The organism is Micromonospora halophytica (assembly GCF_900090245.1).
Lineage (GTDB): Bacteria > Actinomycetota > Actinomycetes > Mycobacteriales > Micromonosporaceae > Micromonospora > Micromonospora halophytica.
The window spans coordinates 1-224256 of record NZ_FMDN01000003.1; the positions used below are offsets into that span (position 1 = coordinate 1).

Genomic DNA, 224256 nt, shown 5'->3' on the forward strand with positions numbered 1-224256 from the left:
GCCCACGTCCTCATCTGCTGGCTGGCCCTGCTACTGGTCCGCGTCGCCGAACGCGCCACCGGTGAAACGTGGCGAAACATCAACCGGCAACTCGGGCGAATCAGCCAGGTCACCCTCGCCGGACCCGCCGGCACCGTCGTGCAGACCACCCCGCTACGACCCGAACACAAGGCCATCTACCAGGCACTTTCCGTCCAGCCGCCAGCCCGGGTCACCACCTTCGACCCGCGCTAACCAAGACCAGACACCGGCGATAGAGCGTAGACACACGCCCTTCCGGAGACACACGTCAATCTTCGCTGCTCTGCGGCCAGATTCCGATGATCGTTTAACTACAAGCTGCGGAACCCGGGTCACCTGGTGGCGCCTACCGGACGGGCGGCCCTACGTCTTCAAGATCAAGCCGGTGGCGGATCTCGCATCGCCGTTCCATGAGATGACATCGGCCAGCGCGATTCGTGACGTCGCCTCCGTGGTCATCGGCGCTAATGCAGTCCTGATGGAGGACAAGGTCACCTATAAGGCAGCTCTTACCGAGGACGCTGCGTGGGCCGACCTGCCGATCCTTGGCGAGGACGTTCGCAAGCATTCGGACGCAGCGTACTTTGCTGCGCGCGGCTTCGGGCAGGTGATCACGATGGCGCTGTGCCTTGATGACTGCCCGGCAGAAGCTGGTGCGCTGCAGGTGTGGCCAGGCAGCCATGAGCGTCCCGCACGGCATCAGCCGACCGCGAACCAGGGCCCGGTGGTGACAGACGAGGACGCGCCCGACGAGCAGGCGGTGACGCTTGAGGCGAGCGCCGGGACGCTGCTGACCTGGGACGCCGCTCTCGTCCACGCCAGCGGTCCGAACCGCACCGACAGGCCACGGCGACTGCTCGTCCTCGGCTACACGGCCAGCAACGCGTGATGGGCACATCACGATCCCCGGAACGGCCGGCGCTCAGCGGGGAAAAGCTATCGAGCGACGCGATCGCGCAGCCGTACACACAGCCGCCTCCGTACTTCTCGCAGTGGGGCGAGGATCGCTGGCTTGTCGAACACCTCATCGTCCCGACCGGCGGGGTCTTCGTCGATGTCGGGGCCGGAGACGGGGTGCGCGGTAGTAACAGCCTCTACTTCGAGACGGTGGGCTGGACTGGGCTGTGCGTCGACCCCGACCCACGGAACCGGGCTGCTCTCACCCGGCGCACATGCCCGGTTCGCGTCTGTGCCGTCTCGGCCTTGTCCGGCCAACAGACCTTCAGCATCTACGACCCAAAGCCGTCTTGGTCGGGTCTTGGCGACCGAGGGACCGGCTACACCACGATGATGGTCGACTGCCGCCCGCTGGAGGACCTGCTCACGGAGGTCGGCATCGACGGCATTGACCTGCTGAGCATTGATGTCGAAGGCACCGAACTGGATGTGTGGTCATCCTTCGATCCGGGCCGCCATCACCCAGGAGTCGTCATCATTGAGTACGACGACGACCACCCGGGCCGCAGCGAGGACCATATCCGTCGAGCCCTTGGACTCCACCGGTACGAGTTGGTGCACCGCACTCCGGCAAATCTCATCCTTCGCGGACTGGATGCCGATAGCCAGCGACGGTGGCGCCATGCGGGATGAGGAGTTCCTCGGCACGATCGCTCGCGCCACTCGGCCTCAATTCACAGGCGAGAAGACTGTCGTGTTCTGTTCCCATGGCGTTGACGCTCCCTATTGGCGCGACCTTCTCGCCGCTGCGGGCGCCGACGACGTTCTCGTCCTGGCCTTCGACGACACCCTCGCCTCGCTCCTGGACGCCTCGGCCCATCGGACAGCTGCTCAACTGCTCGCGGACCGACACGCACTGCTCGCTACCCTGGCTACTGACTCGCCTCTGAGTACTCTGGTCGACCAGTTCGATCCAGCTCGGCGAGCAATCCTCCTCGTCACTGATCCGCTCAACCCGACGGTGACGGGTAGTCGCCGGAGGCTCGGTGGCAAGCACCCGAGTTGGGGCTTCTTCGAGCATAAGAGCGTGGTGGACGTGTTGTGGGACACGATCGGTCTGGTACGCGCCGAATCGGCGGTGTACGACGCAGCGGGCAGCCTGTGCCGTCACCTCTCTCCGCAGGGTCCCGACCTGGTTTACGCCCTACAGCCCTACGGCGAGGAACCCTCCGCCGGGGGCGAGGACATCCGGTGGGCGAGCTCCGCCTTGCTCCGCCGTGACGACGAGGCGGTCCGGCATGGCCGCCTACGAATCATGCCACTGCTCTCCGGAGTCCCGTGCCGCCTGCACGGAGTAGTCCTCGCTGAGAAGACCGCGGCCTTCACCCCACTGGAACTTCTAGTGCCGCGCCGTCCTGCCGACGGAACCTTCTTGTGTGCCGGCACTTTCCCGCTGCCCGAGCCCGAACAGCGCCCGATGGTCCAGTTGACCCGCTGGATCGGCGAGGCGCTGCGCGATCGCCTGGCCTACCGCGGGGGATTCTCCGTCGATGGCATCCTGACCCGAGATGGCTTCCGGCCTACCGACCTGAACACTCGGGTGACATCTGCCTTCGAGGCCGCTCCGCCACCGCTTCGGGTCGCCGTACACGCGAGCGCACTCCTCGCCCGGGCAGGCATTCCCGAAGTCGATGCCGCAGGGCTGGAGGAACGAACCCATCAGGCTCTCAACCGAGCGGGCTACCTCACCCTGCTCACCGTCGTCAGACAGCCGGCGACGGCTGCGATGCGTCCAGTCTGCTGGAGTGGCCCCGCCCTCGTGGCGTGCGCATTCGAACAAGCGCACGGCGTACTCGAAATCACCGCCGGACCGCGGGGAACCGTACTGAGCGTCCGTCTGCGTAGAGACCGGCTTCCTGCGGAACTCTCAGCGCAGGAAGCGGCGGTCATGGCGTTCCGCGCAGCCGACGACCTACTCGACACGGGGCTCGGTTACCTGCAGCCGCCACCCAGGTTGTTGGGCGCCGTTCCTGGTCAGCGGAACGGCGCCACGTAAGGGGCCGCCCTACGAGAGCCGACCGATGGCGGCCTGGATCCTGGCGACCGTGCGTGCCCGGCCGAGCACCTCCAACGACTCGAACAGTGGCAATCCCACCGAGCGACCGGTGACGGCGACCCGAACCGGCGCTTGCGCCTTGCCGAGCTTCAGGCCCCGCGCCGCACCGAGTTCCTCGACGGCGCGCTTAAGTGACTCGGCGTGCCAATCCGCTGTTTCGAAGGCGACCGCCACCTCGTTGAGCAGCGCCAGAGCGTCACCGGACGTAGCCTTGGCCCAGGCGGCATCCTCAATCGTGGGCTCCGGCAGGAACAGGAAGTCGACCATCGAGACGATCTCGCTGAGCACCGCGACCCGGGTCTGAGCGAGCGGCGCGACGGTCGCGAACACCACCTCGTCGTAGTCCTCCGCTCGCCACGGGGCGTACTCACCACGCAGCCAGGGCTGACACGCCGAGATGAATTGCTCCGTGTTCAGCGCCCGGATGTAGTCACCGTTGAAGGCTCGAAGCTTCTTGACGTCGAAGAAGGCCGGGGAGGGGTTGACGTCTCCCATCCGGAACTCAGCCACGATGTCGTCCCAGGGGAGGATCTCTCGGTCCCCGGAGGGCGCCCAGCCGAGCAGCATGAGGTAGTTGCGCATCGCCTCGGCCAGGTACCCCTCAGCTCGGAAGTCCTCCAGCGCGACCCGGTCCCGGCGCTTGGACAGCTTCTGCCGCTTCTCGTTGACCAGGATCGGCGCGTGCGCCCAAACCGGCGGCTCCTGGCCGAGCGCCTCCCACAGCAACTGCTGCTTCGGCGTGTTGGGCAGGTGCTCCTCAGCTCGGATCACGTGGGTGATTCCCATAACCATGTCATCGACGACGTTCGCAAGCAGGAAGACCGGTGAGCCGTCTCCGCGGGCGATGACGAAGTCCTCGATCGTCGCGTTGTCGAACGTCGGCCTGCCACGCACCAGGTCCTGGACGATCGTCTGGCCCTCATCCGGCGTGCGAAAACGCACCGCGCTACCTGGCGCAGCGGACAGGCCGCGACCCCGGCAGAAGCCGTCATACCCCTTGTGCTCGCTGCCGGTGCGCTCGACCACCTGGGCTCTTACGCAGTCGCAGTAGTAGGCCCGGCCTGCCGCGAGAAGCTTGGCGATGGCGTCACGGTGGTGCTGGACGTAAGCGGACTGAAACAGAGGCCCCTCGTACTCATCCGGGCCGGCCCCGAGCCACGCCATGGCATCGAGAATGCCCTGCACCCACTCTGGGCGGCTGCGTTCCGCGTCTGTGTCCTCAACCCGCAGCACCATGGAGCCACCGGACTGCTTCGCCAGCACCCAGTTATAGAGCAGCGAACGAGCGTTGCCCACGTGGAACATCCCGGTTGGCGACGGGGCGAACCGAACCCGAACGCCAGAATGAGTGGCCGTCATGCACGCAGCGTACCGATCGACGGCGGTTGGAAGGTTGGCATATCCGACGATCAGCACGGGACCCACCGCGAGGCCTCACATGTCTGCGGTCAGGGCATCAAGATGATCTTTGAAGGATCCAACCAAAGCCTGAAGAATGAGACGTCCCTTGTCTGCGGAGCCCTTCGACGGCTCGCCGATCACACCGGTACGGGTGTATCCCGCCATACCTCGGACCAAGAGCAGCTTTCTCTCCGCGGCCTGGTGGTCCGTCCTCTCCACGCCGACGCGGACGAGTTCGGGGCAGACATGCCGCAGCAAGGAGACTTCGAGTTCTCCCGCATGCATGTCGTCGTGCCCACCACTGGCCAGACCGGCGGCGGTACGGGCTGCAGCCCAGTCCTCACGAGTCGGAAACAGGGTCATCGCCGGCCCGGCGACGTTGGCTTCCTGCACGATGTTGCTGAGGACGTAGTTGCCGCCGTGGCCGCTGATCAGAGCGAGCCGCGGGGGACCCGAAAGTCGCAGCGATGCCATGATGTCGGTTACGACTGCCGTCAGCGTGGTGTGACTAATGCTCACCGTGCCTGGCCAGGCGCCATGCTCGTGCGAGCAGGAGATTGTGACGGGGGGAAGAAGGAACAGGTCGTAAGACGCAGCGACGCGTTCAGCGATGGCGCAGGCAACAATCGTGTCCGTTGCCAGTGGCAAGCACGGGCCGTGCTGCTCGAAGCTGCCGACCGGTAGCACCGCGACCGGGGCCGCCCGCCGCTTCTCGTCCTCGCTGGTGCCTGTTGGGAGAAGCATCATGGGCTAATCGTTACAGGCGTCGAGGGCGTCACGATAGGCATGTGCGAGTGTGGGCAAGATCCCCAGGGCGCGATGTCGGCGCAACCTGGGCAGGATCCGCCCGACAGCGCGGACCGTTCGAGCGGAGGACGTCGCCTGGGCCACTCTCAAGGCGGACAATCCTTCTGCCGCTGCACGTTCCAGCTCGCCCTCGTCGAGATACGCCACGGCGAGGTCGGCACGCCACAGTCCTTCGTCAAGTCGTCCGTCCGGCGGCCAGTCGGCGAGAACCTCCTCGTAGGCCTGGGTGGCGGCGGGTACGTCACCGAGCAGTTGCCGGCACCGTGCTTCGCACGCCCGCACGTAGTCGACGGTGCAGTGCCCGCTTAGGTGGTCCACGGTGCCCGACGGCGCGCTGGCCAGGTGAAAGGCAAGGTCAATGTTCTGGCGGCAGGCGTCCGAATCGCCGGTGGTCGCGTGCCCTTCGGCTTCGCGAATGAGGCACAGCGCCGACGTCCGTGGCGGCAGTAGATCCAATTGACGCGCTCGCCGTGCCAGCCCGACTGCCCGAGTCGCGTCTCCGTCATCGAGCGCCTGCTGGCTCTTGCGCATGAGGATGTACGCCGCGAGGTGCTGATCCTGTGCTTCCGTCGCTAGCGTGTAGGCGCGTTCGAGCAGTGGATCAGCCCGCGCGGGGCTGTTGCTGTTGCTCTCGATCCAGCTGAGGAACTCGGTCCAGCGGGCCTCGGTGACCAGCAGCCGCAGACGGTCACGACCGTCCGCTGCCGCCCTCGCCACGGCAACGAGCCTGAGCTGTCCTTCGACAGGGCGCCGGAGCCCGGCACACCCAGATGTGTTGCTACGTGCGGCCAGCACTGCGAGCAGTTCGCCCCATGAGTCCTGAACCATTCGGTCAAGCGTGGCGGAGTGCTCATGGGCGCCGTTGGTTGGGACCTGGTCTCCCCGGCCACCCACACCCAGGTACTGACGGGGAATGCGCAGCCCGATCGCGACTCGCTCAAGGACTTCGTACGAGGTGACACGTTGGCGCCCCTGCGAGATCTGCCGTATGCGTGTCTCCGACATCCCCGTCATGGCCGCCAAGCGGGCGCGGGAGAAGCCCCGGCTACGCATGAACCGCAGCACCGCTGCCACGTCTCGCTCATCGAGGAAGGTGGCAAGGGGGCGACCTTCGAAGAATGCGGTGTCCCACCACATCGGATCGACTTCCATGGTCCGCCCCGGCCTCCTTCATATGCGACTACACAACGTACCGCCGTCGCCACACCCTAGGAAGTCCGATCGTCTGCCTGGGGCGGAGCCCGCACTGCATCCTGGTGCCCGGCGGCACCCTGGTACCGGGAAGATGGGCCGGCCCGCGGTCCACAGCGCGGTCGCGCGCTGCGGCCGGCCGGCTGGTCCGGCCGGCGGATATCAGGGTCCGTACGCGAGTCCCATCATGCCCCGCGGAATCCTCAGTCCTTCCGCGATGCGTTCGAGCACCTCGTAGGAGGTCACCCGCTGGCGGCTCTGGATGATTGCGCGGACTTGGTTCTCGGTCGTTCCGGTGGCCGCAGCAATCGCCGATTGGCTCCAACCTCTGGATTTGAGAAAGCGGAACACAGAGCTGATGTCACGACGGCGCAGCAGGTCGGAGAGTGGCCGACCCTCGAAGCAACCGTTGATCCACCAATCCGGGTCGGGGTGACCATTTACCCGCCATCCGGCGAACCTCATAGGCGGCGACTCGATTGCAGCGATGGTCGCAGCGCGGGTGTTCGAGGCCATCGTGGTCAACTTGATCTCTCCCGAGTTTGAGGCTTTGCTGGCGCGCGGTCACTTCCACGAGCGGTCGGTGGACGAAGATGACCTGCTGACCCCACGTCCCCACTCGCTTGTCATCTGATCGCTGATCGTGGGGATGCGGCTACCTCCGGTCAGGGACTTTCGTGGACGTCTGGATGGCGGTATAAACGCCCCTATGCGTCCCCCAGCCGGACTCGAAGTCTGATGCCGAACGAGCGCCTGCGAGGGGCCATATCGGCAAGAGGGCTGACAACACAGCGGTGCGCAGAGCTGATCGGAGTTGACCCGAAGACAGTAGAGCGCTGGATCACCCGCGACCGCGTCCCGCACCGTGCCCACCGCGTCGCTGCCACTGACCTGCTCGGCGTTGACGAGACGTATCTGTGGCCGTCGGTCGTGGACGACCTCAGGGTCGTGTCAGCGGGGCGGGCCGAGATGGTCGAGTTCTATCCGTCCCGCTCGGCGGTGCCGCTCGAACTTTGGCGGTCGTTGATTCACCAGGCGCGAGAGTCCGTCGACGTCCTCGTCTACGCCGGGCTGTTCCTACCCGAACTGCACGACATCACTCACCTCGGTGAGCGGGCACGCCAGGGCTGCCGGGTGCGTGTTCTGCTGGCCGACCCGAACGGAACTGGAGTGCGACGGCGGGGAGAGGAAGAGGGCTTCGGGATCGGGCTCGCCCACCGAGTGCTGCTGAGCCTGCGTTACTACGAGCCGATCCTGGCCATCCCCGGTGTGCAGCTACGGCTGCATGACACGACGTTGTACGCGTCCGTCTTTCGGGTGGATGAGACCATGCTCGTCAACACCCACGTGTACGGCTCCACCGCTGCCCACAACCCGGTGTTACACCTCCGGCGCGTACCCGGGGGTCGAGTCGTCGACCACTACCTCACCAGCTTCGAGCGGGTCTGGGCCCAGGCGAAGCCCACTACGGATATAGATGCGGTGATAGCCGCGTTCGACGGGAGATGACGGATGGCGCGCCGTGACTACTTCAACGACCCCAACGCGCCAGGTGCCAACAGTGTGGTGCCGTCGGTTGTGGCGGCGGTGCGTAACCACCGTGGTGAGCTGTTGATGATCCACCGCACCGACAACAACCTGTGGGCGCTACCCGGCGGTGGTCACGACATCGGTGAGTCGATCTCTGACACGGTGGTGCGGGAGGTGCGCGAGGAGACCGGCATCGATGTGGAGGTCACCGGCCTGGTCGGGATCTACACCAACCCCCACCACGTGATGGCCTACGACGACGGTGAGGTACGCCAGCAGTTCTCGATCTGCTTCACGGCCCGACCCGTCGGCGGGGAGCTGACGACCTCTAGTGAGTCGCGGCAGGTCCGCTGGGTGGATCCCGTCCAGCTCGACCAGTTGGACATACACCCCTCGATGCGGCTGCGTATCGACCACGCCCTCGAGGAACGGGCGACTCCGTACATCGGTTGAACAAGGAGAGGCGTTTCACCGTCGGGGGACGTCCCAGCGGTCCCGACGACAGGGTGGGGGCGGCACCCGGTTGTGCGGCTACCGTCGGGGGGTGTCAAACCTCATGACCGTCGCCCGAGACCTTGCCGCTGGCCTGCTCGACACCCGGCAGATGGACCGGCGCTGGGCCCATGTCCAGGGTGTCGGCCGGCGGGCCGCACAGTTGACGGTCACGGTCGAACCGGGTGATCGTGATCTGCTGGTGGCAGCCGCGTGGCTGCACGACATCGGCTACGCACCCGGCCTTGTGGACACCGGCCTGCACTCCCTGGACGGCGCGCGATACCTACAGCACCACGACTACCCGCCGCGACTTGTCGGCCTGGTGGCCCATCACACCTGTGCCCGGGTCGAAGCAGCCGAGCGCGGTCTCGCAGACCAACTCGCCGACTTTGCGCTCGAAGAGGGACCCGTGATGGACGCGCTCGTCACCGCTGACCTCACGGTTGGTCCGAATGGACAACGCCTCGACGTCGACGAGCGCATCGAGGAAATCCTCCGCCGGTACCCGGCCCAGAGTCCAGTTCACCGGGCGATCCAGCGTGCCGAGCCCCTTCTCGTTGCGCACGTCCGTCGGACATTGAACCGGCTCGACGGGGCGGAGCACACGGCACAATGACGGTCGCTGGCGATGGGCGTAGATCAGCTCAGTGATCCGTGCTGCTGGTGGCTGTGGCAGGAGCGGTCGCGAGCGTGGCCCGGCTCGTACCGTCAGGTCCTCGCCCGGCCCCGACGGATTGTCAGAGGATCTGCCACTGGCCGAAGTCTCGGTCGCCCTGCCGAAGGCCAGCGATGCGGCGGTGAACCTCGGCTGCGGCTTCAGTGCCGGGCCAGGACTTACGGGCGTTGGTGGCGATCATCTGTAGTTCGCGGAGTTGGCAGAGGTCTTCGAAACCCTGCCACGAGGTGACATCCCAGCCGTACGCGGCAGTGAAGTCGGCGAAAGCAGCAGGAGCCGGTTGGGTGAACCGGCGACAGTGAACGGCGACGGTGGCCAGGTCCCACTCCCGCGGGCCGATGGCAGCCCCGTCCCAGTCGGCAAGTACCGGCGTGCCGTCGAAGCGGCGCAGAGCGTTACGGGTCTGAGGGTCGGACTGAATCAGGCTCATGCCGCGGGGGAAACCCATCTCGAACCAGCGCGTGGCCAGCGACTCCAGATGCTTTAGCAGCAGGTCACGATCCTCCGCACTGATGATCGTCGAGCGTTGCAGCGATCGGCGGATGTTGTCGATCGGCTGAAGCGTCGGCAGGTCCACCGGCGGGGCAGGAAGAGCGTGCAACTCCCCGAGCAGCGCACCGAGCTCAGCCGCGGTGACCGGTGAGTCGTGCGCCGGGTCTAACCGCTGCCAAACGGTCACGGCATGCTCGCCAATAAGCAGGGGTTGGGGTAGCCACGGGATCAGGCCGACGGTCGGGAACCCACGAGCAGCCAGCCACTGCACGACGGCCACCACAGCGTGGGTGCGCTCCAGGCCGAACTCTACCGGCGCGATCTTGACGACCATGTCGTCGACGGCGTACACAGCGTTGGTGTGATGCCGCAACAGGCTGGCGCCGGCGTCGGACATGTCCAGGCGACGGCACACCTCGGCGAGCACCGGACGTGTTCGCGCTTCGACGAACATAGGGCTCCTACGGATCGAGCGCTGCGGTTCCGCCAGCAAGCGTACGGCCGCGCTCGCGGCAGGCCCGCACGTAGTCCGCCAGCGCGGCTGCTTCCTCGCCGCGATGCCTCACCGGAATAGCCGAGATCACGTCGAGCGCTCTCGTCAGGACGATCTCCGCACGTTGGGTCTCGGGAAGCGCCGCGACAGCGTCAAGCGCCGAGGCTGCTGCCTCTGCCGCACGCCGGTCACGAACCAAACACATCGACCGATCTAACCCGATGAGAGCAGGGTCGATCGGCACGGAGGGTGAGGCTCCGTACAGCCGCAGCGCCTCGTCTTGGACCCGATAGGCCTCGCTCGTGTCACCGAGCCAGGTACTCGCTCCGGAGAGGTAGAACAACAGCCGCTTCCTCGGGAAGCGGAACGCTGTGTCACTGTCATCATCGCCGACCAGATCGAACATTCTTCGAGCCTGCGTGATCGCCGCTCGCGCCTCATCGACCGCCCCGAGACGGGCCAGCGCACGCGCGCGTCCAGCTGCGGCGAGCGCAGTCGAGGACGATGGCGTCTCGGATATGGCCATCGCTGCCTCAGTTAGGGAGACCGTCTGCTGCGGGTCGCCGAAGTAGTAGGGCAGCATGGCCGACTGGGCGCGGACCAGCACCCGCAGCCGAGGTTCCGAACTGTCGTCTGCCGCGTGGAGGGCTGTCCGGTACCACAGGCGTGCCTCACCGACGTCCCCGAGCCGCATGAGCGCGTCGGCACACATTGTTGCCAGCAGGGCCGCCGTGCCGGACAACCGCGACTGAATCGCGGCCGGTTGTCTGCGCCGGGACAGGACCTGGACCTCGGCACACTCGGCAGCAAGCCGCGACAGCATCATGGCCGGCGGCGCGGACGGGTAGATCCGCATGTGCTCGTTGGCTGAAGCCTCGATGAGCTCGAGTTGGTGCGGGGCCACGCTCGATGTTGCGAGTGCCTCATCCAACGCGGTGCGGAGTCGGGTGAGCGCACTACTCGAGCCGACTGGCGCTTCGGGTGATCGCCGATACGGTGGGTGGTTTGCTGTCCCTTCCTCCGGCCGAGCGGCCGGGCGGCTCGAAGTGGCATTTGCCTCTTGTTCCTGACCCAGGCCCATCACCGCTCGAGGGATGCGTAGTCCGACCGCGATCCGCTCGAGCACGTCGTAGGCCGTCACCTGGCGGGCGCCCTTGGCGATCTCGGCCGCGCGGTTGGCGGACACGCCGACGAGGGCGGCGATGGCACCGTAGGAGATCCCACGGGCATGCAGGAACCGAAAAGTGGCGGCGATGTCGCGGCGTTCCAAGAACTCGCGGATCGGTCGCCCCTCCCAGACCCCCGACGCCCACCACGACGGATCGACCTGGACGCCCACGCACACCTCCTGCCCATCGGTAGCGGCCTTGATCGATAGGTCACCGAGTTTTGTCCGTAACGACAAATCGAACGTGCACCTCATCGACAACGTCGCATCACCACAGATGATCCCCACCGGAGCTGGCACCTTCACCCCCATCGTGACCCCCCACCATGGCGTCGACAGGGATCCAGGTGGGCGGGAACCTGAGACGGAAGCTGCTCATGCGACTGCTCCCGCCGCAGCGGCTGCCTGCTGTGCCGATCGCCTTACCGGTGTCTGGTGGCCCCGGAGAGAGCCCGGTAGTTTCAGCTGTCGAGCACTTTCACTGTCATCGATTGGGGATACCGGCTACGTGTCGCACATCGAAAAGATCACCGGTGAACTCCGCGCGCTGATGACCGGCGTCGAACGCGCGCAGGGGTTGGCAGCCGCCGCTGACAGCCAGGCGCAGGAGGTGGCGCTGCGGGCTGCGGGCGCAGGCTTCGTCGCCGTGGCGGCGGGCGTGGCCCGAGTGCGCAACGCGATCACGAGCATCCAGGGCGGCCTGGGAAGTCTTGCCGGTGCGATCGGGGAAGCGACGAAGGCCACCGCGGCGGTGCCGAACGAAGCCACCCCGCAGGAGACGATCGCCGGGCTGGCGCCCGTGCAGAGCGCCGTCGACACCGCGCGCGCTTCGGCGGTCGGGGCCATCACCGGAGTCGGGGAGGCGCAGCAACTCGTCGCCATGGTCCTGCAGGGCGGGCAGCCCGGGCCGCTGTTGCAGGCCCTGGAGGCCATCAAGCAGGTCCTGGTGCTGGTCGTTGCGCGCACCGGCGGAGCCCGGCAGGCCATCGAAGCGGCGATCGCGCAGGCCCGGCAGTTGGGCTCGTCGGGAAACTGACGGGGGCTGGCGGTCATCCACCGGCCAGCCCTGCCCCTGCTACCACCAGCGGCCCACCCCCGACAACCCCCACCCTGGGCGGCGCCGTTTCCACGGACACTGACGCAGGAACCCCGTGGACCAGGCATCCCACCGGCGTCGCTGGCGGGTCACCTACCGGACGCCGAACCCGCATCTCCGCGAACGAGAAGCCACGGGAGCGGCGTGCCCTGGAGTTGGAGAACGAGTGTGCCGACAGGGTCGCCGGCAAGGGGTACCGGGTTCACCAGAACCCCACGAGGCAGGAGGTCGCGGACGCGCGGCTCGAAACTGGGGATTCTGGGAGGCCGGAGAAGGCACCCGACTTCCTCATCGAGGGGCATGTCTTCGACTGCTACGCGCCCACTGCTCCTGTGCCGGCCCGCGCCGTCTGGAGCGCGGTGTCCAGGAAGGTCGACGCCGAGCAGACCCAACGCGTGATGTTGAACCTCCACGACTGGCGAGGAGACCTCGCCGCCCTGCACAAGCAGTTCCACGACTGGCCAATCACAGGGCTGAAGGAACTGGCGGCGGTAACGCGCGACGGTGCGATCATTCAGATCATCCGGCGAGACTGATGAAGGGGTGCAGATGGCTGTCGAGTACCGGCTGACGCTGGCGGGCGACATCCCACTCGAGCAGGTGGCGGAACTGGCTGCTCCCGAAGCGGTCGAGACGCCCACGGCGTCCGGCGGCAGGATGCTCAGCGCCGACCTGAACGACGAGCACGGGTACGTCGTGGACATCACCGGCGGAAGGCACGGCTACTACTGCGCCGAGGATGACGGTGGTTCCCTGTGGCAATGGGAGCCGGAGACCTACGTCGACGTCAGCTTCTCCATGCGCAAGGACACCCTGGTCGACAAGGGCAAGCCCCACATGCTGGCGACCGTGGCCAGGATCCTCGCCGGCAGGGCCGAGGACGCGGCCCTGACCCTCAACGGCGACGTGCTGATGCTGACGCGCGTCGCGGGGACCATCCAGAAGCACAACGTCGACGGCTGGTACGACGAAGACTACGACAGGATTCTTCACCCCTGAGGGCGTACGTCCTTGGCTGGACCCACCGCCGCCACTCGCCCCCGACCAACCCGACCGGAAGTTCCTCAGTATGCGCAGCCATGACCTCACGCCCGGACGGATGATCGGCGTCACCTTCGATCATGGCGAGGACTTCTTCACCGCCCTCGCCGACGCCTGCCGCGTCAACGGCATCCGGCACGGCTACATCCCCGTCTTCATCGCCGGGTTCAGCACCGTCGAGATCGTCGGCACCTGCCAGCGACTGGACGACCCCCAAGCCCCGGTCTGGGAACGGGTGCACCTGACCAACGTCGAAGCGCTCGGCGGCGGCACCATCGCCTACGACGACACCCACGACCGGATCGCGCCGCACATACACGTCAGCGTCGGACTCAAGGAGCACAGCGCGACCGGCCACACCAGTCACCTGCTCGCCGCGACAGTTCAGTTCCTCACCGAAATGCTGATCATCGAGGTCGCTGCGCCCGTCATGCGTCGTATCCCCGAGGCGAGCCTCTACGACGTGCCGCTGTTGCGGATCGGCGACCACTGACCGGCCAGTGGCATCCACGCCCGCCACGCCGACCGAATCGTTGCCCTACGCCACGGCGTCTTGGTAGCTACCGGCCGCGACGCCTCTACCACCAGCGGCGGTTCGCCGCCTGGGATCCCGGCTGACACTCTCGGCCATGAAGCCGCCGACCAACGCGACACCGATGCCGCAGCCATACGACCCATCGGCCCGGAGGCCGCCGCCATGAACGATGTGACCCCTATCGGCAGCCCGATTCTGACCTGCATCCGGAAAACTTCGGTGCGGGCAAGAGCAGCTTTGCCCGGGAGTCACGACGCCGGCACGGCCGCGGCTGCGCCCTCATATGGAAAGCATAATGCGGCCACGGCCGACGGTGGGAGCGTATTAGCAATACAATGAAAACCGCCAGGAAACGATGCTTCACGTTGCACTGCCGACGGCGAAACCACTCGCTCGATTTCAGCTTGCCGGATTCATTGATTGCTGATGAGCCGCCGATCGGGATCCGCCTGACCGCCAGCCGATATGCTGATCGAGATTGTGTGTTTCGGCAGAACCCTGAGCGGCGCAAAGTTGGCGTTTCGCCCGGCCAGAACTCCGATCGCTTGAGTGACCGCTTCATTGCCGGCCAAGATCCCGTCGACAATCCGTGCCCGCTCCGAATCGAGATGATTGCGGTTCACGCCGAACGGCAGGTCTGCAAATTTGCCTGCGTCCGCAAACTCCAGCGTAAGGAGCCAGGACAGCGGGACGGTAGACTTGAAGATTCCTCCATGTGTCTGCGCAAGAGTCTTCGGCATCTCGTCTGCCTTTGCAACAAACACTCCGGCGGCCAACGTCTGACCTCCCGCTTCTAGCTCACGGTGGAGCGCAAGCCCGCGCGCGAAGTCGAAGATGTCACCGTTCATCGAAAGGTTGCGAAGGTGTGCCAGCTTCGCGGCGGTCAGCTTGTCTAGAGACGACGGACGCGGGCAGTAGAGGAGGTATTTGACCAGATCGCAGCCAAGTAGCTCGTTGAGATTCATGATGCGGCCATGCTGCTTCGGGTCGGACGATTCAAATCTGGAGGCCTCGGAGTATTGAACTCCCGGACCCCGCGGAAACAGACGCTTCGCCTGGAGGAGTAGCGAACTGGTCCAAGAGTTAGTCGGCACGAAAGAATCCTCATATTTAAGTACCATGCCGATGTCCGATTGTGTCACCCAGTTTTCTATCTGCGCCGAGTACTGGTGCGTCTCGATAGTGAAGTCAACGCTCGCAAGCGGCATGGCGAGACCGAGGTCGCGACGAAGTTGTTCCAGCGAATAAGGCAGATGGTACTCTTCCGAGTAATCTTCGTCGAGAAGATCACACAGCTCCCTCGTGATAGCCGATTCATCCCATGGAATTTTGCGCATGAGCTTGCGGGCGACGGAGGCGTCTATGCCGTCGAGGAATCTCAAAAGGAGCGGAAGGGCGGCAACTGGAAGCATCAGAGTAGCCTACTTCTATTGGATGCAGAGCGCGAAGCCAACGTATCGGCGGACGCAATAGACGGAGTCCGTGTGGGTGTGCAGTGGTGTATTCGACTCAGCATGAGGGGAAACCTGGTGGCGACCGTAGCCGTAGGCATCAAGGGCTTGGCGGCGCAGCGCAGCGCCGAGGCCAGCCGGGTCAGGCGGTTATCAACGTCGGGCCAGTGTTCACCGGCGCGACCAGTGTGGTCGGGCAACGCGGTGGCGTGACAATACGCGAGGTGCTCGACGGTCGCGCGTAGCGCCCCGCCGGCGGCAAGGTCGACATCCTGCCGGTTGTCGCACCACGACCAGTCGCTCTGATGTCGCAACAGCTTCTGCGCGCAGGGATCGCGCAGCACTTCCTCGCCGTGGTCACCGCGTGGAGGATGGGTGGCCGCCTCGACCACTTCGGCTGCGAACAGCAACGCTTCGGCGTATCTTGTCGGCGCGGACGACACATCCACCTGCGTCACCTCCCCCTTGCGGTCACGATGCCATAACCATGTGACCCGCCACGTCCGCTGCGGGTGGCGTTCCCGTCCAGCGGAGGGAAGGCGGCCCTACTGTCCCTACGTGATGGAACTACGCCTGAACTCCGCGTTCGCGGTCTTCGACGCCCAGGACTCCGGGTGCGTCTCCTACGGCGTCGAGACGTCCGGACGCCGCTGGTTTGTCAAGACAGCCACCACCGCGCCCAGCCGCCGTTCCCTGCTGCGGGCCGCCCGGTTCCACGCCGCGGTCCGGCACCCGGCGATCGTGCGCCCCGAGCACGTCCTCGACGGGCCGACGCTGGTCTACCCGTGGCATGACGGCAGCGTGCTGAACCACGCCACCGTTCACGGTTCGGACCGCAGCGCACTGCACCGGTTCCAGCAACTACCCCTGCGCGACGTCGAAACGGCCATCGCCACGATCCTCGACGCGCACCTGGCCGTCACCGCCGCCGGCTACGTCGCGGTCGACCTCTACGACGGCTGCTTCCTCTACGACTTCCACGCCCGCCAGCTACGCCTGATCGACCTCGACGAGTACCTTCCCGGGCCGTTCACCCTCGACACCGACCGCCTCCCCGGATCCCGCCGCTACATGGCCCCCGAAGAATTCGTCCGCGGCGCCGTCATCGACCAACGCACCACCGTCTACACCCTCGGCCGCACCATCCACCACCTCCTCGACTCCCCACACGGCTGGCGCGGCTCCCACCACCAACAACAGGTAGCCATACACGCCACCACCACGACACCCGCCGACCGATACCCCGACGTGGCAGCACTCGCCGCCGCCTGGCGCACCACCCTGCCGAACCCGTAACCCGCGCCGAAGCCTGTGACAGTGGTGACGCACCACCTAAGCAAAAAGGATCCCGACTCAGGGGGACTCGCAGGAGGGCCAGCTGCGGGAGCGGGTCCAGCGCAGCCCGTGGCTGATCCGGCGCTGAGTGTCGTGCGGGACTCATCCCGAACGCTGCCCCTGCGTCCGCCTCGTGGCCTGAGTCAGCGCCCGAGGCTCGCGGAGGGTTGCCGCCGCAGCGCGCCCTGCCGGCCGGCGACTCCTGGGCCGGGGAGTTGGGTGGCATCGTGATCTTCGATGATGTGCGCGGTGTGTGCTCTCCAGCGGAAGCCAACGGGGGTCAACCGGTGCCAACGCGAGCCACCGTGGCCGACCGCCGGTCGCAAACCGGGGTTCGTGTGCTCGAGCTGTGGTCCTGGGCTGCGACAACGGCGGTCCGGGGAACGTGGGTGAACGTGGGCCACTCCCTGCCACCCCAGGTGAACCCCCAGGTCGCTAGACTAGGCCCTCGCGCCCTCGTAGCTCAGGGGATAGAGCATCGGTTTCCTAAACCGTGTGTCGCAGGTTCGAATCCTGCCGGGGGCACCAGGTCAGACCTTTGATCAACGAGCACTGTCGTGTCTTGCGGGGCCTTCGCGCCCGCTGCGTGCCCGATCGTCCCGCCACCTCCGCCCGATTCGTGCGGTAGGCCACCCGCAACGACCAGAGTGGATCCACGCCGACCGGAGCTACGACTGTGACTGCCACCGCCGCCAGTTAGCCGCCAAGGGCGTCATCCCGTTCGTCGTGCGACGCGGCTCCGGCCCCGGCTCCCGACGGCGGGCGTCGGACAGACCGTCGCCCTGCTGCACTGGTTCCGCCGCCTGCGCATCCGCTGGGAGATCCGCGCCGACATCCACGACGCGTTTCCTTGCCCTCGCCTGCTGGCGCCAGCGGCAACGCTTCAAGGGTGGGGATCTCCAGCCCTGTACCTGACCGTGGTGCCGGCGAGACGGTCGTACGGGGTGAGCCCCGAGCCGACGAGAAGCGAGGCTGCGTACCAGGCGGCGATGATGCAGGCCGCGATACCGCTGACCGCCGCTGCGACCGCCTCGGTTCCGGCGGTGGAGGGCGAAGCCAGGGTGAACGCTGCGGTGTGACCCAACTCCCAGGGAAGGGCGACCTTGAGCGCGTTGCGCGGCAGCGTCCGGATCAATGGTGCAGGTGATCCCTGCGCGGTCCGTACCCGCAACCGCATGAGCCGCTTGCCCGGTGAGGCGCCGTGTGGCCGGGCCTCCCACGTCGCGAGCCATCCGGTCACCGGAGCGATGAGCAGCAGGAACGACAGGAGGTTCCAGGCGCCGACCGGCAGGCTGACGTGGTGGTGACGAAGCAGGAGGCCCACCGGAACCAGTGCGGCGGCGTAACCGATGATGATCAGCCAGTCGAGGCTCCAGGCGGCGATCCGCCGTACCGCCAGGGATGTCATCGCCACGTTGTACCAGGCGACCTGCGGACGCAGGGGCTCAGGGGCCGGCACGTCAGAAGCCGGCGTTGTCGCTGTCCACAGCCCGTTTCGCTGGTTGATCCTGACTGGTCTTGTCCAGGCGTGCGGGCTTGGATCAGCGCAGGCAGCGTCCTGTCGCGGGCACCGCCGGCTCCGCGACCGGTACGGGGGTCGGGGCGCGGCGATCGGCAGGGCGCGGCAACCCCGGTGGCGGCCCACAGGCCGGAGACGGCACGCCAGTGGCTGCCTCCTTCGACCACCCGTAGCCGTTCATCTCGGCGATATCACCACTGCTGGGTGATTCGAAAGCGACAAAACCCCACATTCATGTCCGGTGAGGCAGGGTGCAAGGAGGTGGACGCCGACCGTCGGGGTCACTGATCGCTGGAGGACAACGGTATGTTCCGTCGGATCACCCGAGCCGTCCTACGGGTTCCCGTCGTGCTCGTCACCTCGTGCGGCCTTGTTCTCTCCGCCGGTGGATCGGCCGGGGTGGGCGCGGTCCCGGAGGCTGTCGCGTACCGGGCCGACGGAGGTCCGGCTCCAGATCATCCGGTGGACCGGCGGATCCGCGCGGTCATGGCGGAGATGACCCTGGCGGAGAAGGTCGGCCAGATGTTCGTCCTCCAGGTGAACGGCGACACCGCGACGACGACGAACCCTACCGATGTGGCGGCCAACCAGGCGCTCTACGGCAGCGATGTCCGTAACGGGGCGGAGTTGCTGGCGAAGTACCACCCCGGCGGCATCATCTACTTCAACGCCACCAACAACCTGAACAACCCGCAGCAGGTCGCGCTGCTGTCCAACGGGCTGCAACGGGCGGCGCTGGCCGACCACGGCGTGCCGGTGCAGATCAGCACCGACCAGGAGGGTGGCTTCGTCACCCGGATCCCGCCGCCGTCGGCGATCGCGCCGGGCAACATGGCGATCGGAGCGACGTTCGACCGCGACGTGTCGTTCTCGACGGCCGCCGCGACCGGCCGGCAGTTGCGGGCGATGGGCATCAACATGGACCACGCACCCGTGGTGGACGTCAACACCAACCCCCGTAACACGGCCGACGGCACGCGGGCCTTCAGCGACCGGACCGCGACGGTCTCCGCGTTCGGAGCCGCGGCCGTCCTCGGGTACCAGGGCGGCGGGGTGGCCGCCACGGCCAAGCACTTCCCCGGCCTGGGCGACGCGGAGGCCAACCCCGACACCGGGATCGCGATCGTCGACGAGACCCGCGAGGAGATCCTGCGTACGCACATCCCGCCGTTTCGGGCGGCGATCGCGGCCGGAGTGAAGTCGATCATGCCGACGGCGGTGATCGTACCGGCGCTGGATCCCTCCGGGACGCCCGCCATCCTCTCCAGGCCGATCGTGACCGGGCTGCTCCGCGACACCCTGAGGTACGACGGCGTGGTCGTCACCGATGCGCTGCGCGCTGACGCGCTCGCGGGCATCCCGCAGGACGAGGTGATCCTCGCCGCGATCCGCGCCGGTAACGACGAGTTGCTCCTGCCTGCGGATCCGCCCGCCGCCATCGCCACGGTGATCGACGCGGTACGCACCGGCACCGTGAGCCGGCACCGCATCGACCAGTCGGTGTACCGGATTCTCCGGATGAAGGCCGAGTTGGGGCTCTTCGACGATCCGTTCACCACGAGCGAGGCGGTCGACTCGACGGTCGGCACGCCTGCCGACCAGCAGATCATGGCCGACGCCGCGCGTCGCTCGATCACCCTGCTCCGCAACCAGGCCGGTGTGCTGCCGTTGCCGGCGAACTCCCGCCGCCATGTGCTGGTCACGGGCTGGGGCGCCAGTGCGGTCCCGTCCCTGGCCACCCAACTGTCGGCCAAGGGGCTGGTCGCGACCCCGATGTGGACCGGGTCGCCGGATCAGCAGACGATCCGCCAGGTGGTGGCGGCGGCCACGGCGAGCGACGTCACCGTGGTGCTGACCAACAACGCCTGGGGCGACGTGAACCAACAGAACCTGGTCAAGGCGCTGCTGGCGACGGACACTCCGGTGGTGACCGTGGCCGTCGGGGGGCCGTACGACATCGCCTACCTTCCTTCGGCGCCCACCTTCCTCGCGGCGTACGGCTATCGGGACGTCTCCCTCGCCGCCGTGGCGGACACCCTGGTGGGCGCGGAGCCGACCGGACGCCTCCCGGTCACCGTCCGTACGCCGGACGGCACGCGGGTCCTTTACCCCTACGGATCGGGCATCGGTTACCAGGGGTCGGCTCCGGGCGGGTCGGAGCCCTCCGGTCAGCCGGGCCGGTGACCGGCGGAGGTTCCGTACGACGAGCGGCCTCCGGGGACGCCCCGGAGGCCGCTCGTCGCGTCCGGCGCGGCTCGCTTGCCGGGTCGGCCGATGTTGGTTGGTCGACGGCGGGTGCGGGCAGCCCCGGCGTCGGCCTGGCCGGCCGGAGTCCGCGCGCTCAGGCCTCGGCCGCGTAGCGCCGCAACAGGCCGGGCCAGCCACCCTCGCCGCCCACCCCGTCGCGTACGCCCTCCCAGCCGGGCCCGTGCGCGTCGAGTCGGTCGTGGACCAGGTCGACGCGGGTGCCCCGGTCGGTCGGGGCGAACGTGACGGTGACCCGGCTGCCGGTCGCGTCCGGCGCGGGCACCTTCCAGTCCGGTCCGATGAGCCACAGGAAGGCGAAGGTGCGGGGCGGCTCCCAGGTGAGCACCCGGCCCCAGACGCACACGTCGCCGGCGTCGTTCTCCTCCCAGAGGCGCCCGCCCTCGTGCGGGTCCACGCCGATCCGCTTGAGTTCGCCGGGCAGCAGGTGGTAGTCCCGGTTCCACCACCGGTCGAGGCCGTCGGTGAAGACGGTGAAGGCGTGCTCGGGCGCGGCGGCGGCCTCGATGCTGCTGCGGACGCTGACGTCGGTTGTCACGGTTCTTCCTCCGGTTTCTCCACGGCCTGCGCGAAGGCGGCCAGGGCCTGGTTCCAGAACTGGTCGAAGTAGCCGCGTACGGCCGCCAGGCCCTGTGGGTCCAGCGAGTAGACGCGGCGGGTGCCCGCCGCGGTGGACGAGACGAGTCGGGCTTCCTTGAGCACCTTCAGGTGTTGCGAGACCGCGGGGCGGCTGACCGGCAGGTCGGCGGCGATCTCGGCGACGGAGCGGGGGCCGACGGCGAGGAGTTCGAAGATGGACCGTCGGGTCGGGTCGCCAAGGGCGTCCAGCATCCGCCCTTGGTAAGTGCTCACGAACGGTAAGTCTAGACTAACGAAGGTCTCCGGTCGCAGTGGTCGGCGAGTACGGCGCCAGCCACTCCTGACGTAGCCGGCTTGTGTAACGGGAATTGGTCGGAAAGCGCTGCGCCCGCGTGCGGAGCGGGCCGGTCCACCCCGGCATAGGCTCGACATGTATCGAGGATCGTAGGTCCCGGCCCTGGCCGGGATGGTCGACGGACACGATCGAGGGGGCGGGTCCGTCGCACCCGTCCTCGACGTCCACCCGTCACCGGCGACTGGCCGTGCCACGCCACCGACGTGGTGTGCCGGCGGGAGCCCGGCCGCGCCCCGGGGCTCGTCGACCTGCCCTGACCCGGTGCGCGGGACGACGGCCGGCGGGGGACCATCCCGCCGGCCGTCGTCCCGCCCGCCCGGTGCCCAGTGGGCGGTCAGACGGCGAGCTGGTCGACGTGGGTCAGGACCTGGTCGATCAGGCCGTATTCGCGGGCCTGCTCGGCGGTGAACCAGCGGTCCCGGTCCCAGTCACGCTGGATCTCGTCGAGCGTGCGTCCGCTGTGCTGGGCGATCAGTTCCTGCATGGTCCGCTTCACGTGCAGCATGTTCTCCGCCTGGATGGTGATGTCGGCGGCCGTGCCGCCCATCCCGCCGGAAGGCTGGTGCATCATGATCCGCGAGTGGGGGAGGGCGAAGCGTTTGCCCGCCGTCCCGGCGCAGAGCAGGAACTGGCCCATCGAGCCGGCGAAGCCGAGGGCCAGGGTGGCCACGTCGTTGGGTACGTAGCGCATGGTGTCGTAGACAGCCATCCCCGCGCTCACCGAGCCGCCCGGCGAGTTGATGTAGAGGTAGATGTCCCGCTCGCTGTCCTCGGCGGCGAGCAGCAGGATCTGGGCGCAGATCTGGTTGGCCGAGGCGTCGGTGACCTCCGTGCCGAGGAAGATGATCCGTTCCTTCAACAACCGCTCGAAGACATGGTCACCGAAGGACGGCTCTCCGCCGGCCAGCATCCGCACGTCGTACCCGATCATGATGGCCACCCTCCGCGCTGCCGGCGGGCGACGGGATCCGCCCGGGGGACCGGCACGTCCCAGCCTGCGCCCGGCGGTGGTCGGGCCCCCAGCGTTTCTGCCGGCGGCAGATCCGCCGACGGCAGAACCGGCCGGGCCTACCGGGCGGTCAGTCGCCGCCGGCCAATCCGGGCCCGCCGCCGGACCAGCAGCCGGGAGGTACGCGCAGCGGGGCGACCGGCCGGCGCGGCGAACAGCCGGACCCGCAGGCCCGCCCCGCCGAACGGGGAACCGGCGTGCGGTGCCATCCCGCCGGCGGCCAGCGCGGTCGCGCCCGTGCCGAAGGCCGACCCGCCCACGTGCAGCAGGCGGCCACCGGTCACCGTCGGCGCGGCGTCGAGAGGGAGCAGCCGGCCACCGGTCACCGGCGTGGCCGCCCGCGGCTCGGCTGCCGTGGCGTCCGGGTGGAACCCGACGCGCAGCCGCGGGCCGGCGGCGTCGCCACGGGCGGCCGGCACCCGCTCCAGCCGGGCGAGCGCGGCCCGGGGCGCGGCGGGGACCCGTCGCTCGACCCGGCGCAGGTCGTCGCGTGCCTCCTCCAGCAGGTCGGAGAGGCTGATCCCGAGGGCGCGGCAGATCGCGGCCAGCACCTCGGAGCTGGCCTCCTTGCGGCCACGCTCCACCTCCGACAGGTACGGCAGGGACACCCCCGCCGCCTCGGCCACCTCGCGCAGCGTGCGGCCCTGGCGCTGGCGCACCCGGCGCAGCACCGCGCCGATCACCCGTCGCAGCAACGACATGGGGGCCTCCTCACGGGTGGGGCGGTGGCGGGGACTGCTCCCATCATGCCCGCTGCCGGCCCGGCCGGCCGTCCCGTACGCCACCCCGGCGTGCGGAACCGTGGCCAACCGCTATGTTGTGGTCGTGCAGGCGACGGCGAGGTCGGGGCAGGTCTCAGGGTGATCCATTTTCCCGCGCAGCGGCGTGGGCCGCTCGGTGCGCTGAGCCTTCGCCTGGCCGCCGCGCTCGGCCTGGTGCTCGCCGTGGTCGCGGTGGTCTACCTGGAGCGGGACGGCTACCGCGACGTCAACGAGGACGGGCTGACCCTCCTCGACTGCTTCTACTACGCGGTCGTGTCGCTCTCCACCACCGGGTACGGCGACATCACACCGTTCACCCCGTCCGCCCGGCTGGTGAACGTCCTGTTCGTCACCCCCGCCCGGGTGATCTTCCTGATCATCCTGGTCGGCACCACCCTGGAAGTCCTGACCGAGCAGTACCGGACCGGCCGTCGCCTGGTGCGGTGGAGGAGGACCGTGAAGGACCACGTCATCATCTGCGGCTACGGCACCAAGGGCCGCAGTGCGATCTCCGCCCTGCTCGAGAACGGCCTCGACAAGTCCCGGATCGTGGTCGTCGAGCGCAGCGGCGCGGCCCTGCGGCAGGCCACCTCCGCCGGCCTGGTCGCCATCGAGGGCTCCGCCACCCGCTCGTCGGTGCTGGAGGAGGCCCACGTCCGCAACGCCAAGGCGGTGATCATCGCGACCGACAGCGACGACGCCTCGGTGCTGGTGGCGCTCACCGCCCGGCAGCTCACCGCCGGCCAGGTCCGGATCATCGCCGCGGTGCGGGAGGCCGAGAACGCCCCGCTGCTGCGGCAGAGCGGCGCCCACCATGTGATCGTCTCCTCGGCCACCGCCGGCCGGCTGCTCGGGCTCTCCACCTCGGCGCCGCCGCTCATCGACGTGGTGGAGGACCTGCTCACCCCCGGGCAGGGCATGGCGCTGGCCATGCGCTCGGCCGAGCGGAACGAGGTCGGTCGCTCCCCGCGCGAGCTCGATGCGCTGGTGATCGCCCTGGTCCGGCGGGGCAAGGTGGTCACCCTGGCGGACAAGGCCGGCGCGGTTATCGAGACCGGCGACATGCTGGTCCACGTCCGCGACGACCGGCCCACGGCCGGTGCCGCCACGGGATGACGTACGACGAAGGCGGCCACCCCGGCGTGGGGGTGGCCGCCTTCGTCGTGTCACGGTCGACGGGTCAGAGGATGGTCCAGGTGTCGCCGCTGGCCAGCAGTCCGGCGAGCTGCTGCTCCGGGGTCTCGGTGACCTTCGCCTTCGCCGTGGCGACCTGCTCCTGCACCACACCGTCGTACGACGGGCGGTCGACGGAGCGGAACACCCCGATCGGGGTGTTGCGCAGGTCCAGCCCGGGCAGCCGGGACAGCGCGAAGGCGTACGCCGGGTCGGTCACCGTGGCGTCGTGCACGACGATCTCCTCGGCCGGGGTGGCCGCGGTCTCCCGCACCTCCAGGCCGAAGCCGCCCGGCGGGTGGACGACGCAGAACTGGCCGTCGGAGCCGAAGGTGATCGGCTGCCCGTGCTCCAGCCGGATCAGGAAGTCGTCCCGGGTGGCCGGCTCCTTGAGCTGGTCGAACGCGCCGTCGTTGAAGATGTTGCAGTTCTGGTAGATCTCCACGAACGCCGAGCCCTCATGCTGGGCGGCGGCCCGCAGCACCGACTGCAGGTGCTTGCGGTCGGAGTCGATGGTGCGGGCGACGAAGGTGGCCTCCGCGCCGAGCGCCAGTGACAGCGGGTTGAACGGGGCGTCCGCCGAGCCGACCGGGGTCGACTTGGTGATCTTGCCGACCTCGGAGGTGGGGGAGTACTGCCCCTTGGTCAGGCCGTAGATCCGGTTGTTGAAGAGCAGGATCTTGAGGTTGACGTTGCGGCGCAGCGCGTGGATCAGGTGGTTGCCGCCGATGGAGAGCGCGTCCCCGTCACCGGTGACCACCCAGACCGACAGGTCCGGGCGGGACACCGACAGGCCGGTGGCGATCGCCGGGGCGCGGCCGTGGATCGAGTGCATCCCGTAGGTGTTCATGTAGTACGGGAAGCGCGATGAGCAGCCGATGCCCGAGACGAAGACGATGTTCTCCCGGGGGATGTTCAGCTCCGGCATGAAGCCCTGGACGGCGGCCAGGATGGCGTAGTCGCCGCAGCCGGGGCACCAGCGCACCTCCTGGTCGGACTTGAAGTCCTTGGCGGTGAGCTTGAGGGCGACGGGCTCAGACATTCTTCAGGACCTCTTCCAGCATCGTCTCCAGCTCGGCGGCGGTGAAGGGCAGGCCGCGGACCTGGTTGTAGCCGATGGCGTCGACCAGGTACTTCGCCCGGACCACATGGGCGAGCTGGCCGAGGTTCATCTCGGGGATGACCACCCGTTCGTACGAACGCAGCACCTCGCCGAGGTTGGCCGGCATCGGGGCCAGGTGCCGCAGGTGCGCCTGGGCGACGGAGAGCCCGCGCTGGCGCAGGCCACGGCAGGCCGCGCCGATCGGGCCGTACGTCGAGCCCCAGCCGAGCACCAGCACCCGGGCGTCACCGTCCGGGTCGTCCACCTCGACGTCCGGCACCGGAATCGTCTCGATCCGGGCCGCCCGGGTCCGCACCATGAAGTCGTGGTTCGCCGGGTCGTACGAGATGTCGCCGGTCCTGTCGGCCTTCTCCAGGCCGCCGATCCGGTGCTCCAGCCCCGGGGTGCCCGGGACGGCCCACGGTCGGGCCAGCGTCTCCGGGTCCCGCAGGTACGGCAGGAAGGTGGTGCCGTCCTCGCCGTTCGGCGCGCTGGCGAACTCCACCCGCAGGTCGGGCAGGGACTCCACATCGGGCAGCAGCCACGGCTCGGAGCCGTTGGCGACGTAGTTGTCCGACAGCAGGATCACCGGGGTGCGGTAGGTCAGCGCGATCCGGGCCGCCTCCAGCGCCGCGTGGAAGCAGTCGGACGGCGACTTCGGCGCGATCACCGCGACCGGGGCCTCGCCGTGCCGGCCGTAGAGCGCCATGTTGAGGTCGGCCTGCTCGGTCTTGGTGGGCATGCCGGTGGACGGCCCGGCCCGCTGCACGTCCACGATGACCAGCGGCAGCTCCAGCGCCACTGCCAGCGAGATCGTCTCGCTCTTCAGGGCCACGCCCGGGCCACTGGTGGTGGTCACGCCGAGCGCGCCGCCGTACGAGGCGCCCAGCGCGGCACCGACCGCGGCGATCTCGTCCTCGGCCTGCATGGTCACCACGCCGAGCCGCTTGTGCTTGCTCAGCTCGTGCAGGATGTCCGAGGCCGGGGTGATCGGGTACGCCCCGAGGAACACCGGCAGCCCGGAGCGGACCCCGGCGGCCACCAGGCCGAGCGAGAGCGCCGCGTTGCCGGTGATGTTCCGGTAGGTGCCCGGCAGCATCTTCGCCGGCTTCACCTCGTACCGGACGGAGAAGGAGTCGGTGGTCTCGCCGAAGTTCCAGCCGGCCCGGAAAGCGGCCACGTTCGCCGCGACCAGCTCGGGCCGGGCGGCGAACTTGCGTTCCAGGAACCGCAGCGTCGACTCGTACGGCCGGGAGTACATCCAGGAGAGCAGGCCGAGGGCGAACATGTTCTTGGCCCGCTCGGCGTCCTTCTTGGACACTTCGTGCTCGGCCAGCGCGCCGACGGTCATCGAGGTCAACGCGACCGGGTGCACCACGTAGCCGGCGAGCGAGTCGTCGTCCAGCGGGCTGGTCGTGTAGCCGACCTTGGCCAGGTTGCGCCGGGTGAACTCGTCGGTGTTGACGATGATGTCCGCACCGCGCGGCAGGTCGGCCAGGTTGGCCTTGAGCGCCGCCGGGTTCATCGCCACCAGGACGTTCGGTGCGTCGCCGGGGGTGAGGATGTCGTAGTCGGCGAAGTGCACCTGGAAGCTCGACACGCCCGGCAGCGTGCCTGCGGGTGCCCGGATCTCGGCCGGGAAGTTGGGCAACGTGGAGATGTCGTTGCCCAGCTGCGCCGTCTCGGAGGTGAATCGGTCGCCGGTCAACTGCATGCCGTCGCCGGAGTCGCCGGCGAACCGGATGACCACCCGGTCCAGTTGACGGATCTGCTTGGTCACGCCTGCACCTCGCTTCGCTCAGCCCCGTCGCGCAGGCAGCTGAACATGTTGGTGAGCCCGCCTTGCCCGGCCACGTGACCTCCTTGACGCGCCGCTGCGCCGAACAACCGTGGCTGGTCCGGCCCGCTGTCGTTTCTCACCTCAGAGCCTACGTTGAGCCGTAAGGTTAGGGCAGCCTTGGTCGAGGTCCAACGAAAGTGAATGAACTCAGCAGATTTTTTACCACTGTTGGTGGCATTTCCTGGCCGCCGCTGTAATTCAGATCACGGGCTGTTGACCCTTACCGGCGGGGTCGACTCAGTCCCCCGCCGGATTCGCGGCCGGCTCCGGCACCGGTCCGCCCGTCCGCCGCCGCAGCGAGGCGGTGGCCAGCGCCAGCGCCAGGACGACCAGCAGCACAGAGACCGTGATCAGGGCGATCGCGATCCGCTGTACCGAACCCATCCCGTCGGTGTCCGCGTTGTGGCCGGCTACGGCGAGCACGCCCTGGGAGCCGGTCGGCGTCGGGGTGGCCGCCGGCGGGGTGGCCAGCGCCGCCGCCGCGACGATCCGGAAGCTCATCTGCATCTGCCGGGTACGACCGCTGCGCGGGGCGAGCTCGCCGATCACCGCACCGGCCAGCGGCGCCTCGCGCTGGGCCTGCGGGGTGGCGACCACCGGCAGCCGCAGGGTCTGCGTCCGGCCCGCCGGCAGCAGGCCCACGTCACAGCGGGTACGCGTCGGCGACGCCACGGCACAGTACGGCGGCGGGCTCTGCACGCTGACCCCGGACGGCAGGACCACCTCGACCCGTCCGGTGGCGTCCACCTCGCCGGTGTTGCCCATCCGGACGGCCAGCTCGGTGGCGCCCCCGGTGATGTCGAAGGCCACCTCGTCGGCGTCGAGCAGCATCCCGGGCGCCGGCGGGCCGGGCGGGAAGAGCACCGCGAAGCCCTCGCTGTCCTCGACCGTGCCGCTCGTGCCGGGCCCGGTGGCGGTGACCCGGACCGAGCCGCTCAGCGGCATCCTCCGCCAGGCGTCGCCGCCGACCCGTACCTTGATCAGGCTGGTGAAGCGTGCGCCGGGCGCGGCGGTCTACTCGCCGCAGCCCCAGCTCCCGCCGCCCGCGGCGACGCAACCGGCCGTCCCGGCGTCGGTCAGCCCGGTGGGCAGGGTGTAGCCGAGCCGGACCCGCTCGCCGACCGTGCCGGTGTTCTCCACGGTGACCCGCAGGGTGGTCACGGTGCTCTTCGCGTTCCAGTAGGAGCGGCCCAGCGTGAGGTCCCGGGTGGTGACCCGGACCCCGAGCCCGTCGGCGTTCGGCTGGCTCGGAGCGGGCACGTTCGGTGGGGCCGGCTTGCCCCCGGCCGGGGGCGGCGGGGTGGTGGTCGGCGTGGTGGTCGTCGGGGCCGGTTTGCCCGGCGGGGTGGTGGTCGGCGGCGTCGTGGTCGGTGCCGGTGCCGGGGTGGTCGGGTCGGGCGGCAGTGTCGGGGGCGCGGTGGTCGGCACCGGCTCCGTCGTCGTCGGCTCCACCGGCGGCGTGCTCGTGTCGTCCGTCGGCTCACCGCCGGGGGCGGTCTCGCCGGTGGCGGGTGTGGTGACCGTGGTCGACGTCGGAGCCGCGGTGGCCAGGTCCGGCGCGACCGCCAGGGCCATCGCCAGGCCGGTCGCGAGCGACGCCGCGAGCAGCGAAGAGGTACGCCGGGCGAGCGCCCGCCGAGGGGGGCGTACGTCCACGCGGGCCATCTGTCCTCCGTGACACTCGGTGAGATGACATTCTCGTTAACCGTTGCCCGAGGGCACTAGTCCCATCGAGAAACAAGTCCGTAACGCATTCGGTACGGCTCCTGGTCCGGCCGGCGTGGCTCGGCGCCCGGTAGGCTGCCCCACTGTGACCGGTTACCTGGGCTCGTACGCGACGCTCGGGCTCTTGCTGCTCGCCAGCGTCCTCTTCTTCGTTACGGCGTTCTCGGCCAACCGGATGTTACGTCCCGGCCGTACGGCTGATCCTTGGGGTAAGCGGACCAGCTATGAGTGCGGTCTCGACCCGGTCGGTGGGGACTGGGCGCAGATGCAGATCCGCTACTACGTGTACGCGTACCTGTACGTGCTCTTCGCGGTGGAGGCGGTCTTCCTCTTCCCCTGGGCGCTGGTCTTCGACCGCCCGGGTTTCGGCCTGGTCACCGTGGTCGAGATGGGTGTCTTCGTGGCCGTGGTCGCCCTCGGCATCCTCTACGCCTGGCGGAAGAACATCCTCCGCTGGACCTGACCCCGGCCGTCCGTCGGACGGCTCAGGCGAGGCCACGGCGGGTGCGGGCCGGGGGGCGGTCGCCGCGGATCGAGGCCACCATGTCCAGGACGCGGCGGGTCGGCAGGACCTGATGGGCGCGGAAGACCTGGGCGCCGAGCCAGGCCGACACGGCGGTGGCGGCGAGGGTGCCCTCCAGCCGTTCCGGCACCGGCAGATCCAGCGTCTCGCCGACGAAGTCCTTGTTCGACAGGGCCACCAGCAGCGGCCAGCCGGTGCCGGAGAGCTCGTCGAGCCGTCGGGTGATCTCCAGCGAGTGCCGGGTGTTCTTGCCGAAGTCGTGCGCCGGGTCGATGAGGATGCCGTCGGGACGTACCCCGAGGGCCACCGCGCGCTCGGCGAGCCCGGTCACCGTCGTCACCACGTCGGCGACCACGTCGTCGAAGGCGGCCCGGTGCGGCCGGGTACGCGGCGCGAGACCGCCGGCGTGCGAGCAGACCAGCCCGGCGCCCGTCTCCGCGGCCACCCGGGCGAGCGCCGGGTCGGCCCCGGACCAGGTGTCGTTGAGCAGGTCGGCGCCGGCCGCCACCGCCTCCACCGCGACCTCGGCCCGCCAGGTGTCGATCGAGATGACCACCTCGGGGAAGGCGACCCGGACGGCGGCGATGGTGTCCACGGTCCGCCGGATCTCCTCGGCGACGTCGACCTCGTCGCCCGGCCCGGCCTTCACCCCGCCGATGTCGATGATCTCCGCGCCCTCGGCGACCGCGCGTTCCACCGCACGCAACGCGCTGTCCTGGGCGAAGGTGGCACCCCGGTCGAAGAACGAGTCCGGCGTCCGGTTGACGATCGCCATCACCACCAGCTCGCCCGGTGCGAACGTCCGCCCACCCAGCCGCAGCGCCCCGGCCATCCCGCCTCCCGCCCTCGCCGGCCGGGTCCGCCCGGCCGCTGACGACGCTATCCGGTCGCACGGCGTGTCGTCGGGGCGGGCGTCGCCGCTGTCGGATCGGGCGGTGCGTCGTGGGGGCGGGCGTCACCGGGGGATCGGAGCCGGTGGCGTGGTTGGGGTCGCTCAGGGGCCGGTCGCCGTGCCACGATCTGTCCATGGGTCAGGTTCTGCTCGTACTGGTCGTCGCGTTGACCGTGGCGGCGGTGGTGTTCGGGGTGACGGTACTGGTCTCCGGGCGGGATCCCGGCCTGGTGCCGGCGGAGCCGGACGGCCGGGCGGTGCCCCTGCCGGGCGCCCGCCCGCTGCGCGAGTCGGACGTCGGCGAGGTCCGCTTCGACACCGCGCTGCGCGGCTACCGGATGGCCCAGGTCGACCAGGCGATGCGCCGTGCCGCCTACGACATCGGCTACAAGGCGGAGCTGATCGGTGTCCTGGAGGCCGAGGTCACCGCGCTGCGCGAGGGCCGCACGGCCGACGCCGACGCGCTGCGCCGGGCCCGCGAGGAGGCCGCCGGCGCCGCCGCCGACGGGCACCCCGGCCCGACGTCGTCCGCCACCGACCCGACGCCGGCCACCACCGATCGGACGTCGTCCGCCGCCGACGCGACGCCGGGCGGTGACGCGACGCCGGGCGGTGACGCGACCGCCGAGCCGGCCCCGGTCGACGCGGCCGAGCCGGTCACCGCCGAGCGACCCGAGCCGGCCGGCGGGCGGGACGCCGACCCGGCCGATGCCGCCAAGGTCCGCTCGGAGCCGGTGTGACCGGCCCGGACGGCGCGGACGGGCTGCGGGAGGCCGCCCGCAGGGGGGCCGGCGAGTTCACCGCCACGGTGATCGTCGACGCCCCCGCCGACCGGGTCTTCGCCGCGCTCACCGACTGGGAGCGGCAGTCCGACTGGATTCCGCTCACCACCGTCCGGGTGGTGGAGGGTGACGGCGGCGAGGGCAGCCTGGTCGAGGCGGTCACCACGCTCGGGCCGGCCGCGCTCCGTGACGAGATGCGGGTGGTCCGGGTGGACGCGCCGTACGAGGTCGGCGTGGTCCACTGCGGGAAGCTGCTGCGCGGGCCTGGCGTGCTGCGCTGCACCCCGCTGGCGCGGGACCGCACCCAGGTGGTCTGGCACGAGTGGTTCCACCTGCCCGGCGGGGCGGCCGGCCGGGTCGCCTGGCCGCTGCTCTGGCCCGGCTCCAAGGCCAGCCTGACCCTGGCCCTGAAGCGGTTCGCCCGACTGGTCGAGCAGGGCCGCCTGCCCTGACCCCGGCCCGCTGTCGGGGCCCTGCCCTACCGTGTACGACGTGACTGACCTGGTGACCGGTGCCGACGGGCTGGCCCGCTGCGCCTGGGGGTGCAGCACCCCGGACTACGCCGCCTACCACGACACCGAGTGGGGTCGCCCGTTGCGCGGCGACGACGCGCTCTACGAGCGGCTCACGCTGGAGGCGTTCCAGTCGGGCCTGTCGTGGCTGACCATCCTGCGCAAGCGGCCGGCGTTCCGGCTCGCCTTCGACGACTTCCGGATCGAGCGGGTCGCCTCGTACGGCGAGGCCGACGTGACCCGGCTGCTCGCCGACGCGGGGATCGTCCGCAACCGGGCCAAGATCGAGGCGGCGATCGCCAACGCCCGTGCCGCCCTGGAACTGCCCGACGGGCTCTCCGCGCTGCTCTGGTCGTACGCGCCGCCGTCCCGGGCCGCCCGGCCGGAGTCGTTCGCCGACGTGCCGGCGCTCACCCCGGAGTCCACCGCGCTGGCCAGGGGCCTCAAGAGGCGCGGCTTCCGCTTCGTCGGCCCGACCACCGGGTACGCCCTGATGCAGGCCACCGGGATGGTCGACGACCATCTGGCGGGCTGCCACGTCGCCGCCCCGGTGGCGGCGCGTGATGGGATGGGGGCATGACCGCAACCGACCACCGCGCCAGCCGGAGCACCGACGCGGGCGACGGGCGGGCCGAGGGCGCCTGGGCGGTGCTCCTCCCGCCGGAGCGCCTCGACGCCGAGCGTCTCGTCCACCACGACTCGCTGGAGCTGCCCGGCTCCGCCGGCGGGTCCCGGCCGCGTCCCGGCGACCCGGTGGCCGTGCTGGTGGACTCCCCGCCCCGGCTGGTGGCGCTGGGCCGGGTCACCCGCTCCGGTGACGGGCTGGCGGTCGCGTACACCCGGCGGGCCTTCGACGAGCCTGTCCCGGCCGAGCAGGTGACGCTCACCGGGCCGGTCGGCCCGCTCGACCCCGGCGTGTTCCGGCAGCTCGTCGACCGGCTCGGGCCGCCCGCACCCCGCCGGACCTGGCTGGTCAGCCTCGACCTGCCCATCGAGGCGGACTCCCGGGCCGAGGCGGTTCGGCTCTTCTGGTCGTACGTGCAGGAGTTGGGCCCGGCCGAGCTGCCCGCGTTCGTCTCCCCGTCCGGTGACGAGCTGGCCATGCAGGCGTTCGTGCTGGGCGCCGAGGCCAACCAGGATCCGGAGGAGGACGACTAGCTCGGCACCCGACGCGGGCCGGCACGTCGCGTAGGGCGGCGCACAGTCGGTGACACCTGGGTCGACCACATTGCGTCACCGGATACTGCGGGGGCCGTTGCCGCCCGCCGCGTCCTTTGCTCTGCACCCACCCGCGTACCACCGCGTTGAGCTGCACTTATGTGATCTGGTGGAGGGTGTCGCCTCGGTCGGCGCGGGTACTCAGGGTGACTGTCGCGTCGGTGGGTGCAGAGCAAAGGGCCCGTACGGCGGTGGCGGTCCCCCGGGGTACGTCACCCGGCGTGGTCGTGAACGGGGTGACGTACCGCGGTCAGGCCCCCGGCGGCGGGCGGCCGCACCGACGGGCGCGGTCCGCGCCGCCGAGCGGGGCGCGGCCGGATCAGTGGCCCTCGAAAGTGGGCTTCTGCTTGTTGACGAAGGCCATGGTGGCGGCCTTGTGGTCGGCAGTGGCCCCGCAGATCGCCTGGGCCTGGGCCTCGGCGGCCAGAGCGTCGGCCAGGGTGCCCGCGTCGGCGATGGAGAGCTGCCGCTTGATCGCCCCGTACGCCACCGTCGGACCGGCGGCGAGCCGGGCCGCCAGCTCCTGCGCGGTCGGCAGCACCGCCTCGTCGTCCTCGACGAGCCTGGTGAGCAGGCCCAGCCGGAAGGCCTCGTCGGCGCTCACCGGCTCGGCGAGCATCAGCAGCTCGACGGCCTTGGCGTGGCCGACCAGCCGGGGCAGCGTCCAGGAGGCGCCGGTGTCGGCGGCCAGCCCCACTCCGGCGAACGCCATCAGGAACCTGGTCTTCGGCCCGCCGACCCGGAAGTCGGCGAGGAACGCCAGCGAGGCGCCGGCTCCGGCGGCCATCCCGCGTACCGCCGCCACCACCGGCTTGGGCAGGTTGGCCAGCTTCGCGGCGATCGGGTTGTAGTGCGCCCGGACGGTGTCCAGCGGGTTGGTGGTCGGGGACTGGAGGGTCTGAACGTGCTCGCGCAGGTCCTGCCCCGCGCTGAACGAGCCGCCGGCCCCGGCCAGCACCACCGCCCGGCAGGACCGGTTGGTCTCCAGCTCGGCCAGAGTGTCCCGGAGTGCCTCCTTGAGCGCCACGTCGAGCGAGTTCATCGCCGTGGGGCGGTTCAACGTCAGGGTGACGACGGCGTCGGTGCGGTCAACGAGCAGCGGCTCGGTCACGTTCTCAACGACCCTTCTGTCGGGGGATGCGGTTGCCGTTGTCGAGGCACTGCTCGACGTACCGGTCGGCGGCCGGTCGCAGCCGGGCCGCGTGCCGGTCGAAGAAACTGGCCGCGGCGATGCCGGGCCAGCGCTCCGGGAGCAGTGCCGGCGGCAGCTGCGGGTCCCGGAAGAGGAAGGTACGCCACGCGTGCACCAGCCGGAACCGGGCCGCGTACGCCTCCTCGTCGCCGCTGCGCACGGTCACCCCGGCCAGCAGTGGACGCTGCTCGGCGACGAAGCGCTCGTACGCGTGCCCGATCTCGGTGAGGTCCCAGGCCCGCCGGACCACCCCCATCGCGCCCGGCGTGCCGGCGGCGTGCGCGGCGGTGAACCGCTCGTAGCGGACGCCGGCCTCGTCCAGGAGCAGGTCCACGTCCTCGCTCGCCCTGGTGGCGACCCAGGTGTGCTCGTCGAGGGTGCCGTAGCCCAGGAAGCTGAGGTTGGCGGCCAGCCGCTGCCGGTCCCGCCGGGCCGTCGGGGTCTGAAGGACCAGCAGGTCGAACCGGCCGTCCCAGGTGACCCGGCCGGTGCGGTAGATCCGGGCGGCCGCCTCGTCGAGCCGCCGGGCGGCCTTCGGCGTGATCGAATATCCCGGCCCGGAGGCCAGGCGGAGCGGATCGAGCCAACCCTGGCGGACCATCCGGGAGACCGCGGTGCGCACGGCCGGGGGCGCGATCCCCAGCGGCGCGAGCAGCTTGACCAGGGCGGCGACCGGTGCACGGCCACCCCTCGGCCGGAGGTAGTCGCCGTACAGGTCGAAGAGTGCCGACCGTGCCTGCATGACCGCACATTGTGACAGGCCTATCCAAGATAAGCTAGGTGCTGTTACATCAATGCTGCTTCGGTTTGGGTCCGGCGGTGTTCATCAGGGAAAATCGTTGGTCGACACCCCCGCGTACGTTGCGGTGGTCATGACGAAGTGGCTGTGGGGCAACCCACCGACCCTGGTGTAGGTCTGAGGGGAGACAACATGGCGGCGATGAAGCCGCGGACGGGCGACGGTCCGCTGGAAGTCACCAAGGAGGGCCGGGGCATCGTCATGCGAGTCCCGCTGGAGGGCGGTGGCCGGCTCGTCGTCGAGATGACTCCCGACGAGGCCAACGCGCTCGGTGACGCGCTGAAGGCGGCCGCCGGCTGATCGAACGACAATCCGCGCGACGGTGCGCGGACGGTTCGTCGTGTCCCTGAGCCACCGGCATGGCCGGTGGCTCAGGGTCTTCAGGTCATCCACGCGGGGCGTCCAGGCCCCGCGCCACGATCATTCCCGGAGGTACGGTCCAGCGTGCTCGCCATCCGTCTGACAGCCGGTCCCGACCGGCTGGACACCCTCGTCCTGCCCGTCCGAGCTGGTGCCGCGACCGACGGGGGCGAGACCCCGGCGACGCTGGCCCCGACCGTGCCGGCCCTGCCCGACGAGGTGGCGGCGGAGGTGGCCGCCCTGCTGCCCGCCACCCGGCTGACCGGCCGGGCCGGTGAGACCTTCGCCCATCTGCGACCCGCCCGCACGCCGGGTCGGCTGCTGCTGCTCGGAGTCGGCGACGGCGCCGACAAGGCCTGGCGGACCGCCGGAGCGGCCCTGGCCCGCGCCGCCAAGGATGAGACGCGCATCACACTCGCGCTGCCCGTCGACGCCGGCGCCGGCGCGGTCCGCGCCCTCGTGGAGGGGCTGCAACTCGCCGCGTACCGGTTCCGGATGACCGAGGCGGGCGAGACGCCCGCGCTGACCGAGGTGGAGCTGCTGGTCGCCGACCCGCAGGCGCACCGCGAGGCGGTCGCCGCCGCGGAGACCACCGCCCGGATGACCCGGTTCGCCCGGGATCTCACCAACACCCCGTCGTCGGTGAAGAACCCGCAGTGGTTCGTCGCGCAGATCGAGGCCGCCGCGGCCGAGCTGACCGACCTGCGCCTGCGGGTACGCGGCCCGGAAGAGCTGGCCGCCGAGGGCTTCGGCGGCATCCTCGCGGTCGGCCGCGGCTCGGCCAGCGGCCCTCGCCTGGTCGAGCTGGACTGGCGGCCCGCCGACGCCCGTACCCACGTGGTGCTGGTCGGCAAGGGGATCACCTTCGACACCGGCGGCATCTCGATCAAGCCGGTGCCGGCGATGAAGCTGATGCGCAAGGACATGGCCGGCGCCGCCGCGGTGGTCGCGGCGACCCTGGGCGCGGCTGCGCTGCGCCTGCCCGTCCGGGTCACCACCCTCGCCCCGCTGGCGGAGAACATGGTCAGCGGCTCGGCGTTCCGCCCGGGCGACATCGTCCGTCACTACGGCGGCCTCACCAGCGAGAGCACCAACTCCGACGCCGAGGGGCGGCTCGTGCTCGCCGACGCCATGGCGTACGCGGTGCGGGAACTCAAGCCCGACCTGCTGATCGACCTGGCCACCCTCACCGGTGCCAACGCGGTCGCGCTCGGCAAGCGCCACGGCGCCCTCTACAGCGAGAACGACCAGCTCGCCGCCGACGTGCTGGCCGCCGTCGACGCCGCGGGCGAGGCCGCCTGGCGGATGCCGTTGCCCGCCGACTACGTCGAGCACCTCGGCAGCGACCTCGCCGACCTGCACAGCTCGCCGGACGCCGGCGCGGGCTCGGTCACCGCCGCGCTCTTCCTCCGCGAGTTCACCGGCGAGCTGCGCGACCGGTGGCTGCACATCGACATGTCCGCGCCCTCCTGGGCCGACGGCGACGACGCCGAGCTGACCCGGGGTGCGACCGGCTGGGGCGTACGCGGGCTGCTGCGCTGGCTGGCGACCCTGGGCTGAGCGGTCGGTCCCGCCCCCGGTGCCCGACGGGTGCCGGGCGGGCCGGTCAGCGACCGGTCAGCACTTCACCGCGACGAGCAGGCCGTGCCCGACCGGCAGCAGCGCGGTCGTCCAGTGCTCGGACTCGCGGATCATCTTGACCGTCTCCCGGACGGTCACCGTCTCGGCGTCCCGGGCGGCCGGGTCGCTGATCCGCCCGTTGGCCAGGATGCCGTTGAGGACGACCATCCCGCCGGGGCGCAGCAGCCGCAGCGCGGCATCGACGTAGGCGGCGAAACCGGTCGCCTCGGCGTCGACGAAGACCAGGTCGTACGCGCCGTCGGCGAGCCGGGGCAGTACGTCCAGCGCCCGGCCGGTGATGATCCGGGTACGCCCGGAGGGGACGCCGGCCTCGACGAAGATACGCCGGGCGATCCGCTGGTGCTCGATCTCCAGGTCGATGGTGGTCAGCACGCCGTCGGCGCGCATCCCGCGCAGCAGCCAGACGCCACTGACCCCGGTGCCGGTGCCGATCTCCACCACCGCGCGGGCGTTGCCGGCGGCGGCGAGCAGGCGCAGCGCGGCCCCGGCGCCCGGGGTGACCGCGTCGAGGCCCACCTCCCGGGCGAGGCTGCGGGCGGTGCGCAGCACGAGGTCCTCCCCGACGTACGACTCGGCGAACTGCAGCGTCTGCGCCGTCGGAGTGCCGGAATTGGCGACCGTGGCGATGGGACACCTCCGGGCGGCGGGAGTGGTGCGAGGGGCGGGTTGGCACTGTGAGCCTAGAGGCGAGGCTCCCGACGCGCAGCCGCGCCGTCCGCAGATGACGATCACGCCCGCCGAGAGCCGACTCGGTATCCGGTCATTCGTGCAATCCTGGAAGCGGTACCCCTCGTTCCGCGCCGGCCGTCGCGCCGTGCCGCGCGGGGGTCGGGGGACGGAGTGGGAGGCACCGACGTGACCGACGGCTGGGACTGGCGCCGGCCCGGCAGCAACCCGACGGCGGCGGGACCGCCGGCCGGGGGGCCGCCGACGGCGCCGCACGGCGCCGGGGGAGGGACGACATCGCCCTGGTGGTCCGACGCGCTCGCCGACCCGTGGCGGGACCCGTACGCGCCGGCTGCCGTGGTGATTCCGACGGCGCCCGCCGGGGCCGGGCCGGAACCGGTCACCGACCCCGACGCCCCGGGCCGGCCGAGGCTGCGACAGTTGCTGCTGATCCCGCTGATCACCGCGCTGCTCGCCGGCTCGCTCGGCGGTGCCCTCGGGTACGCCTTCGCGGTGCGCGGCGGCGCGGGCGGCGGCGTGACGCTCGGCGCCCGCCCCGCCGAGGCGCCCGGGCTGGCCCAGCGCCGCCCCGACTCGCTGGCCGGGGTCGCCGAGAAGGTCCTGCCCAGCGTGGTGACCGTACGGGTGGCCGGCCTGGGCGGGGTGAGCGAGGGCTCCGGCTTCATCGTCAGCGCCGACGGGCATGTGATCACCAACGACCATGTGGTCTCCGGCGGCACCGGCAAGGCCACGGTGATCCTCAACGACGGCAGCACCGCCCCGGCCACCGTGGTCGGGCAGGACCCGGAGTCGGACATCGCGGTGATCAAGGTGAACCGGACGGGATTGCGGCCGATCGAGTTCGGTGACTCCGACGCGCTCGCCGTCGGCGACCCGGTGCTCGCCATCGGCTCGCCGCTCTCGCTGGCCAACACGGTCACCGCCGGCATCGTCAGCGCCCTGGACCGCACCATGCAGGCCGGGGAGCCGGGCGGCCCGGTGCGCTACTACGCGGCGATCCAGACCGACGCGGCGGTCAACCACGGCAACTCCGGCGGGCCGCTGGTCGACTCGGCCGGTCGGGTGATCGGGGTGAACTCCACGATCAAGTCGCTGGTCGCCGAGGGGCAGGAGGCGGGGAACATCGGGCTCGCCTTCGCCATCCCGATCAACCAGGCCAAGCGGATCACCCAGGAGATCATCGGCACCGGCAAGGCCCGGCGTACGGTGATCGGTGCGCAGGTGGGCGGCACCGGCTCGGCGACCGGCGGAGCCGGTGTACGGCTGGCGACGGTGGAGCCGTCCGGGCCGGCGGCCGGTGCGGGGCTGCGGTCCGGGGACGTGATCCTGCGGTTGAACGGCCGCCCGATGACCGAGCCGACCGACCTGATCGCGTTGGTCCGCAAGTTCGCCCCGGGGTCGGTGGTGACGGTGGAGTACCGGCGCGGCTCGACCCGGCGGAACACCTCGGTGACTCTCGCCGCAGACGCCAAGTGAGGACCGGTCACCCCCTCCCGGGTGGGCGTCCGACGTGCGTAGTCTTGGCCTGACGCCGACGAGGAGGCCCAGCAGTGTTCGACAACCTGAACTGGTGGGAGATCGGTGCGCTGCTGCTCCTGGCGCTGTTGATCTTCGGTGACCGGCTGCCCGCCGTCATCAACGACGGCCTGCGGATGGTGCGCAACCTGCGCGACATGGCCCGGAACGCGACCGGCGACCTGAGCCGCGAGCTGGGCACCGACATCCAGCTGGAGGATCTGCACCCGAAGGCGTTCATCCGCAAGCACCTGCTCAGCGAGGAGGACGAGGCGGCGATCCGCAAGCCGCTGCAGGGCGTCTACGACAACCTGCGCGCCGACGTCACCGGGGTGCACGACGAGCTCAAGGACGTCGCCAGCGCCGCCGACCTGCGGTCCGACGCTCGCCGCAGCACCGCGACCGGCGCCGCTCCCGCCCCGGCCCCGCGCCCCAGCTACGACGACGCCACCTGACGCCTCCCGCCTGCCCGCGCCGCCCGGCCCCGCGCTGCCCGGCCCCGCGCTGCCCGGCCCCGCGCTGCCCGGCCCCGCGCTGCCCGGCCCCGCGCTGCCCGGCCCCGCGCTGCCCGGCCCCGCGCTGCCCGGCCCCGCGCCGCCCGGTCCGCGCCGCTCGCCCTGCGCGGGCACCCGGACCCGCGCCGCCCGGTCCGCGCCGCCCGGCCCGTCAGGAAACCGCACTTACAATGAAAGAGTGGCCTCCCCGACGTGGGAGGCCACTCTTTCCTTGTTCTTGCGCGGATCTTGGGGCGCGCGGGGCATGCGGGGCGCGCGGGTGGGTGAGCGCTGGGTCAGCGGCCGGCGGGCTTGAGGCCGAGCGGCTTGCCGAGCAGGGACTCGCGGCGTACCGCGAGCCGGTCCGCGACCTGGCCCAGCGCCTTCGAGGCCGGGGCGTCCGGCTCGGCCAGCACGATCGGGTGACCGGCGTCGCCACCCTCCCGGACCCGGGTGTCGAGGGGGATCTGCCCCAGCAACGGCACCTGCGCGCCGATCGTCCGGCTCAGCGAGTCGGCGACCGTCTGGCCGCCACCGGCGCCGAAGACCTCCATCCGCGAGCCGTCGGGCAGCTCCAGCCAGGCCATGTTCTCGATCACGCCGACCACCCGCTGGTGGGTCTGCAGGGCGATCGCGCCGGCCCGCTCGGCCACCTCGGCGGCTGCGGCCTGCGGGGTGGTCACCACCAGAATCTCGGCGTTGGGCAGCAGTTGGGCCACCGAGATGGCGATATCGCCGGTGCCCGGGGGCAGGTCGAGCAGGAGGACGTCCAGATCACCCCAGTAGACATCGCCGAGGAACTGCTGCAACGCCCGGTGCAGCATCGGGCCGCGCCACACCACGGCCGCGTTGCCCGGGGTGAACATGCCGATCGAGATGACCTTCACACCGTGCGCCTGCGGCGGCATGATCATGTCCTCGACCCGGGTGGGCTTGCCGTCCGCGCCGAGCATCCGGGGCACCGAGTGGCCGTAGATGTCCGCGTCGACCACGCCGACGGACAGACCGCGGGCGGCCAGCGCGGCGGCCAGGTTGACCGTGACGCTGGACTTGCCGACGCCGCCCTTGCCGCTGGCGACCGCGTAGACGCGGGTGCGGGAGCCGGGCTGGGCGAACGGGATGACCGGCTCCTGCGAGGCCGCGCCGCCGCGCAGCTTCGTCTGGAGCTCCTGACGCTGCTCGGAGCTCATCACACCGAACTCGATCTCGACACCCGTCACACCGGGCACGGCGCTGACAGCAGCGGTGATGTCGCTGCGCAACTTGTCCTTCAGCGGGCAGCCGGCCACGGTGAGCAGCAGCTCGACGCGGACGACGCCGTCTTCGCCGATCACGGCGGAGCGGACCATGCCGAGGTCCGTGATCGGGCGGCGGATCTCCGGGTCGTTGACGGTGGCCAGGGCGGCCTGGATCGCGTCGGAGACGGTGCTGACGGGTGCTGACATGCCGGCAATGTTACGTCGGCGGCGATCCGTTCCCGCCGCCAGCGCGGCCGGGTGTGAGGGAATCGATCGTCACCGCCGACGCACCCGGCGGAGGCGGGACGGGTCAGCCCTCCGGACGGCCGTCCCGGGCGTGGTCGCCGTCCAGGTCGTCGCGGGGCTCGTCGAGTGGCGGCTCCCCGCCGCCGGGGCGCCGGGCCGCCCGCTCCTGCTGCCGGCGTTCCAGCTTCTGCCGGCGCTGCGCCGCCTCGTCCAGTTCCTCGGCCAACCGGGCCAGCTCCGAACGGAGGAAGTCCCGGGTGGCCACCTCGCCCATCGCGATCCGCAACGCGGCGATCTCCCGCGCCAGGTACTCGGTGTCCGCTTTCTGCATGGTCGCCCGACGCCGGTCCTCCTCCAGCGCCACCCGGTCCCGGTCGGCCTGCCGGTTCTGCGCGAGCAGGATCAGCGGGGCCGCGTACGACGCCTGGAGCGACAGCACCAGGGTGAGGAAGGTGAACGTGTACGGGTCGAAGCGCAGGTTCGCCGGGGCCAGGGTGTTCCAGACGAACCAGGCGGCGATCACCACCGTCATGTAGACGATGAAGACGGCGGTGCCCATGCCCCGGGCGATCCCCTCGGACCACCGGCCGAACGCCTCCGGGTCGAAGCGGGGCAGCTTGACACCCCGGGGCTCGCGCGGCTGGTCCAGCCGTTCGGCCCGTCGCTGCTCAGCCATCTCCGCCGTCCAGCGTCTCCCCGGCGGGGCCCGGGGCCGGCACGGCGTCCCGGTCCCGCCAGTCGCGGGGCAGCGAGTGGTCCAGCACGTCGTCCACGGTCACCGCGCCCACCAGCCGGTTGTTCCGGTCCACCACCGGCATCGCCACCAGGTCGTACGTGGCCATCCGGCGGGTGATCTCCGGCAGCGGGGTGGTCGGGCGCAGCGGGTCGATGTCGTTGACCACCACCCCGCCGAGCAGATCGGCCGGCGGTTCCCGGAGCAGCCGCTGGAAGTGCACCATGCCCAGGTAACGACCGGTCGGGGTGGTCATCGGGGCGCGGGCGACGAAGACCTGCGCGGCCACTGCGGGGGAGAGCTGCTCCTCCCGGATACGGGCCAGCGCCTCGGCGACGGTGGCGTCCGGGGGCAGGATCACCGGCTCGGAGGTCATCACGCTGCCGGCGGTGCCGGAGGCGTACCGGAGCAGTTGGCGTACCGGGTCGGCCTCGTTCGGCTCCATCAGGTCCAGCAGCACGTCCTGCTCCGGCGGGGGCAGCTCGTTGAGCAGGTCGGCGGCGTCGTCCGGGTCCATCTCCTCCAGCACGTCGGCGGCCCGCTCCCGGTCCAGCGCGGCGAGGATCTCCACCTGGTCGTGCTCGGGCAGCTCGCTGAGGACGTCGGCGAGGCGCTCGTCGTCCAGCGCGGCGGCGACCTCGTTGCGCCGGGCGTCGGGGAGGTCCTGCAGGGCGTTGGCCAGGTCCGCCGGGCGCATGTCCTCCAGCACGGAGAGCAGGTTGGCCGTACCCCGGTTGTCGGCGATGCCGCTGAGACCGCGCACCCGGTCCCACTCGACCTGGTGGAGGTGGCCGCGACGGGTGAGCCGGTTGCTCTGCTCGCGGACGGCGACCCGGGACAGCGACCACTCGCCGCCCCGGCTGCGCTCCATCGCGACGTCGACCACCGCGCCCGGCTGGCCGCCCGGTTCGAGCTGGACCCGCCGGTCCAACAGTTCCTGGAGGACGAGCAGTTCGTTCGGGCGCTTCTCGAAGCGGCGCAGGTTGAGGGTGCCGCTGCCGAGAACGACCGCGTCCGCGTCGATGGAGGTGATCCGGTTGATGGAGAGGAAGATCCGCCGCCGCATCGGCATCTCGGCGACCAGTCCCACCACCTCGGGCGGGCGCTGTGTCGGCCGGATCCGGGCCACCGCGTCGCGGACCCGTCCCACCTGGTCGCCGTTGGGGTCGAAGACGGCGACTCCGGCGAGTCGAGCGATGTAGACCCGGTTCGGCGTGCTCACGGGCACCAGCCTAAGCGCCTAGTGTTTATCAACATGTCGACCTTGGCCTACGAGATCGTGGACGTCTTCACCGACCGCCCGTTCGCCGGCAACCCGCTGGCGGTGGTGTTCGGCGCCGAAGGGCTGGCCACCGAACAGATGCAGGCGCTCGCGCTGGAGTTCAACCTCTCGGAGACGGTGTTCGTGCTGCCACCGACACAGGTCGGCGCCACCTACCGGGCCCGGATCTTCACCCCGGCCGAGGAACTGCCGTTCGCCGGGCACCCCAGCGTCGGCGCGGCGGTCACCGCGAGCCGGCGCGGGATGTTCGACGTGGGCCAGGTCACCCAGGAGTGCGCCGCCGGGGTGCTCCCGATCGAGGTCACCGCGACCGGGGCCACGCTGACCGGTGGCACCCCCACCCTCGGCCCGGAACTCGATCCCGAACCGCTGCTGGAGATGGCCGGACTGCGCCCCGAGGACCATGCCGGCCCGGCCCCCCGGGTCGCCGGCTGCGGCCTGGAGTTCCCCTACCTTCCGGTACGCCCGGACGCGGTGGCGCGCGCCCGGGTGAACGCGGTCGCGGCGGCGCGGTACGGGGTGGAGCATGTCAGCGTCTTCTCCTGGGACGCCGCTTCGCAAACCGCGCACGCCCGGGTCTTCGTGCCCGGACTGGGCGTGCCGGAGGATCCGGCGACCGGCTCGGCGGCCCTCGGGCTCGGCGTCTGGCTGATCGCCAGCGGGCTGCTCCCCGGCGAGGGACGCTCCGCGTACGCGGTCCGCCAGGGCATCGAGATGCGCCGCCCCTCGGCGCTGGCCTGCACCGTGACCGCGACCGGGGGTGCGGCGGTGGGCGCCACCGTCTCGGGTCAGGTGATGCCGGTCGCCAGGGGCGAGATCATCGTTCCGCCGTTCATCGGCTGAGCCGGCCGGCGAGGTCCCGCACCGAGGTGGCGTCGGCAACGTCGGCCGGTCGGGTCGGCGGGCCCGCCGGCGGTCTCCCGTACGTCGCCGCCCTGCCGCTGCTCGCCACCTTGCCGCTGCTCGCCACCTTGCCGCTGCTCGCCACTTTGCCGCTGCCCGCCGCCCGCCGCGTCGGGTCCGGTGGCGCCGGTCATCCCGGTGCCGCCGGTCGCGCTGCCTCCGCCAGCCGACCTGGCCCTCGAAGCCGCTACGGACTTGATGGCGCAGATGGATCGGCGGTGCTCCCGTCAGCCCGTCGCCGCTCGCCATCCGATCCATCGCTGAGATCAGGTCCGTAGCGGCCCGACAACACCTCTGGGGCAGCCGTCGGGCGGCGTCCGCTCCCGCTGCCCGTCGGGAGCACCGGCCGACGGCGCACGCGGGGCTCGGGCGGCGGAGCCGTCAGGTTGCACCTGGGCGGGCGGCAGCGGGCGGACGGCAGTGGGCGGTACCGTGCCGCTGGGCGGTACGGCTTCGCCGGCCGGTGCGGGCGACGTACGAGAGGATGCCGGTGTGACGGACAAGGTGGACGCCCCCGTGTCGACTCCCCTGGTCGACGAGGCGATGAAGAAGGCCGCCGTCTGCTGGGTGAGCGTCGGTGACGGCCCGGCGGTGGCGCTGTGGTGCGTACCGCTGGAGGGATCGCTCTTCGTGGTCAGCGGGTCGGGCGAGCAGTCCGCGCCAGGGCTCGCCGACGCCGCCGAGGCCCGGGTGACGCTGCGTGGCGACCACGGCGGGCGGATCGTGACCTGGCCGGCCCGGGTGGTTCGACTGGTCCCGGGCACCGAGGAATGGGAGACCTCCGCTCCGCTGGTGGCGGCCAAGCGGCTCAACGCGCCGGGGCCGACGGCCGACCTGGTCGCCCGCTGGGCGGCTGACGGCTGCGCGTTGAACCGCCTCGTCCCGGCCGGTACGCCGGACGCCGGCGACGCGCTGCCGGACGCCTCACTCGCCGAGGAGCCACGCGGGGCCACCGTCGTCCGGGTGACCCGCAAGCCGTTCCGCCTGCACCGGGTTCGCCGCCGCTGACGGTCCGGCCGCGCCGCCGGGCCGGTTCGCCGGGGCGCACCGGGAGGCCGGTCGGCTCAGCAGGCCGCAGGTACGGCGTCGACCAGCTCGACCGCTTCGCTGAGCGAGCCGACGACCGGCCCGTCCCAGTTCCGCTCGGTGTCGAAGACCAGGTGACCGGCCAGGTCGGGGGCGGCGAGCCGGACCGCCGTCATCCCGGCTCGCCGCGCCCCGCTGAGCTCCTGGCTGCCGCCGTCACCGACGTAGAGGCAGTCCTGCGGGCGTACGTCGAGGCGGTGGCAGGCGGCCAGGTAGAGCGCCGGGTCGGGTTTGCACCGACCGAGCTGGACGGAGTAGACCCGTACGTCGAGGAGCGGGGCGACCGCCAACTGCGGCAGGAACGCGGGCAGCTCGTGGGTGCAGTCGCTGATCACCCCGGTGCGTGCCCCCCGTCGGCGCAGCTCGGCGAGGGCGGAGACCGCGTCCTCGCGCAGCCGGGTGTCGGCGCGGACCGCCCGGTGCCGGGACGCCACCGCCGCGCGTACGGCGGTGTCCGAGGGGTGCACGCCGGCCTGCGCGCAGACCCAGCGCAGGGTCGCCTCGGCGGTGCCGTGGCGGCCGCTGGCCCGTTGGTAGAAGGTCCGGTCGAGTACGGCGGTGAGGGTGCTCTCCGGGCAGCCGAGCAGTTCGGCGGTCATCCGGTGGGCCGAGCCGCGTTGCACGCAGCGGGTGAGGGTGCCGAAGAAGTCGAACAGCACAGCGTGGTACCTGGGCATGGGGGAGCGCCTCCGGACGTCGAGGGGGAGGGAAGTCGCCGGCGCGGACCCGCTTGATCGTAACGGACCGATGACGCACAGTGGTGCCCGGCGCTGTGTGAGGATTGCTCTCCGTGCCGTCCACCCCGCACCGCCCACCGATGGACCCGCTGACCGTCGGGGTCCTCGTGCTCGCCGTGGCCGCGGTCTCGTCCTCGGCCCCGCTGATCGCCTTCGCGGCGGCCCCCGCGCTGGCCGTCGCGTTCTGGCGCAACCTGCTCGCCGTCGCCGTGATCGGCCCGTTCTCGCTGGCCCGCCGCCGGGCCGAGTTCCGGGCGCTGACCGTGGGAGAGGGCCGGCGGGAGGGCTGGTACTGCGTGCTCTCCGGGGTGGCGCTCGCCGCCCACTTCGCCACCTGGATGCCGAGCGCGCAACTCACGTCGGTCGCGGCGGCCACCGCGCTGGGCGCCACCCAGCCGGTCTGGCAGGGGCTCATCGCCCGCTGGCAGGGCCGGCACCTGCCGTACGCCGTCTGGGCCGGCATCGCGGTGGCGGTGACCGGCGCGGTGCTGGCGACCGGCGCGGACTTCGCCGTCTCCGGGCGGGCCTTCGCCGGTGATCTGCTGGCGGTGACCGGCGGGATGTTCGCCGCCGTCTACACCGCCTTCGGCGAGCGGGCCCGGACCACCATCAGCACCGCCACCTACACCACCATCTGCTACGGGGTCTGCGCGGCGATCCTGCTGGTGGTCTGCCTGGTCGGCGGGGTACGGCTGCACGGCTACGACTCCGGCACCTGGCTGGCGATCCTCGGCCTGGTCGCCGGCGCGCAGTTGCTCGGGCACTCGATGTTCAACTACGCCCTGCGCCGGATCTCCGCCACCACGGTCAGCGTGCTGGTCCTGCTGGAGGCCCCCGGGGCCGCCCTGATCGCCTGGGCGTGGCTGGGCCAGCTGCCCCGCCCGCTCGCCCTGCCCGGGCTGGCCCTGCTGCTCGCCGGGGTGGCCGTGGTGGTGCTCGGCGGCGCCCGTGCCGGCCGCCGCCCCGAACCCGCGCCGGTCCCCGCCGACGCCGCCCCACCCACCGGCTGACCGGAAGCCCGCCCGACGTGCCTGCCGCCGGTCCGCCCCGCGTCCGGCCCCGGCGGCGCTGTTCGGCCGGCCCGGCGGGTCAGACCTCGTGCACCTCGATCACCCGAGCGACCGGGGCCGCGTCCCCGAGTGCGGCCCGCAGGGCCAGCGCCTCGTCCTCGTACCGGCGGGAGGCCTCCGGGTCGTCCAGGGAGAACTCGACGAGGGCCACCAGCAGCAGGCCGCTCATGCGTCGATGCCGACGGCCTTGGCGCTCGCCGTCCAGAGCCGGGCGGCGAGCTGCGGGTCGGCCGCCTTGGGCCAGGGCCGGCGCAGCCGCCGGTCGGCGTAGTAGGCGCCGTCGACCAGTCGGGACGGGTCCTGGTGGGCGAGCCAGACCAGCGTCTCGGCACCCTTCTCCGGGCTGCGGAACGGCATGATGCGCATGCCGAGGGCGACGATCCGGCTGTCCGCGCCGAACCGGGTGCGCACCACCCCCGGGTGGAAGCAGTACGACCCGACGTCCGGCCAGCGCTGGGCCGCCTCGGCGGTGAACAGGATGTTCGCCTGCTTGCTGGTGCCGTACGCCTGGATCGGCCGGTAGCGGCGCAACGGGGCGTTCAGGTCGTCCGGGTCGAGCGCCCCGCTGCGGTGCGCCCCGGAGGCGGTGACCACCATCCGGCCGATCCGGTCGCGCAGCAGGTTGCTGAGCAGGAACGGGGCCAGGTGGTTGGCCTGGATCGACAGCTCGAAGCCGTCCACCGTCGTGAGCGGTTCCAGCACGATCGCCCCGGCGTTGTTGGCGAGCACGTCGATCCGGTCGTACGCCGCGCGCAGCCGCTCGGCGAGCCCGCGTACGTCGTCCAGGACGGCGAAGTCGGCACGGAACAACTCGGGACGCTCGCCGCTGGCCTCGCGTACCCGGTCGCCGGCGGCCTGGAGCCGGGCCGGGTCCCGCCCGACCAGCACGACCTGGTCACCCCGGCAGGCCAGCGCCACGGCGGCGGCCAGGCCGATGCCGGAGCTGGCCCCGGTCACCACCACGATCCGGCGCCCAGTGAGATCTTCCACAGGTCCATTCACCCCGGTCACGGCACGAGGTTACCGTGGCGTCACCACGCCCTTTGGGATCGTTAAGTCTTCGGTTTTCATTCATCAGGCGTCGGCGTTTCCGCCGGACGCTGGAAGGAGCGCATCCATGGCCGCTGTCGGTCGCCCCCGCCGGTCCTGCCTCGCCGTGCCGGGTTCCAGCGTCAAGATGCTCGGCAAGGCCCAGGGCCTCCCGGCCGACCAGGTCTTCCTCGACCTGGAGGACGCGGTGGCCCCGCTCGCCAAGCCGGACGCCCGCAAGAACATCGTCGCCACGCTCAACGAGGGCGACTGGTCCGGCAAGACCCGGGTGGTCCGGGTGAACGACCTGACTACGCCGTGGACCTACCGGGACGTCATCGAGGTGGTCGAGGGCGCCGGCGCGAACCTCGACTGCATCATGCTGCCGAAGGTGCAGAACGCCGCCCAGGTGCACTGGCTGGACATGACGCTGACCCAGATCGAGAAGACCCTCGGCCTGGAGGTCGGCCGGATCGGCATCGAGGCGCAGATCGAGAACGCCGCCGGCCTGGTGAACGTCGACGCCATCGCCGCCGCCTCGCCCCGGGTGGAGACCATCATCTTCGGCCCGGCCGACTTCATGGCTTCGATCAACATGAAGTCGCTGGTGGTCGGCGCGCTGATCCCGGACTACCCGGGTGACCCGTACCACTACATCCTGATGCGGATCCTGATGGCCGCCCGGATGCACGACAAGCAGGCCATCGACGGCCCGTTCCTGCAGATCCGCGACGTCGACGCGTTCCGCGAGGTGGCCAAGCGCTCGGCGGCGCTGGGCTTCGACGGCAAGTGGGTGCTGCACCCGGGCCAGATCGACGCCGCCAACGAGGTCTACTCGCCGGCCCAGGCCGACTACGACCACGCGGAGCTGATCCTCGACGCGTACGACTGGTACACCTCGGAGGCCGGCGGGAAGCTCGGCGCGGTGATGCTCGGCGACGAGATGATCGACGAGGCGTCCCGCAAGATGGCCCTGGTGATCGCCGCCAAGGGCCGGGCCGCCGGGATGACCCGCACCTCCATCTTCACCCCGCCCTCGGAGTGAGCCGTACACCGCCGCCCCGGGGCGACCGGGGCGGCGGCGCCGGTCAGTAGGTGCTGCGGTCGTAGTCCGACGGGTCCTGGTTGGCCGCCCAGACGACGAGCACCACGATGGCGATGGTGGCCAGCAGCGCGATCACGGTGGCGATCCAACCGACGATGATGCCGGCGGTGGCGAAGCCCTCGCCGCCTTCACCCTTCTCCCGGATCTGCTTGCGGGAGACGTGGCCGAGGATCGCGCCGATGAGCCCGATCCAGCCGCCGAGCCCGTACCCGCAGAGGCCGAGCGCACCGAGGATCGAGACGACCATCGCGGCGATGGCCAGCCCGTTGGTCTGTGGGGCGGGCGGGTAGCCGTACCCGGGGTAGCCGGCCGGGGGCGGGTAGCCGTGCGGCGCGTACGGATCGACCGGAGCTGCCTGCGGCGGCACGGCGGCGTACGGGTCCGGCGGGGCGTACGGGTCCTTGCCCGTCGGCTGCGCCGGGATCGGCTGGCCGCTGACCGGCATGGTCGGGTCGCCGGACGGGTTGCTCCAGCCGCCGGACGGTGGGGGATAGCTCATCAGGTCTTCTCCGTCGCGTGTAGGTGCGCCGTCAGGGTAGTCAGCCCGGCGCAAACCCGGAGTCCCCCCGTTGTGCCGCGTTGCCCGGGCCGCCCCGAGCGGGCAGGATCGCGGCATGGTTATCGACGCGCGTGGCGCCGACCGTTCCGGCAGCCGACCGAGGCGGGACGTGAGCCGTCCCGGGCTGGCCCGGCGCACCCGTGCCGTCCCCGCCGCGACGGTCCCCGGCCAGGACGAGCCGGCCCCGCTGGTCGAACCGGTGACCATGCGCCTGGACGGCCGGGTGGCCCTGGTCACCGGGGCGGGCAGCCCTGACGGCATCGGGTACGCGACCGCCCGCCGGCTGGCCGACCTGGGCGCCCGGGTGGCGATCGTCTCCACCACCCGCCGGATCCACGAGCGGGCCGGTGAGCTGGGGGTGACCGGTTTCGTCGCCGACCTCACCGACGAGTCGGAGGTGGGCGCGCTCGCCGACGCGGTGGCCGAGCAGCTCGGTGACGTCGAGGTGCTGGTCAACAACGCCGGCCTGGCGAGCCGGGCCAGCCCGGAGGTGCTGCGCCCGGTGGCGCAGCTCAGCTACGACGAGTGGCGCGGCGAGATCGACCGGAACCTCACCACCGCCTTCCTGTGCAGCCGCGCCTTCATCGGCGGGATGGCCGAGCGCGGCTGGGGGCGGATCGTGAACCTCGCGGCGACCGCCGGCCCGGTGAACGCGCTGCCCACCGAGGCGGCGTACGCGGCGGCGAAGGCGGGCGTGGTGGGGCTGACCCGGGCGCTGGCGATGGAGATGATCGCCGACGGGGTGACCGTGAACGCGGTGGCCCCGGGCACCATCTACACCGCGGCCTCCACGGTCGCCGAGGTCAAGCAGGGAATGGGCACCCCGGTCGGCCGCCCCGGCACGCCGGACGAGGTGGCTGCGGCGATCGCCTTCCTCTGTTCGCCGGCCGCCTCGTACATCACCGGGCAGATGCTGGTGGTGGACGGCGGCAACAGCGTCCGGGAGGCGCAGTTCCGCTGAACCGGCCGATCAGTACGTGGTGCCGTCGCCGGAGCCGGCCCAGATGGCGAAGCCGATCCAGCCGCAGCAGGCCAGCAGGCCGATCACGGTGAAGGCGTAGCTGAGCACCAGTCCCCAGGTGGCGAGCTGGTCGCCCTCCTCGCCGGTCCGCTTGATCTGTCGCTTGGCGAGGTGGCCCAGGACGATCCCGGCCGGGGCGAAGACGAAGGCGAGGACCAGCGACAGGATCGCCAGGGTGTTCGGCCCGCCGCCACCCTGCGGCGGGCCGTACTGCCCGTACGGCCCCTGTGGCGGGTACGGCGGCGGCTGCCCCCACGGTTGCTCCGGCCGCCCCCACGGCTGGTCGGGCGGCTGCTGGCCCCAGCGCGGCTGCTCGCCGGCCCCACCGGGCGGCTCGTACGGCGACGGCGGCTGCTCCGGCTGCTCCGGCTGCGTCTCACCCCAGCGCTGCTCCGGTTGCCCCCACTGCGGCTGCTCCGACTCGCCGGATGGTGGATGACTCATCTCCGCTCACCCTTTCCGCCGCAGGTCGAAGCGCCTTTCTCTTGCGGACGCTACCCGGAGCGGTGAACCTTTTCACAGCGGTTGTGTGGACTGGTCACCTTGGCGCGGCAGGCCCGGGGGCCGATACTGACCGAGCGTTCAGTTACCCATGAGTAATGCGCCGATCCCCCGGAGGCTGAGATGGCCCGACTCGCCCAGACGCCCGGCCTGACCGACGTGCAGCGGTCGATCCTGGAAACCGTCCGGGAGTTCGCCGACAAGGAAATCATCCCGCACGCGCAGCGGCTGGAGCACGCCGACGAGTACCCCACCGACATCCTCGACGGGATGCGCGAGATGGGCCTCTTCGGTCTCACCATCGACGAGGAGTTCGGCGGGCTCGGTGAGTCCCTGCTGACCTACGCCCTGGTCGTCGAGGAGCTGTCGCGCGGCTGGATGTCGATCTCCGGCATCGTCAACACCCACTTCATCGTGGCGTACCTGATCTCCCAGCACGGCTCGCCGGAGCAGAAGGCCCGGCTGCTGCCGCGGATGGCCACCGGTGAGGTGCGCGGTGCGTTCTCGATGTCCGAGCCGGAGTGCGGCTCCGACGTCTCGGCGATCAAGTCGAAGGCCGTCCGCGACGGCGACAACTTCGTGCTCAACGGCCAGAAGATGTGGCTGACCAACGGGGCCTATTCCTCGGTGGTGGCGACCCTGGTCAAGACGGACACCGGCGCCGACTCCGTCTACGGCAACATGAGCACCTTCCTGCTGGAGAAGGAGCCCGGCTTCGGCGAGACCGCGCCCGGCCTGACCATCCCCGGCAAGATCGACAAGATGGGCTACAAGGGCGTCGAGACCACCGAGATGGTGCTCGACGGTGTGACCGTTCCGGAGAGCGCGGTGCTCGGTGGCGCGGACAAGGTCGGTCGCGGCTTCTACCAGATGATGGACGGCATCGAGGTCGGCCGGGTCAACGTCGCCGCCCGCGCCTGCGGCATCTCCATCCGCGCCTTCGAGCTCGCCGTCGCGTACGCCCAGCAGCGCCGCACCTTCGGCAAGCCGCTGGCCGGGCACCAGGCCGTCGCCTTCAAGCTCGCCGAGATGGGTACGAAGATCGAGGCCGCGCACGCCCTCATGGTCAATGCGGCCCGACTCAAGGACGCCGGCCAGCGCAACGACGTCGAGGCCGGCATGGCCAAGCTGCTCGCCTCCGAGTACTGCGCCGAGGTCGTCCAGGAGGCGTTCCGCATCCACGGCGGCTACGGCTACTCCAAGGAGTACGAGATCGAGCGGCTGATGCGGGAGGCTCCGTTCCTGCTGATCGGCGAGGGCACCTCGGAGATCCAGAAGACGATCATCTCCCGGGGTCTGCTCAAGGAGTACAAGCTCTGACCGGCGCGCCGGTCACCGGCCGGTCGTCGGCGCGGTGGTCGGCTCCGTCCCGGCGGCGGGAGCCGGCTCCGGGGCGGTGACCGGCAGTCCCATCCCCAGCACCTCCGGCCGGGACCGGTAGTGCTCGATCGCGGCGATCAGCCGCTCCTCGGGCACTGCCGTGTCCCGGCCACCCACCACCGGCGCGGGCTCCAGCGAGAGCCACCTCACCGGCCGTAGTCGGACGCCGTTGATCCGGCCGTCCCGCTTGTGCGGGGCGACCCGGTCGATGTTCGTCCAGTCGTACAGCCGGCGGCCGTACCGGATGCCGCTCGCGGTGAGCGCCAGCCGGCCGGTGAACCGAGCCTCCTCGTAGGCGGCCCGGCCCAGCCACGCCGCGAACCCGCAGATCAGCGCCACCCGGGCGACCTCGGCCCACCGGGCATCGGTGGGCAGCAGGGACAGCCCGGTCAACCAGGCCGGCGTGATCCACACCAGGTCGGCGACGCGGTCGGCCCAACCGGCCAGCGACCGGCGGGCCACCAGCCCGGGCTCCACCGCGTCCCGACCGGCCACCCGCAGCCGCCAGGTCAGCCGGGCGTCCCGCCGGGGCCACCACCGCCGCGCCAACTGCTGCGCGCCGATCATCAGCCAGAGCCCGCAGGCCGCACCGCCGACGTCGAACCGGGTTACCCGCAGCAGCGGCGCGGCCACCGCCGCCGTGACCCCCACGGCCAGAGTGAGCGAGAGCAGCCGGCGCGACCAGAGTCCGTCACCGAGGGGCGGTGCGCGTAGCGATCGGCGGGAGGGCATGCCCGGCAGGGTACGTCCAGCCAGCCAGCCAGCCAGCCAGCCAGCTCAGCGCCGCGTGCCGGATTCAGTGCCCTGTGCCGGCTCGGTACCGCCGGTTCAGCGCCGAGCGCCGGTTCGCGGCAGCGGTGCGACGGCCGGTCGGTGGTGTTTCGGCTCGGTCGGCCATCTTTCGGCCGCCCGGGCGGGGGCGGCTCAGCCGAGCCGGGTCAGGCCGGCGGCGGCGCGCTCGACGATCAGGCAGCGGTCCTCGACGTAGTCCATACCCGCCTCCTCGGCGATCCGCCGCGCCTCGCTCGAGACGATGCCCAGCTGGAGCCAGACCGCCGGCGCACCGATCGCTGCCGCGTCGCGGACGACCTGCACGGCGTCCGCCGCCGGCCGGAACACGTCCACCAGATCCACCGGGTGCGGGATGTCGGCCAGCGACGGGTACGCCTTCTCGCCGAGGAGTTCGTCCACCGTCGGGTTGACCGGGATGATCCGCCAGCCGTACCGCTGCATCTGCAACGGGACACTGTGCGCGGCCTTGCGGGGGTCGCGGGACGCGCCCACGACGGCGATCACGGCCGAGTCGGCGAGGATCTGCTGAGCGCTACGCATCCGCCGACTCTAACTCGGTGTCCCGGGCCCGGCCGTCGCGAGTGCCGGCAGCGTCGGCGCGGTCGGCTACCGCAGCGACCAGTGCCGCGCCACCGCGCCGGGCAGCGCCAGCGGCAGGGGTGGAGTCGCTGGCGCTGCCCGGCGGGATGCCCTCGTCCGGGGGAGCGGAGAGGAGGGTTTCCCAGTGCACGGGATCCATTCGAACATGCGTACGAACGATCCGCAAGTGACCCGCCGGACACCGGTCCCCGCGGCCGGCCGTCAGGTGGAGGATGGGGGGCATGGAAAGGTCGACCTTCGTCTACGACGGGGACTGCGCGTTCTGCACCCGGTGCGCCGAGTTCATCGAGCGGCGCATCCCCACCGCCGCCCGGGTGGTGCCCTGGCAGTTCGCCGACCTCGACGCGCTCGGGCTGACCGAGGCCGAGTGCGAGGATGCGGTGCAGTGGGTCGGCGCCGACGGCTCCCGGGCCGCCGGGCCGGACGCGATCGCCCGGCTCCTCGGCGACAGCGGCGCGCTCTGGCGGGTCGCCGGGGCCGGCCTGCGCATCCCCCCGGTGCGCCTCGCCGCCTGGCCCGCGTACCGCTGGGTGGCCCGCAACCGGCACCGGCTGCCCGGCGGCACGGCTGCCTGCGCCGTGCCCTCCGCCCGCCGCGACTGACCGCGCGGGACGGCCGGTCAGCCGGCGACGCCGCCGCAGGCGGTCCCGTCGACGGTGCAGGCCGTCGGCGCGGACGTCTGCGGCGGCCCGGTCACCCGGAAGGTCACCCGGACCTGGCCCTGCCCGGCCACCCTGCCGGTCGTGCCGTCCGGGACGAACGTCCAGGTCGCACCGCTGCCGGTGGCGTACGCGCCGGCGACGTGGGTGACGCCGAGGGAGTCCCGGGGCAGCGTCAGGACCAGCGTCCAGCCGGTCACCGGGACGGGCCCCGGGTTGCTGATCGTCACGGCGGCGCTGTAGTTGAGCAGCTGGGGTTTCTCGATCGCGAAGTCGGCGTCCAACGCCGCCGGTGCCGGCGGCGCTGGGCGTGACGGCGCCGCGCCGTTTGGCGTCCCGGCCGGAGTTGCGGTGGGCGACGGGCGGGTGGTGGGCGGCCGTCGCGGCCCGGCGGACGGGCGGGGGGAGACCGACGGCGGGGGGACGGACGGTCCCGCCGTGCTTCGCGTCCTTGCCGGCTCCGGCACGATCACCGCTCCGCCGCGTGGGGCCGGGTCCTGGGCCGCCGGCGCCAGCCGCTCCGGGGCCCGTAGTACCGCGGCCACCAGCAGCACCGTCGCGACCACCACGGCCAGCACGGCGAGCACCGACCAGCCGAGCAGCCGTGAGCCGCCGCCACCGCCGGTGAGGGCCCGCCGAACCGCCGCGGGCACCGTGGCGGCCAGGTCCAGCACGACGACGGCCCTGGTGCGCCGTGGTCGGGGCGTCGTCGCCTGCACAGGCTCTCCCGTCGGGTGCGTCCGGCCGGCCGGGCCGGACGCCCACCGCGCCCGCCAGCGCGGTGAGCAGCGTCTGAAGCAGTTCCGGGGCGGTCGACCTGCGGCGGCAGCTCCGGTACATCGATCAACCCCGCCCGCGACAGTACGTCGAGCGGACCCTGGATGGTCCCAGGGGGCAGGCGTCAGATCGGTGGTGGTCTCCGCGACCGGGAGCGGTCGACGGTGACGCGGCAGGCTCCCGGCCTGCTCGGGAAGCTCCCGCACGTCGGGCGGGGACGGTCAAGGCGCAGTGGCGGGGCGTGTTGAGGATCCGCCGCCATGAAGGTGCAGCGGCGCGGGACGCAGCTCGGCACCTGCGGCGGCGGAGGGCTGCCCGCCGGGCTCGTCGACCGGGGTCCCCGGATCCCGCCGGCGCAGCCGGTCGAGCGGGCGGAGCTTCTCCAGCGGCAGGAAGCTGGTCATCGCCACCAGGTGCGGGGCGAACGAGATGGTGATCGTCGCCATGGTGACCAGGTGGAACGAGTAGAAGAAGCCGATGGTCGCGTGCCGCCAGCGCTCCGGTAGCCGGAACACCAGCGGGCTGAGCAGCTCGAAGGCGAGGATGCCGAACTGGGCCACGATCAGCAGGTACGGCACCTGGGCGATCAGGTCGGCCAGGTCGGTGCCGCGTCGGATGATCGCCCGGGCGAGCACCGACCCGGTCGCCCAGTCCGGCCCGCCGAAGCGCAGCTTGGCCCAGGCGGCCAGGAAGTACGTGCAGATCACCGCGATCTGGGTGACCCGCACCGCCCACCCGCCGGCCTCGGAGCGGGTCGGGTCCCCGTGCCGGGCACGGCCGGCGGTGGGCAGGGCGGCCAGCGCGACCAGGAGCGCGAAACGGTCGTGGTCGACCTTTCCGTAGCTCATCGCGACGATCATCCACTCGAAGTAGAGGGCGAAGACCGTCCAGCCGAGCAGCCGGGGCGCGCGGCCGGTGGCGGCGAGCAGGGCGAGCGCGAGCAGGATCCAGAAGACCACCGCGACCAGTCCCGGCGTCGGGGTCGGCAGCGGTAGCAGCCGGCCGATCAGCAGCGGCTGGTAGAGCTCGCCCGGGACGTCGACCCGGGTGCGTACCCAGGGCGTGAAGATCACCAGGTCGGCGGCGACGAAGAGGTAGACCAGGGTGCGGAAGGCGGCGACCCGGCCGCGGGGGACCGGCTCGGTCAGCCACCGGATCATCGGGACGCCTGCCAGCGTACGGCGGTCTCGTCGGTCCAGGTGCCGGTCGGGCGGCCCTGGCGGATGCCGTACCAGCGGACCACGATCCGCACCTCGACCAGTTCGGGGGCGTCGGGGTGCCGTTCGGCGTACGCCTCGACGACCTGGCGCAGCCGGCTCGGGTCGGCGGCGTACCGGCCCTGCTGGCCCTCGATCTCGGCCCGGCGGATGCCGGTGGCCTCCTGGCCGAGCGCGACCACGGTGCCGGCGCGGTCCACGCCCTCGACCCGGGTGTCGGGGGCGGCGGCGTCCGCCGGCACCGACGTGGAGTACATCCGGAAGGGCCCGAACGGGAAGTGGTCGTCGACGCCCCGGACCGTGCCCGCGAGCAGCAGCGCGAGGCCGAGCGCGGTGGCACCCAGCCGGGCCAGGCGACCGTGGGTGGTCAACGTGTCCACGGATCGTGACGATACCGGGATCGGGTCACCCGGGCGTCGTTCCGTGAGTCGCTACCGACTCGCGTGTCGTGGGCACGACGATGGCCGGGCCCGCGCTGCGGCGGGCCCGGCCGTGGTCGGTGTGCTCAGTGCTTGTGTTCGGCCAACTGCTTGCGGACGTCGTCCATGTCCAGCGCCCGGACCTGCTCGATCAGGTTCTCCAGGGCCGACTCGGGCAGCGCGCCCGGCTGGGCGAAGACGATCACGCCGTCCCGGATCGCCATGATCGTCGGGATGGAGCGGATGTCGAACTTGGCGCCCAGTTCCTGCTGCGCCTCGGTGTCGACCTTGCCGAAGACGATGTCCGGGTGCTTCTGCGAGGAGCGCTCGTAGACCGGGGCGAACCGCTTGCACGGGCCGCACCACTCGGCCCAGAAGTCGACGAGCACGATGCCGTCGCTCTCGGTCACCTCGTCGAAGTTGGCCGTGGTCAGCTCAACCGTTGCCATTGCACTCTCCGATCAGCGCGGATTACTTCCGTCCCATAGAACCAGGGCCGTCCCGGTTGAATTCCCGGCCCGGGAGGGTCGAAACCGGGCGAGCGCTTGTGGCCCGGCCCGCAGCTGGATCGGACCATCTGTCGGGTCCGGTGCTGCGGAACGCAAATGCAACACGCACTTGCTTAACGTGATGTGATGGGAGCGCTTCCAGGGAGATCGGCGCGATTGGTGACTACGAACCAGTAACTTGCGGGTTGACAAGCGAGGATCCGGCCTGCGGAGATCGCTTTTGTCCGGGGCGATCGTCACTCTGGGTGATGTAACAAAAAGGTAAATGTGATGTCCGTCTCTGTCGATAAGGCGTGGCCGTACGGCAGAATCTTGGGCATCAGAGCGTGGGCGGCGGGTGCCGGGGAGGGCCCCGCCGCTCATTGCGTCTCCCCTCGGGTGGCGCCCGGTGTGACATTTCCGCCCGGCCAGCGCCCCCGACACCTCCTTAACAAGCGGTAAGGCATGCTGTGGCGAACTCGTCGCCGCCCGTCGAAGGGGACCAGGATGCAGTTCGGCCGCTACTACGAGGAGTTCGAGGTCGGCGCGGTGTACCGGCACTGGCCGGGCAAGACCGTCACCGAGTACGACGACCACCTCTTCTGCCTGCTCACCATGAACCACCACCCGTTGCACATGGACGCCCACTACGCCGAGTCGGCGACCCACTTCAAGCGCAACGTCGTGGTCGGCAACTACATCTACTCGCTGCTGCTGGGCATGTCCGTGCCGGACGTCAGCGGCAAGGCGATCGCCAACCTGGAGGTCGAGTCGCTGCGGCACGTCGCCCCGACCTTCCACGGCGACACCATCTACGGCGAGACCACCGTGCTCGACAAGCGCGAGTCCGGCTCGAAGCCGGACCGGGGCGTCGTGTCGGTGGAGACCCGCGGCTACAACCAGGACGGAACCATGGTCTGCGTCTTCCGCCGCAAGGTCATGGTCCCCAAGAAGGAGTACGCCGCCGCGGCGGCGCCCGAGGGGGTCGACCCCGAGCGGCCCAGCTTCCCCGAGCCCCGCTGAGCGCGGCCCACGCGTCACCACGGGCCCCTTCCCCACCGGAACCGGCGGGGAAGGGGCCCGTGCCGCCCCCGGCGGCTTATGCTGGCGCCGGAGGTCTTCAGATGAGCCACTCCCTCGCCGGAGAGCCGCCCTCTGCCGGACGCCGTGCCGCCCCGGCGACCACCGCCGTCTACTCCGCCGCCGAGTGGGACCTGCTGACCACCCTGCCCGGCCGGGTGCTCGTGGCCGCGGCCTCGCCCACCCCGGGTCGGCCACCCCGTGACGTCGCCGCCGGACTCGCCGGACTCGACGCGGTCGCCGCCGGCCGGGCCTCCGACAGCGATCTCGTCCGCGCCGTCGTCGCGGCGATCTACGCCCGGCACGACGGCGCGCCGGCCCCGGCCGACCGGCTCGCCGACCTGGTGGACCTGCTGGCCGCCTGCCGCGCGGCGGTACGGGTGCTGCGCCGGCGCGCCGACCCGGCCGACTCGGCCGCGTACCGGCAGTGGCTGGAGTCGGTGGCCGCCCGGGTGTGCCACGCCGGTGACCTCACCGGTCCCGCCGACCGGCGGTTCCTCCAGCGGCTCGGCGGCGCCCTGGAGCTGCGGTGACCAGGGTGGCGTCGGGCGGTCGCCCGGCGCTGCGTACCCTCTTGTGACCGTGACCGAGGACCAGCTCGACGTGGGGGTCGGCCCGTGGCCCGGCGACCTGCCGGACGACCCCCGGTACGACCCGGAGCTGCTCGCCCACGGCGACCGGCGCAACGTGGTCGACCGCTACCGGTACTGGCGGCGGGAGGCCGTGGTCGCGGATCTCGACGAGCGCCGGCACGACTTCCACGTGGCGATCGAGAACTGGCAGCACGACTTCAACATCGGCACGGTGGTCCGCAACGCGAACGCCTTCCTCGCCGCCGAGGTGCACATCGTCGGGCTGCGCCGCTGGAACCGGCGGGGCGCCATGGTGACCGACCGCTACCAGCACGTCCGGCACCATCCGACGATCGAGGAGTTCGTCGGCTGGGCGGCCGGGGTGGGCCTGCCGGTGGTGGGCATCGACAACCTCCCGGGCTCCCGACCGTTGGAGACCACCACCCTGCCCCGGCGGTGCGTGCTCCTGTTCGGTCAGGAGGGGCCCGGCCTCTCCGACCCGGCCCGCGCCGCCTGCGACCAGCTCTTCTCGATCGCCCAGTACGGCTCGACCCGGTCGATCAACGCCGGGGTGGCCAGCGGTATCGCCATGCACGCCTGGATCCGCGCCCACGCCGGCCCGACGCCGGCCTGACCGTGCCACCACCGGCCCCGGCGACCGGTCCGACCGCCGGTGTCACCGCCCGCGTGACGATCATCACTTTCGGTGCCGGCCCGGTCCTCCCTTCGGCCGCGAGTGCCCCCGTGAGCGGTGGAAACGGCCGCTCCGCTTGACGGCACCCGGTGGCGGGGTGACGGTGGAGTGGTGAGTGTCGTGGTGAGTTGTCCCAGATGCGGCGGGCCGGTGCGATCCCCGGACCTGATGCACGCCGAGTCCCGCTGCGTGCGGTGCGGGCCGGTCGCCCCGCTGCACGTGCCCGAGCACATCGACGGCCAGATCGTGGCGAGCGTGGTCGACCGGGTCGCCGCCGACGGGGTGGCGGAGCGGGCGGGCGTACCGCTGTGGTGCCCGTGGCCGCTGCCGCCGGGTTGGACGGTCACCGGGGTCGCCTGGGCCGGTGACGACGCCACCGGGGTGCGGGCCACCGCGATCGCCTGCGCCGGGCCGGCGCCGCTCGGTGGTGGACCGGCCGACCTGGTCCTGGTGGCCGAGGAGCCGGGCGTCGGGCTGGGCACCCGCTTCGCCGGAGTGTCCGGACCGGACCCGGGGCCGGAACTCGCCGAGGCGCTGACCGGGCCGGGGGCGGGGCTCGGCCATCCGGAGCACGTCGAGCCCGCCCGGATCAAGGTGGCCGGACACCCGACTCCACTGTGGCTCGTGGATTCGGCCACGGATCGAAGCGCGTACGCCGGCGAGGCTCGGGGAATGTGGCTCCATGCGATAGCCTGGCCGGCGAGCGCGGGTCACCTCCTCGCGGAAGATGTCGTCCTGCACGACCTCGCCGAGTGGACTCCGCCCGAGCTCGTGTACGGCGCACCGTCCCCGTACCTGCACGGCAGGGTCTGACCCTGGCGGGCTTGTCAGGGAACGGACGCAGATATTCACTGTACGACACCAGACTGATACTCTGGGTGCCGCTGCGGTAATCGGACCCGGCGCCGCGCGAGAGGATGGCCCGCTATGGTCAAGAAGGTCCTCACCTGGGCCGGCATCGCGTTCTTGATCTTCTTTGTCGCGTACCGGCCCAACTCCGCCGCAGACGTCTTCAAGTCGCTCGGCGGCGGCATCATGGACATCGCCCAGGGCTTCGGCGACTTCTTCACCAGCCTGGTCGCCTAACCGTCGATGGGCAGCCCCTCCGGACCCCCCTTCGACCCCGACGACCCGGACCGGGAACGTCGGGAGCGGGACACCGAACCGATCCCGAGGTACCGGCCCGACGACGCGCCGAACCCCGGGCCCGGTCCGGGCATGTCGGACGGTCCGTTCCTCTCCGACGACGTCGGCTACGGCGTCGGCCCCGGCCAACCGGGAGAGGGCCGCTCCGGCCGGGCCTGGGTGGGTGACCCGGACCAGCCGCCGACCATCTCCGAAGAGGAGCTGGCCGGCCTGCGCGCCGACGCGCAGGGCATGGCGCCCCGCCGGGTCCTGCCACTGGAGGACGAGCCCAGCTCGCTGGTCGCCCGCTATCTCTTCCCCACCGAGCGCTACCGGGGCGAGTGGAAGCGGCACTGGATCCACCTCACCACGCCGATCATCGTGGGCATCGCCGCGACCTTCGTGCTCGGCTACCTCTCCGGCTTCCTCGCCGGCCAGGACGTCGGCGCCCTCACCACCATCGCGGTGCTGCTCTGGTTCGCGGTGATGGGCTGGGTGGCCTGGCGGGTCGCCGACTGGTGGTACGACCGCTTCATCCTGACCAACAAGCGGGTCATGGTGGTCAACGGCATCATCACCCGCCGAGTGGCCATGATGCCGCTGACCCGGGTCACCGACATGAAGTACGAACAGTCCCCGACCGGCCGCGCGCTCAACTACGGCACCTTCGTACTGGAGTCCGCCGGTCAGGAGCAGGCGCTGCGCGAGATCAAGAACCTGCCCAACCCGAACGAGCTGTACCTGCGCGTCGTCGAGGAGATGTACGAGCCGCAGGCGGTCGAGGCGCGGCTGGGCAAGGAAGCCGACGAGGCGAAGGCCGACGACGGCGCCTGAAGGTTTTCGTCCGTCCGTCGGACGAACTGCGAACCATTCGCCGTCGACCCCGCCGCCCCGTTCATGGCACCCTGCCAGGGACGACGGGGCACGGAGGTGAGCGGTGGGCGGACGGGACCCGCTGGAGGAGGAGTTCCGCGAGTTCGTCGCGGCCCGCTCCGGCGCCCTGCTGCGCACCGCGTACCTGCTGGCAGGGGACTGGGCCACCGCCGAGGACCTGCTCCAGACCGCGCTCACCAAGACGTACCTGGCCTGGAAGCGGCTCGGCGGGATCGAGGCCGTCGAGCCGTACGCCCGGCGGGTCATGGTCAACACCTCCACCAGCTGGTGGCGGCGGCGCTGGCACGGTGAACGCCCCACCGAGGTGCTGCCCGAGCGGGCCGGCGTCGACGAGATCGCGCAGCAGCTCGACCGGGACGTGCTCTGGCGGCACCTGAGCGCGCTGCCCTCCCGGCAGCGGGCGGTGCTGGTGCTCCGTTTCTACGAGGACATGTCCGAGGCGCAGACCGCCGCCCTGCTGGAGATCTCGCCGGGCACGGTGAAGAGCCAGACCTCCCGGGCGCTGGCCACGCTGCGCCGCCGGCTCGGCGAGGAGGCGGCCCTGGAACTGCCGGACGAGCGGCAGGCGACGGCCCGGACGCCGCCCCCGGCCACGGAACGCTCCCGGGCGCGGTCGAGCGCACCGGCCGTACCGGCGGAGACGCGGCGGCCGAGCCGCCCGGCCACCGACGGCGGGCGGAGCACGCCCACGCCGGTCCAGACCCACGGCGGGCGGCCCGTCGGCGTGCCGCCGGTCGGCGCCGGCCGGACCCGACCCGCGGCGGTCGGCGGGGAGTCACGATGACGTCCACCCCCGCCCGGGCGGACAACCAGACCGGCGGCCCGGAGCGTTCCACAGCTGTGACGCGGGACGACCTGGAAGGTGCGCTGCGGGAGACCCTCTCCCGCCGGGTCGCCGCGCCCCCGCCGTTGGCCGTCGATCCGGCGGGGCTGGCGATCCGGCAGGCCCGGCGCATCCGACGCCGGCGCACGCTCACCGGGATCGGCCTCGCCGTGGTCGCCACCTCGGCGCTCACCGCCGGGATGGCCCAGCTCGGCGACCACCCCGGCCGGGTCACCAGCCCCGTCGTGGTGCTCGGCGGTCCGACCGTCGCCGCCTCCTGGCCGGTCGCCCCCGCGCCCGACTCCCCGCCCGCCGACGGCCAGGCGGAACTTGTCGTCGGCGGCGCCCTCGTCACCGCCGACGGGAAACGGCACGACCTGGGCCTCGGCCCGGTGGAGCGGGCCCAGCGACTGCCCGACCGCGGCGGCTGGCTGGTGGTCTCCGCGCCAACCCCGGGCGGCCGCACCCTGTGGGTCGTTCCCCCCGGCGAGTCGCCACATGTGCTGCTGGCCGGCGCGGAGGAGATCGCCCTGACCACGGACGGGCGGCGGGTGGCCTGGCGCGACGGCGACGGCCTCTTCGTGGCCGGCCTCGTCGGGCGGCAGCTCGTCGCCGCCACCGGCACCCCCGCCGCGGCCGGCGCGGTGCCGGTCCGCTTCGTCGGCGACCGCCTGCTGGTGCGCGCCCGCGACGGGGGGCACCTGCTCTGGCAGCCGGCCCCGGGGCCGCTGCCCGCCGGTGACCGGGGCGTCCTCGACGTCTACGGCGTGCTGCCCGACGGCCGGCTCGCCGCCCGGGTGCCCGCCGCCGACGCCCGCCGGTCCTGCCTGGCCCTGCTCGACCCGGTGACGCTCGACCCGGGCCGCACCGGCTGCGGGCCCGCCCTGACCGACGACGGCCTCGGCGCGGTCTCCGCCGACGGCCGCTGGCTGCTGGTCAACGGCCGTACCGGCAGCACGGGCGCTGCCCTGCTGGTCGACCTGGCCAGCCCGGGCCTCACCGTCCGGACCGCCGGTCCGGTCGTCAGCGGCGCGGTGGCGTGGACCGGCTCGACCGTCGCCACCTACGTCGACCGGGGCGGGGCGTTGACCCGGGTCCGGCCCGACCGCACGGTGGCCGGGGAACGCGCCTCCTCGACCCTGCTGAGCGGCGTCACCGCCGGGGACGGGCCGGTCGTGGTCACCGGCGGCTCCTGAGTGGCCGGAGGGTAGCGTCGGAGCGTGACCCCGGCGATCGACCTGCACGCCCACTCCACCGCCAGCGACGGCACGCTGACCCCGGCCGAGCTGGTGCGGGCCGCCGCCGACGCCGGCCTGCACGTCGTCGCGATCACCGACCACGACACCACCGGCGGGTGGGACGCCGCCGTGCGTGCCCTGCCGCCCGGCCTCACCCTGGTCCGTGGCGCGGAGATCTCCTGCCGGTGGCACGGCGTCGAGCCGGCGGTGCCGCTGCACCTGCTGGCGTACCTCTTCGACCCCGGCCACCCGGAGCTGGTCGACGAACTGGCCCGGGTCCGGGCCGCCCGGGAGGTGCGCGGCGAGCGGATCGTCCGGCTGCTGCAGGCCGACGGGATCGACATCAGCTGGTCGGAGATCATCACCGCCGCCGGCGGTGGCACGGTCGGCCGTCCGCACATCGCGGCGGCGCTGATCCGGGCGGGCCTGGTCGCCAGCACCACCGAGGCGTTCGGGCCGGACTGGCTGGGCGAGCGGTACCGGCTGCCCAAGGAGGACATCGACGTCTTCCGGGCGGTCGAGCTGGTCCGGGCCGCCGGCGGCGTACCGGTCTTCGCCCATCCCCGGGCGACCCGGCGGGGACGGATCGTGCCGGACGAGCTGATCGTCGCGCTGGCCGCCGCCGGGCTGGCCGGCCTGGAGGCCGACCACGAGGACCACTCCCCAGCCGAGGCCGCGCACGTACGCGCCCTCGCCGCCGAGCTGGGCCTGCTGGTCACCGGCTCGTCCGACTTCCACGGCACGCACAAGAGCGTCCGGCTCGGCGCGCACACCACCGCCGTCGAGGCGTACGAGAGGATCGTCGCGCAGGCGCACGGGGTGACGCCGGTCGCTTCCGGCTGATCCGCGTTTCCGCCTCCAGCGGCGCGGCTACCTTTACCCGGTGGATCTCAAGCTCTTCGGCGAGGTCTTCGTGACCCTGCTGGTCATCGTCGACCCGCCGGGCATGATGCCGATCTTCCTCGCCCTGACCGGCCCGCTGACCGCCCGTGACCGCCATCGGGCCGCCTGGCAGGCCGTCGCGCTGGCGCTCGGCGTCATCGTGGTCTTCGCGGTGGCGGGCCAGACACTCCTCGACTACCTGCACGTGGACCTGCCGGCGTTGCAGGCGGCCGGCGGCCTGCTGCTGGTGCTGGTCGCGTTGGAGCTGCTCACCGGCAAGGCGGACGACCCCAGCCAGCAGGTCACCTCGAACATCGCCCTGGTGCCGCTCGGCACTCCGCTGCTGGCCGGGCCCGGCGCGATCGTGGCGACCATGCTCTTCGTGCAGCAGGCCGACGGGGCGGGGCAGTTCTCCGCCATCGCCGCCGCGATCGTCGCGGTGATGCTCGCGGTCTGGGTCGTGCTGCGTTTCTCCGGCGGGATCGTCAAGGTCCTGCGCCCCGGCGGCATCGAGGTGCTGACCCGGATCGCCGGTCTGCTGCTGGCCGCGATCGCCGTACAGCTCATCGCCGACGCCATCGCCGCCTTCGTCACCCAGTACGCCAACATGGGCTGAGCCGTGCCGGTGCGGGGCTGTCGTACGCGAGTGGCAGGATCGGTCCCGTGCGAGCGCCCCGTCCCCGGTCCGGCCAACCCGAGCAGCTCGGCTTCGAGGGCATGCCGGAGCGGCTCTTCGTCTGTACCCCCAGCAAACTCGGGACGTACGAGGACTGTCCCCGCCGCTACCGATACTCCTACGTCGACCGCCCCGCCCCGCCCAAGGGGCCACCGTGGGCGCACAACTCCCTCGGCGCCAGCGTCCACACCGCACTGAAGAACTGGTACGCGCTCACCCCCGACCGGCGTCGGCCCGAAGCTCTCGCCGGTCTGCTGAAGGGCACCTGGGTGCGTGAGGGCTACCGGGACGACGAGCAGGAGCGCGAGGCGTACCGGCGGGCGCTCGGCTGGCTGGAGGCGTACGTCGAGACGCTGGAGCCGGGCGTCGACCCGCTCGGCGTCGAGCGGGTGGTGGCGGTGAAGACGGCGGTGCTGGCCTTCAACGGCCGCGCCGACCGGATCGACTCCCGTCCCGGCCCGGACGGGCCGGAGCTGGTCATCGTCGACTACAAGACCGGCCGCACCGGGCTCGACGGCGACGACGCGCGCGGCTCGCAGGCGCTGGCGCTCTACGCGTACGCCGCCGAGCGGACGTTCCGCCGGCCGTGCCGCCGGGTGGAGCTGCACCACCTGCCCACCGGGACGGTCGCCGCGCACGAGCACACCGCCGACTCCCTGGCCCGGCAGCTCACCCGCGCCGAGGACACCGCCCGCGACATCATGGCCGCCGAACGCGCGGTCGCCGACGGCGGCGACCCCGACGAGGCGTTCCCGACCGTCGCCGGCCCGCGCTGCGGCTGGTGCGACTACCGCCGGGCCTGCCCGACGGGCGCGCAGACCCCGGGCCGGGAACCCTGGGCGGCCATGGACCGCCCGACCACGCCGACCGGCGACTGACCCGCGCCGGCCCGCCGAGCGGTCAGCCGGCGGTGGCGGTGAAGCGGGCGGCCCGCTCCTTGGCGGCCTGCTGCAACGGCCCCTCCCGCCAGTTGCGCGGCAGCGCGGCCAGCACCAGCCGCAGCGCGCGGACGCTCAGATCGGCGGAGAGCGCGGTGGTGGGCAACCCCAGGCCGCCGTACAACCGCAGGGCCCAGGGCGGCAGCAGCCCGAGGGCGGTGCCGGCGACACCGAGGTACGCCCACCGGGGCGGCCCGAGGCTCACCCCGAGCCGGGCCGGCAGGCTCAGCTTCCACGGGATCGGCGGCGCGGTCAGGAACAACGCGGTCTCGGCCGCCTCCCTGGTCATCCGCAACTCCGGCCGGACGGCCCGGTAGTAGTCGGCCACCTCGGCCGCGCTGCCCGGCACGTCGGCCGGGTCGAGACCCACCAGCGCGGCGGCCCGCCGCTGCTCGTCGTAGTAGCCGTCCACCTCGGCGTCGGTCAGGGACAGCCCGGCCCGGCGGGCGGTGCTCACGAACGACTCCACCTCGGTGACGTGCACCCAGCGCAGCAGGTCCGGCTCGTCGATCCGGAACTCCTCGCCGGTGGCCGGGTCGGTGGCGCGCATCCGGGCGTGCAGGATGCGCAGCCGCCGGCCGGCCGCCTCCGCCTCGGCGGTGGTGCCGTAGATGACGGTGCCGACGTACGTGGCGGTGCGGACCAGCCGGCCCCAGGCGTCCGCGCGGTAGTTGCTGTTCTGCGCCACCCCGGCCATCGCCCGGGGATGCAGCGCCTGGAGGTAGAGCGAGCGCAGGCCGGCGACGATCAGGACCGGTTCGTCGTGCACCTTCCAGGTGACCGATCCGGGACCGAAGAGGCCGAGGTCGTCGGTGTCCACCGCCCAAGAGTGCCACGCGCGCCGTCCGCCGGCCCGGGACTGCGGTGAGTGGACCGGGCGCGGCCGGGCCGCCGCCGTCAGACGTCGGCGGAGCGCCGGGCCTGGCAGGTGGGGCAGAGGCCCCAGAAGGTCACTTCCGCCTCGTCGACCTCGAAGCCGTGGGCGATGTTCGGATCGAGGCAGGGGGCGCCGCCGACGGCGCAGTCGACGTCGGCGATGTGGCCGCAGCCCCGGCACACCACATGGTGGTGGTTGTCGCCGGTCCGGGCTTCGTACCGGGCGGGGCTGCCCGCCGGCTCGATCCGACGGGCCAGGTCGGCGCGGGACAGCGCGCCGAGGACGTCGTACACGGCCTGGGTGGAGACGGAGTCGAGGCGCTCCCGTACCCGGCGGGTGATCTCGTCGACCTCCAGGTGCCCACCGGCGGCGAGCACGTCCAGCACGGCGAGGCGCGGCCGGGTGACCCGCAGGCCCCTCGACCGGAGCAGTTCCTCGCCACCTGACATGCAGCAATGACAGCACGCTGACCACGGGGCGACAAGCGAACCCGGCGGCGCGTGGCCCCGGACACAGCGCAGGTGGCGGCGCGATCCGGGGTTGAACCACCGCGCCGCCCGCCGCGTGTACCCGACCGAGAGCGCCGTGAGGGGTATGGATGGTCGTACGCTTCTGCGGCGGATCCGCGTCGATCGTCGGAGGTGTCGGTGTTCAAGGAGATCAACGGTCTGCCCGGGCACATCCTGGTGATCCATGCGGCGGTGGTGTTCGTCCCGCTGCTGGCGCTGCTCGCCTCCGCGTACGGGCTGGTGCCGCGCTGGCGGCCCCGGCTGGGCTGGGCGGTGGCGATCCTCGCCGTGGTGACCCCGGCGATCACCTGGGTGGCGACCGAGTCCGGCGAGGCGTTCGAGGAGTTCCTGGAGGGCAAGGGCTACCCGGCGGGGCTGCTCGCCAAGATCGAGGAGCACTCGGAGTACGGCGAGACGACCCTCTGGTTCACCGTGGGGCTGGCCGTGGCGGCGCTCCTGCTGCTGGCGCTGACCAGCGGTCGGATCCGCACGCCGCGCCTGCCGTCCTGGGTCAACTGGCTGCTCACCGGGGTGATCGTGGTGCTGGCCGGGTTCGCCCTGGTCTACGTCACCCTGACCGGTGACACGGGTGCCGCGTCGGTCTGGGGCAACACGCTCTGACCCGGCCGCCGGCCGCGGCTCAGAAGAGCGCCCGGGAGCACAGCAGGCAGAGCAGGATCAGCAGCACCGTGCCGGCCACCGCGCCGACGACGTGGGTGAGCCGCTGGGCCTGCTGCTCCGCCGCGTCCATCGCCTCCATGTCCTGCGGTGGCAGGGCCCGGGGCGGGTTGGCCTGCAGACGTACCGGTGGTCGCCAGCCGGGTGGCGGCGGGGTGGTCGGCGGCGGCCCGGCGTAGCCGCCCCCGGACGGCGGGACAGGGGTGGTCGTCGCTGGTGTCGGGACGTTCGTCGGGGCCGCCCAGGGCGACGGCGAGGTGGGTGCGGCCGGCGGTGGCTCACCGATTCCGGGGCCACCCGTGGACGCGCCCGGGGCACCGGGCCCCGGCGACGTGGTCGGAGCGGGGGCGGGGGACGTCGGCCGGACGCCCTCGGGCGGCCGCCGCCAGTAGTCGTCCTCGTGGCTGGCACCGCTGGGCGTCGTCACGCCGTCCGACGCTACCAACGTCACGGCAATCCCACCCCCCGACGCGCGCCACGGCTTCCCGCCCCCGACGCGCGCCACGTCGCCGGTGTTTCCGCGCGGGCCGGTGCGCACGGTCAGGACCCTGGCTGAGCTAGTCTTGCCGCTCGTGAGCACCCAGGAACCGGGCGTACGCGACGACGACCGCCCCGTCGACCTCAGTGAGGACTTCGTGGTGCTGCCCGAGCAGACGGTCGACGACACCGACCACGGCTGGGGTGAGCGCGGCGGTGGCAACGACGACTGGCTGCTCGCCGAGCGCCCCCCGCACTGGGACTGACCCGCCCTCCGCTCGGCTGATCCCGAGCGGCGTGCCTGCCGGATGGTGCGGAGCGCCGGCGGCTCAGCCCCGGACGACGACCGTGAAGCGGCTCCCCTCCGGCTGGCCCACCGTCCGCCGCGCCTGGTCCGGCCCGAGCGCCAGGTAGAGCGCCGACGAGCCGTCCCCGCTGTCGCCGCCCACCACGTCCAGCACCAGTGCCCCCGACGCCAGCGGTACCGCTTCGGCCGCCGCCGGACCGGCCGGTACGACCAGCAGGTCGACCCGCGCGCCCGGTCGGAGCACGGCGAGCGCCGCCGGCTCCGCCAACCGCACCGGTACGCCCACCGCCCCGCTCGGCAGCGGCAGGGGGCCCGGCCGGTCAGCACCGACCCCGGTGCCAGCTTCGGCCGCCGGCCCTCCCGTGAGGGCTTCACCGGTCGACCGCTCGCCCGCCTCCGTCGCCGGGGCACCGGACGCTCGGGTGGCGGCAGCGCCCGGCGGGCCGGGTGCGGCCGGGCCCGGGGCCGGGCAGCTCTCCCCGCTGTCCAGCACGAGCACGGCGAGCCCGAGCAGGGCGGCGACCAGCCCGGCCCGCAGCAGCGTCCCGCCGGTGGGCAGGCGCGGCCGGCGTACCGGTCCCAGCGAGCCGCCCGTCCGACCGCCGGCCACGACACCACCTCCGCCCCGCCCGTCGGCGACTCCCACCGCGTCCGATGCCGGCCGTCGCCGTCCACCCCGACCGTGCCGGCCCCTGCCGGCTCGGATGTCCGTCCCGGACGCTAGGCGGACGGCCAGGGTGGGCGGAGCCCCGGACACCGGGCCTGTGGACAACCGGCGGGCCTGTGGACAACTCCCCTCGGAGTGGGGGATGTGCTATGCGCTGTCCGGTCCGGTGCAGGGCACGTCGAACGGGCCACGCCGTTCACCCCGGCCGTGCGCCGGGGAGCCGGCGGCGCACGCCGAAGCCCCTGCGGCCTTCAGGCGGCAGGGGCTTTCGGCGGAGCGACGGTCAGGAGGAGCTGGACGTGCTGGCGGCCGGGGCCTTGGTCGCCCCGCCGTTCGAGGAGCCCGAGCTGCTGGTCGACGACGTGCTCGACGACGACGTCGAGGAGTCCGACGACGTGCTGCTCTCGGTCTTCGCCGGTTTGGCGGGGGTGCTGCCGCTCTTGGTCTCCGCGCCGGAGGAGCGGGAATCGGTGCGGTAGAAGCCGGAGCCCTTGAACACGATGCCGACCGAGTTGAAGACCTTGCGCAGCCGCCCCTCGCACGCGGGGCACTCGGTCAGCGGCTCGTCAGAGAAGGACTGCACCGCCTCGAGCTGGTGGCCGCACGCGGTGCAGGCGTACTGGTACGTGGGCACGTTCTCCTCCGGATCTGGCACGGCCGGTTGGCACTCGACGTCTTCGAGTGCCAATGGTGCGTCATCACACCCGGGTTCGTCCAGCGGACGTGTGGCGATCGACACCGGGCGCGTCACCCAGCGTACGCAGCCCGCCCGACGGGGTGATCACGGCGCGGACCGGACGGTCGTGGGGCTGGGCGGGCAGCACGTCGACCAGCTCACCGTCGTGCAGCAACGCCACGGTCAGTGTCGAGGCCGGCACCCGGGCCAGCGCCCGGTCGTACGAGCCGCCGCCCCGGCCCAGCCGCAGGCCCCGCCGGTCCACCGCCAGCGCCGGCACCACCACCAGCTCCGCCCCGCCGACCGCCGTGCGGCCCAACCGGGGCCCGACGGGCTCGCGCATGCCGCGTCCGGCGGGCACCAGCGAGTCCGGCCCGGCGTACGCGGCCCAGTCCAGGTCCAGGTCGTCGCGGAGCACCGGCAGCAGCAGCTCACCTCCGGCGGGCAGCGCGCCGCGCAGCGCCTCCGGCAGCTCCGGCCCACCCGGCTCGGAGCCCACCGGCACGTACCCGGTCATCCGGCGTGGGCGCAGCCGGCGTACCAGATCGACCAGCTCGGCCAGGACGGACGCCGCGGCCCCGGCGCGCTGGTCGGCGGTCAGCGCCCGGCGGGCGGCGAGCAGCGCGACGCGGGTGTTCCGCTTCGCCTCGTGCGTCGACTCCGCACCATCAGAAAAATCCGTCACGCAACACTCCTGACGCAACGCTTGTCTGCCGGTCGCTCTGTGTCAGCATCGCAGGAACGGGCCGGGGACCTCCGGGGGGAAGCGTTGACGCTACGCGGGCGGTTGACGGCAGCCTTCCTCGCGGTGGTGCTCGGCCCGGTGCTTCTCGGCGCGGTCTTTGTCGGCACCACCCTGACAGCCGTCGACCGCAGCCGCTCCGCCGACCGCCTCGGGCTCGCCGCGTCCACCGTCCGCGCCTCGGTCGATGCCCTCTGCCAGCAGCTGCGCGCCGCCGCCGACGCGGTGGCGCTGCGCGTCGACCCCGCCGCCCGCGCCGGAGCCGCCGGTCAGGTGGTCAGTCGGGGACTCGCCGCCGCCGTGCTGGTCACCGACGTCGCCGGCAACATCACGTACGTCACTCCCGGGGCACCCCCGACGCCGTGGCAGGACTGCTCCGGCAGCCGGTCCGGCAACGGGCCGGTGCGGGCGCTCAGCGCCCGGGTGGACCTGCGCGACCCGGCCGGCGCGGCGCTCGGCACGGTCGCCGCCGCCCAGGTCGTCGACCCGGCGTTCGTGACCCGGCTGGCCGCCGCGACCGGGGTCGCGGTCACCCTGCTCGACGGCGACGCCGACCGGATCACCTTCACCACCGAGACCGACGGCGTACGCGAGACGGTGCTGGCCGCCACCGACGAGCGGGTCACCGAGACCCCCGACGGCCGGTACGTGCGGCGGCTCGGACCGTCGCCGGGGCAGCCGCTGCCGCTGGTGCTCTCCGTCCCCGGCGAACAGCCGGCCGGGTTGCCCGCCGGGCTGCTCGGCGCGGTGCTGCTCGCCGCGGTGCTGGCGGTGCTGGCGGCCTGGCGCCTCGCCCGGGTGACCACCCGGCCGCTGATGGAGCTGGCCGGCGCGGCGGACCGGGTCGCCCACGGCGACCTGACCGCCCGGGTGCCGGTGCGCAGCCGGGACGAGATCGGCCGGCTGGCCGACGCGTTCAACCGGATGACTCGGGAGACCGCCAGCTACGTGACCGCCCTGACCAGCAGCCGGGACCAGCTGCGTGGGCACCTCGCGGTGCTCGGTGACACGCTGGCCAGCACCCATGACCTGCAACGCATCCTGCGGGTGATCCTGCACAGCGCCATCGCGGCCACCGGGGCCCGGGCCGGCGCGGTGCTGCTGCTCGACGACGGCGACGTGCTGGTGGGGCGGTGCGCCGAAGGGCTGGAGGGTCGGCTGCCGGACGGGCAACTGCGGGTGCCGGTCGGTGCCGGGGTGATCGGGCTGGTGGCGGCCACCGGCGAGGCGCAGCGGGGGCGGGTGGAACCGGCGACCGCGCCGGTGGGCGAGCCGCACTGCGAGACGTACGTGGCGGTGCCCTTCGCCGCGCCCGCCGCCGGGGATCTGACCGGCCGCGACCCGGCGGTGGGGGTGCTGGCCCTCTACGACCGCCTCGGCGGCGCGGAGTTCGACGACGACGACCTGGCCACCCTGCGTACCTTCGCCGGGCACGCGGCGGTGGCGGTGGAGAACGTCCGGGTGCACGAGGAGGCGCAACGACTCTCCCTCACCGACCCGCTGACCGGGCTGTGGAACTACCGCTACCTGCGGGAGTCGCTGCGCCGCGAGGTGGAACGCGCCAACCGGTTCGGGCGGATGCTGAGCATCCTCGCCCTCGACCTGGACCGGTTCAAGCGGGTCAACGACACGTACGGCCACGCGGCCGGCGACGCCGTGCTGGCCGAGTTCGCCCGCCGGGTACGCGGCGAGATCCGTGAGGTCGACCTGGCGTTCCGGCAGGGCGGTGAGGAGTTCGTGCTGCTGCTGCCCGAGACCGACGCCCGGGGCGCGGCGATCGTCGCCGAGCGGCTCGGCTCGGCCGTCCGGGACATCCCGATGACCGTGGACGAGCACCTGGCCATCCCGGTGACCGTCTCCATCGGCATCGCCGTCTACCCGGACCACGCCAGCACCGGCCAGGAGGTGCTCGACGCCGCCGACGAGGCGCTCTACGCGGCGAAGGCCGCCGGGCGCGACGGCTACCGGGTCACCGGGCGGTGCGCCGACGCACCGACGGAGGAGATCGCCGTCCCGGCCGGGGCGGCGAGCCCCGACGACGGGCTGCCCCGCGCCGGCCCCGGCGTCGCCCCGGTGGAGGCCGACGGCGGGTACGCCGCCGGTACGTCCCGGCCCGCCCAGGGTGTGACGCAGCCTGCTACGGGCGGCGCGTCTTCCGGTCCTCAACCGCCGAGACAGAGCCGTGGCCGATAGTCTCGCGACATGTCGGAGCACTCAGCGAACCCGTCAACGGCCGCCGCAACCGGTCGTCCCCGCGCCGTCAAGGCCGTCATCCCGGCCGCGGGCCTGGCCACCCGGTTCCTGCCGGCCACGAAGGTGGTCCCCAAGGAGCTGCTGCCGGTCGTCGACCGGCCGGTGCTGCAGTACATCGTCGAGGAGGCCACCCAGGCCGGGATCACCGACGTGCTGCTGATCACCGGGCGTGGCAAGACAGCCATGGTGGACCACTTCGACCGCCGTCCCGACCTGGAGGAACGGCTCGCGAAGAAGCCCGACCTGCTCGCCGCCGTCAAGCGGACCGAGGAGCTGGCCGCGATCCACGCCCGCCGACAGCCGGAGCAGCTGGGTCTCGGTCACGCCGTCGGGTTCGCCGAGCCGCACGTCGGCGACGCGCCCTTCGCGGTGCTGCTCGGCGACGAGTTCGTCAAGCCGTCCGAGCCGCTGCTGCCGGCCATGCTGGAGCTCCAGGCCCGCACCGGCGGCGTGGTGCTGGCCTTCTTCGAGGTCGATCCGGCCGAAACCAGCCGGTACGGCATCGCCTCCGTCGAGCCCGCCGAGTCCGAGCTGACCGACATCGGCGAGGTCGTCAAGGTCACCGGCATGGTGGAGAAGCCCGATCCGGAGCAGGCGCCGAGCAACCTCGCCGTCCTCGGCCGGTACGTGCTGCCGGGGCGGATCTTCGACGCGATCCGGCGTACGGAGCCGGGCAGCGGCGGCGAGATCCAGCTGACCGACGCCATGGAGCTGCTGCGCAACGAGGGGGTGCCGGTGCACGCGATCGTCTACCGGGGCACCCGCTACGACACAGGCATGCCGCTGGGCTACCTCCAGACGGTCGTGCAGATCGCCGCCGAGCGCGAGGACCTCGGCGCCGAGTTCCGCAAGTGGCTGGCGGAGTTCGTCAACACCGACGCGTCGGGCGGTCCTAGTACATGACCGCGACGGCCGACGCCGAGGCGGCCGCGAACGAGTTGACGCCGCTCGCCGACTACCTGGGCAGCGTGCTGCGCAGGTTGCGCGCGCTGCCTCCGCTCGACCTCGACCTCACCCAGGCCTACGGCAACGTCCTCGCCGAGGACGTCGTCGCGCCGCACTCCTTCCCCGCCTTCGACCAGGCGGCGGTCGACGGGTACGCGGCACGCTGGGAGGACCTCGTCGGCTACGGTCCGGTCCCCTCCGGGGGGCCGGGCGGCCGTACCGTGCGATTGAACGTGGTCGGCGACCTGGGGGCGGCGAGCTGGCGGCCGGTCCGGCTCACCCCGGGCTCGTGCTTCTCGGTCGCCGCCGGGGCACCGCTGCCGGTCGCCGCGGACGTGGTCGTCCCGGTGGAGTGGACCGACCAGGGCATGGCCGCGGTGGAGATATTCCGCACCCCCAAGCGGGGGTACGGCGTCCGCCGCGCCGGTGAGGAACTGCCCGCCGGCACCCTGCTCGCCCGTGCCGGCACGTACGTCTCACCGGCGCTGGTCGCTGTGCTCGCCGCCACCGGGATCGGGCACGTGGTGGTCCGGCCCAGCCCTCGGGTGGTCATCGTGGCCACCGGCGACGAGCTGGTGGACGTCGGCCGGGGCAGCCAGCCCGGTCAGGTGGTGGACGCCAACTCGCACGCGTTGACCGCCGCCGCGGCCGAGGTGGGCGCGCTGGCGTACCGGGTGGGCATCTGCGACGACGACCCGGAAGGGCTGCGCGGACTGCTGGAGGACCAGACCCTGCGCGCCGACCTGATCATCACCACCGGCGGCACCGGCACCGGTCCCGGTGACATGGTCCGCCGGATCCTGTCCAGGAGGGAGGGTGGCCGTGCCGGGCCGGTCACCTTCACCGAGGTGGCGCTCTATCCCGGCACCGCCCTCGGATTCGGTACGGTCGGCGCCGAGGAGGTGCCGGTGGTCTGTCTACCCGGTGAGCCGGGCGCGGCGCTGATCGGCTTCGAGGTGCTGGCCCGCCCGGCGATCAACCTGCTGGCCGGTGCCGAGCCGGTGTTCCGGCCGAGTGTCCGGGCGCACCTGCTGGAGACCATCACCTCGCCCGGCGGGCTGCGCGAGTTCCGTCCCGCGCACGTCGCCGAGCGGCGCGGCGGTGGCTACACCGTCCAGCCGTTGCCGGGCGGGCCGTTCACCCTCTCCGGCCTGGCCGAGGCGAACGGGCTGATGGTGCTCGGCGAGCGGGTCACCACCGCGGCGGCCGGCTCCACCGTGGACGTGCTCCTGCTGGACCGGCGCCGGTGAGCCGGTCCGGTCGGTACGCCCGCCGGCGTCCGGAGTCGCTCGGGTGTGGAGGGTCGGCCCGGTGAGCTGGTTCGCCCGGGCGCCCGGCTGGCCCGCCGTACTGGTCGACGGGCCGGTGGTGCTGCGGCCGTACCGACGCTCGGACGCGGCGGCCTGGTCCGAGGTGCGCCGCGCCAACCGGGCCTGGCTGGCGCCCTGGGAGTCGCACCTGCCCGGTGGCTGGGACGAGACCAACTCGCCGGCCGCGTTCCGCTACGTCCACGCCGACCAGCGGCGGTCGGCCCGTACCGGTGAGGGGATGCCCTTCGCGGTCTGCCTGCGCGAGGACGGCCGGGAACGCCTGGTCGGGCACCTCAACGTGGGCAGCATCGTGCGGCGCGCGTTCTGCTCCGGGTACGTCGGATACTGGGTGGACGCCCGGGTGGCCGGTCGCGGGATCATCCCCACCGCGATGGCGCTCGCGGTGGATCACGCCTTCGGCCCCGGCGGGCTGCACCGGGTCGAGGTGAACATCCGGCCGGAGAACAGGCCCTCCCGGCGGGTGGTGGAGAAGCTCGGCTTCCGCGAGGAGGCGTACCACGTCCGCTACATGCACATCGACGGTGCGTGGCGCGACCACATCGGATACGCGATGACCAGTGAGGAAGTGGCCGCCGAAGGTGGACTGCTGGCGCGGTGGCAACGGATCCGCGCCACCGCGGGGTGAGCCGTCCCACGGCCGGGATCGGCGCGGCGTGCCGGCAGGACCGTTGACAGCCCGTAACCTCAAGTAACTGCAAGCTGTGGCAAGCACTGCCGCCCGTACGATCTGCGCCGTGGACGACCATCCGGGGAAGATCCTGCGGTGGCCCGGTGGTTGCCCCGAATTCGGTGACGGGAGGGGTGAGGGTGCCGACCTCGGTGCTCCTCGCCGTCCTCGCCGCCGCCGGCCTGCTCGCCCTCGCGCCGGCGCTGGTTCGCCGGTACGACGCCACCGAGCGGCTGGTGGCGGAGCGGGCGCAGTCGACGGCGCGGGTGCTCCAGCGCCGCCGGCGGCGTCGTACTGTCCCCGGACGGCGGCCGGTCAACCCGTCCCGCACCCTGATTGTCACGCTCAGTCAGGATGCGAACACGGGCGGTCTGACCACGCCGGTCTCCGCGCCACCCGCCCCGGCCCGCCGCAGGGGCCGGCTGCGCGCCGTGCCGCCCCCGCCGAAGCGGGCCCGCCGCCGGCCGCCGCCCCGCCGGCACCACACCCCCGCCGTCTACCGGCGCCGCCGGGTGCTCGCCGCGCTGGTGCTGCTCAACGTCGTCGAACTGGTCGGCGTGATCGTGGTCAGCCCCGGCTTCTGGATCAGCTTCGCGGTCGCCGGCATGCTGCTCGTGGCGTACGTCGTGCACCTGCGGGCACGGGCGGTGGCGGAGCGCCGCCGCCGGCGACTCCGTGCCCGGGAGGCGGCCTGGCTGGCTGCCCGGCAGGCCGAGGTGCGGCGGGAGCAGGCCCGCCGGGCGGCAGCCCGCCGGGAGGCGCAGCGCCGCCTGGCGGCCCAGCGCGAAGCGGTACGGCGTGCCGCCATGGGCCTGGACCGGTCCGGCGACCTGCCGGCGGCGGCCAGCGGCGGCGGCTCGGTGATGTACCGGCGCTCCGGCGGCCTGCGCGGTCGTCCCTACTCCTCCGGTCGAGGCTCACACTCCGCCTGACCGCCACCCGGCGTTGATCGATCCCGTCCGACCGCCATCCGCGCGTTGATCGACTCCGTCCGACCGCCACTCCGCGTTGATCGACTCCGTGTCGGCGATATGGCGGTATCCACGCTGCCCGGACGCCGCCACATCCCCGACATGGCGGGCCGATCCGGGTCGCTGACCCAGGGTCGCGCCACCCGGGGGGCGATTCGCCCCCGGGGCGGTCGACCTGTTAGCCTTGTCGCCGGCCCGCCTGGTGCAAGCCAGGTGGGACCGAAGCCGGTTCGCCGGTGGAGGGGTTGTGGCGCAGTCCGGTAGCGCACCTCGTTCGCATCGAGGGGGTCAGGGGTTCGAATCCCCTCAACTCCACCCAAGGGCAAAGGCCGTTTCCGCTGGTCGGAGACGGCCTTTGTTGATTTCGTACAGCAGTGGAGCCTGATCAGGCTCACGACGCTTTGCTGGCGGTGATGTTCCCACCGGTGGGCTGATCGTGACGCTCGTCCCGCTGCGATTCGACGCGCACGAGTTGACCTCAACCAAGCTTGAGATACGAGTATCGGTCACATGATGCGACGAGACGCTGTCCTGGTCACCGGTGCGACGGGAAACGTCGGGCGACAGGTCGTGTCAGGATTGCGGGAGATGGGCGTGCCAGTTCGCGCTCTCACCCGCAACCCGGACATGGCCGGCCTGCCCGACGACGTGACGGTGGTCCGGGGCGATCTTGACGATCCGCAGTCCGTGAGCGCCGCCTTGACCGATGTGACGGCCGTGTTCCTGCTCTGGCCGTCGTTCTCGCCGGAGGGGGCCGTGCCGCTGGTGGAACAGATCGCCGCGCATGCTTGCCGGATCGTCTACCTCTCCGCGTTGCAGGCGGCGGACGGGCCGGAGACCGGCTGGGGCGCGGTGGAGCGGCTGATCGAGGAATCCGGAGTGGCCTGGACGTTCCTGCGGTGCGGTGGATTCGCCGCCAACACCCTCGGGTGGGCGGAGCGGATCCGCGAAGAAGGTGTCGTACGGGCACCGTTCGCCAACGCCGCGCGGTCGCTCATTCACGAGAAGGACATCGCGGAGGTGGCTGTCCGAGCGTTGACCGGCGACGGGCACGCCGGTGAGACGTACTCCCTCACCGGCCCGGAGGTCGTCACCCAGGCCGATCAGGCGCGCCTGATCGGCGAGGTGATCGGGCGCCCGGTCCGCTTCGAGGAGCAGCCGCTCCCGGAGGCGCGGGCGGAGATGCTCCCGATCTTCGGTGATGCGGCGCTGGTCGACGCCGCGCTCGCGTACTGGGGCAGCCTCGTCACGGAGCCCGAGCCGGTGACGACGACCGTCGCGCAGGTGACCGGACGCCCCGCTCGCACCTTCCGGGAGTGGGCGGAGGACCACGCCGCCGACTTCCGCTGAGTGGGCGGCTGATCGTGCAGCACGGAGGATGACGATGACGGAGATGCCTTCCCTCCGGGATGGAGGGGCATCCGTCCGTGGCTGGTGGATCACGTCCCGCCCGAAACGGCGCGCAGGGCCAGATGGTACGTCCGCAGCGCGTCGTCCCCGTCCGGCGAGCTCTGCTGAGGTCCGGCCTCCCAGCCCAACCGCTCGTAGAATCCGGCCGCCCCCAACGGTCCGGTCGAGGTCTGCAACTCGGCCCGCGTCGCGCCGGCGTCCCGGACATGCTCGACGAAGCGCATGGCCAGCCGTACCCCGATCCCGCTCCCACGCCAGTCCGGATGCACGGCCAGCGCGCTCATGACGGCTACCTGCGGGGAGGGGACGGATCCGGTCCGGGTCGGCGCTGCCGGGCGGCGGGAGGTCGCTCGCTGCCGCTGCGAGGCCAGTCGGCGGGCCCACGGGCGCAGCCGCGAGCGCAGCAGGCGGGCGGCGACCCGGGGCCGGACGCACAGCGCGGAGAACCCGGTGATCGCGAGGGACGCCAGCATGCGCCGGTCCGCCACCAGCGCAGCGGTGTGGGCGGCATGGTCGGTGGTGCCCACCAGGAATCCGACGATCTCCTCCGGTGCGGCCGGGTCGACGACGACGTAGCCGAAACCGTGCGGCGAGTCGAGGTACGTGCGGTGCCAGCGGCGGACGAACCGTGTGCCGAGCGACGGGAACAGCCCCACCGGCAGGAGTTGGACGTGGGCCCGGGACATGACGGGCAGGTCCGCGTGCGCCGCCGCCCGCAGGACGAGCCCGTCAGGATCCGTGGTCGGCGTCGATGCGGAGACACCGTTGTCGGGTCCGCTCATGGTCCTGTGCAGGAATCGCATGCCGTCACCCGGGTCAGCTCGTGAAGTCGTCCCTCGCGTCCCGCGCGTCCTCCTGGACGTGCTCCCCGGGCTGTCTACCCCGGATCTCGTCCCGCCGCATCACCTGGTCCGCCTCCGCCCGCTCGTCCCGGGTCAAGTCGCCCATCCGGGCACGGGCGGGCCCGGCCACCTGTTCGACCTGTTCATTCGGCCGCTCGATGGAGCTCATGTCGCCTCCCTGCCGGTTCGGGCGGGCAGCGCAGCGGCCCACCTCTCCCGCCGGGTCCCCGGCACCACGCGGAGGAAACCTGCCCTGGTCACGGGCGTCGACCGGTCATTCAAGCGCGAACGACCCGAGAGGGATCTCGCCAGCGGGCAGGTACGTGCCCATCACGACGCCGGTGGTGGAGACCTGGCTGTCGACCTGCGTCAGCCCGGAGGCGACCGTGCCCTCGGCGAACAGCCGCTTGCCCGACCCCACCACGACCGGGAAGATCCACAGCCGGTACTCGTCGACGAGACCGGCCCGCATCAGCGTCTGGATCAGGTTGCCGCTGCCGTGCACCTGCAACTCCGGGCCGTCGCCCTGCTTGAGCGCCGCGACACCCTCGGCGACGTCGCCCTCGATCAGGACGGAGTTGCGCCACGCCAGGTCGGGGCGGCTGCGCGAGGCGACGTACTTGGTGGCGTCGTTGAGCGGCTTGGCACCCATCTCCTCGGTGGCCCGGGGCCAGTGGGCGGCGAAGATGTCGTACGTCCGGCGGCCGAGGACGAGGTCGAAGGGCCTGCCCATGGACCGGTCCATGACCTCGCCCATCCGCTCGTCCCAGTAGTTCACCGACCAGCCGCCGTACGCGAAGCCGCCGTCGTCGTCCTCGCCCGGGCCGCCCGGGGCCTGCATGACCCCGTCGAGGGTCAGGAAGCTCTGCACGATGAGCCTTCTCATCTCTGGTCTCCTCTCGCTCGTGTGGCGCATGCTAGGCCCGTCCTACGACAGTGGACCTCCGATCGGCGCCGTGACGGCCCGGCCCGCGTCGTCCGGCCCCTCACCCAGGACAAAGACCACCTGCGGTGTGGGACACGGTTCACCCGGACCCTTTTCGCCCCCGCGCCGGTCGGGCCGGCGGGGAACAACCGGCACGGGCCGGCCCCCGGACAGGGGACCGGCCCGTCACACGAGCGCGGAGGTCACGGCTTCCAGGAGCCGGCGGCCTCGAACCGGTGCTCGTACTCGACGACCCCGTTCTTGTCCTTGACGTCGAAGACCACCGCGCCGGAACGCTTGCTGCCGGCCCGGATCCCGCTGCCCGAGTCCAGCATGTCGCCGCCGCAGCCGGAGAGGGCGGCGGCCAGCCCGTTGCTGGTGGTGCCGTCCTCGGCCACCCACTGGAAGTAGAACGGGTTGATCGACGCCTTGCCCTTGGTCACCGTCGCGGTCACGTCGGCGATCAGGTAAAGGCCCTTGGACGGCGCCGGGGCGAACGAACGGCAGCCCTTGGTGGAGGTGGAGAACTTGCGAACGGTGATCTCCAGGGTGCCCTCGTCGTCCTCGATGACCAGGGTGTCGCCAGCCTTCATGTTGAAGGTCTCGCCGTCGTCCGGGGTGGACGCCGAGGGCTTGGTGCCGGGGAACTCCGGCAGCGCGGTCGTGCCCGGCGTCGGCAGCGAGCGCTCGATCTCCTCTGCCTTGTCGGCGGCCTTCTTGCCCCCGACGGCCAGCGCCGCGATGCCGCCACCGCAGCAGAGCAGGAGCAGCACCGCCACCACGATGCCGATGATGACCCAGGTCTTCTTCTTCGAGCCGGACTTCACCGGCGGCCCGAGCGGCTGGCTCGGTGCAGGCGGGTAGCCGGGACCGGACACCGGCGGGTAGCCGCCCCCGGAGACCGGCGGGTACGGTGCGCCGGACACCGGCGGCATCGACGCGTTCGGGTCGTAGGCCGGGTACGGCGAGCCCGACACGGGTGGCTGGGCGTAGGGCGAGCCGGAGACCGGCGGCGGGGCGTACGGCGAGCCGGAGACCGGCGGCTGCGGGGTGGTCGGGTCGACCGGCGCGTACGGGTTCTGCGGCGGGCCGGAGACCGGTGGCAGCGGGGCGGTCGGGTCGGCGGGGTACTGCGGCACGGGCGCCGTGGGGAACGGGTCCACGGGCGGCTGGTTGGGGTCCTGCGGCCCGTAGGGGGGCTGGGGCTGGCTCACCGTACTCCTCGGCGCTTCGGGTCAGTCTGCTGAAACTCCTCGACGCTAGTCGGTACGGTCAACCCGGATTTGTCTCGGGTCCGGCCCGCCGTTCGGTTCGCCGGGCAGGGGCCGAACGGTCAGTGCAGCAGCACGGCGGCCGTGCGGACCAGGTCCTCCTCGACCGCGAAGCGGCCGTGGACCACCGTGGGCGGATCGACCACCGTCGCCGCCGCCACCCGCACCGGGTCGATCCGCGCGGTGAACGTCCCCGCCTCCGGGTCCAGTTCGACGGTGGCGTCCTGGAAGTCCAACCAGGACCCGACGACCGGATGCCAGACCTTGTAGACGGTCTCCTTGGCGCTGAACAGCACCACCGGCCAGGCGATGCCGGTGGGCAGCCGGGCGCACCGTTCCTCCTCCTCGGGGCGGCAGATCAGCCGGCGTACCCCCGCGTTGAGCTCCCGCTGCCGTTCGGCGTCCATGCCGACGGAGCGCACGTCGTCGGTCCGGGCGACCGCCGCGGCGCAGTAGCCCCGGGTGTGGGTGATGGTGCCGACCACGCCCGCCGGCCAGACCGGGGAGCGGTCGGCCGCCGCGGGCACCGGCACCGGCGGCAGCCCCAGGCCGGTCATCGCCCGCCGGGCGCAGACCCGTCCGGCGGTGAAGTCCCGCCGCCGGCTCTCCACCGCGCGTTCGCCCAGGCCGGACCGCTCGGCGGGGAGCAGTTCGCCCACCCAGTCCGCCGGCCCGGCCACCACGACCGACACGGCCGGTGGCAGCAGGTCACGCATCACCCACCCCTTTCAGGTACGACCGCAGTCGCGAGCGCTCCTCGTCGAGCCGGTCCGCCGGCACCGGTGGCGACTCGGGCCAGAGGGTCACCTCGGGCTCGCCGTCGCGGGCCTGCCAGGTGCCGACCACCCGGCCCCGGTGCACCACCACCGGGGCGATCCAGCCGGCCGCCCGGCTCACGTCCGCCCGGCGTGTCGCCGGCACCACCGTGGTGTCCCTGGTACCCGGGCCGAGCACCCACTGGTCGAAGGCGGGCAGCAGGCGTACGTCGTCGGTGGGTTCGGCGGCGACGATCTCCTCGACGTCGCCCGCCCGGGCGTACCCGGGTCGCCCTTCGACCGTCACCGGGACCAGCTCACCCGTCTCGACCAGCGCCCGGAACCAGCCGCGCAGCATCGGCCGCTTCGAACCGCCCCGGCTGAGCCACTGGTCGAAGGTCTCCGGGTCCGCCGGCCCGTACGCCCCGAGGTACGCCGGCACCACCCGCGCGGCGGCCACCTCCGGCTCGGGCAGCGCCGACCAGCCCGGCAGGTACGTGTCGGGACGGGTGAAGGTGACCTGGTTGCCGTCGGCCGGCCCGTGCACCAGCAGCCCCTGCCAGGCCAGCGGCTTGAGCACCGCGCCCCAGCCGGAGCCGAGGTGCGCGCCGAGCGAGCCGTCACCGGTGCGTTCGACGATCTCGGCGGTGAGCGCCTCCCGGCTGAGCACCCGCCCGTCCAGGGCGGCCCGGGTCGCCTCGGCGATCGCGTCGAGCTGCCCGACCGTGACGAAGCTGCGCTGCCAGGAGCCCTTCTCCCAGAACCGGCCGGCGGCCAGCAACGCCAGGCAGGCCGACGCCTCGGCAGTGGGCAGCAGGTGCAGGGTGCCGCGCATCGCCCAGGTCTTCACCAGCGTGCCGGTGGCGAGTGCGGCGGCTGTCGTACCCGGACGGGGGTTCGGCTGCCGCGCGGCGACGGCCTGCTCGGCGGCGGAGGCCACCTGTGCCTGCACGCCGGCCAGCCGGCCGACCACGGCGACCGCGTCGTTGCCCACCGGCCGGTGCAGCAGCTGACGGTGGGCCCGCCAGGCCAGCACCCGCTCGACGGAAAGGTTCATGACGGCCATGGATGGTCAACGTACCGCAACCGTGTAACGCCGGAGGGTTCCGGAGCGCTGTTGGGGCGACACGGCGGAGTCGGCCGGTCTCTCTCCGTGCCGGCGGATGGTGGCCGGCGGCACGCCGACGTCGACGTAGCTGAGAGGAAGTGACAGATGGCCGGTCCCACGGCTGCATCGGGGTCTCCGCCCGGCGAGCACGTCCCGGTCACCCCCGCGTGGACCTGCGGGACGTGCGGCGACGAGTGGCCCTGTGCGACCAAGCGGGACCTGCTGCTCTCGGAGTACCGGGTGGACCGCGCGTCGCTCAGCGTCTACCTGGGATCGTGCCTGGCCGCGGCGACCGCCGACCTCGCCGCGGCTCCGGTGCGCCCGCTGCGGGAGCGGTTCATCGGCTGGTTGCCCCGGGGACCGGTCACGTCCTGACCCTGTCGGCCACTGTCGCATCCGACCGGCCTCACCAGGTGGCCGCGCCGCCGGGACGGGCGCGGCCACCACGGCGGTGCTCAGGGGCGGCGGGGGCGGCGGGTGAGGGCGAAGCCGACCACGCCGGCCACGGCGGCGAGGACGCCGCCCACCGTGCTCCATATCCAGCGCGAACCCAGGTCGGGCAGCCAACCGGCGAACCCGGTCGTCTCCTCCTCGGCCGGAGCCGCCGTCGGTTCGGCGTTCAGCACCGTGCCGGCCTTCGTGTTCGGCACCAGTGGCGCCTTCAGGTCCCCGTCGTCCCGGGAGCCCGCGTCGTCGGCACCGACCAGCAGGTCCACGTCGACCGGCAGCCCGAGGTCGGCCTCCGCCAGCCGGGGCACCGACAGCCGGACGTAGTAGGTGCCGGGCAGTGGATCGGCCGACCAGGGCTCCGCCCAGGACCGCACCTGGCGCAGCGTGCAGCCCAGCGCCACGCTGCCGGCGGTGGCGTCGACGGTCGGGGTCTGCGCCCCGGCGGTGCAGGACTGTCGCCGCCGCAGCCCGTCGAAGACCTCCACGGTCCAGGTGGAGGCGCCGGTGCGGGACTTCGGGAACGACACCGTCGCGGTGATCTCGTGCCGTTCCCCGGCCGAGGCGGGGAACGACCAGTAGAGATGGTCGCCGATGGAGGCGTCCACCCGGACCGGCTGGCCGGCGGCCACGCCGGTGGCGGTCAGGAAGGACGTCCCGGCCCGGGTGACCGGGGTGGCGCCGGGTGAGGGGGTGGGCGCGGCCCCGGCCGGCGCGGGTGCGGCCAGCAGGGCCAGTCCGGCGGCGGCCAGCGCCGCGCCGGTGCGGATCATCGCGGTACGCATGCTCAGTTCTCCCTCCAGGTGGCCACCCACCAGCGGGTGAGCAGGCCGGCGACCAGGCCGGTGAGCAGGCCGGCCAGGGTCAGCAGCACCAGCAGCACCCAGCCCCGACCGAGGTCGGGCGCGGCCGGCGCGGGCGAGGAGGCGACCACGTCGATCATCAGCTCGACCGGCATGCCCGGCGTGGTCTGCGTACCCGGGCGGAGCGCGAACGAGTTGCTCACCACCAGGCAGACCGTGGTGGCCGGGACGGCGGCCGTCGCCTCCGGCGTCGGGCTCGCGCCGTCGGCCGGGTCCTCGGTGGCCGACCAGCGCAGGCCGGCGGAGACCACGTCGGTACGGCCGCTGCCGGCGTCCACCCCGCGGACCAGTTCCCGGCCGTCGGTGGCGGTGGCGCGCAGCAGCACGCCGTGATCGGGGTTCAACGGGCGGTCCAGCGCCACGCTGACCGAGGCGCGCAGCTCCTGCCCGGGGCGTACCGGTACCCGGTACCAGCGGTGCTCGGAGACCGCCTCCCGGTCGCTGTAGACGCCGGGTCCGAGCAGCGGCGCGTTCGCGCACTCCGCCGAGCCGCCGACCACGGTGGGCGCGGCGGTGTGGGTGTCCCGGGCCCGGTCGACGAGCTGCTTGATCCGGCCGGTGAGCTCCTCGGCGCTCTGCGCCGCGGTGTACGTGCCGCCGGTTGCCCCGGCGATGCAGAGCAGCTGCCTGCGGACCTTCTCGTCGGGGGCCAGGCCGAGGGTGTCCACCACCAGCTTCGTGCCCTGGGCGGCCAGCTCCCGGGCCACCTCGCACGGGTCGGGTGGGGCGCAGGTGTCCTCGCCGTCGGTGATCAGCACGATCCGCCGGGCGGTGGCGCCGGTGCCGAGGTCGCGGGCGGCCTCCCGCAGGGCCAGACCGACCGGGGTGAAGCCGGTCGGCCGCAGCGTGGCCACGGCGGCTTTGGCCTGGGTCCGGTCCACCGCCCCGACCGGGACGATCTGCTGGGTGTCCAGGCAGCCCTGTTTCTTGTCCTTGCCCCGGTAGGTCGCGCCGAGCACCCGGATGCCGAGCTGGGTCTCCTCGGGCAGCGCGTCGACCACCTCGTTGAACGCCTGCTGGGCGACGGCGATCCGGCTGCGCCCGTCGATGTCCCGGGCCCGCATCGAGCCGCTGACGTCGAGCACCAGCTCGACCTTCGGCGGTTCGACTGGTGTCTCCTCCTCGTCGGCCAGGGCCGGCGCCGGACCGGTCAGCGCGGTCGCCGCCAGCAGCCCGATCAGGACGGCCGTCGATCGTCTCTTGTTGATCACCGGGCGGAGTGTAGTGCCGTCCACATCGGATGATCATTCGGGTGACCCCGGGTGGGTGCGGGGGCCGGTGTCCGGCCTTCCGCCCCAACGGGAGCGAAATGGCGCGGACCACACCGACCCGCCGGGCGGAACGTGGATGTCCGATAACCGTCAGTTAAATGCCGGATGTAAACCTTTGCTTGACCATGCATCCGTCAGAAATCTGACTGAAGTCGACCCGTTGTGCCGGTGCCCAACCGTGGTTAAGCTCTGTGTTGCGCGCCCCAATCGCCCGCTTCCCCCGTGGCAGGCGATCGGGGCGCGCTCTATTTCTGCCCCGACCCGGTCCTGAAACCGCCGACCGGCCCGGCAGGAGCCCCGGCCCGGCCCTGGCGATGCCCGCCGCCGGTCGATCAGCCGACGCACGCGATCGCGCCCGGTCCCGGAAGATGCCCGAAACCGGGCGCGACGGTGGATGGCGTCAGGCGACGTCCCTCGGACGCCCGGCGGGATCAGATCCAGCGGCCGTCCAGCCACATCCGGCCCGACCAGTCCTCGTACGGCAGCGAGTTGCCCACGAAGATCGGGTGGAAGTACGCGAAGCAGAGCGCCACCAGCAGCACGTACGCACCGACGATGACGCCGCCCACCAGCCGCCGGTCGGCGCTGCGCCCGGGATCGGCGGGCGCCTCCGCCGTGCCCTCCGGGGTGCTCGGCGTGGCGATCGCGCCCAGCACGTAGACCACCGCCAGCACCAGGAACGGCAGCGCCGGGGCGGCGTAGAAGGAGAACATCGTCCGGCCGTCGAGGGCGAACCAGAACCAGGGCAGCAGACCGGCGGCGAGGCTCAGCAGGATCGCCCCGGCCCGCCAGTCCCGCCGGGCGATGCCCAGCCAGACCAGCGCCGCCAGCGCGGGCAGGAACGACCACCAGAGCAGTGGCGTGCCGAGCAGCAGGATCTCCGAGGCGCAGCTCGCCGCCCCGCACCCGCCCGAGTTCGACCAGTAGAACGCCACCGGCCGACCGAGCAGCAGCCACTGCCAGGGCCACGACTGGTACTTGTGCGGGGTCTCCAGGCCGGTGTGGAAGTCGAACGCCGCCTTGTGGTACTGGAACAGGTTGTTCAGCGCCCCGATGACCGGGGTGTCGCTCAGGCCGGGCGTGTTCGGGTACCGCTCGGCCAGCCGGTAGTAGCCGTCGTCGCCGAGCAGCCAGCCCGACCAGGTGGCCACGTACGTCACCACCATGATCACACCGGCCAGCACCAGCCAGGGCAGCTCGTCCAGCAGCGCGTCCCGCCACGGGCGGCGTACCCCGGCGGAGCGGCGGACGCCGACCTCCCACAGGAGCGCCAGCAGGCCGAACGCCGGCACGAAGTACAGGGCGCTCCACTTCACCGCGACGGCGCAGCCGAGCAGCACCCCGGCGGCGAGCCGCCACCAGGGCCAGGTGCGCCAGCCGCCGGCCGGACGCCCCGCCGGCCCGACGGCGGTCGGGTCCAGCCCGCCCTCCAGCGCCCGGGCCCAGCGTCGCCGCCGGGAGTCCCGGTCCAGCACCAGGGCGCCGAAGGCGGCCAGCACGAACAGCAGCAGGAAGATGTCGAGCAGTGCGGTGCGGGAGAGCACCAGGTGGAAGCCGTCCAGGGCCAGCAGCAGGCCGGCCGCGCAGCCGAGTGTGGTGGAGCGGAACATCCGGCGTGCGATCCTGGTCAGCATCAGCACCGACAGGATGCCGGCAACCGCCGCCGAGATCCGCCAGCCGAACTCCGGGGCGGTGGTCATCAGGTGGCCCGGCACCGTGATGTTGTGCTCGGCGTCGGCGTAGCCGAAGGCCCACTCGCCGAGCCCGATCAGCCACTTGCCCAGCGGCGGGTGCACCACGTACGACGGGCCGTTGTCCTTGTAGTTCCACTCGACGCCCTTGTCGATCAGCCCGTAGCCGTCGCGGGCGTAGTAGATCTCGTCGAAGATCTTGCCCGCCGGGCGGCTGAGGTCGAGCAGGCGCAGGACCGCCGCGATGACCACCACGGCCGCGGTGGCCAGCCACGAGTTCACGTCCAGCCGGGCCTCGACGGTGGCGAGCCGGCGGCGTACGACGGCCGGGATGCCGCCATCGCCGCCGGTGGGGGGAGTCCCCTGCTCGGAACCGGCTTCGTTCGCGCTCTGTGCTGTCGACGCACTCGTCACCCGGCGATCGTAGGCTCTGAAGGTGCCCGGTGGCGCCCACCGTCCCCGATACTGGCACGTTCGTCGATGAAGGAGCGCTACTCGTGGGTGAAATGTCCGAGCTCGGGCGTCTGGTCCTGCTCGGCGCGCCGCTGGGCAACCCGGCCGACGCCTCGGCCCGGTTCCGCGAGGTGCTCGCCACCGCCGACGTGGTCGCCGCCGAGGACACCCGCCGGCTCACCCGGCTGGCCCGGGACCTCGACGTCAGCATCCCCGGTCGGATCGTCTCCTACTTCGAGGGCAACGAGGAACGGCGTACCCCCGAACTGGTCGAGGTGCTGACCGCCGGGTACACGGTCGCCCTGGTCACCGATGGCGGCATGCCCAGCGTCTCCGACCCCGGGTACCGCCTGGTCCGGGGCGCCCTGGACGCCGGCGTGCCGGTCACCGCGGCGCCCGGCCCGAGCGCGGTCACCACCGCGCTGGCCCTGTCCGGCCTGCCCTGTGACCGGTTCTGCTTCGAGGGGTTCCTGCCCCGCACGCCCGGCGCGCGCCGGTCCCGGTTGCGGGCCCTCGCCGCCGAGGAGCGGACCCTGGTCTTCTTCGAGGCCCCGCACCGGATCGCCGGCGCGCTGGCCGACCTGGCCGCCGCGTTCGGCGCGGACCGCCCGGCCGCGCTCTGCCGGGAACTCACCAAGACGTACGAGGAGGTCGTCCGCCGGCCCCTCGGCGCGCTGGCCGACTGGGCCGCCGAGGGCGAGCCGCGCGGCGAGATCACCCTCGTGGTGGCCGGCGCGCCGCAGCGCCCGGCGCAACGTCCCGACGACGACACCCTGCGCGCCGCCGTCGCCGAACGGGAGGCCGCCGGCCGTTCCCGCCGCGACGCCATCACCGAGGTCGCCACCGAGTACGCCCTGCGCCGCCGCGACGTCTACACGGTCATCCACGCCCAGCCCTGACCCGCACGCCGCCGGGGGGTGGGGTTACCAGGTGGTGGTCAGGAAGCCCAGGGTGATCAGGGTGGGGCCGGCGTAGGCGGCGGCGGTGGCCCAGCGGCGGCGCCGGAGGTCGGTCAGCCGGGTGGCGCCGGTCCACCGGGCGATCCCGGCGCCGCAGGCGGCCACCACCAGCAGGCCGAGCAGCCAGCGCAGGTGCCCGCCCGCCCCGGTGTCGACGTACGCGGTGTCGTCGCCCGCCCCGGTCATCCGGGCCGGCAACGTCGTGCCGGGGGTGTCGCGCTCGCCCGGCACCCCGCTCACCCGGACGCCGTGGGCGAGGAACCGGCCCTGGTCGGCGGTGAAGATGCCCCGGCAGCGCTGGGTCAACCCGCTCCCGGCGCAGTCCGTGATCACCACGGTCCCGGCGGTGGCATGACCTACCGCCAGCCAGAACGGGCCGGCGCTGACCCAGGCGAAGAAGGTGGCGAGGAGGCTCAACGCCAGCAACGCCGCCAGGCCCCGCACCGGGTCCGGCGGGTGGGCGGCGCGGGACGTGCGGGTCCGGGCCGGCGCGGCGGAGGTCTGCTCGGCCCGCTTCGGCTCCTCACGTAGCGGCGTACCGTCCCAGTGCACCTGTTCGATCGGAGGCCAGAAGAGCTCGCCGTCCTCCGCCGTACCCGCGTCGGGGTCGGGCCCGGCGCGCAGGCCGCGCGGCTGGCGGACCGGGGCCCGGCTCGGCACGGCGTCGACCGGAGCGCCGGTGGTCGGCTCGACCTCGACGGGCGAGTCGTCCGGGCCGGGCACCACCCGGGGTTGGGGCGCGACCGCGCCGCCGCGCGACGGCCCGGGCCGGGGCGCCGGTCCGCTCCGGGCGCCGGGGGAGGGTTCGTCGTGTCCCGCTCGTCTCGCCGTCACGGCGTTCATTGGACACCGCAGGGGCGCGACGGCCGGGCAGCTCAGGCCGCGTGTCGGCGACAAATCGGACCAACGGTGGAGGCGTCGCGGGCCGCTGCGCGTGGCGGGTGCCCTATTGGTTCGCGGGCACCGGGAGCCGGTCACTAGGCTTGCTGGTCATGAGTCACGTTCTCGCCGCGGTCGCCTGGCCCTACGCCAACGGCCCGCGCCACATCGGCCACGTATCCGGATTCGGCGTTCCCTCCGACGTCTTCGCCCGGTACATGCGGATGGCCGGCCACGACGTGCTCATGGTCTCCGGCACCGACGAGCACGGCACCCCGATCCAGGTGCAGGCCGACGCCGAGGGGGTCACGCCGCGTGAGCTGGCCGACCGGTACAACCGGGTGATCGCCGAGGACCTCCAGGCGCTGGGCCTCTCCTACGACCTGTTCACCCGCACCACCACCCGCAACCACTACGCCGTGGTGCAGGAGCTCTTCCAGGGGCTGCACCGCAACGGCTACATCGTCCCGAAGGTCACCACCGGCGCGATCTCCCCGTCCACCGGCCGGACCCTGCCCGACCGCTACATCGAGGGCACCTGCCCGATCTGCGGCTACGACAGCGCTCGCGGCGACCAGTGCGACAACTGCGGCAACCAGCTCGACCCGATCGACCTGATCAACCCCAAGTCCAAGATCAACGGTGAGACGCCGGAGTTCGTCGAGACCGAGCACTTCTTCCTCGACCTGCCGGCCCTCGCCGACGCGTTGCGCCAGTGGCTGGACACCCGGGAGGGCTGGCGCCCCAACGTGCTGCGCTTCTCGAGGAACCTGCTCGACGACCTCCAGCCCCGGGCCATCACCCGCGACCTGGAATGGGGCGTGCCGATCCCGCTCGAAGGCTGGCAGGACCGCCCCGACAAGCGGATCTACGTCTGGTTCGACGCGGTCATCGGCTACCTGTCCGCGTCCATCGAATGGGCCCGCCGCACCGGCGACCCGGAGGCCTGGCGCAAGTACTGGAATCCGAAGGGCGGCGAGGGCTCGGCCGTCTCCGGCGGTGACGCCCTCGGCTACTACTTCATGGGCAAGGACAACATCGTCTTCCACTCGGTGATCTGGCCGGCGCTGCTCGGCGGCTACTCCGGCGAGGGCGCGCGCGACGGCCAGCCGGGCGAACTGGGCCGGCTCAACCTCCCCACCGAGGTCGTCTCCAGCGAGTACCTGACCATGGAGGGGCGCAAGTTCTCCTCCTCCCGCAAGGTCGTCATCTACGTCCGGGACTTCCTGGAGCGCTACGACGCCGACGCGCTGCGCTACTTCATCGCCGTGGCCGGCCCGGAGAGCAACGACACCGACTTCACCTGGGCCGAGTTCCTCCGCCGCAACAACGACGAGCTGGTCGCCGGCTGGGGCAACCTGGTCAACCGCTCCATCTCGATGGCGGCGAAGAACTTCGGCGCGATCCCCCCGGTCGACCCGGCCGGGCTCACCGAGGCCGACGAGGCGCTGCTCGCGGTGGCCCGCGCCGGCTTCACCACCGTCGGCGACCTGATCGCCCGGCACCGGCAGAAGCAGGCCATCGGCGAGGCGATGAAGGTCGTCGCCGAGGCCAACCGGTACCTCTCCGAGCAGGCCCCGTGGAAGCTCAAGGGGGAGGACGACAAGCCCCGGATGGGCACCATCCTGCACGTCGCACTCCAGGTGGTCAGCGACGCCAACACGCTGCTCACGCCCTTCCTGCCGCACTCCGCGCAGCAGGTGCACGAGCTGCTCGGCGGCACCGGCGTGCACGCGCCGATGCCGGTCGTCGAAGAGGTCGAGGACCTCGACGGCGGGCCCGCGTACCCGGTGCTGACCGGTGACTACACGGTCGGGGCGCGCTGGGAGTCCGTACCGGTCCAGGCGGGCCGGCCGCTCGCCGCGCCGAAGCCGGTCTTCCGCAAGCTCGACCCGTCGATCGTCGACGAGGAACTGGCCCGCCTGGCGGGCTGACCCGGCCGTACGACGGGGACGGGCGCCGCCGCGCCCGTCCCCGCGCGCGTCTCAGCGCCGGGCCATCGCCGGGGCGCTGACGAAATCCATGATCGCTTGGTTCACCTCGGCCGCGTTGGTCCACGGAATGCCGTGCGGGGCACCCTTCAACGTCACCGACGTCGCCGTCGGCAGCATCGGCTGCAACCGCTGACCGGTCACCGGGTACGGCAGCACCATGTCCTGGTCGCCCTGCACGATCAGCACCGGCACGTCGATCCGGGGCAGGTCGCCGCGGAAGTCCGTCAACCAGGCGTCCACGCAGTCCAGCGTCCCCTTCGCCGACGCCTGCGCGCCGATGTTCCAGTGCGCCCGGAAGGCGTCCTCGCTGACCAGCTTCCCCTTGTTGGCGTCCCAGTTGAAGAAGGTCTGGCAGAACTGGGTGAGGTACGCGAACCGGTCGTCCCGGATGGCCTGCTTGAACCCGTCGAAGAGGCTCTGCTCCACGCCTTCGGGATTGTCCGCCGTCTTCAGCAGGAACGGCGCCAGCGGCGCGAGCAGCACCGCCCGGTCCACCCGGTTCGACCCGTACGTGCCCAGGTAGCGGGTCACCTCACCGGTGCCCATCGAGTGCCCGATCAGGATCGCGTTGCGCAGGTCCAGCTCAGTCATGATCATGTCGAGGTCGGCGGCGAAGGTGTCGTAGTCGTACCCCGTGGCCGGCTGGCTGGACGCGCCGAAGCCCCGCCGGTCGTACGTGATCACCCGGTAGCCGGCCTCCAGCAGCGGACCGGACTGCTTCTCCCAGGTCGCCCCGTTGAACGGGAAGCCGTGGATGAGCACCACCGGCTGCCCGGAGCCGTGGTCCTCGTAGTACAGGTCGATGGGCGCGGAGTTCTCCGCGCCGACGGTGATGAAGGGCATCGGGTCTCCCGGTCGTCGCGTCTCGGACGAGCGCGCTTTCCCGACCCGCCCGTGCTTATGCCAGCGGGTACGGCACGTCCACCACCCGGTCGTCGGTGACCTCCGCGCCCGGCGCCCACACCTCGTACACGCCGCGCTCCTGGCACTGCGCCCCGGTCGTGAGCACCACGTCCGGGTCCGGCCGGCACAGCCGCAGCCGCAGCCAGCCCGGCTCCTCCCGCAACACCTGGCAGGGGGCGCCCCGCCAGTGGGCGAAGCGCAGCCGACGGCCCACCGACTCCACCGGGTACCGGGCCGCCCGGGTCATCGCCAGCACCCGGAACCCGCCCGGCAGGTCCGCCACCGCCTCGTACTCACTGCCGGCGTAGCCGCCGACCAGCTGCGTCGAGCGGGGCGCGTCCGCGGTGGGCACGTACTCCTGGTCGGGGGAGAGCCCCGGCACGGCGGCCAGCAGGTGCCGCCACTGCGGGCCGACCATGCGCAGCCAGCCCCGCTGCTCCGCCTGGTAGCTGTAGAGCACCACCTCCACCCCCTCGGCGGTGTACGCCAGCAGGGTCGCGTTCGCCGGCAGCGGCAGGTCGGCGAAGTCCCGGGTGACGAACTCGGGGATCAGCTGCCCGGTACTCGGCACGAAACCGGTGCCCAGCACCGGCGGGCCCAGCCGGTCGCGGGGCGGCAACGCCAGCAGCCCGCGGTGCGCCGGGCCGACCGGCACGTCGTAGTCGGCCGGGTCCGCGGCCCGCCAGCGCAGCGCGTACGCCACGTCGCCCGCAGCGCCGCCGTCGCCGCCCAGCACCGCCAGCCCGGACGGGGTACGCAGGTGCGCCACGTCGTGCTCGCGGAAGCAGAAACCGTGCGGCAGCCGGCCCCGCACCACCCCGGCGAACTGCTCGGCGGAGAGCACCTTCACCATCCGGGTGCCCCGCCGCACCACCGCCGAGGCGCGTACCGCGGTCAGCGTCGGATCCCCGGCCGCCGCCGGCTGCTGGCTGAGCTGCTGCACGTACGACCAGCCGCGCTCCCGGTGCAGCGGCGCCAGCAGCGGCGCCTCCGGCTCCTCGGCCGGCTCGGTGGCCCCGTGCACCGCGCCGACCTCGGTCACATGCACGAACCTGCGCCAGGGCAACGCCGACCCGGGGCGGGGCGCCCACTCGAAGCCGGCCGCCTCCTCGGCGCTGAGCAACTCGTACGCCGCACCGCGGGCGATCTCCTCCGCCGGGTACGCCGTGCCCTCGTACGTCACGCGCAGTCCGATGCCGCTTGCCTGAGGGGTGACGGTCATCCTGCAGACGGTAAGCGTGACTGATGCCGGACCGGTGAACAGTCGATGGCGTCCCGAAGACAGGTCCCGGGGGTGGTGTGTGATGCTGGCCGCGATGAGTGAGCGCACCGAATCCCGCAAGCAGCGCGCCGCCCGGCGGGCCGGGGAGTTCCCGCCCGCCCCGGAGCCGTTGCCCCGTCCCGTGCTCGACAGTCACACCCACCTCGACATCACGGTCAGCGAATACGGGGTGCCCCTGCGAGCCCCGCGGTCTCCAGCGGAAGACGGCTCGGGCGGCACCGCCGCCGACCCGGTCGCCGCCGCGATCGAGGTGGCCGCCGCAGTCGGCGTGGACCGGCTGGTCCAGGTCGGCGTCGACGTCGACTCCTCCCGCTGGGGCGCCGAGGTCGCCGGGCGGTACCCGGCCGTGCTGGCCACCGTGGCGCTGCACCCGAACGAGGCGCCCCGCCTGGCCGACCTCGACGAGGCGCTGCGCCAGATCGAGGCGCTCGCCGCCCACGACCGGGTACGCGGCATCGGCGAGACCGGGATGGACTTCTTCCGTACCGGGGACGAGGGGCGGGCCGCGCAGGAGGAGAGCTTCCGTGCGCACGTCGCCATCGCCAAGCGGTACGGCAAGGCGCTAGTCGTCCACGACCGCGACGCGCACGCCGACGTGCTGCGCATCCTCGACGACGAGGGCGCCCCGGACACCGTGGTGCTGCACTGCTTCTCCGGCGACGCCGAGTTCGCCGCCGAGTGCGTGCGCCGCGGCTACCTGCTCAGCTACGCCGGCACGGTCACCTTCGGCAGCGCCGGTGCGCTGCGCGAGGCCGCCGCGCTCACCCCGATCGACCAGATCCTGGTGGAGACCGACGCGCCGTACCTGACCCCGATGCCGCACCGGGGACGACCGAACGCGTCGTACCTGATCCCGCTGACGGTGCGGTCCCTGGCCGCGACCACCGGAGCCGACCTGGACGAGCTCTGCGCGGCCGTCTCCGCCACCGGCGACCGGGTCTTCGGCCCGTGGTGAGCGGGCCGGAGCCCGCCGCTACGCTACGGGGCGTGACCGGTCTCCTCGGCCCGGCGGAGATCCGGGAACTCGCCGCCCGCCTGGGCGTCGCCCCCACCAAGAAACTCGGCCAGAACTTCGTGCACGACCCGAACACGGTCCGCCGGATCGTCACCGCCGCCGGGCTCACCCCCGACGACGTGGCGCTGGAGGTCGGCCCCGGCCTCGGCTCGCTCACCCTGGCCCTGCTGCCGGTGGCCGCGCACGTGCACGCCGTGGAGATCGACCCGACGCTGGCCGGGGCGCTGCCGGAGACCGCCGCCCGGCACGTCGGCGCGGACGCCGACCGGCTCACCGTGCACCACGCCGACGCGCTGCGGGTCACCGCCGCCGACCTGGCCGGGCCCGCGCCGACCGCGCTGGTGGCGAACCTGCCGTACAACGTCGCCGTGCCGGTGGTGCTGCACCTGCTCGCCGAGCTGCCCACGCTGCGCCACGGCCTGGTGATGGTGCAGAAGGAGGTCGCCGACCGGCTCGTCGCCGGTCCCGGCTCCAAGGTGTACGGCATCCCGTCGGTCAAGCTCGCCTGGTACTCCCGGGCCCGTGCCGCCGGCCGGGTGCCACCGAACGTGTTCTGGCCGGTGCCGAACGTCGACTCCGGCCTGGTCGCCTTCACCCGGCGTGAGCCGCCCCGCGACGACGTAGCCCGGCAGGCCGTCTTCGCCGTGGTGGACGCCGCGTTCGCCCAGCGTCGCAAGACCCTGCGCGCCGCCCTGGCGGGCTGGGCCGGCGGCGCGGACCGGGCCGCCGCGGCGCTCACCGCCGCCGGCGTGGACCCCGGCGCACGCGGGGAGTCGCTCACCGTGGAGCAGTTCACCGCCATCGCCGCGTCGGCCCCGACCGCCACCCCGGCCGCACAGTAGGCTGACGCCGTGCCCGCCCAGGGGCCACCGTTGTACGCCTACGACCCGGTCGACGGCGCCGTCGACCCCGCCGAGGAGCTGATCGTGACCGAGCCGTTCGACATCCGCCTGCGCCTGCGGGACGTCGCTCCGTGACCGAGGCCTGGCGACCGGACGACGAGGACGAGCAGCGGCGGCGCGGGGCCAGCGGCCCGGTCAAGGTCCGGGTGCCCGCCAAGGTCAACCTGCACCTCGGGGTGGGACCGCTGCGCCGCGACGGCTACCACGAGCTGAACACCGTCTACCACGCGATCTCCATCCACGACGAGCTCACCGCCCGGCGGGGCGACACGCTCACCCTGACCATGGAGGGCGAGGGCGCCGGCGAGCTGGCCCTGGACGACTCCAACCTGGCCATCCGGGCGGCCCACGCCCTCGCCGGGTACGCCGGGGTCATGCCGCACGCCCGGCTGCACCTGCGCAAGCAGATCCCGCTGGCCGGCGGGCTGGCGGGCGGCAGCGCCGACGCGGCCGCCGCCCTGGTCGCCTGCGACGCCCTCTGGGGCACAGGGCTGTCCCGGGACGAACTGGCCGGCATCGCCGCCGACCTCGGCTCCGACGTGCCCTTCCTGATCCACGGTGGCACCGCGCTCGGCACCGGCCGGGGCGAGGCGGTCAGCCCGGTGCTGGCCCGCCCCACCTCCTGGCACTGGGTGGTGGCCATCGCCGACGGCGGCCTGTCCACCCCCGCCGCCTACCGGGAGCTGGACCGGCTGCGGGACGCCGGCAGCGCCGGTGAGCCGCTCGGCAGCACCGACGGGCTGCTCGCCGCGCTGCGTCAGCGCGACCCCCGGGTGCTCGCCGCCGCCCTCGGCAACGACCTCCAGGACGCCGCGCTGGCCATGCGCCCGTCGCTCGCCGACACCCTCAAGGCCGGGGAGGCGGCCGGCGCGCTCGCCGGCATCGTCTCCGGCTCCGGCCCGACCTGCGTCTTCCTCGCGGCCGGCGCCGCCGACGCGGAGCGGATCGCCGGTGAGGTGGAGGCGGCCGGAGTGTGCCGGGAGGCGCGGGTGGCCCACGGTCCGGTCGCCGGGGCCCGCGTCGTCTGACCGTCGCGCCTCCTGACCCGGTACCGGCCCGGGCCGGCATGCGCGTCGGCCCGCCCGCCCCGCCGCATGATCCACTCCGTTTCCCCGACATGGCGGCATTCCGGCGTCATCGACACCGCCACGTCGGCGACATGGAGTGGATCATGCGGCGGGGCGGCGGTGAGCGTGGTGCGCGCCCGCCGGTCGCGTCCGCGTACCCTGGAGGGCCAGGCGTCCCGAGGTGCCAGCCGGCACCGGGACGCCTTGATCATGGGAGGTGAGGTCGTGGCCAACATCGTCAACCTGGACCGGGTGTCCAAGGGGTACGGCGCCGCCGGGCCGCTGCTCACCGACGTCTCGCTCGGCCTCGACGACGCCGACCGGATCGGCGTGGTCGGCCTCAACGGGGCCGGCAAGTCCACCCTGCTGCGGCTGCTCACCAAGCAGGAGGAGCCGGACGACGGCCGGGTCACCCACCGCCGCGACCTGCGCGTCGCCTGGCTGCCGCAGTCCCTCCAGCTCGCCCCCGAGGCCACCGTCCGCGACGTCGTCCTCGGCACCGCGTGGCTAGGTCAGAGCATGGGCGCCGAGCACGAATGGGCCGGCGACGCGGGCGTGCGGGCCATCCTCGACGGCCTCGGCATGCCCCACCTCGGCCTCGACCAGCCGGTCGGCCCGATGTCCGGTGGCGAGCGCCGCCGCGTCGCGCTGGCCGCGCTGCTGGTCCGCGAGGCCGACCTGCTGATCCTCGACGAGCCCACCAACCACCTCGACGTCGGCGGCGTCGACTGGCTGGCGAAGCACCTGGTCGGCCGCAAGGGCGCCCTGGTCGTGGTCACCCACGACCGGTGGTTCCTCGACGCGGTCTGCACCACCACCTGGGAGGTCGCCGACCAGACCGTCCGGGCGTACGAGGGTGGCTTCGCCGCCTGGACCCTGGCCCGCGCCGAGCGGGAACGGGTCGCTGCCGCCACCGAGGCCCGCCGGCAGAACCTGCTCCGCAAGGAGATCGCCTGGCTGCGCCGGGGCCCGCCCGCCCGCACCTCCAAGCCGCGGTTCCGGATCGACGCGGCCAACGCGCTCATCGCCGACGTCCCACCGCCGCGCGACACCATGTCGCTGCAACGGATGGCCACCGCCCGGCTCGGCAAGCAGGTGTACGACCTGGAGCAGGTCACCCTGCACGCCGGCCCCAAGGAGATCCTGCACGACGTCACCTGGCAGGTCGGCCCCGGCGACCGGATCGCCATCCTCGGCCGTAACGGCGCCGGCAAGACCACCCTGCTGCGCATGCTGGCCGGGGTCACCCGCCCCGACGGCGGGAGCCTGCGCACCGGCTCGACCGTCCGCCCCGCGTTCCTCTCCCAGGAACTGGCCGAACTCCCCGGCCACCTGCGGGTCCTCGAAGCCGTCGAGGAGGTCGCCCGCCGGGTGCAGCTCGGAGACCGGGAGATCTCCGCGGCCCAGCTCGCCGAGGTCTTCGGCTTCGACGACCGACGGCTCTGGACCCCGGTCAGCGACCTCTCCGGCGGTGAGCGCCGCCGCCTGCAGATGTTGCGGCTGCTCGCCGGCGAACCCAACGTGCTCCTCTTCGACGAGCCCACCAACGACCTGGACACCGACACCCTCGCCTCGCTGGAGGACCTGCTCGACTCCTGGCCCGGCACCATCGTCGTGGCCAGCCACGACCGCTACCTGATCGAACGGGTCACCGACACCGCGTACGGGATGTTCGGCGACGGCCGGCTGGTGCACCTGCCCGGCGGCGTCGACGAGTACCTCGCCCGGGCGGCCGGCGCGACCGCCCCGGCGAAGGCCGACACCGGACCGGCCCCGGTCCCGGCGGCCACTGCCGGGATGTCCGCCGCCGAGGCCCGGCAGGCCCGCAAGGAGCTGACCCGGCTGGAACGGCAGATCGGCAAGCTGGAGCAGAAGGAGGCGACGCTGCTCGACCAGCTCGCCGCCCACGCCACCGACTACGGCAAGGTCGCCGAGCTCGACGCGCAGCTCAAGGAGGTACGCGCCGAGCGGGAACGGACCGAGGAGACCTGGCTCACCCTGGCCGACGAGATCCCACCGCTCTGACCGCGCCTCGCGCCCCCTCCGGCGACGGACGGGGGCCGTGTGCGGCGTCACATTCCGGTGTGCGGGACAATCGTCGACGACCTCTCATCCGAACGCGTTGGAGACTCAGACATGGCCCATACCCCCGTCAACCACCCCGCGCGGCCGATCTACCGGGCGATCGGCGGGCTCGTTGGTCTGTACTTCGTGGTCTTCGGTGTGCTCGGCCTCATCGCGAGCGCCGGCAGCGACATCTTCGCCCAGGACGACACCAAGGTCCTCGGGCAGGGCACGAACCTCGGGTTCGCGCTGCTCAGCATCGTGATCGGCATCGCCGTCCTGGCCGGCACCGCGATCGGTCGCAACCTCGACGTGGCGATCAACCAGTTCCTGGCGTACGCCCTGTTGGTGCTCGGCCTGGCGGAGCTGGCGTTCCTCCGGACCGACGCCAACATCTTCAACTTCACCATCCTCACCGACATCGTGGTGCTGACCCTCAGCCTCGTCCTGCTGATGGTCGGCATGTACAGCAAGGTCGGCACCGACGAGGAGAAGGAAGCCTGGCAGAAGGCCCGCCTGGTCCTCTGATCCCCGGTCGCGCTCCGGCGACGACCGTCGTGATCCCGCTCCGCCCGTGGCGCCTGCCGCCCGGCGGGGCGGGATTTTCGTGTCCGACGGGGGCGGCGGTTCGGCGGACAGCGGCCGCCGGACGAGGGACAATCCTCCTGGATCTGTCATACCTGGATGGAGAAGGAGCCATGGTGCATTTTCCGGTGAACCATCCGGCGCGCCCGCTCTACCGGGTCCTCGCCGGGCTCGTGGGCCTCTACATCCTCGTCTTCGGGGTCTGGGGCGTCTTCCAGACCTGGGGCGACCCCCTCTTCGACCGGGGCAGCAACTGGGTCCTCGGGCTCCGCACCAACCTGGCGTTCTCGCTGGCCTCCGTGGCCTTCGGGATCGTGCTGATCGTCGGCGCGTCCCGACGCGGCAACCTCGGCCACTACATGAACCTGACCGCCGGGGCGGTCTTCCTGGTCACCAGCATCCTGATGATGTCCGTGCTGCAGACCTCGGCGAACTTCCTCAACTTCTCGATGTCGACCGTCATCGTGTCGATGCTCTTCGGCCTGCTCCTGCTCGGCACCGGCCTCTACGACAAGGTCGGCACCGACGAGCACGCCGAGGAGGAACGACGCAAGCGGCACCATCCCGTCTCCGAGGCAGGCGCCCGCTGACCGGCCAGGTCAGGCCCGCTTCCGGGTGATCAGGCCCGGCGTCGCCTCCAGGTGCGACAACCCGTTCCAGGCCAGGTTGACCAGATGCGCGGCCACCGTCTCCTTGCGCGGCTTGCGCACCTCCAACCACCAGCGGCCGGTCAACGCGACCATCCCCACCAGTGCCTGCGAGTAGAGCTCGGCCAGCTTCGGGTCGTACCCCCGGCTGGAGAACTCCGCGCCCAGGATGTGCTCCACCTGGTGCCCGACGTCGTTCATCACGCTGCTGAAGTTCCCCGTCGCCGACATCAGCGGCGACTCGCGGACCAGCACCCGGAACCCGGGCGTCTCCTCCTCGATGTACGTCAGCAGGGCCAGCGCCGCCTGCTCCAGCAACTCGTGCGGATGCCCGGCGGTCAGCGCGGTGGTGATCCGGTCCAGCAGGGCCCGCACCTCGCGGTCGACCACCACCGCGTACAGCCCTTCCTTGCCGCCGAAGTGCTCGTAGACCACCGGCTTGGAAACCTTGGCCCGGGACGCCACCTCCTCGATCGAGGTGGCGTCGAAGCCCTTCTCGGCGAAGACCTGCCGGCCGATCGAAATCAACTGCTCGCGCCGCTGGGCTGCGGACATCCGCACCCGGGACGCCGGCTTCGCCGCCGCCGGCACCGCCCGACGCCGACCCGCGCCCTCGTCCGTCATCTCGTCACCTCGCCGGCGCTCGGTGACGCCCTGTCGTGGGATGTTCCTGCCGTCGTGCCCGTCTTCCTCGGTCACCCGGCCATCCTGCCAGGCCCGCTCCGAATCCACCGTCGGGTTTCCCGCCGGTGTCGTACCTCCGTTCTAACGTTCGGTCATGACTGACGTCACGGCGGGTGAGGTGCGGCGGTTGCGCGTAGAGGAAGGGCTCTCCGTGGCGCAGATCCGGGCTCGGACGGGGCTGGGGCGCAACCGGGTGCAGGGAGTTGCTGCGCGGGGTGCCCCCGCCCGCGTGGACGCGGCGTCCGAGGGCCAAGGACGAGTTGCGGGTGGCGGCGGTAGCGTTGCGTGGCGAGGGTCTGTCGGTGGGTGCGATAGCCGACCGGCTCGGCGTGGCGAAGTCGACCGCTTACCTGTGGGTACGGCACCTGCCGCTGGACCGCGACGGTGCGGCCGAACGGGAGCGGCGCCGCGCGCACTCGAAGGTGATGACGGACGCGCAGTGGGCCGCGCACCGCCAGGCCCGGGACGCCGCGCGGGCGGAGCTGGCCGAGTTCGGCGCCGCATGGGTGTCCCGGCTGGACGGTCGGGAGTTGCTCCTGGTCGGGGCCGCCCTCTACTGGGCCGAAGGGGTCAAGGCGAAGCCCTGGCGACCCCACGACTGCCGGGTCCGGTTCACCAACAGCGATCCGGTGCTCATCGACCTCTTCGTGCGCTTCGTCGAGGAGTTGGGCGTGCCACGCGGGGGGCTGCGGTTCCGGGTGTGCATCCACGAGACGGCCGACGCGAACGCGGCGGTTCGCTGGTGGGCTCGGCAGGTCGGCGTCGCCGTGGAGGCGTTCCAGCGCACCTCCCTCAAGAGGCACCGGCCCGCCACGGTCCGGCACAACATCGGCGACGGCTACCACGGCTGCCTGGTCGTCTCGGTGCCCGACTCCCGCCGGATGTACTGGGCCATCGAAGGGATCATGAAGGGAATGAGTGATGGCGTGGGCCGGGTGGGACGCTAAGGTGTAGTGGAGTTCAGGCGCGACAGTGTTTTGAGCGTTCTAGACCGTCCCGGGTCGTCTAATGGCAGGACGTCAGGTTTTGGTCCTGATTGTAGGGGTTCGAGTCCTCTCCCGGGAGCTTCTGCTGATCGCCGGGTGATGTCTGGTTAGCATGGCCGCGAGAGTGTCGCCTTCCCGACGGGAGCCACGTCGTGCCCCAGCCCCACCTCCGTACCGTCGTCGTGCTCGCCGCCGGTGAGGGCAAGCGGATGAAGTCGGCGCTGCCCAAGGTGCTGCACCCGCTGCTCGGCCGTACGCTGCTCGGACACGTGCTGGCCGCGGCGGCACCGTTGGCCGCGGACCGCACGGTGGTCGTGGTGGGCCACGGCGCCGAGCAGGTCCGGGCGCACCTGGCCGAGATCGCCCCGGACGCCGCCGCCGTCCTCCAGGCCGAGCAGCTCGGCACCGGTCACGCGGTGCGGATCGCGCTGGACGCGGTGCCCGAGGTCTGCGGCACGGTGGTCGTGATCAACGGGGACGTCCCGCTGCTGCGCCCCGAGACGGTCGCGGCGCTGGTGCAGGCGCACGAGGGCGATGGCGCGGCGGCGACCGTGCTCGCCGCCGAGGTGCCGGACCCGACCGGCCTGGGCCGGATCGTGCGCGACGCCGACGGCCGGCTGGAGCAGATCGTCGAGGAGCGGGACGCCAGCCCCGCCCAGCGTGCGCTGCGGGAGATCAACGCCGGCATCTACGCCTTCGACGTGGCCCGGCTGCGGGACGCGCTGGGCAAGCTCTCCACGGACAACGACCAGGGCGAGGAGTACCTCACCGACGTCTTCGGGCTGCTCGTCTCGGCGGGTGAGCCGGTGGGGGTGCACGTCGCGGCGGACCACGTCGAGACGCTGGGCTGCAACGACCGGGTGGAGTTGGCCGCCCTGCGCCGGCTGCTGCGCGACCGGGTCAACGAGGCGTGGATGCGGACCGGCGTGAGCATCCTGGACCCGGAGACCACCTGGATCGACGTCACCGCCACCGTCGATCGGGACGCGGTGATCGACCAGAACACGCAGCTGCGCGGGACGACGGTGGTGGGCGCGGAGGCGGTCGTCGGGCCGGACGTCACGCTGGTGGACACGGTGGTGGGCGCGGCGTCGACCGTGCTGCGCAGCCACGCGGTGAGCGCCGAGGTGGGGCCGGGCGCGAGCGTCGGGCCGTACGCGTACCTGCGGCCGGCGGCGAAGTTGGCCGAGAAGGCGAAGGTCGGCACGTTCGTCGAGGTGAAGAACTCCGAGGTGGGCGCGGGCGCGAAGGTGCCGCACCTGTCGTACGTGGGTGACGCGACGATCGGCGCGAGGGCGAACATCGGCGCGGCGACGATCTTCGTGAACTACGACGGAGTGAACAAGCACCGTACGACGGTCGGTGAGGCGGCCTTCATCGGGTGCGACACCAGCCTGATCGCCCCGGTCGAGGTGGGCCCGGGGGCGTACGTGGCGGCGGGCAGCGCGATCTCGCAGAACGTGCCGGCGGGCGCGCTCGGGGTGACCCGGGCGCCGCAGCGCAGCATCGAGGGCTGGGTGGCGCGCAAGCGGCCGGGCACGGCCTCGGCGGCCGCGGCCCAGCGGGCGCAGAGTGCGCCGGGGGACGCGTCGGCCGCAAGGGAAGGTGAGGCAATCCACGAGGGCGCGGAGACCGTGGGTGGGCCGTCGTCCGCGGGGGATACTGCAACCGAATAGTCCCCGGCCACACCGCCGCCGGGCACCACCGAGCAACGGGAGCAGACGGGCCCATGGGCAGCATCGTCGCCGAAAACCGCAAGAGCCTGATGCTCTTCTCCGGACGTGGCTTTCCGGAGCTGGCGAAGGAGATCGGTGAGGTGCTCGGCGTCGCGCCGACGCCTTCCGACGCGTACGAGTTCGCCAACGGCGAGATCTTCGTGCGGTTCAAGGACTCGGTGCGTGGTTCGGACGCCTTCGTGGTGCAGTCCGTCACGCACGGCGTCAACACCTGGGTCATGGAGACCCTGATCATGATCGACGCGTTGAAGCGCGGTTCGGCCAAGCGGATCACCGTGGTCCTGCCGTTCTACCCGTACTCGCGGCAGGACAAGAAGCACCGCGGCCGGGAGCCGATCTCGGCCCGGCTGATCGCGGACCTGCTGAAGACGGCGGGCGCGAACCGCATCCTCACGGTCGACCTGCACACCGCGCAGATCCAGGGCTTCTTCGACGGCCCGGTGGACCACCTCTTCGCGATGGACGTGCTGGCCGAGTACGTGCAGCACAAGTTCGACGGCCGGCCGATGACGGTGGTGGCCCCGGACTCGGGCCGGGTACGGGTGGCCGAGCGGTGGACGGACCGGCTGGGCGGCTGCCCGCTGGCGTTCATCCACAAGACCCGGGACCCGCTCAAGCCCAACCAGGTGGTGGCGAACCGGGTGGTCGGTGAGGTCGAGGGTCGGGTCTGCCTGATCGTCGACGACATGATCGACACCGGTGGCACGATCAGCAAGGCCGCTGACATCCTCAAGCAGTCGGGCGCGGCGGAGATCGTGGTGGCCTCCACCCACGCGCTGCTGTCGGACCCGGCGACCGAGCGGCTGAAGAACAGCCCGATCAGCGAGGTCGTGGTGACCAACACGCTGCCGCTGCCGCCGGAGAAGCAACTCGACAAGATCACCGTGCTGTCGATCGCGCCGCTGCTGGCGCGGGCGATCCGGGAGGTCTTCGACGACGGTTCGGTGACCACCCTCTTCGGTGGCCTGAGCTGACCCCGCCGGCCGGGGCGCCGTGGGCGCCCCGGCCGTTGGCGTTTTCGCGCTGCGCGCGGGGCCGGACGGTGATAGAGGGGACTGCCGGAAACCTCGGATTCGGCTCGGGTAGACTGGCACGGTTGCCACGGCGAGGGTGCCCGGCGGGCCGCTGAGAGGCGCCGCACGGAGGCACCGTCATCGACGCGGTGCTCCGGGCAGTCATGACGCATGAGCCCCAGCGAGCCCCTCGCCCAGCACCGCCAGTCGACAAGCCGCCGCAGCGAAAGCATCAGGAGTTTCCCCGTGTCCGAGGTAAAGATCAGCGCCGAGCCCCGTACCGAGTTCGGCAAGGGTGGTGCCCGTCGTACCCGCCGGGCCGGCAAGGTGCCCGCCGTGCTGTACGGCCACGGCGAGAAGCCGAAGCACATCGCGCTTCCGGCCCGTGAGTTCGCCGCCGCGATCCGCAAGGGCGGGGCCAACCAGCTCTTCGCGATCGAGGTCAGCGACGGCACCCAGGTGCTGGCGCTGCCGAAGGCGATCCAGCGTGACCCGATCCGGGACACCTTCGAGCACGTCGACCTGCTGCTGGTCCGCCGGGGCGAGAAGGTCACCGTCGAGGTCCCGGTCCAGCTGACCGGTGAGGCCGCCAAGGACACCCTGATCGTGCACGACCACGACACCCTGTCGGTGACCGCGGACGCCACCAAGGTTCCGGACCACCTGGAGGCCTCGATCGAGGGCCTGGAGGCCGGCAACCAGGTCACCGCCGCCGACGTGGAGCTGCCGGCCGGCGTCGAGCTGGCCGCCGACGCGGAGCAGACGGTCGCCTCGGTGACCGCCGCGCCGACCGCCGAGCAGCTCGAGGCGACCCTGCCCGAGGTCGAGACCGCCGACGAGGAGGTCGAGGCCGGCGTCGGCGAGGAGACCGCCGAGTCGTCCGAGGGTGCCGAGGCCGGCGAGCCGGCCGCCGCGGGTGGCGAGGAGACCGCCGAGGCGAAGACCGAGGCCTGATCGGTCCGCAGCGTTGCGACAGGCGTCCCCGCACCGTCGGGGGCGCCTGTCGGCGTATCGGGACACGGACGCTTGACCCCGGGAGGGACGGGACGTGACGGACGAGGCGGGGCCGTGGCTGGTGGTCGGCCTGGGCAACCCCGGGCGGGAGTACGCCGGCAACCGGCACAACGTCGGGTTCATGGTGGCCGACCTGCTGGCGGGTCGACTGGGCGCGAGGTTCGGCCGGCACAAGCGGGCGGTGGCGGAGGTCGCCGAGGGGCGGCTGGGTTTCGGCGGGCCGAAGCTGGTGCTGGTCAGGCCGTTGACGTACATGAACCTCTCCGGCGGGCCGGTGGTGGCGCTGGCCCAGTTCCACAAGATCCCCGCCGACCGGGTGATCGCCGTGCACGACGAACTGGACATCCCGTACGGCCAGCTGCGGATCAAGTTGGGCGGCGGTGAGGGCGGGCACAACGGCCTGCGCTCGATGTCGAAGTCGCTGGGGACGAAGGACTACGTCCGGGTCCGGTTCGGCATCGGCCGGCCCCCGGGGCGGCAGGACCCGGCGGACTACGTGCTGTCGGATTTCAGCACTGTGGAGCGCAAGGAGCTGGAGTTCCTCGTGGACCGGGCGGCCGACGTGGTGGAGTCGGTGGTCACCAAGGGCGTGGAGCCGACCCAGAACGCGTACCACGGGGCGTGACGCGGGGGCGTACCCGACCGGGGTGCGTGCGGGGCCGGTAGTCTGCGCCTTCTGACGTGGCGCGTCCGGCGACGTGGGCCGCGCGAGGCGACGGGAGCGTGGTGTGGGCAGTCCTCCGATGATCGACGGCGCGTTCGCCCGGTGGCTGGCGGCGCGGGCCGGGCAGGCGCTGCTGGCGTTGCGTTCCGAGATGGGGTTCGAGGATCCGGGCGCGTTGAAGTCGGCGGGGGACAAGGTCTCGCACGACCTGATCCGCACCGAGTTGGCGCGATGGCGTCCGGGTGACGCGGTCCTCTCCGAGGAGGACGAGGGTTCGCGGCTGGCCTGGGCGGCTGAGGTGAGCGCCGGGGTGGTGTCCCGGCTGTCCGCGGACCGGGTGTGGATCGTCGACCCGCTGGACGGCACCCGGGAGTTCTCCGAGCAGGGGCGCGCGGACTGGGCGGTGCACGTGGCGCTCTGGGCGCGCAACGCGCCGACGGGGCACGGTCTGGTGGCCGGCGCGGTGGGGTTGCCGGCGCAGCACCGGGTGCTGGGCACGGACCACCCGCCGGCGTACCCACCGATGACGCTGGAGGCGGCGACCTCGGGTGGCGGGCGGACGCTGCGGCTGGCGGCGAGCCGGAGCCGGCCGCCGGTCTTCCTGACCGATCTGGCCGAGGACGTGGGCGCGCACCTGGTGCCGATGGGCTCGGCCGGCGCGAAGATCGCCGCGGTGGTCACCGGTGAGGTGGACGCCTACATCCACGCGGGCGGCCAGTACGAGTGGGACTCGGCCGCGCCGGTGGCTGTGGCGACGGCCACCGGACTGCACGCTTCCCGGATCGACGGTTCTGCGCTGAAATACAACGAGGCGGATCCGCGCCTGCCGGACCTGCTGGTCTGTCGCAAGGATCTCGCCACTCGGTTGCTTGCAGCGCTGCAGAGACATTCCGGGTAGCCTGAGCGCTTGTTCTTGAGATATCCGACCGGAAAGGTCCGGAACCCATGAGCGGATCCACGCCGAGCGAGACCATGTCATGACCGCCCCCGCCCGCTTCTACCAGGTGTCCCACCTCGACGCGCTCGAGGCGGAGAGCATCTTCGTGATGCGCGAGGTGGTCGCGGAGATGGAGCGCCCCGTGCTGCTCTTCTCCGGCGGCAAGGACTCCATCGTCATGCTCCGGTTGGCCCAGAAGGCGTTCGCGCCGGCCAACATCCCGTTCCCCGTCATGCACGTGGACACCGGGCACAACTTCCCCGAGGTGCTGGAGTACCGCGACCAGCGGGTCGCCGAGCTGGGCCTGCACCTGATCGTGGCGAGCGTACCCGAGGCCCTGGCCGGCGGGATGGTGCGCGAGTCGGCCGACGGGACACGCAACCGGATCCAGACCCCGGTGCTGCTGGACGCGGTGGAGAAGCACCGCTTCGACGCGCTCTTCGGCGGCGCCCGGCGCGACGAGGAGAAGGCCCGGGCCAAGGAGCGGGTGTTCAGCTTCCGCGACGAGTTCGGCCAGTGGGACCCGAAGAACCAGCGGCCGGAGCTGTGGTCGCTCTACAACGGACGGCACCACCCGGGCGAGTCGATTCGGGTCTTCCCACTGTCCAACTGGACCGAGCTGGACGTCTGGCACTACATCGCCCGCGAGCGCATCCCGCTGCCGTCGATCTACTACGCGCACGAGCGCGAGGTGGTCGAACGGGACGACATGCTCTACGCGGTCAACGAGTTCCTCCGCCCCCGCGCGGGCGAGGAGCGGTTCAAGGCCCGGGTGCGGTACCGCACCGTGGGCGACGCCTCCTGCACGGCGGCCGTCCGGTCGGACGCCGACACGGTGGAGAAGGTGATCGAGGAGGTGGCCGCCACCCGGATCACCGAGCGCGGCGCGACCCGTGGTGACGACCGGGTCAGCGAGGCCGCTATGGAGGACCGCAAGCGGGAGGGCTACTTCTGATGAGCGCCGAGACGATCGCCGCGGGCGCGGCGGAGAGCCGGGCCGCCACCGGGGCCGGGCCGGAGGCCCGGCCGATGGACCTGCTCCGCTTCGCCACCGCCGGCAGCGTGGACGACGGCAAGTCGACCCTGATCGGCCGGCTGTTGTACGACACCAAGTCGCTCTTCACCGACCAGCTCGCCGCCGTGGAGGCGGTCAGCGCGGCCCGCGGCGACGAGTACACCAACCTGGCGCTGCTCACCGACGGCCTGCGCGCGGAGCGGGAGCAGGGCATCACCATCGACGTGGCGTACCGCTACTTCGCCACGCCGCGGCGGAAGTTCATCATCGCCGACACCCCCGGGCACATCCAGTACACCCGGAACATGGTCACCGGCGCCTCCACCGCCGACCTGGCGCTGATCCTGGTGGACGCCCGCAAGGGCCTGGTGGAGCAGTCCCGTCGGCACGCCTTCCTCTGCTCGCTGCTGCGGGTGCCGCACCTGGTCCTCTGCGTCAACAAGATGGACCTGGTCGACTACTCGCAGGAGGTCTTCGAGCGGATCGCCGACGAGTTCACCGCGTTCGCCGCGAAGCTCGACGTGCCGGACCTGACCGTGGTGCCGATCTCCGCGCTCAAGGGCGACAACATCGTCTCCCGGTCGGCGAGCATGCCCTGGTACGAGGGGCCGTCGTTGCTGCACCACCTGGAGCGGGTGCACATCGCCAGCGACCGCAACCTGGTCGACGTCCGTTTCCCGGTGCAGTACGTCATCCGCCCGCAGTCCACCACCGTCACCGACTATCGGGGTTACGCCGGCCAGGTCGCCTCGGGTGTGCTCAAGCCGGGCGACGAGGTGATGGTGCTCCCGTCCGGCTTCACCAGCCGGATCTCCTCGGTGGAGACGGCGGACGGCCCGGTGGCCGAGGCGTTCCCGCCGATGTCGGTGACCGTACGGCTGGAAGACGAGATCGACATCTCGCGCGGCGACCTGATCTGCCGGCCGAACAACGCCCCGGCGGTGTCGCAGGACATCGAGGCGATGGTCTGCTGGATGGACGAGACCCGACCGCTGCAGATCGGCGGCAAGTACGCGATCAAGCACACGACCCGGTCCGCGCGGGCGATCGTGCGGGCGCTGCACTACCGGCTGGACATCAACACGCTGCACCGGGACGAGTCGGCCGGCGAGCTGAAGCTCAACGAGATCGGCCGGGTCCGGCTGCGCACGACGGTGCCGCTGCTGGCCGACGAGTACCGCCGCAACCGCACCACCGGCGGTTTCGTGATCATCGACGAGACCACCAACCGCACCGTCGGCGCCGCGATGATCGTCGACGCCACCTGACCACCCCGCCGGTCCCGACGCGTCGGGGGCGGCATGCCCGCCCTGCATGTGACGCTCGATCACGGAAAGAGTGGTATCCCCGAGCAGGGATGCCACTCTTTCCGTGTTCGAGCACGATCTTCGTGCGGGGTGTCGCCTCGCGGGGCGGCCCGTCGGCCGATGAGCGGTTCAGGCACCGGGGTCGTTCAGGCCAGGCGGGTGGCGCCGGCCGCCGGCAGGACGGCGAACGTGGCGGGGGCGGTGAAGCCGCGTTCGGCGTACGCGCGGGTGACGGCGTCGGCGACCGTGGTGGCGGAGACCGCCTCGACCAGGGCGAGGACGCAGCCACCGAAACCGCCGCCGGTCATCCGGGCACCGAGCGCCCCGGTCGCCAGCGCCGCCTCGACCGCGGTGTCGATCTCCGGCACGGTGATCTCGAAGTCGTCCCGCATCGAGGCGTGCGAGGCGGTGAGCAGCGGGCCGATCTCGCGTACCCGGCCGGCGCGCAGCAGCTCGACGGTGTCGAGGACCCGCTGGTCCTCGGTGACCACGTGCCGGACCCGACGGCGTGTCTCGTCGTCGGGCAGCCGGCCGAGCGCCGGGGCGAGGCCGGCGACGGTCACGTCGCGCAGCGCCGGCACGCCCAGCACGGACGCCGCCGCCTCGCAGGACTTGCGCCGGGAGGCGTACTCGCCGTCGGCGTGCCGGTGCGGGGCCCGGCTGTCGACGACCAGCATGGCCAGGCCGGCGGCGTCCAGGTCGAACGGGATGTGCTCGATGGCCTCGGTACGGCAGTCCAGGAAGAGCGCGTGCCCCTCCCGGCAGCGGATCACCGCGGACTGGTCCATGATTCCGGTCGGCGCGCCGACGTAGGAGTTCTCGGCGCGCTGGGCCAGCCGGGGCTGCCGCTCGGCGGGCAGGTCCAGCCCGCCGAGGTCGACCAGGGCGGCGAGCACCGCCGCCTCCAGCGCGGCCGAGGAGGAGAGCCCGGAGCCGAGCGGCACGTCCGAGGCGATCGCCAGGCGTGCGCCGGGCACGGCGTACCCGGCATCGCGCAGCGCCCAGACGACCCCGGCGACGTACGCGCCCCAGCCGGTGACCCGGCCGGGCTCGTCGGCCTCGGCCGCGCCGAATTCCACCGGCTGGCCCGTGGTCTCCGACCAGGCCGTCCAACGCTCACCCGGCTGTACGGACGCGGCGACGACGGTCCGCAGCGACAGGGCGAAGGGGAGCACGAAGCCGTCGTTGTAGTCGGTGTGCTCGCCGATCAGGTTGGCCCGGCCGGGAGCCGCCCAGCGGCCCGCCGGCTCCTGCCCGTACGCCGACCGGAAGCCGGCGGTGGCGCGGGCCGCGACGTCGGTCACCGCTGCTCCAGGAGGTGGGTGCGGTAGAAGGCCCAGGCGTCGCCGACCATGTCGTGCAGGGTCGGCTTCTCCGGCGTCCAGCCCAGCTCCTCGCGGGCCAGCGCGGAGGAGGCGACCAGTTCGGCGGGGTCGCCCTCGCGGCGCGGCGCCATCTCGACCGGCAGCGGCCGGCCGGTGACCTCGCGGACCACGTCGACCACCTGCCGGTTGGTGAAGCCGTTGCCGTTGCCGAGGTTGTAGATCCGGTGCCGGCCCGCGACGGCGGCGGTCAGCGCCAGCAGGTGGGCGCGGGCCAGGTCCTCGACGTGGATGTAGTCGCGTACGCAGGTGCCGTCGACGGTCGGGTAGTCGTCGCCGAAGAGTTGGAGCTTCTCCCGCCGGCCGGCGGCGACCTCCAGCGCGATCGGGATCAGGTGTGTCTCCGGGTCGTGCCGCTCGCCGATCGCGACGTCGCCGTGCAGGTACGCCCCGGCGACGTTGAAGTAGCGCAGTGAGACGGCGGCCAGGTCGTGCGCGACCGCCTCGGAGGTGAGCGCCATGTCGACGGCGAGCTTGGTGGCCCCGTACGTGTTGGTGGGGGCCTTGACCGCGGTCTCCGGGATGGGCAGCTCGGCCGGGTTGCCGTAGACGGCGGCGGTGGAGGAGAAGACCAGCCGGGGCACGCCGGCCGCGCGGACCGCGTCGATCAGGGCGATCGAGCTGACCGTGTTGGCGTGCCAGTACAGCTCCGGCTTCACCATCGACTCGCCGGCGGCGATCAGCGCGGCGAAGTGCAGCACCCCGTCGAAGCCGGCCTCGGGGGTGAGCACCCGGGCCGCCTCGTGGACCGGCAGGTCGACGTGGGTGGCCTCCGGGGCGAGCGCCTCGCGGTGCCCGGTGCGCAGGTCGTCCAGGACCGTCACGTCGTGGCCGTTGTCCAGCAGCATCCGGGTCACCACGCTGCCGATGAAGCCGGCGCCGCCGGTGACGAGCAGTTTCACGTGGGTCCTCCCTGCCTGGCCGTGTCCCGCCACGGCCGTTCGTGATCACCCTACGGCCGTACGTGGGGCCCGCGCCCGGCGTCGACCTGGGCTGCCATTCCATCATAAACCTTCACGACTGAACAGATACGAACATGTGGCGTCGTGCGGCGCGGACGGCCCTACCATCACCTGCATGCGGGAAGCGGCAGGTCCCGGGTTCCGGAGGCGAGCGCAGGGAAGACCACGGCGGGAACCGGGTCCGGTGGCGCGCAGCGTGGCCCGGCTCGTCGTCCGGGCCGCCGACGGCGCCACCCGGCTGGTCACCGGCCTGCTCGGCGCGAGCCCGGCTGCCGGGCGGGAGCGGATCAGCGAGGACGAGCTGCGCGACCTGGTCGCGGCCAACACGGTGCTCGACCCCGACGAGCGCCGCATCATCGACGAGGTGCTGGTCGCCGGGGCGAGCCTGGTCCGCGAGGTGATGATGCCCCGCACCGAGGTGGTCTTCCTCTCCGCCGGGATGAGCCTCGCCGAGGCCGGGCGGGTGGTCCGGGCCGACACGCACACCCGCTACCCGGTGGTCGACGGCACCCACGACGACGTGGTCGGCTTCGTGCACCTGCGCGACGTGCTGCTGCGCCCCGACCTCGACCCGCACGCCACGCTCGGCGAACTGGTCCGCGAGGTGAAGCAGTTGCCCGGCAGCAAGCGGGTGCTCGCCGCGCTGACCGAGATGCGCCGGGAGGGCCACCACCTGGCGGTGGTGGTCGACGAGTACGGCGGGACCGCCGGCATCGTCACCCTCGAAGACCTGATCGAGGAGCTGGTCGGCGAGATCCACGACGAGTACGACGACACGCCCGAGCCGCCCCACGCCGGCCTGCCCGCCGTGCTGGACGGCCGGCTCAACCTCGCCGACTTCGCCGAGCGGACCGGGGTGGCGCTGCCGACCGGGCCGTACGAGACCGTCGGTGGTTTCGTGATGGCCGCGCTGGGACGGCTGCCGGTCGCCGGCGACGAGGTGCCGGTGGCCCCGCCCCACACCGACCACCCCGAGCCGCCGGGCGGCGGCTGGCTGGTGCGGGTGCTGGCCCTGGAGGGCCGCCGGGTGTCCCGGATAGCGGTCTCCGCCGCGCGCCTGCCCGAGCAGCGGCGCGAGGTCACGGCCCCGGGCGGGCCGGTGGTGAGCCGACCCGCCGGCCCGTCATGACGTACGCCGGGGGTTGCTGACAGAATTGCCGGCATGTCCGACGTACCCGCCCGCCCGCGCGTCTTCTCCGGCATCCAGCCGACGGCCGACTCGTTCCACCTCGGCAACTACCTGGGCGCGGTACGGCACTGGGTGGCGTTGCAGGAGAGCCACGACGCGTTCTACTGCGTGGTCGACCTGCACGCGATCACCGCCGGGCACGACCCGAAGGTGCTCAGGCAGCGCAGCCGGGTGGCCGCTGCGCAGCTCTTCGCGGTCGGGCTCGACCCGGAGCGCAGCACCCTCTTCGTCCAGTCGCAGGTGCCCGAGCACTCGCAGCTGGCCTGGGTGCTGGGCTGCATCACCGGCTTCGGCGAGGCCAGCCGGATGACCCAGTTCAAGGACAAGTCGCAGAAGCAGGGCAGCGAGCGGGCCAGCGTCGGCCTGTTCACGTACCCGATCCTGCAGGCCGCCGACATCCTGCTCTACCAGGCGAACGCGGTGCCGGTCGGCGAGGACCAGCGCCAGCACCTGGAGCTCTCCCGCGACCTGGCGCAGCGGTTCAACTCGCTGTTCGGGCAGACCTTCACGGTGCCCGCGCCGCACATCGTCAAGGACACCGCGAAGATCACCGACCTGCAGGACCCGACGGCGAAGATGTCGAAGTCGTCGTCCTCGCCGGCCGGCATCATCGACCTGCTGGAGGACCCGGCCCGCTCGGCCAAGAAGATCCGTTCGGCGGTCACCGACACCGGCCGCGAGATCGTCTTCGACGCCGAGACCAAGCCGGGCATCTCCAACCTGCTGACGATCTACTCGGCGCTCTCCGGTCGGGATATCGACGACCTGGTCGCCGCGTACGACGGCAAGGGCTACGGCGACCTGAAGAAGGACCTCGGCGAGGTGGTCCGGGAGTTCGTCACCCCGATCCAGGAGCGCACCCGCGGCTACCTGGACGACCCCGCCCAGCTCGACAAGCTCCTCGCCGCCGGCGCGGAGAAGGCACGCGCGGTGGCCTCGGCGACGTTGCGCACGGCGTACGACCGGGTCGGCTTCTTCCCGCCGGTCCGCTTCGAGTAGCGGCCCCGGGTCGTCAGGGGTGGAGTCGGTGGCCGGAGGGGTGGCGCGGAGCGTGGATCGCAGGGACGGGGCGCCGAGGGCCGGTGACACCATCCAGATCGGGATCGCGGTGGACATCCCGGAGCCGTGGGGCGGCATGCTCACCCGGCGCCGGGTCGAGGCGGGTGACCCGCAGGCGGTGCCGGCGCACGTGACCCTGCTCGGGCCCACCGAGATCCCGGTGGCCGCGCTGCCGGCGGTCGAGGAGCACCTGGCCCGGGTCGCCGGCGCGCACCTGCCGTTCACCCTGCACCTGCGCGGCACCGGCACCTTCCGGCCGGTGACCCAGGTGGTCTTCGTGGCGGTGGCGGCCGGGATCAGCGAGTGCGAACTGCTCGCCGCCGCCATCAACGCCGCGCCCGAGCTGCACCGGGAGGCCCGCTTCCCGTACCACCCGCACGTCACCGTCGCGCAGGACGTCGCGCCGGAGGCGCTGGACCGGGCGTACGAGGACCTGGCCGACTTCTCGGCGATGTTCGAGGTCGACTCGTTCACCCTCTTCTCGCACAGCGGTGAGACCCGGTGGCAGCCGCGCCGGGACTTCCGGCTCGGTGGCTGACCGGGCCCGGTGACCACTTGCCCGCCCCGGCCGGCGGGAGATCGGCGAGGATGACGTGGTGGACGCGTGGGGTCGGCTGACGGCCGGCATGGACCGCCGGTTCACCACGGCCCGGCGGCGGTGGCCCCGGTTCGACCACCTGTGGCGGGCGGTCGACCTGTACGGCAACGTGCTCGGCGGCCGGCTCGCGGCGGCCATCGCCTACTACGGGTTCTTCGCCGTTTTCGCGCTGGCCCTGGTCGCGTACTCGATCTTCGGGGCGATCCTTGAGGACAACGACGAGGTCAGCGACGCGGCGGCCGACTTCCTGCGGCAGAACCTGCCCTTCCTCGACCCGCAGCAGATCGCCCAGAGCAGCAACACCGTCGGCGTGGTCGGCCTGGTGATCCTGGTCTTCACCGGGATCGGCTGGGTGGAGGCGATCCGCTCGTCGCAGCGGCTGATGTACGGGTTCAACCAGCAGCCCGGCAACCTGGTGGTACGCCGTCTGGTCGACCTGGGCGTGCTGGTGCTGGTCTTCGTGATGCTCGGCCTCTCGGTGGCGGCCGTGGACGCCCTGGAGTCGTTGCTGCGCTTCCTGCTGCGGGCCACCGGCTCGGTCGGCCTCACCACGATCAGCGCGGTGCTCAGCGTCCTGATCAACGCGGTGCTCGCGGCGGCGCTGCTGGTGGCGGTGCCCCGGCTGCGGATGAGCCGGCGCCGACTGCGGCCCGTGGTGCTGTTCGTCGCGGTGGGGATCACGCTGCTGAACACCGTCGGGCGCTACTACATCGTGCGGACCGAACGGAACCCGGCGTACACGGTGGTGGCCGGCGCGGTGGCCGTGCTGCTCTATCTCTACCTGCTCAACCAGCTGGTGCTCTTCGGCGCCGCGCTGGCCGCGACCAGCCGGCACGGCCGGGTGGTCGACCTGGCCGAGGGGCCCGCCCCGGCGGGCGTCGACGCCGAGGCGGAGGCGGACACCGGTCCGGGTACGCCGGGAGGGGCGGGCTGACGTGCTGATCGAGATCGACCCGGGCGCGGCGACGCCGCCGTACGAGCAGGTGCGCGGGCAGTTGGCCGCCATGATCGGCGACGGGCGGCTGCCGGTCGGCACCCGGCTGCCCCCGGTCCGGCAGTTCGCCGGCGAGCTGGGCCTGGCGGTGAACACCGTGGCCCGGGCGTACCGGGAGCTGGAGGGCGCCGGGCTGGTGGAGACCCGGGGCCGGCACGGCACGTACGTCGCGCCGGGGCGGGACGACGCGACGGACCGGTTGCAGCGCTCGGCGCTACGCTACGCCGAGGAGGCGGCCCGGCTCGGCGTGCCGCCGGAGACGGCGCTGGCACTGGTGCGTGCGGCCTTCGACGCCGACCGGCCCGCCTGACACCGCCACACCGTCCGGCCACGTCCTCGCCGCGCCGCCGGGTAGGTGCCGACCCGCCCCTGCCGCGCCGTCTCGCCGCCGTGGCACGCCGTCGTCGCGCCATCGTGGTGGCCAGGAGATCCAGGTCGCGGCCACCGCCGAGCGGCCGCTGACCGACGGCGGGCCGGGTCCGGCCGCCCTCGTGGTCAGCGGGTACGGTCGGGACCTTGCCGCGGTGCGGGCCGGCTGGGTCGAGCGTTGGCGGGCCTTTGTGGGCGACGACCCGGTGGTGGAGTAGCCGCAGGCGGGACACCGAAGGAAAAGATGAATAGGGCAAATGCCGCCCGGCTCGGTGAGTCGACCGACCATGATGAGCCCGTGGGTGCACTCGTGACGTTGGAGTTGCCGGACGACTCGCCGATGCTCGGCCTGCCGTGGATCATCACGTTCGGTCCGCTCGGCGACCCGGCGGAGTGGGAGCCGGTGGTCTGCGGCCCGTACGAGCGACCGCACGCCCTCGCCCTGGCCGAGGCGGTGGTGGCCGAGGAGCAGCTGATGGCGGTGGTCGAGCCGCTGGTGCCGGCGCTCTCGGCCGACGAGGTCCGAGGCGAGATCGCCGCCGCGCAGATCGCCGCACGGGACGAGGCGGCCCGGATCGAGGAGTCCGACCTCTACGGCGACTTCGCCGACGTCCTCGACGAGGAACTGGAGCGGGCGGCCGCACAGGAGGAGCACCCGCCGGAGCCGTTGCCCGCGCCGACCGAGGAGCAACTGCGCGCCGGTTTCGACCGGATCGCCGAGCAACTGCGGCGCAAGGGGCGCTGACCCCGTCCCGAATGGACACCGGCGTTCCGGGGAGCGGACTCCCCGGAGCGCCGGCATCACCTCACCCCCCACCACAAGGGGTCGTCTGCCCAGTCGCCCGTCGGCGCGGAGCACAACGGACGACCAGGTCGATGGCGGGTTACCCGGCTCAGCGCCGTTCGAACCACGCAGCTGCGTCGACCGGCAGGACGTGACCCGGTCCCTGCTCGGTGAGTTCCTCGCTGGCGACGATCGGCCGGCCGTAGCCCTCGACCACGACCACGGCGCCGCTGATGTTGACCACGCAGGTCAGGGTGGTGGCACCGTCGGTGCGGTGGAAGGCCAGCACACCCGGCTCAGTCTCCAGCCAGGTCACGCCGCCGGTCGTGCCGGCCAGGGCCGGGTGCTCGTGCCGGATCCGCAGCGCCGCGCGGTAGAGCTCCAGCGTCGAGCCGGGCACGCCGGTCTGGGCGGCCACCGAGAGGGCACGCCAGGTCGCCGGGGCCGGCAGCCAGCTCAGCTCGCAACCCTGCGGGCCGAAGCCGTACGGGGCCAGCTCGCCGCTCCACGGGATCGGCACCCGGCAGCCGTCCCGGCTCTCCCCGGTACGCAGGAACGCCGGGTCCTGGCGGAGCTCGTCGGGGATGTCCAGCACCTCGGGCAGGCCCAGCTCCTCGCCCTGGTAGACGTAGGCGCAGCCGGGCAGGGCCAGCATCAGCAGGGCCGCGGCGCGGGCGCGGCGCAGGCCGACCTCGCCGTCGCCGTACCGGGTGACGTGCCGCTGTCGGTCGTGGTTGGAGAGCACCCAGGTGGTCGGGGCGCCGACGATGGTCGACTCGGCCAGCGCGGTGTCGATGACCTTGCGGAACGAGTCGGCCGACCAGGTGGCGTCGAGGAAGTCGAAGCTGAACGCCTGGTGCAGCTCGTCCGGCCCGATGTAGCGGGCCAGTCGCTGCGGGGTCTCCGCCCACGCCTCGGCCACCGCCATCCGGCCGCCCGGGTAGCTGTCCAGGATCGGTCGCCAGGCGCGGTAGATGTCGTGCACCTCGTCCTGGTCGAAGTAGGGCAGGCGGCCCTTGCCGAGCAGCTCGGACTGGCGCTGGCCGGTGGTCATCGAGTTGAAGCCGACGTCCGGCAGCCCTTCGGCCTTGATCATTCCGTGTGCCACGTCGATCCGGAACCCGTCGACGCCACGGTCGAGCCAGAACCGGAGCACGTCCTCGAACTCGGCGCGGACCTGCGGGTGTCGCCAGTTCAGGTCGGGCTGGGCAGGGTCGAACAGGTGCAGGTACCACTGGCCGTCCGGCACCCGGGTCCAGGCGGGACCGCCGAAGATGCTCTCCCAGTCGTTCGGCGGCAGCTCGCCGTTCTCGCCCTTGCCGTCGGCGAAGAGGTAGAACTCGCGCTCGGGGGAGCCGGGGGCGGCGGCGAGCGCGGCGGAGAACCACGGGTGCTGGCTGGAGGTGTGGTTGGGCACCAGGTCGACGATGATCCGCAGGCCGAGGGCGTGCGCGTCGGTGATCATCGCGTCGAAGTCGGTGAGCGAGCCGAAGAGTGGGTCGACGTCGCGGTAGTCGGCGACGTCGTAGCCGGCATCGACCTGCGGCGAGGTGTAGAAGGGGGTGAGCCAGAGCGCGTCGACCCCGAGGTCGCGCAGGTACGGCAGGCGCTCGCGGATGCCCTGGAGGTCACCCACGCCGTCGCCGTTGGCGTCGGCGAAGCTGCGGACGTAGACCTGGTAGACGACCGCGGAACGCCACCAGTCGTCGTCGGAGGTCAGCGGGGCCGGGTTGGTGGCGTCGGTCATCGGTGACGATCCCCGTTCTGTGGCGCGGGACGGCGTGAGCCCGCGCGGCGGTGGGTGACGGGCGCGGGTGTCAGAGCAGAATGCCGGTCTGCCGCTGCAAGAGTCAAGCATTCCTTGCGCAAGAAATGACGGCTGTCACCCTCCGGCCAGGGTAACGTCACCTTCCGGCGTGTCCCAGCCAGTGGGACGCGTGGGGCCGGGACGGAACGCGCGGACGGTCGTCCGGTGGGAGCGCGTCCATGTGACGGGCTCCGACTGCCGCCCTGGTCGAGTACGGACCGCCCCCGGCGGCGTGCCGCGGGCTGCGGTGCGGGATCGCCGACGGTGTCGTGATGCGGCCTGCGGCCTCGCTCCACCCGCGCCGCGGTGGTGGGCGGCGAGATCAACTCCATGTCGGCGAGGTGGCGGTGCCACGGGGGCCTGAATACCGCCATATCGCCGACATGGCGAGACGGCACGGGTCGGGTCGGGCCGGTCGGTCGAGGGTGGAGGGCGGAGGGCCGTCAGGCCGGGACGGGGAGCGCGGGCGGCGCCGGCCGCTGCCGCTTCGGGCCGCCGGGCGCCGGGTTGGGGTCGGGTTGGCGGACCACGGCGGTGGAGCCGCGCACCACCAGTTCCGGGCGGAACAGGTACTCCGAGTGCGGCGCGGCGTGCCCGTTGATCTCGTCGACCAGGGCGCGGACCGCGGCGACCGCCATCGCCGTCACCGGCTGCCGCATGGTGGTCAGTGGCGGATCGGTGAAGGCCATCAGCGGCGAGTCGTCGTAGCCGACCACCGAGACGTCCCCGGGCACCGACATGCCGCGCTGCCGGGCGGCCCGGATCGCGCCGAGGGCCATCAGGTCGGAGCCGCAGACGATCCCGGTGACCCCGCGCTCGATCAGCCGCCCGGCGGCGGCCTCGCCGCCCTCGACGCCGAAGAGCGAGAGCTCGGCCAGTTCGGCCAGGTCCGACTCGGTCGCTCCGGCCAGCCGGGTCATCGCGGCCCGGAAGCCGGCCACCCGGCGCTGCACCGGCACGAACCGGTCCGGGCCGGTGATCAGGCCGATCCGGCGGTGGCCGAGTGCGACCAGGTGGGCGACGGCCAGTTCGGTGGCCTCGCCGTCGTCGCAGGAGACGAAGGGGGCGGCGATGCCCGGCGCGTACCCGTTGATCATCACGATCGGCAGCGGGCGGGCAATCAGCGCCCGGTAGCGGTCGTGGTTGGCGGCCGTGTCGGCGTGCAGGCCGGAGACGAAGACGATCCCGGAGACCTGCCGGTCCAGCAGCATCTCGACGTACTCGTCCTCGGTGACCCCGCCGGGGGTCTGGGTGCAGAGCACCGGAGTGAACCCGCTCTGCGCCAGGGTCGACTCGATCACCTGGGCGAACGCGGGGAAGATCGGGTTGTCCAGCTCCGGTACGACCAGCCCGACGAGCCCGGCGCTGCGCTTGCGCAGCCGGGCGGGGCGCTCGTAACCGAGCACATCGAGGGCGGTCAGGACGGCCTGCCGGGTCTCGGGGGCCACACCGGGGCGGTCGTTGAGCACCCGCGACACCGTGGCCTCGCTGACTTCGGCCTGCTGGGCGATGTCGGACAGTCGAGCGCGCATGGCGGCACTTTAGCTCACGGGCAAGTTCTTGCGTACACTTCTGCAAGCCCTTCCATTCTCTGAAACCTCTTGCTAACGTCCCCGCAACACGCGAGAGCAGCGGCGCAGCACTCTGGCGCCGGTTGGCAAGAACTTACAGAGGTTTCCACTGGCGGGCCGCCCTTCCCCCGGCGGTCGGCCACAACGACAGGAGTACCGATGCGCATCCGTACCGCGGGTGTGGTCGCCGTTCTCGGTCTGGCGCTCGCTGCGTCCGGCTGCGGCGACAACAGCAAGGACGAGCCGGCCGCGAAGGAATCCCCCAAGGCCGCGGGCGGCAAGCTCGTGATCTGGGCCGACGACAAGCGGGCCGAGGCCCTCAAGCCGTTCGGCGACAAGTTCGGCCAGGAGAACGGCGTCACCGTCGAGGTGCAGGCCGTCTCCAAGGACCTGCAGACCAACTTCGTGACCGCCTCCCAGCAGGGCAGCGGCCCGGACGTCGTGGTCGGCGCGCACGACTGGATCGGCAACCTGGTCCAGAACGGCGCCATCGACCCGGTGCAGCTCGCCGCCGAGCAGAAGAGCGGCTTCAACGAGACCGCCCTCAAGGCCGTGACCTTCAACGGCCAGCTCTACGGCGTCCCCTACGCCATGGAGAACGTGGCGCTGATCCGCAACACCGAGCTGGCCCCCGAGGCCCCGAAGACGATCGAGGACCTGGTCGCCGCCGGCAAGAAGCTCAAGGCGGAGAAGAAGGCCAGCGAGATCCTCTGCCTCCAGTCCGGCCAGAACGGCGACGCGTACCACATCTACCCGCTGTACACCTCGGCCGGCGGCTACCTCTTCGGCACCACCGCCAACGGCGACTACGACCCGAAGGACCTGGGCGTCGGCAAGCCGGAGTCGATCGAGGCGTTCAAGAAGATCGCCAAGCTGGGTGAGAAGGGCGACGGTGCGCTGAAGCGCTCCATCACCGGCGAGAACTCGATCGCCACCTTCACCGGCAAGAAGTGCGCCTACCTGGTCTCCGGCCCGTGGGCGATCGCCGACGCCAAGAAGGCCGGCATCAAGTACGACATCTCCCCGGTCCCCGGCTTCGCCGGCGGCAAGGAGGCCCAGCCGTTCGTGGGCGTCCAGTCGTTCTACGTCGCGTCGAAGGGCAAGAACAAGGCACTGGCCCAGGAGTTCGTCGCGAACTACGTGACCACCCCCGAGCTGGCCGTCGCCCTGTACAACGCCGAGCCGCGTCCGCCGGCGCTGACCGCCGCTCTGGACCAGGTCAAGGGCAGCGACCCGGACCTGGCCAAGTTCCAGGAGGCCGGCAAGAACGGCCAGGTGCTCCCGGCGATCCCGGCCATGGCCGCGATCTGGGACCCGTTCGGCAAGGCGGAGGCCGCCATCATCGGCGGTGCCGACCCGGCCAAGACGATCACCTCGGCCGGTAACACGATCGCCGGTCAGATCAAGTAATGAGCACGTCGCTGTCCGGCCCGGGGTCTGCCCAGCAGACCCCGGGCCGGGGGCCCGTCCGCTCCGGGTCCCCGCGCAAGTCCCGTACCGCGCGGAACCACGCGCCGATCACCCTGACCGGCCTCGTCGTCAAGGTGGTCCTGCTCGGCCTGGTGGCCGGGATCGCGATCTGGGCGGCCTTCCCGCTCATCGAGGCGAAGCTCTGGGTCGGCCTGGCCGTCCTGCTGGCGACCACCGCCGGCCTGTTCTACCTCTACCTGACCCCCCGGCACATCCCGGGCAAGTACCTGATCCCGGGCACCCTCTTCCTGGTGGCGTTCCAGGTCTTCCCGGTGCTCTACACCGCGAGCACCGCGTTCACGAACTTCGGCGACGGCCACCGCGGCAGCAAGGACGACGCGATCGTCGCCATCCAGAGCGGCTCGGTGAAGCAGGTTCCCGGCTCCACCCAGTTCCCGCTGACCGTCGCCACCAAGGGCGACCCGGCGACCGGCCCGCTGGTCTTCCTGATCACCGACCCGAAGACCAACACCGTCTCGGTCGGTGACACCGAGGGCCTGACCCAGCTCGACGCCGGTGACATCACCGTCGCCCCGGGCGGCAAGGTCACCGCCGCCGACGGCTACACCATCCTCAACTTCGGCCAGGCCAGCGCCCGCAGCAAGGACATCACCGACCTGGTGGTGCCGACCTCCGGCGGCGCGCTGCGCTCCTCCGGCCTCTCCCGGGCGTACGAGGGCAAGGCGGTCCGGGCGTACGACGCGGGCTGCGACTGCATCACCGACAGCGAGAGCGGCAGGACCTGGACCGCCGACGAGTCCGTCGGCGCCTTCGTCGCCGCCGACGGCGACCGGCTGGCCCAGGGCTGGCGGGTCAACGTCGGACTGCAGAACTTCTCCCGGGTGCTGACCGACCCGGCCATCTCCGGCCCCTTCTTCGGCACCCTGATGTGGAACTTCGCCTTCGCGATCGGCTCGACCGGCTTCACGTTCCTGCTCGGCATGGGTATCGCGCTGGCGCTGCACTCGCCCCGGATGCGCGGCACCAACTTCTACCGGGTGCTGCTGATCCTGCCGTACGCCATGCCGTCGTTCGCGATGCTGCTGGTCTGGCGGGACATGTTCAACACCGACTTCGGCCTGATCAACAACCTGTTCGGGCTCGGGGTGGACTGGTTCGGCGAGACCTGGTCGGCCCGGATCGCGGTGCTGCTGGTCCAGCTCTGGCTGGGCTACCCGTACATGTTCCTGGTGGCCACCGGCGCGCTCCAGGCCATCCCGAAGGAGCTGACCGAGGCCACCTCGGTCGACGGGGCGTCGCCCTTCCAGTCGTTCCGGGCGGTCACCCTGCCGCTGCTGCTGGTGGCGATCTCGCCGCTGCTGATCGCGTCCTTCGCGTACAACTTCAACAACTTCAACGCGATCTACCTCACCACCGAGGGTGGGCCCTTCCCGGCGGACAACCCGACGGCCGGCGCCACCGACCTGTTGATCACCTACACCTACCGGCTGGCCTTCGGCGCCCAGGGCGCCGAGTACGGCCTGGCCGCCGCCGTCTCGATCTTCATCTTCACGATCGTGGCGACGGTGTCGGCGATCAGCTTCTCGCGGACCCGCAAGCAGGAGGAGGTGTACTCGTGAGCACGTACGCGGACGCCCCGGCCGCCAACCGCAACGCCAAGGGCAGGTCGAGGAACCGCTGGTTCGCCCAGGTCGGGTGGCGGCACCTGGTCGGGGTGCTGGCGGTGGCGTTCAGCCTCTTCCCGATCCTGTTCGTCCTGTCGGCGGCGCTCAACCCGCTCGGCACCCTCTCCTCCACGGAGCTGCTGCCGACCGGCGCCTCGGCGGAGAACTTCACCAACCTGTTCGAGCGGACCGCGTTCGCCCGGTGGTTCCTCAACTCGCTGCTGCTCGCCGGGGTGGCCAGCTTCGCGTCGATCTTCCTGTCGGCGCTGGCGGCGTACGCCTTCTCCCGGATGCGCTTCGCCGGCCGCCGGGTCGGGCTGCTGTCGCTGCTGCTGATCCAGATGTTCCCGCAGTTCCTGGCGATCGTGGCGATCTTCCTGATCTTCACGAAGGTCACCGACCTGTGGCCGGTGATCGGCTTCAACACCCCGTGGGGTCTCTTCCTGCTCTACATGGGTGCCGCCCTCGGCGCGAACACCTGGCTGATGAAGGGCTTCTTCGACACCCTGCCGAAGGAGCTGGACGAGTCCGCCACCATGGACGGCGCCTCGCACGCCCAGGTCTTCTTCCGGATCATGCTGCCGCTGGTGGCGCCGATCCTGGCGGTGACCGGCCTGCTCGCCTTCATCGGCTCGATCAACGAATTCCTGATCGCCAACGTGTTCCTCACCAACACCAACTCGAAGACCCTCGCGGTCGGCATGTTCGGCCTGGTGGCCGGTGAGCGCAACAACAACTTCGGGATCTTCGCGGCGGGCACCCTGCTCACCGCCATCCCGACGGTGCTGGTGTTCCAGCTCCTCCAGCGCTACATCGTCTCCGGACTCACCGCCGGAGCGGTCAAGGGATAAGTCGGAGGGGTGGGCGCTCTCCGCGGAGGGCGAGGTCAGTGGTCCGGGTCTGACCGGGCGGCTGGTCCGGTGGTCCGGGTCTGACCGGGCGGCCGACGGGTCGGGTCCGCACGGGCCCGGCCCCACCCCGACGAGCAACGCTGCGGCAAGGGCGTCGGCGTCGACGACGTACACCGGAGCAGTTCCGGGGCGACCGGGAAGGTCGCCCCCTCTTCTCCTCGTACCTCGTACCCGAAAGGTTCTGCCATGCCCCTGCAGCCGCACCACGACGGATCCGCCACCTACGTGCCCGAGCAGGAACCGACGCTCGGGCAGCGCGTGCCGGTCTTCGTCCGCGTCCCGGCCGGCGCCGACGTCCGCCAGGTGCACGTCCGGACCACCGGGGACGGCGAGCCCCGCTTCGCCGAGGCCGTCGTCGACCGCACCGACGGCGGTGACGTCTGGTGGCGGGCCGAGGTCGAGGTCCGCAACCCGGTCAGCAACTACCGCTTCATGCTCTCCGGGGCCGGGGGCCACCGCTGGCTCAACGCCGCCGGCCTGGTCGCCCACGACGTGCCCGACAACGGTGACTTCAAGCTGGTCAGCTACGCCCCGCCGCCGGCCTGGGCGCGGGACGCGGTGATCTACCAGATCTTCCCGGACCGGTTCGCCCGCTCCGCCGCCGCCGACACCCGCACCGCGCCGAACTGGGCGATCCCCTGCGACTGGGACACTCCGGTCGTCGGCCACGGGCCGGCGACGCCGCGCCAGTTCTACGGCGGCGACCTGGACGGCATCACCGAGCGCCTGGACCACCTGTCCCGGCTGGGCGTCAACACCCTCTACCTCACCCCGATCTTCCCGGCCCGCTCCAACCACCGGTACGACGCCGCCAGCTTCGACACGATCGACCCGCTGCTCGGCGGGGACGCCGCGCTGGCCCGGCTCGCCGACGCGGTGCGCGCCCGGGGCTGGCGGCTGCTCGGCGACATCACCAGCAACCACACCGGCGACGCCCACCAGTGGTTCACCGCCGCCGTCTCCGACGTCACCGCACCCGAGCGGGAGCTGTACTACTTCGACTCCTCCGGCGACTACGAGTCCTGGAACGGGGTCAAGTCGCTGCCGAAGCTGAACTGGGGCAGCGCCGAGCTACGTCGCCGCTTCGCCACCGCCGAGGACTCGCTGCTGCGCCGCTGGCTGCGCCCGCCGTACGCCCTCGACGGCTGGCGGGTCGACGTGGCGAACATGACCGGCCGGCGCGGCGCGGACGCGTACACCCACGAGGTGGCGCGGCTGCTGCGCGAGGTGGTGGCCGACACCCGCCCGGACGGGCTGCTGCTCGCCGAGCACGGCCACGACCACACCGGCGACCTCGACCGCGACGGCTGGCACGGGACGATGAACTACGTCGGCTTCACCGACCCGGTCTGGTCCTGGCTGCGGCACGGCGAAGGCCCGGTGCCGAACTTCCTCGGCACCCCCGGCGGGGTGTGCCGGCGGGACGCCGACGCGGTGCTGGCCACCATGAACACCTACCGGTCGCTGATCTCCTGGCGGTCGTACACGCACTCCTGGCAGCTGCTCGGCTCGCACGACTCGGCCCGGATCCGCACCGTGGTCGGCGACGCGGCCCGGCAGGAGGTGGCTGCCGGCCTGCTCGCCACCATGCCGGGCACCCCGGTGATCTTCGCCGGTGACGAGCTGGGGCTGACCGGCACCAACGGCGAGGGCTCGCGTACCCCGATGCCGTGGCACCGGCCGCAGAGCTGGGACCGGGCGACCTTCGCCGCGTACCGAGGGCTGCTGGCGCTGCGCCGCGACGAGCCGGCGCTGCGCCACGGCGGCCTGCGCTGGGTGCACGCCGACGCCGACACCCTGGTCTTCCTCCGCGAGGCTCCGACCGGCTCGGTGCTGGTGCTGGCCCGCCGGGCCGCCGGCGCCCCGCTCCGGCTGGCCGGCCTGCCGGCCGGGGAGAACGCCTACGGCGGCGCACCCGCCCTACGCCCCGACGCCGACGGCACGGTCACCCTGCCGGCGGACGGCCCCACCTTCCAGGTCTGGCGCCTGTCCTGATCCCCCCCACCCGCGATCTTGCAGTTTCGGTCGGTGGTTCAAGGCATTCGTCCTGATCTGTGGAGACCCAAAGTGCAAGATCGCCGGGGGTGGGGCGGGTGGAGGTCACGGATTGAGGTCAGGGCGGCAGGGGTGCTACTACGAATTGTCGTTGATGGGGGAGGATGGCCGGCGTGGAAGCTCTTCGACTGATCCTTCTCTACGTCCATCTGATCGGGTTCGCGCTGCTGTTCGGCGCCGCCGCCGTCCAGTACCTCAGCGGCCGGCTGCTGGTCAACACGCCCATGCTCTGGGGTGCGGTCATCCAACTGCTGACCGGCATCGGCCTCTCCGCGCCGCTGCGCGACGGCGACGAGCCCGCCCCTGCCAAACTTGTTACCAAGTTGGTGCTGGCGCTGCTGATCTTTGTCATGGTCTTCTTCTCCCGTAAGCGGGAGCAGGTGTCCCGTGGCCACTTCCTCGCGATCATCGGGTTGACCCTGGTCACCGCCGCCGTGGCGGTCTTCTGGCGGTAGGCCGCCGACCCGTCCGGGTGTCGCGGGAAGCGGACGTACAGGACAACCGGCAGATCACTCACCGGTACGGTGAGTGATCTGCCCCACGCCACGGTCACACCCGGGTAACAGGCGCTCAACAGTCGTGCACGATTGTCGGCCGGTGGTCGGGCGCGGGCGTACGCTCCCGTCCGTAACGTGGGATGCCGGCAGCACAGCGCTCGTCGGTCAAAAGGCTGCCACCGCATCAACCGCGGTGAGCAATGGAAGGAGACGTCTTGCGCTCTGTGCGTGGGATGCGGATCGCCTCCGCCTTCGTGGCGGGTGGGCTCGTGCTGGGCGCCGCCGCGTGTGGTGAGGCCCCCGAGGACGACAACAACGCCGGTACCGGCGGCAAGAAGTACAGCGCCTGCATGGTGACCGACGTCGGCGGCATCGACGACAAGTCCTTCAACACCTCCGCCTGGAAGGGCCTTCAGGAGGCGAAGAAGGAGAACGACAACATCGACATCAAGTACGTCGCGTCCAAGGCCGAGGCGGACTACGAGGTCAACCTGACCGGGTACGTCAACCAGAAGTGCGACTTCATCCTGGCCGTCGGCGGCCTGATGACGGACGCCACCAAGAAGATCGCGACGGCGAACCCGAACCAGCAGTTCGGCATCGTCGACTCGAACCCGGGTGTCGGCAACATCTACCCGATGCAGTTCGACACCGCCCAGGCGGCCTTCCAGGCCGGCTACCTGGCCGCCGGGATGAGCAAGACCGGCAAGGTCGGCACCTACGGTGGCCTGCCGATCCCGCCGGTGACCATCTTCATGGACGGCTTCGCCGACGGCGTGGCGTACTACAACAAGGCCAAGGGCAAGAACGTCCAGGTCCTGGGCTGGGACAAGGCGACCCAGAAGGGTTCCTTCACCAACGACTTCCAGAAGCAGGACGAGGGCAAGAAGGTCTCCGACGCGCTGGTCGCCCAGGGCGCGGACATCATCATGCCGGTCGCCGGTGGCGCCGGCCTCGGCACCACCTCCGCGGCCAAGGCCTCCGACGGCAAGTACTCGGTCATCTGGGTCGACGTCGACGGCTGCGAGAGCACCCCGGACTGCGCGGTGCTGCTGACCACCGTCGTCAAGAACATCCCGGACGCCGTCAAGGAGGCCGTGCTCAAGGCCGCCGGTGGCGAGAAGCTCCAGGCGACCCCGGGCTTCGTCGGCAACCTGGCCAACAACGGCGTCTCGATCGCCCCGTACCACGAGTTCGACAGCAAGGTCCCGGCCGAGCTGAAGGCCGAGGTCGAGAAGATCAAGGCCGACATCGCGGCCGGCACCATCACGGTCACCTCGAAGGCTCAGCCGACCAAGTGACCGCCTCCCCGGCCGCCGCGATGGGATCATCGGCAGCGGAGGCCGGCGGGCACCAGGCATGACGATCGGCCGCCTCGGCCCACGTGGGGACGACCCCACGCCACGCCGGGGCGGCCGATCCGCTCCACCGGTCGGCCGACCCCGTCGGGCGGTCGGCCCACCGGCAGCTACGCTGCACCATCGCTCGCACTCCAGGAGGTTGCGCTGAGACTCGAACTGCGCGGCATCACCAAACGGTTCGGTGATCTGGTCGCCAACGACCACATCGACCTGACGGTGGAGCCTGGAGAGATCCACGCCCTGCTCGGCGAGAACGGCGCCGGCAAGTCGACCCTGATGAACGTCCTCTACGGGCTCTACCAGCCCGACGAGGGCGAGATCCTGGTCGACGGCAAGCCGTTGAAGCTGAAGGGCCCGTCGGACGCGATCGCGGCCGGGATCGGCATGGTGCACCAGCACTTCATGCTCGTGCCGGTCTTCACCGTCGCGGAGAACATCATGCTCGGCGCCGAGCAGGTCAAGGGCGGCATTGTCGGCTTCCTCGACCGGCGGCGGGCCCGGCGCGAGGTCGCCGAGGTCTCCGAGCGGTACAACCTGCGCGTCGACCCGGACGCGGTGATCGAGGACCTGCCGGTCGGCATCCAGCAACGGGTGGAGATCGTCAAGGCGCTCACCCGCGACGTCGACCTGCTCATCCTCGACGAGCCGACCGCCGTGCTCACCCCGCAGGAGACCGAGGAACTGCTCGCGGTCATGCGGTCGCTCAAGGCCGCCGGCAAGTCGATCGTCTTCATCACCCACAAGCTGGGCGAGGTCAAGGCCATCGCCGACCGGATCACCGTGATCCGGCGCGGGAAGACCGTCGGCACCGCCTCCCCGGAGGCGAGCCGGGACGAGTTGGCCGCGCTGATGGTCGGCCGCAGCGTCAAGCTCACCGTGGAGAAGCAGCCGGCCACCCCGGGCAAGCCGATCCTTCAGGTCAGCGGCCTGGTCGTGGACGACGACCGGCAGGTGCGCGCGGTCGACGGCGTCGACCTGACCGTGCACGCCGGTGAGGTGCTGGGCGTCGCGGGCGTACAGGGCAACGGCCAGACCGAGCTGATCGAGGCGATCATGGGGCTGCGCCCGACGCTCGCCGGCACGGTCACCCTCGACGGCCAGCCGATCCACGGCTGGTCCACCAAGAAGGTGCTGCACGCCGGGGTCGGCTACGTCCCCGAGGACCGCAGCGTCGACGGGCTGGTCAAGGAGTTCTCCGTGGCAGAGAACCTGGTCCTCGACATCTACGACCGGCCGCCGTTCGGCAAGGGCCTGGCCCTCAAGCCGGACGCCATCGCCAGGTCCGCCAAGGAGCGGATCGAGCAGTTCGACGTTCGTACCCCGTCGGCCGACGCCGCAGTGGGCACGCTCTCCGGCGGCAACCAGCAGAAGGTGATCGTGGCCCGGGAGCTGTCCCGGCCGCTGAAGCTCTTCATCGCCGCGCAGCCGACCCGGGGCGTCGACGTCGGCTCCATCGAGTTCATCCACAGCCGGGTGATCCGCGAGCGGGACGCCGGCACGGCCGTCATGGTCGTCTCCAGCGAACTGGACGAGGTGATCGGGCTGGCCGACCGGATCGCGGTGATGTACCGCGGCCGGATCATCGGCCTCGTCGGCCCGGACACCCCCCGCGAGGAGATCGGCCTGCTGATGGCCGGCATCACCCCGGACGCCGCCGGCGCGACCCCGACCGGCGGCGCTGCCGGCGGGCCGGACGCCGGCACCCCGGCCCCGACCCCCGAGAGCCCTGGCAACGAGGACAAGGCATGACCAACTCCCACCCGGTGTCGGGCTCCCCGGACAAGGAGCCGGCGACCGAGGCGGCGCAGGCCGAGGTCGCCGGCGCGAACCGCGCCGCGACCATGAACGCCCCGAAGCGACCCGACGAGCCCCGCCCCTCGCTGGGCCGGCTGTTCCTGGAGAACCTCTGGGCCGCCAACACGGTCACCGTGACGGTGCTCGCGCTGCTGCTGGCGATGCTGTTCGGCGCGGTCCTGATCATCGTGTCGGACCCGGAGGTGCTGGCCACCTACGGCTACATCACCGCCCGTCCGGGCGATGCGCTCAACGCCAGCTGGACGGTGGTCAGCGAGGCGTACGCGAACCTGTTCAAGGGCGCGGTATTCGACCCGGACGCCACCGGGTTCCAGGCGGCGATGGGCCCGATCTCCGAGACGCTCACCTACACCGCGCCGCTGGTCTTCACCGGCCTGTCGGTCGCGCTCGCCTTCCGCGGCGGCCTGTTCAACATCGGCGCCCAGGGGCAGGCCACGATGGGCGTCGTCCTGGCCGCCGTCGCCGGCTTCGCGCTGCCGCTGCCGCCGGTGGTCCACCTGATCGTCGCCCTGATCGCCGGCGCGATCGGTGGCGCGGTCTGGGGTTTCATCCCGGGCATCCTCAAGGCGCGGACCGGCGCGCACGAGGTGATCAACACGATCATGCTCAACTACGTCGCGGTCTACTTCCTCTCCTGGATCATCATCCAGAACGGGGTGCAGAACCCGGACCGGGCGGACGCGATCAGCAAACCGGTCGACTCCTCCGCCCAACTGCCCCGGCTGCTCGGCGACGACCTGCGGGTGCACGCCGGCATCCTGCTCGCGGTGCTGGCCACCTGGTTCGTCGCGTGGCTGCTCAACCGCTCGACGCTCGGCTTCGAGCTGCGTGCGGTCGGTGCCAACCCGGACGCCGCCCGGACCGCCGGCATCAGCGTCACCAAGACGTACGTGCTGGTGATGGCGATCGCCGGTCTGCTCGCCGGCCTCGGTGGCAGCCAGATGGTGCTCGGCTCGACCGCGAACGCCCTGACCCCGCTGGTCGTCGCGCAGATCGGGTTCGACGGCATCCTGGTGGCGCTGCTCGGCCGGGTGAAGCCGTGGGGCGTGCTGCTGGCGGCGCTGCTCTTCGGCGCGCTCCAGGCCGGCGGCAACCGGATGCAGTCGTACTCCGGGATCTCGCTGGAGCTGGTGACCGTCCTCCAGGCGCTGATCGTCATCTTCATCGCCGCACCGGCCCTGGTGAAGGCGATCTTCCAGCTCCGGGCCGCCCGCGCGGCCCGGCTGCAGACGAGCCTCGCGAAGGGCTGGTGAGGCATGTCCACCATGGCCGTTCCCGACGTCGCCACCGCCACGGTCGACGAGGGGTTCTGGACGCGCAACCGCAAGGTCGGCGCGGCCCTGCTGGCGCTGGGCGTGCTCGCCGCGGTGCTCTTCGGGGCGCTCGCCACCGACCGGCAGGCCCGCTTCACCCTCAGCGAGACCGAGGGCGGCGCGGCGCTGGAGATCAACGGCACGATCGGCGCGATCCTGTTCGGCGTCATCGCCACAGCGGCCGGCGGCGCGCTGCTGGCCGGGGTGCCGAAGCGCTGGTTCACCCTGGTGCTCGGCGTCGGGCTGGTCGCCTTCGTGCTGAGCTTCCTCTGCTGGCAGGTCTCCGCCGCCCCCGAGGGCCGCAACTTCATGCCGATGGTCAACATCGTGCGGGGCACGTTCATCCTGGCCCTGCCGCTGGTCTTCGGCGCGCTGGCCGGTGTGCTCTGCGAGCGCTCCGGCGTGGTGAACGTGGCGATCGAGGGCCAGCTGCTGATGGGCGCCTTCAGCGGCGCGCTCTTCGGCAGCCTGTTCAACAGCGTGTGGGTCGGCCTGGTCGCCGCGGCCATCGGTGGCGCGTTCATCTCGCTGCTGCTGGCGGTCTTCGCCATCCGCTACCTGGTCGACCAGGTGGTCATGGGCGTCGTGCTCAACCTGCTGGCGGTCGGCATCACCGGCTTCCTCTACGAGCGGCTGATGCAGACCAACGCGGAGAAGTACAACAGCGCGCCGCGCTTCACCAACTGGGAGATCCCGCTGCTCAAGGACATCCCGGTGATCGGGCCGGCGCTGTTCCGCGGCAACCTCTTCCTCTACGTCGGCCTGCTGCTGGTGCTGGTCATCCACCTCGCGCTGTTCCGTACCCGGTGGGGCCTGCGCACCCGTTCGGTGGGCGAGCACCCGACCGCGGCGGACACCCTCGGCGTCAAGGTGCTGGGGCTGCGTTACCGCAACGTGCTGCTCGCCGGTGTCGTCGCCGGCATTGGTGGCGCGTCGTACACGCTGGCCCTCTACACCTTCACCAAGAACATGATCGGCGGTAAGGGCTTCATCGCCCTCGCCGCGCTGATCTTCGGCCGGTGGAGCCCGACCGGCGCGCTGCTCGCGGCACTCTTCTTCGGCTTCGCCGACCAGCTCGCCACCTACCTCGGCGCGATCGGCAGCAGCATCCCCAGCCAGTTCCTGGCGATGCTGCCCTACCTGGCGACGATCCTGGCCGTGGCCGGCCTGGTCGGCCGGGTCCGGGCACCCGCGGCGGACGGCAAGCCGTACATCAAGGGCTGACGCGCACCGACGGTCCGTGCCCGGTGGGGACTTCCCCGCCGGGCACGATCGCGTCCGGTCCGACCACCCTCGCGTCGCGGACGGTGGTGCCGTGATGACGGCAGGCCAAGTACGTGATCCGCCGGCCGGACGGCACGACCGAACACCGGACCATCCCCACCCAGTGGGAGTCGAACAAGTGGGTGAACCTCGGGGTCTTCGACTTCACCGGGACCGGGACCCCGTCGGTGCAGCTGAGCAACTTTACTCTGGACGGCACCGGGGTGCAGGACGTCGTCTGGGACGCCATCGCCGTCCAGCCGCTGGCCAGCAAGCCCCGGCACTTCGTGGTGGCGCTCGGCGACTCGTACTCTTCCGGAGAGGGGGCGGGAGACTACACCCGGGTCAGCAACCAGTACGGCGACGACGAACCGTCCCGCAACTCGTGCCGGCGCAGCCCGCACGCGTGGTCGCAACAAGCCGTCATCCCGGGGGCGTCGGCCAACATCGGGACGCTGGCCGCGCAGAACAATCCCAGCATCGACGCGCAGTTTGTGGCGTGCAGCGGCGCTGTGACACTCGACCTGCTGAGCCGGAGCAAGTACGGCGAGGTGGCGCAGCTCGATCAGGGATCGCTCAACGCGAACACCACGGCGGTGATGCTGTCCATCGGTGGCAACGATGCCCGGTTCTCCAAGATCGGCATGTCCTGCGCGACGGATATCGACTGCAGCGCCCCGGACTACTACATGGAGGGTGACGACCAGCCGCTGTGGAAGCAGCAGCAGGAGCTCATCGCGGGCGACGTAAAGAATTCCGTGCAGGAGGTGGTCCGGCAGATCCGGCTGAGGGCGCCGAACGCGAGGATCTTCGTAATGGGTTACCCGCACCTGTTCGAGAATGGCTGCCGGTACGCGGTGACGTTGCCACCGGACATCCCGTTCGGGTTCTCGGAGAACGAGACGGCGTTCCTCAACAGCCTTGCCGACCAACTGACGGCGATCCTGCCGTCGGATGCCGTCAACAAAGTGCACGGCATGGACGCGCGCAGCGAGTTCGCCGGGCACGGCATCTGCGGCAGTCCGGAGTACCTGCACGCGGCGGTGCCCGGTGACGCGTTCTAGGACGACGACGGCGACCCGCAGCAGTTGTCCAGCATGGAGACGATGCACCCGAACCGGGACGGCAACCTGGCGTACGCCCGGATCCTGAGCAACTATTTCAGCCTGTACGGCTACACCTGGTGACAGCGTCGTGGGGCTCGGTCGATCCCCGGCCGGGCCCCACGGACGGAGAGGACGAAGTGGAAGTGATAGAGAGGGCCGTCGCAGCAGCGGTGCCGGGTGCGCTGGGCGCGGCGGTGTGGGCTTCCGCCTGGCGTACCGAACTGCGGTTCCAGGCGAGTTGCGAGCCCACGGTGATCGGCGACTGCATGAGCTGGCGTCTCCCCGCGCTCCTGATCGGGCCGCTGGTGGTGACGGCACTGGTCTGGTTCGTGCTGCGGCTGGCCGGCGCGGACCGGGCGGCGCCGTCGGCGCTGCTGGGCGCGGTGGTCGCCGCCGACGCCCTGCTGCTCTGGGAGGCGGCCCAGCCTCGCTGGCTGCCCCCGAGTGGCGGGCTCGCCGCACTGCTCGGCGGCACCGGGTTTGCGCTCGGCGTCTTCCTGGCGGTGGCCCGGCTGCCGCTGGTCGTGCAGGTGCTGGCGGCGGTGCTGCTGCTGGTGGTCCCGTTCGGCCTGGTGCCCGTCGTGTATCAGGCCGCGCGGCAGAACGGCCGGGCGGAAGCCTTCGCCCGGCTTGGGCTGCCCCTGACGGTCACCCGGGTGCACGGCTACCGGCTGGTCGCCGCCCACCCGAACCAGCGTGACCGAGTGCTGACCGTGACGCTGAGCGGGGGACAGCATTCCATCACGGTCTGGACCATCCCCGTTCCGGCCGGCTTCGCGCCGCCCGCGCACTGCGGCCCGACCACAGGCGACCTCGACGCCCGCCGGTTCGCCGTCGACCCGGCGGTCGCACCGCCCTGTCAGCTCGTGAGGGCGGAGCACTGGCTACGGCTCGAGCGCACGGACCGCGTGCACCTGCTGCGGCGGGGCGACGCGCTGGTCGTCGTCGACCCGGGTGTCGGTGCGCCGGCCGCCGACGTGGACGCGGCGGCGGCGAACCTGACCGAGGTCAGCCCGCGCCAACTGGTGGAGTCGAGCGGCGGCTGACCGTCGTCGACACCCCGACGAGGGGGCGGTCCGGCGGAGGATCGGGACCCCCTTCCCGCGCCCCACCAGGAGCATTACGGCAGAATCATGGGATGACCGAGATTGACTGGGAGCGGCTGCGGGCCGCCGCCACCGAGGTGATGCGGCACGCGTACGTGCCGTACTCCAAGTTCCCGGTCGGCGCGGCCGCCCTGGTCGACGACGGGCGGATCGTGGTCGGCTGCAACGTGGAGAACGCCGGCTACGGCGTCACCCTCTGCGCCGAGTGCGGAGTCGTGTCGTCCCTGCACGCCACCGGGGGCGGCCGGCTGGTCGCCATGTCCTGCGTCGACGCCACCGGCGAGCCGCTGATGCCCTGCGGCCGGTGCCGGCAACTGCTCTGGGAGAACGGCGGCCCGGATTGCCTGGTGGAGACGAAGGGCCGGCCGCTGCGGATGGCCGAGCTGCTGCCGCATGCCTTCGACGTGGCCGACATCGAGGCGGTCACCGGGGAACACCCCGTCCCGGTGGTGCCCGACCGGCTGGCCGCCTGGCGGGGTCGGGGCACCGTCTTCGCGCACCCCGACATGTCCGCCGGACAGCAGGTCTGGACGGCGTACTGGGAGCGGTCCGCGGGCGACGAGGGCGCCGAGACCGGCGTGCTGGAGGAGGGCCCGAGCTGGGACGACCCGGCCGAGGCGATCACCTGGGGGCTGGCCCGTACGCCCCGGGTCGTGGTGGTGGACGCGTCGGGCACCATCTTCTGGGCGGGTGAGGGGGAACCGCCGATGGAGATCCCCGTACGCTGGTCTGCTTCTTGAGCTTGGGGGATGGGCCCGACCGTGCCCGGCTCCGGGCGGTCAGGCTTGATCCCTCCGCCGGGCACGGTCGGGCCCATCCCTCGGTGGTCGCTGTCCGTGGGTCGGTATCTGCAACGACTGGAGAAAGATCATCTGATGAGTGCGTTTACGGCGGTTGATGTCATCCGGACCAAGCGGGACGGGGGTGTGCTGAGCGACGCCCAGATCGACTGGGTGGTCGATGCGTACACCAAGGGGCTGGTCGCCGACGAGCAGATGTCGGCGTTGGCCATGGCGATCCTGCTGCGTGGCATGTCCGCGCCGGAGATCGCCCGGTGGACCGCCGCGATGATCGCCAGCGGCGAGCGGCTGGACCTCTCCCCGGTGGCCCGGCCGACCGTGGACAAGCACTCCACCGGCGGTGTCGGTGACAAGATCACGCTGCCGCTCACCCCGCTCGTCGCCGCCTGCGGCGGCGCGGTGCCGCAGCTGTCCGGGCGCGGCCTGGGGCACACCGGCGGCACCCTGGACAAGCTGGAGTCGATCCCCGGCTGGCGGGCCGCGCTGAGCAACGACGAGTTCATCGCCCAGCTGCGCGACGTCGGCGCGGTGATCTGCGCGGCCGGCGAGGGGCTCGCCCCGGCCGACCGCAAGCTGTACGCGCTGCGCGACGTCACCGGCACCGTCGAGGCGATCCCGCTGATCGCCAGCTCGATCATGAGCAAGAAGATCGCCGAGGGGACCGGCGCGCTGGTGCTCGACGTCAAGGTCGGCTCCGGCGCGTTCATGAAGTCCGTCGACGACGCCCGCGAGCTGGCCCGCACCATGGTCGAGCTGGGCGGCGCGCACGGCGTGCGGACGGTCGCCCTGCTCACCGACATGTCCACCCCGCTCGGCCTGACCGTCGGCAACGCGGTCGAGGTGACCGAGTCGGTGGAGGTGCTGGCCGGTGGTGGGCCCGCCGACGTGGTGGCGCTGACCCTGGCGCTGGCCCGGGAGATGCTGGACGCGGCCGGCCTGCCGGACGCCGACCCGGCCGCCGCGCTGCGCGACGGGCGGGCGATGGACTCCTGGCGGACGATGGTCCGGGCCCAGGGCGGCGACCCGGACGCCCCGATGCCGACCGCCAACGAGGTCGAGGTGGTCCGCGCCGAGGCCGACGGTTTCGTCGAGTCGGTCGACGCGTACGCGATCGGGGTGGCCGCCTGGCGGCTCGGCGCCGGACGGGCCCGCAAGGAGGACCCGGTCAGCGCCGCCGCCGGTGTGGTGCTGCACAAGCGTCCCGGTGACCCGGTGCGGGTCGGCGACCCGCTCTACGAGCTCCGTGCCGACCAGGCCACCCGGATTCCGGCGGCCCGGGCCGAGGCCGAGCGGGCGGTCCGCATCGCGCCGGCCCCGTCCACGGCGTCTTCGCTGGTCATCGAGCGGATCGGCTGAACGGTCGGCCCTCGGGGCCGGTCGGCCGACGGCCGTGCCGGTGCCATGGTGCCGGCCCGCCCGGACGGCTATCCTCCCTGGTCAGGGGGGATGGACCGGCGTCACGCCGGATGTGAGCAGACAGGGATGCAAGCTGTGCGCGTACCCGCCCCCGACCCCCGGGAAGTCCGTGACGCGAGCCTGGACGAGCTGTCCCGGTTGCGCCTGCCGTTGCCGCCCGCGCAGTTCCCGCTGGTGTGGGAGCCGGGTGACGAGATCGAGTTGCGCCCCACCGGCGAGATCGAGGCGCGGATCGCCGTCCTGCACCTGATCCTGGCCCGCTGCTTCGGGATGCCGCCGCGAGCGGCGATGGAGTGGCTGCTCGCCTCACACCTGGTGGACATGGTCACGCCGCCCGAGTGCGAGTTCGTGATGGGCGGCAAGGGCGACCACCGCTCCTTCGTGCTGCACCACGACGCGCTCTTCTCGCTGGCCTGGGTGCTCGGTCTGACCAAGCAGCTCGACCCGACGATACCGGTGGACGAGCGGCTGGTGGAGCGGATGCCGCACCTGGCCGGCGGGGAGCTGTTCGGGCAGTGGCGGGCCCGCATTCTCGCCGCGCCGCAGCACCCGGCGGACGCCGCCGCCCTGCTCGACCTGCACTACTGCCTGGACTGGGCTTACCTGGAGACGGAGCGGGCCGGTCGGCGGCTGCCGGGCCTGGTCGACGCCAACGCCATCGGGCAGCGGCGTTGGGCGTTGGAGTGGGCGGTGGTGCTGCGCGGGCCGTACCACGACGAGCCGCCGGGCTGGGAAGAGGTCGACCTCTCCACCTGAGTCAGCGCGGCCGCCACACGGTGAGCCGGACCTCGGCGGTGACCTCGACCGGCCGGGGGAGCGCCGCGATCCGTGCGGCGAGCCGCTGCGGGTCGGTGTGCCAGGCGCTCGGTCCCATCCCGACCAGCGTCGCCACCTCGTCGCCGGTCAGCGTGAGCCGGGCGGTGTGCGTCCCGTCGCGTTCCGGGGTGAAGTGACCGGCGAGGCTGTCGGCGACCCGGTCGGCCTTGGCCGGGTCGACCCGGAGCAGGCCGAGCGCGTCCACCAGTTCGGCGAGGTGCGCCCCGGTCGGGGTGACCACCAGCAGCGCCCCGGCCGGGTCGAGCACCCGGTGGAACTCCGCACCGTTGCGCGGGGCGAAGACGTTGAGCAGCACGGCCGTCGAGGCGTCCGCCAGCGGCAGCCGCTGCCAGGTGTCGGCCAGCGCGGCGGCGGCCCGCGGGTGGGCGCGGGCCGCGCGGCGCAGCGCCGGCTTGGCGACGTCCAGGGCCAGACCGACGGCGTCGGGCAGCGCCGCCAGCACCGCCGCGAGGTGCCGGCCGGTGCCCGCCCCGGCGTCCACCACCAGCGGGTACGCCCCGGTGATCTGCCCGGCCACCGGCCGCGCCGCATCGGCCAGGGCGGCGGAGACGACGTCGTAGTGCCCGGCGGCCAGGAAGTCGGCCCGGGCGGCGACCATCTGCGCGGTGTCCCCGACGTGCGGTGCGCGGCCGGTGAGCAGGTTGACGTACCCCTGGCGGGCCACGTCGAAGCTGTGCCGGCGCGGGCAGCGCAGGGTGCGGGTGCCGCCGGTGGCGGCCTCGGCCACCGGTTCGGCGCAGACCGGACAGCGCAGCCGCGCGAGGACCTGCGGGTGCGTCACGGTCACCGGCTGGTCGGACGGATGCGACGCGGTCACCCGGGAAGCCTACGTGCCCGGGGCGGGTCGGACGTCGAGGCAGGTCAGCCGTCGGTCGGGGCGTCGGTGTCGTCGCGGGGGGCGCGGCCGGCGGCGAGCCGGTCGACGACCCGGTGGGTGAACCGTTCGAGGGCGGCCAGTTCGTCCGGTTCGAGCAGGTCGATCAGGTGCCGGCGGACGGCGGCGACGTGGCCGGGCGCGGCGGCCTCGATCGCCCGGCGCCCCTGGGCGGTGAGGACCACCACCGTGCCCCGGCCGTCGGTGGCGCACTCCTCCCGGTCGACCAGGCCGCGCTGCCGCATCCGGGCGAGGTGGTGGGAGAGGCGACTGCGGGACCAGAGCATCCGGTCGGCCAGCTCGCTGAGGCGCAGTCGCCCGTCCGGGGTCTCGGAGAGGTCGGAGAGGACGTCGTAGTCGGGCTCGGAGAGGCCGGCGTCGCGGGCCAGGTCGCGGGCCAGTTCGAGGTCGAGCAGCCGGCGCATCCGGCGGTAGCCCCGCCAGGCCCGGTCCTCGCGCCCGTCCAGCCAGCGTGGTGCGTCCATGCCGGCGATGGTACCCACTTGGTTGACATGTCATCGAACATCGCCCTACGGTCGATGACATGTCAACCACACTGTGGGAGTTGTTCGGCGAGCGCGGTCGCGGGGTGCTCGTGACGCTGCGCCGCGACGGTCGTCCGCAACTGTCCAACGTCGACTACCTCGCCCAACCGGGCCTGATCCGCTGCTCCACCACCGGTGACCGGGCCAAGGCGCGCAACCTGCGGCGCGACCCCCGGGCCAGCTTCCACGTCACCACCGCCGACGGCGGCGCGTACGCCGTCGCCGAGGCCACGGCCACCCTGTCCCCACCCGCCGCGGCGGAGGACGATGCCACCGTGGAGGAACTGGTCGAGGTCTACCGCCGCATCCGGGGGGAGCACCCCGACTGGGCGGAGTACCGGGCCGCGATGGTCGCGGACGGCCGGCTGGTCGTCCGGCTCGCCGTGGAGCGGGTGTACGGCTGGCGTCCCTGACCGGGGGCAACCGGTCGCGCCCCGTGCCGCGACCGGCTGCCCCCTGGATCAGTCGTGCCCCGGCGTGCCCAGGGCGGGGTCGTCGAACGACCGGGTCGCGCCCGTGACCACGCAGCGCGGCCCGGGCAGCCGGTAGAACGCCCAGCCGGACAGCCGGCTGTCGTTGACCGGTTCCGGCCGCAGGTGCACGGCGAGCAGCAACCCTTCCGGGACCCGGTCCGGGTGGATCAGCACGCCGCCGCCAGCGGGCAGCGTGACCGCCGCGTCCGAGCCGAACCCGGTACGCATGTCGACCCGCGCCTCGGTGCCCCGGTCCGCGCGCGGGCAGTCCGCCTCGGTTCGGGTGGTGACCAGCAGCGCGCGGGCCCCCACCCGACGCAGCTCGGCGTTGGCCGCGGTCGGGTCGGCCATGTCCGCCTGCCGCACCAGCAGAGTGCCGTCCGGGCCCACGGTCGGCCCGGCGGCGGGGACGGTGGCGGTGCCGGCGGGGGGCGGCTGGACCCGGTCGGCGAGGACCACCGCCGCGCCGGCGGCGGCGAGGGTGGCCAGCCCGGCGCCGGCCACGGCGGCCCACCTCCGCCGCGCGGGCGCCGCCCGTGTCTCCGCCGGCGCTATCTCCCGGCGCAGCGCGTCACGGCGTACCCGGATCCGGTCGGCGGGCAGGTGCGGCAGGTCCGGACGGAGCGGATCGTGGTTCATCGGTCCTCCATCGCGAGGTCGGCGAGCACGCCGGTGCGCAGTTGACGGTGGGCCCGGGCCAGCCGGGACTTGACGGTGCCGAGTGGGATGCCGAGCATGACGGCGGCCTCCGCCTGGGTCTGCCCGAGCCACACGCACGCCTCCACCACCTCCCGGTCACGCCTGGGGAGCTGGGCGAGGTGACGCTGCACGGCGGCCACCCGGCGTTCCGCGTCCACCCGCTCGGCGACCACCTCGGCGTGGTCGGCGGAGGGTGCGGGCGGTGGGACCCGGTCCAGCGCCGCCCGGTGCCGTCGCAGCGACCGGTGGTGGTTGCGGCTCACCCCGAGCGCGATGCCGTAGAGCCACGGCAGCACGCTCTCGCCGTACGGCACCATCGCGTGCCGCCGCCGCCAGGCCTCCAGGAACACCACCGAGACCAGGTCCTCCGCGGCCGACCAGGACCCGGTACGTCGCAGGCAGTACCCGAACACCGCGTCCGCGTGCCGCTCGAAGAGCGTGCCGAACGCCGTGGTGTCGCCGTCGACGCTCTGGGCCCAGAGCTGTCGGTCGTCAGTCATGTCGCGCCCTCCCTGCCCCTGTCATGTCCGTACGGGGTGGTGCGGTTCACGCCGGCGCGCCGCCGGCCGGTCCCGTCCCGGGCCGGGTCGTGGGGCTGACTAGGGTCTGAGCATGGTCGCAATCCGATACGAGGACATCGTCAAGGTCCCGAAGGCGCTGCTGCACGATCATCTCGACGGCGGCCTGCGGCCGGCGACGGTCGTCGAACTCGCCGCCGAGGTGGGCCACGAACTGCCCACCACCGATCCGGAGGCACTCGGCCGCTGGTTCGTCGACGCCGCCAACTCGGGGTCGCTGGAGCGCTACCTGGAGACGTTCGCGCACACCGTCGCCGTCATGCAGACCGCGCCGGCACTACGCCGGGTGGCCCGTGAGTGCGCGCTGGACCTGGCCGCCGACGGGGTGGTCTACGCCGAGGTCCGGTTCGCCCCGGAGCAGCACCTCGAACAGAACCTCACCCTCGACGAGGTGGTGGAGGCCGTGGTGGCCGGCTTCACCGAGGGCGCCGCCCAGGCCGCCGAGGCCGGCACGCCGATCCGGATCGGCACCCTGCTGACCGCGATGCGGCACGCCGCCCGTTCGCAGGAGATCGCCGAGCTGGCCGTCCGGCACCGGGACACCGGCGTGGTGGGCTTCGACATCGCCGGCGCCGAGGCGGGCTTCCCGCCCACCCGGCACCTGGACGCCTTCGAGTACCTCCAGCGGGAGAACTTCCACTTCACCATCCACGCCGGCGAGGCGTTCGGCCTGCCCTCGATCTGGCAGGCCATCCAGTGGTGCGGCGCCGACCGGCTGGGCCACGGCGTACGGATCGTGGACGACATCACCCCCGGTCAGCGGCCGGTGCTGGGCCGGCTGGCCGCGTACGTCCGGGACAAGCGCATCCCGCTGGAGCTCTGCCCGTCGTCGAACGTGCAGACCGGCGCCGCCGCGTCGATCGTCGACCACCCGATCGGCCTGCTGCGTGACCTGCGGTTCCGGGTGACGGTGAACACCGACAACCGGCTGATGAGCGGCACCTCGATGTCGCGGGAGATGGCGCTGCTGGTGGAGGCCTTCGGCTACGGCTGGAAGGAGCTCCAGTGGTTCACCATCAACGCCATGAAGAGCGCCTTCATCCCGTTCGACGAGCGGCTGGAGATCATCGACGAGGTGATCAAGCCGGCGTACGCGAAGCTGCTGGGCTGATCACTGTCGCGGGTGGCCGGCGACCATGCCGGCCACCCGCTGCAGGATCTCGCCGGCCCGGGCGGCCTCGGCCCCCAGACCGGTCTGTCGGCGCAGCACCGCCGGTTCCGCCCGCAGCAGCGCCACCCCGCGCCGGATCAGCACCTTCGGCGCCTTGCGCTGCTCCGCCAGGTCCCGGGCGAGCCGCCGGACGAAGGTGGTCCCGCGCGGGCGGCGCAGCGCGTACGCCCCGGCCAGCAGCCCTCGGCGGCGGCACTCCTCGACGATCTCGGCGGCGAAGATCCCTTCGGCGATGAAGAGTGGCGATCCGGTCACCTGGAACGGCCGGGTGGCCACCCGGCGGTCGGCACCGATCGCATAAACCGGCACTTCGGCCTTGCCCTCATGGGCCAGTCGGGCAATTGTTTCCACGGCTGTTCCGGCATCCCAGGACTCCGGCGAGTCCCAGTCCACCAGCCCGTCGTGGCGCGGCAACGTAGGGTCATCGCCGTCCTTGTAGAAGTCGTCCAAACACAGCACCGGAAGTCCGGTTCGCTGCGCTATGTACGACTTTCCGGAGCCGGAAGGGCCGGCGAGGAGGACGACGCGGTGACGGTATTCCATTACGTTCGGTAACTCCGGCCAGACGGATTGCTATCAAATTGCATCAACATCTCATCACACCCTCAGCGACCGCCAACCTGGGCTTTCTCTTTCTGAGGCGGCGTGATGGAATCTCGGGGGTCCGACCCGCCGGGTCGGTCGCTGGGCGTTGCCCGGGGCAACGCGGGGACGCTGCAATCGCGAGGGCGGTGACGTGAGCAAACGACCAAAGACGGCAGGCTCCTTCCTGTCGCGTCTGCGTCGGCCGGCCGGCCGACTCCGCGACATGCCGATCTGGTCCAAGCTCGGTCTCATCATGATCGTGCCGACCATCGCCACGGTCGTGGTGGGCACCAGTGGCCTGGTCGACAACCTGCAGACGCTCAACAACGCCAACCGGGCCGGTGACCTGGCGAATCTCGTCGGCCACTCCGGTGACCTGGTCAACAGCCTCCAGGACGAGCGCACCTCCGCGGTCCTGCTGCTCGGTTCGCCGAAGGGACAGGCACGGGAGCAATACCAGGAGGCGTACAACCGGGTCAACTCCCGGGTCGACCAGTCCAAGCTGCCGTACCTGCGGCAGCGGGCCCAGCTGAAGGACCTCCCGGGCAGCCTGGAGACCCTGCTCGACCGGATCGACCAGGAGCTGACCGACCTGCCGGGCACCCGCAGCCAGGTCTACAACGGCAAGTTGACCATCAGCAACGCCGTCGGGTCGTACCAGGGCCTGATCGACCAGCTGATCAGCATCCGGGACTCGGTCACCCAGCTCGCCGGCGACAACGACCTGAGCGACCGGATGCGCGCCGCCACCGCCGTCGCCCGCTCCAAGGAGTTCCTGTCGCTGCGCCGCGTCGCGGTGCACCAGGTGCTCATCCAGAAGGCGTACATCTCGCCGCTGCGCCGGGACTACATCGCCAGCCAGGCCGGTGAGAGCCTGGCCCTGCAGACCTTCCAGTCGGTGGCGACCCGGGCCGAGCGGGAGTTCCTCACGCAGACCGTCACCGGCGCCGACCGGCGCCAGGCCGACAACTACAGCGGCTGGATGGACAGCCGCTCCAACGAGAGCATCGCCGGGGTGCCCTTCGGTCCGGACCAGTGGGACGCGGCCATGGTCTCCAACGCCGCGCTGATCCGCACCGTCGAGGTCAAGCTCGACGGCAACGTGGTCCGCCAGGCCGACGAACTGCGCTCGGACGTGCAGCGCACCGTCTTCCTGCAGACCGGCCTGCTGCTGAGCATGCTGCTGCTGGCCATCCTCTTCGCGTACCTGGTCGCCCGCTCGATGGCGCGCTCGCTGCGCGACCTGCGCCAGGGCGCCCTCTCCGTCGCCCAGTACGGCCTGCCTCAGGCGGTGGCCCGGCTGCGCGACCCGCAGGTCACCGGTCAGCTCTCCCCGGTCCAGCTCGCCAACCAGATCGCCGAGCCGCTGCCGGTGCGCAGCAAGGACGAGTTCGGCCAGGTGACCGAGGCGTTCAACGCGGTCCACCTGGAAGCGGTCCGCACCGCCGCCGAGCAGGCCGCACTGCGCTCCTCCGTCGCGACGATGTTCGTCAACCTGGCCCGCCGCTCGCAGATCCTGGTCGACCGGCTGATCGGCCACCTCGACCGGCTGGAGCGCGGCGAGGAGGACCCGGACCGCCTGGCCGAGCTGTTCCAGCTCGACCACCTGGCCACCCGGATGCGCCGCAACGACGAGAACCTGCTGGTCCTCGCCGGCGCCGACTCCACCCGCGTCCAGCGTGAGCCGGCCGCCCTGATCGACGTGCTGCGCGCCGCGCAGTCCGAGGTCGAGCACTACACCCGCATCGAGTTCGGGGTCATCGACCGGGACATCGAGGTCGCGGCCCACGCGGTCAACGACATGGTGCACCTGATCGCGGAGCTCTTCGACAACGCGACCGCCTTCTCGCCGCCGGACTCGCAGGTCATGGTCGAGGCACGCCGGATCGGGGACCGGGCCACCCTCTACGTCGAGGACCACGGCATCGGCATCAGCGCCGAGCAGTTGGCCGACCTCAACGAGCGGCTCGGCACGCCGCCCCAGGTCGACGTCGCCGTCTCCCGGATGATGGGTCTGGTCGTGGTCGCCCGCCTGGCGTCCCGGCACGGCGTCAAGGTCGAGCTGCGCCCCGGCTCCGACCGTGGCACGGTCGCCGAGGTCACCATGCCCACCTCCGTGCTGGTGCCCCGGGCGCTCTCCGGCCGGGGCCCGCAGGCCGCCGCGCTGCCCGCCGGCACGCCCGCCCCGCCGCAGCCCGGCCCGACACCGGTCTTCGGTGCGCTGCCCGCGCTCGGCAACGCCCCGACGCCGCCGGCTCCGCGCACCGGAGAGTCCGGCAACCAGATCACCCTCGGCGGCCGGCCGTTCGACCCGGCGCAGCGCAATGGCGCTCCGGCCAACGCCGGCGGTGGGCGTGCCATGCCGGCCTGGTCGGACCTGACCGGCGCCAGCGGGATCAACGGCAACGACAGCTTCGCCCCGCGGACCGCCAACGGGCAGCCGATCGATCCGCTGCCGCAGCGGCGCTCCTCCGACGGCGACCCGGCGGTCACCGGTCAGCAGCCGGGGGTCCCGCGGCAGCTGCCGCCCAGCCCCGAGGCGCGTCCGTACAGCGCACCGCCGTTCCCGCCGGTCTCCGCGCCCCCGATGGTGCCGCCGGTCTCTGCCCCGCCGCTGCCGCCGGTCTCCGGCGTCCCGGTCTCGGGCCAGCCGGTCTCCGCCGCCCCGGTCTCCGGCCAGCCGGTGTCGGCCGCGCCGGTCTCCGTGCCGCCCCGGCAGACCCCGCCCGGCGCGGGAGCGCCGCCGGCCTGGCCGCCGGTGGCCAACCCCGAGCGGGACGCGGCCGCCCCGCCGGTGCCCGAGCGGCTCGCCGCCGCGCTCGACATGACCACGGAGCTGCCCCGGGTGGCCCGCCCCGAGCCGTCGGCCCCGACCACCCCGCCGGTGGCGTCGGCCCCGGCCACCCCGCCGCCGGCACGGCAGCCTGCCGTCCCGCAGCCGCGTGCCGGCCAGGCCGCGCCGGTCAACCGGCCGCCGACCCCGCAGGAGACGGCGAACCGGCAGCGGTACGCGGACGAGACGATGGAGCTGCCGATCTTCAGGGAGCTGGAGTCGGCCTGGTTCCGCACCCGTAAGCCGGGCCCCGAGGAGGCGGCCGGAGCGAAGGCGTCCAACGGCACCGCGACCCAGCAGATGCCCGCCGTCGACGCTGCCGGTCGGCCCGTCCAGAACACCGCACCATGGACGGCAGGTGTCGCACCGATGGCAAACACTCCGACCGCCGGCGGGACACCGTTCGACGACGGCTCGGCGGCGAACGGGGGCACCCACCCCGGGCACACCGACGGTCTGCCCAACCGCCGGCCTGCCCCGCCGCAGTCCCCGGGCTGGCAGACCGCGGCCGACGACGGCTGGCGCGCCGCCGTCGCCGCCTCCGAGGTGCCGGTGGCGGCGACCACGCAGACCGGCCTGCCGAAGCGGACGCCGATGGCGCAGCTCGTGCCCGGGGCGGTGGAGAAGCCGGCCCCCTCGGTGCAGCGGCGTACACCGGAGGCCGTGCGCGGTCTGCTCTCCGCCTACCATCGAGGCGTGCAGCGCGGTCGCAGCAACCCCTCGGACAGCAACCCCACCAACCCGGAGGCGACTCCGGGAGGGCAGCATTCCTCGCAGCCTGGCTTCGGCCCGGCGGCCGGGAGCGGGCAGAAGGAGCAAGAAGGATGACAACTACGCAGGATCTCGGTTGGCTGCTCGCCAACTTCGCCGACCGGGTGCCCGGTGTCGCGCACGCGGTCGCCGTCTCCGCGGACGGCCTGCTCCTCGCGTCGTCACGAGACCTGCCGCGGGACCGGGCCGACCAGTTGGCCGCCATCGCCTCCGGTCTGGTCAGCCTGACCCAGGGCGCGGCCCGCTGCTTCGAGGGCGGCGCGGTGCTGCAGACCGTGGTCGAGATGGACAACGGCTTCCTGTTCCTGATGTCCATCTCGGACGGCTCCTCGTTCGCGGTGCTGGCCGCCCGTAGCTGTGACGTCGGCCAGGTCGGCTACGAGATGGCCCTCCTCGTCGACCGGGTGGGCGACGCGCTGACGCCGCAGCCGCGCACGGCTGTCGGGATGATGGGCTGACCGAGCTGACCAGGTGGTCGGCACGGCGGCAACGACACGACAACAACGACGGGTGCCACCGGGCGAGAGCCGGTGCCGGGTACGAAGGAGGTGAGCGGCGACATGGCCGATCGTGACGAACCGACCGGAGCGCTGGTCCGTCCATACGCCGTGACCCGTGGTCGTACCCGTCCCCGGCTCGACATCGCCCTGGAGGCGCTCGTCGAGACGACGGTGCGCGGTCGCGCCGCTGCCAGTGGCAACGGCGGCCAGGGCCGCGAGCACCAGTACATCGCCGCGCTGTGTGACGGACGCGTGCAGTCGCTGGCCGAGATCGCGGCGCGGATGCAGCTCCCACTGGGTGTGGCCCGGGTGCTCATCGCCGACATGGCGACGGACGGCCTGGTCGCGGTCCACGAGCCGACCATTCTGGACGACTCGGACGACGCGGTGGGCACTGAACTGCTGGAGAGGGTGCTGAGTGGACTTCGCAGGCTCTGACATGTCGCACCGGCCGCCGGCCCCGAGCGGGCGCGTGACGTCGGCGAAGATCGTTATCGCCGGTGGTTTCGGCGTCGGCAAGACGACGCTGGTCGGTTCGGTCTCGGAGATCACGCCGCTGACCACCGAGGCGATCATGACCTCCGCCGGCGTGGGCGTCGACGACACCCGGCAGGTGCCGGGCAAGACGACGACCACCGTGGCGATGGACTTCGGTCGTATCTCGATCGACCGGGACCTGATCCTGTACCTGTTCGGTACGCCTGGCCAGACGCGGTTCTGGTTCATGTGGGACGAACTGGTGCGTGGTGCGATCGGCGCCGTGGTCCTGGTCGACACCCGCCGGCTGGCCGACTGCTTCGCGGCGATCGACTTCTTCGAGCACCGGCGGCTGCCGTACCTGGTGGCCATCAACTGCTTCGACGGAATGCAGTACCACGACCCGCAGGACGTCCGGGACGCGCTGGCGATCCCGCACGACGTGCCGGTGGTGGCCTGCGACGCCCGTAACCGGGAGTCGACCAAGCACGTGCTGATCTCGCTGGTCGAGTACGTGCTGACCATGCGTCGCTCGCGCGCGGTCGCGCCCGCCTGACCGCTCCCGACGCGCCCGATGGCGGCTCCGGCCGTCACCGGGCGCGTCTTCGCGTCCTCGACCGCCCCGCCCGGCGTCGCGGAGTGGCTGGTCACCCGCGGGCGGCGCTCAGGAGATCCGGACCCAGCTTCCCCCGGACACCGTGTAGACGCCCAACGAGTCGCGCTCGAACCCGCTGTGCCGGATGGGCGTGAACGCGTACGGGCCCACCAGGCCGTCGGTGACCAGCGTCTGCAGGAACGCCCGGATCCGGCCCCGGTCGATGCTGGTGGACAGCCGGGCCGCGTCCGCGATGAGCCGGAGCGCGTCCGAGGCGTACGGGGCGAAACCGCTGAACCCGCCGTGCTGCTGGATGTAGCGGAACACGAAGTCCCGACGGGCCAGCGCCGCCGTGGTGGTGTTGGTGAGGGTGGAGCCACCCAGGCAGGCCGGATGCACCGCGTACGCGCCTTCCACGGCGGTCGCGTTGCTGCCCTCGAGGGTCTCCTCGGCCACGGCTGCGGCGTCGAGGAACAGTGGCCCGCGCCAGCCGGCCCGGCGCAGTGCCCGGGCGGCGCTGCCGGTGTCCGGGGCCGCGGACCAGAGGATCACGCCGTCCGGCTCGTCGGCCACCGTCTTCTCGGCGGCGTCGGCGAAGTCGGCGCCGCCGCGGGGGAGCCGTACCGCCCGGTCCAGTTCGAGCCCGACGGTCCGCAGGGCGGCCGTCACGGCCCGGACCCCGGAGTCGCCGTGCAGCCCGTCGGCGGCCAGCAACGCCACCCGCTCCAGGCCCTCCGAGCGGGCGAGCTGGGCCAGCCGGCGGGCCACATCGGCCGCGTCCGGGGTCAGCTTGTAGCTGAAGGTCCGCTGGGCCAGCGGCAGCACGATGCCGTCGCCGTGGGCGAGGGAGACGAACGGGGTGCGCAGCCGCTGCGCCACCCCCGCCACGGCCATGGCGGTCTCGGGCAGCGTGGTGCCGAGCAGGGCGTGCACGTGGTCGTCGCGGATCAGGTCGGTGGTCTGCCGGGCTGCGAGCCGGGCGTCGCCCCGGTTGTCCCGCACCAGCAGCCGTACGCTGCGACGCAGGTTGCCCACCTGGACCCGCTCGACGTTGATGTCCTCCAGGCTGATCCGCAGGGCCCGCTCCTGGAGCACGCCGAGGGCGGCGCCACGGCCGGTCAGCTCCAGGCTGACCCCGATCAACAGCTCCGGGCCGCCCGGGGAGGCGCTGCCGTCCGGCTCCGCGTCGTCCTGTGCGGTGGTGGGCCCGCAGCCGCTGAGCAGCAGGGCACCGGCCGCCGCGCTGAGCACTCCCCGTCGGGTGAGCATGGTGGAGTCGGTCATCGGTGTCGCCATTGGAGTCGCCTTCCCACCCCGGCGTCACCTGTCGCCGACGGTTCCGCCGGTATGCTCCCGGCCGCCGCGACCCGGCGTCAAATTACCCGGGTGTGGGTAGGAACACGCAGGTGGAAGGCGCTTCTGCGACGCTCAGGAGCGGTAGCCGGCGGACCGGAACTCGTACTCCCGGTCGTCGTCGCGCTCGGCCGGGTCGCGGCTGAAGTCCCAGCCGCCGGCCGACTCCCGGCCCGGGCGCCCACCCACCGCGAACCCGCCGATCTCCTGACCGCGACGCCAGCCGCGGAAGTAGCCGGTGGTGTTCTCGGCGAGGCTCGCCGCGTCCCGGACGATCCGCAGCGGACGTTCGTCGCGCAGCGGTGAGCCGGGCACCAGGTTGGCCTGCGGGACCCGCTTGGGCAGGCCGGCGGAGGTCTCCGCGCCGACGGCCGGGCGGGCCGCCTGCTCGGCGGCCTGCCAGCCGGTGTCCGCGGTGGTCGACCAGTCCAGCTCCGACTCCGCCTCCTCGCCGTGCCCGACGAACCAGGCGGACCTGGCCTGGGCGAAGATCAGCAGGTCGCCGTCACCCTCGTCCGAGATCGGCGGGGGCCGGTGCTCCATCGGCGCGGGCCGGCGCTCGACCGGGTCCGGACGGCGCTCGGGGTTCGGCCGGTCGGCGCGGGCGGCACGGCCGCCACGGCCCGCCTCCTCGCGGTCGACCAGGCGCAGCGGGGGCGTCTCCAGGCCCGGATCGGTGGGCGGATTGAGGCCGCCGCGCAGCGCCCGGTCGGCCAGCGGTGGTGGCTCCACGAGCCGCAGCATCGGCGGCTCCTGCGGCAGGTCGTCGGCGAGCCAGGGCGGGGTCACCCGCCGCTGGGCACCGGACTCGGCCGGGGCGTCCGTCGGCCGGCCGGCGCGCTCGCCGTACGGCGGCGTCGGCGTGTCGGCGGGACCGTCGGCCGGCTCGTCCGGGTTGTTGACCAGCGGCCAGTTGGCCCGGGAGCCCGGCGGCGCGGCCTCCGGCTCGGGGCGCGGGGTCGGCACCGGCACGTTCAGGTCGGTCGCGCTGAAGCCACCGGTGGGCGCCGAGAGCGCGCCGTTGGTCTTCGGGCGGGGCGGGATCACGGTGCGCTGCCGCTCGGCGCGGGCGCTGTTGATCGCCGCCGTGGTCAAGGTCGGCCGGAACGGCTCACCGGCCTCCGCGGGAGGCACGTTGCCGCGCTGCGTGGGCGCGATCGGCGTAATGCCGGGCGGCGGTGGGGGCGGCGCGGAGACCGGACGGTTGGCGGGAGCGTCCACCCCACGGCGCACCACCGGCATGGCGGGCTCGGTACGGGCGGGCGGCGCGGAGGCGGGCCGCGCGGACGCGGCCGGGGTGACCGGCTGCGGGGCGACCGGCGGCGGCGCGACGGGGCTGGGGGCGACCGGCGGCGGGCCCATCGGCCGGGGCCGGGTCGGCAGGGCACCGCCGGAGACCGGCTCGGGGCGGCTGCGCCGCCCGGTGGCCACGGGCGGCTCGGGCTCGGCGGGCCGGACGGGGCGCAGCCCGGACGGGCTGCCGCCGCCGGGCAGTTCGCCGACCGTCTCGCCACGGCGGGCGGCGGCCCGGCGGCCGGGTGCCGGGGCGGGGGTGACCCGGGCGCCGAGCGCGCCGACCAGGGCCTGGCAGCCGTCGTCACAGGCGCGCACCGCGGCGACGGCCTGCCGGACGGTCTCGGCGACGGCGGAGGTGAGCGCCCGGTTGACGGTGGCGCGGCGGGGCGTCTCGGAGATGGCCACCCGCAGCGCGGTCACCGCGGCGTCGATCTCCTCGACTTCCGCCACGCCGTCGGCGGCCAGGTGGGCGGCCACCGCGTCGGCGGCGACGGAGACCTCCCGGCCCTGGGCCGTCGTGCCGGCCAGCATGCCGGGCTCCGGCAGGGCGTCCAGGACGGCCAGCGACACCGGCTCGGCCGGGTCCGGGTATGCCCGCAGGGCGGCCGGGTAGAGCTCGCGCAGGACCTCGCGCAGTGCCACGGCGGCCGAGTGGCGGCCGCTGGAGAGGGCGGCGTGCGCCGCCAGGACCTGCTTGTAGCCGGCCAGGTCACGGGGGGCGGGGAGGGTGACCGCCGAGAGCGCGCCGGCCTGGAGGGCGCGGGCCAGGCCCACCGCCCGCCGCTCGGCCGGTGGGGACTGCATCTCCTCCAGGGAGTCGTCGTCGGCGAAGCGCTCGGCGAAGTCGTCGACCGAGTCGTCGTCCGCGATGGCGAGTGGACGCCCGGCGGCGCTCAGCAGCGAGGTGACCGTGTGGTCGTCGCTGTCGGCCGCGATCGCCACGCCACTCGGCCCGCCCGACCGCTCCACGAGCAGCGCGACCAGCCGGGCGTAGCCCGCCGGGTCGTCACCGATCTCGCAGACATGCAGCAGACGGCCTGCGTCGTCGACCACAGCGGACGTCAGCGCCGAACCGGTCGATGCCGGTCGGTCGGCCGGATCCGCCGAGGCCAGACCGCAGTACACGCGCACGAGCGCCACGGCGTCGTCCTCCTCCCGGGACACAGGTCCTGTTGTCGGCCAGAGACTGATGCTCCCCGTTCGGGGTCAGTCGCGCCAGTCCACGACGGCAGAGATCTTGCCGACAATGGTGCGCCAACCCAAACTCGCGGTTTGTGCCCCGATTTTCTTCAGCCGCCGCCGACCGAAGAATCCTCCGATCCCGCCATTGACAGAAGCGCGTAGCGCCTCGTCCAGATCGTCCAGGCTGGATCCGGCGGAGAGCATGTCCAGCACCGCCGGTAGCCGCAGCGCGTACGCCACGTCACGGGCCACCTCGCCGGCCTCGATCAGCAGCGCCGGGTCCCAGGTGTCGTGCCCGCCGCGCAGGTTCTCCACGACCAGGTCCAGCTCGTACGTGTCCTCGTCGAGGGGTACGACGTCGGCCGGTTCCACCCGTTCGGACAGTTCATTCCAGCTGTCCAGTTGGGACATGTCGTTGGGTGCGCCGGACCGGATGAAACTGACAAGCGCCTCGGGTGACTTGAAGAGCAGCAGCCGGCCCTTGTGGGTCAGGAAGAGCGGCACCTCCTCGTCGCCCGCCTCGTCCTGCTCGTCGGCATCCTCGTCGGATTCCTCGTCGTCGGTCGAGTCGGTGGCGTCACCGGCGCTCTTGCGGCGGGTGGCCTTCTCCTCGTCCTCGTCCTCCTCGGCGGTGAGCGCGGCGAACTCCTCGTCGAGGATCACCACCTCCTCGTCCTCGTCCTCGGTCTCGACGACCTGACGGCGGGCCAGGAAGGGGTCGTCGGAGTCGCGCTCGGCGACGTCGGTCGGGGTCAGCTCCCTGGCCGGCCGGTACGCCCGGAGCGTGAAGCCGGTGCCGGCGGGCAGCGCGATCTCCACCGGGTCGATCCGCACCTCGTCCCAGAGGGAGCGGTCGATCGTGCCGCGCTCCGCCGCGGTCTCGACCGGACCGTCGGTGGCGTCGAGCTCGGGCTCGTCGGCGTCGGGCCGTTGGGGCGACTGGCGGGCCACGCTGACCTCCGTGTGCGTCGGGTTGCGCACTGGCCGGCGGCTCGCGCCGGCCAGTGACTCTGGGCACATACCCTAGTGGTCCGTCCGTCGGGTGCCGACCCCGCACCCCGCTGGCGGTCCGTATGACCGACAAGTAGCCTAGCTACGTATGAAGGCCCAGTCGCTGCACGGACACCTCGACGCGCTGCTGCTGGCGGTGCTGGAGCGGGGCGCGCTGCACGGTTACGCCATCATCGAGGCGTTGCGCGCCCGCAGCGACGGCAGCCTGGATCTCCCCACCGGCACGATCTACCCGGCGCTGCGGCGGCTGGAGCGGGCCGGTCACGTGGTCAGCTCCTGGAGCACGGTGAACGGCCGGGAACGGCGCACCTACGAGCTCACCGACTCGGGCCGCCGGGCGTTGGCGGTCCAGCGGCAGGGCTGGCACGAGTTCAGCGCCACCGTCGGGCGCTTCCTCGGCCCCGACACCCCGCCGGCCACCCCCGTCTGAACCGCTGCCGCCCGACTCAACGGGCGGCGACCAGCCAGCTGCGGGCGGCCCGGCCCAGACTGAAGTAGGCAGCGCCGACCAGCACCGCTCCGACGAGCATCGGCGGCCAGGTCAGCGCGGCCTCCCAGATCCCCAGCGACCACGCGAACAGGGCGACCCCGGCGAGCGCGCCGAGCGCGAGCGCGCCGCTGAGCCCCAGCCCGATCAGCCGTCCCGACGCCGGGACACCCGCCCGGCCCCGGCGTGCCAGCCGCGTGCCGAGCGCCAACCCGGCCAGGGCGAGACCGGCGACGGTCAGCCAGATCCAGTTCAGCGACGCGGAGAGGAGCAGGTAGCCCTCGGGTGGCGGTGGGCCGCCGCTCCAACTCGACCCCTGCCAGGTGAGGTCGCCGGCGACGACCAGGACCACGGCCACCGCGAACGCCCGCAGCGACAGCCCGCGCAGCGCCCCCGCCGCCAACTCCGCCTGGTAGGCGGGCACGAGCTGCGCCGGGGTGCCGAACTCGGCCACCGCCCGGCGCTGCGCCTCCGTCGCCGGCAGCCCACCCTCCCGGTACGCCTCGGCGGCGTCGCTCAGCGCGTGGCGCAGCTCGACGATCAGCTCGGCCTTGAGCCGGGCCGGCCCGTGCAGCCGGTCGGCCAGCTCACGCAGCCGCTCCTCCACGCCGTCGCCCCCACGCATGCGCCCCACCCTGCCACGGTCGGCGGGCCGGCGCGTCGGGGAGATTCCCGGAACCGGCCTCAGGGCGCCAGGGCCTGTCTCACGAGTGTCGGTCGAGCCGAGGCGGCTGGGCCCGGCGCAGGCCGGTCAGCACCTAGGAAGCAGGCCCGAGGGCCAGGTAGCCCCGCTCGGCGGCCTCCTGGAGCAGCCACTGGTCCCGGTACCAGCCGGGGGCGGCCACCAGTTCGGCGTGCCGGCCGCGCTGGACGATCCGCCCGGCGTCCAGCACCACCACCTCGTCCAGCCCGTCGAGGCCGCTGAGCCGGTGGCTGATCAGCAGCACCGAGTGGCCGGCCGGAGTGGCAGCCAGCGCCGAGGCGAGCACCGCGTCGGCGGCGGCCGGGTCCAGCCCTTCGGTCGGCTCGTCCAGCACCAGCACCGGCGGGGTGGCGAGCAGCGCCCGGGCCAGCGCGAGCCGCTGCCGTTGCCCGCCGGAGAGCTGCCCGCCCTCCTCGCCGACCACGGTGTCCCAGCCGTCGGGCTGGTCGCGTACCCAGTCGAGCAGGCCGGCGGCCCGGGTCGCGGCGGCCAGCTCCTCCTCGTCCGCGCCGGGGCGGCCGAGCAGCAGGTTCTCCCGGACGGAGGCGTGGAAGACGTACGCCTCGGCGAGCAGCCCGCCGATCGCGCGGGGCAGCTCCTCGGCCGGGTACGCCGTCAGCTCCTCGCCGTCCAGGGTGACCCGGCCGGCGTCGGGGCGTACCGCGCCGGTGAGCACGGCGGCGAGGGTGCTCTTGCCGGCGCCGCTCGGCCCGACCACGGCGACCCGGCGGCCGGCCGGCAGGTCCAGGTCGAGCCCGTCCAGGGCGGGCACGGCGCCCTCCCGGTAGCGGACGCGTACCCCGTCGAAGCGCACGTCGTGCGACCCAGGGGTGACCGGCCGGCCGGTGGCCGGCGGTGGGCCGGTCTCGACCGGCGCGGCGAGCAGGTCGGCGACCCGGGCCAGGCCGGCCCGCAGCTGGGTCCGCTGCCGGGCCGCGCCGATCAGGGCCAGCGCGATCTCCACGGCAGCGAGGGCGCCGACGGCCAGCACGCCGACCAGCACCCCGCCCACCCCGGCGCGCAGCGCGACGAGCACCACCCCGGCGGTGGTCAGCCCGGCGACGAGGACCCCGGTCGCGTCGACCGCGAAGCCGGTGGCGGCGAGCCGGCGTTCCAACCGGGCCAGCCGGTCGGCCCGGTCGGTGGCGGCGCGCAGCGCCCGCCCGGCGGCGCCGAAGGCGGCCAGGTCGGCGGCGCCGTGGGTGAGGTCCACCGCGTCGGTGGCGAGCGCCCCGCGCAGCGGCGCCACCTCGTCGGCGGCGTGTCGGGTCAGCGCGGTGGCCAGTGCCGGCAGCGCCGTTCCGGCGACGAGCAGGCCCAGCGCGAGCACGGCGGCGGCGGGCGGCGAGACCAGTGCGGCCCCGCCGACGGCCAGCACGCTGACCAGGGCCGCCGCGGTGGCCGGTACGAGGACCCGCAGCAGCAGGTCCTGGACGGCCTCGACGTCGGAGACGAGCCGGCTCAGCGCGTCCCCGGTGCGCTGCCCGGCGGGCCCCCGGCGGGCGGCGAGGGTGGCGAAGACCCGGGCCCGGACGTCGGTGATCATGCGGAGGACGGCGTCGTGACCGGCGAGGCGTTCGGTGTAGCGGAACACGCCCCGGCTGATCGCCAAGGCCCGGACGGCGACGATGGCGACGGTCAGCCGGTCCAACGGGGGGCGGCCGGCGGCACTCATCAGCAGCCAGGTGGCGGTGGCCATCAGGGCCAGCCCGGCGAGTTCGGTGGCTGCGGCGAGCAGCCCGGCGCCGACCAGCCGGCCCAGGTAGGGGCGGGCCAGCCGCAGGACGACCCGCTCGGGGGAAGCACCGCTCATCGGGTCGCCTCCCCGGCCGGTACCCGGGTCAGCTCGGTGACCCGGCCGTCCGCCACCCGCAGGATCCGGTCGGCGTCGTCCAGCAGCGCGGGCCGGTGCGCGACCAGCAGCGCGGTACGCCCCGCGACCAGTCGCCGGGTCGCCGCGAGCACCACCGCCTCGCTGGCCGTGTCGAGCCGGGCGGTGGGCTCGTCGAGGAGCACCAGCGGGGCGTCCCGGAGGAAGGCCCGGGCCAGCGCGACCCGCTGCCGTTGCCCGCTGGACAGGCCGTGCCCGCGCTCGCCCAGCGTGGTGGCCAGCCCGTCGGGCAGGGCCGCGACCACGTCGTCCAGCGCCGCGTCGGCGACCGCCGTGGCGAGCGCCGCGTCGGGGGTGTCGGGGGCGCCGAGGCGGATGTTGTCGGCCAGGGAGGCGGCGAAGAGGTGGGCCCGCTGCGGCACCCAGGCGACCTGCCGCCGCCAGGTGTCGGGGTCGACGTCGGCCAGGTCGACGCCGTCCACGGTGACCCGGCCGGCGGTGGGGTGGACGAAGCCGAGCAGCAGGTTGAGCAGGGTGCTCTTGCCGGCGCCGCTGGGGCCGACGACGGCGATCCGTTCGCCGGGGCGGACGGTCAGCGTGACGTCCCGCAGCGCGGTCGTCCGCTCGTACTCGACAGTCACGTTCTCGAAGCGGATCTCGCCGTGCCCGTCCGGGGCCGCGACGGGCACGGCGGCCGGGGCGGCGGCCGGGGCGGCGGTGACGGTGAGCGCCTCGTCCAGCGCGGTCAGCCCCTCCATGCTGGCGTGGAACCGGCTGCCGGCCGACCGCAGCGGCAGGTACGCCTCCGGCGTGAGCAGCAGCACCAGCAGCGCGGTGGAGAGGGTGATCCCGCCGCCGAGCAGCCGGATGCCGACCGGCACCGCGACCAGCGCCACCGAGAGGGTGGCGACCAGCTCCAGCACCAGCGCGGAGAGGAAGGCGATGCGCAGCGTCTTCATGGTGGCGACCCGGTGGCCGTCGGCCATCCGGCGCACCACGTCGGTCTGGGCCCGGGCCCGGCCGAAGGCGCGCAGCGTGGGCAGCCCGGCGACCATGTCGAGGAAGTGCCCGCCGAGCAGCGACAACCGCCGCCACTGCCGTTCGGTGGCGGCCTGCGCCTGCCAGCCGAGCAGCGCGCCGAAGACCGGGAGCAGCGGGATGGTCAGCGCGACGATCAGCGCCGAACCCCAGTCGGCGAAGATCAGCCGGGCCAGCACGGCCAGCGGCACGGTCACGCTCAGCACGAGCTGGGGGAGGTAGCCGGTGAAGTAGGCGTCGAGCGCGTCCAGGCCGCGCCCGGTGAGGGTGGCGAGCTGGCCGGCCCGCTGGCCGGCGACCCAGCCGGGCCCGTGCCGGCCGACGGCGGCGAGCAGGTCGGCCCGCAGGGTCGCCTTCACGGTGGCCGCGGCCCGTGCCGCGACGGTGCCCTGCGCCCAGGTGACCAGCGCGCGGGCGCCGACGGCGGCGACGAAGCCGGCCAGCGCGACGGTGTCGAGCCGGCCGTCGATCGCGGTGGCCAGCACCGCGGCCAGGGCGGTCGCCTGCCCCACGACCAGCAGCGCCGTGAGCCCGCCGAGGACCGCGAGCACGGCGAGGTCGCGCCGGGCCGCGGGGACCCGGCGCAGCAGACGCGGGTCGAAGGGACGGCGGTTCACCAGTACACCGGTGCCCTGCCGTCGGTCCGTCCCCGGAAAATCCACCAGCACATCGCCTGAAAGCCTAGTAGGGCCGGCAGGAGCGGAATCGTGAGCCAGCCCAGCAGCCGCAGCGTCGGCCCGCTCGCCGCCGCCTCGGCCACGGTGAGCGTGGCCGACGGGTCGACCGTGGAGACCAGCACGGCGGGCCAGAGCACCGCCCCGACCAGCGCCACCGGCAGCGCCAGCGCCGCCCCAGTGGCGGCGAAGGCCACCCCGGGCTGCTGCCGGGCGAGCGCCACCCGTGCCACCAGCAACGCCGTGACCAGCGACAACGGCAGCAGTACGGCGGCCGGCGGCTGCTGTGCCGTGGCGCGTACCCGGTCGGAGAGCAGGCCCAGGGCGGTGGCGGCGGCGACCGCGGTGACCGCCACCGGGATGAGCCGTCCGGCGAGCCGGCCGAGGACGGCGGCGTCGGCGGCCGGCAGCCGCAGCGTGAGGAACGTCGCACCGTGCGCCGCGACCAGCGCGAGCATCGCCAGCCCGGTGGCCGCGACGAACGGGGTGGCCAGGTGGGTCACCCCGGCGACGTGGCCGTCGGCGTGCAGGGGTACGCCCTGCAACAGCCCGCCGAGCAGCCCGCCCCAGCCGGACGCGGCGAGCGCGCTGCCGACGACCACCACCCGGTCCCACCCGGCGCGGGCCGGCTGCCCGCTCGGCCGGCTGCGCAACTGCACGCCCACGGTCACCAGGATCACCCCGACCAGCGCCCCGACCACGACGGGGTAGAAGCCGGAGAGCAGTTCCCCTTCGAGGGTGGGGAAGGCGCCGAAGAGGATGCCGACGAAGGCCACCAGCCAGACCTCGTTGCCGAGGAAGAACGGGCCGAGCGCGGTGAGGTTGGCGCGACGGGTTCCCGGGCCGCCCCGGGCGAGCAGCAGCCCGACGCCGTAGTCGTAGCCGCCGAGGACGAGGTAGCCGGCGAAGAAGAGGCCGAGCAGGGCGTACCAGGCGAGTTCCACGGGGTCTCCCTCAGGCGAAGGCGGGTGCGGGACGGGGTTCGTCGTCCGGTGTCCCGGGTGGCCGGCCGAGCGCGGGGTCGGCGGCGCCCCGGGCGGCGTGCCGGGCGAGCAGCACCCAGTTGGTGACCGCGAGCGCGCCGAGCAGGAGGCTGAACCCGATCAGCGAGGCGAGCATGACCCCGGGGTCGACCCTGGAGACGGCCTGTTCGGTGGGGAGCAGCCCGTACGCCACCCAGGGCTGGCGGCCGACCTCGCGGGCGATCCAGCCGAGGACCACCGCGACGAACGGCAGCGGCACGGCGAGCATGATCAGCCAGAGCGGGAAGCGCAGCCGGATGATCCAGTCCCGCCAGAGCAGCGGCAGCAGCAGCCAGACGGCGCCGAGGGTGAAGCCGATCAGGATCATGAAGCCGAGCCCGACGCTGGAGAGCACCGGCGGGGTGTAGTCGCCGGGGCCGAAGCGGGCGGTCCACTCGGTGACCAGCGCGTCCGCGGCGGGGGTGCCGCCGAACTTGGTGGGCTGCACCTGCCCGACCGGGCCGAACTGGGCGAAGCCGAAGCCCTGCACCAGGGTGACCGCGCCGGCCGCGGTGACCAGTCCGATCCGCAGCGAGGTGCGGAACAGCAGGAAGTCGGGGGTACGCCGGATCAGGTGCCAGGCGCTGACGGCGGCCATCAGGATCCCGCCGGTGAGCAGCGCGGCGGCGACCACGTGCCCGTACGCCATGCCGAAGGTGGGGTTGGTGAGCAGTGCGCCGAAGTCGGTGAGGTGGGCGATTCCGTCGCGTACCTCGTACCCGACCGGGTTCTGCAGCCAGGCGTTGGCCACCATGATCCAGAAGGCCGAGGCGTACGCGGTGAGCGCGACGCCCCAGAGCAGCGCGAGGTGCACGCCCCGGCGCAGCCGGTGCCAGCCGAAGATCCACATGCCGAGGAACGTCGACTCCAGGAAGAACGCCACCAACGTCTCGATGGCCAGGGGTGCGCCGAAGACGTTGCCGACGTAGCGCGACAGCCCGCTCCAGTTCAGCCCGAACTGGAACTCCATGACGATGCCGGTCGCGATGCCGAGCACGTAGTTGATCACGTAGAGCTGGCCCCAGAAGCGGGTCAGCCGCTCCCACGTCGGGTTGCCGGTGAGGAACCCGGCGGTCTGCATGCCGACCAGCAGGGTCACCAGGCCGAGGGTGACCACCACGAAGAGGAAGTGGATCGAGGTGGTGGTGGCGAACTGCAGGCGCGCGAGGAGCAGGGTGTCCATGGCCGCTCTCCAGGAGTTGGCTCTCTTGTCGTAGCCAGGCTACGCGTAGGAATGCTACCTATCAGTCGGTGAAGATCCCTAGGGGTACGCGCGGGATGCCGCCGCCGGCTCTCCGGCCGGCCGACGCGGCGGTCAGCTCAGGAAGAGGGAGACCGGCAGGGCGACCAGGATGGCCGCGACGGCCAGCGCGGTGGCCCCGATGACCCGGGGCGGCCGGTCGGCGACCATCAGCCGCTGCACCCGGACGTCGAGGTCGCGGTCGCCGACGCCGAGCGTGCCCGCCGGGGTGATCCGGTCGTCGCAGGCCGCGAAGCGGCGCAGCGCCCCCGCCAGCGGGGCCTCGGCGTGCAGCTCACGGGCCTTGTCGTCGGCCCGCATCTCGACCAGCAGGGCGACCCGCTCGTGCGCGTCGCGCACCCAGCGGAACCAGGGCAGCGCGCGGCGGAGCGCGGTGAACGGCAGCAGCACCAGGTCGTGCCGCTCCTGCGCGTGCGCCCGCTCGTGGGTGAGCACCGCCGCCAGCTCGGCCCGGTCCAGCAGGTCGAGCGTGCCGGCGCTGACCACCACCCGGGGCCGCACCCCCGGCAGGCAGTACGCCGCGGCGCTCGGGTGGTCCAGCACCAGCGCGCCCGGCACCGTGGGGTCCCGGCGGGCGACCAGGGTCAGCAGGTCCCGGTGTCGGCGCTGGGCGCGTACGGTCGCCTGGACGCTGCGGACGGTCGTGGCGAGCAGGACCGCGCCGATGCCGAAGCCGACACCGACCAGGCCGAGGTGCACGGCCCCCACACCGACCGGGAGGGTGCCGTGGCTCAGATCGGCGGCGAGAGCGAGCAGGGCGCTGCCGGTCGGCAGGTCGTACGCGGCCAGGCCGAGCGCCATCGGCAGGCCCATCGCGGAGAGGCCGACCGCCAGCCCGACCGCCTGCCAGCAGACGATCGCGACCCGGGGGGCCCGCCACGTCCAGGTCGACGCGGCCAGGACCTGCGCGGTCAGGTAGCCGGCCAGCATCGACGCGGCGAAGTGCACGGCGAAGGCCACGGCGCCCGTCCCTACCGGTCCGTCGCCTCGTCGGCGGCCCTGCTCCGGCCGGCGCGCGGGTCGTCGATCCGGTCGGTCAGCCCCGCCTGCCCGCCGAGCGCCGCGCGGAGCACGTCCGCCTCGGTGCCGGTCACCGAGCGGGCGAAGCGGACCAGGGCCGCGTCCCGACTGCCGCCGAGGTCGAGCGCGTCGAGCATGAGCTGGGCGATGTGCGCCTCCCGGCTGGCGGCGGCCCGGTAGCGCCAGGCACGCCCTTCCCGCTGGCGCCGCACCATGCCCTTGCCGGCCAGCCGGTCCAACACCGTCATCACCGTGGTGTACGCCAGCTCGCGCCCGTCGAGGGCGTCGGCGACCTCCCGCACGGTCACTCCGTCCGACGTGGCGGGGACCGAGTCCCACAACACGTCCATCACCGCACGCTCAAGATCGCCCAGCCGAGTCACCCCGCAATCCTACCCCGCGTAGTAGACCGGGCGGCACGCCCGGCACCCCGCTGATCGAGAACCCGCGAGCTAGACCCCCTTCGGGTGCCAGACCGTCTTCGTCTCCAGCAGGGTGGTCATCCGGGTGATGCCCGGGTCGGCGGTCCAGTCGTGGTCGGCCGGGGCCGGCCGGAGCACCCGCTTGAGGTTCTGCGCCGCCTTGACCTCCAGGTCGGCGGCGAGCTCGGCTTCGGTCACCCCGGTCAGGTCGATCGCGTTGACGTCCATGTGCGCGGCCAGCGCCGGCGCCGTCTCGGTGATCTTTCCGGTGAGGATGTTCACCACCCCGCCGGGCAGGTCCGAGGTGGCCAGCACCTCGGCCAGGGTCACCGCCGCCAGCGGCGCCGACGGCGAGGCCGCCACCACCACCGTGTTGCCGGTGACGATCGCCGGGGCGATCACGCTGACCAGACCCAGCAGCGCCGGCTGCTCCGGGGCCACCACGGCCACCACGCCGGTCGGCTCCGGCGCCGACAGGTTGAAGTACGGGCCGGCGACCGGGTTGGCGCCGCCGTACACCTGGGGGAGCTTGTCGGACCAGCCGGCGTACCAGACCCACCGGTCGGTCGCCGCGTCCACCTCGTCGGCCGGGACGCCCAGGGCGACGAACTGCTCGCGCCGGCCCTCCAGCATCTCGGCGACCCGGTAGAGGATCTGACCCCGGTTGTACGCGGTGGCCCCGGCCCACCCCTTCACGGCGGCGCGGGCGGCGACCACCGCGTCCCGGGCGTCCTTCCGCGACGCCAATGACACGTTCGCGTCCTGCACGAGATACGACCGTCCCGACTCGCTGCGCGGGAACTTCCCGCCGATGAAGAGCTTGTACGTCTTGCGTACCGCGACCCGCTCAGACATTGAGGTAGCCCTCCAGCCCGTGCCGGCCGCCCTCGCGACCGTAGCCCGACTCCTTGTAGCCGCCGAACGGCGAGGTGGGGTCGAACTTGTTGAACGTGTTGGCCCAGACCACACCGGCGCGCAGCCGGTCGGCCGTCCACAGGATCCGGGAGCCCTTGTCGGTCCAGATCCCCGCCGACAGCCCGTACGGCGTGTTGTTGGCCTTCTCGACGGCCTCCGCCGGGGTCCGGAAGGTCAGCACGGACAGCACCGGGCCGAAGATCTCCTCGCGGGCGATCCGGTGCGCCTGGGTGACCCCGGTGAAGATGGTCGGCGCGAACCAGAAGCCCCGCTCGGGCAGCTCGCACGCGGGCGACCAGCGCTCGGCGCCCTCGGCGGAGCCGGCGTCGGACAGCTCCCTGATCCGGGCCAGCTGGGCGGCCGAGTTGATCGCGCCGATGTCGGTGTTCTTGTCCAGCGGGTCGCCGACGCGCAGCCGGGCCATCCGGCGCTTCAGCGACTCCAACACCCGGTCGGCGACCGACTCCTGGACCAGCAGCCGGGAACCGGCGCAGCAGACGTGGCCCTGGTTGAAGAAGATGCCGTTGACGATGCCCTCGACGGCCTGGTCGACCGGGGCGTCGTCGAAGACGATGTTGGCGGCCTTGCCGCCCAGCTCCAGGGTGAGCTTCTTGCGGGTGCCGGCGACGGCCCGGGCGATGGCCCGGCCGACCTCGGTGGAGCCGGTGAAGGCGACCTTGTCCACGCCCGGGTGCTCGACCAGCGCCCGGCCGGTGTCGCCGGCGCCGGTGACGATGTTGACCACGCCGGCCGGCAGGTCGGCCTGCTGGCAGATCTCGGCGAAGAGCAGCGCGGTCAGCGGGGTGGTCTCGGCCGGCTTCAGCACCACCGTGTTGCCCGCCGCGAGCGCCGGGGCGATCTTCCAGGCCAGCATGAGCAGCGGGAAGTTCCACGGGATGACCTGGGCCGCGACGCCGAGCGGCTTCGGGTCGGGGCCGAAGCCGGCGTGCTCCAGCTTGTCGGCCCAGCCGGCGTAGTAGAAGAAGTGCGCGGCGACCAGGGGCAGGTCGACGTCGCGGGACTCCTTGATCGGCTTGCCGTTGTCCAGCGACTCCAGCACGGCCAGCTCGCGGGAGCGCTCCTGGATGATCCGGGCGATCCGGAACAGGTACTTGGCCCGGTCCCGGCCCGGCATCGGGCCCCAGACCTTGTCGTACGCCGTGCGGGCGGCGCGGACGGCACGCTCGACGTCCTGGCCGCCGCCCTCGGCGATCTCGGCCAGCACCTCCTCGGAGGCCGGGTTGATCGACTTGAAGCTGCCGCCGTCGGTCGGGTCGACGAACCGTCCGTCGATGAAGAGCCCGTAGGAGGGCTTGAGGTCCACCACCGAGCGCGACTCGGGGGCGGGCGCGTATTCGAACATCACTCTCAGTCCAGGGTGAAGTAGTCGGGACCGGAGTAGACGCCGGTCGTCAGCTTGGTGCGCTGCATCAGCAGGTCGTTCAGGAGGCTGGACGCGCCGAACCGGAACCAGTCCGGGTCCAGCCAGTCCGCGCCGACGGTCTCGTTGACCATCACCAGGTACCTGATCGCGTCCTTGGTGGTCTTGATGCCGCCGGCCGGCTTCACGCCGACCTGCCGGCCGGTGGCGGCGCGGAAATCGCGGACCGCCTCCAGCATCACCAGGGTCACCGGCAGCGTCGCGGCGACCGGGACCTTGCCGGTGGAGGTCTTGATGAAGTCGCCGCCGGCCAGCATGGCCAGCCAGGACGCCCGTCGCACGTTGTCGTACGTGGCCAGCTCGCCGGTCTCCAGGATCACCTTCAGGTGGGCTGCCGGTCGCCCCTGGCGACCGCCGTCAGCAGAGCCGCAGGCTTCCTTGATCGCGACGATCTCGTCGTAGACCTCCTGGTAGCGGCCGGCCAGGAACGCACCCCGGTTGATCACCATGTCGATCTCGTCGGCACCGGCCTCGACGGCCGCCCGGGTGTCGGCCAGCTTGACCTCCAGCGGCGCCTGGCCGGACGGGAAGGCGGTCGCCACGCTGGCCAGGTGCACGCCGCTCCCGCGCAGCACCTCGGCCACGTACGGAACCATGGCGGGGTAGACGCAGACCGCGCCGACGTGCGGGCAGGACGGGTCGGCCGGGTCGGGGCGCAGCGCCTTGGCCGCGAGCGCCCGCACCTTGCCGGGGGTGTCGGCCCCTTCGAGGGTGGTCAGGTCGACCATCCGGATGGCCAGGTCGATGGCCTGGGCCTTGGCCGTGGTCTTGATGGACCGGGTGCCGAGTTGTGCCGCCCGCTGCTCCGCGCCGACCTGGTCCACGCCGGGCAGGCCGTGCAGGAAGGTCCGCAGAGCGGTCTCGGATCGTCCCAGCTCGGAGAGGTCCGACCGGGCCGACGTCGTCGTCGCCGTCATGCCCCGAATACTACGCATCCACACCCCGAGTGATCTTGGTCACAGCGACTCCGTCGGCAGTGCCACACGTGAGCGGCGTCGCTGGTGGGGCGCACCCGCAGTGCCGGACCGGGCGGACCGGTAGGTTGAGCGATCGTGGACGTACACGTCATTGACCACCCGCTCGCCCAGTCGCGGCTGACCGCCATGCGCGACGCCCGCTCCGACTCCTCGTCGTTCCGGGCGGCGCTGCACGAACTCACCACCATGCTGGTGTACGAGGCCGCGCGCTCCTTCCCCGTGGAGAAGTTCCCGGTGCAGACCCCGGTCACCGGGACCGAGGGCACCCGGCTGGCCAACCCGCCGCTGCTGGTGCCGGTGCTGCGGGCCGGGCTGGGCATGGCCGACGCCGCTCTCGGCCTGCTGCCGGAGTCGTCGATGGGCTTCGTCGGCCTCGCCCGCGACGAGCAGACGTACGAGCCGCGCGCGTACATGGAGTCGCTGCCCCGGGACCTGACCGGCCTGCCGGTGCTGGTGCTCGACCCGATGCTGGCCACCGGTGGCTCGCTGGAGCACTGCTGCCGGCTGCTCGCGGAACGGGGCTGCACCGACATCACCGTGCTCTGCGTGCTCGCCGCGCCGGTCGGCATCGAGCGGCTGGCCCAGTCCGGCCTGCCGCTGCGCCTGGTCACCGCCGCAATCGACGAGGGGCTGAACGACAACATGTTCATCGTCCCGGGCCTCGGCGACGCCGGTGACCGGCAGTTCGGCGGCATGCCCCGGTTCTGACCGGCGTGCCGGCCCGCCGGCTCCCCGGCGGGCGGGCCCGGGCGCGTTGTGGCGCGGCAGGTGCGCGCAACCGCTACCGTCTCGGGCCATGACTGGTGTTGCGCTCGCCGAAGAGCTGCTGCTGTTGGCGTACGACGACGAGACCGGCCGGGCGACCATGCCGCGGATCAGCCTCGACCTGGGCATGGCCGCGGCCGTCCTGGTGGAGCTGGCCCTGGCCGGCCGGATCGCGTACGCAGACGGGTCCCTGGTGGCGACCGACCCGACGCCGCTCGGCGAGCCGATCGTGGACGGGGTGCTGGGCCGGATCGCCGCGGACGCCCCGCGCAGCCCGTCCTCCTGGGTGCAGCGGCTCCGGCACGGCCTGCGCGACCGGATCCTCGCCGACCTGGTGGACCGGGGCGCGGTCCGCGACGTCGAGGAGACCGAGCTGGACTTCATCGTGGTGCACCGCTACCCGGCGGCGGATCCCTCGGTGGAGGAGGACACCCGCGGTCGGCTCGGCGCGGCGCTCGCCGACGGGCACCTGCCCGACGAGCGGACCGCCGCGCTGGCCACCCTGGTGGCGGTGCTGCGGATGGAGCCGGCGCTCGGTCTGACCGGCGGCGACGCCGTGGACGCCCGCCGACGGCTGGAGGAGATCGCCGGCGGCGCCGGCTTCTCCGGCAACGTCAGCCTCGACGACTCCGTCGTCCGCCCCTCCGTCGGCCTGGTCGTCGCCGCCCTGGCCCAAGCTGTAGACGCCGCCCTGGGCCCCCGCCCCTGACCCCCCGCCCTCTCGCCCCGCCCCCGCCTCGTTGATCAAGAGGTTTGCGCCTTCGGGAAACGCTCTCCAGGACGCAAACTTCTTGATCAACAGCGTGTCGGGGGCGGGGCCGGGTGGGGATCAGAGGTTGAGGGCGGTGGCGATCTCGGTGCGGAGGGTCGCGATCGCGGTGTGGGCGCGGGTGCGGGCCGTGGCGACGTCGCCGTCCGCGACCGGCTCCACCACCTCCAGGTACGCCTTCAGCTTCGGCTCGGTGCCGGAGGGCCGGATCACCACCCGGGCGGCGGCGGTCCGCAGGATCACCACGTCGGAGGCGGGCAGGAGGTCCTGCGCCTCGGTGACCGGCTGCCCGAGCAGCGCGGTCGGCCTGGCCGCCCGGATCCGGGCCATCGCGTCGGCGATCACCCGCAGGTCGTCCACCCGCACCGAGAGCTGGTCGGTGTGGTGCACGCCGAACTCGGCGGCCAACTCGTCCAGCCGGTCGGTGAGCGTACGCCCCTGCGCCTTCAGCCCGGCGGCCAGCTCCGCGACGGTCAACGCGGCGGTGATGCCGTCCTTGTCGCGTACGTGCTCCGGGGCGACGCAGTAGCCCAGCGCCTCCTCGTACCCGAACACCAGCGGCTGCGCCCCACCACCGGCCCGGACGATCCACTTGAACCCGGTCAGCGTCTCGTCGTACGGCAGGCCCCGGGCGGCGCACATCGCCCGCAGCAGGGACGACGACACGATCGTGGTGGCGTACAGGCCGCTCACCCCGCGCCGCATCAGATGGTCGGCGAGCAGCGCGCCCACCTCGTCCCCGCGCAACATCCGCCAGGATCCCGCCTCGCGGACGGCCACCGCGCAGCGGTCCGCGTCCGGGTCGTTGGCGATGGCGACGTCGGCCCCCGTCGCGTCGGCGAGCGCCACCAGCCGGTCCACGGCGCCCGGCTCCTCCGGGTTGGGGAAGCTGACCGTCGGGAATGCCGGGTCCGGCTCGGCCTGGTCCGGCACCACGCCCGGCACCGGGAAGCCGGCCCGGGCGAAGGCGGCGGTCAGCACCGCGGCGCCCACCCCGTGCAGCGGCGTGTACGCCACCTTCAGGTCGCGGGGGCCGTCCGGGTCGATCACCGCGGTGGCCCGCTCCACGTACGCGGCCGTCAGGTCGTCACCGAGCACCTGGCCGGCCGGGCCGAGAGGGACCTGCGCCAGCGGGCCGACCGCCCGGATGGCCGCCTCGATCCCCGCGTCGGCCGGCGGCACGATCTGCGCGCCCGCGCCGAGCACCCCGCCGAGCTGGGCACCCAGGTAGACCTTGTAGCCGTTGTCCTGCGGCGGGTTGTGGCTGGCGGTCACCATCACCCCGGCGACCGCGCCCAGGTGCCGTACCGCGTAGGCCAGCACCGGGGTGGGCAGCGGGCGGGGGAGCAGCAGCGCCGGCCGGCCCGCCCCGGTGGCCACCTGGGCGGTGCGCTCGGCGAACGCGCGGGAACCGTGCCGGGCGTCGTACCCGATCACCAGCGGGCCCTCGCCGCCCTCGGCGGCGAGCCAGGCGACCAGCCCGGCGGCGGCCTGGGTGACCACGGCGAGGTTCATGCCGTTGGGGCCGGCGCGCAGCGGGCCGCGCAGCCCGGCGGTGCCGAAGGTCAGCGGCCCGGCGAACCGGTCGGCCAGCTCCGGCGCGCTGCCCGGCAGCCGGTCGAGCACCGCCCGGAGCTCGTCCCGGCTGGCCGGATCGGGGTCGTCGTCGAGCCAACGCCGGGCCTGGTCGCGAAGGTCGTCAAGGTCAGTGGTTTCCGCCGCCATTGCCTATGGATAGCACGGCGGCGGATCACCACGCCCGGGCGGCCTCGACTCAGCCGGCCGCCGTGAGCTGGAACGACTTCACCATCTCGTCGAAGATCGGCCTGCTCTCGGCGAACTTGGCGTCCGTCGAGGTCAGGTAGAACGAGTAGATCCGGCCGCCGTCGACCAGGCCGCGCCACACGCCGTGCCGCATCGTGTCACCGTCGCCGCAGGTGTACTCCAGTTCGGCGGCGTCCTTGCCGGCCAGCTTCTGCGCGGTCAGGTCGACCCGGTTGTAGGGCTTGGCGCAGGACTTGAACTTCTGCAGGTTCTGCTCGGCGACCTCCGCCCAGCCCATGGAGGTGCGTCCGCCCTTCTCGACCAGGATGCGGACCTTGCGGCTCTCGTCCGCCGGGTCGACGTAGTCGACCCAGTCGCCCGCGCTCTTGCGCTGCCAGCCCTCGGGCACCATCAACCGGACGCCCTTGCCGCTGTGCTCCTGCATCTCGGGCACGTCTGCGCCGGCCGTTGGCGCGGTCGGCTGGGCCTGCTGCGGGGCGGGCGGCGCCGGGTCGTCACCGCCGGAGAGCGCGATGACGCCGACCAGCAGCACCACGGCCAGCCCGCCGGCCGCCGCGAGCTGCATCTTGCGGGGCCAGCCCTTCACCGTGGTGACCAGCTGCCCGCCGGCGCCCTTCACCCTGTCGAACGCGCCGCCGCCGGAGCCGGCCGGCGGGTCGGCCGGCGCGGAGGTCCAGGGCTGGCCGGTGCCGGGAACCGACCACTGACCGCCGCCGTACACCGGCTGGGTGGCGTCGGGCGTGCCGCCGCCGTACACCCGCTGGGTGGCGTCCGGGTGGCCGCCGCCCAGGCGCTGGGTCGCGTCGGGGTGGCCCGGGTGCCGGGGGGCGTCGGGGTGGCCGCCGATGCGATGGGTCGCGTCCGAGCCGATCCGCTGGGTGGCGTCCGGGGCACCGCCGTACGTGCCGCCGGCCGGGCGGGCCGGCGCGGGCATCGCACCGGTCGGGGTGTGCAGCGGGCCGGCCAGCGCGTCCGCGCTGGTGTCTTCGAGCCCGGCCGCCGGGGCGGCGGCTGGCCCGGGGCGCTGACCCCGGCGCAGCGCGGCCAGCCGGTCGGTCAGCGACTCGCCCGGGGCGAGCATCGCCCGGCCACCGATCTGCCCGCTCGGCTTCGGTTCGGGGGAGACCGCAGGGGGCGGGGTGGACGGGCGCTGCACCGGCACCACCGCGTACGGGTCGGTGACCGAGTTGACCGCGGTCGCGGTGCTGGTCAGCGGCCCGGCGAGGAGTTCGCGGAGCATGCCCCGGGCGGTGTGCACGTCGAGCCGGCGGGCCGGGTCCTTCTCCAGCAGGCCCATCAGCACCCGGGTCAGCGGCCCGCTGCGCTGCGGCGTGGCCGGCGGGTCCTCGACCACGGCGTGCATGGTCTCGATCGGGTCGCCCTTGTCGAACGGGGGCCGCCCCTCCACCGCCGTGTAGAGCGTCACGCCGAGGGAGAACAGGTCGCTCGGCGGGCCGAAGTCCTGCCCCATGGCTCGCTCGGGAGAGATGAAGTGCGGCGAGCCGAGCACCATGCCGGGGGTGGTGAGCTGCACGTCGGTGGGCATCCGGGCCACCCCGAAGTCGGTCAGCACGCAGCGGCCGTCGGTGCAGATCAGCACGTTGGCCGGCTTGACGTCGCGGTGCAGCACGCCGTTGGCGTGCGCCACCTCCAGCGCGCCGAGCAGCGCGATACCGATCTTGGCGACCGCCCGGGGCGCGACCGGCCCGTCCTCGATGACCATGTCGGCGAGGCTGCGCGCGTCCAGCAGCTCCATCACGATCCACGGCCGGCCACCCTCGGTGACCACGTCGTACACCTGGACCACGGCGGGGTGCTGAATGGCCGCGGCGGCGCGGGCCTCGCGCAGGGTGCGCTCGTACATCGCGTCGCGGTCGCTGGGGGCCAGCCCCGGGGGAAGGACGACCTCCTTGACCGCCACGTCCCGCCGGAGCAGCGTGTCTGTGGCGCGCCAGACCGTGCCCATACCGCCGTTGCCCACCGCCGAGCGCAGCGAGTAGCGGTCACCGATGGTGGCGCCGGGCGCCGCGCGTCCGTTGGGGGGACTCACTGGTCCGCCGCTCCACGTCGGGATCTGAGTCACAGAAAAGCCACCGGGAGGTCGAGGGGGCTGGGACACAACCTCTCTATCTTGCTGGTTCCGACGCCCGATGCGAAACCCGACGCGGCGGTCGTTTGCCTACCGGACGGTATGTGCCCGTGGCCTCACTTCCCGTCCACCGGACAGGTGTGCGCAATCCCTCACCCAACTGCACGGCCGGCCGTCCTACCATCCGGTGATGAGCGAACGGCGGTCCAGCGAGTCCGGTTTCCCCATCAAGGGCGTCTACACGGCGGCCGACCTGCCCGGGGACCTGGAGACCCGGCTGGGTGGCCCCGGCGAGTACCCGTACACCCGTGGCGTCTACCCGACGATGTACACCTCCCGCCCGTGGACCATGCGGCAGTACGCCGGCTTCGGCACCGCCACCGAGTCCAACGCGCGCTACCACCAGTTGCTGCGGGCCGGCACGATGGGCCTCTCCGTCGCGTTCGACCTGCCCACCCAGATGGGCTACGACTCCGACGACCCGATCGCGCACGGCGAGGTGGGCAAGGTCGGCGTGGCGATCGACTCCATCGAGGACATGCGGCTGCTCTTCGACGGCATCCCGCTGGACAAGGTCTCCACCTCGATGACGATCAACGCGCCCGGCTCGGTGCTGCTCCTGCTCTACCAGCTCGTGGCGGAGGAGAACGGGGTCGCCGGCGGCGCGCTCAACGGCACCATCCAGAACGACATCCTCAAGGAGTACATCGCCCGGGGGACGTACATCTTCCCGCCGAAGCCCTCGCTGCGGCTGGTGGCCGACACCTTCGCGTACTGCCGCAAGGAGGTGCCGAAGTGGAACACCATCTCCATCTCCGGCTACCACATGGCCGAGGCCGGCGCGTCGCCCGCGCAGGAGATCGCGTTCACCCTGGCCAACGGCGTGGAGTACGTCCGCGCCGCGCTCGCCGCCGGCCTGGCGGTGGACGACTTCGCGCCCCGGCTGTCGTTCTTCTTCGTCGCCCGGACCACCCTGCTGGAGGAGGTCGCCAAGTTCCGCGCCGCCCGGCGGATCTGGGCCCGGCTGATGCGCGACGACTTCGGCGCGCAGGACCCGAAGTCGATGATGCTGCGCTTCCACACCCAGACGGCGGGCGTGCAGCTCACCGCCCAGCAGCCCGAGGTCAACCTGGTCCGGGTGGCGGTGCAGGGGCTCGGTGCGGTGCTCGGCGGCACCCAGTCGTTGCACACCAACAGCTTTGACGAGGCGATCGCGCTGCCCACCGAGAAGGCGGCCCGGCTGGCGCTGCGTACCCAGCAGGTGCTGGCGTACGAGACGGACCTGACCGCCACCGTCGACCCGTTCGCCGGATCGTACGTGGTGGAGGCGATGACCGCCGAGATCGAGGCGGCGGCCAGCGAGCTGATGGACCGGGTCTTCGACCACGGCTCGGCGGTGGACGCCATCGAGGCCGGGTTCCAGAAGCGGGAGATCGAGCAGTCGGCGTACCGGATCGCCCAGGAGATCGACTCGGGTGAGCGGGTGGTGGTCGGGCTGAACCGCTTCACCATCGACACCGACGAGCCGTACGAGCCGCTGCGGGTGGACCCGACGATCGAGGCGGCCCAGGCCGAGCGGCTGGCCAGGCTGCGCGCCGAGCGCGACAACGGGGCGGTCGAGCGGGCCCTGGCCGAGCTGCGCGCCGCCGCCGAGGGCAGCGCCAACGTGCTCTACCCGATGAAGGAGGCGCTGCGGGCGAAGGCGACCGTCGGTGAGGTCTGCGGGACGCTGCGCCAGGTCTGGGGGACGTACCGCCCGAGCGACCGTTTCTGAACCACCGTCCCCGCCGCCCGGCGGGGTGACCCGACGGCGGTCCCGTCGGCGCTGTCCGCGCCGGTGTGGGCCGCCGTCGCCGTTCCCGGGACTGTGGTTCTTCCGTGCGCCCCGGCGGAGGCGGTCGCGCCGGGGCTCGACCGGGGTGGGGCGTGCCCGGGGCACGGACGGAGTCGCCCGCCGACCGCCACCGGAGCTACCGTCGGTGACGACACCTCGCCGCGGCCCCCGGGCGACCGTGGGGGCGGCGTGGCGCTGCGGGCGGGCGTGTGCCCCCGGGGATCCCGGGGTAATCCGAGTGGATGAACTCCGACGGACAGCGTGTCCGGGCGCGGGTGGGACAGCCGTGTCACCGTCGGGGGTCGCCCGGCCGCCGAGGGTCGTCGGTTAATTGTCGGAGTGGCCGTGAATTGCTGCGACTAATGCGACAATTCGGTAACGGCCACGGATTCGGAGCCGATTTCGCGACCGCCCAAATCGGTTACGCGTTGTAGGAGGTGGGGGGCAGATGACGGCGTTCGACCGCGATCTACCTGCTGTCCCGCAAATATTCGAGCCCTCCCACCAGGGCTTACGTGACGCTGTGCGGTCCGATCACTACCGTAACGAGGTTGCGCAGCGTCACCGTCGGAGGTCTAGGCTGTCTGCTGTCCTCCCCGATGATCCATCCATTCCTAGTGATCGAGAATTCGACGTGACGAGTGCGTTGACGCTGCCGAACGGCAGCCAGCTGGCGTCGTCCTGGCCCGAGGCGCCGTCCGGGTCCCAACCCCTGCCTTTTGATCTCGACCATCTGCTCGCCCTGCGGGTACCGGGGCTCATCGCCACCCGGCGCCACATCCACTCCCACCCGGAGCTCTCCGGTGAGGAGTTCGAGACGGCCGCGCTGATCGCCCGGGAGCTCTCCCTGGCCGGCCTGCACCCACGGATGCTGCCCAAGGGCAACGGTGTCATCTGCGACATCGACGGCCGCCCGGACGGGCCGGTCGTCGCGCTCCGCGCCGACATCGACGCGCTGCCGCTGACCGACGTCAAGGACGTCGGGTACCGGTCCACCGTGGAGGGCGTCTGCCACGCCTGCGGCCACGACGTGCACACCACGGTGATGCTCGGCGTCGGCATGCTGCTGGCGCAACTCGCCGACACCGGCCAGCTCGACGGCCGGGTCCGGCTGATCTTCCAGCCGGCGGAGGAGATCCTGCCCTGCGGCTCGCTGGAGGTCATCGAGGCCGGCGGCCTGGAGGACGTGGTCCAGATCTTCGCCGTCCACTGCGATCCGAACCTGCCGGTGGGCAAGGTCGGCCTGCGGGTCGGCCCGATCACCGCCGCGGCCGACAACGTCACCGTCCGGCTCACCGGCCCGGGCGGGCACACCGCCCGCCCGCACCTGACGGTCGACCTGGTCGACGCGCTCGGCCGGCTGGTCACCGAGGTGCCGGCCCTGGTCAGCCGCCGGGTGCCGGCCAACAGCGGGCTGCTGCTGGTGTTCGGCCACGCCTCGGCCGGCACCCGGTACAACGTCATCCCGTCCGAGGCGTGCGCCTCCGGCACCCTGCGGGTGATGGACCGCGACACCTGGGAGCAGGCCCCCAAGATCGTGGCTCAGGTCGTCCGGGACGTCATCGCGCCCACCGGCGCCACCGTCGACCTGGAGTACCTGCGCGGACGGCCGCCGGTCAGCAACGACTCCCGGGCCATCCAGGTCCTCACCGCCGCCACCGCCGCGGCGCTCGGCCCCGAGGGGATCGCCGAGACGCCGCAGAGCATGGGCGGCGAGGATTTCTCCTGGTACCTGGAGTACGTCCCCGGCGCGCTGGCCCGCCTCGGCGTCGGCCGGTCCGGGCCCAACGTGGACCTGCACCGGGCGTCGTTCGACGTCGACGAACGGGCCATCCCCGCCGGGGTGCGCCTCATGGTGCAGACCGCGCTGAAGGCACTGGCGGCGGCGCGGCAGTAGCGGAAGCCGGCGGGCGTGGCCCGCCGGGAGTCGGCGGGTGCGGGCCGCCGACCGGCGTCGCGGGCGGCGGCGGCGCGGTCCGCCGACGCCGCCGCCGCAGCACCACCACGACCAGCACCAGGGGTACGCCGAACGTCAGCAGCCAGGGCAGCACCGCCCCCAGCACGGTCAGCAGGATGCTCATCGAGGCCCCGAAGACCTTCCAGCCGCCGCGCAGCCCCACCATGAAACCGGTCTCGGCCTCCTCCTCGGCGGTCGAGGCGTCCTTGCCGAGGAAGGTCACCGTGATCGTGGAGAGCGCGGTCAGGTCGGCCAGCCGCTTCTTCTTCGCCTCCAGTGAGGCCAGGTCGGCCTCCCGCTCGGCCACCTCGCGCTCCAGCATCACCAGCTCGGAGACCGAGGTGGCCCGGGCCAGCAGCTTGCGGGCGCTCTCCACCCGGGCCCGCTGGGTCGCGATCCGGGCGTCCAGGTCGACGACCGCCTCGGTGACGTCCTGTGTCTTCACCTCCCGGCGCTGCTGCCGGCCGTACGTGGCCAGCTCGTCGAGGAGCGCGGTGAACTTCTCCGCCGGCACCCGCAGCTCCAGCCGCGCCTGCGCGCTGGCGGCCACGCTGCGCCGGTCGTCCCCACCGACGAAGCCGCCGACCGCGGTCACCGCGGTCACCGCCCGGCGGGCCGCGTCCTCCACGTCGTCCACCTGCACCCGCATCGTTCCGGTGTAGATGATCGACCGCTGGTCGACCCGCAGGTCCGGCGCGCCCGCCCCGGCCTTGCCCTGCTCCGGGGCGCTGCCCCGCTCTGCGGCCCCGCCCCGCTCCGGGGCACCACCCACCGGGGCCTCAGCGGCCGGCGCCTGCGCCGCCGAGTCCCCCGCCGAACCGGAACGGTCCGCCGCCCCGCAACCGGCCAGCAGCACCGCCACCAGCCCCAGCGCCGTGAGGGCCACACCCCCGCGCCGTGTCATCAGTTCCGCCATCCCCGCTCCGTCCTCTCCGGCCCCGGGCTCTCCGGGGCGATAGCTCGGACGCGACGCGACACCGCGTCGGTTCCGGCAGACTGCGACGAGGACATCACGATTCGATAATCGAGGAGTCACGATGCAGGTCACCAAGTACGCCCACTCCTGCCTCCGGGTCGAGCACGACGGCGGGGTGCTGGTCGTCGACCCGGGCGTGTTCAGCGACGCCGCGAGGGCGCTGGACGGGGCGGACGCGGTGCTGATCACCCACGAGCACCCGGACCACGTCGACGTCGAAGCGCTCACCCGCCGGCTGGAGAAGGGCGCCGTCCCGGTTCGTGGCCCCGCCTCACTCGCCGCGGTCCTCGGCGACGCGGCCGAGGCGCTCACCCCGGTCACCCCCGGCGACACCTTCACCGCGGCCGGCGTCCCGGTCCGCGCCCTCGGCGGCCGGCACGCCGTCATCCACCCCGACATCCCCGTCGTGGAGAACGTCGGCTACCTGCTCGACGGGCGCGTCTACCACCCCGGCGACGCACTGCACGTGCCCGAGGGCGTCGAGGTGGAGACGCTCTTCGCCCCGATCCACGCGCCCTGGTCGAAGTTCTCCGAGGTGGTCGACTTCATCCGGGGGGTCGCCCCGCGCCGCGCGTACGCCCTGCATGACGGGCTGCTCAACGGCAACGGGTTCGGCGTCCTCGACCGGCAGTACACGGCACTGTCCCGCACCGACTACCAGCGGGTCGAGCCGGGCACCCGGATCGACGTCTGAGCCGTGGTCGCACCGTCCGACGTGGTCCAGCAGCTCTACCGCACGCCGCCGGAGAAGTTCGTCGCCGCCCGGGACGCCGCCGTCGCCGAGGCCCGCCGGGCCGGTGACGCCGCCGCCGCCCGCCGGATCGCCAGGCTCAAACGTCCCACCGTGGCCGCCTGGCTGGTCAACCTGCTCGCCCTGGAACGCCCCGAACTGGTCGCCGACCTGGCACCGCTGGCCGAGGCGCTGCGCACCGCACAGCGCGACCTGAAGGGACCGAAGCTGCGGGAACTCTCCGCCCAGCGGCGGGCGGTGGTGGGCGCCCTGGTCGCCGAGGTACGCCGGATCGCGGCCCGCACCCCGGACGCGCCCCCGGCCGCGCGCCTGCCGCTGGCCGAGGTCGAGTCCACCCTCAACGCCGCGCTCGCCGACACCGAGGTCGCCGAGCAGGTACGCAGTGGACAACTGCTCAAGGCGGCGCACTACGCCGGTTTCGGTGAGGTGCCCAGGCCACAACTGCGCCTGGTCACCGGCGGCGGGGAGGAGGCTGCCCGGGTACCCGGGAAGGAGACCGACTCCGACGGCGCGCGCCGGGCCCGCGACGAGCGGGCGGCGGCGCGGGCCGCCCGGGCCGAACGGGCGAGGCGGCGCCGGACGCTGGAGCAGGAGCTGACGGCGGCGCGCGGCGAACAGCGGCAGGCCGAGAAGGACCTGGACGGTGCGGCGGCGACCGAACGGGACGGCGCCGCCGCCCTCGACCGGATCGAGGCCGAACTGGCCGAACTGGAACGTCGGCGGGCCGCCGCCGAGCAGGAGCTGAGCCGGTCGAAACTGGCCCGACGCGGCGCGGAACGGGCACTCACCGCCGCCCGGCGCCGCGCGGGTGAGGTGGAGGCGGCGATCGAGGCGTTGGACGCCGAAGAGGAGGATGCCGCCGACGGCGACGGCGAGGCAGACTGAGCGCGATGGATGCACGCGACAGGTGGTGGCGATGACTCCGGAGCAGGTGGCGGCCGCCAGCAAACCGGCCGTGCTCGAACTGGGGGAGGCTTTCAGCCGCTGCCCGGGCACGTTGCGCCGGGCCCGGCTGCTCGGCATCTCCGGCTGGGCCTTCTACATCACCGGGCGGGCCGGCGCGCTCGGCGACGTACGCGCCGAGACCGTCGCCGCCGCGATCGGCTTCATCGCCCCCGAGGCGGTCGCCGACGGCTGGGACGCCTCCGCCCGCGTGGTCCGGCCGCTGGAGGTCGCCGCCGCCAACCTCGCCGAGTGCTGCCGCTGGGGCGCCCAGCACCTCGACGACCTGCCCGGCACGCCCCGGCTGGCGGTGCTGCTGGAACGGGTCGTCGCCGCCGCGGACGCCACCGGCATGCCGCTCTTCGCCGCCTGGCGCGCGATGCCGGTGCCGCAACACGCCGCCGGCGCCCGGGCGGCGGTGGCGTTGCTGCTGCTGCGCGAGCACTTCACCGGGGCGTACCTGCTGGCGGTGCGGGCCGGCGGGATGACCCCGTTGGAGGCGGTGCTGGCCGGGCCGGAGGGGGAGGCCGGGGCGATCGCCTGCGGCTGGTCCCCGCCGTACCCGCCGGTCGGGCCGTTGGTGCGGCGGCGGCTCTGGGCCGAGGCGGTGACCGACCGGCTGGCCTCGACCGCGTTCCGGGTACTCCGGCCGGGGGAGGGCGCGGAGCTGGTGGAGCTGCTCACCGCCACCCGGGCCGGGCTGCGCACCGGGACCGCCCGATAATTCGGCGGCGCGAGGGGCGGTCCGAATGCCACCATCTGCGCCGTGACGCTTCCCGCCGGCTGGACCGCCCGCCGCCCGACCCTGGACGACGTGCCGGCCATTCTCGCCCTGGTGCACGCCGCCGACACCTTCGCCATCGGCTACCCCGACTTCGAGGCCGAGGACGTCAAGGCGGCACTGGCCGCACCCCACTTCGACCCGGCCCGCGACTCGTGGCTCGTGAGCGACCCGCAGAGCCGGGTCGTCGGCTGCACGCTGATCGACAACCCCACCGGCGTGGGCCGGGAATTTATCGACGTCTACGTCGACCCCGAGCGGGCCGGGTCGCTGCGCGCGCTGCTGCTCGCCCGTACGCTCGACCGGGTCGCCGAACGGGCCGCCGAGCGCGGCCTGCCGGCGCTGACCGTCCGCACCACCGTCCACGCCCCGGAGACCCGCTGGGCGGGGGAGCTGGTCGAGGCCGGCTTCACCCGGGTGAAGAGGTACGTGCGGATGAGCCGACCGCTGGCCGGGCTGCCCGCCGAGCCGCCACCCCCGCCCGGGGTGACCGTCCGCCCGCTGCGCGCCGACGACGAGGTCGACCTGCGCCTGTTCCACCGGATCTTCGACACCGCGTTCCGGGACACCCCGGACTACGAGCCGGTCGGCTTCGACCAGTGGCGCGAGCAGCTTCCCGGCTACACCAAGGTCTGGGACGAGTGGTTCGTCGCCGAGGTCGACGGCGAGCCGGCCGGTGCCCTCCAGTCCTCCGGCCAGGCGCTCGATCAGGATTCCGGCTGGGTACGCACGCTGTCGGTGCTGCCCGCGTACCGGCGGCGCGGGGTGGGCGCGGCGCTGCTGCGGCGGGCCTTCACCACGTACGCGGCGAAGGGCCGCTCCGCCGCCGGCCTGGGCGTGGACCTGGCCAACCCGACCTCACCCGCCACGCTCTACCGCTCGGTGGGGCTGCGCGAGGAGTACTGGGCCGACATGTACGAGCGGAGCGTCCCCGCCGGCGGTGTGTGATGCGCGACGCCGGCCGGGGTCGGCGACACGTGCCGGGGACACCCGGAGCAGACTGGGGGCGTGCGACACACGCGGAGAGGCTCAGGAGCCGCGCGTGCCGGGGCTGCCCGAACGGCGCTAGGCCGACGCGGTGCCGGTGGGGCGGGAGCGCAGCTCGCTGAGGTAGTCGTCCGGCGCGCCCGCCTTCTCGGCAGCGTTCGCGATCTCCGACAGGTACCACGAGGTCGGCAGGCCGCCCTCGTAGCCGTCGAAGACGTAGATCCACGCGGTCACGTCCCCGTCCAGGGTCGAGACACGGACGTGCAGCTTGCGGTACGTGCCGGCGGTCACGCCCTCGAGTTCGTCGAGCTGCGCGGCGTCGTACGGGTGGATGTCGTACAGCGCCACGAAGACCCGGTCGCCCGGGGACTCGACGACGGTGCTGACGGAGCCCTCCCAGCCGATCACGTCCTCGCCCGCGAAGGTCAGCCGCCAGCCCTCCAGCCAGCCGATGCCCACCATCGGCGAATGCGGACAGTAGGCGCGCATCCGGGCGGGGTCCAGGTTTGAGCCGTAGGCGGCGTAGTGACGCACGGCGATGACGATAGCCCGGCGGACGGGTGGGGGAGAATACGACGGTGCGTGTCGGACGCGTTCGGGAGAAGAAAGTCACTGTGAGCACTGCGGAAGGGCGAGCGCTGTGAGCCGGATAGTGATCATCGGCGGAGGGCCGGCCGGCTACGAGGCGGCTCTGGTCGCCGCGCAACTGGACGCCGACGTGACCGTGGTGGAGGCCGAGGGGGCCGGCGGTGCCTGCGTGCTCTCCGACTGCGTCCCGTCGAAGACCTTCATCGCCAGCTCGGAGGTGGTCACCGGCTACCGGGACACCGAGGAGTTCGGGGTGCACTCCGACGGGCTGGAGGCGGTGACGGTCGACGCCCGCACGGTCCACGACCGGGTGAAGCGGCTCGCCCTGGCGCAGTCCGCCGACATCCACGCCAAGCTCGTGAAGGCCGGGGTCACCTTCGTCACCGGCACCGCCCGGCTGGGTGAGGACACGCTCGGTCACACCCACCGGGTGATCGTCACCCCGGCCGACGGTGGCGGTGAGTACTCGATCGCCGCCTCGACCGTCCTGGTCGCCACCGGCGCCACCCCGCGCCAGCTCCCCACCGCCGTCCCGGACGGCGAGCGGATCCTCACCTGGCGGCAGGTGTACGACCTGCCCGAGCTGCCCGCGCACCTGATCGTGGTCGGCTCCGGCGTCACCGGCGCCGAGTTCGCCAGCGCCTATCTGGCCATGGGCGTCCAGGTCACCCTGGTCTCCAGCCGGGACCGGGTCATGCCGCACGAGGACGCCGACGCCGCGATGGCGATCGAGCGGGTGTTCCGCAACCGGGGGATGAGCATCCTCAACAACTCCCGGGCGGACGCGGTCCGGCGTACCGACGACGGTGTCGAGGTCCAGCTCTCCGACGGCGGGGTCGTGTACGGCTCGCACGCCCTGATCGCCGTCGGCTCGATCCCGAACACCGCCGGCCTGGGCCTGGCGGAGTACGGCGTCGAGCTGGCCAAGGGCGGCTACGTCACCGTCGACCGGGTGTCGCGCACCAACGTCCCCGGCATCTACGCCGCCGGCGACTGCACCGGAGTGCTGCCGCTGGCCAGTGTCGCCGCCATGCAGGGCCGGATCGCGATGTGGCACGCGCTCGGCGAGGCGGTCCGCCCGCTGCGGCTGCGTACCGTCGCGGCGAACGTCTTCACCGACCCGGAGCTGGCCACCGTCGGCGTCTCCCAGGACGAGGTGGACGCCGGGAAGGTGCCCGCCCGCCAGGTGATGCTGCCGCTGTCGGGCAACGCCCGGGCGAAGATGGACGACCTGGCCGACGGCTTCGTGAAGCTGTTCTGCCGGCCGGCCAGCGGCCAGGTGATCGGTGGTGTGGTGGTCGCGCCGAAGGCGAGCGAGTTGATCCTGCCGATCACCATGGCGGTGGAGAACAACCTCACCGTCAACGAGCTGGCCCAGACCATCACGATCTACCCGTCGTTGTCCGGCTCGATCACCGAGGCGGCGCGTCAGCTCATGCTGCACGAACTGGAGTGACCCGGAGCGTCGCCCTGCCTGCCGGTTCGCCGGTTCGCTGGTTCGGTGGGGACCTGACCCGGGACCTGGCCCGGGACCTGGCCCGACGGGTGCCGGACCGTCGACACGATCGCGCCCGGCAGCGGCCCGCCGAATCGTGAAGCGCACGCCCGCACCCTCGGCCGGACCTCGAGCAAGGTGGCCGCACGCTACGGACCTGATAGCGAGAATGGATCGCCGCTGTGGGGACCTCCGGCGAAAGAAGGCGCCGGGCCATGACCCGATTCCTCCTCACCCTGACGGGCCGCTGCCGCCGAAGCGATCCATCCATGCCATCAAGTCCGTAGCGTGCGGCCGGTACCTGGTAGCCCTCGCCGGCAGGGCCGGCAGGCCGCACCGCGAACGCCGCTGACGCTCGGCAGGTGGGCCCGGGCGGCCGCCTGCCGATGGGCCGCCAGTCGGCGCCACTGCAACCAGCAGCGCCCACTGATCCTGCGGCAGCGGGGCGCTGACGGCACCGGGCATCACGACCGCCACGTCCGACGCGATGGCTCGCTCAGTCGACGGGAACCTCGGGGCGGACGCGGTCACCCAGCGCCGTCATCGCCCAACCCGCCGCCGCGAACCCGACCGCCGCCGCGACCGCGATCACCGCAAGCTGCCAGGCCGACTCGGTCAGCGCCGCGCCACCGAGATGGCCGACCAGCCCGCCGTACGCGGCCCAGCCCGTCGCCGCGAGGGCCTCGTAGAGGAGGAAGAGCCGCCAGGGGTAGCGGCTGCGGCCGGCGGAGAAACATGCCGCCATCCGGCCGCCGGGCACGAAGCGGCAGAGCAGGATGACCAGCGGGCCGGGGCGACGCAGTCCTCGGGTGACCCGTCCGGCCATCCGGCGGGCGCGGGTCGGCTCGGAGTGCCGGGGCGCGCGGCGACCGGGGGCGCTGCGCCCCAGCAGGTAGCAGGCAAGATCCCCGGTGAAGACGCCGAGGGCGCCGACGCCGATGGTCAGGGGCAGGCTCAGCCCGCCGTAGACGGTGAGCGCGCCACCGGTGATCATGACGACCTGGGTGGGGACGACCGGCACGAAGGCGTCGGCGATCAGCAGGCCCAGCAGCGCGAGGTACGCCCACTGCGGCGACGCCATCTCAGTGAGAAGTTCGGGCACGACTGCCACCTCGCCGGTCAAGGCCGATCACGTCCCCGAGCCTGACGGCGTGTCCGGCGTAACGGCGGACAGCCCCGGTCGGTGGTGACCACGGACACGACAGGGCCACCGGGATACAACGACGCAGCTCGACATCATGTGACGGATCGGCCGCCCGGAATCCGTGGCGGTCCGGGACGGCGCGTCGGCGGTCGTCGGCGTACCGTTGGCGGGACGCGGCCTGATGCGCGTCGGGCCCCCGTTCCCGACGACCGGGCCGTGCCGGGCCGCCGGCAGGTCCCGTGCCGGCGGCCCACCTTGCCTCTGCGCGCCGCGCCCGCCCGGAAATCCAGTGGTCCCGGCAGGCGGGTCGGTCATACGGTTGCCGCATGCGCAGCGCGGTGGTGACCACGACGCCGGGAGATCCCGGCGCGCCGCACTGACGTATCCCGTCGACGAGGCCCCGGGCGATCCGCCCCGGGGCCTCGCGGCGTTGGGGACCAGATCGCGGCCCGCCGGAAGGTCCCGTACGTCGGGGTGACCGGCCCCCGGGAGGCGGCCGACGGGGCGGTGGCCGGAGCGCTCACGCCCCGGCCACCGCCCCGACAGTGTCGGCACGGCGGTCAGCCCCGCACCGACGCCGGCTCGGGGGGCGCCCCGGCCTCGTCGTCGTCCACCAGTGCCCCGGCGAACTGCGCCCGGTACAGCCGGTGGTACGCGCCGTGTGCGGCGAGCAGCTCCTCGTGGGTGCCCTGCTCGACGATCCGGCCGTTCTCCATCATCAGGATCAGGTCGGCGTCGCGGATGGTGGAGAGCCGGTGGGCGATCACGAAGCTGGTCCGGTCCGAGCGCAGCGCCGCCATCGCCCGCTGGAGCAGCACCTCGGTGCGGGTGTCCACCGAGCTGGTCGCCTCGTCGAGGATCAGCAGCGACGGCTCGGCCAGGAACGCCCGGGCGATGGTGATGAGCTGCTTCTCGCCGGCGCTGACGTTGCTCCCCTCCTCGTCGATCACGGTGTCGTACCCGTTGGGGAGGCTGTGGACGAAACGGTCCACGAAGGTGGCCCGGGCCGCGGCGTGGATCTCCTCCTCGCTCGCGTCCGGCCGCCCGTACGCGATGTTGTCGCGGATGGTGCCGCCGAAGAGCCAGGTGTCCTGGAGGACCATGCCGATCCGGCCACGCAGGTCGTCCCGGCGCAGCGTGGTGACGTCCACCCCGTCGAGGGTGATCCGCCCGGCGTCCAGCTCGTAGAAGCGCATGATCAGGTTGACCAGGGTGGTCTTGCCGGCACCGGTCGGACCGACGATCGCCACGGTGTGGCCGGGCTCGGCGACCAGGGACAGGTCCTCGATCAGCGGCTTGTCCGGGTCGTACCGGAAGGAGACGTGCGCGAACTCGACCCGGCCGTGCGGGTCGGTGACCCGGGCCGGCGGCTCCGGGTCGGGGCTCTGCTCCTCGGCGTCGAGCACCGCGAACACCCGCTCGGCGGACGCCACCCCGGACTGCAGCAGGTTCGCCATCGACGCCACCTGGGTGAGCGGCTGGGTGAACTGCCGCGAGTACTGGATGAACGCCTGCACGTCGCCGAGGCTCATCGAGCCGGACGCCACCCGCAGTCCGCCGACCACGGCGATCGCGACGTAGCTGAGGTTCCCGATGAAGAACATCGCCGGCATGATGATCCCGGAGATGAACTGGGCGCCGAAGCTGGCGGCGAACAGCTCGTCGTTCTTGGCGTGGAAGGCGGCCTGCACCTCCCGCTGCCGGCCGAAGACCTTGACCAGTTCGTGGCCGGTGAACGCCTCCTCGATCTGTCCGTTCAGCTCGCCGGTGTGGGTCCACTGGGCGATGAACTTGCGCTGCGACCGCTTGGCGATCTGCCCGGTGACCAGCACCGACAGCGGCACCGCCACCAGGGCGACCAGGGCCAGCAGCGGCGAGATCCAGAACATCATGGCCAGCACGCCGACCACGGTGAGCAGCGAGGTGAGCAGTTGGCTCAACGTCTGCGAGAGGGTCTGCGAGATGTTGTCGATGTCGTTGGTGACCCGGCTGAGCAGCTCACCCCGGGGCTGCCGGTCGAAGTAGGGCAGCGGGAGCCGGTTGAGCTTCTCCTCCACCTCGGCGCGCAGCCGCAGCACCGTACGCTGCACCACCCCGTTGAGCAGCCAGCCCTGCCACCACAGCAGCAGGCTGGCACCGAGGTAGAGGGCGACGGCGAGGGCGAGGGTGCGGCCCAGGGCGTCGAAGTCGATGCCCACCCCGGGGACGACGTCCATCCGGGCCAGCATGTCGGCGAAGTTGTCGTTGCCCGCCGCCCGGGCCGCCGCCACCGCCTGCTCGGCACTGCTGCCGGCGGGGAGCTGCCGGCCGATGACCCCGGTGAAGATGATGTCGGTGGCGTGACCGAGGATCTTCGGGCCGACCACGCTGGCCGCGACGCTCGCCACCGCCAGGGTGATGATCGAGGCGAGGTGCAGCCGGTGCGGCCGGAGCCGGCCCAGCAGCCGCCGGGCCGACGGCCCGAAGTTCAGCGACTTCTCCGCCGGCATTCCGGCGCCCATCCACCGCGGCCCGCCGTTCTGCCGGCCCGGGGGCAGCCGTTTCGGCGTCCCCGCGTCGGCGGCCGGCTTCTGATCGGGTACGCGCTGCGCCGTCACGCCGTCACCTCCGCGGTCTGCTGGGACGCCACGATCTCGGCGTACGTCGGGCAGTCGGCCAGCAGGTCCTCATGTCGTCCCAGGCCGACGACGCCCCCGTCCTCCAGCACGATGATCTGGTCGGCGTCGACGATCGTGGAGACCCGCTGGGCGACGATCACCACCGCCGCGTCCTCGGTGACCGGCCGCAGCGCCGCCCGCAGCCGGGCGTCGGTGCCGAGGTCGAGCGCCGAGAACGAGTCGTCGAAGAGGTAGATCTCCGGCTTGCGTACCAGCGCACGGGCGATGGCCAGCCGCTGTCGCTGCCCGCCGGAGACGTTCGTGCCGCCCTGCGCGATCGGGGCGGCCAGCCCGCCGGGCATCTGGGCCACGAAGTCTCGGGCCTGGGCGATCTCCAGTGCCGTCCACAGCTCCTCGTCGGTGGCGTCCGGGTTGCCGTAGCGCAGGTTGCTGGCGACCGTACCGGTGAACAGGTACGGCCGCTGCGGCACCAGCCCGATCCGCCGCCACAGCTCGTCGGGCTCCAGCTCGCGCACGTCCACCCCGTCCACCAGCACCGCCCCGGCGGTCGGGTCGACCAGCCGGGGGATCAGGGCGAGCAGGGTGGTCTTGCCGGCGCCGGTGGAGCCGATGATCGCGGTGGTCCGTCCGGGGGTGGCCCGGAACGAGATGTCGCGCAGCACCGGCGCGCTCGCCCCCGGGTACTGGAACGAGACGCCGCGCAGCTCCAGGTCACCGTGCCCCTCGACCCGGGTCACCGGCCGGGCAGGCGGCACCACGGACGAGTCGGTGTCGAGCACCTCGACGATCCGCTCGGCGCAGACCGCGGCGCGGGGCACCACCATCAGCATGAAGGTCGCCATCATGACGGCCATCAGGATCTGCATCAGGTACTGGAGGAACGCGGTGAGCGCGCCGATCTGGATCTGATCGGCGTCGACCCGCTGCGCGCCGAACCAGAGCACCGCGACGCTGGAGACGTTGAGCACCAGCATGACGACCGGGAAGATCAGCGCCTGGAGCCGGCCGACGCGCAGGGCGGTGTCGGTGAGGTCGGCGTTGGCGGTCGCGAAGCGGTTCGTCTCGTACGGCTCGCGGACGAACGCGCGGACCACCCGGATGCCGGTGATCTGCTCACGCAGCACCCGGTTGACCGTGTCGATCCGGGTCTGCATGAGCCGGAAGCCGGGCACCGTCCGCCTGATGATCAGGCCGAGCGCCACCGCCAGCACCGGCACGCTGACCAGCATCAGCCGGGAGAGCCCCACGTCCTCGCGTAGCGCCATGACCACGCCGCCGACACTGATGATCGGCGCGGCGACCAGCATGGTGCAGCTCATCAGCACGAGCATCTGCACCTGCTGCACGTCGTTGGTGTTGCGGGTGATCAGCGACGGTGCGCCGAAGCGGGCCACCTCGCGCGCCGAGAAGCGGTTGACCTGCTCGAAGACGTCGCTCCGGACGTCGCGCCCGAAGGCCATGGCGGTCCGGGCGCCCAGGTACACGGCGGCCACCGAGCAGACGATCTGCACCAGGCTGACCAGCAGCATCCAGCCGCCGGTACGCAGGATGTAGTCGGTGTCGCCCCGGGCCACGCCGAGGTCGATGATGTCGGCGTTGAGGCTCGGCAGGTAGAGCGAGGCCATCGTGCCGACGAACTGGAAGAGCACCACCGCGAGCAGTGGCCGGTGGTACGGGCGCAGGTGGCTGCGGAGCAGGCGGATCAGCACGGCGGGCTCCCCGGCGTCGGCTGGTCGGAATTGTGGAGTCGTGGGTTCAACCGGCTGTCCTCCCCGTCGGACATGCTCACGATCAACTCGGTCAGGAACTCCCGGATCACCGCCTTCTTCGCCGGGTCGGCGTCGACGGAGGTGAGCGGGGTGTCGCGGTGGATCAGGTCGACGAGCTGCCGCAGGTGCGCGCGCCCCCGGTCGGTCAGGGCGAGCTGCACCGAGCGGCGGTCGGTGGTGTCCCGGCGGCGGACGACGAAGCCGTCGCGCTCGAGGGTGTCGACGATGCCGGTGAGGGTGGCCGGGCGGACGAAGCACTGCTCGGCGACCTGCCGGTGGGTGGCGTCCTCCATGCCGGCCAGGGTGAACAGCACCCGCGCTCCGGCTGTGGTGAGGCCGTGGTGCTCGGCCAGGTAGCGCCCCCAGTGCTGGTCGACGAGGTGGCCGGCGACCGAGACCAGTCGCCCCGTCGGCACCTGTCGCAGCGCGTCCGGAAAGCGGATCAGTGGGTCTCTCTGCACGGCGTATAGGTTAGCCCCCGAATGGTAAGGGGCCAAACGAAATGGCGACGGCGACGGCGAGGAACAGGATCTGCAGCGCGGTGCGGGTCGCCAGCGGGGTGACCGGACGGCCGCCCAGGGTCAGGCGGCGTCGGGCTGCCGAGACGTTCGCGGGGAACATCGCCACCATCAGCAGGGCGAGCGCGGCGGCGGCCCATCGTGCGGCGCCCGGGGCCAGCAACGCCACGGCGCCGGCCAGTTCCAGTACGCCGGTGACGGTGACGAGCAGGTCCGGGCGGGGGAGCCGGGGCGGGACCATGGCGATCAGGTCGGCGCGTCGGGGTGCCACGAAGTGCGCGAACCCGGTCACCGCGAACATGAGTGCCAGGCCGATCCGGAGCGCCGGGTGCCAGCCGTCGAGCGGGTCGACGCCGGCCAGGCCGGCCAGTCGGGCGAGGGCGGTGCCGACGACGAGGGCGATCAGTGGGGCCATGCGAACCTCCCGAGAGGACATCTTGATGATGACAAGATATGCTCGGCGGTGGTGGTCTTGTCAATGACAAGTTACGATCGCGGCATGACGAGCAACCGGCCCTACCACCACGGCGACCTGCGCCGCGCCCTGCTCGCGACGACCGCGGAGGCGATCCGGGAGGCCGGTCCGGCGGCGCTCAGCCTGCGTGACCTCGCCCGGCGGGCCGGCGTCTCGCACGCCGCGCCGGCGCACCACTTCGGCGACAAGGCCGGCCTGCTCACCGCGTTCGCTGTCGAGGGGTACGACCTGCTCGCCGAGGAACTGGGCCGGGCCGGGGACGACCTGCTGGAGATCGGCGTGGCGTACGTCCGGTTCGCCGTCGAGCATCGGGCCCACTTCGAGGTGATGTTCCGCCCCGACCTCTACCGGCCCGACGATCCCGCCCTGGTCGCCGCCCGGGCCCGGTCCGGCGCGACGCTGCACGGCGGGGTGGCCGCCCACCCGGCCGCCTCGGCCCCCGACCGGGACGCCCTCGCCGCCTGGTCGATCGTGCACGGCTTCGCCACCCTCTGGCTGGCCGGCGCCCTGCCGCCCGGCGTGGGAGGCGACCCCGAGGCCACCGCCCGCCAGGTCATCCGCCGCCTCTTCGAGTGACCCGTGGGCCCCGGACCGGGGCGGTCAGTCCGGGCGCGGGCCGGAGCGCGGCTCGTCCGGTGCCGTCGCGACGTACTCGCGCATCACGGTGGCGACCTCGCGCAGGAACGCGGTCGTCGCAGCCGCCTGTTCGGGGGTGAGCCGGGCGACCGCCTGCTCGACCCCGGTGAGCATCGGCCGCAACGCCGCCAGCACCTCGTCGTAGGCCCGTTCGGTGACCTGGAGCGAGAGCCGGCGCCGGTCGCTCGGGTGCGGCCCGCGTTCCACGTGGCCGGCCTGCACCAGGCGGTCGACCAGGGTGGTGGCCGAGGCGGAGCGGATGCCGAGGCGGTTGCCCAACTCCACCGGACCGAGCGGCACGGGGGAAGAGATCAGGTGGTCGATGGCGGCCGCGTCGGTGGTCCCGATGCCGAGCCGGCGGGCCAGGGCGCCCCGGGTGTCGCCGGCGGCCCGGAGCACCTCGCGCAGGGCGCGGGCGGTCTCGCTGGTCGTCGGCGCCTCGCTGTACGGCCCGCGGTGCGACACGCCGGCCGTGCCACGCCCGCCGGTTGACGCCGCCCCCTCCACGGGTAAAAGCTAGCACCTCAGGTAGCTAGAAAATCTAGCTAGTCGAGGAGGCCCGGATGCGCAGCGACGGACGCGGCCGCTGGTGGGGACTGCTGGCCATCAGCCTCGGTGTCGCGATGATCATCGTGGACGCGACGATCGTGAACGTCGCCGTACCGCAGATCATCCGGGACCTGGAGATCACCTCCGCCGACGCGCAGTGGGTGCAGGAGGCGTACACCCTGGTCTTCGCGGCCCTGCTGCTGGTCGCCGGACGCTTCGCCGACCGGGCCGGACGGCGGCGGATGTTCGTCGCCGGCGTGGTGGTCTTCGTCGCGGCCAGCGTGCTCGCCGCCGTCGCCGGCTCCGGCGAGACGCTGATCGCCTCCCGGGTGCTCCAGGGCGTCGGCGGCGCGATGATGCTGCCCACCTCGCTCTCCCTGCTCAACGCCAACTTCACCGGCCGGGAGAAGGGTGTCGCCTTCGCCGTCTGGGGCTCCACCATCGGCGGCGCGGCCGCCCTCGGCCCGCTGCTCGGCGGCTGGCTCACCACCGAGCACTCCTGGCGCTGGGCGTTCGGCATCAACGTCCCGGTCGGCGTCGCCGTCGTCGCGGCCACCCTCGTCCTGGTCCGCGAGTCCCGCGACGACCGGGCCGAACGCGGAATCGACCTGCTCGGCGCGCTGCTCTCGGTGATCGGCATGACCGGCGTCGTCTTCGCCCTCATCGAGGGACGCACCTACGGCTGGTGGGAGCGGGAGCGGCCGTTCCGCCTCCTCGGCCTGGACTGGACCGCCACGATCTCCCCGGTGCCGGTCGCCGGGCTGCTCGGGCTCGTCGCGCTCGGCGTATTCGTGGCCCAGCAGCTGCGCCGGGGCCGGGCCGGCCGTCCCGCCCTGCTCGACCTGTCGCTGTTCGGCATCCGTTCGTTCCGCACCGGCGTTCTCGCCGCCGCGATCGTCAGCCTCGGCGAGTTCGGGCTGCTCTTCGCCCTGCCGCTGTGGTTCCAGAACGTCCTCGGCTACAGCGCCTTCGGCACCGGTGCGGCGCTGCTGCCGCTCGCCGTCGGCAGCTTCCTGGCCAGCGGGCTCGGCACGCCGTTCACCCGGCGCTGGGGCGCCGCCCGGATGGTCCAGCTCGGGGTCGCCGCCGAACTGGTCGGCGTCGCCGGGATCGGCCTGGTCGTCGCGCCGGACACCCGGTGGTGGGCACCGCTGGGCTTCCTCTTCGTGTACGGCGTCGGGGTCGGCCTGGCCACCGCGCAGCTCACCGGCGTCTCCCTCGCCGACGTTCCGGTGCAGCGCAGCGGGCAGGGCTCCGGCATCCAGAGCACCGCGCGGCAGGTCGGCTCCGCGCTCGGCATCGCGGTGCTCGGCACGGTGCTCTTCGCCAGCCTGGGCGGCCTGCTCGGCGACCGGCTCGCCGACCAGCCGGGCCTTGACGGGGCGCAGCGCGACCAGGTGGTCGCCGCGGTCAAGGACAGTGCCGGCGCGGCCATCACCGGGCTGGCCGCCGACCCCCGTACGGCGCCGGTCGCCGACGAGGCGAAGGAAGCGTTCTCCGACGCCACCCGGTACGCCGCGTTCGCCGCCGCCGGTTTCCTCCTGGTCGGCCTGCTCGCCTGCACCCGTCTCCCCCGACCCCACCCCACCTTGACGGACCCCGCACCCGCCCCCCGGCAGCCCACCCCGACCGCCTCCCGCTGACCCGCACCCCGGTCCGGCCCAGCTCGGGTGGGTCACCAACTGGTGGGGAGGGGCATGCCTTCGGTGTAGCCGGCGGCGCTCTGGACACCGACCAGGGCGCGTTCGTGGAACTCGTCCAGGTTGCGGGCGCCCGCGTACGTGAAGGCGCTGCGCACGCCGGAGATGATCTCGTCGATCAGGTCCTCCACTCCGGGACGGGTCGGGTCGAGGTACATCCGTGCGGTGGAGATGCCCTCCTCGAAGATCGCCTTGCGGGCCCGGTCGAAGGCGCTGTCCTCGGCGGTACGCGCGCTGACCGCCCGCGCCGAGGCCATGCCGAAGCTCTCCTTGTAGCGTCGCCCGTCCGGCTCGGTGTAGAGGTCGCCGGGGGACTCGTAGGTGCCGGCGAACCAGGAGCCGATCATGACGTTGGACGCGCCGGCCGCGAGGGCCAGCGCCACGTCGCGCGGGTGCCGTACGCCACCGTCGGCCCAGACGTGCCGACCCAGTTCGCGGGCCGCCGCCGCGCAGTCCAGCACGGCGGAGAACTGCGGGCGGCCCACGCCGGTCATCATCCGGGTGGTGCACATCGCGCCCGGCCCGACGCCGACCTTGACGATGTCCGCGCCGGCCTCCACCAGGTCGCGGACGCCCTCGGCGGTGACCACGTTGCCAGCCGCGACCGGGACGGCCGGGTCGACCCTGCGGACCGCCCGCAGCGCCGAGACCATCCGCTCCTGATGGCCGTGCGCGGTGTCCACGACCAGGGTGTCCACCCCGGCCGCCAGCAGTGCCTCGGCCTTGCCGGTCACGTCGCCGTTGATCCCCACCGCCGCCGCGATCCGCAGCCGGCCCCGGCCGTCGACGGCCGGCCGGTAGAGGGTGGCGCGCAGCGCGCCCTGCCGGGTGAGCACCCCGATCAGGCGGCCGTCGGCGTCGACCACCGGGGCCAACCGGCGTCGGCCCGCGGAGAGCCGGTCGAAGCCGGTACGCGGATCCGCGTCCGCCGGCACGGTGTGCAGCTCGGTCGACATCACGTGCCGCAGCTGGGCGAAGCGGTCCACCCCGACGGTGTCCGCCTCGGTGACCACGCCGACCGGACGGTTCGCGTCGTCGACCACGATCACCGCGCCGTGCGACCGCTTCGGCAGCAGGTGGATCGCGTCGCCGACGGTGTCGGTCGGGCCGAGCGTGATCGGGGTGTCGTGCACCAGGTGCCGCTGCTTCACCCAGCCGACCACGTTGGCGACCACCTCGATCGGGATGTCCTGCGGGATCACCGCGATCGCGCCGCGCCGGGCCACGGTCTCGGCCATCCGCCGGCCGGCGACCGCCGTCATGTTGGCGACCACCAGCGGGATGGTGGTGCCCGTGCCGTCGCTGGTGGCCAGGTCGACGTCGAGCCGGGAGCCCACCTCGGAGCGGGCCGGGGCCATGAAGACGTCGTTGTAGGTCAGGTCGTGCGCGGGGACCGCGCCATGAAGGAACCGCACGGGCCCATCATTCCTGCTCCTGCCCGGTCCCGCCGCCGCTGGTGCCCCAAACCACCCACCCAGCCGCCCCGAGTTCCGGGGCGCAGCCGGGAGGGGAGTGGGTCAGGCGATGGTGCAGATGGCCGCGCCGGCGGTGATCACCGCGCCGACCTCGGCGGTGAGGCCGCTGACCGTACCGGACTTGTGGGCGTGCAGCGGCTGCTCCATCTTCATCGCCTCCAGCACCACGACCAGGTCGCCCTCGGCGACGGTGTCCCCGTCCGCCACGGCGATCTTGACGATGGTGCCCTGCATCGGCGAGGCGAGCGCGTCGCCGCTGACCGTGGCGCCGGCCTTGGCGCCACCGCCCCGACGGGCCGGCTTACGGGCGGCGGGCGCGGCGGTGGTCGTACCCCCGCCGAAGCCGGCGGGGAGGCTGACCTCCAGCCGCTTGCCACCCACCTCGACCACGACGGTCTCGCGCTCGGCCGGGCCCTCGACGGGGCCGGCGGGCGCGGTGAAGGCCGGCACGGTGTTGTCGAACTCGGTCTCGATCCACCGGGTGTGCACGGTGAACGGCGCGGCGGTGAACGCCTCGTCCCGGACGACCAGGCGGTGGAAGGGCAGCGCGGTGGCCATGCCCTCGACGACCATCTCGTCCAGCGCCCGGCGGGCCCGCTCGATCGCCTCGGTACGGGTCTCGCCGGTGATGATCACCTTGGCCAGCAGCGAGTCGAAGTTGCCACCGATCACGTCGCCGGCCGAGATGCCGGTGTCGACCCGGACGCCGGGGCCGGTGGGCAGCCGCAGCGCGGTGATGGTGCCCGGGGCGGGCAGGAAGTTGCGACCCGGGTCCTCGCCGTTGATCCGGAACTCGATGGAGTGCCCGCGCGGGGTCGGGTCCTCGGTGAAACGCAGCTTCTCGCCGTCGGCGATGCGGAACTGCTCGCGGACCAGGTCGACGCCGGCGGTCTCCTCGGTGACCGGGTGCTCCACCTGGAGCCGGGTGTTGACCTCCAGGAAGGAGATGGTGCCGTCGGCGCCGACGAGGTACTCGACGGTGCCGGCGCCGTGGTAGCCGGCCTCCCGGCAGATCGCCTTGGCACTGTCGTGGATCTGCCGGCGCTGCGCGTCGGTGAGGAACGGCGCGGGGGCCTCCTCGACCAGCTTCTGGTGCCGGCGCTGCAACGAGCAGTCCCGGGTGCCGACGACGACCACGTTGCCGTGCTGGTCGGCCAGGACCTGCGCCTCGACGTGGCGGGGCTTGTCCAGGTACCGCTCGACGAAGCACTCGCCCCGACCGAACGCGGCGACCGCCTCGCGGGTGGCCGACTCGAACAGGTGCGGGATCTCCTCCATGGTGCGGGCCACCTTGAGGCCGCGCCCGCCGCCGCCGAAGGCCGCCTTGATGGCGACCGGCAGGCCGTGGTCGACGGCGAAGGCCATCACCTCGTCGGCGTTGCCGACCGGGTCGGGGGTGCCGGGGACCAGGGGAGCGCCGGCCCGCTGGGCGATGTGCCGGGCGGTGACCTTGTCACCCAGGTCGCGGATCGCCTGCGGGGTGGGGCCGATCCAGGTCAGCCCGGCGTCGATGACGGCCTGGGCGAAGTCGGCGTTCTCGGAGAGGAATCCGTAGCCGGGGTGGACGGCGTCCGCGCCCGACTTCCCGGCGATGTCGATCAGCTTGTCGATCCGCAGGTAGCTGTCGGCCGCGGTGTCGCCGCCGAGGGCGTACGCCTCGTCGGCGAGGGTGGCGTGCAGGGCGTCCCGGTCGGAGTCCGCGTAGACGGCGACGCTGCCCAGACCGGCGTCGCGGCAGGCACGGATGACGCGGACGGCGATCTCGCCACGGTTGGCGATGAGTACCTTGCGCACCTTGAGGGCTCCTCCCGGAAGGTCGTTGACCGGGAGTGTATCGGCCACGCCGGAGCCCCTAACGATCGCTCAGTGTGGGATGTGGCACTGTTCCGCCGGCCGCCGGTGAACTTGCTCATTACGCTTGGCCGGTGTCTGCGACTCGCATGACGATTCTCGGCCTGGTCCGCTGGATGCAGCCGGTGGAACGCGCCGTCCGGACGCCGTCCCCGAGGGAGAGTGGCCGGTGCGGCCAGCCGGACGACCAGGAGCAGACATGATCGAGACCAGGGCGCTGCGGAAGTCGTTCCGTTCCCGTGCCGGTCGGCAGACGAAGACGGTCGACGCCGTGCGGGGGGTGAACCTCCAGGTCGCCGAGGGGGAGATCTTCGGTTTCCTCGGCCCCAACGGCGCCGGCAAGACCACCACCCTGCGGATGCTCGCCACGCTCATCGAGCCGGACGGCGGTGAGGCCACCATCGCCGGGGCCGACCTGCGCAAGGACCCGGCCGAGGTGCGCCGCCGGATCGGCTACGTCGCCCAGGGCGGCAGCACCTGGGACGAGTCCACCGCCCGCGAGGAGTTGGTGCTGCACGCCCGCATGTACGGCATCGGCAAGGCCGACGCGCACCGCCGCGCCGCCCGCGCGCTGGACGCCTTCCAACTCACCGAGTACGCCGACCGCAAGTGCAAGACCTACTCCGGTGGGCAGCGCCGGCGTGTCGAGATCGCCCTCGGCATCATCCACGAACCGAAGATCGTCTTCCTGGACGAGCCCACCACCGGGCTGGACCCGCAGAGCCGCGCGCACATGTGGGACGAGATCCGCCGGCTGCGTACCGAGGGCATGACCGTCTTCATCACCACGCACTACCTCGACGAGGCCGACGCGCTCTGCGACCGGATCGCGATCATGGATCACGGCGAGGTGGTCGCCGAGGGCACCCCGGCCGAGCTGAAGCGGGAGATCTCCGGCGACGTGGTGCTGGTCGGCCTCGACCTGGACACCACCCCGCAGGCCGCCCAGCTGCTCGATGGCGAGGAGTACGTCACCAAGCTGGAAACCATCGACGAGGGCGGCGTACGGCTCCACGTCGAAGAGGGCGCCACCGCCATCCCGCAGCTCCTGCGCCGCCTCGACGCGGCCGGACTGGCGCTCACCTCCATCGAGCTGCACCGCCCCAGCCTCGACGACGTCTTCCTCACCAAGACCGGCCGCTCGCTGCGCGAGTCCTGAGAAATCGGAGACCGCACGATGAAGCTCGCCCGCGACACCTGGCTGATCTTCCAGCGCCAGTTCCAGCTGCTGATGCGCAACCCGGTCTGGGTCTTCGTCGGCGTCTTCCAGCCGGTGATGTACCTGCTGCTCTTCGCCCCGCTGCTCAAGCCCGCGCTGAACGCCCCCACCCAGGCGGCGGCCTACAAGATCTTCGTCCCCGGCCTGCTGGTGCTGCTGGCCATCTTCGGCGGCCTCTTCCAGGGCTTCGGCCTGATCGCCGAACTGCGCGCCGGGGTGATCGAACGCTCCCGGGTCACCCCGGTCAGCCGGCTCGCCCTGCTGCTCGGCCGCTCGCTGCGCGACGTCGTCTCACTGATCGTGCAGGCCGTCATCATCACCCTGCTGGCGCTGGCATTCGACCTGCGCGTATTCATCGGCGACCTGCTGCTGGCCTACCTGATGCTCGCCCTGATCGCGCTGATGACCTCGGCCGTCTCCTACGGCGTCGCCCTCAAGGTCAAGAGCGAGGACGCGCTCGCCCCGCTGATGAACACCGTCGCCCAGCCGGTGCTGCTGCTCTCCGGCATCCTGCTGCCACTCACCTTCGCCCCGGGGTGGCTCCAGGGCGTCGCCGAGTGGAACCCGTTCTCCTGGGCGGTCGACGGCACCCGCGCGCTCTTCGCCGGAGACCTCGGCAACGACAAGGTCTGGCAGGGGCTGACCATCATCGCGGTGCTCGCCGCCGCCGGCGTCTTCTGGGCCGCCCGGCAGTTCGCCCGCAGCGTCCGCTGACAAGAGCCGGCTCCCACCTGGGGCGGGGCTCCGGCCGTCCGCTTGTTGCGTAAGGGTGGTGCCCCGCCTCACCCATGACAGGACCACCTGGCTGACCCACGCCCAGCTGGGCCTGTGGGGCTTCTCCCTCTACGGGTTCGGTCCGGTCGTACGGCGGACGACCCCGAACCCGTCCCCGCATGATCCCTCCGCCGGGGTGGCGGTGGTGGTCTCCGTGTCGCCGGGGTGGCGGTGGTTGTCTCCGTGTCGCCGGGGGCGGTGTTGTCGCCGTGTCGCCGGAATGGCGGTGGCAGCTGCTGTCCGACACCGCCATTCCGGCGACACGGAGACGGCTGGCCGTCAGCGCACCCGGGCCAGGGTGACCCCGTCGGCGATCGGGAGCATCACCGTCTCGACACGGACGTCGGCCAGCACCTCGTCGTTGAAGGCGGCGATCGCCCGGTCGTCGGCGTCGCGTGGGGCGAGCACCCGGCCGCCGCGCAGCGTGTTGTCCACCGCGATCACCCCGCCCGGACGCATCCGGGGCACCAGCTCGTCCCAGTACACCGGGTAGCCGGTCTTGTCGGCGTCGATGAACGCGAAGTCCAGGTGACGCTCCAGGGGCAGCTCGCGCAGCGTGTCCCCGGCCGGGCCGATCCGCAGCTCGATCCGGTCGGCGACACCCGCCTGTTCCCAGTACCGCCGGGCGATGCCGGTGTACTCCTCAGAGATGTCGAAGCAGGTCAGCCTGCCGTCCTCGGGCAGGCCACGGGCGATTGCCAGCGAGGAGAGCCCGGTGAACGTGCCCACCTCCACCGCCTGCCGTACGCCGAGCAGCCGGACGAGAAAGGTGAGGAACGCGGCCTGCTCCGGCGCCACCTGCATCACCGCCTGGTCGGGGAGGGCGGCGATCGTCTCCTCGTACAGGTCGCGGACGGTCCCGTCCGGCGACGACCCGTGGGCCACAAGGTAGGCGTGCAGTTCCGGTGTCAGCGGCAATGGCTTGGAGGTCATGTCCGGACGCTAGCCGAGATGGGCGATCTCCTGACCCCCCGGCGCGACCTTCGTCCACAGGTCCGTGATGTCGAGCTCCAGCTCACCGAGGAGCCGGCGCAGCATCGGCAGCGAGAGCCCCACCACCGTGCCCGGGTCACCCTCGATCCCGGTCAGGAACGCCCCGCCCAGCCCGTCGATGGTGAACGCCCCCGCCACCGCCAGCGGCTCCCCGGTCGCCACGTACGCGGCGATCTCCTCGTCGCTGATGTCGGCGAAGTGCACCACCGTCGACGCCACCGCCTCCGCCCGGGCTTCGTGCGTCACGTCCACCAGGCAGTGCCCGGTGTGCAGCACCCCGCTGCGCCCCCGCATCCGCCGCCAGCGGTCCGTGGCGTCGGCGGCGTCCGCCGGCTTGCCCAGGATCTCCCCGTCGAACGCCAACACCGAGTCGCAGCCCAGCACCAGCGTGCGCTCGTCCGGGGTGGCGCGCAGGCGGTCCAGCACCGCCAGCGCCTTCAACCGGGCCAGTTCCAGGCACAGATCCTCGGCCCGGTCGCTGACCACCTGGGACTCGTCGACGCCGCTGACCAGCACGTCGGGTTCGATCCCGGCGGCCTGGAGGAGCTTGCGGCGGGCGGGACTCTGGGATGCGAGGACGAGGCGCAGCGGCAGGGAGTTCGGCACGCCGCCGACGCTACCGGCTGATCCGGGGCGGCGGGTCGTCGGCACGGCGACGTCGACGCCAGATCAGGTAACCCCCACCGGCGGCAACGATCACGCCGAGGGTGACGAGACCGCGAGCGGTCGCCGCGTCGTCACCGTCGCTGTCGGCAACTGCCGTGGGTGGGGCACCGTCGGGCGGTGGGGTGACCGTCGACGACTCGAAGCCTAGGGGTGGTACGTCAGCGGTGAGCGCGGCGACGAGGTCGATGACTCCGTACCCGTACTCGTCGTCACGGCCGGGTGGGCCCTTGTCGACAGCGGTGGCGGTGAGCCGGTGCGCGACCTCGGAGGCGGGCAGGTGAGGGTACTTGGCTCGGATCAGTGCTGCAGCGCCCGCGACGATGGCCGTCGCACCTGAGGTGCCGGTTCCCCTTCGGTATCTGCCGTCATTGCTGGTGCTGAAGATATCGACGGCGGGTGCGACAACATCGATTTCCGGGCCAGTGACCGAGATCGCGGCTCGGGTTCCGGTCTGATCAATTCCGCCTACTGCGATCACTCCGGGCTCTGCTGCAGGATAGCCAACGCCGATCTGAGGCGGGCCGTTTCCTGCGGCGGCAACAACTACGATGTTGGCGGCGAGGGCCTCCTTGACTGCCTTCTGTAGCCGGACGCTAGCGGCAGCAACAGCGGAGACGCTAATAACATCTGCATGGTTTGCCGTCGCAAATTCGATGCCGGCGGCGAGTGCATCGGTCGTGCCATCTGCCTTGGGTGGCGATTCATAAATCGGTAGGATTTTAGCCTTGGGGGCAATGCCCATAGCGCCGGCGTCGCCTTCTTGTCCATGTGCGGCAATTAGGCCAGCCATGCCAGTGCCGTGACCATCCCGGTCTTGCCTCCCGTCGCCAGCCCCACCTGGGATGACGTCGGTGCCTGGCAGGAGGTTGCGAAGTAAGTCGGGATGAGGGTCTACTCCACTATCTGGAACTGCGACCGTGACGCCTTCGCCCTGGCTGGTCCGGTGGGCGTCTTCCGCTTTAAGGTAGCGCAGGTGCCACTGTTCATCCCGATTTCGGTCCCCCTGGGCTGGGGTTGCCGGAATTGCTAGGATGACTGTGAGGGCTAGCAGAGCTAATGTGGCCCTGGTTGAAGCTCGATTCACCGGCTGAAGCCAATTGCGGGCCCAGGGTCGATTGGTCCATCCTCGTCTGGTGGACGGACAACCGGATCTACGCCTTCCCGGGTAGCCCACGGATTATCTGGGTCCCAGCGGCCCGAATCCCCCTCCTGTTCTCTGCGGCTAGGCCGGCCTGGGATCCCCTGAGGACTTCCAAAGCCCGGCGAACCGCCAATCGGCGACATCCCATGGGCTGGACTCAAGGGGCTGGTCCGACCGGTTCCTGGTCGGGAGCCCGCTGCTCCCGTGGGCGCGGTCCCAGCGGCTCCTCCACCGATCACGCCACCCACGGGATTAATCCTGCGCGATTGCGTGCCATTTCCATGCTGGCCAGGTCCCGTCCCAGGTGTGCTTCCGATCAAACCTCCAGGCTGCATGAAGCGAGAGGGTGCGTTGTGTGGGGGTTGCCCTCCGCTTGAGGGGAGGTGACCCGTTTGCCCACGGAGTGCAGCCGAGGAGCCTGGACGTGATGACGTAGACGGGGGCGGGGCGGAAGGCAATGTCGGCGGTAGCCCGACGCCTTGTTGAGGCATTGAGGGCAAGCCAGTGCCTGGCATGGGTGAAGGGGTGGAGGGCGTGATCACGGACGAGTTGGCTCCGCCTAAAACAGGGCCGACGTTGGGCGCAGTGGGTGCATGAGCCGAATGCAACGGAGTGGCGGAACGCTTCGCCGGCGATGTCGGGTTAGAGGTTGATATAGGCACCGGCATGATCGGTGGGATGATCGGCGGGGCTGCACCCGCTCCGCTGGACGATTCGAACTGTTGATCGGACTTCGGCGCTGCTCTCTGCGGGGGTTGGCGGAGCATGACCTGGGCCTGCTGCAGTTCGCCGCTCAACCCGAACATGATTCCTCGGGCCCGCGAGTTCAACTGCTCCAGATCCGCGTCCGTCACCGGCGGCTTCGTCGTGCGGTTGCCGGCCAACGCCTTCGGGTCGGTGATCATCTCCTCGTACGAGCGTTTCTGCGCCAGCTTCGTCGAGTACTGCTCGTAGAGGGTCTTCACCTGAGGCCGGGCGCTGTCGATGGCGCGGGTCGCGGCGGCGAGCGCGTCGTGGTTGGCGGCGGCGGTGTCGTGGGTGCGCTGCACCTTCTCGATGAGCTGGTCCAGCTCGGCCAGGTACGCCCGGGCGGCGGCGTTGGTCTCCGGCGGCCACGCCTCGGCCAGCCCGCGACGGTACTCGTGGAGCCGCCTCATGTGATTCATCGCCAGGTCGCACACCTTGCGCCAACCGGCGACCTGCTTCCAGTGCCCGCTGGTGTCGTGGTCCTGCAGGCAGGCCCACATGCTCTGCACGTCCATCAACTGCCAGTCGGTGAGGCCGGACGTCCGGCCGCCGCCCCGTTCGATCACGGCAGCACCACCGGCCCCCGGTTGTCCGGGCCGGTGGGGTCGGTGAGGGTGGCGCCGCGGTGCGGCCTCGCGGCGTACGGGCGGGCGAGCGCCTCGCGTACGTCGCCGACGCGGGCGGCGGCGAAGGCGTCCGTGCCCTCGTACTCGGCGGCGATCTTCCCGGCGGCGCCTGCCAGGTGGCCGGTCGCCCCGCCCAGGTCCCACACCGTGTTGGCGGTGGCCTGCTGGGTCTCGTGGTGGGCGCGCAGGAAATGCACCAGTTCGATGAACGCGTCACACGGGTCGGGAATGGCTGCGGTCATGTCGTCCGCAATGTAGGACAGGTGCGGTGCGTAGTTGCGGTCGACCTCGGCCTGGAGCCGGTCGGCGAACTCGCGCATCTGGCGGATGTCGGCTTCGATGCGGTCGTTTTCGCGCAGCCAGGAAGCTGGGCGGTCCTCCTCAGGGATCATCGATCCTCCCTACCCGTCACGGCCCCGTTCCCCTGAGTGAGGTTAATGGGTCCCGTGTGATCTCGGCAGCCCCGACGAGGAGGCGGGACTCGGGTCGCGTACCCGGGGCAGGTCAGCGGGGCAGGCCGGAGGCGCGCCACGCGCCCGGACCGGCGGTGGGGGCCGCGACGGCCGGGCGGCTGCTGCGCGCCCAGGCGGAGACGGCCACCGGCGCGGGCGCGGCGACCGGCCGGGACCGGACGACGATCGCGCCCACCAGGGCGGCCAGTTCTTCGGCGGTCGGGACACCCCGGACGACCCGGAACAGCGGCTCTTCGGCAGACATGCCGTCAGCGTACGCGTCGCGAACTTGACCTTCGCCGCACAGTGGCGTGCCGGCGGTGTCAGCGTTGGCGACGCCGGGTACCGTCTCAGCGATGTCTGACGCGCTTCCCCAACTCGTTGCCGACCGGTACCGGCTCATCTCGCCGCTCGGTCAGGGCGGCATGGGTCGGGTGTGGAAGGCGCGTGACGAGGTCCTGCACCGGGACGTGGCGATCAAGGAACTCGTCCCGCCGCCCAGCCTCACCGACGACGAGCGCCGCGAGATGCGGGAGCGGTCGTTGCGGGAGGCCCGGGCCATCGCCCGGCTGAACCACGTCAACGTGGTCCGCATCTTCGACGTGCTGCGTACCGATGGCGATCCGTGGATCGTCATGGAGTACGTCGCGTCGAAGTCCCTCCAGGACACCCTCGCCGAGGACGGCCCGGTGCCGCCGTCGAAGGCCGTCGAGATCGGCCTCGGTGTGCTGGGGGCGTTGAAGGCGGCGCACAAGGCCGGCGTCATGCACCGCGACATCAAGCCGGGCAACGTGCTGCTCGGCACCGACGGCCGGGTGGTGCTGACCGATTTCGGTCTGGCCACGATCCCCGGCGACCCGAACGTCACCCGCACCGGCATGGTGCTCGGCTCGCCCGCGTACATCGCGCCGGAGCGGGCCAAGGACGGCACCGCGGGTCCGGAGGCCGACCTGTGGTCGCTGGGGGCCACCCTCTACGCGGCGGTCGAGGGCAAGTCGCCGTACGCGCGGCCGTCGGCGATCGCCACCCTGGCCGCGCTGGCCACCGAGCCGCTGCCGCCGCCGAAGAACGCCGGCCCGCTGAAGCCGGTCCTGCAGGGGCTGCTCCGCAAGGACCCGAAGGAGCGGATCACCGCCGAGGTGGCCGAGCGCCTGCTGCGCCGCGCCGGCGGCAAGCGGGCGAAGCGGGTCCCGCTGCTCGACGGCGTACGCCGGCCGGGGCCGAACGGCCCGCGCGAGCCGCGCCCGCCGCTGGTCCCGGCGCCGCGCGCGGCCGAGCGGTCCGCCGGGTCGACGCCGAAGCCCACCGCACCACCCAAGGCTGCCGCTGCGGCGGCCACGGAGGACGCGACCGCCAAGGTGCCCGCGAACGCGGACGCCGCGCCGACCGCCAAGGTCGACCCGCTGAAGCCGATCGCCAAGGCCGAGGCGCCGAAACCGGCCAACCCCACGTCCGTGATGCCCGCCCCGGTCAGCCCGGCCGCCGCGCCCGCCGGGCGTCTTCCCGGTTCGGTGTACGACGGGACGAAGCACGATCAGCGCAAGCGGAACCTGCTGATCGGCGCGGTGGTGCTGGTGCTGCTGGTCGGTCTCGCGGTGCTCGTCCCGCTGCTCGGCCGCGGTGGCGACCCGGAGGAGGGCGGCGAGCAGGCCGGCCCGCCCAGCGCCGCCGCGATCTCGTCGTCCGCGCCGACGTCGGCTCCGGCCGCGCCCCCGCCGAGCAGCGCGGCACCGCCCAGCCCGACGCCCTCGGCCAGCCCGTCGACCGACCCGAACGCGCTGCCGGCGGGCTGGACCCTGCACAAGGGCCCGACCTTCTCCATCCCGGTCCCGCCGGGTTGGCGAGTCGTTCGCACGGGAGGGGACATCGTCGTCTTCTCCCAGCGCAACGGGGTCGGCGAGATGCTGGTCCAGTGGGGCAGCAACCCCAAGCCGGACGCGTACGCGGACTGGCGGGCACAGGAGCCGAACCGCAAGCGGTATGTGAACAACTACCAGTACCTGAGCATCGAGCGCTGCGACTGGTACCGGACCTGCGCCGACTGGGAGTGGCTGGAGAGCCGGGACGGCACCCGGATCCAGGTCCGCAACCGGGGCTTCGTGACGGCCAGCAACCGGGGTTACGCCATCCGGTGGGAGGTCGCGGAGAAGGACTGGCAGGCCCAGCTCTCCACCTTCGACCAGATCGTCAAGGGGTTCAAGCCCGACCGGGTGAACTGACACCCGGGATTCGTACCGGTGCGAAGTCGATTCGCATGACTCTCCGTCGTACGGGGTATCTCCCCTCCGACGACGGAAGGGGGTACGACATGGGTTCCCGACGCAAGGACACCCGGCCCCGGCTGGCACTGTGGATGCTGGTCGCGCTCGGCGACATCGTCCTGCTGATGGTCAGTGTCGGCCTGTCGGTGCTGGTCGCGTCGCTCGCCGTCGTGGCGGTCACCGCTGCCGGGATCGGCGCCTGGCGGTTCACTCGACGCACTGCCGTGAACCGCGAGGCCGCCGTACCGGTGGTCGGTCGACAGCAGGCCTGAACCGGGCGGCCCGGGGCCACGGCAGCCCCGGACGCGACGGTGGCGGCAGCCGGACCAGTCATCGACCGTACGGTGATGATCGATCCCGCTGCCGCCGACGGAGTGTCGGGGCTGGCTCAGGTGTTGTTCGCCAGCGCGATCAGCCGGGTGCGGTCGCCGTTCCAGTAGTTGCGGTCGACGTTGCCGCTGATCCCGGAGACGCGGCCCGAGTCGGTGTACTGCCAGAAGCTCCAGAACGGAGCGCCGGCCGGCAGCGTGCCGGGGCTGCTCGCCCAGCGGGCGATCCAGAGCGGGTGGTTGGCCCACGGGCCGGTCCAGTAGCCGGTGCACTGGTTCCACCAGCTGGTGGTGGTGTAGATGACCGCGTACCGGCCGGTGCGGGCGCGGTAGGTGTTGAGGAAGTCCTGGATCCAGCTGCGCATGCCGGCGGTGGACAGGCCGTAGCAGTAGCCGCCGCTGTAGGGGTTGCCCTCGACGTCGAGCGCGGCGGGCAGGGTCCGGCTGTCGGCCGACCACGCGCCACCGTTGCTCGCCAGGAAGTTGGCCTGGGTCGCGCCGGAGGAGATGTTCGGGCGGGCGAAGTGGTACGCCCCGCGGATCACCCCGGCGTAGTACGCGTTGGTGTAGTTGCTGTTGAAGTTCGGGTCCTTGTAGGTCGTACCCTCGGTGGCCTTGATGAAGGCGAACTGGATGCCCGAGCTGCGGACGCTGGTCCAGTTGATGGACCCCTGCCAGCGGGAGACATCGATGCCGGGGACGGTGGCCGCGGCCGCCGGTGCGGCGGTGACCACGAGGGCCGCGGCCGCGGTGGCGGCGGCGGTGAGGCCGGCGGCGAGGAGCCGGCGCAGCGAGAATCTGGTACGGGCCATGGATGCCTCCAGGGGGGTGCCGATCGATTGACGACAATCCTTGGAGTTACTTGCCCATGAGCGCAAGGGGGGTTAAGGAAATTTTCGTCGACGGCTTGCACGTCCTTGCAGGACTGATCGGGATCGGTCAGCGTAGTGCGGCCGGGTCGATCTGCCAGCGGAACGGCTCGGCCAGGGTCAGCGTCTCACCGGCCTTGGCCACCTGGTCCTCGGCGTAGTGTTCACCGTCGAGCCGGTACAGCCGCAGGGAGTGGGTCTCGCCGTCCTGCTCCACCAGCAGGTACCACGGGATCCGGGCGATGGCGTAGAGCTGCATCTTGAGCAACCGGTCTGCGGCGACGTTGCCCGGCGGGACGATCTCACCGATGAAGAACACCTGGCCTGCGTCGAGAAACGTTCCCTCGTCGTCGGCATCGGTGACCACGAGGTCCGGAATGACGATCCGGTCCACACCGAGGCGAACGTTGATCGCATCGAACACCGATAGTCCCCGCGGCTCTGCCGCTGCCTCGATGCTGTTCGCCAGGCGCCGCGCCACCCGCTGGTGCCGTCGACTCGGGCAGGGCTCACGATCAGGCTCCCGTCGAGCAGCTCGATCCGGTTCGGGGTTTCGCCCAGGGCGAAGTAGTCGGCCTCGGTCCAGAGGCCGACGTGGTGTTCCAGGGGAGCCGGGCTCACCGGCGTCCACCTCCCGCTCCGTTCGCCACCGATCAGTTTCACACTCCACGAGCCGCGGGTAGCCGAACGACACAGCACCGGGCGGTAGGCTCCCCGCCCATGGTGTCGATCGACGGTCTGGGCGACCTCTGGGACAGGCTCTTCAGCGCCCAACCCGACCCCCCGCCCCTGCTCGTGCTCATCACCGCCCTGGTCGCCCTGGTGGTGGTCGCCGCCCGGCTGCCCTGGCGGATCGCCCGCAACGCGGTGACCATCGCCCATGAGGGCGGCCACGCCCTGGCGGCGCTGCTCACCGGCCGCCGGCTGCACGGCATCCGGCTGCACTCGGACACCTCCGGCCTCACCCTCTCCGCCGGACGCCCCACCGGGCCCGGCATGATCCTCACCCTGCTCGCCGGGTACGTCGCGCCGTCACTGGTCGGGCTCGCCGGGGCGTGGCTGCTCGGCGGCAACCGGATCACCCTGCTGCTCTGGGTCGCGGTGGCGCTGCTGCTGGCCATGCTCGTGATGATCCGCAACGTCTACGGGGTGCTCTCCCTGCTGGTCACCGGGGGAGTCGTGCTCGCCGTCTCCTGGTACGCCTCCCCGCAGACCCAGGCCGCGTTCGCCTGGACCTCGGTCTGGTTCCTGCTGCTCGCCGGCGTACGCCCGGTGGTGGAACTGCAACGGCTGCGCAGCCGGGGCCGGATGCCGGAGTCCGACGCCGACCAACTGGCCCGGCTGACGCCCTTCCCGGCGCTGTTCTGGGTGGCTGTGTTCGGTCTGGTGAACCTGGCCGCGCTCGCGGTCGGGGCGATGCTGCTCGCCGGCCCGATCCTCGCCGACGCCGGCCTGACCCTCTGACGGGTGCGGCCGAAGCCTCCACACCGGACTGATCGCCGCCCTCGCCCTCGGCGAGCGGGACGACGACTGGCCGCTGCCGGAGCCGGCCAGAATGATCGGCTGAGCCGGCAACCTGAACCGGGTCGCCGTGCGTGTCCCCTGCGACCACCACGGGGAGGTAGCAGGTGCCGGACGTCGACGGGTTCGACGAGTTCTACCGGAGCAGCCGACAACGGATGCTCGGCTTCGTCTACGTGCTGACCGGCAACCTGGCCGAGGCGCAGGACGCCGTCCAGGAGGCGTACATCCGGGCCTGGCAGCGCTGGTCCACGGTGAGCGGGTACGACGACCCGGAGGCGTGGGTGCGGGTGGTGGCGAGCCGGATCGCGGTCAGCCGTTGGCGCAGCCTGCGCAGCCGGGCCCGGGCGTACCTGCGGCACGGGGTCCAGGAGAGCGTCCCCGGCCCCGGCACCGACACCGTCGAGGTGGTGGCCGCGCTGCGCCGCCTGCCGGAGGAACAGCGCACCGCCCTGGCCCTGTACTACCTGCTCGGCATGCCCGTCGCCGAGGTGGCCCGGGAGACCGAGGCGCCGGTCGGCACGGTGAAGGCCCGACTCTCCCGGGGGCGGGCCGCGCTGGCCGGACTGCTCGCCGTCGCCGACCTGGAGGAGGCGTGATGCGTGAGAATCTGCACTTCGTCGACCGGCTGCACCGGGACCTCGGCACGGTCCGCTGGGCCGAGCCGGCCCAGATCCGCGCCGTGGCCCGCCGACGCAGCCGGCGGACCGCCCTGCTGGCGGCCACCGCCGTGCTCGCCGTGGTGTCCGGTGCCGGGTACGCGGCGGCCGGACGGCCGGTGACACCCGTGCCTCCGATCGCGGCCACCCCGGCGTCGACCGTCGTACCGGCCGAGATTCCGCCGGAGGTCCTGCTCGCCCCGAGCGACGTGCCACTGAGGACCGGGGTGCGGCTCGGCGAGTCCGGACTCGGGGAGACGGTACGCGTCGACCCGCTGCTGGAGTCGTGCGGTCGCCATCGGGGTGTGCCATCGACCGGACCGAAGTCCCGGTCGTCCCGCTCCCGGACCATGATGCGCCCTGCCGTCGGCAGCCCGACGACGCCGGTGCTCACCCAGGACGTGTACCGCCTCGAGCCGCGGCACGGTCGACTGCTCTTCGGCACCGTCTCGCTGCTGTTGAACGCCTGCGCCGAGTGGCAGTTCACCGACTCCGTGCCGCTGGCGGGCGGGACGACGCCGACCGTGCGTATCCACCGATGGGAGGCGCCGGTCAGCGGGTTCGCCGGCGACGAGTCCGTGATGCTGCGCCACACGTCGTTGCCGCCGCACGCCCGGGCCGCCGGGACGGCGGTGGACACCGCCCCGCGGAGCGAGGTCACCATGGTGGTGCGGGTCGGTGACCTGGTCACCGTGATCGCGACCGGCCCGGACGTCGTCGAGGACACGGGCGAGGGCACCCGTTCCGCGCCCCGGCTCAGCCGCACCCAGTTGGAGACACTCGGCCGTACCGCCGCACGTCGGCTCTGCGTCGCCGCCGACCCGGGCTGCTGACGGGCCGGGCCGCGGGGAGGGCCGCAGGGAACAGGGTCAGCGCGCCGGGCCGCGTGACCCAGCGGTCGTGCGGCCCGGCCAGGTCGGGTCAGAGCGGGATGTTGCCGTGCTTCTTCGGCGGCAGGGTCTCCCGCTTGGTACGCAGCACCCGCAGCGCCCGGACGATCTGGGTGCGCGTCTCGTGCGGCGGGATCACCGAGTCGACGTACCCGCGCTCGGCGGCGATGTACGGGTTGGCCAGAGTGTCCTCGTACTCGGCGATCTTCTCGGCGCGGACGGCGGCCGGATCCTCGGCGGCGGCGAGTTCCTGCCGGTAGAGGATGTTCACCGCGCCCTGCGCGCCCATCACCGCGATCTGCGCGGTCGGCCAGGCGAAGTTCAGGTCTGCGCCGAGGTGCTTGGAGCCCATCACGTCGTACGCCCCGCCGTACGCCTTGCGGGTGATCACGGTGACCTTCGGGACGGTGGCCTCGGCGTACGCGTAGATGAGCTTCGCGCCGCGACGGATGATGCCCTCCCACTCCTGGCCGGTGCCGGGGAGGAAGCCAGGCACGTCCACGAAGGTCAGCACCGGGATGTTGAAGGCGTCGCAGGTGCGCACGAACCGGGCCGCCTTCTCCGAGGCGGCGATGTCCAGGGTGCCGGCGAAGTGCATCGGCTGGTTGGCGACCACACCCACCGGGCGGCCCTCGACCCGGCCGTAGCCGACGATCAGGTTCTGCGCGTAGAGGGGCTGGACCTCCAGGAACTCGCCGTCGTCGAGGACGTGCTCGATCACCCGGTGCATGTCGTACGGCTGGTTGGCCGAGTCCGGGATCAGGGTGTCCAGCTCCCGGTCGGAATCCGAGATGTCGAGGTCGGCGGGGGAGTCGTAAACCACCGGCTCGTCGAGGTTGTTCGACGGCAGGTACGACAGCAGCGCCTTGACGTACTCGATCGCGTCGGACTCGTCGGTGGCGAGGTAGTGCGCGTTGCCGCTGCGCGAGTTGTGGGTGCGGGCGCCGCCCAGCTCCTCCATCGCCACGTCCTCGCCGGTGACCGTCTTGATGACGTCCGGGCCGGTGATGAACATGTGCGAGGTCTGGTCGACCATCACGGTGAAGTCGGTGACCGCCGGGGAGTAGACCGCGCCACCCGCGCACGGGCCCATGATCAGCGAGATCTGCGGGATGACGCCGCTGGCCCGTACGTTGCGGAAGAAGATCTCGCCGTAGAGGCCGAGCGAGGCGACGCCCTCCTGGATCCGGGCGCCACCGGAGTCGTTGATGCCGACGACCGGGCAGCCGATCTTCATGGCCAGGTCCATCAGCTTGACGATCTTCTCGCCGAAGACCTCGCCGAGGGAGCCGCCGAAGACGGTGAAGTCCTGGGCGAAGACGCAGACCTGGCGGCCGTCGATGGTGCCGTACCCGGTGATGACGCCGTCGCCGTACGGGCGGGTGCGCTCCAGCCCGAAGTTGGTGGACCGGTGCCGGGCCAGCTCGTCCAGCTCGACGAAGGAGCCCTCGTCGAGCAGCAGCTCGATCCGCTCCCGGGCGGTCTTCTTGCCCCTCGCGTGCTGCTTCTCGACTGCGCGCGCCGACCCGGCGTGCACCGCCTCGTCGACCCGTCGCTCCAGGTCCGCCAGCTTGCCGGCGGTGCTGTGGATGTTGGTCCCGGTCTCGGTAGTCACCCAGGGAATATAACGATGGTTCAGGGCCGGGCCGCTGTGCAGTACGCCTCAATACCCTCCGTCGCGCCGGCCGTAGGCTGGCGGGATGCCGGGCTCCCCGTACACCGATCTGGACCGACCGCCGCTGTCGGCGGCGCGGCTGGCCCGCGCGTTGACCCCGCCGCACGGGCCGTGGCGCCGGCTCGACCTGCGGGTCGAGACCGGCTCGACCAACGCGGACGCGGTGCAGGCGGCCCGCGCGGGCGAGCCGGAGGGCCTGGTGGTGGTCGCCGAACGGCAGACGGCCGGGCGGGGCCGGCGCGGCCGGGTCTGGCAGTCGCCGGCCAGGGCGGGCATCGCGACCAGCGTCCTGCTCCGGCCCGGTGCGGCCGTCGCGGACCGTGGCTGGCCGCCGGCCCCCGCGACGGGGTACGGCTGGCTGCCGTTGCTCGCCGGCGTCGCGCTGGTCGAGGCGGTGGCCCGGTTGGCCGAGCTGGAGGCCGGGCTGAAGTGGCCGAACGACCTGCTGGTCTCCGACGCCAAGTGCGGCGGCATCCTCGCCGAGGCGGTGCCGGGGGCGTCCCCGGCCCAGCCACCCGCGATCGTGCTGGGTATCGGTCTCAACGTCACGCTGCGCGCCGACGAGCTGCCGGAGAATCCGACCGGCCTGCCGGCGACCTCGCTGCGACTGGCCGGCGCCGTCGCCACCGATCGGGATCCGCTGCTGCGCGCGCTGCTCCGCTCCCTCGCCGAGTGGTACGACCGCTGGCGTGCCGCCGGGGGCGACGCGGTGGCCAGTGGCCTGCGCGACGCCTACCTGGCCTCCTGCGCCACCCTCGACCGCCAGGTACGGGTGCTGCTCCCGGACGGGGCCGAGCTGACCGGCCGGGCCACCGGGGTGGACACCGACGGTCACCTCCTGGTCGAGACGGCGGCCGGCCGGCGCCACCTCGCCGCCGGCGACGTCCTCCACCTCCGCTGATTTTGCCCGGCCGTGTCGATCATGAGGTTGGCGGCACTGAATCCGGCGAAACGCCCCGCCAGCTTCGTGATCGGCGGCCGGGGAGCGGGCCCGGGCGGAGGTGCCGGGGTGGGGTGGGTCGTGTGGGTGATAGGTCGCGGGGGTTCGAGAGGTTACGGTCGGCGCGTCTGATTCCGGCGAGGAGGTTCCCGTGGCGTTCCCCGAAGACGTGCTCACCGAGGACGAGCACGTCGTCCTGCACCTGCACCCGCACTGGAAGGCGCTGCTGCGGCCGGCCCTGGTGCTGGTGCTCGGCGTCGCCGCACTGACGGCGGCCTGGGTCCTGCTGCCCGAGGGCGTCGGCAGCACGATCGCGCTGTACGTCCTGGCCGGGCTGGTCGTGGCGTCGGCGCTGTGGTTGGCGCTCTGGCCGTTCCTGGTCTGGCGGACCACCCACTACCTGTTCACCAACGAGCGGGTGCTGCTCCAGCAGGGGGTGCTGTCCCGGGACCGCCGGGACATCCCGCTGACCCGGATCAACGACCACGCGATGAACCAGCGCTTCATCGAGCGGCTGCTCGGCTGCGGCACGCTCACCATCGAGTCGGCGGGGGAGCGCGGCCAGTCCGTGCTGCGCGACGTGCCGCAGGTGGGCAAGGTCCAGACCAAGCTCTACGAGTTGGTCGAGGCCCACCACGACAAGCACTCGCTGGGCGACGGCGAGATGCGCGAGATCCTCGCCGACATGCGCGACGGCAAGCCCCTCCGCGACTCCACCGCCTGACCTCCGACCACCCACCCCGCGCTCCGGCACGCCGGACGGGCGGGGACGCGGGCGCCCCCGGGGGATTCCCCGGGGGCGTCGTGGTGGGTGGGTCAGCGGCGGGGGCGGCGGGTGCCGGCGTGCAGCTCGGCGGCCAGTTCCGCCTCCAGGTCTGCGCCGACCGTGCTGCCCAGGCCCGCGTCCAGCGGTGCCGGGCGCACCTTGGGCTGCCGGAAGACCGGCTCGGTGACCGGGTTGCGTCGGCCCGTCTGCTGCTGGTGCTGGGCCTCCTCCAGCTCGCTGACCGACTCGGCCAGTTCGGCGATCGGATCCATCTCGGCCATCGTGTCCCACTCGTCGCGCGGGATGGAGTGCCAGGTCTCCTCGGCGTGCTTGGGGACCGGCTGGAAGACGAAGGTCCGGTAGGACCAGAACCGGAACAGGGTGGCCAGCAGGACGCCACCGGTCTTCGCCACGTTGAGCGCGAGCAGGCTGGTCATGCCCAGGCCGTACTTGGCGGCCGCGAGGACACCCAGTTCGATGAGCAGGCCGGCGCCGTTGAACAGGAAAAACAGGACGTATTCGCGCTGAACCGCTGCTTTCGGTCGATCACGGTATGTCCAGTGCCGATTCATCAGATACGACGTGATCGTCGCCACGATGGTGGCGATGACTGTCGCCTTCAGCTGGCCGTCGACAAAAACGGTGAGTGCCAGGGCGTTGAACACCGCGTAATTGATGACGGTGTTGACGCCGCCGACGATGCCGAATTTGAGCGCCTCGTGGATGAACTTCTGCCAGCGCTCGGGCAGCAGACGGACAAGACGCATGCGGAACACCTTAGGACAGTGGGCGGGGCCGGCAGGTTCCGGCCGGACGGGATGGGCGGCAGGTCACGCCTCTGGCGGCCGGTCGTCCGCCGCCTCCGGAACCGGGGGAGTTCCCGCTTCCACGAAGACGAACCGTCGATACGACCAGAACCGGAACAGCGTTCCGAGCCCGGTGCCGACGACGAAGCTGGCGATGTTGTCGGCCAGCGCGGTCTGGAACACCTCCGGCCAGACGCGGCCGAGGCCGTACCGGCTGATGACGAGGCAGGCCACCGCGATACCCAGGCCCACCGTGTTGAAGAAGAAGAAGAGTCCGTACTCCCGGGCGGGGTGCGAGCGCAGGCGGTGGCGCCACGTCCAGAACCGGTTGCCGAGGAAGGCCAGGGTGGCGGCCACCACGGTGGAGATCGTCTTCGCGGCGACCGGCGGGACGCCCCGGCCGACGGACAGGTAGTTGAAGAGCGCGAAGTCGACGAGGAACGCGATCCCGCCCACGGTGGCGAACTTGCTCATCTCGCGGACGAGGTGACCGAAGCGGTCCGTCAGTGTGCGGACCAGACCCGGGCGGGTCTGCGGGGACCCTGGTGGTTGGTCCCCGGTCATCGTCGCGGCCACTCGCCGAGCGTACCGGTTGGGCGCTCCCCGGACGCGCAGCAACGGCGAGCCGCCCGGGCGGCTCGCCGCGGGGCTCGCCGGGCCGGACGCCCACCGGTGGTCTCCAGTGAGCAGAGCGTAACTCCAGGTGGCGTATCGGCTCCACGGTTCCCCGATTCGTCGACGGCGTCACCGGAAGTCCGGTTCCTCTGTCCCTCACCGTCCGTTCCCGCAGCCGTCGACAGTTCGCCGCAGGATTTGCGTGAAACTGCGCGCGAAAGCGGGTATTAGCTCGTGATGCCGCAGCCGGGCCGTACCTTGTGCAGTTCTTCACAACCAGTCCCACTGACTCGCGGGTCCGCCCGGTTTACGCTGAGCGCAATCCCAGGTTTCCACGAAGGCGACGCGGCCCGCGTCCGCCGTGACTCGTGCATCCCATAGATCGGTCAGCGTCGACCACAAGGAGATGTGACATGGTTGCTCCGGCAGTTGTGCGGGGTATCGACCAGGCCCCGACGACCCACCCCAAGCTGCTCGCCTGGGTCAGAGAAGTCGCTGAACTGACCACCCCCGACCGGGTGGTCTGGGTCGACGGGTCCGATGAGGAGTGGCGGCGCCTCACCGACGAACTCGTCGAGAACGGCACGCTGATTCGGCTGAATCCCGAGAAGAAGCCCAACTCGTTCTACGCGCGGACGGACCCGACGGACGTCGCCCGGGTCGAGGAGCGCACCTTCATCTGCTCCGCCGACGAGGCGGACGCCGGCCCCACCAACAACTGGATGGCGCCGGCCGAGATGAAACGGACGATGACCGAGTTGTACCGCGGCTGCATGCGCGGGCGCACCATGTACGTCATCCCGTTCTGCATGGGCCCCGTCGAGGCCGAGAACCCGATGTTCGGCGTGGAGATCACCGACAGCCCGTACGTCGTCGCCTCGATGCGGATCATGACCCGGATGGGCGCCAAGGTCCTGGAGGCCATGGGCGACGACGCGGACTTCGTGCACGCGTTGCACTCCATCGGTGCGCCGCTCGCCCCCGGCCAGCAGGACGTCGCCTGGCCGTGCAACGAGACCAAGTACATCTCGCACTTCCCGGAGACCCGGGAGATCTGGTCCTTCGGGTCCGGGTACGGCGGCAACTCGCTGCTCGGCAAGAAGTGCTACTCGCTGCGCATCGCCAGCGTGATGGGGCGCGACGAGGGCTGGCTCGCCGAGCACATGCTGATCCTCAAGATCACCTCGCCGGAGGGCAAGGTCTACCACATCGCCGGGGCGTTCCCGTCCGCCTGTGGCAAGACCAACCTCGCCATGCTGGAGCCGACCATCCCGGGCTGGAAGGTCGAGACCATCGGCGACGACATCGCCTGGATGCGCTTCGGCTCCGACGGCCGCCTCTACGCGGTCAACCCGGAGTACGGCCTCTTCGGCGTCGCCCCGGGCACCGACTGGAAGACCAACGCCAACGCCATGCGGACGCTGGACCGCGGCAACTCCGTCTTCACCAACGTCGCCCTCACCGACGACGGTGACATCTGGTGGGAGGGCATGGGTGAGCCGCCGGCGCACCTGATCGACTGGAAGGGCAACGACTGGACGCCGGAGAGCGACAGCCTCTCCTCGCACGCGAACAGCCGGTTCTGCACCCCGATCACCCAGTGCCCCATCCTCGCCGAGGACTACTACGACCCGAACGGCGTGCCGATCGACGCCATCCTCTTCGGTGGTCGCCGCCGGGACACCATCCCGCTGGTCACCGAGGCCCGGGACTGGGTGCACGGCGTCTACATGGGCGCCACGCTCTCCTCGGAGACCACCGCCGCCGCCTCCGGCGCGGTCGGCGTGGTCCGCCGCGACCCGATGGCGATGCTGCCGTTCATCGGTTACCACGCCGGCGACTACTTCCGGCACTGGATCGAGATGAGCAAGGGCGTCGACGGCGACGAGTCCAAGCTGCCCAAGATCTACTACGTCAACTGGTTCCGCAAGGACGCCGAGGGCAACTTCCTCTGGCCGGGCTTCGGCGAGAACTCGCGCGTGCTCAAGTGGGTCATCGAGCGGATCGAGGGTCGCGCCGACGCCGTCGAGACCCCGATCGGCATGGTCCCCGCGCAGGACGCCCTGGACGTCGAGGGTCTGGACATGACCCCCGAGGACGTCCGGATCGCCCTGAAGGTCGACCCGGAGGAGTGGCGCCGGGAGCTCCCGCTGGTCAACGAGTGGTTCGAGAAGTTCGGCGACAAGCTGCCGGGCGTCCTCTGGGCCGAGCTGGACGCGCTGCGCGCCCGGCTCGACGCGGAGCAGCCGCAGAAGTAGGTGTGACGGTTGCCCGCACCGGGCAACATCGGATCCCATGAGGACGGCCGCCGCGACCACCGAGGTCCGGCGGCCGTCCGCCGTCCGGGCGCTCACCACACTGCTCGCCGTCACCGCCGCGGCCACCGTCGTGGTCGACCTGCTCAACTGGTGGTACGCCCCGGAGCAGGAGTTCGGGCTGGCCGTACGCACCGGCTGGGCGATGCTGCGCTCGCTGGGCTTCCTCCTGCTTATCGGCCACGTCAACCGGGGTCGTACGGTGGCCAAGCCGCTCGGGCTGATCCTCGCGGTCACCACCGTCTTCGCGGTCGCCCGGCTGGTGGTGCCCCGGCAGGGCGTGCCGCCGCTGCCCGGGCTGCTCGGTTTCGCCCTGCTCACCGGGCTCTGCGTCAGCGTGGTCTGGCTGCTCCACCGCTCCGAGGCGGTCGCCGGGCACCTGGTCCGGCACCGCAAGGGCCTGGTCGTCTCCGGCGGCACGATCTCCTGGCGGGAGGTCGCCCCGAAGCGACCCCCGGTCACCGGATGGCTGCTCACCAGCCGGGTCGCCGCCTTCACGTACAGCCCGCTGATGCTGGTGCCGGCGCTGGTGGCCGGCGGGGCCATCCTGGACGGCCGGCTCTCCGCCGTGCCGGCGGTGCTGTTCTGGTTCCTGGCCGGCATCGCCACCAGCTACGCCGTGCTCCTGTGCACCGCCTTCCTGATGCGCGGCAAGCGCTGGGCCCGCACCCTGCTGGTGGTGATCACCATGGGCGTGCTCGCCGTCGACCTGCCGCTGTGCTGGTGGCTGCTCGGCGTCGACGGGCTGATCCGCGACGGTGCCCCGCTGGTCGCCGCAGCCGTGCTGGCGCTGTACGGTCTCCGCCGCGCCGCCCGCGCCGCCACCCCACCCACCCCCGCCTGACCAACCTCGCCTGGCCGACCCCCGCGTTGTCCACCCGACCGGTCCATGGACCTGCCGCCCCGCCGGCCTGGCCGCTGGCCGAAGTCGCCGGCTGGCCACTGCCCGACCCACCCGCCCGGCTCGGCGTCCCGGCGGTCGGCCGCCGGTTCGCCACCCGGGGCCGCCTTGTTGATCAAGAGGTCCCGGTCTGGGTCTGTCTCGGCGGGGACGCAACTCCCTGATCGCCGCAGCCGAGAGCAGGCGGGTGGGGCGGTGCGGTGTGGGAGGCGGGGTTGGTGGGGGTGGGCGGGGCAGGATGGGCGGGGTCGTCGCGGTGCGGGTCGGGCGGCGCGGGAGGGAGGGCCGGGTGAGCGACGAGTTCGACGTGATCGTGGTCGGGGCGGGACCGGCCGGTGCGGCCGCCGCGCTCGCCGCCCGCCGGGCCGGGACCCGGGTGCTGCTGCTGGACCGCGTCGACTTCCCCCGGGACAAGGCGTGCGGTGACGGCATCGCGGCGCACGCGCTGGACGTCCTCGCCGAACTGGGGCTTACCGACGCGGTGTCCGGGTACGCCCCGTTGCCGGCGTTGCGCCTGGTCGCCCCGGGCGGGGGCGAGGTGGCGCGGGCGCTGCCCCGGCCGGCGTACACGGTGCCCCGGCAGGTCTTCGACGCCCGTCTGGTGGCTGCGGCGGTGCGGGCCGGCGCGGTGCTGCGCCGGCACACGGTCCGCCGGTTGGAGGTCCGCGACGACCGGGTGGTGCTCGACGGCTCGCTGTCCGCCCGGGCGCTCGTGGGCGCGGACGGCGCCGGTTCGGTGGTCCGCCGCGCGCTCGGCCACCCGGTCAATCCGGACCGCCACCTGGCATTGGCCATCCGGGGGTACGCTCCGGCGCTGCCCGGCCCGCCCGAACAGTTCATCGTCACGTCGGGGCCGCGCTGGCCGGCGTACGCCTGGTCCTTTCCGATCGGCGACGGTCGGGCGAACGTCGGGTACGGGGAGGTGCTGCGCGGCGAGCCGCTCAGCCGTGCGCACCTGCTAGACCGGCTCGCGGCCCTGCTGCCGTCGACCGACCCGGCGACGGTCACCGGGCTGCGGGCCCACCACCTGCCGCTGTCCACGCACCGGCCACCGCCCGGCCGGGGCCGGGTGGTGCTGGCCGGCGACGCCCTCTCGCTGATCAACCCGTTCACCGGCGAGGGGATCTTCTACGCCCTGCTCTCCGGCGCGCTGGCCGGCGCGGCGGCGGCGGGCTCGCCGGGCCGGGCGGCCGACCGTTACGCGGCGGCGCTGCGGACGCGGCTCGGCACCCACCTGCGGCACAGTTCGGTGGCCGCCTGGCTGGCCCGCCGCCGCCGCGTGGTCGACGCCGCCGTCCGTGCGGCCCGCCGGGACGATCGGGTCTACGCGACGGTCGTCGAGTTGGGGCTCGGCGACGGACGGCTGGACGCCCGCACCCTTGCGATGATCGGTGTCGGTCTCTCGGCGCGGAGTTAACCTCCGAGGTCACCATCGCTCGTGGCGGTCGCTACCCTGCAAGGTGATGACTCTGCGGAAACTTCTCTACTCCGTCTACGAGCGCCGGCTGACCGCGAAGCTCGCAGACCGGCCGGTGCCCCGGCACGTCGGCGTGATGTGCGACGGCAACCGCAGGTGGGCGCGGGAGATGGGCTTCGTCGACCCGAACGACGGGCACCGGATGGGCGCCGAGCGGATCAAGGAACTGCTGCGCTGGTGCGACGCCGCGGGCGTCGGTCACGTGACGCTCTGGCTGCTCTCCACCGACAACCTCTCCCGGCCGGCGGAGGAACTGGACCCGCTGCTCCAGATCATCGAGGACCTGACCACCGAGCTGGCCGAGGAGGGCAACCCCTGGCGGCTGCGGATGGTCGGCGCGCTGGACGTGCTGCCGGCGCACCACGCCCAGGCCCTCAAGGCGGCCGAGGAGCGCACCCGGGACCGCGACGGCGGCGCCCAGGTCAACATCGCGGTCGGGTACGGCGGTCGGCGTGAGATCGCGGACGCGGTGCGCTCGCTGCTGCTGGAGCACGCGGCCAAGGGCGGCACGATCGAGGAACTGGCCGGCTCGCTGGACGTCGACCACATCTCCGAGCACCTCTACACCAAGGGCCTGCCCGACCCGGATCTGATCATCCGGACCAGCGGCGAGCAGCGACTGTCGGGCTTCATGCTCTGGCAGTCGGCCCACTCGGAGTTCTACTTCTGCGAGCTCAACTGGCCCGACTTCCGCCGCGTCGACTTCCTCCGCGCCCTGCGCTCCTACGCCACCCGCCAACGCCGCTTCGGCGCCTGACTCGGAAGTAGACCTACTTCCTCCCGATTAGGGCCGCTTCGCGTAGCGGAGCGACAGGGACCAACCCCACCCCACCCCCGGCCACAGCCGGTGATCATGAAGTTATCGTCACGACACCCCCCGACGGCGGTGGTCATAACTTCATGATCAACGGAGGCGGGGGTGGGTGGGGTGTGGGTCAGGTGAGGTGGTGGACGGCTTCGGTGAGGAAGTCGCCGAGGGCGGCGGGCGAGTCGATCGTCAGGTCGGCGGCTTCGGCGACCTCGTGACCGGTCTCCGGGTTGGCCACCGCCACGCAGACGCCGAGGAAGTCCGGGTCGGCGGCGGACCGGGCGCGCAGCGCCGCGAACGCCTTGATGTCGGAGACGTCGTCGCCGAAGTACCAGGCGCCGCCCACGTTACGGACGATCTCGCCGATGACCAGACCCTTGTCCCGGTCGACGGGGGGCTTCAGCTCCAGCACCATCCGGCCGGCCTGCACCTTCAGCCCGAGCCGCTCGGCCTGGGCCCGGCCCCACTGCTCGACCTGCGCCCCGAGGTGCGGCGCGGTACGCCAGTGCAGCGCGACGCTGAGCCGCTTGAACTCCACCAGCGTGCCGGCCGGCAGTTCGGCGCGGGCCAGGTCGGCCAGCTCGGCCATGGTCGGCACCCAGGGCAGGGCAGCCGGCTCGGTCACCGTCTCGCCCCCGGAATGGCTGTGCTCCAGGCCGTACAGGCCGTAGAGGTCGATGCCGACGAGGCCGCCGAGGTGGTCGCGGAGGAAGTCCACCGGGCGGGCGGAAACGATCGCCACCCGCTGCACCACCGGGGCGAGGGCCTCCAGCGCGGCCAGCACCTTCGGCGCGGGCTGCACGGCGGTGGGGTCGTCGTCGACCGGCGCGAGTGTCCCGTCGAAGTCGAAGAAGAGCACGGTGTCGGCCGCTCGTGCGGCGGTGGCACGCCAGGCGTGGTCGGCGTCCAAGGGGGTCTTCGGCTGCTGGTTGCCCAGATTCAACGGCGGCACGCGCGACAGCGTACCCCGGGGCGGGCGGGCTATTCGTGGCCGAGAGATGACGCCTTGACACCGCCCCGGTGCGCGCTCCTGTCCCCGACCGGTCAGCGTTCGGCGGCTCCCCGACCACGCCGTCCGAACGGCACCACCGCCGCCTCCTGGCCGTGGCTGAGCAGGTAGCCCTCCACGAAGCCGGTGTTCCGGTCGCCGGTGTGCGCCTCGATCTCGTTGAGCCGGGCCACCAGGAACTCGGTCAGCGCGCTGACCCGGTCGTCGAGCCGCTCGTGCAACTCGGCGACCACGGCCAGCACGACCGCGGTGCCGGCGGTGGTGAGCGCGAAGAGGTTGACGACCAGGGGAAGCTGCTCGCCCTCGACCGCGCCGATCACCACGTTGGCGGTCACGCATGATGTCACCGACACCGCCGCGACCACGACTGCCCACCATTTCAGGGTCATGGACAGACCCCTCCTTCTGTCCCGCAGGGCTTGGTTCGGCCTTGTCCCGTCCCCCCGCCGACGACGAGCCCAAGCAGTACGAATAGGGACGCTAGCGCGCCCGCCGCGACCCCGGGGCGAAACAATCAGGTCTGACCAGGCGTTCTTTCGCCATCTGAGGAACTACCCGGCCTGTTCCTCTCGATTTCGGGCAGCAAGCGGCAGAGTGGGCCGGTATGCGAGGTATCGAATGGTTTCCCGGATGTGGAACTTCTCGGTGTCCGAGACGTCGGGGTCGACCAGGCGGCGCAGCAGCGCCTCGACGTCGGGGTCCATCGGGGGAGCCGTGGTGGCCTCCCGGGGGGTGGTCGCCCGGTCCCAGCCCAGGGCCGCGAAGGCGACGGTCGGGTTGAGGCCGAGCCCCTCGCAGAAGGCGACCACCCGGTCCACCTCCGGGTCGCTGGCCCAGTCACCGCGTACCCAGCGGTTGATGGTCTGGCGGGAGACCCCGGTGCGGCGGGAGACCTCGGTGCCGGTCCAGGCGCGCATGGCCCGGGCGTCGTCGAGGGCGCGGCGGACGAAGGCGGCGAAGGCGATCTTCCGTGCGGGGGCGGTCTCGTTCACGTTTCGACCGTACGGCGGAACGCTTCCGCGGCGGGGGGCGGGCACTCGGGTGTCACGCGGGCGGGACGGCACTTCCCGGGTGTCGGTAAACGATCCGGAACTACTCTTGAGGGGTGTCACCTGGGCAGAATAGGCGGCCTTAGGTGTGGGGGTAACCGGACGAAAAGCTGATACTGTCACGTTCATGGGACAATCTACGGTGTGTCACGTGCATGAGACGATCGGTGCTCACATGCGTCACGCCCCCAGCGCGAGGGGGGTGCGGTGACCGAACTCGCGACCCGTGCCCAGGCCTTCGGCCTGATCGCGGAGGGGGTGGCCGCAGGGCTGAGCGCGCCCTGGCGCCTCTACCTCGCCCGGGGATGCCGTTACCTGTCACTGAGCGTCGGGGACCGGGCCGAGTGGGACGCCTGGCGTACCCATCTCGGCTGCCCGGAGTTGAGCGTCCGGGTCTACGACGCCGGCGGCGAGATCCGCCGTTCCTCGGTCGCCGAGGTGGTCATGGACGGCTGCCGGATCAGTGTCGAACTGGTCGAGGAGGTCAGCACCGACGACCTGGACCGGCTCCTGGTCGTCGATCCCACCATCTCCGATCCGGAGGACCGGTGAGCAGGCCGGCGCGGCGCATCGGAGCCGCCGGATGAGCCCCTTCCTCGCGGTCTTCCTCGTCCTCGTCCTCGGGGCCACCAGCTACGCGGCGGGCCGGTTGCACGGGCAGCTCAGCTACCGGATCGGCTACCGCTTCGGTTACCGGCAGGGCTACTTCGACGGCGACCGGGGGGCGTGGAACCGCCGCCGCCGGGACGCCCAGGCCGCCATCGCCACGGCCCTGGCGGTGCCGGTGAACGGCCCGGTCGTACCGGTGAGCGGCGCCCCGGTGGTCACCACCGTCCGCGCCGGGGCGGTGCCCGCGCCGGTGGTCCGCCAGGGGACCACCTACACGGGCTCCTCCTTCACCGCCCCGGTCACCGGCCGGCACCCCACCGGGACCCTCGTCCGGCGGCCGGGCTGAGCGCCGCCACCTGAGCCGGTGCGTCGTCCGCGGCGGACACGCACCGTCGGGACCACGTCAGACCGGTGGCGGTGGTCCCACCGGCCGGGATGCGCGCAGGGGGCATGCATCCCGGCCGGTCCGCCGCTGCCGTTCATCTCCCGGACGGGCGGGATCCACCGTCACCACTAGCCGCCGGGGCCGGACGCCGCTAGCGTCTAGACATGGCGCGGGGTTCTCCCGGGCCAGCCGGTCCGCCCGGAACTGCGACCTCGCGCACGGGGTTCCGCATCCGACCCCGTGTCCCCGGGCACCGGAGGAGGCGGAACGCGGGTGGCGGGTGCCCATCCGTCGGAGCAGGCCTGTGACCACTCGCCGTACGACCGCCGGTGCCGACCCGATCCCGGCTGCGACTGCCACGACCCGCCGAGCCACCCGGAGCCGCCGGACGACGGCCGCTGCTCCGGCCGGCACCGAGGAGCCCCGACCAGCCGGCCAGGTCTTCGTCCTGGACACGTCGGTGCTCCTCTCCGACCCGGCGGCCTTCCACCGTTTCGCCGAGCACGAGGTGGTGCTGCCCCTCGTGGTCATCTCCGAGCTGGAGGGCAAGCGTCACCACCCCGAGCTGGGCTGGTTCGCCCGCCAGTCCCTGCGCATGCTCGACGAGCTGCGGGTCCGGCACGGGCGGTTGGACCATCCGGTGCCCGCCAACGACGCCGGGGGCACGCTCAAGGTCGAGCTGAACCACTCGGACGACGGCGTGCTGCCGCCGGGCTTCCGCAACGAGTCGAACGACGCGCGGATCCTCTCCGTGGCGCTGAACCTCGCCGCCGAGGGGCGGGACGTCACCCTGGTCAGCAAGGACATGCCGTTGCGGGTCAAGGCCGCCTCGGTCGGCCTGAAGGCCGACGAGTACCGGCACGGCCAGGCCAGCGACCCGACCTGGACCGGCATGGCCGAGCTGGAGCTCGGCGAGGACGAGATCAGCCGGCTGTACGCGGGCGAGGCGCTCGACGTGGACGGTGCCGCCGGGCTGCCCTGCCACACCGGCCTGGTGCTGCACTCGGCCAACGGCTCGGCGCTGGGCCGGGTGCTGCCGGACAAGACCGTGCGGCTGGTCCGCGGTGACCGGGAGGCGTTCGGGCTGCACGGCCGTTCCGCCGAGCAGCGGATCGCGCTGGACCTGCTGCTGGACGAGTCGATCGGCATCGTGTCGATGGGTGGTCGGGCCGGCACCGGCAAGTCCGCGCTGGCGCTCTGTGCCGGTCTGGAGGCCGTGATGGAGCGCCGCCGGCACAAGAAGGTGATCGTCTTCCGCCCGCTGTACGCCGTCGGTGGTCAGGAGCTCGGCTACCTGCCCGGTTCGGAGTCGGAGAAGATGTCGCCCTGGGCGCAGGCGGTCTTCGACACCCTCGGCGCGGTGGTGCACGAGAACGTGCTGGAGGAGGTCACCTCCCGGGGCATCCTGGAGGTCCTGCCGCTGACCCACATCCGGGGTCGCAGCCTGCACGACGCCTTCGTCATCGTCGACGAGGCGCAGTCGTTGGAGCGCGGGGTGCTGCTCACCGTCCTGTCCCGGATCGGGCAGGGTTCCCGGGTGGTGCTCACCCACGACGTCGCGCAGCGGGACAACCTCCGGGTGGGTCGGCACGACGGCGTGACGGCGGTGATCGAGGCGTTGAAGGGGCATCCGCTCTTCGCGCACGTCACGCTGAGCCGTTCCGAGCGGTCGCCGATCGCGGCCATGGTGACGGATCTGTTGGAGGACATCCCGCACTGAGTGGCGTTTTGTCGCTGTTCGTCCCCATTCACTTAGTGGCGGAAGTCACAAAGGGGCGTGGGCGTTTCCCATCAGCCTCACTGTGCGCGATGGTGTCCAACGAGCGCCCACGCCCCGACAAGATCGTCGAGCATCGTTCGTCCCACCCCAGGACGGGCCCCGGCGAGGGTCGGTGCGTCGGTGGCGACCGGCTCCGGTCGGGGCGCTCGCGGCAACGACCGCGCCCGCACGGGCCGGCCGCCGCCGCGTCCTTGCCCCCGACGAAGGGACCACTTCGTGAGTCGGCTGTGGAGCCGGTTCGGCGCCCGTACGGCTGCTGTCGCGCTGCTCTCCGTGGGCGTTGCCGGCGGCTTCTACCTGGGCGAAGACCGCGAAACCCAGCAACAGGGCCTCACCGCGCAGGTCGGCCTGGTGGTCGACGAGGCCGAGTACGACTACCAGCGCGAGCGGCAGGCCGAGCACCGGGTGCAGTCCGCCAAGCAGCGGGCCGCCGAGTACCAGGCGAAGCTTCGCGCCGCCGCGGCGGCCAAGGAGGCGGCCGAGCGGGCCCGCCAGGCGGAGGCCGCCGCCGCGTCCCGGAAGAAGGCCCGGGAGGCGGCCGAGAAGGCAGCCAAGGAGGCCGAGACCAAGCCGTTCACCGGCCCGATCCCCGCCTCCTGCAACGAGTTCAGCGGCAACCGTGAGATCGGCTGCGCGCTGCTGCTCGACGCCGGCTTCAAGATCGACCAGATGCCGTGCCTGGACAAGCTCTGGACCAAGGAGAGCGGCTGGAACCACAAGGCCCAGAACCCGTCGTCCGGGGCGTACGGCATCCCGCAGGCGCTGCCCGGCAGCAAGATGGGCACGGTCGCGGACGACTGGCGGACCAACCCGGCCACCCAGATCAAGTGGGGCCTGGGCTACATCGAGGGCCGCTACGGCGACCCGTGCGGCGCCTGGTCGCACAGCCAGCGCGTGGGCTGGTACTGACCAACCACGGCGACGGCGGGGCGTGTGGGCAGCCACACACCCCGCCGTCGCCGTACCGGGCGCCGGTGGGCCGCTCAGGTGGCGGTCGGCCGGGATTGCTGGTAGCTCTGTTCAGGTGACCCTGCACCCGATGGGCGGCGACCCGAACCGGTTCGGCACCGAGGCGTTCTACGCCGCGCTCGGCCGGGCCTTCGTCGCCATGTGCGCGGTGGTGCCCTTCCTCTTCCTCATCGAGGCGCTCGACCAGGGGCTCGGCTTCGGCCTCGACGTCGCGGCCGGGATCATCCCGCTGCGTATCCAGGGGCTCGACGGGGTCTTCTTCTCACCGTTCCTGCACCACGGCTTCGACCACCTCTACAGCAACAGCATCCCGCTGATCCTGCTCGGCACCTTCGTGCTGGCCGCCGGCACCCGGCGTTTCCTCTGGTCCACCTTGGTCATCATCGTGGTCAGCGGGCTCGGGGTGTGGTTCACCGGCGCGCCCAACTCGGTGGTGGTGGGCGCGAGCGGGGTCATCTTCGGCTACCTCGGCATCCTGCTCACCCGGGGCATCGTCGAGCGGAGCTGGTGGAACTTCGCCGTGGTGCTCCTGGTCGGCCTGCTCTACGGCTGGCAGTTGCTCGGCATCCTCCCCACCGACGAACGCATCTCCTGGCAGGGTCACCTGTTCGGGCTGCTCGGCGGGATCGTCGCGGCGATCCTGTTCCGGCGTCGCCGGCCCGAGCCGTACGGGTCGAACCACCCGGAGTCCCCGCTCTCCCTGCCCTGAACCGAGCCGACCCGCCGGCACGCGGCGGGAGTGGAACATGCTTGCCCGGCCGGGGCGGCGGGCCTACCGTCGACATCAGCACACGTTGATCCGCCAAGCGGAAAGCGACGGTACGCCCATGCGCGAGGTTGATGTCGCGGTGATCGGAGCCGGCCCGACCGGCCTCTTCGCGGCGTACTACGCCGGGTTCCGGGGGCTGTCGGTGGCGGTGGTCGACGCGCTGCCCGAGCCGGGCGGGCAGATCACCGCGATGTACCCGGAGAAGCTGATCCTCGACGTCGCCGGCTTCCCCGCCGTCAAGGGGCGGGACCTGGTGGCCAACCTGGTCGCCCAGGCCGCTCCCTACCACCCGGAGTACCTGCTCGGCTGCCGCGCCGAGAAGCTCTCCCACGTCGACGGGCGACCGGTGCTCGGCCTGGCCGGCGGGGAGCAGCTGCGCTGCGGGGCGGTGGTGGTCACCGGCGGGCTGGGCAGCTTCAGCCCGCGTCCGCTGCCCGTGGCGGAGAGCTTCGTCGGCGGCGGGATCGTCTACTTCGTCCCGGAGCCGGCCGCGTTGGCCGGGCGGGACGTGCTGATC

At 72.4% G+C, this 224256-nt stretch carries 226 protein-coding genes, 3 tRNA genes and 3 pseudogenes (1 of these 232 only partly in view); 131 read left to right on the forward strand and 101 right to left on the reverse strand.

The genetic code is table 11. The features are described from left to right. From GA0070560_RS29015 to GA0070560_RS05085, 4 genes and pseudogenes are all read left to right on the forward strand, one after another. A pseudogene (locus tag GA0070560_RS29015) lies at positions 1 to 234 on the forward strand (IS1634 family transposase); the annotation flags it as partial. Positions 235 to 406: 172 nt separating this feature from the next. After that, positions 407 to 910 (forward strand): phytanoyl-CoA dioxygenase family protein, encoded by a 504-nt coding sequence (locus tag GA0070560_RS05075; RefSeq protein WP_091292001.1) that lies wholly within the window; start codon positions 407 to 409, stop codon positions 908 to 910. Beyond that, complete coding sequence (locus GA0070560_RS05080) at positions 910 to 1611, forward strand: FkbM family methyltransferase (protein WP_091292918.1); 702 nt, start codon at positions 910 to 912, stop codon at positions 1609 to 1611. Before GA0070560_RS05075 ends, GA0070560_RS05080 begins: the two co-directional genes overlap by 1 nt. Further along, positions 1601 to 2974: a hypothetical protein gene (locus GA0070560_RS05085; RefSeq protein ID WP_139131439.1), complete on the forward strand. Its 1374-nt coding sequence runs from the start codon at positions 1601 to 1603 to the stop codon at positions 2972 to 2974. Before GA0070560_RS05080 ends, GA0070560_RS05085 begins: the two co-directional genes overlap by 11 nt. A gap of 9 nt (positions 2975 to 2983) precedes the next feature. On the opposite strand, the gene gltX is transcribed toward GA0070560_RS05085, so the two are convergent. The 4 genes from gltX to GA0070560_RS05105 all read right to left on the reverse strand — a co-directional run bounded on the left by gltX (position 2984) and on the right by GA0070560_RS05105 (position 6949). Further along, a complete protein-coding gene (gene gltX / locus GA0070560_RS05090) occupies positions 2984 to 4393 on the reverse strand; it encodes a glutamate--tRNA ligase (protein WP_091292005.1) in 1410 nt (469 codons plus the stop codon). Between the two features lie 75 nt (positions 4394 to 4468). After that, positions 4469 to 5182 (reverse strand): creatininase family protein, encoded by a 714-nt coding sequence (locus GA0070560_RS05095; protein ID WP_091292007.1) that lies wholly within the window; start codon positions 5180 to 5182, stop codon positions 4469 to 4471. 3 nt (positions 5183 to 5185) lie between these two features. Then, a complete protein-coding gene (locus tag GA0070560_RS05100) occupies positions 5186 to 6394 on the reverse strand; it encodes a helix-turn-helix domain-containing protein (RefSeq protein ID WP_091292009.1) in 1209 nt (402 codons plus the stop codon). 201 nt (positions 6395 to 6595) lie between these two features. Then, positions 6596 to 6949, reverse strand: coding sequence for a helix-turn-helix domain-containing protein (locus tag GA0070560_RS05105; protein WP_139131440.1), 354 nt, complete (start codon positions 6947 to 6949; stop codon positions 6596 to 6598). Between the two features lie 222 nt (positions 6950 to 7171). On the opposite strand from GA0070560_RS05105, the gene GA0070560_RS05110 reads away from it, so the two are divergent. From GA0070560_RS05110 to GA0070560_RS05120, 3 genes are all read left to right on the forward strand, one after another. Next, the gene (locus GA0070560_RS05110; protein ID WP_245675370.1) at positions 7172 to 7942 is read left to right on the forward strand and encodes a helix-turn-helix domain-containing protein; all 771 of its coding nucleotides are present in this window, start codon (positions 7172 to 7174) and stop codon (positions 7940 to 7942) included. Between the two features lie 3 nt (positions 7943 to 7945). Beyond that, positions 7946 to 8416 (forward strand): NUDIX hydrolase, encoded by a 471-nt coding sequence (locus tag GA0070560_RS05115; RefSeq protein WP_091292011.1) that lies wholly within the window; start codon positions 7946 to 7948, stop codon positions 8414 to 8416. A 91-nt stretch (positions 8417 to 8507) separates the two neighbouring features. Further along, complete coding sequence (locus GA0070560_RS05120) at positions 8508 to 9074, forward strand: HD domain-containing protein (protein ID WP_245675371.1); 567 nt, start codon at positions 8508 to 8510, stop codon at positions 9072 to 9074. 121 nt (positions 9075 to 9195) lie between these two features. Here GA0070560_RS05120 and GA0070560_RS05125 read toward each other — a convergent pair whose 3' ends face one another. Both GA0070560_RS05125 and GA0070560_RS05130 read right to left on the reverse strand, forming a co-directional pair. After that, positions 9196 to 10080 (reverse strand): phosphotransferase enzyme family protein, encoded by an 885-nt coding sequence (locus GA0070560_RS05125; protein WP_091292013.1) that lies wholly within the window; start codon positions 10078 to 10080, stop codon positions 9196 to 9198. Between the two features lie 7 nt (positions 10081 to 10087). Beyond that, positions 10088 to 11464: an NsdA family TPR-like regulatory protein gene (locus GA0070560_RS05130; RefSeq protein ID WP_091292923.1), complete on the reverse strand. Its 1377-nt coding sequence runs from the start codon at positions 11462 to 11464 to the stop codon at positions 10088 to 10090. A 331-nt stretch (positions 11465 to 11795) separates the two neighbouring features. On the opposite strand from GA0070560_RS05130, the gene GA0070560_RS05135 reads away from it, so the two are divergent. The 5 genes and pseudogenes from GA0070560_RS05135 to GA0070560_RS29330 all read left to right on the forward strand — a co-directional run. Next, a complete protein-coding gene (locus tag GA0070560_RS05135; protein WP_091292015.1) occupies positions 11796 to 12323 on the forward strand; it encodes a DUF6244 family protein in 528 nt (175 codons plus the stop codon). 209 nt (positions 12324 to 12532) lie between these two features. After that, the gene (locus GA0070560_RS05140) at positions 12533 to 12919 is read left to right on the forward strand and encodes a CdiA C-terminal domain-containing protein (protein WP_245675403.1); all 387 of its coding nucleotides are present in this window, start codon (positions 12533 to 12535) and stop codon (positions 12917 to 12919) included. A 13-nt stretch (positions 12920 to 12932) separates the two neighbouring features. After that, positions 12933 to 13382 carry a SitI3 family protein gene (locus GA0070560_RS05145; protein WP_091292925.1) on the forward strand — a complete coding sequence of 150 codons (450 nt, stop codon included), beginning with the start codon at positions 12933 to 12935 and terminating at the stop codon, positions 13380 to 13382. Positions 13383 to 13452: 70 nt separating this feature from the next. Continuing rightward, on the forward strand, positions 13453 to 13917 hold the full coding sequence (locus tag GA0070560_RS05150) for a PPC domain-containing DNA-binding protein (protein WP_091292020.1): 465 nt from the start codon (positions 13453 to 13455) through the stop codon (positions 13915 to 13917). A gap of 204 nt (positions 13918 to 14121) precedes the next feature. Beyond that, positions 14122 to 14243, forward strand: a pseudogene (locus GA0070560_RS29330) (kinase); the annotation flags it as partial. A gap of 129 nt (positions 14244 to 14372) precedes the next feature. Here the strand turns inward: GA0070560_RS29330 and GA0070560_RS05155 are convergent. Together GA0070560_RS05155 and GA0070560_RS28040 are read right to left on the reverse strand one after the other, a co-directional pair. Then, positions 14373 to 15371, reverse strand: a complete 999-nt coding sequence (locus GA0070560_RS05155; RefSeq protein WP_139131441.1) for a hypothetical protein — start codon at positions 15369 to 15371, stop codon at positions 14373 to 14375. Continuing rightward, the gene (locus tag GA0070560_RS28040) at positions 15371 to 15859 is read right to left on the reverse strand and encodes a hypothetical protein (protein ID WP_139131442.1); all 489 of its coding nucleotides are present in this window, start codon (positions 15857 to 15859) and stop codon (positions 15371 to 15373) included. Before GA0070560_RS28040 ends, GA0070560_RS05155 begins: the two co-directional genes overlap by 1 nt. Before the next feature lie 112 nt (positions 15860 to 15971). Here GA0070560_RS28040 and GA0070560_RS05165 point away from each other — a divergent pair, with 112 nt between their 5' ends. Continuing rightward, positions 15972 to 16706: a protein kinase family protein gene (locus GA0070560_RS05165; RefSeq protein ID WP_091292027.1), complete on the forward strand. Its 735-nt coding sequence runs from the start codon at positions 15972 to 15974 to the stop codon at positions 16704 to 16706. Positions 16707 to 17197: 491 nt separating this feature from the next. Then, a tRNA-Arg gene (locus GA0070560_RS05170) sits at positions 17198 to 17273 on the forward strand. 355 nt (positions 17274 to 17628) lie between these two features. On the opposite strand, the gene GA0070560_RS05175 is transcribed toward GA0070560_RS05170, so the two are convergent. After that, complete coding sequence (locus GA0070560_RS05175) at positions 17629 to 18153, reverse strand: RDD family protein (RefSeq protein WP_139131443.1); 525 nt, start codon at positions 18151 to 18153, stop codon at positions 17629 to 17631. Positions 18154 to 18750: 597 nt separating this feature from the next. On the opposite strand from GA0070560_RS05175, the gene GA0070560_RS05180 reads away from it, so the two are divergent. Continuing rightward, positions 18751 to 20448 carry a glycoside hydrolase family 3 protein gene (locus GA0070560_RS05180; protein ID WP_211565759.1) on the forward strand — a complete coding sequence of 566 codons (1698 nt, stop codon included), beginning with the start codon at positions 18751 to 18753 and terminating at the stop codon, positions 20446 to 20448. Between the two features lie 157 nt (positions 20449 to 20605). Here GA0070560_RS05180 and GA0070560_RS05185 read toward each other — a convergent pair whose 3' ends face one another. The 4 genes from GA0070560_RS05185 to GA0070560_RS05200 form a co-directional block, all read right to left on the reverse strand. Then, positions 20606 to 21067 (reverse strand): SRPBCC domain-containing protein, encoded by a 462-nt coding sequence (locus GA0070560_RS05185; RefSeq protein ID WP_170839292.1) that lies wholly within the window; start codon positions 21065 to 21067, stop codon positions 20606 to 20608. Continuing rightward, positions 21064 to 21381, reverse strand: coding sequence for an ArsR/SmtB family transcription factor (locus GA0070560_RS05190; RefSeq protein WP_170839293.1), 318 nt, complete (start codon positions 21379 to 21381; stop codon positions 21064 to 21066). The genes GA0070560_RS05185 and GA0070560_RS05190 overlap by 4 nt, the downstream gene beginning before the upstream one ends. Positions 21382 to 21797: 416 nt before the next feature. Next, positions 21798 to 22394, reverse strand: a complete 597-nt coding sequence (locus GA0070560_RS05195) for an ATP-dependent Clp protease proteolytic subunit (RefSeq protein ID WP_091292928.1) — start codon at positions 22392 to 22394, stop codon at positions 21798 to 21800. A gap of 137 nt (positions 22395 to 22531) precedes the next feature. Then, complete coding sequence (locus GA0070560_RS05200) at positions 22532 to 23173, reverse strand: helix-turn-helix domain-containing protein (RefSeq protein ID WP_091292035.1); 642 nt, start codon at positions 23171 to 23173, stop codon at positions 22532 to 22534. Between the two features lie 159 nt (positions 23174 to 23332). Between GA0070560_RS05200 and GA0070560_RS05205 the strand changes: the two genes are divergently transcribed. After that, complete coding sequence (locus tag GA0070560_RS05205) at positions 23333 to 24349, forward strand: potassium channel family protein (RefSeq protein WP_091292038.1); 1017 nt, start codon at positions 23333 to 23335, stop codon at positions 24347 to 24349. 64 nt (positions 24350 to 24413) lie between these two features. Here the strand turns inward: GA0070560_RS05205 and GA0070560_RS05210 are convergent, their stop codons facing one another. From GA0070560_RS05210 to GA0070560_RS29340, 4 genes are all read right to left on the reverse strand, one after another. Next, positions 24414 to 25448 carry a 2-oxoacid:ferredoxin oxidoreductase subunit beta gene (locus tag GA0070560_RS05210; RefSeq protein WP_091292041.1) on the reverse strand — a complete coding sequence of 345 codons (1035 nt, stop codon included), beginning with the start codon at positions 25446 to 25448 and terminating at the stop codon, positions 24414 to 24416. Continuing rightward, positions 25441 to 27288: a 2-oxoacid:acceptor oxidoreductase subunit alpha gene (locus GA0070560_RS05215; protein WP_091292043.1), complete on the reverse strand. Its 1848-nt coding sequence runs from the start codon at positions 27286 to 27288 to the stop codon at positions 25441 to 25443. The genes GA0070560_RS05210 and GA0070560_RS05215 overlap by 8 nt, the downstream gene beginning before the upstream one ends. 297 nt (positions 27289 to 27585) lie before the next feature. Then, positions 27586 to 28293 (reverse strand): hypothetical protein, encoded by a 708-nt coding sequence (locus tag GA0070560_RS29335; RefSeq protein ID WP_245675373.1) that lies wholly within the window; start codon positions 28291 to 28293, stop codon positions 27586 to 27588. Positions 28294 to 28362: 69 nt separating this feature from the next. Beyond that, entirely contained in the window at positions 28363 to 29013 is a 651-nt protein-coding gene (locus tag GA0070560_RS29340; RefSeq protein ID WP_245675374.1) for a hypothetical protein, read from the reverse strand. A 145-nt stretch (positions 29014 to 29158) separates the two neighbouring features. Here GA0070560_RS29340 and ndhC point away from each other — a divergent pair, with 145 nt between their 5' ends. After that, positions 29159 to 29536, forward strand: coding sequence for an NADH-quinone oxidoreductase subunit A (ndhC, locus tag GA0070560_RS05225; protein WP_091292046.1), 378 nt, complete (start codon positions 29159 to 29161; stop codon positions 29534 to 29536). Positions 29537 to 29558: 22 nt separating this feature from the next. Here the strand turns inward: ndhC and folP are convergent, their stop codons facing one another. Then, entirely contained in the window at positions 29559 to 30428 is an 870-nt protein-coding gene (gene folP, locus GA0070560_RS05230) for a dihydropteroate synthase (protein ID WP_091292049.1), read from the reverse strand. Positions 30429 to 30622: 194 nt separating this feature from the next. Here folP and GA0070560_RS28045 point away from each other — a divergent pair, with 194 nt between their 5' ends. The 4 genes from GA0070560_RS28045 to GA0070560_RS05250 are packed head-to-tail and all read left to right on the forward strand — an operon-like array spanning position 30623 to position 32940. Further along, positions 30623 to 31228 carry a DivIVA domain-containing protein gene (locus GA0070560_RS28045; RefSeq protein WP_139131444.1) on the forward strand — a complete coding sequence of 202 codons (606 nt, stop codon included), beginning with the start codon at positions 30623 to 30625 and terminating at the stop codon, positions 31226 to 31228. Next, positions 31225 to 31722 (forward strand): SRPBCC family protein, encoded by a 498-nt coding sequence (locus tag GA0070560_RS05240; protein WP_091292051.1) that lies wholly within the window; start codon positions 31225 to 31227, stop codon positions 31720 to 31722. The genes GA0070560_RS28045 and GA0070560_RS05240 overlap by 4 nt, the downstream gene beginning before the upstream one ends. A gap of 40 nt (positions 31723 to 31762) precedes the next feature. After that, positions 31763 to 32362 (forward strand): DNA-3-methyladenine glycosylase I, encoded by a 600-nt coding sequence (locus GA0070560_RS05245; RefSeq protein ID WP_091292930.1) that lies wholly within the window; start codon positions 31763 to 31765, stop codon positions 32360 to 32362. Beyond that, positions 32359 to 32940 (forward strand): hypothetical protein, encoded by a 582-nt coding sequence (locus GA0070560_RS05250; protein WP_091292054.1) that lies wholly within the window; start codon positions 32359 to 32361, stop codon positions 32938 to 32940. The genes GA0070560_RS05245 and GA0070560_RS05250 overlap by 4 nt, the downstream gene beginning before the upstream one ends. Positions 32941 to 33319: 379 nt before the next feature. Here the strand turns inward: GA0070560_RS05250 and GA0070560_RS05255 are convergent, their stop codons facing one another. Both GA0070560_RS05255 and GA0070560_RS05260 read right to left on the reverse strand, forming a co-directional pair. Further along, complete coding sequence (locus GA0070560_RS05255) at positions 33320 to 34111, reverse strand: enoyl-CoA hydratase/isomerase family protein (RefSeq protein WP_091292056.1); 792 nt, start codon at positions 34109 to 34111, stop codon at positions 33320 to 33322. A gap of 4 nt (positions 34112 to 34115) precedes the next feature. After that, positions 34116 to 34934, reverse strand: a complete 819-nt coding sequence (locus tag GA0070560_RS05260; RefSeq protein ID WP_091292058.1) for a PaaX family transcriptional regulator — start codon at positions 34932 to 34934, stop codon at positions 34116 to 34118. A gap of 189 nt (positions 34935 to 35123) precedes the next feature. Here GA0070560_RS05260 and GA0070560_RS05265 point away from each other — a divergent pair, with 189 nt between their 5' ends. Together GA0070560_RS05265 and GA0070560_RS05270 are read left to right on the forward strand one after the other, a co-directional pair. Further along, complete coding sequence (locus GA0070560_RS05265) at positions 35124 to 35291, forward strand: DUF3117 domain-containing protein (RefSeq protein ID WP_007455245.1); 168 nt, start codon at positions 35124 to 35126, stop codon at positions 35289 to 35291. Between the two features lie 144 nt (positions 35292 to 35435). Continuing rightward, the gene (locus GA0070560_RS05270; RefSeq protein ID WP_091292060.1) at positions 35436 to 36911 is read left to right on the forward strand and encodes a leucyl aminopeptidase family protein; all 1476 of its coding nucleotides are present in this window, start codon (positions 35436 to 35438) and stop codon (positions 36909 to 36911) included. A 57-nt stretch (positions 36912 to 36968) separates the two neighbouring features. On the opposite strand, the gene GA0070560_RS05275 is transcribed toward GA0070560_RS05270, so the two are convergent. Then, on the reverse strand, positions 36969 to 37541 hold the full coding sequence (locus tag GA0070560_RS05275) for an O-methyltransferase (protein WP_091292062.1): 573 nt from the start codon (positions 37539 to 37541) through the stop codon (positions 36969 to 36971). A 306-nt stretch (positions 37542 to 37847) separates the two neighbouring features. On the opposite strand from GA0070560_RS05275, the gene GA0070560_RS05280 reads away from it, so the two are divergent. Beyond that, the gene (locus GA0070560_RS05280; protein ID WP_091292933.1) at positions 37848 to 39155 is read left to right on the forward strand and encodes a S1C family serine protease; all 1308 of its coding nucleotides are present in this window, start codon (positions 37848 to 37850) and stop codon (positions 39153 to 39155) included. 74 nt (positions 39156 to 39229) lie between these two features. Then, entirely contained in the window at positions 39230 to 39649 is a 420-nt protein-coding gene (locus GA0070560_RS05285; protein ID WP_091292064.1) for a twin-arginine translocase TatA/TatE family subunit, read from the forward strand. 335 nt (positions 39650 to 39984) lie between these two features. On the opposite strand, the gene GA0070560_RS05290 is transcribed toward GA0070560_RS05285, so the two are convergent. The 3 genes from GA0070560_RS05290 to GA0070560_RS05300 all read right to left on the reverse strand — a co-directional run bounded on the left by GA0070560_RS05290 (position 39985) and on the right by GA0070560_RS05300 (position 43127). Further along, entirely contained in the window at positions 39985 to 41133 is a 1149-nt protein-coding gene (locus GA0070560_RS05290; RefSeq protein ID WP_091292067.1) for an Mrp/NBP35 family ATP-binding protein, read from the reverse strand. A 103-nt stretch (positions 41134 to 41236) separates the two neighbouring features. After that, entirely contained in the window at positions 41237 to 41848 is a 612-nt protein-coding gene (locus GA0070560_RS05295) for a DUF1003 domain-containing protein (RefSeq protein WP_091292069.1), read from the reverse strand. Next, positions 41841 to 43127 (reverse strand): magnesium transporter MgtE N-terminal domain-containing protein, encoded by a 1287-nt coding sequence (locus GA0070560_RS05300; RefSeq protein ID WP_091292935.1) that lies wholly within the window; start codon positions 43125 to 43127, stop codon positions 41841 to 41843. Before GA0070560_RS05300 ends, GA0070560_RS05295 begins: the two co-directional genes overlap by 8 nt. A 33-nt stretch (positions 43128 to 43160) precedes the next feature. Here GA0070560_RS05300 and GA0070560_RS05305 point away from each other — a divergent pair, with 33 nt between their 5' ends. After that, entirely contained in the window at positions 43161 to 44030 is an 870-nt protein-coding gene (locus GA0070560_RS05305; RefSeq protein WP_091292071.1) for a PhzF family phenazine biosynthesis protein, read from the forward strand. A 603-nt stretch (positions 44031 to 44633) separates the two neighbouring features. Then, positions 44634 to 45098 carry a hypothetical protein gene (locus GA0070560_RS05310; RefSeq protein ID WP_170839311.1) on the forward strand — a complete coding sequence of 155 codons (465 nt, stop codon included), beginning with the start codon at positions 44634 to 44636 and terminating at the stop codon, positions 45096 to 45098. A gap of 56 nt (positions 45099 to 45154) precedes the next feature. On the opposite strand, the gene GA0070560_RS05315 is transcribed toward GA0070560_RS05310, so the two are convergent. Next, positions 45155 to 45853 (reverse strand): HAD family hydrolase, encoded by a 699-nt coding sequence (locus tag GA0070560_RS05315; RefSeq protein ID WP_091292077.1) that lies wholly within the window; start codon positions 45851 to 45853, stop codon positions 45155 to 45157. Positions 45854 to 45966: 113 nt separating this feature from the next. Between GA0070560_RS05315 and GA0070560_RS05320 the strand changes: the two genes are divergently transcribed. Further along, positions 45967 to 46923: a DMT family transporter gene (locus GA0070560_RS05320; RefSeq protein ID WP_091292079.1), complete on the forward strand. Its 957-nt coding sequence runs from the start codon at positions 45967 to 45969 to the stop codon at positions 46921 to 46923. 79 nt (positions 46924 to 47002) lie between these two features. Here GA0070560_RS05320 and GA0070560_RS28595 read toward each other — a convergent pair whose 3' ends face one another. Together GA0070560_RS28595 and GA0070560_RS05325 are read right to left on the reverse strand one after the other, a co-directional pair. After that, a complete protein-coding gene (locus tag GA0070560_RS28595; RefSeq protein WP_170839295.1) occupies positions 47003 to 47152 on the reverse strand; it encodes a hypothetical protein in 150 nt (49 codons plus the stop codon). Then, a complete protein-coding gene (locus GA0070560_RS05325) occupies positions 47149 to 47973 on the reverse strand; it encodes an SDR family NAD(P)-dependent oxidoreductase (protein ID WP_091292082.1) in 825 nt (274 codons plus the stop codon). The genes GA0070560_RS28595 and GA0070560_RS05325 overlap by 4 nt, the downstream gene beginning before the upstream one ends. 127 nt (positions 47974 to 48100) lie before the next feature. On the opposite strand from GA0070560_RS05325, the gene GA0070560_RS05330 reads away from it, so the two are divergent. Next, positions 48101 to 49057 (forward strand): HpcH/HpaI aldolase/citrate lyase family protein, encoded by a 957-nt coding sequence (locus GA0070560_RS05330; protein ID WP_091292085.1) that lies wholly within the window; start codon positions 48101 to 48103, stop codon positions 49055 to 49057. Between the two features lie 43 nt (positions 49058 to 49100). Here the strand turns inward: GA0070560_RS05330 and GA0070560_RS05335 are convergent, their stop codons facing one another. Beyond that, entirely contained in the window at positions 49101 to 49616 is a 516-nt protein-coding gene (locus tag GA0070560_RS05335) for a DUF4190 domain-containing protein (RefSeq protein ID WP_091292088.1), read from the reverse strand. Positions 49617 to 49731: 115 nt separating this feature from the next. Here GA0070560_RS05335 and GA0070560_RS05340 point away from each other — a divergent pair, with 115 nt between their 5' ends. Next, positions 49732 to 50637 carry an SDR family NAD(P)-dependent oxidoreductase gene (locus GA0070560_RS05340; protein ID WP_091292091.1) on the forward strand — a complete coding sequence of 302 codons (906 nt, stop codon included), beginning with the start codon at positions 49732 to 49734 and terminating at the stop codon, positions 50635 to 50637. Between the two features lie 9 nt (positions 50638 to 50646). Here the strand turns inward: GA0070560_RS05340 and GA0070560_RS05345 are convergent, their stop codons facing one another. Beyond that, positions 50647 to 51141, reverse strand: coding sequence for a DUF4190 domain-containing protein (locus GA0070560_RS05345; RefSeq protein ID WP_091292094.1), 495 nt, complete (start codon positions 51139 to 51141; stop codon positions 50647 to 50649). Positions 51142 to 51321: 180 nt separating this feature from the next. Between GA0070560_RS05345 and GA0070560_RS05350 the strand changes: the two genes are divergently transcribed. After that, the gene (locus GA0070560_RS05350) at positions 51322 to 52518 is read left to right on the forward strand and encodes an acyl-CoA dehydrogenase family protein (protein ID WP_091292096.1); all 1197 of its coding nucleotides are present in this window, start codon (positions 51322 to 51324) and stop codon (positions 52516 to 52518) included. A 12-nt stretch (positions 52519 to 52530) separates the two neighbouring features. Here GA0070560_RS05350 and GA0070560_RS05355 read toward each other — a convergent pair whose 3' ends face one another. Further along, positions 52531 to 53310, reverse strand: coding sequence for a hypothetical protein (locus tag GA0070560_RS05355; RefSeq protein WP_139131445.1), 780 nt, complete (start codon positions 53308 to 53310; stop codon positions 52531 to 52533). A gap of 192 nt (positions 53311 to 53502) precedes the next feature. After that, positions 53503 to 53910 carry a CoA-binding protein gene (locus GA0070560_RS05360; protein ID WP_091292102.1) on the reverse strand — a complete coding sequence of 136 codons (408 nt, stop codon included), beginning with the start codon at positions 53908 to 53910 and terminating at the stop codon, positions 53503 to 53505. 281 nt (positions 53911 to 54191) lie between these two features. Here GA0070560_RS05360 and GA0070560_RS05370 point away from each other — a divergent pair, with 281 nt between their 5' ends. Then, positions 54192 to 54572, forward strand: coding sequence for a thiol-disulfide oxidoreductase DCC family protein (locus GA0070560_RS05370; protein ID WP_091292107.1), 381 nt, complete (start codon positions 54192 to 54194; stop codon positions 54570 to 54572). A gap of 17 nt (positions 54573 to 54589) precedes the next feature. Here GA0070560_RS05370 and GA0070560_RS05375 read toward each other — a convergent pair whose 3' ends face one another. From GA0070560_RS05375 to trxA, 4 genes are all read right to left on the reverse strand, one after another. Continuing rightward, positions 54590 to 55348, reverse strand: a complete 759-nt coding sequence (locus GA0070560_RS05375) for a cellulose binding domain-containing protein (protein WP_139131446.1) — start codon at positions 55346 to 55348, stop codon at positions 54590 to 54592. A 279-nt stretch (positions 55349 to 55627) separates the two neighbouring features. Then, entirely contained in the window at positions 55628 to 56566 is a 939-nt protein-coding gene (locus tag GA0070560_RS05380) for an HTTM domain-containing protein (protein WP_091292113.1), read from the reverse strand. After that, the gene (locus GA0070560_RS05385) at positions 56563 to 57003 is read right to left on the reverse strand and encodes a hypothetical protein (RefSeq protein WP_091292116.1); all 441 of its coding nucleotides are present in this window, start codon (positions 57001 to 57003) and stop codon (positions 56563 to 56565) included. The genes GA0070560_RS05380 and GA0070560_RS05385 overlap by 4 nt, the downstream gene beginning before the upstream one ends. A 125-nt stretch (positions 57004 to 57128) precedes the next feature. Continuing rightward, entirely contained in the window at positions 57129 to 57491 is a 363-nt protein-coding gene (gene trxA / locus GA0070560_RS05390) for a thioredoxin (RefSeq protein WP_091292119.1), read from the reverse strand. Positions 57492 to 58037: 546 nt separating this feature from the next. Here trxA and GA0070560_RS05395 point away from each other — a divergent pair. The 11 genes from GA0070560_RS05395 (at position 58038) to GA0070560_RS05440 (ending at position 66392) form a co-directional block, all read left to right on the forward strand. Next, positions 58038 to 58553: a MaoC family dehydratase gene (locus tag GA0070560_RS05395; protein WP_091292121.1), complete on the forward strand. Its 516-nt coding sequence runs from the start codon at positions 58038 to 58040 to the stop codon at positions 58551 to 58553. A gap of 101 nt (positions 58554 to 58654) precedes the next feature. After that, positions 58655 to 59143 carry a hypothetical protein gene (locus tag GA0070560_RS05400; protein ID WP_091292124.1) on the forward strand — a complete coding sequence of 163 codons (489 nt, stop codon included), beginning with the start codon at positions 58655 to 58657 and terminating at the stop codon, positions 59141 to 59143. A 49-nt stretch (positions 59144 to 59192) separates the two neighbouring features. Continuing rightward, positions 59193 to 59816, forward strand: coding sequence for a TrmH family RNA methyltransferase (locus GA0070560_RS05405; protein WP_091292938.1), 624 nt, complete (start codon positions 59193 to 59195; stop codon positions 59814 to 59816). A gap of 183 nt (positions 59817 to 59999) precedes the next feature. Next, positions 60000 to 60689, forward strand: coding sequence for a DUF6758 family protein (locus GA0070560_RS05410; protein ID WP_342670414.1), 690 nt, complete (start codon positions 60000 to 60002; stop codon positions 60687 to 60689). A 114-nt stretch (positions 60690 to 60803) separates the two neighbouring features. After that, positions 60804 to 60962 carry a hypothetical protein gene (locus GA0070560_RS28600; protein ID WP_007455302.1) on the forward strand — a complete coding sequence of 53 codons (159 nt, stop codon included), beginning with the start codon at positions 60804 to 60806 and terminating at the stop codon, positions 60960 to 60962. A gap of 6 nt (positions 60963 to 60968) precedes the next feature. After that, positions 60969 to 61835, forward strand: coding sequence for a PH domain-containing protein (locus tag GA0070560_RS05415; RefSeq protein WP_091292129.1), 867 nt, complete (start codon positions 60969 to 60971; stop codon positions 61833 to 61835). 103 nt (positions 61836 to 61938) lie between these two features. Further along, complete coding sequence (locus GA0070560_RS05420; RefSeq protein WP_245675375.1) at positions 61939 to 62679, forward strand: SigE family RNA polymerase sigma factor; 741 nt, start codon at positions 61939 to 61941, stop codon at positions 62677 to 62679. After that, positions 62676 to 63914, forward strand: a complete 1239-nt coding sequence (locus tag GA0070560_RS05425; RefSeq protein WP_091292131.1) for a hypothetical protein — start codon at positions 62676 to 62678, stop codon at positions 63912 to 63914. The genes GA0070560_RS05420 and GA0070560_RS05425 overlap by 4 nt, the downstream gene beginning before the upstream one ends. Before the next feature lie 24 nt (positions 63915 to 63938). Further along, entirely contained in the window at positions 63939 to 64799 is an 861-nt protein-coding gene (locus GA0070560_RS05430; protein ID WP_091292133.1) for a PHP domain-containing protein, read from the forward strand. 40 nt (positions 64800 to 64839) lie between these two features. Then, a complete protein-coding gene (locus tag GA0070560_RS05435) occupies positions 64840 to 65454 on the forward strand; it encodes a MarC family protein (RefSeq protein ID WP_091292135.1) in 615 nt (204 codons plus the stop codon). Positions 65455 to 65555: 101 nt separating this feature from the next. Beyond that, positions 65556 to 66392, forward strand: coding sequence for a RecB family exonuclease (locus GA0070560_RS05440; protein ID WP_091292941.1), 837 nt, complete (start codon positions 65556 to 65558; stop codon positions 66390 to 66392). 22 nt (positions 66393 to 66414) lie between these two features. Here GA0070560_RS05440 and GA0070560_RS05445 read toward each other — a convergent pair whose 3' ends face one another. Both GA0070560_RS05445 and GA0070560_RS05450 read right to left on the reverse strand, forming a co-directional pair. Beyond that, positions 66415 to 67272, reverse strand: coding sequence for an oxygenase MpaB family protein (locus GA0070560_RS05445; RefSeq protein ID WP_091292137.1), 858 nt, complete (start codon positions 67270 to 67272; stop codon positions 66415 to 66417). A gap of 77 nt (positions 67273 to 67349) precedes the next feature. Next, complete coding sequence (locus GA0070560_RS05450) at positions 67350 to 67778, reverse strand: Fur family transcriptional regulator (RefSeq protein ID WP_091292139.1); 429 nt, start codon at positions 67776 to 67778, stop codon at positions 67350 to 67352. Between the two features lie 198 nt (positions 67779 to 67976). Here GA0070560_RS05450 and GA0070560_RS05455 point away from each other — a divergent pair, with 198 nt between their 5' ends. Further along, positions 67977 to 68459, forward strand: a complete 483-nt coding sequence (locus GA0070560_RS05455) for a DUF2231 domain-containing protein (RefSeq protein ID WP_091292943.1) — start codon at positions 67977 to 67979, stop codon at positions 68457 to 68459. 19 nt (positions 68460 to 68478) lie between these two features. Here GA0070560_RS05455 and GA0070560_RS05460 read toward each other — a convergent pair whose 3' ends face one another. Then, positions 68479 to 68943: a hypothetical protein gene (locus GA0070560_RS05460; RefSeq protein WP_170839296.1), complete on the reverse strand. Its 465-nt coding sequence runs from the start codon at positions 68941 to 68943 to the stop codon at positions 68479 to 68481. A gap of 145 nt (positions 68944 to 69088) precedes the next feature. On the opposite strand from GA0070560_RS05460, the gene GA0070560_RS28605 reads away from it, so the two are divergent. After that, positions 69089 to 69259 carry a hypothetical protein gene (locus GA0070560_RS28605; RefSeq protein ID WP_170839297.1) on the forward strand — a complete coding sequence of 57 codons (171 nt, stop codon included), beginning with the start codon at positions 69089 to 69091 and terminating at the stop codon, positions 69257 to 69259. Positions 69260 to 69322: 63 nt separating this feature from the next. On the opposite strand, the gene GA0070560_RS05465 is transcribed toward GA0070560_RS28605, so the two are convergent. From GA0070560_RS05465 to GA0070560_RS05475, 3 genes are all read right to left on the reverse strand, one after another. Next, entirely contained in the window at positions 69323 to 69910 is a 588-nt protein-coding gene (locus tag GA0070560_RS05465) for a flagellar biosynthesis protein FlgA (RefSeq protein ID WP_245675376.1), read from the reverse strand. Between the two features lie 340 nt (positions 69911 to 70250). After that, on the reverse strand, positions 70251 to 70601 hold the full coding sequence (locus GA0070560_RS05470) for an FmdB family zinc ribbon protein (RefSeq protein ID WP_091292141.1): 351 nt from the start codon (positions 70599 to 70601) through the stop codon (positions 70251 to 70253). Between the two features lie 64 nt (positions 70602 to 70665). Beyond that, a complete protein-coding gene (locus tag GA0070560_RS05475) occupies positions 70666 to 71328 on the reverse strand; it encodes a 5-formyltetrahydrofolate cyclo-ligase (RefSeq protein ID WP_091292143.1) in 663 nt (220 codons plus the stop codon). Between the two features lie 84 nt (positions 71329 to 71412). Between GA0070560_RS05475 and GA0070560_RS05480 the strand changes: the two genes are divergently transcribed. The 7 genes from GA0070560_RS05480 (at position 71413) to GA0070560_RS05510 (ending at position 78902) form a co-directional block, all read left to right on the forward strand. Continuing rightward, a complete protein-coding gene (locus GA0070560_RS05480; protein ID WP_170839298.1) occupies positions 71413 to 73578 on the forward strand; it encodes a GGDEF domain-containing protein in 2166 nt (721 codons plus the stop codon). Positions 73579 to 73587: 9 nt separating this feature from the next. Next, positions 73588 to 74541 (forward strand): UTP--glucose-1-phosphate uridylyltransferase, encoded by a 954-nt coding sequence (locus GA0070560_RS05485; RefSeq protein ID WP_091292147.1) that lies wholly within the window; start codon positions 73588 to 73590, stop codon positions 74539 to 74541. After that, positions 74538 to 75833: a molybdopterin molybdotransferase MoeA gene (locus GA0070560_RS05490; protein WP_091292150.1), complete on the forward strand. Its 1296-nt coding sequence runs from the start codon at positions 74538 to 74540 to the stop codon at positions 75831 to 75833. Before GA0070560_RS05485 ends, GA0070560_RS05490 begins: the two co-directional genes overlap by 4 nt. A 61-nt stretch (positions 75834 to 75894) precedes the next feature. Further along, entirely contained in the window at positions 75895 to 76539 is a 645-nt protein-coding gene (locus GA0070560_RS05495; protein ID WP_091292152.1) for a GNAT family N-acetyltransferase, read from the forward strand. 176 nt (positions 76540 to 76715) lie between these two features. Then, positions 76716 to 77513: a divisome protein SepX/GlpR gene (gene sepX / locus GA0070560_RS05500; RefSeq protein ID WP_170839299.1), complete on the forward strand. Its 798-nt coding sequence runs from the start codon at positions 76716 to 76718 to the stop codon at positions 77511 to 77513. Between the two features lie 280 nt (positions 77514 to 77793). Then, positions 77794 to 77867: transfer RNA gene (locus GA0070560_RS05505), tRNA-Ala, on the forward strand. A gap of 198 nt (positions 77868 to 78065) precedes the next feature. Next, entirely contained in the window at positions 78066 to 78902 is an 837-nt protein-coding gene (locus tag GA0070560_RS05510; RefSeq protein WP_425412602.1) for an SDR family oxidoreductase, read from the forward strand. Positions 78903 to 78991: 89 nt separating this feature from the next. Here GA0070560_RS05510 and GA0070560_RS05515 read toward each other — a convergent pair whose 3' ends face one another. From GA0070560_RS05515 to GA0070560_RS05540, 6 genes are all read right to left on the reverse strand, one after another. Continuing rightward, positions 78992 to 79765, reverse strand: coding sequence for a GNAT family N-acetyltransferase (locus tag GA0070560_RS05515; RefSeq protein ID WP_091292158.1), 774 nt, complete (start codon positions 79763 to 79765; stop codon positions 78992 to 78994). A 13-nt stretch (positions 79766 to 79778) separates the two neighbouring features. Continuing rightward, the gene (locus tag GA0070560_RS05520) at positions 79779 to 79973 is read right to left on the reverse strand and encodes a general stress protein CsbD (protein ID WP_091292160.1); all 195 of its coding nucleotides are present in this window, start codon (positions 79971 to 79973) and stop codon (positions 79779 to 79781) included. 105 nt (positions 79974 to 80078) lie between these two features. Then, positions 80079 to 80690: a dihydrofolate reductase family protein gene (locus GA0070560_RS05525; RefSeq protein ID WP_091292162.1), complete on the reverse strand. Its 612-nt coding sequence runs from the start codon at positions 80688 to 80690 to the stop codon at positions 80079 to 80081. Between the two features lie 242 nt (positions 80691 to 80932). Next, positions 80933 to 81943 (reverse strand): DUF4352 domain-containing protein, encoded by a 1011-nt coding sequence (locus GA0070560_RS05530; protein ID WP_091292164.1) that lies wholly within the window; start codon positions 81941 to 81943, stop codon positions 80933 to 80935. A gap of 119 nt (positions 81944 to 82062) precedes the next feature. Then, positions 82063 to 82716, reverse strand: coding sequence for a 4'-phosphopantetheinyl transferase family protein (locus GA0070560_RS05535; protein ID WP_091292950.1), 654 nt, complete (start codon positions 82714 to 82716; stop codon positions 82063 to 82065). Further along, a complete protein-coding gene (locus GA0070560_RS05540; RefSeq protein ID WP_091292166.1) occupies positions 82709 to 83821 on the reverse strand; it encodes a DNA glycosylase AlkZ-like family protein in 1113 nt (370 codons plus the stop codon). Before GA0070560_RS05540 ends, GA0070560_RS05535 begins: the two co-directional genes overlap by 8 nt. 147 nt (positions 83822 to 83968) lie before the next feature. Between GA0070560_RS05540 and GA0070560_RS05545 the strand changes: the two genes are divergently transcribed. Next, positions 83969 to 84238 (forward strand): hypothetical protein, encoded by a 270-nt coding sequence (locus GA0070560_RS05545; protein ID WP_091292168.1) that lies wholly within the window; start codon positions 83969 to 83971, stop codon positions 84236 to 84238. Positions 84239 to 84318: 80 nt separating this feature from the next. Here the strand turns inward: GA0070560_RS05545 and GA0070560_RS05550 are convergent, their stop codons facing one another. The 3 genes from GA0070560_RS05550 to GA0070560_RS05560 all read right to left on the reverse strand — a co-directional run bounded on the left by GA0070560_RS05550 (position 84319) and on the right by GA0070560_RS05560 (position 88549). Further along, positions 84319 to 85095, reverse strand: a complete 777-nt coding sequence (locus GA0070560_RS05550) for a peptidase (RefSeq protein ID WP_091292170.1) — start codon at positions 85093 to 85095, stop codon at positions 84319 to 84321. A gap of 2 nt (positions 85096 to 85097) precedes the next feature. After that, on the reverse strand, positions 85098 to 86384 hold the full coding sequence (locus GA0070560_RS05555; protein WP_091292173.1) for a VWA domain-containing protein: 1287 nt from the start codon (positions 86382 to 86384) through the stop codon (positions 85098 to 85100). 491 nt (positions 86385 to 86875) lie between these two features. After that, a complete protein-coding gene (locus tag GA0070560_RS05560) occupies positions 86876 to 88549 on the reverse strand; it encodes a dolichyl-phosphate-mannose--protein mannosyltransferase (protein ID WP_091292176.1) in 1674 nt (557 codons plus the stop codon). A 92-nt stretch (positions 88550 to 88641) separates the two neighbouring features. On the opposite strand from GA0070560_RS05560, the gene rsmI reads away from it, so the two are divergent. Further along, complete coding sequence (gene rsmI / locus GA0070560_RS05565) at positions 88642 to 89487, forward strand: 16S rRNA (cytidine(1402)-2'-O)-methyltransferase (RefSeq protein ID WP_425412603.1); 846 nt, start codon at positions 88642 to 88644, stop codon at positions 89485 to 89487. Between the two features lie 24 nt (positions 89488 to 89511). Here rsmI and GA0070560_RS05570 read toward each other — a convergent pair whose 3' ends face one another. Beyond that, positions 89512 to 90390: a hypothetical protein gene (locus GA0070560_RS05570; RefSeq protein ID WP_245675377.1), complete on the reverse strand. Its 879-nt coding sequence runs from the start codon at positions 90388 to 90390 to the stop codon at positions 89512 to 89514. Between the two features lie 149 nt (positions 90391 to 90539). Between GA0070560_RS05570 and metG the strand changes: the two genes are divergently transcribed. Then, complete coding sequence (gene metG / locus GA0070560_RS05575) at positions 90540 to 92360, forward strand: methionine--tRNA ligase (protein ID WP_091292180.1); 1821 nt, start codon at positions 90540 to 90542, stop codon at positions 92358 to 92360. A gap of 51 nt (positions 92361 to 92411) precedes the next feature. On the opposite strand, the gene GA0070560_RS05580 is transcribed toward metG, so the two are convergent. Together GA0070560_RS05580 and GA0070560_RS05585 are read right to left on the reverse strand one after the other, a co-directional pair. Beyond that, the gene (locus GA0070560_RS05580) at positions 92412 to 93263 is read right to left on the reverse strand and encodes an alpha/beta fold hydrolase (protein WP_091292183.1); all 852 of its coding nucleotides are present in this window, start codon (positions 93261 to 93263) and stop codon (positions 92412 to 92414) included. A gap of 55 nt (positions 93264 to 93318) precedes the next feature. Then, positions 93319 to 94545, reverse strand: coding sequence for a hypothetical protein (locus GA0070560_RS05585; protein ID WP_091292185.1), 1227 nt, complete (start codon positions 94543 to 94545; stop codon positions 93319 to 93321). An 82-nt stretch (positions 94546 to 94627) separates the two neighbouring features. Here GA0070560_RS05585 and GA0070560_RS05590 point away from each other — a divergent pair, with 82 nt between their 5' ends. The 7 genes from GA0070560_RS05590 to GA0070560_RS05615 all read left to right on the forward strand — a co-directional run bounded on the left by GA0070560_RS05590 (position 94628) and on the right by GA0070560_RS05615 (position 100828). Next, a complete protein-coding gene (locus GA0070560_RS05590) occupies positions 94628 to 95560 on the forward strand; it encodes a TatD family hydrolase (protein ID WP_091292187.1) in 933 nt (310 codons plus the stop codon). A gap of 32 nt (positions 95561 to 95592) precedes the next feature. Further along, positions 95593 to 96462 (forward strand): 16S rRNA (adenine(1518)-N(6)/adenine(1519)-N(6))-dimethyltransferase RsmA, encoded by an 870-nt coding sequence (rsmA, locus tag GA0070560_RS05595; protein WP_091292189.1) that lies wholly within the window; start codon positions 95593 to 95595, stop codon positions 96460 to 96462. A gap of 9 nt (positions 96463 to 96471) precedes the next feature. Further along, positions 96472 to 96597 (forward strand): hypothetical protein, encoded by a 126-nt coding sequence (locus tag GA0070560_RS29750; protein WP_281183663.1) that lies wholly within the window; start codon positions 96472 to 96474, stop codon positions 96595 to 96597. Then, positions 96594 to 97550 (forward strand): 4-(cytidine 5'-diphospho)-2-C-methyl-D-erythritol kinase, encoded by a 957-nt coding sequence (locus GA0070560_RS05600; protein WP_091292191.1) that lies wholly within the window; start codon positions 96594 to 96596, stop codon positions 97548 to 97550. Before GA0070560_RS29750 ends, GA0070560_RS05600 begins: the two co-directional genes overlap by 4 nt. A gap of 264 nt (positions 97551 to 97814) precedes the next feature. Further along, entirely contained in the window at positions 97815 to 99614 is a 1800-nt protein-coding gene (locus GA0070560_RS05605; RefSeq protein WP_091292956.1) for an ABC-F family ATP-binding cassette domain-containing protein, read from the forward strand. Positions 99615 to 99725: 111 nt separating this feature from the next. Next, positions 99726 to 100181, forward strand: a complete 456-nt coding sequence (locus tag GA0070560_RS05610; protein ID WP_091292193.1) for a DUF4383 domain-containing protein — start codon at positions 99726 to 99728, stop codon at positions 100179 to 100181. 170 nt (positions 100182 to 100351) lie between these two features. Then, on the forward strand, positions 100352 to 100828 hold the full coding sequence (locus tag GA0070560_RS05615) for a DUF4383 domain-containing protein (protein WP_091292196.1): 477 nt from the start codon (positions 100352 to 100354) through the stop codon (positions 100826 to 100828). Between the two features lie 9 nt (positions 100829 to 100837). Here GA0070560_RS05615 and GA0070560_RS05620 read toward each other — a convergent pair whose 3' ends face one another. After that, on the reverse strand, positions 100838 to 101509 hold the full coding sequence (locus GA0070560_RS05620; protein ID WP_091292959.1) for a TetR/AcrR family transcriptional regulator: 672 nt from the start codon (positions 101507 to 101509) through the stop codon (positions 100838 to 100840). 362 nt (positions 101510 to 101871) lie between these two features. On the opposite strand from GA0070560_RS05620, the gene GA0070560_RS05625 reads away from it, so the two are divergent. The 9 genes from GA0070560_RS05625 (at position 101872) to cysN (ending at position 110202) form a co-directional block, all read left to right on the forward strand. After that, the gene (locus GA0070560_RS05625; protein ID WP_245675378.1) at positions 101872 to 102516 is read left to right on the forward strand and encodes a resolvase; all 645 of its coding nucleotides are present in this window, start codon (positions 101872 to 101874) and stop codon (positions 102514 to 102516) included. 47 nt (positions 102517 to 102563) lie between these two features. Then, a tRNA-Gln gene (locus GA0070560_RS05630) sits at positions 102564 to 102634 on the forward strand. A 73-nt stretch (positions 102635 to 102707) separates the two neighbouring features. After that, positions 102708 to 104231: a bifunctional UDP-N-acetylglucosamine diphosphorylase/glucosamine-1-phosphate N-acetyltransferase GlmU gene (gene glmU, locus GA0070560_RS05635; protein WP_091292199.1), complete on the forward strand. Its 1524-nt coding sequence runs from the start codon at positions 102708 to 102710 to the stop codon at positions 104229 to 104231. A 53-nt stretch (positions 104232 to 104284) separates the two neighbouring features. Further along, positions 104285 to 105265 (forward strand): ribose-phosphate diphosphokinase, encoded by a 981-nt coding sequence (locus tag GA0070560_RS05640; protein ID WP_091292202.1) that lies wholly within the window; start codon positions 104285 to 104287, stop codon positions 105263 to 105265. A 285-nt stretch (positions 105266 to 105550) separates the two neighbouring features. Continuing rightward, positions 105551 to 106258, forward strand: coding sequence for a 50S ribosomal protein L25/general stress protein Ctc (locus GA0070560_RS05645; RefSeq protein WP_091292204.1), 708 nt, complete (start codon positions 105551 to 105553; stop codon positions 106256 to 106258). Between the two features lie 94 nt (positions 106259 to 106352). Beyond that, positions 106353 to 106943, forward strand: a complete 591-nt coding sequence (gene pth, locus GA0070560_RS05650; RefSeq protein ID WP_091292207.1) for an aminoacyl-tRNA hydrolase — start codon at positions 106353 to 106355, stop codon at positions 106941 to 106943. Between the two features lie 118 nt (positions 106944 to 107061). Beyond that, positions 107062 to 107880: a 3'(2'),5'-bisphosphate nucleotidase CysQ gene (locus GA0070560_RS05655; protein WP_091292209.1), complete on the forward strand. Its 819-nt coding sequence runs from the start codon at positions 107062 to 107064 to the stop codon at positions 107878 to 107880. 79 nt (positions 107881 to 107959) lie between these two features. After that, positions 107960 to 108874, forward strand: a complete 915-nt coding sequence (cysD, locus tag GA0070560_RS05660; protein ID WP_091292212.1) for a sulfate adenylyltransferase subunit CysD — start codon at positions 107960 to 107962, stop codon at positions 108872 to 108874. Continuing rightward, positions 108874 to 110202, forward strand: a complete 1329-nt coding sequence (gene cysN / locus GA0070560_RS05665; protein ID WP_091292215.1) for a sulfate adenylyltransferase subunit CysN — start codon at positions 108874 to 108876, stop codon at positions 110200 to 110202. Before cysD ends, cysN begins: the two co-directional genes overlap by 1 nt. Before the next feature lie 185 nt (positions 110203 to 110387). Here cysN and galK read toward each other — a convergent pair whose 3' ends face one another. Continuing rightward, a complete protein-coding gene (gene galK / locus GA0070560_RS05670; RefSeq protein WP_091292218.1) occupies positions 110388 to 111545 on the reverse strand; it encodes a galactokinase in 1158 nt (385 codons plus the stop codon). Then, on the reverse strand, positions 111542 to 112471 hold the full coding sequence (gene galE, locus GA0070560_RS05675) for a UDP-glucose 4-epimerase GalE (protein WP_245675406.1): 930 nt from the start codon (positions 112469 to 112471) through the stop codon (positions 111542 to 111544). Before galE ends, galK begins: the two co-directional genes overlap by 4 nt. 229 nt (positions 112472 to 112700) lie before the next feature. Here galE and GA0070560_RS05680 point away from each other — a divergent pair, with 229 nt between their 5' ends. The 6 genes from GA0070560_RS05680 (at position 112701) to GA0070560_RS05705 (ending at position 117539) form a co-directional block, all read left to right on the forward strand. Then, positions 112701 to 113714, forward strand: a complete 1014-nt coding sequence (locus tag GA0070560_RS05680; protein WP_091292223.1) for a hemolysin family protein — start codon at positions 112701 to 112703, stop codon at positions 113712 to 113714. 33 nt (positions 113715 to 113747) lie between these two features. After that, positions 113748 to 114773 carry a tryptophan--tRNA ligase gene (trpS, locus tag GA0070560_RS05685; RefSeq protein WP_091292225.1) on the forward strand — a complete coding sequence of 342 codons (1026 nt, stop codon included), beginning with the start codon at positions 113748 to 113750 and terminating at the stop codon, positions 114771 to 114773. 19 nt (positions 114774 to 114792) lie between these two features. Further along, positions 114793 to 115371 (forward strand): 2'-5' RNA ligase family protein, encoded by a 579-nt coding sequence (locus tag GA0070560_RS05690; protein WP_091292228.1) that lies wholly within the window; start codon positions 114793 to 114795, stop codon positions 115369 to 115371. Positions 115372 to 115459: 88 nt separating this feature from the next. Continuing rightward, a complete protein-coding gene (locus GA0070560_RS05695) occupies positions 115460 to 116365 on the forward strand; it encodes a YhjD/YihY/BrkB family envelope integrity protein (RefSeq protein ID WP_170839313.1) in 906 nt (301 codons plus the stop codon). Position 116366: 1 nt separating this feature from the next. After that, on the forward strand, positions 116367 to 116735 hold the full coding sequence (locus tag GA0070560_RS05700) for a GntR family transcriptional regulator (RefSeq protein ID WP_091292231.1): 369 nt from the start codon (positions 116367 to 116369) through the stop codon (positions 116733 to 116735). Positions 116736 to 117092: 357 nt separating this feature from the next. Continuing rightward, positions 117093 to 117539 (forward strand): hypothetical protein, encoded by a 447-nt coding sequence (locus tag GA0070560_RS05705; protein WP_091292234.1) that lies wholly within the window; start codon positions 117093 to 117095, stop codon positions 117537 to 117539. 148 nt (positions 117540 to 117687) lie between these two features. Here GA0070560_RS05705 and GA0070560_RS05710 read toward each other — a convergent pair whose 3' ends face one another. Then, positions 117688 to 119325 (reverse strand): glycoside hydrolase family 13 protein, encoded by a 1638-nt coding sequence (locus GA0070560_RS05710; RefSeq protein ID WP_091292236.1) that lies wholly within the window; start codon positions 119323 to 119325, stop codon positions 117688 to 117690. Between the two features lie 503 nt (positions 119326 to 119828). Then, complete coding sequence (locus GA0070560_RS05715) at positions 119829 to 120917, reverse strand: LacI family DNA-binding transcriptional regulator (RefSeq protein ID WP_091292238.1); 1089 nt, start codon at positions 120915 to 120917, stop codon at positions 119829 to 119831. Positions 120918 to 121115: 198 nt separating this feature from the next. On the opposite strand from GA0070560_RS05715, the gene GA0070560_RS05720 reads away from it, so the two are divergent. The 14 genes from GA0070560_RS05720 (at position 121116) to GA0070560_RS05785 (ending at position 138450) form a co-directional block, all read left to right on the forward strand. Beyond that, positions 121116 to 122366: a sugar ABC transporter substrate-binding protein gene (locus GA0070560_RS05720; RefSeq protein ID WP_091292240.1), complete on the forward strand. Its 1251-nt coding sequence runs from the start codon at positions 121116 to 121118 to the stop codon at positions 122364 to 122366. Further along, a complete protein-coding gene (locus GA0070560_RS05725) occupies positions 122366 to 124006 on the forward strand; it encodes an ABC transporter permease subunit (protein WP_091292243.1) in 1641 nt (546 codons plus the stop codon). The genes GA0070560_RS05720 and GA0070560_RS05725 overlap by 1 nt, the downstream gene beginning before the upstream one ends. Beyond that, the gene (locus tag GA0070560_RS05730) at positions 124003 to 124902 is read left to right on the forward strand and encodes a sugar ABC transporter permease (protein ID WP_091292245.1); all 900 of its coding nucleotides are present in this window, start codon (positions 124003 to 124005) and stop codon (positions 124900 to 124902) included. Before GA0070560_RS05725 ends, GA0070560_RS05730 begins: the two co-directional genes overlap by 4 nt. Positions 124903 to 125148: 246 nt before the next feature. After that, a complete protein-coding gene (locus tag GA0070560_RS05735; protein ID WP_091292247.1) occupies positions 125149 to 126957 on the forward strand; it encodes a glycoside hydrolase family 13 protein in 1809 nt (602 codons plus the stop codon). 173 nt (positions 126958 to 127130) lie between these two features. Beyond that, a complete protein-coding gene (locus GA0070560_RS05740; RefSeq protein WP_091292249.1) occupies positions 127131 to 127472 on the forward strand; it encodes a hypothetical protein in 342 nt (113 codons plus the stop codon). 275 nt (positions 127473 to 127747) lie between these two features. Then, positions 127748 to 128815: a BMP family lipoprotein gene (locus tag GA0070560_RS05745; RefSeq protein WP_170839314.1), complete on the forward strand. Its 1068-nt coding sequence runs from the start codon at positions 127748 to 127750 to the stop codon at positions 128813 to 128815. Positions 128816 to 129079: 264 nt separating this feature from the next. Then, on the forward strand, positions 129080 to 130624 hold the full coding sequence (locus tag GA0070560_RS05750; protein ID WP_342670415.1) for an ABC transporter ATP-binding protein: 1545 nt from the start codon (positions 129080 to 129082) through the stop codon (positions 130622 to 130624). Next, the gene (locus tag GA0070560_RS05755) at positions 130621 to 131943 is read left to right on the forward strand and encodes an ABC transporter permease (protein WP_091292255.1); all 1323 of its coding nucleotides are present in this window, start codon (positions 130621 to 130623) and stop codon (positions 131941 to 131943) included. Before GA0070560_RS05750 ends, GA0070560_RS05755 begins: the two co-directional genes overlap by 4 nt. A gap of 3 nt (positions 131944 to 131946) precedes the next feature. After that, positions 131947 to 133227 carry an ABC transporter permease gene (locus tag GA0070560_RS05760; protein ID WP_091292258.1) on the forward strand — a complete coding sequence of 427 codons (1281 nt, stop codon included), beginning with the start codon at positions 131947 to 131949 and terminating at the stop codon, positions 133225 to 133227. Positions 133228 to 133340: 113 nt separating this feature from the next. After that, positions 133341 to 134330: an SGNH/GDSL hydrolase family protein gene (locus GA0070560_RS05765; protein WP_245675379.1), complete on the forward strand. Its 990-nt coding sequence runs from the start codon at positions 133341 to 133343 to the stop codon at positions 134328 to 134330. Positions 134331 to 134509: 179 nt separating this feature from the next. After that, the gene (locus GA0070560_RS05770) at positions 134510 to 135418 is read left to right on the forward strand and encodes a hypothetical protein (protein WP_139131447.1); all 909 of its coding nucleotides are present in this window, start codon (positions 134510 to 134512) and stop codon (positions 135416 to 135418) included. Positions 135419 to 135510: 92 nt separating this feature from the next. Continuing rightward, positions 135511 to 136218 carry a cytidine deaminase gene (locus GA0070560_RS05775; RefSeq protein WP_091292262.1) on the forward strand — a complete coding sequence of 236 codons (708 nt, stop codon included), beginning with the start codon at positions 135511 to 135513 and terminating at the stop codon, positions 136216 to 136218. Between the two features lie 135 nt (positions 136219 to 136353). After that, on the forward strand, positions 136354 to 137634 hold the full coding sequence (locus GA0070560_RS05780) for a thymidine phosphorylase (protein WP_091292264.1): 1281 nt from the start codon (positions 136354 to 136356) through the stop codon (positions 137632 to 137634). Positions 137635 to 137760: 126 nt separating this feature from the next. Then, positions 137761 to 138450 carry a DUF4272 domain-containing protein gene (locus GA0070560_RS05785; RefSeq protein WP_170839300.1) on the forward strand — a complete coding sequence of 230 codons (690 nt, stop codon included), beginning with the start codon at positions 137761 to 137763 and terminating at the stop codon, positions 138448 to 138450. A 1-nt stretch (position 138451) separates the two neighbouring features. On the opposite strand, the gene GA0070560_RS05790 is transcribed toward GA0070560_RS05785, so the two are convergent. Next, positions 138452 to 139312, reverse strand: a complete 861-nt coding sequence (locus GA0070560_RS05790; protein WP_091292964.1) for a putative RNA methyltransferase — start codon at positions 139310 to 139312, stop codon at positions 138452 to 138454. A gap of 80 nt (positions 139313 to 139392) precedes the next feature. Further along, positions 139393 to 139890, reverse strand: coding sequence for a MarR family winged helix-turn-helix transcriptional regulator (locus GA0070560_RS05795; RefSeq protein WP_091292966.1), 498 nt, complete (start codon positions 139888 to 139890; stop codon positions 139393 to 139395). Positions 139891 to 139949: 59 nt separating this feature from the next. On the opposite strand from GA0070560_RS05795, the gene GA0070560_RS05800 reads away from it, so the two are divergent. Continuing rightward, positions 139950 to 140363 (forward strand): PPOX class F420-dependent oxidoreductase, encoded by a 414-nt coding sequence (locus GA0070560_RS05800; RefSeq protein ID WP_091292268.1) that lies wholly within the window; start codon positions 139950 to 139952, stop codon positions 140361 to 140363. Between the two features lie 48 nt (positions 140364 to 140411). Here GA0070560_RS05800 and GA0070560_RS05805 read toward each other — a convergent pair whose 3' ends face one another. Next, positions 140412 to 141062 carry a hypothetical protein gene (locus GA0070560_RS05805; RefSeq protein ID WP_091292270.1) on the reverse strand — a complete coding sequence of 217 codons (651 nt, stop codon included), beginning with the start codon at positions 141060 to 141062 and terminating at the stop codon, positions 140412 to 140414. Further along, a complete protein-coding gene (locus tag GA0070560_RS05810) occupies positions 141059 to 141622 on the reverse strand; it encodes an RNA polymerase sigma factor (protein WP_091292272.1) in 564 nt (187 codons plus the stop codon). Before GA0070560_RS05810 ends, GA0070560_RS05805 begins: the two co-directional genes overlap by 4 nt. Positions 141623 to 141734: 112 nt before the next feature. Between GA0070560_RS05810 and GA0070560_RS05815 the strand changes: the two genes are divergently transcribed. Next, positions 141735 to 142811 (forward strand): adenosine deaminase, encoded by a 1077-nt coding sequence (locus GA0070560_RS05815; RefSeq protein WP_091292274.1) that lies wholly within the window; start codon positions 141735 to 141737, stop codon positions 142809 to 142811. Here the strand turns inward: GA0070560_RS05815 and GA0070560_RS05820 are convergent, their stop codons facing one another. Then, positions 142812 to 143330 carry an ATP-binding protein gene (locus GA0070560_RS05820; protein ID WP_245675380.1) on the reverse strand — a complete coding sequence of 173 codons (519 nt, stop codon included), beginning with the start codon at positions 143328 to 143330 and terminating at the stop codon, positions 142812 to 142814. A gap of 277 nt (positions 143331 to 143607) precedes the next feature. Between GA0070560_RS05820 and GA0070560_RS05825 the strand changes: the two genes are divergently transcribed. The 4 genes from GA0070560_RS05825 (at position 143608) to GA0070560_RS05840 (ending at position 148593) form a co-directional block, all read left to right on the forward strand. Beyond that, entirely contained in the window at positions 143608 to 147117 is a 3510-nt protein-coding gene (locus GA0070560_RS05825) for a sensor histidine kinase (protein ID WP_091292278.1), read from the forward strand. Beyond that, a complete protein-coding gene (locus GA0070560_RS05830) occupies positions 147114 to 147518 on the forward strand; it encodes a roadblock/LC7 domain-containing protein (protein ID WP_013283992.1) in 405 nt (134 codons plus the stop codon). The genes GA0070560_RS05825 and GA0070560_RS05830 overlap by 4 nt, the downstream gene beginning before the upstream one ends. A 102-nt stretch (positions 147519 to 147620) precedes the next feature. Then, a complete protein-coding gene (locus tag GA0070560_RS05835; protein WP_088973509.1) occupies positions 147621 to 147998 on the forward strand; it encodes a DUF742 domain-containing protein in 378 nt (125 codons plus the stop codon). Position 147999: 1 nt separating this feature from the next. Continuing rightward, positions 148000 to 148593: a GTP-binding protein gene (locus GA0070560_RS05840; protein WP_091292281.1), complete on the forward strand. Its 594-nt coding sequence runs from the start codon at positions 148000 to 148002 to the stop codon at positions 148591 to 148593. A 108-nt stretch (positions 148594 to 148701) separates the two neighbouring features. Here the strand turns inward: GA0070560_RS05840 and GA0070560_RS05845 are convergent, their stop codons facing one another. The 3 genes from GA0070560_RS05845 to GA0070560_RS05855 form a co-directional block, all read right to left on the reverse strand. Beyond that, complete coding sequence (locus tag GA0070560_RS05845; protein WP_091292284.1) at positions 148702 to 149928, reverse strand: ABC transporter substrate-binding protein; 1227 nt, start codon at positions 149926 to 149928, stop codon at positions 148702 to 148704. 132 nt (positions 149929 to 150060) lie between these two features. Next, a complete protein-coding gene (locus tag GA0070560_RS05850) occupies positions 150061 to 152445 on the reverse strand; it encodes a transposase (RefSeq protein WP_091292287.1) in 2385 nt (794 codons plus the stop codon). A 42-nt stretch (positions 152446 to 152487) separates the two neighbouring features. Next, positions 152488 to 153444, reverse strand: a complete 957-nt coding sequence (locus GA0070560_RS05855; RefSeq protein WP_091292289.1) for a DNA primase — start codon at positions 153442 to 153444, stop codon at positions 152488 to 152490. Between the two features lie 118 nt (positions 153445 to 153562). Here GA0070560_RS05855 and GA0070560_RS05860 point away from each other — a divergent pair, with 118 nt between their 5' ends. Beyond that, complete coding sequence (locus GA0070560_RS05860; protein ID WP_091292291.1) at positions 153563 to 153904, forward strand: PadR family transcriptional regulator; 342 nt, start codon at positions 153563 to 153565, stop codon at positions 153902 to 153904. 16 nt (positions 153905 to 153920) lie between these two features. On the opposite strand, the gene GA0070560_RS05865 is transcribed toward GA0070560_RS05860, so the two are convergent. The 10 genes from GA0070560_RS05865 to deoC form a co-directional block, all read right to left on the reverse strand. Further along, complete coding sequence (locus GA0070560_RS05865; protein ID WP_091292292.1) at positions 153921 to 154586, reverse strand: permease prefix domain 1-containing protein; 666 nt, start codon at positions 154584 to 154586, stop codon at positions 153921 to 153923. Positions 154587 to 154719: 133 nt separating this feature from the next. Then, complete coding sequence (cydC, locus tag GA0070560_RS05870; protein ID WP_091292294.1) at positions 154720 to 156477, reverse strand: thiol reductant ABC exporter subunit CydC; 1758 nt, start codon at positions 156475 to 156477, stop codon at positions 154720 to 154722. Further along, positions 156474 to 158150: a thiol reductant ABC exporter subunit CydD gene (gene cydD, locus GA0070560_RS05875; protein ID WP_091292296.1), complete on the reverse strand. Its 1677-nt coding sequence runs from the start codon at positions 158148 to 158150 to the stop codon at positions 156474 to 156476. Before cydD ends, cydC begins: the two co-directional genes overlap by 4 nt. After that, on the reverse strand, positions 158147 to 159151 hold the full coding sequence (locus tag GA0070560_RS05880; protein WP_091292298.1) for a cytochrome d ubiquinol oxidase subunit II: 1005 nt from the start codon (positions 159149 to 159151) through the stop codon (positions 158147 to 158149). The genes cydD and GA0070560_RS05880 overlap by 4 nt, the downstream gene beginning before the upstream one ends. A gap of 10 nt (positions 159152 to 159161) precedes the next feature. Beyond that, complete coding sequence (locus tag GA0070560_RS05885; protein ID WP_091292300.1) at positions 159162 to 160412, reverse strand: cytochrome ubiquinol oxidase subunit I; 1251 nt, start codon at positions 160410 to 160412, stop codon at positions 159162 to 159164. 132 nt (positions 160413 to 160544) lie between these two features. After that, positions 160545 to 161450, reverse strand: a complete 906-nt coding sequence (locus GA0070560_RS05890) for a M56 family metallopeptidase (protein ID WP_091292303.1) — start codon at positions 161448 to 161450, stop codon at positions 160545 to 160547. 11 nt (positions 161451 to 161461) lie between these two features. Further along, positions 161462 to 161893 carry a BlaI/MecI/CopY family transcriptional regulator gene (locus tag GA0070560_RS05895; protein ID WP_091292306.1) on the reverse strand — a complete coding sequence of 144 codons (432 nt, stop codon included), beginning with the start codon at positions 161891 to 161893 and terminating at the stop codon, positions 161462 to 161464. Positions 161894 to 161962: 69 nt separating this feature from the next. Continuing rightward, positions 161963 to 162787: an aldehyde dehydrogenase family protein gene (locus tag GA0070560_RS05900; protein ID WP_091292309.1), complete on the reverse strand. Its 825-nt coding sequence runs from the start codon at positions 162785 to 162787 to the stop codon at positions 161963 to 161965. Beyond that, positions 162780 to 164210: an aldehyde dehydrogenase family protein gene (locus GA0070560_RS05905; protein WP_091292968.1), complete on the reverse strand. Its 1431-nt coding sequence runs from the start codon at positions 164208 to 164210 to the stop codon at positions 162780 to 162782. The genes GA0070560_RS05900 and GA0070560_RS05905 overlap by 8 nt, the downstream gene beginning before the upstream one ends. Before the next feature lie 5 nt (positions 164211 to 164215). Next, positions 164216 to 165205: a deoxyribose-phosphate aldolase gene (deoC, locus tag GA0070560_RS05910; RefSeq protein ID WP_091292311.1), complete on the reverse strand. Its 990-nt coding sequence runs from the start codon at positions 165203 to 165205 to the stop codon at positions 164216 to 164218. A 135-nt stretch (positions 165206 to 165340) separates the two neighbouring features. On the opposite strand from deoC, the gene upp reads away from it, so the two are divergent. Next, a complete protein-coding gene (upp, locus tag GA0070560_RS05915) occupies positions 165341 to 165973 on the forward strand; it encodes a uracil phosphoribosyltransferase (protein WP_091292314.1) in 633 nt (210 codons plus the stop codon). A gap of 88 nt (positions 165974 to 166061) precedes the next feature. Further along, complete coding sequence (locus GA0070560_RS05920; RefSeq protein WP_091292317.1) at positions 166062 to 166739, forward strand: GOLPH3/VPS74 family protein; 678 nt, start codon at positions 166062 to 166064, stop codon at positions 166737 to 166739. A 120-nt stretch (positions 166740 to 166859) separates the two neighbouring features. Here the strand turns inward: GA0070560_RS05920 and GA0070560_RS05925 are convergent, their stop codons facing one another. Further along, positions 166860 to 168524, reverse strand: coding sequence for a phospho-sugar mutase (locus GA0070560_RS05925; protein WP_091292319.1), 1665 nt, complete (start codon positions 168522 to 168524; stop codon positions 166860 to 166862). A gap of 49 nt (positions 168525 to 168573) precedes the next feature. Continuing rightward, a complete protein-coding gene (locus tag GA0070560_RS05930; protein WP_091292322.1) occupies positions 168574 to 170667 on the reverse strand; it encodes a serine/threonine-protein kinase in 2094 nt (697 codons plus the stop codon). A gap of 196 nt (positions 170668 to 170863) precedes the next feature. Here GA0070560_RS05930 and GA0070560_RS05935 point away from each other — a divergent pair, with 196 nt between their 5' ends. Continuing rightward, on the forward strand, positions 170864 to 172447 hold the full coding sequence (locus GA0070560_RS05935; RefSeq protein WP_091292325.1) for an acyl-CoA mutase large subunit family protein: 1584 nt from the start codon (positions 170864 to 170866) through the stop codon (positions 172445 to 172447). 694 nt (positions 172448 to 173141) lie between these two features. Next, the gene (locus GA0070560_RS05940; RefSeq protein ID WP_091292328.1) at positions 173142 to 174404 is read left to right on the forward strand and encodes an amidohydrolase; all 1263 of its coding nucleotides are present in this window, start codon (positions 173142 to 173144) and stop codon (positions 174402 to 174404) included. On the opposite strand, the gene GA0070560_RS05945 is transcribed toward GA0070560_RS05940, so the two are convergent. Further along, positions 174358 to 175380 (reverse strand): DUF4349 domain-containing protein, encoded by a 1023-nt coding sequence (locus GA0070560_RS05945; protein ID WP_170839301.1) that lies wholly within the window; start codon positions 175378 to 175380, stop codon positions 174358 to 174360. The two genes, GA0070560_RS05940 and GA0070560_RS05945, sit on opposite strands and share 47 nt — an antisense overlap. 121 nt (positions 175381 to 175501) lie before the next feature. Here GA0070560_RS05945 and GA0070560_RS05950 point away from each other — a divergent pair, with 121 nt between their 5' ends. The 4 genes from GA0070560_RS05950 to GA0070560_RS05965 are packed head-to-tail and all read left to right on the forward strand — an operon-like array spanning position 175502 to position 178862. After that, positions 175502 to 176134, forward strand: coding sequence for an MBL fold metallo-hydrolase (locus tag GA0070560_RS05950; RefSeq protein WP_091292330.1), 633 nt, complete (start codon positions 175502 to 175504; stop codon positions 176132 to 176134). A 3-nt stretch (positions 176135 to 176137) separates the two neighbouring features. Continuing rightward, positions 176138 to 177076, forward strand: a complete 939-nt coding sequence (locus GA0070560_RS05955) for a hypothetical protein (protein ID WP_091292333.1) — start codon at positions 176138 to 176140, stop codon at positions 177074 to 177076. Positions 177077 to 177107: 31 nt separating this feature from the next. Then, positions 177108 to 177857: an SCO6745 family protein gene (locus GA0070560_RS05960; protein ID WP_091292972.1), complete on the forward strand. Its 750-nt coding sequence runs from the start codon at positions 177108 to 177110 to the stop codon at positions 177855 to 177857. Positions 177858 to 177899: 42 nt separating this feature from the next. After that, complete coding sequence (locus GA0070560_RS05965; protein ID WP_091292336.1) at positions 177900 to 178862, forward strand: GNAT family N-acetyltransferase; 963 nt, start codon at positions 177900 to 177902, stop codon at positions 178860 to 178862. Positions 178863 to 178979: 117 nt separating this feature from the next. Here GA0070560_RS05965 and GA0070560_RS05970 read toward each other — a convergent pair whose 3' ends face one another. Further along, positions 178980 to 179435, reverse strand: a complete 456-nt coding sequence (locus GA0070560_RS05970) for a gamma-glutamylcyclotransferase (protein WP_091292338.1) — start codon at positions 179433 to 179435, stop codon at positions 178980 to 178982. Positions 179436 to 179541: 106 nt separating this feature from the next. Here GA0070560_RS05970 and GA0070560_RS05975 point away from each other — a divergent pair, with 106 nt between their 5' ends. Continuing rightward, complete coding sequence (locus GA0070560_RS05975; protein ID WP_091292341.1) at positions 179542 to 180945, forward strand: NAD(P)H-quinone dehydrogenase; 1404 nt, start codon at positions 179542 to 179544, stop codon at positions 180943 to 180945. Between the two features lie 535 nt (positions 180946 to 181480). Here the strand turns inward: GA0070560_RS05975 and GA0070560_RS05980 are convergent. The 5 genes from GA0070560_RS05980 to GA0070560_RS06000 form a co-directional block, all read right to left on the reverse strand. Continuing rightward, on the reverse strand, positions 181481 to 182086 hold the full coding sequence (locus tag GA0070560_RS05980) for a DedA family protein (protein WP_091292975.1): 606 nt from the start codon (positions 182084 to 182086) through the stop codon (positions 181481 to 181483). A gap of 602 nt (positions 182087 to 182688) precedes the next feature. Next, positions 182689 to 184629, reverse strand: coding sequence for an ABC transporter ATP-binding protein (locus tag GA0070560_RS05985; protein ID WP_425412604.1), 1941 nt, complete (start codon positions 184627 to 184629; stop codon positions 182689 to 182691). Between the two features lie 92 nt (positions 184630 to 184721). Then, positions 184722 to 186455 (reverse strand): ABC transporter ATP-binding protein, encoded by a 1734-nt coding sequence (locus GA0070560_RS05990; protein WP_091292343.1) that lies wholly within the window; start codon positions 186453 to 186455, stop codon positions 184722 to 184724. After that, positions 186449 to 186976: a MarR family winged helix-turn-helix transcriptional regulator gene (locus tag GA0070560_RS05995; protein ID WP_091292346.1), complete on the reverse strand. Its 528-nt coding sequence runs from the start codon at positions 186974 to 186976 to the stop codon at positions 186449 to 186451. The genes GA0070560_RS05990 and GA0070560_RS05995 overlap by 7 nt, the downstream gene beginning before the upstream one ends. A 10-nt stretch (positions 186977 to 186986) precedes the next feature. Next, the gene (locus GA0070560_RS06000; RefSeq protein ID WP_091292349.1) at positions 186987 to 187448 is read right to left on the reverse strand and encodes a DoxX family protein; all 462 of its coding nucleotides are present in this window, start codon (positions 187446 to 187448) and stop codon (positions 186987 to 186989) included. Positions 187449 to 187532: 84 nt separating this feature from the next. Here GA0070560_RS06000 and GA0070560_RS06005 point away from each other — a divergent pair, with 84 nt between their 5' ends. Next, positions 187533 to 188084 carry a TetR/AcrR family transcriptional regulator gene (locus GA0070560_RS06005; protein WP_091292351.1) on the forward strand — a complete coding sequence of 184 codons (552 nt, stop codon included), beginning with the start codon at positions 187533 to 187535 and terminating at the stop codon, positions 188082 to 188084. A 24-nt stretch (positions 188085 to 188108) separates the two neighbouring features. Here GA0070560_RS06005 and GA0070560_RS06010 read toward each other — a convergent pair whose 3' ends face one another. Continuing rightward, positions 188109 to 188651, reverse strand: a complete 543-nt coding sequence (locus GA0070560_RS06010; RefSeq protein ID WP_091292354.1) for a MarR family winged helix-turn-helix transcriptional regulator — start codon at positions 188649 to 188651, stop codon at positions 188109 to 188111. A 56-nt stretch (positions 188652 to 188707) separates the two neighbouring features. Between GA0070560_RS06010 and GA0070560_RS06015 the strand changes: the two genes are divergently transcribed. Next, positions 188708 to 190336: an MFS transporter gene (locus GA0070560_RS06015; protein ID WP_091292356.1), complete on the forward strand. Its 1629-nt coding sequence runs from the start codon at positions 188708 to 188710 to the stop codon at positions 190334 to 190336. 32 nt (positions 190337 to 190368) lie between these two features. Here GA0070560_RS06015 and GA0070560_RS06020 read toward each other — a convergent pair whose 3' ends face one another. Both GA0070560_RS06020 and GA0070560_RS06025 read right to left on the reverse strand, forming a co-directional pair. Further along, positions 190369 to 191808 (reverse strand): GuaB1 family IMP dehydrogenase-related protein, encoded by a 1440-nt coding sequence (locus tag GA0070560_RS06020; RefSeq protein WP_091292359.1) that lies wholly within the window; start codon positions 191806 to 191808, stop codon positions 190369 to 190371. A gap of 102 nt (positions 191809 to 191910) precedes the next feature. After that, positions 191911 to 193662: an acetyl/propionyl/methylcrotonyl-CoA carboxylase subunit alpha gene (locus GA0070560_RS06025; protein ID WP_091292361.1), complete on the reverse strand. Its 1752-nt coding sequence runs from the start codon at positions 193660 to 193662 to the stop codon at positions 191911 to 191913. A gap of 131 nt (positions 193663 to 193793) precedes the next feature. Here GA0070560_RS06025 and GA0070560_RS29755 point away from each other — a divergent pair, with 131 nt between their 5' ends. The 3 genes from GA0070560_RS29755 to GA0070560_RS06035 are packed head-to-tail and all read left to right on the forward strand — an operon-like array spanning position 193794 to position 195652. Further along, the gene (locus GA0070560_RS29755; RefSeq protein WP_281183667.1) at positions 193794 to 193922 is read left to right on the forward strand and encodes a hypothetical protein; all 129 of its coding nucleotides are present in this window, start codon (positions 193794 to 193796) and stop codon (positions 193920 to 193922) included. Further along, positions 193919 to 194878: an ATP-binding cassette domain-containing protein gene (locus GA0070560_RS06030; RefSeq protein ID WP_091292363.1), complete on the forward strand. Its 960-nt coding sequence runs from the start codon at positions 193919 to 193921 to the stop codon at positions 194876 to 194878. The genes GA0070560_RS29755 and GA0070560_RS06030 overlap by 4 nt, the downstream gene beginning before the upstream one ends. 18 nt (positions 194879 to 194896) lie before the next feature. Continuing rightward, on the forward strand, positions 194897 to 195652 hold the full coding sequence (locus GA0070560_RS06035) for an ABC transporter permease (protein WP_091292366.1): 756 nt from the start codon (positions 194897 to 194899) through the stop codon (positions 195650 to 195652). Positions 195653 to 195991: 339 nt separating this feature from the next. Here the strand turns inward: GA0070560_RS06035 and GA0070560_RS06040 are convergent, their stop codons facing one another. From GA0070560_RS06040 to mycP, 3 genes are read right to left on the reverse strand one after another with little or no spacing between them, the layout of a single operon-like run. Next, entirely contained in the window at positions 195992 to 196645 is a 654-nt protein-coding gene (locus tag GA0070560_RS06040; RefSeq protein WP_091292368.1) for an O-methyltransferase, read from the reverse strand. Between the two features lie 9 nt (positions 196646 to 196654). After that, on the reverse strand, positions 196655 to 197311 hold the full coding sequence (locus tag GA0070560_RS06045) for a Maf family protein (RefSeq protein ID WP_091292980.1): 657 nt from the start codon (positions 197309 to 197311) through the stop codon (positions 196655 to 196657). Positions 197312 to 197321: 10 nt separating this feature from the next. Further along, complete coding sequence (mycP, locus tag GA0070560_RS06050) at positions 197322 to 198455, reverse strand: type VII secretion-associated serine protease mycosin (RefSeq protein WP_425412601.1); 1134 nt, start codon at positions 198453 to 198455, stop codon at positions 197322 to 197324. A gap of 822 nt (positions 198456 to 199277) precedes the next feature. On the opposite strand from mycP, the gene GA0070560_RS29885 reads away from it, so the two are divergent. Together GA0070560_RS29885 and GA0070560_RS29890 are read left to right on the forward strand one after the other, a co-directional pair. Then, a complete protein-coding gene (locus GA0070560_RS29885; protein WP_170839302.1) occupies positions 199278 to 199466 on the forward strand; it encodes a hypothetical protein in 189 nt (62 codons plus the stop codon). Between the two features lie 30 nt (positions 199467 to 199496). Continuing rightward, positions 199497 to 199673 carry a hypothetical protein gene (locus tag GA0070560_RS29890; protein ID WP_170839303.1) on the forward strand — a complete coding sequence of 59 codons (177 nt, stop codon included), beginning with the start codon at positions 199497 to 199499 and terminating at the stop codon, positions 199671 to 199673. A gap of 148 nt (positions 199674 to 199821) precedes the next feature. Here the strand turns inward: GA0070560_RS29890 and GA0070560_RS06060 are convergent, their stop codons facing one another. Then, a complete protein-coding gene (locus GA0070560_RS06060) occupies positions 199822 to 200277 on the reverse strand; it encodes a hypothetical protein (protein ID WP_091292370.1) in 456 nt (151 codons plus the stop codon). 112 nt (positions 200278 to 200389) lie between these two features. Further along, positions 200390 to 200602 (reverse strand): acyl-CoA carboxylase subunit epsilon, encoded by a 213-nt coding sequence (locus tag GA0070560_RS06065; protein ID WP_091292372.1) that lies wholly within the window; start codon positions 200600 to 200602, stop codon positions 200390 to 200392. 91 nt (positions 200603 to 200693) lie between these two features. Between GA0070560_RS06065 and GA0070560_RS06070 the strand changes: the two genes are divergently transcribed. Beyond that, the gene (locus GA0070560_RS06070; protein ID WP_091292375.1) at positions 200694 to 202556 is read left to right on the forward strand and encodes a serine/threonine-protein kinase; all 1863 of its coding nucleotides are present in this window, start codon (positions 200694 to 200696) and stop codon (positions 202554 to 202556) included. 89 nt (positions 202557 to 202645) lie between these two features. After that, positions 202646 to 202870, forward strand: a complete 225-nt coding sequence (locus GA0070560_RS06075) for a hypothetical protein (protein ID WP_091292378.1) — start codon at positions 202646 to 202648, stop codon at positions 202868 to 202870. A gap of 116 nt (positions 202871 to 202986) precedes the next feature. Here GA0070560_RS06075 and GA0070560_RS06080 read toward each other — a convergent pair whose 3' ends face one another. Beyond that, the gene (locus GA0070560_RS06080) at positions 202987 to 203739 is read right to left on the reverse strand and encodes a GH25 family lysozyme (protein ID WP_091292381.1); all 753 of its coding nucleotides are present in this window, start codon (positions 203737 to 203739) and stop codon (positions 202987 to 202989) included. Between the two features lie 127 nt (positions 203740 to 203866). Beyond that, positions 203867 to 204417 (reverse strand): annotated as a pseudogene (locus GA0070560_RS06085) (Uma2 family endonuclease). A gap of 99 nt (positions 204418 to 204516) precedes the next feature. On the opposite strand from GA0070560_RS06085, the gene GA0070560_RS06090 reads away from it, so the two are divergent. From GA0070560_RS06090 to GA0070560_RS06100, 3 genes are all read left to right on the forward strand, one after another. Beyond that, positions 204517 to 205260 carry a M50 family metallopeptidase gene (locus GA0070560_RS06090; RefSeq protein WP_091292383.1) on the forward strand — a complete coding sequence of 248 codons (744 nt, stop codon included), beginning with the start codon at positions 204517 to 204519 and terminating at the stop codon, positions 205258 to 205260. A gap of 164 nt (positions 205261 to 205424) precedes the next feature. Further along, positions 205425 to 205916, forward strand: a complete 492-nt coding sequence (locus GA0070560_RS06095) for a SigE family RNA polymerase sigma factor (RefSeq protein WP_091292385.1) — start codon at positions 205425 to 205427, stop codon at positions 205914 to 205916. After that, positions 205916 to 206809: a hypothetical protein gene (locus tag GA0070560_RS06100; RefSeq protein WP_091292387.1), complete on the forward strand. Its 894-nt coding sequence runs from the start codon at positions 205916 to 205918 to the stop codon at positions 206807 to 206809. Before GA0070560_RS06095 ends, GA0070560_RS06100 begins: the two co-directional genes overlap by 1 nt. Before the next feature lie 88 nt (positions 206810 to 206897). Here GA0070560_RS06100 and GA0070560_RS06105 read toward each other — a convergent pair whose 3' ends face one another. Then, entirely contained in the window at positions 206898 to 208481 is a 1584-nt protein-coding gene (locus GA0070560_RS06105; RefSeq protein ID WP_091292389.1) for an acyl-CoA carboxylase subunit beta, read from the reverse strand. Positions 208482 to 208566: 85 nt separating this feature from the next. Between GA0070560_RS06105 and GA0070560_RS06110 the strand changes: the two genes are divergently transcribed. Together GA0070560_RS06110 and GA0070560_RS06115 are read left to right on the forward strand one after the other, a co-directional pair. Then, positions 208567 to 209442 carry a biotin--[acetyl-CoA-carboxylase] ligase gene (locus GA0070560_RS06110; RefSeq protein WP_091292391.1) on the forward strand — a complete coding sequence of 292 codons (876 nt, stop codon included), beginning with the start codon at positions 208567 to 208569 and terminating at the stop codon, positions 209440 to 209442. Positions 209443 to 209632: 190 nt separating this feature from the next. Next, positions 209633 to 210205 carry a PH domain-containing protein gene (locus tag GA0070560_RS06115; protein ID WP_091292392.1) on the forward strand — a complete coding sequence of 191 codons (573 nt, stop codon included), beginning with the start codon at positions 209633 to 209635 and terminating at the stop codon, positions 210203 to 210205. Between the two features lie 92 nt (positions 210206 to 210297). On the opposite strand, the gene GA0070560_RS06120 is transcribed toward GA0070560_RS06115, so the two are convergent. Together GA0070560_RS06120 and GA0070560_RS06125 are read right to left on the reverse strand one after the other, a co-directional pair. After that, a complete protein-coding gene (locus tag GA0070560_RS06120) occupies positions 210298 to 211014 on the reverse strand; it encodes a GtrA family protein (protein ID WP_091292394.1) in 717 nt (238 codons plus the stop codon). A 63-nt stretch (positions 211015 to 211077) separates the two neighbouring features. Then, complete coding sequence (locus tag GA0070560_RS06125; protein ID WP_091292988.1) at positions 211078 to 211617, reverse strand: GtrA family protein; 540 nt, start codon at positions 211615 to 211617, stop codon at positions 211078 to 211080. 464 nt (positions 211618 to 212081) lie between these two features. Between GA0070560_RS06125 and GA0070560_RS06130 the strand changes: the two genes are divergently transcribed. From GA0070560_RS06130 to GA0070560_RS06145, 4 genes are all read left to right on the forward strand, one after another. After that, entirely contained in the window at positions 212082 to 213926 is a 1845-nt protein-coding gene (locus GA0070560_RS06130; RefSeq protein ID WP_091292396.1) for a phosphoenolpyruvate carboxykinase (GTP), read from the forward strand. Between the two features lie 37 nt (positions 213927 to 213963). Then, entirely contained in the window at positions 213964 to 214827 is an 864-nt protein-coding gene (locus GA0070560_RS06135; protein WP_091292398.1) for a hypothetical protein, read from the forward strand. Positions 214828 to 215122: 295 nt separating this feature from the next. Further along, entirely contained in the window at positions 215123 to 216301 is a 1179-nt protein-coding gene (locus GA0070560_RS06140) for a geranylgeranyl reductase family protein (protein ID WP_091292400.1), read from the forward strand. Positions 216302 to 216347: 46 nt separating this feature from the next. After that, positions 216348 to 217118, forward strand: a complete 771-nt coding sequence (locus GA0070560_RS06145; protein ID WP_091292402.1) for an isoprenyl transferase — start codon at positions 216348 to 216350, stop codon at positions 217116 to 217118. A 178-nt stretch (positions 217119 to 217296) separates the two neighbouring features. On the opposite strand, the gene otsB is transcribed toward GA0070560_RS06145, so the two are convergent. From otsB to GA0070560_RS06160, 3 genes are all read right to left on the reverse strand, one after another. After that, positions 217297 to 218121, reverse strand: a complete 825-nt coding sequence (otsB, locus tag GA0070560_RS06150) for a trehalose-phosphatase (protein ID WP_091292404.1) — start codon at positions 218119 to 218121, stop codon at positions 217297 to 217299. A gap of 92 nt (positions 218122 to 218213) precedes the next feature. Further along, positions 218214 to 218567: a hypothetical protein gene (locus tag GA0070560_RS06155; protein WP_091292406.1), complete on the reverse strand. Its 354-nt coding sequence runs from the start codon at positions 218565 to 218567 to the stop codon at positions 218214 to 218216. Positions 218568 to 218729: 162 nt separating this feature from the next. After that, complete coding sequence (locus GA0070560_RS06160; RefSeq protein ID WP_091292407.1) at positions 218730 to 219170, reverse strand: XRE family transcriptional regulator; 441 nt, start codon at positions 219168 to 219170, stop codon at positions 218730 to 218732. 264 nt (positions 219171 to 219434) lie between these two features. Here GA0070560_RS06160 and GA0070560_RS06165 point away from each other — a divergent pair, with 264 nt between their 5' ends. From GA0070560_RS06165 to GA0070560_RS06190, 6 genes are all read left to right on the forward strand, one after another. Next, positions 219435 to 219779 carry a hypothetical protein gene (locus GA0070560_RS06165; protein ID WP_091292409.1) on the forward strand — a complete coding sequence of 115 codons (345 nt, stop codon included), beginning with the start codon at positions 219435 to 219437 and terminating at the stop codon, positions 219777 to 219779. A 31-nt stretch (positions 219780 to 219810) separates the two neighbouring features. Continuing rightward, positions 219811 to 220182 carry a hypothetical protein gene (locus GA0070560_RS06170; RefSeq protein WP_091292411.1) on the forward strand — a complete coding sequence of 124 codons (372 nt, stop codon included), beginning with the start codon at positions 219811 to 219813 and terminating at the stop codon, positions 220180 to 220182. 343 nt (positions 220183 to 220525) lie between these two features. Further along, positions 220526 to 221941 (forward strand): RNA 5'-3' helicase PhoH2, encoded by a 1416-nt coding sequence (phoH2, locus tag GA0070560_RS06175; protein WP_091292413.1) that lies wholly within the window; start codon positions 220526 to 220528, stop codon positions 221939 to 221941. Between the two features lie 276 nt (positions 221942 to 222217). Beyond that, positions 222218 to 222910 carry an aggregation-promoting factor C-terminal-like domain-containing protein gene (locus GA0070560_RS06180; RefSeq protein WP_091292415.1) on the forward strand — a complete coding sequence of 231 codons (693 nt, stop codon included), beginning with the start codon at positions 222218 to 222220 and terminating at the stop codon, positions 222908 to 222910. A 115-nt stretch (positions 222911 to 223025) separates the two neighbouring features. Then, entirely contained in the window at positions 223026 to 223679 is a 654-nt protein-coding gene (locus GA0070560_RS06185; protein WP_091292417.1) for a rhomboid family intramembrane serine protease, read from the forward strand. Positions 223680 to 223797: 118 nt separating this feature from the next. After that, positions 223798 to 224256: the 5' portion of an NAD(P)/FAD-dependent oxidoreductase gene (locus GA0070560_RS06190; RefSeq protein ID WP_091292418.1), read on the forward strand. The gene runs 510 nt beyond the window's last position; only the first 459 of its 969 coding nucleotides appear in the window; it begins with the start codon at positions 223798 to 223800; its stop codon lies beyond the right edge, outside the window.

Excerpts from the sequence above, each read along its gene's own strand:
- GA0070560_RS05655 (WP_091292209.1), top strand. The coding sequence starts at position 107,062 with ATGATCGACGGCGCGTTCGCCCGGTGGCTGGCGGCGCGGGCCGGGCAG.
- GA0070560_RS29335 (WP_245675373.1), bottom strand. The coding sequence starts at position 28,293 with ATGCCGCTGAGCGGCTCGGTCCGGGTCACCGCCACCGGGCCCGGCACG.
- GA0070560_RS05200 (WP_091292035.1), bottom strand. The coding sequence starts at position 23,173 with ATGTCGTTGCTGCGACGGGTGATCGGCGCGGTGCTGCGCCGGGTGCGC.
- GA0070560_RS05860 (WP_091292291.1), top strand. The coding sequence starts at position 153,563 with ATGAAGGCCCAGTCGCTGCACGGACACCTCGACGCGCTGCTGCTGGCG.
- GA0070560_RS06040 (WP_091292368.1), bottom strand. The coding sequence starts at position 196,645 with ATGACCTCCAAGCCATTGCCGCTGACACCGGAACTGCACGCCTACCTT.
- GA0070560_RS05590 (WP_091292187.1), top strand. The coding sequence starts at position 94,628 with ATGCTGGCCGCGATGAGTGAGCGCACCGAATCCCGCAAGCAGCGCGCC.
- gltX (WP_091292005.1), bottom strand. The coding sequence starts at position 4,393 with ATGACGGCCACTCATTCTGGCGTTCGGGTTCGGTTCGCCCCGTCGCCA.
- GA0070560_RS05540 (WP_091292166.1), bottom strand. The coding sequence starts at position 83,821 with ATGGCCGTCATGAACCTTTCCGTCGAGCGGGTGCTGGCCTGGCGGGCC.
- GA0070560_RS05715 (WP_091292238.1), bottom strand. The coding sequence starts at position 120,917 with ATGCGCGCTCGACTGTCCGACATCGCCCAGCAGGCCGAAGTCAGCGAG.
- GA0070560_RS05780 (WP_091292264.1), top strand. The coding sequence starts at position 136,354 with ATGAGTGCGTTTACGGCGGTTGATGTCATCCGGACCAAGCGGGACGGG.
- GA0070560_RS05395 (WP_091292121.1), top strand. The coding sequence starts at position 58,038 with ATGCAGTTCGGCCGCTACTACGAGGAGTTCGAGGTCGGCGCGGTGTAC.
- GA0070560_RS05335 (WP_091292088.1), bottom strand. The coding sequence starts at position 49,616 with ATGAGCTATCCCCCACCGTCCGGCGGCTGGAGCAACCCGTCCGGCGAC.
- GA0070560_RS05165 (WP_091292027.1), top strand. The coding sequence starts at position 15,972 with ATGGAACTACGCCTGAACTCCGCGTTCGCGGTCTTCGACGCCCAGGAC.
- GA0070560_RS05570 (WP_245675377.1), bottom strand. The coding sequence starts at position 90,390 with ATGAACGCCGTGACGGCGAGACGAGCGGGACACGACGAACCCTCCCCC.
- GA0070560_RS05525 (WP_091292162.1), bottom strand. The coding sequence starts at position 80,690 with ATGAGAAGGCTCATCGTGCAGAGCTTCCTGACCCTCGACGGGGTCATG.
- GA0070560_RS05725 (WP_091292243.1), top strand. The coding sequence starts at position 122,366 with ATGAGCACGTCGCTGTCCGGCCCGGGGTCTGCCCAGCAGACCCCGGGC.
- GA0070560_RS05985 (WP_425412604.1), bottom strand. The coding sequence starts at position 184,629 with ATGGGCGCCGGAATGCCGGCGGAGAAGTCGCTGAACTTCGGGCCGTCG.
- GA0070560_RS05265 (WP_007455245.1), top strand. The coding sequence starts at position 35,124 with ATGGCGGCGATGAAGCCGCGGACGGGCGACGGTCCGCTGGAAGTCACC.
- GA0070560_RS05925 (WP_091292319.1), bottom strand. The coding sequence starts at position 168,524 with ATGGCGGCGGAAACCACTGACCTTGACGACCTTCGCGACCAGGCCCGG.
- GA0070560_RS05835 (WP_088973509.1), top strand. The coding sequence starts at position 147,621 with ATGGCCGATCGTGACGAACCGACCGGAGCGCTGGTCCGTCCATACGCC.
- GA0070560_RS05745 (WP_170839314.1), top strand. The coding sequence starts at position 127,748 with ATGCGGATCGCCTCCGCCTTCGTGGCGGGTGGGCTCGTGCTGGGCGCC.
- cysD (WP_091292212.1), top strand. The coding sequence starts at position 107,960 with ATGACCGCCCCCGCCCGCTTCTACCAGGTGTCCCACCTCGACGCGCTC.
- GA0070560_RS05150 (WP_091292020.1), top strand. The coding sequence starts at position 13,453 with ATGCGCAGCCATGACCTCACGCCCGGACGGATGATCGGCGTCACCTTC.
- GA0070560_RS05145 (WP_091292925.1), top strand. The coding sequence starts at position 12,933 with ATGGCTGTCGAGTACCGGCTGACGCTGGCGGGCGACATCCCACTCGAG.
- GA0070560_RS05585 (WP_091292185.1), bottom strand. The coding sequence starts at position 94,545 with ATGACCGTCACCCCTCAGGCAAGCGGCATCGGACTGCGCGTGACGTAC.
- GA0070560_RS06015 (WP_091292356.1), top strand. The coding sequence starts at position 188,708 with ATGCGCAGCGACGGACGCGGCCGCTGGTGGGGACTGCTGGCCATCAGC.
- galE (WP_245675406.1), bottom strand. The coding sequence starts at position 112,471 with ATGCTGCTGGACAACGGCCACGACGTGACGGTCCTGGACGACCTGCGC.
- trpS (WP_091292225.1), top strand. The coding sequence starts at position 113,748 with ATGTCCGACGTACCCGCCCGCCCGCGCGTCTTCTCCGGCATCCAGCCG.
- GA0070560_RS05535 (WP_091292950.1), bottom strand. The coding sequence starts at position 82,716 with ATGCGTGACCTGCTGCCACCGGCCGTGTCGGTCGTGGTGGCCGGGCCG.
- GA0070560_RS05865 (WP_091292292.1), bottom strand. The coding sequence starts at position 154,586 with ATGCGTGGGGGCGACGGCGTGGAGGAGCGGCTGCGTGAGCTGGCCGAC.
- GA0070560_RS05785 (WP_170839300.1), top strand. The coding sequence starts at position 137,761 with ATGCAAGCTGTGCGCGTACCCGCCCCCGACCCCCGGGAAGTCCGTGAC.
- GA0070560_RS06090 (WP_091292383.1), top strand. The coding sequence starts at position 204,517 with ATGGTGTCGATCGACGGTCTGGGCGACCTCTGGGACAGGCTCTTCAGC.
- GA0070560_RS05900 (WP_091292309.1), bottom strand. The coding sequence starts at position 162,787 with ATGTCTGAGCGGGTCGCGGTACGCAAGACGTACAAGCTCTTCATCGGC.
- GA0070560_RS05345 (WP_091292094.1), bottom strand. The coding sequence starts at position 51,141 with ATGAGTCATCCACCATCCGGCGAGTCGGAGCAGCCGCAGTGGGGGCAA.
- GA0070560_RS06060 (WP_091292370.1), bottom strand. The coding sequence starts at position 200,277 with ATGATCCCTGAGGAGGACCGCCCAGCTTCCTGGCTGCGCGAAAACGAC.
- GA0070560_RS05510 (WP_425412602.1), top strand. The coding sequence starts at position 78,066 with ATGCGACGAGACGCTGTCCTGGTCACCGGTGCGACGGGAAACGTCGGG.
- GA0070560_RS05125 (WP_091292013.1), bottom strand. The coding sequence starts at position 10,080 with ATGTTCGTCGAAGCGCGAACACGTCCGGTGCTCGCCGAGGTGTGCCGT.
- GA0070560_RS05920 (WP_091292317.1), top strand. The coding sequence starts at position 166,062 with ATGACTGGTGTTGCGCTCGCCGAAGAGCTGCTGCTGTTGGCGTACGAC.
- GA0070560_RS05340 (WP_091292091.1), top strand. The coding sequence starts at position 49,732 with ATGGTTATCGACGCGCGTGGCGCCGACCGTTCCGGCAGCCGACCGAGG.
- GA0070560_RS05195 (WP_091292928.1), bottom strand. The coding sequence starts at position 22,394 with ATGATCGGGTACGACGTGCGGATGCTGGCCGGCGGAGAGCCGTCCTTC.
- GA0070560_RS05355 (WP_139131445.1), bottom strand. The coding sequence starts at position 53,310 with ATGCCCTCCCGCCGATCGCTACGCGCACCGCCCCTCGGTGACGGACTC.
- GA0070560_RS05180 (WP_211565759.1), top strand. The coding sequence starts at position 18,751 with ATGGCGGAGATGACCCTGGCGGAGAAGGTCGGCCAGATGTTCGTCCTC.
- GA0070560_RS05380 (WP_091292113.1), bottom strand. The coding sequence starts at position 56,566 with ATGATCCGGTGGCTGACCGAGCCGGTCCCCCGCGGCCGGGTCGCCGCC.
- GA0070560_RS05805 (WP_091292270.1), bottom strand. The coding sequence starts at position 141,062 with ATGAACCACGATCCGCTCCGTCCGGACCTGCCGCACCTGCCCGCCGAC.
- GA0070560_RS06005 (WP_091292351.1), top strand. The coding sequence starts at position 187,533 with ATGACGAGCAACCGGCCCTACCACCACGGCGACCTGCGCCGCGCCCTG.
- GA0070560_RS05100 (WP_091292009.1), bottom strand. The coding sequence starts at position 6,394 with ATGGAAGTCGATCCGATGTGGTGGGACACCGCATTCTTCGAAGGTCGC.
- GA0070560_RS06070 (WP_091292375.1), top strand. The coding sequence starts at position 200,694 with ATGTCTGACGCGCTTCCCCAACTCGTTGCCGACCGGTACCGGCTCATC.
- GA0070560_RS05710 (WP_091292236.1), bottom strand. The coding sequence starts at position 119,325 with ATGACCGACGCCACCAACCCGGCCCCGCTGACCTCCGACGACGACTGG.
- GA0070560_RS05760 (WP_091292258.1), top strand. The coding sequence starts at position 131,947 with ATGTCCACCATGGCCGTTCCCGACGTCGCCACCGCCACGGTCGACGAG.
- GA0070560_RS05260 (WP_091292058.1), bottom strand. The coding sequence starts at position 34,934 with ATGCAGGCACGGTCGGCACTCTTCGACCTGTACGGCGACTACCTCCGG.
- GA0070560_RS06030 (WP_091292363.1), top strand. The coding sequence starts at position 193,919 with ATGATCGAGACCAGGGCGCTGCGGAAGTCGTTCCGTTCCCGTGCCGGT.
- GA0070560_RS05515 (WP_091292158.1), bottom strand. The coding sequence starts at position 79,765 with ATGCGATTCCTGCACAGGACCATGAGCGGACCCGACAACGGTGTCTCC.
- GA0070560_RS06125 (WP_091292988.1), bottom strand. The coding sequence starts at position 211,617 with ATGACCGGGGACCAACCACCAGGGTCCCCGCAGACCCGCCCGGGTCTG.
- GA0070560_RS05085 (WP_139131439.1), top strand. The coding sequence starts at position 1,601 with ATGCGGGATGAGGAGTTCCTCGGCACGATCGCTCGCGCCACTCGGCCT.
- GA0070560_RS05440 (WP_091292941.1), top strand. The coding sequence starts at position 65,556 with ATGCCGGAGCGGCTCTTCGTCTGTACCCCCAGCAAACTCGGGACGTAC.
- GA0070560_RS05950 (WP_091292330.1), top strand. The coding sequence starts at position 175,502 with ATGCAGGTCACCAAGTACGCCCACTCCTGCCTCCGGGTCGAGCACGAC.
- GA0070560_RS05210 (WP_091292041.1), bottom strand. The coding sequence starts at position 25,448 with ATGTCTGAGCCCGTCGCCCTCAAGCTCACCGCCAAGGACTTCAAGTCC.
- GA0070560_RS06080 (WP_091292381.1), bottom strand. The coding sequence starts at position 203,739 with ATGGCCCGTACCAGATTCTCGCTGCGCCGGCTCCTCGCCGCCGGCCTC.
- GA0070560_RS05830 (WP_013283992.1), top strand. The coding sequence starts at position 147,114 with ATGACAACTACGCAGGATCTCGGTTGGCTGCTCGCCAACTTCGCCGAC.
- GA0070560_RS05110 (WP_245675370.1), top strand. The coding sequence starts at position 7,172 with ATGCCGAACGAGCGCCTGCGAGGGGCCATATCGGCAAGAGGGCTGACA.
- GA0070560_RS06100 (WP_091292387.1), top strand. The coding sequence starts at position 205,916 with ATGCGTGAGAATCTGCACTTCGTCGACCGGCTGCACCGGGACCTCGGC.
- GA0070560_RS05095 (WP_091292007.1), bottom strand. The coding sequence starts at position 5,182 with ATGATGCTTCTCCCAACAGGCACCAGCGAGGACGAGAAGCGGCGGGCG.
- GA0070560_RS05615 (WP_091292196.1), top strand. The coding sequence starts at position 100,352 with ATGGTGCATTTTCCGGTGAACCATCCGGCGCGCCCGCTCTACCGGGTC.
- GA0070560_RS05610 (WP_091292193.1), top strand. The coding sequence starts at position 99,726 with ATGGCCCATACCCCCGTCAACCACCCCGCGCGGCCGATCTACCGGGCG.
- GA0070560_RS05105 (WP_139131440.1), bottom strand. The coding sequence starts at position 6,949 with ATGGCCTCGAACACCCGCGCTGCGACCATCGCTGCAATCGAGTCGCCG.
- GA0070560_RS05550 (WP_091292170.1), bottom strand. The coding sequence starts at position 85,095 with ATGCGTACCGCGATGATCCGCACCGGCGCGGCGCTGGCCGCCGCCGGA.
- GA0070560_RS05520 (WP_091292160.1), bottom strand. The coding sequence starts at position 79,973 with ATGAGCTCCATCGAGCGGCCGAATGAACAGGTCGAACAGGTGGCCGGG.
- GA0070560_RS06135 (WP_091292398.1), top strand. The coding sequence starts at position 213,964 with ATGAGGACGGCCGCCGCGACCACCGAGGTCCGGCGGCCGTCCGCCGTC.
- GA0070560_RS05935 (WP_091292325.1), top strand. The coding sequence starts at position 170,864 with ATGAGCGAACGGCGGTCCAGCGAGTCCGGTTTCCCCATCAAGGGCGTC.
- GA0070560_RS05350 (WP_091292096.1), top strand. The coding sequence starts at position 51,322 with ATGGCCCGACTCGCCCAGACGCCCGGCCTGACCGACGTGCAGCGGTCG.
- GA0070560_RS06035 (WP_091292366.1), top strand. The coding sequence starts at position 194,897 with ATGAAGCTCGCCCGCGACACCTGGCTGATCTTCCAGCGCCAGTTCCAG.
- GA0070560_RS05755 (WP_091292255.1), top strand. The coding sequence starts at position 130,621 with ATGACCAACTCCCACCCGGTGTCGGGCTCCCCGGACAAGGAGCCGGCG.
- GA0070560_RS05815 (WP_091292274.1), top strand. The coding sequence starts at position 141,735 with ATGGTCGCAATCCGATACGAGGACATCGTCAAGGTCCCGAAGGCGCTG.
- GA0070560_RS05800 (WP_091292268.1), top strand. The coding sequence starts at position 139,950 with ATGTCAACCACACTGTGGGAGTTGTTCGGCGAGCGCGGTCGCGGGGTG.
- GA0070560_RS05400 (WP_091292124.1), top strand. The coding sequence starts at position 58,655 with ATGAGCCACTCCCTCGCCGGAGAGCCGCCCTCTGCCGGACGCCGTGCC.
- GA0070560_RS05640 (WP_091292202.1), top strand. The coding sequence starts at position 104,285 with ATGGGCAGCATCGTCGCCGAAAACCGCAAGAGCCTGATGCTCTTCTCC.
- GA0070560_RS05545 (WP_091292168.1), top strand. The coding sequence starts at position 83,969 with ATGGCCGGTCCCACGGCTGCATCGGGGTCTCCGCCCGGCGAGCACGTC.
- GA0070560_RS05415 (WP_091292129.1), top strand. The coding sequence starts at position 60,969 with ATGGGCAGCCCCTCCGGACCCCCCTTCGACCCCGACGACCCGGACCGG.
- GA0070560_RS28045 (WP_139131444.1), top strand. The coding sequence starts at position 30,623 with ATGGGTCAGGTTCTGCTCGTACTGGTCGTCGCGTTGACCGTGGCGGCG.
- GA0070560_RS06075 (WP_091292378.1), top strand. The coding sequence starts at position 202,646 with ATGGGTTCCCGACGCAAGGACACCCGGCCCCGGCTGGCACTGTGGATG.
- GA0070560_RS05845 (WP_091292284.1), bottom strand. The coding sequence starts at position 149,928 with ATGGCGACACCGATGACCGACTCCACCATGCTCACCCGACGGGGAGTG.
- GA0070560_RS05330 (WP_091292085.1), top strand. The coding sequence starts at position 48,101 with ATGGCCGCTGTCGGTCGCCCCCGCCGGTCCTGCCTCGCCGTGCCGGGT.
- GA0070560_RS05370 (WP_091292107.1), top strand. The coding sequence starts at position 54,192 with ATGGAAAGGTCGACCTTCGTCTACGACGGGGACTGCGCGTTCTGCACC.
- GA0070560_RS05905 (WP_091292968.1), bottom strand. The coding sequence starts at position 164,210 with ATGTTCGAATACGCGCCCGCCCCCGAGTCGCGCTCGGTGGTGGACCTC.
- cysN (WP_091292215.1), top strand. The coding sequence starts at position 108,874 with ATGAGCGCCGAGACGATCGCCGCGGGCGCGGCGGAGAGCCGGGCCGCC.
- GA0070560_RS05155 (WP_139131441.1), bottom strand. The coding sequence starts at position 15,371 with ATGCTTCCAGTTGCCGCCCTTCCGCTCCTTTTGAGATTCCTCGACGGC.
- GA0070560_RS06140 (WP_091292400.1), top strand. The coding sequence starts at position 215,123 with ATGGGCGGGGTCGTCGCGGTGCGGGTCGGGCGGCGCGGGAGGGAGGGC.
- GA0070560_RS06120 (WP_091292394.1), bottom strand. The coding sequence starts at position 211,014 with ATGCGTCTTGTCCGTCTGCTGCCCGAGCGCTGGCAGAAGTTCATCCAC.
- metG (WP_091292180.1), top strand. The coding sequence starts at position 90,540 with ATGAGTCACGTTCTCGCCGCGGTCGCCTGGCCCTACGCCAACGGCCCG.
- GA0070560_RS05795 (WP_091292966.1), bottom strand. The coding sequence starts at position 139,890 with ATGGACGCACCACGCTGGCTGGACGGGCGCGAGGACCGGGCCTGGCGG.
- GA0070560_RS05810 (WP_091292272.1), bottom strand. The coding sequence starts at position 141,622 with ATGACTGACGACCGACAGCTCTGGGCCCAGAGCGTCGACGGCGACACC.
- trxA (WP_091292119.1), bottom strand. The coding sequence starts at position 57,491 with ATGGCAACGGTTGAGCTGACCACGGCCAACTTCGACGAGGTGACCGAG.
- GA0070560_RS05735 (WP_091292247.1), top strand. The coding sequence starts at position 125,149 with ATGCCCCTGCAGCCGCACCACGACGGATCCGCCACCTACGTGCCCGAG.
- GA0070560_RS05310 (WP_170839311.1), top strand. The coding sequence starts at position 44,634 with ATGAAGAAGGCCGCCGTCTGCTGGGTGAGCGTCGGTGACGGCCCGGCG.
- GA0070560_RS05305 (WP_091292071.1), top strand. The coding sequence starts at position 43,161 with ATGTCGACCTTGGCCTACGAGATCGTGGACGTCTTCACCGACCGCCCG.
- GA0070560_RS06170 (WP_091292411.1), top strand. The coding sequence starts at position 219,811 with ATGAGCCCCTTCCTCGCGGTCTTCCTCGTCCTCGTCCTCGGGGCCACC.
- GA0070560_RS05115 (WP_091292011.1), top strand. The coding sequence starts at position 7,946 with ATGGCGCGCCGTGACTACTTCAACGACCCCAACGCGCCAGGTGCCAAC.
- GA0070560_RS05695 (WP_170839313.1), top strand. The coding sequence starts at position 115,460 with ATGGACCGCCGGTTCACCACGGCCCGGCGGCGGTGGCCCCGGTTCGAC.
- GA0070560_RS05485 (WP_091292147.1), top strand. The coding sequence starts at position 73,588 with ATGTCGGAGCACTCAGCGAACCCGTCAACGGCCGCCGCAACCGGTCGT.
- GA0070560_RS29885 (WP_170839302.1), top strand. The coding sequence starts at position 199,278 with ATGACCTGGGCCTGCTGCAGTTCGCCGCTCAACCCGAACATGATTCCT.
- GA0070560_RS05295 (WP_091292069.1), bottom strand. The coding sequence starts at position 41,848 with ATGGCTGAGCAGCGACGGGCCGAACGGCTGGACCAGCCGCGCGAGCCC.
- GA0070560_RS05425 (WP_091292131.1), top strand. The coding sequence starts at position 62,676 with ATGACGTCCACCCCCGCCCGGGCGGACAACCAGACCGGCGGCCCGGAG.
- GA0070560_RS05175 (WP_139131443.1), bottom strand. The coding sequence starts at position 18,153 with ATGACATCCCTGGCGGTACGGCGGATCGCCGCCTGGAGCCTCGACTGG.
- GA0070560_RS05080 (WP_091292918.1), top strand. The coding sequence starts at position 910 with ATGGGCACATCACGATCCCCGGAACGGCCGGCGCTCAGCGGGGAAAAG.
- GA0070560_RS06145 (WP_091292402.1), top strand. The coding sequence starts at position 216,348 with ATGACTCTGCGGAAACTTCTCTACTCCGTCTACGAGCGCCGGCTGACC.
- GA0070560_RS05775 (WP_091292262.1), top strand. The coding sequence starts at position 135,511 with ATGACCGAGATTGACTGGGAGCGGCTGCGGGCCGCCGCCACCGAGGTG.
- rsmI (WP_425412603.1), top strand. The coding sequence starts at position 88,642 with ATGTCCGAGCTCGGGCGTCTGGTCCTGCTCGGCGCGCCGCTGGGCAAC.
- GA0070560_RS06155 (WP_091292406.1), bottom strand. The coding sequence starts at position 218,567 with ATGACCCTGAAATGGTGGGCAGTCGTGGTCGCGGCGGTGTCGGTGACA.
- GA0070560_RS05450 (WP_091292139.1), bottom strand. The coding sequence starts at position 67,778 with ATGTCAGGTGGCGAGGAACTGCTCCGGTCGAGGGGCCTGCGGGTCACC.
- GA0070560_RS29890 (WP_170839303.1), top strand. The coding sequence starts at position 199,497 with ATGGCGCGGGTCGCGGCGGCGAGCGCGTCGTGGTTGGCGGCGGCGGTG.
- GA0070560_RS05840 (WP_091292281.1), top strand. The coding sequence starts at position 148,000 with ATGTCGCACCGGCCGCCGGCCCCGAGCGGGCGCGTGACGTCGGCGAAG.
- GA0070560_RS06065 (WP_091292372.1), bottom strand. The coding sequence starts at position 200,602 with ATGTCTGCCGAAGAGCCGCTGTTCCGGGTCGTCCGGGGTGTCCCGACC.
- cydC (WP_091292294.1), bottom strand. The coding sequence starts at position 156,477 with ATGAGCGGTGCTTCCCCCGAGCGGGTCGTCCTGCGGCTGGCCCGCCCC.
- GA0070560_RS05250 (WP_091292054.1), top strand. The coding sequence starts at position 32,359 with ATGACCGCAACCGACCACCGCGCCAGCCGGAGCACCGACGCGGGCGAC.
- GA0070560_RS05960 (WP_091292972.1), top strand. The coding sequence starts at position 177,108 with ATGACTCCGGAGCAGGTGGCGGCCGCCAGCAAACCGGCCGTGCTCGAA.
- GA0070560_RS05945 (WP_170839301.1), bottom strand. The coding sequence starts at position 175,380 with ATGGCGGAACTGATGACACGGCGCGGGGGTGTGGCCCTCACGGCGCTG.
- GA0070560_RS05885 (WP_091292300.1), bottom strand. The coding sequence starts at position 160,412 with ATGGACACCCTGCTCCTCGCGCGCCTGCAGTTCGCCACCACCACCTCG.
- GA0070560_RS05290 (WP_091292067.1), bottom strand. The coding sequence starts at position 41,133 with ATGTCAGCACCCGTCAGCACCGTCTCCGACGCGATCCAGGCCGCCCTG.
- GA0070560_RS28595 (WP_170839295.1), bottom strand. The coding sequence starts at position 47,152 with ATGAGCGGCCTGCTGCTGGTGGCCCTCGTCGAGTTCTCCCTGGACGAC.
- GA0070560_RS05720 (WP_091292240.1), top strand. The coding sequence starts at position 121,116 with ATGCGCATCCGTACCGCGGGTGTGGTCGCCGTTCTCGGTCTGGCGCTC.
- GA0070560_RS06110 (WP_091292391.1), top strand. The coding sequence starts at position 208,567 with ATGCCGGGCTCCCCGTACACCGATCTGGACCGACCGCCGCTGTCGGCG.
- GA0070560_RS05315 (WP_091292077.1), bottom strand. The coding sequence starts at position 45,853 with ATGCCCAGGTACCACGCTGTGCTGTTCGACTTCTTCGGCACCCTCACC.
- GA0070560_RS05680 (WP_091292223.1), top strand. The coding sequence starts at position 112,701 with ATGCGGGAAGCGGCAGGTCCCGGGTTCCGGAGGCGAGCGCAGGGAAGA.
- GA0070560_RS05490 (WP_091292150.1), top strand. The coding sequence starts at position 74,538 with ATGACCGCGACGGCCGACGCCGAGGCGGCCGCGAACGAGTTGACGCCG.
- GA0070560_RS06130 (WP_091292396.1), top strand. The coding sequence starts at position 212,082 with ATGGTTGCTCCGGCAGTTGTGCGGGGTATCGACCAGGCCCCGACGACC.
- GA0070560_RS05360 (WP_091292102.1), bottom strand. The coding sequence starts at position 53,910 with ATGCGTAGCGCTCAGCAGATCCTCGCCGACTCGGCCGTGATCGCCGTC.
- deoC (WP_091292311.1), bottom strand. The coding sequence starts at position 165,205 with ATGACGGCGACGACGACGTCGGCCCGGTCGGACCTCTCCGAGCTGGGA.
- folP (WP_091292049.1), bottom strand. The coding sequence starts at position 30,428 with ATGGCCGGGGCGCTGCGGCTGGGTGGGCGGACGTTCGCACCGGGCGAG.
- GA0070560_RS05580 (WP_091292183.1), bottom strand. The coding sequence starts at position 93,263 with ATGCCCTTCATCACCGTCGGCGCGGAGAACTCCGCGCCCATCGACCTG.
- GA0070560_RS06000 (WP_091292349.1), bottom strand. The coding sequence starts at position 187,448 with ATGGCCCCACTGATCGCCCTCGTCGTCGGCACCGCCCTCGCCCGACTG.
- GA0070560_RS28600 (WP_007455302.1), top strand. The coding sequence starts at position 60,804 with ATGGTCAAGAAGGTCCTCACCTGGGCCGGCATCGCGTTCTTGATCTTC.
- GA0070560_RS05620 (WP_091292959.1), bottom strand. The coding sequence starts at position 101,509 with ATGACGGACGAGGGCGCGGGTCGGCGTCGGGCGGTGCCGGCGGCGGCG.
- GA0070560_RS29340 (WP_245675374.1), bottom strand. The coding sequence starts at position 29,013 with ATGGCCCGCGTGGACGTACGCCCCCCTCGGCGGGCGCTCGCCCGGCGT.